Source organism: Streptomonospora sp. PA3, from assembly GCF_009728995.1.
Taxonomy (GTDB): Bacteria; Actinomycetota; Actinomycetes; order Streptosporangiales; family Streptosporangiaceae; genus Streptomonospora.
Window position 1 is genome coordinate 1 of the sequence record NZ_VTZW01000003.1, and the last position, 229,726, is coordinate 229,726.

At 73.2% G+C, this 229,726-nt stretch carries 201 protein-coding genes and 3 pseudogenes (1 of these 204 cut by a window edge); 119 read left to right on the forward strand and 85 right to left on the reverse strand.

What is annotated here, in order from left to right; genetic code table 11:
* The coding region (sucD, locus tag FZ103_RS00445; RefSeq protein WP_155998015.1) for a succinate--CoA ligase subunit alpha at positions 1–662 on the forward strand (662 nt) is incomplete at its 5' end.
* Positions 663–2,328: 1,666 nt separating this feature from the next.
* The gene (locus FZ103_RS00450; RefSeq protein ID WP_394350062.1) at positions 2,329–3,945 is read left to right on the forward strand and encodes a DUF6350 family protein; all 1,617 of its coding nucleotides are present in this window, start codon (positions 2,329–2,331) and stop codon (positions 3,943–3,945) included.
* Positions 3,946–3,981: 36 nt separating this feature from the next.
* Here the strand turns inward: FZ103_RS00450 and FZ103_RS00455 are convergent, their stop codons facing one another.
* The gene (locus FZ103_RS00455) at positions 3,982–4,401 is read right to left on the reverse strand and encodes a DUF4190 domain-containing protein (RefSeq protein WP_186355594.1); all 420 of its coding nucleotides are present in this window, start codon (positions 4,399–4,401) and stop codon (positions 3,982–3,984) included.
* A gap of 294 nt (positions 4,402–4,695) precedes the next feature.
* Here FZ103_RS00455 and purN point away from each other — a divergent pair, with 294 nt between their 5' ends.
* Genes purN through FZ103_RS00470 form a run of 3 tightly spaced genes read left to right on the forward strand, consistent with a single transcriptional unit; the run spans position 4,696 to position 7,819 of the window.
* Complete coding sequence (gene purN, locus FZ103_RS00460; protein ID WP_155998019.1) at positions 4,696–5,349, forward strand: phosphoribosylglycinamide formyltransferase; 654 nt, start codon at positions 4,696–4,698, stop codon at positions 5,347–5,349.
* Entirely contained in the window at positions 5,346–6,914 is a 1,569-nt protein-coding gene (gene purH, locus FZ103_RS00465) for a bifunctional phosphoribosylaminoimidazolecarboxamide formyltransferase/IMP cyclohydrolase (protein ID WP_186355595.1), read from the forward strand. The genes purN and purH overlap by 4 nt, the downstream gene beginning before the upstream one ends.
* 53 nt (positions 6,915–6,967) lie before the next feature.
* Positions 6,968–7,819 carry a bifunctional methylenetetrahydrofolate dehydrogenase/methenyltetrahydrofolate cyclohydrolase gene (locus tag FZ103_RS00470; RefSeq protein WP_155998021.1) on the forward strand — a complete coding sequence of 284 codons (852 nt, stop codon included), beginning with the start codon at positions 6,968–6,970 and terminating at the stop codon, positions 7,817–7,819.
* 124 nt (positions 7,820–7,943) lie between these two features.
* On the opposite strand, the gene FZ103_RS00475 is transcribed toward FZ103_RS00470, so the two are convergent.
* Positions 7,944–8,549: an FHA domain-containing protein gene (locus FZ103_RS00475; protein WP_186355596.1), complete on the reverse strand. Its 606-nt coding sequence runs from the start codon at positions 8,547–8,549 to the stop codon at positions 7,944–7,946.
* Between the two features lie 485 nt (positions 8,550–9,034).
* Here FZ103_RS00475 and FZ103_RS00480 point away from each other — a divergent pair, with 485 nt between their 5' ends.
* Together FZ103_RS00480 and FZ103_RS00485 are read left to right on the forward strand one after the other, a co-directional pair.
* Positions 9,035–9,412, forward strand: coding sequence for a DUF3017 domain-containing protein (locus tag FZ103_RS00480; RefSeq protein WP_343233314.1), 378 nt, complete (start codon positions 9,035–9,037; stop codon positions 9,410–9,412).
* Positions 9,413–9,685: 273 nt separating this feature from the next.
* On the forward strand, positions 9,686–10,903 hold the full coding sequence (locus tag FZ103_RS00485) for an NADP-dependent isocitrate dehydrogenase (protein ID WP_155998023.1): 1,218 nt from the start codon (positions 9,686–9,688) through the stop codon (positions 10,901–10,903).
* 481 nt (positions 10,904–11,384) lie between these two features.
* Here FZ103_RS00485 and FZ103_RS00490 read toward each other — a convergent pair whose 3' ends face one another.
* From FZ103_RS00490 to galT, 4 genes are all read right to left on the reverse strand, one after another.
* Positions 11,385–12,602 carry an LCP family protein gene (locus FZ103_RS00490; protein WP_155998025.1) on the reverse strand — a complete coding sequence of 406 codons (1,218 nt, stop codon included), beginning with the start codon at positions 12,600–12,602 and terminating at the stop codon, positions 11,385–11,387.
* A gap of 262 nt (positions 12,603–12,864) precedes the next feature.
* Complete coding sequence (gene galK / locus FZ103_RS00495; RefSeq protein ID WP_343233315.1) at positions 12,865–14,187, reverse strand: galactokinase; 1,323 nt, start codon at positions 14,185–14,187, stop codon at positions 12,865–12,867.
* Between the two features lie 93 nt (positions 14,188–14,280).
* On the reverse strand, positions 14,281–15,267 hold the full coding sequence (galE, locus tag FZ103_RS00500) for a UDP-glucose 4-epimerase GalE (protein ID WP_155998027.1): 987 nt from the start codon (positions 15,265–15,267) through the stop codon (positions 14,281–14,283).
* Entirely contained in the window at positions 15,264–16,436 is a 1,173-nt protein-coding gene (galT, locus tag FZ103_RS00505; RefSeq protein ID WP_186355597.1) for a galactose-1-phosphate uridylyltransferase, read from the reverse strand. The genes galE and galT overlap by 4 nt, the downstream gene beginning before the upstream one ends.
* Before the next feature lie 253 nt (positions 16,437–16,689).
* On the opposite strand from galT, the gene FZ103_RS00510 reads away from it, so the two are divergent.
* The 5 genes from FZ103_RS00510 to FZ103_RS00530 all read left to right on the forward strand — a co-directional run bounded on the left by FZ103_RS00510 (position 16,690) and on the right by FZ103_RS00530 (position 22,752).
* Complete coding sequence (locus FZ103_RS00510; protein ID WP_155998029.1) at positions 16,690–17,850, forward strand: YihY/virulence factor BrkB family protein; 1,161 nt, start codon at positions 16,690–16,692, stop codon at positions 17,848–17,850.
* 589 nt (positions 17,851–18,439) lie between these two features.
* Positions 18,440–19,690 carry a glutamate--cysteine ligase gene (locus FZ103_RS00515; RefSeq protein ID WP_186355598.1) on the forward strand — a complete coding sequence of 417 codons (1,251 nt, stop codon included), beginning with the start codon at positions 18,440–18,442 and terminating at the stop codon, positions 19,688–19,690.
* Positions 19,677–20,918, forward strand: a complete 1,242-nt coding sequence (locus FZ103_RS00520) for a M20 family metallopeptidase (RefSeq protein WP_155998033.1) — start codon at positions 19,677–19,679, stop codon at positions 20,916–20,918. The genes FZ103_RS00515 and FZ103_RS00520 overlap by 14 nt, the downstream gene beginning before the upstream one ends.
* An 86-nt stretch (positions 20,919–21,004) precedes the next feature.
* Positions 21,005–22,102 (forward strand): adenosine deaminase, encoded by a 1,098-nt coding sequence (locus FZ103_RS00525; RefSeq protein ID WP_155998035.1) that lies wholly within the window; start codon positions 21,005–21,007, stop codon positions 22,100–22,102.
* Entirely contained in the window at positions 22,099–22,752 is a 654-nt protein-coding gene (locus tag FZ103_RS00530) for a PH domain-containing protein (protein ID WP_155998037.1), read from the forward strand. Before FZ103_RS00525 ends, FZ103_RS00530 begins: the two co-directional genes overlap by 4 nt.
* A gap of 688 nt (positions 22,753–23,440) precedes the next feature.
* On the opposite strand, the gene FZ103_RS00535 is transcribed toward FZ103_RS00530, so the two are convergent.
* Positions 23,441–24,271 (reverse strand): purine-nucleoside phosphorylase, encoded by an 831-nt coding sequence (locus FZ103_RS00535; RefSeq protein WP_186355599.1) that lies wholly within the window; start codon positions 24,269–24,271, stop codon positions 23,441–23,443.
* Between the two features lie 228 nt (positions 24,272–24,499).
* A complete protein-coding gene (locus FZ103_RS00540) occupies positions 24,500–24,955 on the reverse strand; it encodes a gamma-glutamylcyclotransferase (protein WP_186355600.1) in 456 nt (151 codons plus the stop codon).
* Between the two features lie 153 nt (positions 24,956–25,108).
* Between FZ103_RS00540 and FZ103_RS00545 the strand changes: the two genes are divergently transcribed.
* Positions 25,109–26,488: an NAD(P)H-quinone dehydrogenase gene (locus FZ103_RS00545; RefSeq protein ID WP_186355601.1), complete on the forward strand. Its 1,380-nt coding sequence runs from the start codon at positions 25,109–25,111 to the stop codon at positions 26,486–26,488.
* A gap of 101 nt (positions 26,489–26,589) precedes the next feature.
* Here the strand turns inward: FZ103_RS00545 and FZ103_RS00550 are convergent, their stop codons facing one another.
* The 6 genes from FZ103_RS00550 to FZ103_RS00570 form a co-directional block, all read right to left on the reverse strand.
* A complete protein-coding gene (locus FZ103_RS00550; protein WP_155998041.1) occupies positions 26,590–27,861 on the reverse strand; it encodes a chemotaxis protein CheA in 1,272 nt (423 codons plus the stop codon).
* Between the two features lie 146 nt (positions 27,862–28,007).
* A complete protein-coding gene (locus tag FZ103_RS00555) occupies positions 28,008–29,444 on the reverse strand; it encodes a dicarboxylate/amino acid:cation symporter (protein ID WP_186355602.1) in 1,437 nt (478 codons plus the stop codon).
* Between the two features lie 106 nt (positions 29,445–29,550).
* Complete coding sequence (locus tag FZ103_RS26140; protein WP_394350063.1) at positions 29,551–29,910, reverse strand: putative leader peptide; 360 nt, start codon at positions 29,908–29,910, stop codon at positions 29,551–29,553.
* A gap of 730 nt (positions 29,911–30,640) precedes the next feature.
* Positions 30,641–32,425 carry a biotin carboxylase N-terminal domain-containing protein gene (locus tag FZ103_RS00560; RefSeq protein WP_186355603.1) on the reverse strand — a complete coding sequence of 595 codons (1,785 nt, stop codon included), beginning with the start codon at positions 32,423–32,425 and terminating at the stop codon, positions 30,641–30,643.
* 114 nt (positions 32,426–32,539) lie between these two features.
* Positions 32,540–32,800 carry an acyl-CoA carboxylase epsilon subunit gene (locus tag FZ103_RS00565; protein ID WP_155998045.1) on the reverse strand — a complete coding sequence of 87 codons (261 nt, stop codon included), beginning with the start codon at positions 32,798–32,800 and terminating at the stop codon, positions 32,540–32,542.
* Between the two features lie 8 nt (positions 32,801–32,808).
* Entirely contained in the window at positions 32,809–34,413 is a 1,605-nt protein-coding gene (locus FZ103_RS00570) for an acyl-CoA carboxylase subunit beta (protein ID WP_155998047.1), read from the reverse strand.
* 357 nt (positions 34,414–34,770) lie between these two features.
* Between FZ103_RS00570 and FZ103_RS00575 the strand changes: the two genes are divergently transcribed.
* The 3 genes from FZ103_RS00575 (at position 34,771) to FZ103_RS00585 (ending at position 39,651) form a co-directional block, all read left to right on the forward strand.
* Positions 34,771–37,371 (forward strand): phosphoenolpyruvate carboxylase, encoded by a 2,601-nt coding sequence (locus FZ103_RS00575; protein ID WP_255429696.1) that lies wholly within the window; start codon positions 34,771–34,773, stop codon positions 37,369–37,371.
* Between the two features lie 100 nt (positions 37,372–37,471).
* Positions 37,472–38,368: a biotin--[acetyl-CoA-carboxylase] ligase gene (locus FZ103_RS00580; protein ID WP_155998049.1), complete on the forward strand. Its 897-nt coding sequence runs from the start codon at positions 37,472–37,474 to the stop codon at positions 38,366–38,368.
* 272 nt (positions 38,369–38,640) lie between these two features.
* Positions 38,641–39,651, forward strand: coding sequence for an adenylate/guanylate cyclase domain-containing protein (locus tag FZ103_RS00585; protein WP_155998051.1), 1,011 nt, complete (start codon positions 38,641–38,643; stop codon positions 39,649–39,651).
* 63 nt (positions 39,652–39,714) lie between these two features.
* On the opposite strand, the gene FZ103_RS00590 is transcribed toward FZ103_RS00585, so the two are convergent.
* Positions 39,715–40,875 carry a 5-(carboxyamino)imidazole ribonucleotide synthase gene (locus tag FZ103_RS00590; protein ID WP_186355605.1) on the reverse strand — a complete coding sequence of 387 codons (1,161 nt, stop codon included), beginning with the start codon at positions 40,873–40,875 and terminating at the stop codon, positions 39,715–39,717.
* 129 nt (positions 40,876–41,004) lie between these two features.
* Here FZ103_RS00590 and FZ103_RS00595 point away from each other — a divergent pair, with 129 nt between their 5' ends.
* The 3 genes from FZ103_RS00595 (at position 41,005) to FZ103_RS00605 (ending at position 43,713) form a co-directional block, all read left to right on the forward strand.
* On the forward strand, positions 41,005–41,505 hold the full coding sequence (locus FZ103_RS00595; protein ID WP_186355606.1) for a GtrA family protein: 501 nt from the start codon (positions 41,005–41,007) through the stop codon (positions 41,503–41,505).
* 178 nt (positions 41,506–41,683) lie between these two features.
* Complete coding sequence (locus FZ103_RS00600) at positions 41,684–42,352, forward strand: response regulator transcription factor (RefSeq protein ID WP_155998053.1); 669 nt, start codon at positions 41,684–41,686, stop codon at positions 42,350–42,352.
* A gap of 71 nt (positions 42,353–42,423) precedes the next feature.
* Complete coding sequence (locus FZ103_RS00605; protein ID WP_155998055.1) at positions 42,424–43,713, forward strand: ATP-binding protein; 1,290 nt, start codon at positions 42,424–42,426, stop codon at positions 43,711–43,713.
* 45 nt (positions 43,714–43,758) lie between these two features.
* On the opposite strand, the gene FZ103_RS00610 is transcribed toward FZ103_RS00605, so the two are convergent.
* Both FZ103_RS00610 and FZ103_RS00615 read right to left on the reverse strand, forming a co-directional pair.
* On the reverse strand, positions 43,759–44,397 hold the full coding sequence (locus FZ103_RS00610) for an MBL fold metallo-hydrolase (RefSeq protein WP_155998057.1): 639 nt from the start codon (positions 44,395–44,397) through the stop codon (positions 43,759–43,761).
* A gap of 186 nt (positions 44,398–44,583) precedes the next feature.
* Positions 44,584–45,324 (reverse strand): DedA family protein, encoded by a 741-nt coding sequence (locus FZ103_RS00615; protein ID WP_255429682.1) that lies wholly within the window; start codon positions 45,322–45,324, stop codon positions 44,584–44,586.
* A gap of 309 nt (positions 45,325–45,633) precedes the next feature.
* Between FZ103_RS00615 and purE the strand changes: the two genes are divergently transcribed.
* The gene (gene purE, locus FZ103_RS00620; protein WP_155998060.1) at positions 45,634–46,173 is read left to right on the forward strand and encodes a 5-(carboxyamino)imidazole ribonucleotide mutase; all 540 of its coding nucleotides are present in this window, start codon (positions 45,634–45,636) and stop codon (positions 46,171–46,173) included.
* Between the two features lie 64 nt (positions 46,174–46,237).
* On the opposite strand, the gene FZ103_RS00625 is transcribed toward purE, so the two are convergent.
* The 6 genes from FZ103_RS00625 to FZ103_RS00650 all read right to left on the reverse strand — a co-directional run bounded on the left by FZ103_RS00625 (position 46,238) and on the right by FZ103_RS00650 (position 52,502).
* Positions 46,238–46,852: a hypothetical protein gene (locus tag FZ103_RS00625; protein WP_255429683.1), complete on the reverse strand. Its 615-nt coding sequence runs from the start codon at positions 46,850–46,852 to the stop codon at positions 46,238–46,240.
* Between the two features lie 123 nt (positions 46,853–46,975).
* On the reverse strand, positions 46,976–47,392 hold the full coding sequence (locus tag FZ103_RS00630; protein WP_155998506.1) for a CoA-binding protein: 417 nt from the start codon (positions 47,390–47,392) through the stop codon (positions 46,976–46,978).
* Positions 47,393–47,475: 83 nt separating this feature from the next.
* Positions 47,476–48,807 (reverse strand): UDP-glucose/GDP-mannose dehydrogenase family protein, encoded by a 1,332-nt coding sequence (locus tag FZ103_RS00635; protein WP_155998061.1) that lies wholly within the window; start codon positions 48,805–48,807, stop codon positions 47,476–47,478.
* Positions 48,808–49,268: 461 nt separating this feature from the next.
* Positions 49,269–50,012 carry a hypothetical protein gene (locus tag FZ103_RS00640; RefSeq protein ID WP_155998062.1) on the reverse strand — a complete coding sequence of 248 codons (744 nt, stop codon included), beginning with the start codon at positions 50,010–50,012 and terminating at the stop codon, positions 49,269–49,271.
* A 123-nt stretch (positions 50,013–50,135) separates the two neighbouring features.
* A complete protein-coding gene (locus tag FZ103_RS00645) occupies positions 50,136–50,795 on the reverse strand; it encodes a hypothetical protein (protein ID WP_186355607.1) in 660 nt (219 codons plus the stop codon).
* A gap of 177 nt (positions 50,796–50,972) precedes the next feature.
* The gene (locus FZ103_RS00650; protein ID WP_186355608.1) at positions 50,973–52,502 is read right to left on the reverse strand and encodes an LCP family protein; all 1,530 of its coding nucleotides are present in this window, start codon (positions 52,500–52,502) and stop codon (positions 50,973–50,975) included.
* Between the two features lie 279 nt (positions 52,503–52,781).
* Here FZ103_RS00650 and FZ103_RS00655 point away from each other — a divergent pair, with 279 nt between their 5' ends.
* The 8 genes from FZ103_RS00655 (at position 52,782) to FZ103_RS00690 (ending at position 58,755) form a co-directional block, all read left to right on the forward strand.
* Complete coding sequence (locus FZ103_RS00655) at positions 52,782–53,207, forward strand: hypothetical protein (protein WP_155998063.1); 426 nt, start codon at positions 52,782–52,784, stop codon at positions 53,205–53,207.
* Positions 53,207–53,455 carry a hypothetical protein gene (locus FZ103_RS00660; RefSeq protein WP_155998064.1) on the forward strand — a complete coding sequence of 83 codons (249 nt, stop codon included), beginning with the start codon at positions 53,207–53,209 and terminating at the stop codon, positions 53,453–53,455. The genes FZ103_RS00655 and FZ103_RS00660 overlap by 1 nt, the downstream gene beginning before the upstream one ends.
* Entirely contained in the window at positions 53,452–53,637 is a 186-nt protein-coding gene (locus tag FZ103_RS00665) for a hypothetical protein (protein ID WP_155998065.1), read from the forward strand. The genes FZ103_RS00660 and FZ103_RS00665 overlap by 4 nt, the downstream gene beginning before the upstream one ends.
* Positions 53,634–54,428 carry a DUF2637 domain-containing protein gene (locus FZ103_RS00670; RefSeq protein WP_155998066.1) on the forward strand — a complete coding sequence of 265 codons (795 nt, stop codon included), beginning with the start codon at positions 53,634–53,636 and terminating at the stop codon, positions 54,426–54,428. Before FZ103_RS00665 ends, FZ103_RS00670 begins: the two co-directional genes overlap by 4 nt.
* An 83-nt stretch (positions 54,429–54,511) precedes the next feature.
* The gene (locus FZ103_RS00675; RefSeq protein ID WP_155998067.1) at positions 54,512–54,742 is read left to right on the forward strand and encodes a hypothetical protein; all 231 of its coding nucleotides are present in this window, start codon (positions 54,512–54,514) and stop codon (positions 54,740–54,742) included.
* 83 nt (positions 54,743–54,825) lie between these two features.
* Entirely contained in the window at positions 54,826–57,027 is a 2,202-nt protein-coding gene (locus FZ103_RS00680) for a DUF3631 domain-containing protein (RefSeq protein WP_155998068.1), read from the forward strand.
* Positions 57,028–57,230: 203 nt separating this feature from the next.
* Complete coding sequence (locus FZ103_RS00685) at positions 57,231–58,427, forward strand: helix-turn-helix transcriptional regulator (protein WP_155998069.1); 1,197 nt, start codon at positions 57,231–57,233, stop codon at positions 58,425–58,427.
* 70 nt (positions 58,428–58,497) lie between these two features.
* The gene (locus FZ103_RS00690) at positions 58,498–58,755 is read left to right on the forward strand and encodes a hypothetical protein (RefSeq protein ID WP_155998070.1); all 258 of its coding nucleotides are present in this window, start codon (positions 58,498–58,500) and stop codon (positions 58,753–58,755) included.
* Positions 58,756–59,135: 380 nt separating this feature from the next.
* Here FZ103_RS00690 and FZ103_RS00695 read toward each other — a convergent pair whose 3' ends face one another.
* The 10 genes from FZ103_RS00695 to FZ103_RS00735 form a co-directional block, all read right to left on the reverse strand.
* Positions 59,136–59,387: a hypothetical protein gene (locus FZ103_RS00695; protein WP_155998071.1), complete on the reverse strand. Its 252-nt coding sequence runs from the start codon at positions 59,385–59,387 to the stop codon at positions 59,136–59,138.
* Positions 59,384–59,749 (reverse strand): hypothetical protein, encoded by a 366-nt coding sequence (locus tag FZ103_RS00700; RefSeq protein WP_155998072.1) that lies wholly within the window; start codon positions 59,747–59,749, stop codon positions 59,384–59,386. The genes FZ103_RS00695 and FZ103_RS00700 overlap by 4 nt, the downstream gene beginning before the upstream one ends.
* 113 nt (positions 59,750–59,862) lie before the next feature.
* Positions 59,863–60,453 carry a hypothetical protein gene (locus tag FZ103_RS00705; RefSeq protein WP_155998073.1) on the reverse strand — a complete coding sequence of 197 codons (591 nt, stop codon included), beginning with the start codon at positions 60,451–60,453 and terminating at the stop codon, positions 59,863–59,865.
* A gap of 13 nt (positions 60,454–60,466) precedes the next feature.
* Positions 60,467–60,892 (reverse strand): helix-turn-helix domain-containing protein, encoded by a 426-nt coding sequence (locus tag FZ103_RS00710; protein ID WP_155998074.1) that lies wholly within the window; start codon positions 60,890–60,892, stop codon positions 60,467–60,469.
* Positions 60,889–61,203, reverse strand: a complete 315-nt coding sequence (locus tag FZ103_RS00715; protein ID WP_155998075.1) for a hypothetical protein — start codon at positions 61,201–61,203, stop codon at positions 60,889–60,891. The genes FZ103_RS00710 and FZ103_RS00715 overlap by 4 nt, the downstream gene beginning before the upstream one ends.
* Positions 61,200–61,766 carry a hypothetical protein gene (locus FZ103_RS00720; protein ID WP_155998076.1) on the reverse strand — a complete coding sequence of 189 codons (567 nt, stop codon included), beginning with the start codon at positions 61,764–61,766 and terminating at the stop codon, positions 61,200–61,202. Before FZ103_RS00720 ends, FZ103_RS00715 begins: the two co-directional genes overlap by 4 nt.
* A complete protein-coding gene (locus FZ103_RS00725) occupies positions 61,763–63,649 on the reverse strand; it encodes an ATP-binding protein (RefSeq protein WP_222936414.1) in 1,887 nt (628 codons plus the stop codon). The genes FZ103_RS00720 and FZ103_RS00725 overlap by 4 nt, the downstream gene beginning before the upstream one ends.
* Entirely contained in the window at positions 63,646–64,491 is an 846-nt protein-coding gene (locus tag FZ103_RS00730) for a bifunctional DNA primase/polymerase (RefSeq protein WP_155998077.1), read from the reverse strand. Before FZ103_RS00730 ends, FZ103_RS00725 begins: the two co-directional genes overlap by 4 nt.
* Positions 64,488–64,760, reverse strand: a complete 273-nt coding sequence (locus FZ103_RS24770) for a hypothetical protein (RefSeq protein ID WP_186355609.1) — start codon at positions 64,758–64,760, stop codon at positions 64,488–64,490. Before FZ103_RS24770 ends, FZ103_RS00730 begins: the two co-directional genes overlap by 4 nt.
* A 56-nt stretch (positions 64,761–64,816) precedes the next feature.
* Positions 64,817–65,023: an AlpA family transcriptional regulator gene (locus tag FZ103_RS00735; RefSeq protein WP_155998078.1), complete on the reverse strand. Its 207-nt coding sequence runs from the start codon at positions 65,021–65,023 to the stop codon at positions 64,817–64,819.
* A 137-nt stretch (positions 65,024–65,160) separates the two neighbouring features.
* On the opposite strand from FZ103_RS00735, the gene FZ103_RS24775 reads away from it, so the two are divergent.
* The 3 genes from FZ103_RS24775 to FZ103_RS00750 all read left to right on the forward strand — a co-directional run bounded on the left by FZ103_RS24775 (position 65,161) and on the right by FZ103_RS00750 (position 68,213).
* The gene (locus tag FZ103_RS24775) at positions 65,161–65,745 is read left to right on the forward strand and encodes a helix-turn-helix domain-containing protein (protein WP_186355610.1); all 585 of its coding nucleotides are present in this window, start codon (positions 65,161–65,163) and stop codon (positions 65,743–65,745) included.
* On the forward strand, positions 65,729–66,835 hold the full coding sequence (locus tag FZ103_RS00745) for a site-specific integrase (RefSeq protein ID WP_186355611.1): 1,107 nt from the start codon (positions 65,729–65,731) through the stop codon (positions 66,833–66,835). The genes FZ103_RS24775 and FZ103_RS00745 overlap by 17 nt, the downstream gene beginning before the upstream one ends.
* 373 nt (positions 66,836–67,208) lie before the next feature.
* On the forward strand, positions 67,209–68,213 hold the full coding sequence (locus tag FZ103_RS00750; RefSeq protein WP_186355612.1) for a glycosyltransferase family 2 protein: 1,005 nt from the start codon (positions 67,209–67,211) through the stop codon (positions 68,211–68,213).
* 24 nt (positions 68,214–68,237) lie between these two features.
* Here FZ103_RS00750 and FZ103_RS00755 read toward each other — a convergent pair.
* The 3 genes and pseudogenes from FZ103_RS00755 to FZ103_RS00765 form a co-directional block, all read right to left on the reverse strand.
* Positions 68,238–68,486, reverse strand: a pseudogene (locus FZ103_RS00755) (type II toxin-antitoxin system Phd/YefM family antitoxin); the annotation flags it as partial.
* Between the two features lie 30 nt (positions 68,487–68,516).
* Positions 68,517–69,293: a glycerophosphodiester phosphodiesterase gene (locus FZ103_RS00760; protein ID WP_186355613.1), complete on the reverse strand. Its 777-nt coding sequence runs from the start codon at positions 69,291–69,293 to the stop codon at positions 68,517–68,519.
* The gene (locus FZ103_RS00765) at positions 69,290–70,087 is read right to left on the reverse strand and encodes a 2-C-methyl-D-erythritol 4-phosphate cytidylyltransferase (RefSeq protein ID WP_155998081.1); all 798 of its coding nucleotides are present in this window, start codon (positions 70,085–70,087) and stop codon (positions 69,290–69,292) included. The genes FZ103_RS00760 and FZ103_RS00765 overlap by 4 nt, the downstream gene beginning before the upstream one ends.
* A gap of 365 nt (positions 70,088–70,452) precedes the next feature.
* Here FZ103_RS00765 and FZ103_RS00770 point away from each other — a divergent pair, with 365 nt between their 5' ends.
* The 8 genes and pseudogenes from FZ103_RS00770 (at position 70,453) to FZ103_RS00805 (ending at position 77,621) form a co-directional block, all read left to right on the forward strand.
* Positions 70,453–71,280, forward strand: coding sequence for an ABC transporter permease (locus FZ103_RS00770; protein WP_186355719.1), 828 nt, complete (start codon positions 70,453–70,455; stop codon positions 71,278–71,280).
* A gap of 149 nt (positions 71,281–71,429) precedes the next feature.
* Positions 71,430–72,101 (forward strand): annotated as a pseudogene (locus FZ103_RS00775) (ABC transporter ATP-binding protein); the annotation flags it as partial.
* A 284-nt stretch (positions 72,102–72,385) separates the two neighbouring features.
* A complete protein-coding gene (locus FZ103_RS00780) occupies positions 72,386–73,255 on the forward strand; it encodes a hypothetical protein (protein ID WP_155998083.1) in 870 nt (289 codons plus the stop codon).
* Positions 73,256–73,258: 3 nt separating this feature from the next.
* Positions 73,259–73,903, forward strand: a complete 645-nt coding sequence (locus FZ103_RS00785) for a DUF5941 domain-containing protein (RefSeq protein ID WP_155998084.1) — start codon at positions 73,259–73,261, stop codon at positions 73,901–73,903.
* A gap of 16 nt (positions 73,904–73,919) precedes the next feature.
* Positions 73,920–74,651: a sugar phosphate nucleotidyltransferase gene (locus FZ103_RS00790; protein WP_155998085.1), complete on the forward strand. Its 732-nt coding sequence runs from the start codon at positions 73,920–73,922 to the stop codon at positions 74,649–74,651.
* Positions 74,652–74,656: 5 nt separating this feature from the next.
* A complete protein-coding gene (locus FZ103_RS00795) occupies positions 74,657–75,706 on the forward strand; it encodes an iron-containing alcohol dehydrogenase family protein (RefSeq protein ID WP_155998521.1) in 1,050 nt (349 codons plus the stop codon).
* Positions 75,684–76,454, forward strand: a complete 771-nt coding sequence (locus FZ103_RS00800; protein ID WP_155998086.1) for a CDP-alcohol phosphatidyltransferase family protein — start codon at positions 75,684–75,686, stop codon at positions 76,452–76,454. The genes FZ103_RS00795 and FZ103_RS00800 overlap by 23 nt, the downstream gene beginning before the upstream one ends.
* A gap of 336 nt (positions 76,455–76,790) precedes the next feature.
* Entirely contained in the window at positions 76,791–77,621 is an 831-nt protein-coding gene (locus FZ103_RS00805; protein ID WP_343233341.1) for a glycosyltransferase, read from the forward strand.
* Positions 77,622–77,659: 38 nt separating this feature from the next.
* Here FZ103_RS00805 and FZ103_RS00810 read toward each other — a convergent pair whose 3' ends face one another.
* The 3 genes from FZ103_RS00810 to FZ103_RS00820 all read right to left on the reverse strand — a co-directional run bounded on the left by FZ103_RS00810 (position 77,660) and on the right by FZ103_RS00820 (position 82,587).
* A complete protein-coding gene (locus FZ103_RS00810; protein WP_155998088.1) occupies positions 77,660–78,922 on the reverse strand; it encodes a glycosyltransferase family 4 protein in 1,263 nt (420 codons plus the stop codon).
* Positions 78,923–79,144: 222 nt separating this feature from the next.
* Positions 79,145–80,470, reverse strand: a complete 1,326-nt coding sequence (locus tag FZ103_RS00815; RefSeq protein ID WP_186355614.1) for a nucleotide sugar dehydrogenase — start codon at positions 80,468–80,470, stop codon at positions 79,145–79,147.
* A gap of 425 nt (positions 80,471–80,895) precedes the next feature.
* The gene (locus FZ103_RS00820; RefSeq protein WP_343233316.1) at positions 80,896–82,587 is read right to left on the reverse strand and encodes a glycosyltransferase family 4 protein; all 1,692 of its coding nucleotides are present in this window, start codon (positions 82,585–82,587) and stop codon (positions 80,896–80,898) included.
* 242 nt (positions 82,588–82,829) lie between these two features.
* Here FZ103_RS00820 and wecB point away from each other — a divergent pair, with 242 nt between their 5' ends.
* From wecB to FZ103_RS00835, 3 genes are all read left to right on the forward strand, one after another.
* The gene (gene wecB, locus FZ103_RS00825; RefSeq protein WP_343233342.1) at positions 82,830–83,936 is read left to right on the forward strand and encodes a non-hydrolyzing UDP-N-acetylglucosamine 2-epimerase; all 1,107 of its coding nucleotides are present in this window, start codon (positions 82,830–82,832) and stop codon (positions 83,934–83,936) included.
* A 48-nt stretch (positions 83,937–83,984) separates the two neighbouring features.
* Positions 83,985–85,742 carry a hypothetical protein gene (locus tag FZ103_RS00830; RefSeq protein WP_186355615.1) on the forward strand — a complete coding sequence of 586 codons (1,758 nt, stop codon included), beginning with the start codon at positions 83,985–83,987 and terminating at the stop codon, positions 85,740–85,742.
* A gap of 313 nt (positions 85,743–86,055) precedes the next feature.
* Positions 86,056–88,182, forward strand: a complete 2,127-nt coding sequence (locus tag FZ103_RS00835; RefSeq protein ID WP_255429702.1) for a glycosyltransferase — start codon at positions 86,056–86,058, stop codon at positions 88,180–88,182.
* Positions 88,183–88,301: 119 nt separating this feature from the next.
* Here the strand turns inward: FZ103_RS00835 and FZ103_RS00840 are convergent, their stop codons facing one another.
* A complete protein-coding gene (locus FZ103_RS00840; RefSeq protein WP_155998091.1) occupies positions 88,302–89,741 on the reverse strand; it encodes an LCP family protein in 1,440 nt (479 codons plus the stop codon).
* A 27-nt stretch (positions 89,742–89,768) separates the two neighbouring features.
* Positions 89,769–90,617 carry a TIGR03089 family protein gene (locus FZ103_RS00845; RefSeq protein ID WP_186355616.1) on the reverse strand — a complete coding sequence of 283 codons (849 nt, stop codon included), beginning with the start codon at positions 90,615–90,617 and terminating at the stop codon, positions 89,769–89,771.
* Between the two features lie 223 nt (positions 90,618–90,840).
* Between FZ103_RS00845 and FZ103_RS00850 the strand changes: the two genes are divergently transcribed.
* Genes FZ103_RS00850 through FZ103_RS00865 form a run of 4 tightly spaced genes read left to right on the forward strand, consistent with a single transcriptional unit; the run spans position 90,841 to position 96,171 of the window.
* Positions 90,841–92,877 carry a hypothetical protein gene (locus FZ103_RS00850; protein WP_155998092.1) on the forward strand — a complete coding sequence of 679 codons (2,037 nt, stop codon included), beginning with the start codon at positions 90,841–90,843 and terminating at the stop codon, positions 92,875–92,877.
* Between the two features lie 47 nt (positions 92,878–92,924).
* Entirely contained in the window at positions 92,925–93,848 is a 924-nt protein-coding gene (locus tag FZ103_RS00855; protein WP_155998536.1) for a glycosyltransferase family 2 protein, read from the forward strand.
* A 7-nt stretch (positions 93,849–93,855) separates the two neighbouring features.
* Positions 93,856–94,965, forward strand: coding sequence for a glycosyltransferase family 4 protein (locus tag FZ103_RS00860; protein WP_186355617.1), 1,110 nt, complete (start codon positions 93,856–93,858; stop codon positions 94,963–94,965).
* Between the two features lie 60 nt (positions 94,966–95,025).
* Complete coding sequence (locus FZ103_RS00865; RefSeq protein ID WP_155998093.1) at positions 95,026–96,171, forward strand: cystathionine gamma-synthase; 1,146 nt, start codon at positions 95,026–95,028, stop codon at positions 96,169–96,171.
* Between the two features lie 64 nt (positions 96,172–96,235).
* On the opposite strand, the gene FZ103_RS00870 is transcribed toward FZ103_RS00865, so the two are convergent.
* Both FZ103_RS00870 and FZ103_RS00875 read right to left on the reverse strand, forming a co-directional pair.
* Positions 96,236–96,676 carry a DUF6292 family protein gene (locus FZ103_RS00870; RefSeq protein WP_186355618.1) on the reverse strand — a complete coding sequence of 147 codons (441 nt, stop codon included), beginning with the start codon at positions 96,674–96,676 and terminating at the stop codon, positions 96,236–96,238.
* A gap of 310 nt (positions 96,677–96,986) precedes the next feature.
* Complete coding sequence (locus FZ103_RS00875) at positions 96,987–97,280, reverse strand: hypothetical protein (protein WP_155998094.1); 294 nt, start codon at positions 97,278–97,280, stop codon at positions 96,987–96,989.
* 227 nt (positions 97,281–97,507) lie between these two features.
* On the opposite strand from FZ103_RS00875, the gene FZ103_RS00880 reads away from it, so the two are divergent.
* Together FZ103_RS00880 and FZ103_RS00885 are read left to right on the forward strand one after the other, a co-directional pair.
* Complete coding sequence (locus tag FZ103_RS00880) at positions 97,508–98,332, forward strand: GntR family transcriptional regulator (protein ID WP_255429684.1); 825 nt, start codon at positions 97,508–97,510, stop codon at positions 98,330–98,332.
* Between the two features lie 243 nt (positions 98,333–98,575).
* Positions 98,576–99,136, forward strand: a complete 561-nt coding sequence (locus FZ103_RS00885; protein WP_155998095.1) for a UTRA domain-containing protein — start codon at positions 98,576–98,578, stop codon at positions 99,134–99,136.
* A 34-nt stretch (positions 99,137–99,170) separates the two neighbouring features.
* On the opposite strand, the gene FZ103_RS00890 is transcribed toward FZ103_RS00885, so the two are convergent.
* Together FZ103_RS00890 and FZ103_RS00895 are read right to left on the reverse strand one after the other, a co-directional pair.
* On the reverse strand, positions 99,171–101,123 hold the full coding sequence (locus tag FZ103_RS00890) for a VWA domain-containing protein (protein ID WP_186355619.1): 1,953 nt from the start codon (positions 101,121–101,123) through the stop codon (positions 99,171–99,173).
* A gap of 36 nt (positions 101,124–101,159) precedes the next feature.
* Positions 101,160–102,548, reverse strand: coding sequence for a sigma 54-interacting transcriptional regulator (locus FZ103_RS00895; RefSeq protein WP_255429703.1), 1,389 nt, complete (start codon positions 102,546–102,548; stop codon positions 101,160–101,162).
* A 282-nt stretch (positions 102,549–102,830) separates the two neighbouring features.
* Between FZ103_RS00895 and FZ103_RS00900 the strand changes: the two genes are divergently transcribed.
* Positions 102,831–104,000 (forward strand): FIST N-terminal domain-containing protein, encoded by a 1,170-nt coding sequence (locus tag FZ103_RS00900; RefSeq protein ID WP_155998098.1) that lies wholly within the window; start codon positions 102,831–102,833, stop codon positions 103,998–104,000.
* Positions 104,001–104,032: 32 nt separating this feature from the next.
* Here FZ103_RS00900 and FZ103_RS00905 read toward each other — a convergent pair whose 3' ends face one another.
* The 3 genes from FZ103_RS00905 to FZ103_RS00915 all read right to left on the reverse strand — a co-directional run bounded on the left by FZ103_RS00905 (position 104,033) and on the right by FZ103_RS00915 (position 105,830).
* Positions 104,033–104,578 carry an RDD family protein gene (locus FZ103_RS00905; RefSeq protein ID WP_343233318.1) on the reverse strand — a complete coding sequence of 182 codons (546 nt, stop codon included), beginning with the start codon at positions 104,576–104,578 and terminating at the stop codon, positions 104,033–104,035.
* 152 nt (positions 104,579–104,730) lie between these two features.
* Positions 104,731–105,237, reverse strand: coding sequence for a transcription elongation factor GreA (greA, locus tag FZ103_RS00910; RefSeq protein WP_186355620.1), 507 nt, complete (start codon positions 105,235–105,237; stop codon positions 104,731–104,733).
* Positions 105,238–105,413: 176 nt separating this feature from the next.
* Positions 105,414–105,830 carry a DUF4307 domain-containing protein gene (locus FZ103_RS00915; protein WP_155998099.1) on the reverse strand — a complete coding sequence of 139 codons (417 nt, stop codon included), beginning with the start codon at positions 105,828–105,830 and terminating at the stop codon, positions 105,414–105,416.
* A 174-nt stretch (positions 105,831–106,004) separates the two neighbouring features.
* Here FZ103_RS00915 and mca point away from each other — a divergent pair, with 174 nt between their 5' ends.
* The 3 genes from mca (at position 106,005) to FZ103_RS00930 (ending at position 109,223) form a co-directional block, all read left to right on the forward strand.
* Positions 106,005–106,883: a mycothiol conjugate amidase Mca gene (gene mca, locus FZ103_RS00920; RefSeq protein WP_186355621.1), complete on the forward strand. Its 879-nt coding sequence runs from the start codon at positions 106,005–106,007 to the stop codon at positions 106,881–106,883.
* 5 nt (positions 106,884–106,888) lie between these two features.
* Positions 106,889–107,146, forward strand: coding sequence for a hypothetical protein (locus tag FZ103_RS00925; protein WP_155998100.1), 258 nt, complete (start codon positions 106,889–106,891; stop codon positions 107,144–107,146).
* Positions 107,147–107,231: 85 nt separating this feature from the next.
* Entirely contained in the window at positions 107,232–109,223 is a 1,992-nt protein-coding gene (locus FZ103_RS00930; RefSeq protein WP_155998101.1) for a thioredoxin domain-containing protein, read from the forward strand.
* Between the two features lie 54 nt (positions 109,224–109,277).
* On the opposite strand, the gene FZ103_RS00935 is transcribed toward FZ103_RS00930, so the two are convergent.
* Positions 109,278–110,651: a serine/threonine-protein kinase gene (locus FZ103_RS00935; RefSeq protein WP_186355622.1), complete on the reverse strand. Its 1,374-nt coding sequence runs from the start codon at positions 110,649–110,651 to the stop codon at positions 109,278–109,280.
* Positions 110,652–110,841: 190 nt separating this feature from the next.
* Between FZ103_RS00935 and FZ103_RS00940 the strand changes: the two genes are divergently transcribed.
* The 6 genes from FZ103_RS00940 to FZ103_RS00965 all read left to right on the forward strand — a co-directional run bounded on the left by FZ103_RS00940 (position 110,842) and on the right by FZ103_RS00965 (position 117,208).
* A complete protein-coding gene (locus FZ103_RS00940; RefSeq protein WP_186355623.1) occupies positions 110,842–111,429 on the forward strand; it encodes a sigma-70 family RNA polymerase sigma factor in 588 nt (195 codons plus the stop codon).
* 129 nt (positions 111,430–111,558) lie between these two features.
* On the forward strand, positions 111,559–112,320 hold the full coding sequence (locus tag FZ103_RS00945; RefSeq protein WP_155998102.1) for an isoprenyl transferase: 762 nt from the start codon (positions 111,559–111,561) through the stop codon (positions 112,318–112,320).
* A gap of 378 nt (positions 112,321–112,698) precedes the next feature.
* Positions 112,699–113,967, forward strand: a complete 1,269-nt coding sequence (locus tag FZ103_RS00950) for a PhoH family protein (RefSeq protein ID WP_186355721.1) — start codon at positions 112,699–112,701, stop codon at positions 113,965–113,967.
* Positions 113,968–114,162: 195 nt separating this feature from the next.
* A complete protein-coding gene (locus FZ103_RS00955; RefSeq protein WP_155998103.1) occupies positions 114,163–115,761 on the forward strand; it encodes an alkaline phosphatase in 1,599 nt (532 codons plus the stop codon).
* Positions 115,762–115,884: 123 nt separating this feature from the next.
* Positions 115,885–116,100: a hypothetical protein gene (locus FZ103_RS00960; protein ID WP_155998104.1), complete on the forward strand. Its 216-nt coding sequence runs from the start codon at positions 115,885–115,887 to the stop codon at positions 116,098–116,100.
* A 448-nt stretch (positions 116,101–116,548) separates the two neighbouring features.
* Entirely contained in the window at positions 116,549–117,208 is a 660-nt protein-coding gene (locus FZ103_RS00965) for a lytic transglycosylase domain-containing protein (RefSeq protein WP_155998105.1), read from the forward strand.
* Between the two features lie 183 nt (positions 117,209–117,391).
* Here FZ103_RS00965 and FZ103_RS00970 read toward each other — a convergent pair whose 3' ends face one another.
* Entirely contained in the window at positions 117,392–118,780 is a 1,389-nt protein-coding gene (locus FZ103_RS00970; protein ID WP_155998106.1) for a class II fumarate hydratase, read from the reverse strand.
* Positions 118,781–119,256: 476 nt separating this feature from the next.
* Positions 119,257–119,871 (reverse strand): DUF1707 domain-containing protein, encoded by a 615-nt coding sequence (locus tag FZ103_RS00975; RefSeq protein WP_343233319.1) that lies wholly within the window; start codon positions 119,869–119,871, stop codon positions 119,257–119,259.
* Positions 119,872–120,057: 186 nt separating this feature from the next.
* On the opposite strand from FZ103_RS00975, the gene FZ103_RS00980 reads away from it, so the two are divergent.
* Positions 120,058–121,107 carry an ABC transporter ATP-binding protein gene (locus FZ103_RS00980; RefSeq protein ID WP_155998107.1) on the forward strand — a complete coding sequence of 350 codons (1,050 nt, stop codon included), beginning with the start codon at positions 120,058–120,060 and terminating at the stop codon, positions 121,105–121,107.
* Positions 121,104–121,937: an ABC transporter permease gene (locus tag FZ103_RS00985; RefSeq protein WP_155998108.1), complete on the forward strand. Its 834-nt coding sequence runs from the start codon at positions 121,104–121,106 to the stop codon at positions 121,935–121,937. Before FZ103_RS00980 ends, FZ103_RS00985 begins: the two co-directional genes overlap by 4 nt.
* Before the next feature lie 192 nt (positions 121,938–122,129).
* Here FZ103_RS00985 and FZ103_RS00990 read toward each other — a convergent pair whose 3' ends face one another.
* Both FZ103_RS00990 and glpX read right to left on the reverse strand, forming a co-directional pair.
* Entirely contained in the window at positions 122,130–123,611 is a 1,482-nt protein-coding gene (locus tag FZ103_RS00990; RefSeq protein ID WP_186355624.1) for a DUF3352 domain-containing protein, read from the reverse strand.
* A gap of 233 nt (positions 123,612–123,844) precedes the next feature.
* Positions 123,845–124,876 (reverse strand): class II fructose-bisphosphatase, encoded by a 1,032-nt coding sequence (gene glpX / locus FZ103_RS00995; protein ID WP_155998110.1) that lies wholly within the window; start codon positions 124,874–124,876, stop codon positions 123,845–123,847.
* Positions 124,877–125,016: 140 nt separating this feature from the next.
* Between glpX and FZ103_RS01000 the strand changes: the two genes are divergently transcribed.
* Positions 125,017–125,634, forward strand: a complete 618-nt coding sequence (locus FZ103_RS01000; RefSeq protein ID WP_186355722.1) for a TetR/AcrR family transcriptional regulator — start codon at positions 125,017–125,019, stop codon at positions 125,632–125,634.
* Between the two features lie 405 nt (positions 125,635–126,039).
* A complete protein-coding gene (locus tag FZ103_RS01005) occupies positions 126,040–126,399 on the forward strand; it encodes a hypothetical protein (protein WP_155998112.1) in 360 nt (119 codons plus the stop codon).
* A gap of 676 nt (positions 126,400–127,075) precedes the next feature.
* On the opposite strand, the gene FZ103_RS01010 is transcribed toward FZ103_RS01005, so the two are convergent.
* Positions 127,076–128,044: a 4-hydroxy-3-methylbut-2-enyl diphosphate reductase gene (locus FZ103_RS01010; protein WP_155998113.1), complete on the reverse strand. Its 969-nt coding sequence runs from the start codon at positions 128,042–128,044 to the stop codon at positions 127,076–127,078.
* Positions 128,045–128,455: 411 nt separating this feature from the next.
* On the opposite strand from FZ103_RS01010, the gene FZ103_RS01015 reads away from it, so the two are divergent.
* Positions 128,456–129,082 (forward strand): hypothetical protein, encoded by a 627-nt coding sequence (locus FZ103_RS01015; RefSeq protein ID WP_155998114.1) that lies wholly within the window; start codon positions 128,456–128,458, stop codon positions 129,080–129,082.
* Between the two features lie 211 nt (positions 129,083–129,293).
* Here FZ103_RS01015 and FZ103_RS01020 read toward each other — a convergent pair whose 3' ends face one another.
* Positions 129,294–129,692: a hypothetical protein gene (locus tag FZ103_RS01020; protein ID WP_155998115.1), complete on the reverse strand. Its 399-nt coding sequence runs from the start codon at positions 129,690–129,692 to the stop codon at positions 129,294–129,296.
* Between the two features lie 279 nt (positions 129,693–129,971).
* On the opposite strand from FZ103_RS01020, the gene FZ103_RS01025 reads away from it, so the two are divergent.
* The gene (locus tag FZ103_RS01025; RefSeq protein ID WP_186355625.1) at positions 129,972–130,811 is read left to right on the forward strand and encodes a patatin-like phospholipase family protein; all 840 of its coding nucleotides are present in this window, start codon (positions 129,972–129,974) and stop codon (positions 130,809–130,811) included.
* Between the two features lie 64 nt (positions 130,812–130,875).
* On the opposite strand, the gene FZ103_RS01030 is transcribed toward FZ103_RS01025, so the two are convergent.
* The gene (locus FZ103_RS01030) at positions 130,876–131,643 is read right to left on the reverse strand and encodes a DUF4386 family protein (RefSeq protein ID WP_155998116.1); all 768 of its coding nucleotides are present in this window, start codon (positions 131,641–131,643) and stop codon (positions 130,876–130,878) included.
* A 244-nt stretch (positions 131,644–131,887) separates the two neighbouring features.
* Here FZ103_RS01030 and xseA point away from each other — a divergent pair, with 244 nt between their 5' ends.
* A complete protein-coding gene (xseA, locus tag FZ103_RS01035; RefSeq protein WP_155998117.1) occupies positions 131,888–133,126 on the forward strand; it encodes an exodeoxyribonuclease VII large subunit in 1,239 nt (412 codons plus the stop codon).
* An 83-nt stretch (positions 133,127–133,209) separates the two neighbouring features.
* Positions 133,210–133,533 (forward strand): exodeoxyribonuclease VII small subunit, encoded by a 324-nt coding sequence (locus FZ103_RS01040; RefSeq protein ID WP_394350064.1) that lies wholly within the window; start codon positions 133,210–133,212, stop codon positions 133,531–133,533.
* Between the two features lie 78 nt (positions 133,534–133,611).
* Here the strand turns inward: FZ103_RS01040 and FZ103_RS01045 are convergent, their stop codons facing one another.
* On the reverse strand, positions 133,612–134,148 hold the full coding sequence (locus FZ103_RS01045) for a DUF6542 domain-containing protein (protein WP_155998118.1): 537 nt from the start codon (positions 134,146–134,148) through the stop codon (positions 133,612–133,614).
* 32 nt (positions 134,149–134,180) lie between these two features.
* Positions 134,181–135,593, reverse strand: coding sequence for a DNA recombination protein RmuC (gene rmuC, locus FZ103_RS01050; protein WP_155998119.1), 1,413 nt, complete (start codon positions 135,591–135,593; stop codon positions 134,181–134,183).
* Between the two features lie 375 nt (positions 135,594–135,968).
* Between rmuC and FZ103_RS01055 the strand changes: the two are divergent.
* Positions 135,969–138,173, forward strand: a pseudogene (locus FZ103_RS01055) (glycoside hydrolase family 3 C-terminal domain-containing protein); the annotation flags it as partial.
* Positions 138,174–138,312: 139 nt separating this feature from the next.
* On the opposite strand, the gene FZ103_RS01060 reads toward FZ103_RS01055, so the two are convergent.
* Entirely contained in the window at positions 138,313–139,263 is a 951-nt protein-coding gene (locus FZ103_RS01060) for an FkbM family methyltransferase (RefSeq protein WP_343233320.1), read from the reverse strand.
* 300 nt (positions 139,264–139,563) lie between these two features.
* Between FZ103_RS01060 and ychF the strand changes: the two genes are divergently transcribed.
* Positions 139,564–140,658 carry a redox-regulated ATPase YchF gene (gene ychF / locus FZ103_RS01065; RefSeq protein ID WP_186355626.1) on the forward strand — a complete coding sequence of 365 codons (1,095 nt, stop codon included), beginning with the start codon at positions 139,564–139,566 and terminating at the stop codon, positions 140,656–140,658.
* 245 nt (positions 140,659–140,903) lie between these two features.
* On the opposite strand, the gene FZ103_RS01070 is transcribed toward ychF, so the two are convergent.
* Entirely contained in the window at positions 140,904–141,767 is an 864-nt protein-coding gene (locus FZ103_RS01070; protein WP_155998120.1) for an SDR family NAD(P)-dependent oxidoreductase, read from the reverse strand.
* 114 nt (positions 141,768–141,881) lie between these two features.
* Positions 141,882–142,739 (reverse strand): helix-turn-helix domain-containing protein, encoded by an 858-nt coding sequence (locus FZ103_RS01075; protein WP_155998121.1) that lies wholly within the window; start codon positions 142,737–142,739, stop codon positions 141,882–141,884.
* 702 nt (positions 142,740–143,441) lie between these two features.
* Between FZ103_RS01075 and FZ103_RS01080 the strand changes: the two genes are divergently transcribed.
* The 9 genes from FZ103_RS01080 to FZ103_RS01120 all read left to right on the forward strand — a co-directional run bounded on the left by FZ103_RS01080 (position 143,442) and on the right by FZ103_RS01120 (position 158,798).
* Complete coding sequence (locus FZ103_RS01080) at positions 143,442–144,416, forward strand: conjugal transfer protein (RefSeq protein WP_155998122.1); 975 nt, start codon at positions 143,442–143,444, stop codon at positions 144,414–144,416.
* 87 nt (positions 144,417–144,503) lie between these two features.
* The gene (locus FZ103_RS01085) at positions 144,504–144,809 is read left to right on the forward strand and encodes a hypothetical protein (protein WP_155998123.1); all 306 of its coding nucleotides are present in this window, start codon (positions 144,504–144,506) and stop codon (positions 144,807–144,809) included.
* Between the two features lie 12 nt (positions 144,810–144,821).
* On the forward strand, positions 144,822–150,245 hold the full coding sequence (locus FZ103_RS01090) for a conjugal transfer protein (RefSeq protein ID WP_155998124.1): 5,424 nt from the start codon (positions 144,822–144,824) through the stop codon (positions 150,243–150,245).
* A gap of 76 nt (positions 150,246–150,321) precedes the next feature.
* On the forward strand, positions 150,322–152,835 hold the full coding sequence (locus tag FZ103_RS01095; RefSeq protein WP_155998125.1) for an ATP-binding protein: 2,514 nt from the start codon (positions 150,322–150,324) through the stop codon (positions 152,833–152,835).
* A gap of 119 nt (positions 152,836–152,954) precedes the next feature.
* Entirely contained in the window at positions 152,955–155,267 is a 2,313-nt protein-coding gene (locus FZ103_RS01100; protein ID WP_155998570.1) for a type IV secretion system protein, read from the forward strand.
* Positions 155,268–155,305: 38 nt separating this feature from the next.
* Positions 155,306–155,956, forward strand: coding sequence for a hypothetical protein (locus FZ103_RS01105; protein WP_155998126.1), 651 nt, complete (start codon positions 155,306–155,308; stop codon positions 155,954–155,956).
* A gap of 24 nt (positions 155,957–155,980) precedes the next feature.
* A complete protein-coding gene (locus FZ103_RS01110; RefSeq protein ID WP_155998127.1) occupies positions 155,981–157,147 on the forward strand; it encodes a bifunctional lysozyme/C40 family peptidase in 1,167 nt (388 codons plus the stop codon).
* Between the two features lie 30 nt (positions 157,148–157,177).
* The gene (locus FZ103_RS01115; protein WP_155998128.1) at positions 157,178–157,933 is read left to right on the forward strand and encodes a hypothetical protein; all 756 of its coding nucleotides are present in this window, start codon (positions 157,178–157,180) and stop codon (positions 157,931–157,933) included.
* A gap of 136 nt (positions 157,934–158,069) precedes the next feature.
* The gene (locus FZ103_RS01120; RefSeq protein WP_155998129.1) at positions 158,070–158,798 is read left to right on the forward strand and encodes a type IV toxin-antitoxin system AbiEi family antitoxin domain-containing protein; all 729 of its coding nucleotides are present in this window, start codon (positions 158,070–158,072) and stop codon (positions 158,796–158,798) included.
* A 69-nt stretch (positions 158,799–158,867) separates the two neighbouring features.
* Here FZ103_RS01120 and FZ103_RS01125 read toward each other — a convergent pair whose 3' ends face one another.
* Entirely contained in the window at positions 158,868–159,920 is a 1,053-nt protein-coding gene (locus FZ103_RS01125) for a serine/threonine-protein kinase (RefSeq protein ID WP_155998130.1), read from the reverse strand.
* Between the two features lie 886 nt (positions 159,921–160,806).
* Here FZ103_RS01125 and FZ103_RS01130 point away from each other — a divergent pair.
* From FZ103_RS01130 to FZ103_RS01150, 5 genes are all read left to right on the forward strand, one after another.
* A complete protein-coding gene (locus FZ103_RS01130; RefSeq protein ID WP_155998131.1) occupies positions 160,807–161,055 on the forward strand; it encodes a winged helix-turn-helix domain-containing protein in 249 nt (82 codons plus the stop codon).
* Positions 161,056–161,062: 7 nt separating this feature from the next.
* Positions 161,063–161,347, forward strand: coding sequence for a winged helix-turn-helix domain-containing protein (locus FZ103_RS01135; RefSeq protein WP_343233321.1), 285 nt, complete (start codon positions 161,063–161,065; stop codon positions 161,345–161,347).
* Between the two features lie 118 nt (positions 161,348–161,465).
* Positions 161,466–163,703 (forward strand): ATP-dependent RecD-like DNA helicase, encoded by a 2,238-nt coding sequence (locus tag FZ103_RS01140; RefSeq protein ID WP_155998133.1) that lies wholly within the window; start codon positions 161,466–161,468, stop codon positions 163,701–163,703.
* Positions 163,704–164,770: 1,067 nt separating this feature from the next.
* A complete protein-coding gene (locus FZ103_RS01145; RefSeq protein WP_343233322.1) occupies positions 164,771–165,070 on the forward strand; it encodes a hypothetical protein in 300 nt (99 codons plus the stop codon).
* An 84-nt stretch (positions 165,071–165,154) separates the two neighbouring features.
* The gene (locus FZ103_RS01150) at positions 165,155–165,913 is read left to right on the forward strand and encodes a hypothetical protein (RefSeq protein ID WP_255429685.1); all 759 of its coding nucleotides are present in this window, start codon (positions 165,155–165,157) and stop codon (positions 165,911–165,913) included.
* A gap of 59 nt (positions 165,914–165,972) precedes the next feature.
* Here the strand turns inward: FZ103_RS01150 and FZ103_RS01155 are convergent, their stop codons facing one another.
* Positions 165,973–167,232: a DUF5685 family protein gene (locus tag FZ103_RS01155; RefSeq protein ID WP_343233323.1), complete on the reverse strand. Its 1,260-nt coding sequence runs from the start codon at positions 167,230–167,232 to the stop codon at positions 165,973–165,975.
* 165 nt (positions 167,233–167,397) lie between these two features.
* On the opposite strand from FZ103_RS01155, the gene FZ103_RS01160 reads away from it, so the two are divergent.
* From FZ103_RS01160 to FZ103_RS01170, 3 genes are all read left to right on the forward strand, one after another.
* Complete coding sequence (locus FZ103_RS01160; protein WP_186355627.1) at positions 167,398–167,811, forward strand: (deoxy)nucleoside triphosphate pyrophosphohydrolase; 414 nt, start codon at positions 167,398–167,400, stop codon at positions 167,809–167,811.
* 152 nt (positions 167,812–167,963) lie between these two features.
* On the forward strand, positions 167,964–169,850 hold the full coding sequence (gene typA, locus FZ103_RS01165; protein WP_155998134.1) for a translational GTPase TypA: 1,887 nt from the start codon (positions 167,964–167,966) through the stop codon (positions 169,848–169,850).
* Positions 169,851–170,095: 245 nt separating this feature from the next.
* Positions 170,096–171,274 carry an FAD-dependent monooxygenase gene (locus FZ103_RS01170; protein WP_155998135.1) on the forward strand — a complete coding sequence of 393 codons (1,179 nt, stop codon included), beginning with the start codon at positions 170,096–170,098 and terminating at the stop codon, positions 171,272–171,274.
* Positions 171,275–171,382: 108 nt separating this feature from the next.
* On the opposite strand, the gene FZ103_RS01175 is transcribed toward FZ103_RS01170, so the two are convergent.
* From FZ103_RS01175 to FZ103_RS01190, 4 genes are all read right to left on the reverse strand, one after another.
* On the reverse strand, positions 171,383–172,183 hold the full coding sequence (locus tag FZ103_RS01175) for a succinate dehydrogenase/fumarate reductase iron-sulfur subunit (protein WP_155998136.1): 801 nt from the start codon (positions 172,181–172,183) through the stop codon (positions 171,383–171,385).
* Entirely contained in the window at positions 172,183–174,117 is a 1,935-nt protein-coding gene (locus FZ103_RS01180; protein WP_155998137.1) for a fumarate reductase/succinate dehydrogenase flavoprotein subunit, read from the reverse strand. Before FZ103_RS01180 ends, FZ103_RS01175 begins: the two co-directional genes overlap by 1 nt.
* Positions 174,118–174,217: 100 nt before the next feature.
* Entirely contained in the window at positions 174,218–175,036 is an 819-nt protein-coding gene (locus FZ103_RS01185) for a hypothetical protein (protein WP_155998138.1), read from the reverse strand.
* Between the two features lie 365 nt (positions 175,037–175,401).
* On the reverse strand, positions 175,402–176,343 hold the full coding sequence (locus FZ103_RS01190) for a LysR family transcriptional regulator (protein ID WP_155998139.1): 942 nt from the start codon (positions 176,341–176,343) through the stop codon (positions 175,402–175,404).
* 79 nt (positions 176,344–176,422) lie between these two features.
* Here FZ103_RS01190 and FZ103_RS01195 point away from each other — a divergent pair, with 79 nt between their 5' ends.
* From FZ103_RS01195 to FZ103_RS01205, 3 genes are read left to right on the forward strand one after another with little or no spacing between them, the layout of a single operon-like run.
* Positions 176,423–177,124: a succinate dehydrogenase cytochrome b subunit gene (locus tag FZ103_RS01195; RefSeq protein WP_186355628.1), complete on the forward strand. Its 702-nt coding sequence runs from the start codon at positions 176,423–176,425 to the stop codon at positions 177,122–177,124.
* Positions 177,125–179,065, forward strand: coding sequence for a fumarate reductase/succinate dehydrogenase flavoprotein subunit (locus FZ103_RS01200; RefSeq protein ID WP_155998140.1), 1,941 nt, complete (start codon positions 177,125–177,127; stop codon positions 179,063–179,065). It begins immediately after the preceding gene.
* Entirely contained in the window at positions 179,062–179,811 is a 750-nt protein-coding gene (locus tag FZ103_RS01205) for a succinate dehydrogenase/fumarate reductase iron-sulfur subunit (RefSeq protein ID WP_186355629.1), read from the forward strand. The genes FZ103_RS01200 and FZ103_RS01205 overlap by 4 nt, the downstream gene beginning before the upstream one ends.
* 84 nt (positions 179,812–179,895) lie before the next feature.
* Here the strand turns inward: FZ103_RS01205 and FZ103_RS01210 are convergent, their stop codons facing one another.
* The 5 genes from FZ103_RS01210 to FZ103_RS01230 form a co-directional block, all read right to left on the reverse strand.
* Positions 179,896–180,570: a TrmH family RNA methyltransferase gene (locus FZ103_RS01210; protein WP_394350065.1), complete on the reverse strand. Its 675-nt coding sequence runs from the start codon at positions 180,568–180,570 to the stop codon at positions 179,896–179,898.
* 35 nt (positions 180,571–180,605) lie between these two features.
* A complete protein-coding gene (locus FZ103_RS01215) occupies positions 180,606–180,980 on the reverse strand; it encodes a hypothetical protein (RefSeq protein ID WP_186355630.1) in 375 nt (124 codons plus the stop codon).
* Positions 180,981–181,081: 101 nt separating this feature from the next.
* On the reverse strand, positions 181,082–181,480 hold the full coding sequence (locus tag FZ103_RS01220; RefSeq protein ID WP_155998141.1) for a DUF3054 domain-containing protein: 399 nt from the start codon (positions 181,478–181,480) through the stop codon (positions 181,082–181,084).
* 537 nt (positions 181,481–182,017) lie between these two features.
* Positions 182,018–182,377 carry a hypothetical protein gene (locus FZ103_RS01225; RefSeq protein WP_155998142.1) on the reverse strand — a complete coding sequence of 120 codons (360 nt, stop codon included), beginning with the start codon at positions 182,375–182,377 and terminating at the stop codon, positions 182,018–182,020.
* Positions 182,378–182,801: 424 nt separating this feature from the next.
* Entirely contained in the window at positions 182,802–185,051 is a 2,250-nt protein-coding gene (locus tag FZ103_RS01230) for a prolyl oligopeptidase family serine peptidase (protein WP_155998143.1), read from the reverse strand.
* Positions 185,052–185,169: 118 nt separating this feature from the next.
* On the opposite strand from FZ103_RS01230, the gene mshB reads away from it, so the two are divergent.
* The gene (gene mshB, locus FZ103_RS01235) at positions 185,170–186,039 is read left to right on the forward strand and encodes an N-acetyl-1-D-myo-inositol-2-amino-2-deoxy-alpha-D-glucopyranoside deacetylase (protein ID WP_155998144.1); all 870 of its coding nucleotides are present in this window, start codon (positions 185,170–185,172) and stop codon (positions 186,037–186,039) included.
* Between the two features lie 105 nt (positions 186,040–186,144).
* Positions 186,145–186,612: a hypothetical protein gene (locus tag FZ103_RS01240; RefSeq protein ID WP_155998145.1), complete on the forward strand. Its 468-nt coding sequence runs from the start codon at positions 186,145–186,147 to the stop codon at positions 186,610–186,612.
* Between the two features lie 25 nt (positions 186,613–186,637).
* Here FZ103_RS01240 and FZ103_RS01245 read toward each other — a convergent pair whose 3' ends face one another.
* A complete protein-coding gene (locus FZ103_RS01245) occupies positions 186,638–187,540 on the reverse strand; it encodes a site-2 protease family protein (RefSeq protein ID WP_155998146.1) in 903 nt (300 codons plus the stop codon).
* A gap of 148 nt (positions 187,541–187,688) precedes the next feature.
* Positions 187,689–189,023 carry a hypothetical protein gene (locus FZ103_RS01250; protein WP_155998147.1) on the reverse strand — a complete coding sequence of 445 codons (1,335 nt, stop codon included), beginning with the start codon at positions 189,021–189,023 and terminating at the stop codon, positions 187,689–187,691.
* Between the two features lie 526 nt (positions 189,024–189,549).
* Here FZ103_RS01250 and fdxA point away from each other — a divergent pair.
* Both fdxA and dapC read left to right on the forward strand, forming a co-directional pair.
* Positions 189,550–189,870 (forward strand): ferredoxin, encoded by a 321-nt coding sequence (gene fdxA / locus FZ103_RS01260; protein ID WP_186355723.1) that lies wholly within the window; start codon positions 189,550–189,552, stop codon positions 189,868–189,870.
* A 195-nt stretch (positions 189,871–190,065) separates the two neighbouring features.
* Complete coding sequence (gene dapC / locus FZ103_RS01265; RefSeq protein WP_155998584.1) at positions 190,066–191,181, forward strand: succinyldiaminopimelate transaminase; 1,116 nt, start codon at positions 190,066–190,068, stop codon at positions 191,179–191,181.
* Between the two features lie 119 nt (positions 191,182–191,300).
* On the opposite strand, the gene FZ103_RS01270 is transcribed toward dapC, so the two are convergent.
* Positions 191,301–192,152, reverse strand: a complete 852-nt coding sequence (locus FZ103_RS01270) for a hypothetical protein (protein WP_186355631.1) — start codon at positions 192,150–192,152, stop codon at positions 191,301–191,303.
* 854 nt (positions 192,153–193,006) lie between these two features.
* On the opposite strand from FZ103_RS01270, the gene FZ103_RS01275 reads away from it, so the two are divergent.
* The 3 genes from FZ103_RS01275 to FZ103_RS01285 all read left to right on the forward strand — a co-directional run bounded on the left by FZ103_RS01275 (position 193,007) and on the right by FZ103_RS01285 (position 195,966).
* Positions 193,007–193,843, forward strand: coding sequence for a 2,3,4,5-tetrahydropyridine-2,6-dicarboxylate N-succinyltransferase (locus FZ103_RS01275; protein WP_155998149.1), 837 nt, complete (start codon positions 193,007–193,009; stop codon positions 193,841–193,843).
* Between the two features lie 145 nt (positions 193,844–193,988).
* Positions 193,989–195,053 carry a succinyl-diaminopimelate desuccinylase gene (gene dapE, locus FZ103_RS01280; RefSeq protein WP_155998150.1) on the forward strand — a complete coding sequence of 355 codons (1,065 nt, stop codon included), beginning with the start codon at positions 193,989–193,991 and terminating at the stop codon, positions 195,051–195,053.
* Between the two features lie 91 nt (positions 195,054–195,144).
* Entirely contained in the window at positions 195,145–195,966 is an 822-nt protein-coding gene (locus FZ103_RS01285) for a TIGR00730 family Rossman fold protein (RefSeq protein WP_155998151.1), read from the forward strand.
* Between the two features lie 80 nt (positions 195,967–196,046).
* Here the strand turns inward: FZ103_RS01285 and FZ103_RS01290 are convergent, their stop codons facing one another.
* Positions 196,047–196,412, reverse strand: coding sequence for a hypothetical protein (locus tag FZ103_RS01290; protein ID WP_155998152.1), 366 nt, complete (start codon positions 196,410–196,412; stop codon positions 196,047–196,049).
* A 160-nt stretch (positions 196,413–196,572) separates the two neighbouring features.
* Here FZ103_RS01290 and FZ103_RS25240 point away from each other — a divergent pair, with 160 nt between their 5' ends.
* From FZ103_RS25240 to FZ103_RS25835, 4 genes are all read left to right on the forward strand, one after another.
* Positions 196,573–197,259 carry a hypothetical protein gene (locus tag FZ103_RS25240; RefSeq protein WP_186355632.1) on the forward strand — a complete coding sequence of 229 codons (687 nt, stop codon included), beginning with the start codon at positions 196,573–196,575 and terminating at the stop codon, positions 197,257–197,259.
* A complete protein-coding gene (locus tag FZ103_RS01300) occupies positions 197,256–197,849 on the forward strand; it encodes a DNA-3-methyladenine glycosylase I (protein WP_155998153.1) in 594 nt (197 codons plus the stop codon). The genes FZ103_RS25240 and FZ103_RS01300 overlap by 4 nt, the downstream gene beginning before the upstream one ends.
* A gap of 364 nt (positions 197,850–198,213) precedes the next feature.
* On the forward strand, positions 198,214–198,789 hold the full coding sequence (locus tag FZ103_RS01305; protein ID WP_186355633.1) for a hypothetical protein: 576 nt from the start codon (positions 198,214–198,216) through the stop codon (positions 198,787–198,789).
* A 60-nt stretch (positions 198,790–198,849) separates the two neighbouring features.
* Entirely contained in the window at positions 198,850–200,610 is a 1,761-nt protein-coding gene (locus FZ103_RS25835; RefSeq protein WP_275548839.1) for a serine/threonine-protein kinase, read from the forward strand.
* A gap of 393 nt (positions 200,611–201,003) precedes the next feature.
* On the opposite strand, the gene FZ103_RS01315 is transcribed toward FZ103_RS25835, so the two are convergent.
* Entirely contained in the window at positions 201,004–201,846 is an 843-nt protein-coding gene (locus FZ103_RS01315) for an enoyl-CoA hydratase-related protein (RefSeq protein ID WP_155998154.1), read from the reverse strand.
* A gap of 277 nt (positions 201,847–202,123) precedes the next feature.
* Between FZ103_RS01315 and FZ103_RS01320 the strand changes: the two genes are divergently transcribed.
* Positions 202,124–202,291, forward strand: a complete 168-nt coding sequence (locus FZ103_RS01320) for a DUF3117 domain-containing protein (protein WP_084722758.1) — start codon at positions 202,124–202,126, stop codon at positions 202,289–202,291.
* Between the two features lie 112 nt (positions 202,292–202,403).
* On the forward strand, positions 202,404–203,942 hold the full coding sequence (locus tag FZ103_RS01325) for a leucyl aminopeptidase (RefSeq protein ID WP_186355634.1): 1,539 nt from the start codon (positions 202,404–202,406) through the stop codon (positions 203,940–203,942).
* A 75-nt stretch (positions 203,943–204,017) separates the two neighbouring features.
* Here the strand turns inward: FZ103_RS01325 and FZ103_RS01330 are convergent, their stop codons facing one another.
* Positions 204,018–204,701 (reverse strand): O-methyltransferase, encoded by a 684-nt coding sequence (locus FZ103_RS01330; RefSeq protein ID WP_155998156.1) that lies wholly within the window; start codon positions 204,699–204,701, stop codon positions 204,018–204,020.
* Between the two features lie 343 nt (positions 204,702–205,044).
* Between FZ103_RS01330 and sigE the strand changes: the two genes are divergently transcribed.
* The 4 genes from sigE (at position 205,045) to FZ103_RS01350 (ending at position 209,270) form a co-directional block, all read left to right on the forward strand.
* Positions 205,045–205,659, forward strand: coding sequence for an RNA polymerase sigma factor SigE (sigE, locus tag FZ103_RS01335; RefSeq protein WP_186355635.1), 615 nt, complete (start codon positions 205,045–205,047; stop codon positions 205,657–205,659).
* Between the two features lie 2 nt (positions 205,660–205,661).
* Positions 205,662–206,345, forward strand: coding sequence for an anti-sigma factor (locus FZ103_RS01340; RefSeq protein ID WP_155998157.1), 684 nt, complete (start codon positions 205,662–205,664; stop codon positions 206,343–206,345).
* Positions 206,342–207,421 (forward strand): sigma-E factor regulatory protein RseB domain-containing protein, encoded by a 1,080-nt coding sequence (locus FZ103_RS01345; protein WP_155998158.1) that lies wholly within the window; start codon positions 206,342–206,344, stop codon positions 207,419–207,421. The genes FZ103_RS01340 and FZ103_RS01345 overlap by 4 nt, the downstream gene beginning before the upstream one ends.
* A gap of 166 nt (positions 207,422–207,587) precedes the next feature.
* Positions 207,588–209,270 (forward strand): S1C family serine protease, encoded by a 1,683-nt coding sequence (locus FZ103_RS01350; RefSeq protein ID WP_255429686.1) that lies wholly within the window; start codon positions 207,588–207,590, stop codon positions 209,268–209,270.
* A gap of 18 nt (positions 209,271–209,288) precedes the next feature.
* Here the strand turns inward: FZ103_RS01350 and FZ103_RS01355 are convergent, their stop codons facing one another.
* Both FZ103_RS01355 and FZ103_RS01360 read right to left on the reverse strand, forming a co-directional pair.
* Entirely contained in the window at positions 209,289–209,756 is a 468-nt protein-coding gene (locus FZ103_RS01355; protein WP_155998159.1) for a nucleoside deaminase, read from the reverse strand.
* Positions 209,757–209,986: 230 nt separating this feature from the next.
* On the reverse strand, positions 209,987–211,132 hold the full coding sequence (locus tag FZ103_RS01360; protein WP_155998160.1) for an Mrp/NBP35 family ATP-binding protein: 1,146 nt from the start codon (positions 211,130–211,132) through the stop codon (positions 209,987–209,989).
* Between the two features lie 366 nt (positions 211,133–211,498).
* Between FZ103_RS01360 and FZ103_RS01365 the strand changes: the two genes are divergently transcribed.
* From FZ103_RS01365 to FZ103_RS01380, 4 genes are all read left to right on the forward strand, one after another.
* Positions 211,499–212,896, forward strand: a complete 1,398-nt coding sequence (locus FZ103_RS01365; protein WP_155998161.1) for a CPBP family intramembrane glutamic endopeptidase — start codon at positions 211,499–211,501, stop codon at positions 212,894–212,896.
* Positions 212,897–213,026: 130 nt separating this feature from the next.
* Positions 213,027–213,683, forward strand: a complete 657-nt coding sequence (locus FZ103_RS01370) for a DUF6758 family protein (protein ID WP_155998162.1) — start codon at positions 213,027–213,029, stop codon at positions 213,681–213,683.
* 45 nt (positions 213,684–213,728) lie between these two features.
* A complete protein-coding gene (locus tag FZ103_RS01375) occupies positions 213,729–214,613 on the forward strand; it encodes a PHP domain-containing protein (protein ID WP_155998163.1) in 885 nt (294 codons plus the stop codon).
* Between the two features lie 167 nt (positions 214,614–214,780).
* Positions 214,781–215,836, forward strand: coding sequence for an MBL fold metallo-hydrolase (locus tag FZ103_RS01380; protein WP_186355636.1), 1,056 nt, complete (start codon positions 214,781–214,783; stop codon positions 215,834–215,836).
* A 99-nt stretch (positions 215,837–215,935) separates the two neighbouring features.
* Here the strand turns inward: FZ103_RS01380 and FZ103_RS01385 are convergent, their stop codons facing one another.
* Both FZ103_RS01385 and FZ103_RS01390 read right to left on the reverse strand, forming a co-directional pair.
* A complete protein-coding gene (locus FZ103_RS01385; protein ID WP_186355637.1) occupies positions 215,936–216,823 on the reverse strand; it encodes an alpha/beta fold hydrolase in 888 nt (295 codons plus the stop codon).
* Between the two features lie 225 nt (positions 216,824–217,048).
* On the reverse strand, positions 217,049–218,557 hold the full coding sequence (locus FZ103_RS01390; RefSeq protein WP_186355638.1) for a DEAD/DEAH box helicase: 1,509 nt from the start codon (positions 218,555–218,557) through the stop codon (positions 217,049–217,051).
* Positions 218,558–219,399: 842 nt separating this feature from the next.
* Here FZ103_RS01390 and FZ103_RS01395 point away from each other — a divergent pair.
* The 3 genes from FZ103_RS01395 to FZ103_RS01405 all read left to right on the forward strand — a co-directional run bounded on the left by FZ103_RS01395 (position 219,400) and on the right by FZ103_RS01405 (position 221,116).
* The gene (locus FZ103_RS01395; RefSeq protein ID WP_343233324.1) at positions 219,400–220,143 is read left to right on the forward strand and encodes a ferritin-like fold-containing protein; all 744 of its coding nucleotides are present in this window, start codon (positions 219,400–219,402) and stop codon (positions 220,141–220,143) included.
* Positions 220,144–220,309: 166 nt separating this feature from the next.
* Positions 220,310–220,621 (forward strand): DUF6401 family natural product biosynthesis protein, encoded by a 312-nt coding sequence (locus tag FZ103_RS01400; protein WP_155998166.1) that lies wholly within the window; start codon positions 220,310–220,312, stop codon positions 220,619–220,621.
* A 246-nt stretch (positions 220,622–220,867) separates the two neighbouring features.
* Positions 220,868–221,116 carry a hypothetical protein gene (locus FZ103_RS01405; RefSeq protein WP_155998167.1) on the forward strand — a complete coding sequence of 83 codons (249 nt, stop codon included), beginning with the start codon at positions 220,868–220,870 and terminating at the stop codon, positions 221,114–221,116.
* A 136-nt stretch (positions 221,117–221,252) separates the two neighbouring features.
* Here FZ103_RS01405 and FZ103_RS01410 read toward each other — a convergent pair whose 3' ends face one another.
* The 3 genes from FZ103_RS01410 to FZ103_RS01420 form a co-directional block, all read right to left on the reverse strand.
* Positions 221,253–222,065 carry a hypothetical protein gene (locus tag FZ103_RS01410; protein WP_155998168.1) on the reverse strand — a complete coding sequence of 271 codons (813 nt, stop codon included), beginning with the start codon at positions 222,063–222,065 and terminating at the stop codon, positions 221,253–221,255.
* 237 nt (positions 222,066–222,302) lie between these two features.
* Entirely contained in the window at positions 222,303–222,926 is a 624-nt protein-coding gene (locus FZ103_RS01415; RefSeq protein ID WP_186355639.1) for a TetR/AcrR family transcriptional regulator, read from the reverse strand.
* A gap of 218 nt (positions 222,927–223,144) precedes the next feature.
* Positions 223,145–223,345, reverse strand: coding sequence for a hypothetical protein (locus tag FZ103_RS01420; protein ID WP_155998169.1), 201 nt, complete (start codon positions 223,343–223,345; stop codon positions 223,145–223,147).
* A gap of 235 nt (positions 223,346–223,580) precedes the next feature.
* On the opposite strand from FZ103_RS01420, the gene FZ103_RS01425 reads away from it, so the two are divergent.
* The 7 genes from FZ103_RS01425 to FZ103_RS01455 all read left to right on the forward strand — a co-directional run.
* On the forward strand, positions 223,581–224,564 hold the full coding sequence (locus tag FZ103_RS01425) for an alpha/beta fold hydrolase (protein WP_155998170.1): 984 nt from the start codon (positions 223,581–223,583) through the stop codon (positions 224,562–224,564).
* Between the two features lie 155 nt (positions 224,565–224,719).
* Positions 224,720–225,880 carry an adenylyltransferase/sulfurtransferase MoeZ gene (gene moeZ / locus FZ103_RS01430; RefSeq protein WP_186355640.1) on the forward strand — a complete coding sequence of 387 codons (1,161 nt, stop codon included), beginning with the start codon at positions 224,720–224,722 and terminating at the stop codon, positions 225,878–225,880.
* A 167-nt stretch (positions 225,881–226,047) separates the two neighbouring features.
* On the forward strand, positions 226,048–226,422 hold the full coding sequence (locus tag FZ103_RS01435) for an SPW repeat protein (protein WP_155998171.1): 375 nt from the start codon (positions 226,048–226,050) through the stop codon (positions 226,420–226,422).
* A gap of 34 nt (positions 226,423–226,456) precedes the next feature.
* Positions 226,457–226,786 (forward strand): MGMT family protein, encoded by a 330-nt coding sequence (locus FZ103_RS01440; RefSeq protein WP_155998172.1) that lies wholly within the window; start codon positions 226,457–226,459, stop codon positions 226,784–226,786.
* A 123-nt stretch (positions 226,787–226,909) separates the two neighbouring features.
* A complete protein-coding gene (locus FZ103_RS01445) occupies positions 226,910–227,929 on the forward strand; it encodes a 2-hydroxyacid dehydrogenase (protein WP_155998173.1) in 1,020 nt (339 codons plus the stop codon).
* On the forward strand, positions 227,926–228,624 hold the full coding sequence (locus FZ103_RS01450) for a hypothetical protein (protein WP_155998174.1): 699 nt from the start codon (positions 227,926–227,928) through the stop codon (positions 228,622–228,624). The genes FZ103_RS01445 and FZ103_RS01450 overlap by 4 nt, the downstream gene beginning before the upstream one ends.
* Before the next feature lie 139 nt (positions 228,625–228,763).
* Positions 228,764–229,726: the 5' end (the start) of an ATP-dependent DNA helicase gene (locus tag FZ103_RS01455; protein WP_186355641.1), read on the forward strand. Its footprint extends 2,424 nt past the window's final position; 963 of the gene's 3,387 nt are visible here — the first part of the coding sequence; it begins with the start codon at positions 228,764–228,766; its stop codon lies beyond the right edge, outside the window.

Genomic DNA, 229,726 nt, shown 5'->3' on the forward strand with positions numbered 1-229,726 from the left:
CGGTGGTGTTCGTGCCGCCGAAGTTCGCCCGGGCGGCGGTGGTCGAGGCGATCGATGCGGGTATCGGGTTGGCGGTGGTGATCACCGAGGGGATCCCGGTGCACGATACGGCGGCGTTTTGGGCGCATGCGTGTGCGGCGGGCAATCGTACGCGCATCATCGGGCCCAACTGCCCGGGGCTGATCAGTCCGGGGGCCTCCAATGCGGGGATCATTCCGGCCGACATCACGCGGCCGGGGCGGATCGGGCTGGTGTCGAAGTCGGGCACGCTGACGTATCAGATGATGTATGAGTTGCGGGATATCGGGTTCTCCACGGCGGTGGGCATCGGTGGGGATCCGGTGATCGGTACGACGCATATCGATGTGCTGGCGGCGTTCGAGGCCGATCCCGACACCGATGCGATCGTGATGATCGGTGAGATCGGCGGGGATGCCGAGGAGCGGGCGGCGGATTACATCCGCGAGCACGTGTCCAAGCCGGTGGTGGGTTATGTGGCCGGGTTCACCGCGCCCGAGGGCAAGACGATGGGTCATGCGGGGGCGATCGTGTCGGGGTCGGCGGGTACGGCCGCGGCGAAGAAGGAGGCGTTGGAGGCGGTCGGCGTCAAGGTCGGCAAGACTCCGAGCGAAACCGCGCGGCTGGCCCGAGAGCTGTTCTGACCGGCTCTTCGCACGCTCCGCGACACTCTGAGCGGTCAGCGCTCCAGCCGCGCCGCCGCAGAAGGACCGGCCCCGCCACTCGGACCGAGTGGCGGGGCCGGCCCGTTTCCGGTCCGAGCTGAACGGCTCCGGCGCCTACGTCGTGTTTAAGGAGTCGGTCACCACGGAGGTTGCGGCGATGGGGGTGGGGTGCGCGTAGCGCCCGCCCGTTCCCCGCCGCCGCCCCTAACGGAGGCGCTTCGCGCCACGTAGCTGTTCAGAGCCGGCTTGCCGCCGAGTGCACGGTGCTCCTTTGTGCCGGAGTTCTGCCACCGGTGGTGCGGCTCCGCGCGACAGGTTCAGCGTGCGCTCGGCGGCGAGCTGCGTTGGCGCTTCGCGAGGTGCGCCCATTGCCGCAGCCTCGGTGGTGGCGGGTTCTCTGTGGTTCCCGGGGGGTTCCTCTGTCTTGGTGACCGGAGGAACCCTCCGGGGACGGCCCAGGGTGGGTACCACAGGAGGTTGCGGCAATGGGGCTGGGGTGCGCGCAGCGCTGCGTGCCGGCTTGCCGCCGAGTGCACGGTGCTCCTTTGTGCCGGAGTTCTGCCACCGGTGGTGCGGCTCCGCCTGGGAAGGACCGCGTGCGCTCGGCGGCGAGCTGCGTTGGCGCTTCGCGAGGCGCGCCCATTGCCGCAGCCTCGGTGGTGGCGGGTTCTCTGGGGTTCCCGGTGGTTCCTCTGTCTTGGTGACCGGAGGAACCCTCCGGGGACGGCCCAGGGTGGGCACCACAGGAGGTTGCGGCAATGGGGCTGGGTTGCGCGCAGCGCTGTGCGCCGGCTTGCCGCCGAGTGCACGGTGCTCCTTTGTGCCGGAGTTCTGCCACCGGTGGTGCGGCTCCGCCTGGGAAGGACCGCGTGCGCTCGGCGGCGAGCTGCGTTGGCGCTTCGCGAGGTGCGCCCATTGCCGCAGCCTCGGTGGTGGCGGGTTCTCTGGGGTTCCCGGTGGGTTCCTCTGTCTTGGTGACCGGAGGAACCCACCGGGGGCGGCCCAGGGTGGGTACCACAGGAGGTTGCGGCAATGGGGCTGGGTTGCGCGCAGCGCTGCGTGCCGGCTTGCCGCCGAGTGCACGGTGCTCCTTTGTGCCGGAGTTCTGCCACCGGTGGTGCGGCTCCGCCTGGGAAGGACCGCGTGCGCTCGGCGGCAAGCTGCGTTGGCGCTTCGCGAGGCGCGCCCATTGCCGCAGCCTCGGTGGTGGCGGGTTCTCTGGGGTTCCCGGTGGGTTCCTCTGTCTTGGTGACCGGAGGAACCCTCCGGGGACGGCCCAGGGTGGGCACCACAGCGGTTGCGGCAATGGGGCTGGGTTGCGCGCAGCGCTGTGCGCCGGCTTGCCGCCGAGTGCACGGTGCTCCTTTGTGCCGGAGTTCCGCCACCGGTGGTGCGGCTCCGCCTGGGAAGGACTGCGTGCGCTCGGCGGCGAGCTGCGTCGGTGCTTCGCGAGGCGCGCCCATTGCCGCAGCCTCGGTGGTGGCGGGTTCTCTGGGGTTCCCGGTGGGTTCCTGGGATGCCCCGCCTCCCCGGTCATCAACCCCGACCCGATGCGCGCCCTAGCACACCGGGCCCGTGCGGCGGTCGCGCGACACGCCCGGGACAGAGGGGGGTGGATCGGCGGGCGGGTGGCAGCATGGGGCGGGTGAGCGCGCCCGTACGTCCTTCCTCGTCGAACAGCGGCGGCGACCGCCCTCGCCGCGGGTCCTCCGGCACGGGCGGGGGCGGCGGCCGCGGGCCGCGCGGTTCCGGCGGCGCGCGCGGAGCCGCAGGCGGCGGCCCCTCGTCGGCCGGCGACAGGCCGCGCCCCCTCTATACCGCCGGCGGGCTGGCCGCGGCCTGGTCCGCCGGAATCGGGCTCACCGTGCTGATGACCCTCACCGTCGCGGGCTGGGTGGCGGCGCCGCACGGCACCTTCGGCGAGGACATCGGCGAGGTGCTGCGCGCGGCCGTGCAGGCTTGGCTGGTCGGACACCACGTCGGGTTCTCCGTCCCCGGCGGCGCGGTCTCCATGCTGCCGCTGGGCCTGGTGGTGCTGCCCGGCCTGCTGCTGTACCGCGCGGGCCGCTGGCTGGCGCGCAGCTGCGAACTGCCGCGGCTGCGCCACCTGTTCCGGGCGGCGCTGTCCATCGCCGGGCCCTATGCGGCCATCGCGGGGACCCTGGCGCTGGTGGGCCAGACCGAGGCGGTGCGCCCCAGCATGATTCAAGCGCTCATCGCCGGATTCTGCCTGGCCTTCGTCGCCGGCGGCGCCGGGGTGCTCTTCCAACTGCTTCGCGACAAGGGCATCGCCAAGCGGCGGCTGCTGGACCTCATGCCCGACCGCCCGCGCTCGCTGCTGGTGGGCACGCTCACCGCCACCGGAACCCTGCTGGCCACCGGCGCGCTGCTGTTCTGCGTCTCGCTCGTCGCCGACCTGGACCGCGCCGTCGCCACCACGAACGACCTCGCGCCAGGGCTGGTCGGCGGTGCGCTGCTGCTGCTCATCCAGCTGCTGTATGTGCCCAACGCCGTCGTGTTCGGGATGGCCTACGCGGTGGGCCCGGGCTTCGCGGTGGGCACCGGGACCGTCGTCGCGCCGACGGGTGTGTCGGTGGGCGCCCTGCCGATGTTCCCCATGCTGGCGGCGCTGCCCGACAACGGCCCCGCGCCGGTGCTGTCGCTGGCGGCGCTGGGCGTGCCCTTCCTGGCCGGCGGGCTGGGCGGGGTGCTGACCCAGCGCAGCGCTCCCGCCGTCGTCAACGAGTCGGCGCCGCTGTGGGGCTTCGTCTGCGGTGTGACCACGGGACTGGTGTGCGCGGCCCTGTCTGTGGCGGCGGGCGGACCGCTGGGCGCCGAGCGGCTGGCGCAGGTGGGGCCCTCGGCCTGGCAGGTCGGGCTGATCACCGCGCTGGAGGTCGGCCTGGCGGCCGCCATCACGGCGTGGGTGGCCAACTGGCGCTACTACCGGCGCTTCGCCGCCGCGGCGGGGCCGGCCGAGGATGCGCAGGCCCGGCAGCCCCGGCGGCCGCGCGCCGAGCCCGCACAGGGTGCGCCCGGGGACGGCGGGGACGGCGCGCCCGCCCCGCCGCGCCGCCGCGTGCGGGCGCTGCTGCACCGCATGCCCGCGCCGCGCCTGCGCCGCCGCGCCGACGACGACGGCGAGGACATCTACGGCATCACCTACGAGGCCGACGCGGCGGAGGCGGTTGCGGGGGAGGGCGACGGCGAGCCCGCGGCAGGCGGGCCCGGCGACGACGGCGGTGCGTCCCGGGAGCGCTGAAGGGCCCGCCGACCGGGCCCGGCCGGCCGCCTCGCCTCAGCCGACCCCGGTCATGGGGGGCAGGTTCTCGGCTGGGATTCCGGCGCGCTCGGCGATCGACTCGCGAAGCTGCTCGTCGCACTGCTCCTGGGAACTGTGCGTGAGGGCCCGCGCCGAGCAGGCCGCGTACTCCTGGTACTGGTCCCAGAAGATCGCGTACCCGGCGATCATGAGGCCGGAGAGGGCGACGCCCGCCCAGCCCAGCACCATGCTCAGCATCGCGCCGGGCGCCACCGCGTTGTTCGCGCGGGCGGAGCGGCGCGCCCGGCGGCCCTGGAAGATGCCCAGCGCGGACAGGACGATCCCATAGGGCGGCAGGACCAGCCCGGCCGCAGAGAGGAAGAGTCCCCACAGCCCGCCTCGTTCGACGGTCGGCTGCTGCCCGTCGCTGCGCGGCTGGGGCGGCTCATCGGTCACAAGGGCTCCTCGCAGGATGTGCCTGGCGGCTTGCGGTCAACACGTCCGGGCCCGAATCGAGGGGCGGCGCCGAACGACGCGGCGCCCGCGTCCCGACGGGGTCCCGTGGAGTAGACGCTACCTGCCGAGATAGGCTGACAGCGCGGGCGGGGGGAGCCGTGCGCCCGCTGAGGGCTGTCCGGCACGCAGGTGCTCGCGGGCGCCCGCACAGCCGCAGGCCGGGTGCGCCCGCCATGCGCGGCGGGCCGTGCCGGCACCCGTTCCCGCACCGTTTTCCCATGAGGAGGAAGCACTCTGTCGGCGCGAGTTGTCGTTCTCATCTCCGGCGCGGGCACCAACATGGCCGCGCTGCTCGACGCGGCGGCCGAACCCCGTTACGGCGCGTCGGTGGTGGCGGTGGGCGCCGACCGCCGCGGCGCGGGCGGTCTGGACCTGGCCCGGCAGGCCGGTGTCGAGACGTTCACCGTGCCCTTCGCCGACTACGGCGACCGCGGCGAATGGGACTCCGCGCTCAGCGAGAGGCTTTCCGCCTACCGGCCCGACCTCGTCGTCTCGGCGGGCTTCATGCGCATCCTCGGGGCCGAGGTGCTCCGGCGCCACTGGGTCGTCAACATCCATCCGGCGCTGCTGCCCGCATTCCCGGGCGCGCACGCGGTCCGCGACGCCCTGGCCTACGGCGTCAAGGTCACCGGCGCGACCGTGCACTTCGTCGACTCCGGGGTGGACACCGGCCCGGTCATCGAGCAGGCTCCCGTGCGGGTCGAACCCGGCGACGACGCCGCCTCGCTGCACGAGCGCATCAAGGACGTCGAGCGGCGCATGCTGGTCGACGTGGTGGGCCGCCTGGCCCGCGAGGGCTGGAGTGTCCAGGACCGGCAGGTGCGCCTGGGCGCGCCCGGCCGGGCGCAGTCACCGTCAACCGAATACGTCGCAGAGGAGAACCGGTGAGCCAGCAGGCCATTCGGCGCGCGTTGATCAGCGTCTACGACAAGACCGGACTGGAGGAGCTGGCCTACGGGCTCGCCGAGGCCGGTGTGGAGATCGTCTCGACCGGTTCCACAGCGGCCCGCCTGGCCGAGGTGGACGTGCCCGTGACGCCGGTCGAGGACGTCACCGGGTTCCCCGAGGTGCTGGGCGGCAGGGTCAAGACGCTGCATCCGCGGGTGCACGCCGGGCTGCTGGCCGACCGGGCCGACGCCGGGCACCGCGCCACGCTGGAGGAACTGGACATCGCCACCTTCGACCTGCTGGTTTCCAACCTCTACCCGTTCCGGGAGACGGTGGCCGCCGGCGCGTCGCTGGGCGAGTGCATCGAGAAGATCGACATCGGCGGCCCGGCGATGATCCGCGCCGCCGCCAAGAACCACAGCTCGGTGGCGGTGGTCGTCGACCCGGCCCGCTACGACGAGGTCATCGAGGCCGTCCAGGCGGGCGGCTACGAGCTGGAGCAGCGCAAGCGGCTGGCGGCGCAGGCCTTCGCGCACACCGCGGCCTACGACGCCGCCGTGGCGACCTGGTTCGCCACCACCTACGCTCCCGACGAGGTCGCCGCCGAGACGGGCTGGCCCGACTTCTACGCCTCCGCCGGCCACCGCGCCGCCACCCTGCGCTACGGCGAGAACCCCCACCAGCGGGCGGCCCTCTACCGCGGCGACGGTGCCGGCGACCCGGGGCTGGCCGGCGCCGAGCAGCTGCACGGCAAGGAGATGTCCTACAACAACTACGTGGACGCCGACGCCGCGCTGCGCGCCGCCTACGACTTCGCCGAGCCGTGCGCCGCGGTGATCAAGCACGCCAACCCCTGCGGCATCGCGGTGGGCGCCGACATCGCCGAGGCGCACCGCAAGGCGCACGCCTGCGACCCGCTGTCGGCGTTCGGCGGGGTGATCGCCACCAACCGGCCGGTGAGCGTGTCGCTGGCCGAGCAGGTGGCCGAGATCTTCACCGAGGTGCTGGTGGCGCCGGAGTACGAGCCGGGCGCGGTGGAGATCCTCACCCGCAAGAAGAACATCAGGCTGCTGGTGGTCACCCCGCCCGACCGCGCCGCCCGCACCGAGGAGCGCCCGATCAGCGGCGGCACGCTGGTGCAGGCCGCCGACCTGGTCGACGCTCCCGGCGACGACCCGCAGGCCTGGCAGCTGATGGCGGGGCGGGCCGCCGACGACGCGGTGCTGGCCGACCTGGCGTTCGCCTGGCGGGCGGTGCGCGCGGTCAAGTCCAACGCGATCCTGCTGGCGGCCGACCGGGCGACGGTGGGCGTGGGCATGGGCCAGGTGAACCGGGTCGACGCCGCGCAGTTGGCGGTGACGCGGGCGGGCGACCGGGTCGGCGGGTCGGTGGCGGCCAGCGACGCGTTCTTCCCCTTCCCCGACGGGCTGGAGGTGCTGGCCCGGGCGGGCGTGCGGGCCGTGGTCCAGCCGGGCGGGTCGGTGCGCGACGACGCCGTCGTGGCGGCGGCCGAGGACGCCGGCATCACCATGTACGCCACCGGGACCAGGCACTTCTACCACTGACCGAGGCGCCGGTACAGCAGCAGGACGACCCCCAGGGAAGGGACGGGACGCAGATGAGCGCAGAGATTCTGGACGGGAAGGCCACGGCCGCGGCGATCCGGGCGGAGCTGGTGGACCGGGTGGCCGCGCTGCGCGCCAAGGGGGTGGCTCCGGGCCTGGGCACGGTCCTGGTGGGCGATGATCCGGGCAGCCACTCCTATGTCAACGGCAAGCACCGCGACTGCGCCGAGGTGGGGATCGAGAGCATCCGCCGCGACCTGCCGGCCACGGCCACCCAGGCCCAGGTCGAGGGTGTGGTCGCCGATCTCAACGCCGATCCCGGGTGCACCGGCTACATCGTGCAGCTGCCGCTGCCGAGCGGCTTGGACGAGAACCGCGTGCTGGGTCTGATCGACCCGGACAAGGACGCCGACGGCTTGCAGCCGGTCAACCTGGGCAAACTGGTGCTGATGGAGCAGGCGCCGCTGCCCTGCACGCCGCGGGGGATCGTGGAGCTGCTGACGCGCTACGGCGTGCCGCTGAAGGGCGCCGAGGTCGTGGTGGTGGGCCGCGGCGTGACGGTGGGGCGCCCGCTGGGGCTGCTGCTTACCCGCCGCAGCGAGAACGCGACGGTGACGCTGTGCCACACCGGCACCCGCGACCTGGCCGAGCACACCCGGCGCGCCGACATCGTGGTGGCCGGGGCCGGTGTGCCGGGGCTGATCACCAAGGACATGGTCAAGCCGGGCGCCGCGGTGCTGGACGTGGGTGTGACGCGCACCGACGAGGGGCTGCGCGGCGACGTGGCGCTGGACGTGCGCGAGGTGGCCGGGCACGTGGCGCCCAACCCCGGCGGCGTGGGGCCGATGACGCGGGCGATGCTGCTGGTCAACGTGGTGGAGGCCGCTGAGCGTCTGGCCGGCTGACCGCGCGGCGGGCCGTGTCCCCGCGCCCCCGGAGCGGGAGGGGCGTCCGGCTCCGGGGCGGGCGGCGACTGGTGCGAGGGGCCCGGACGGCGGCGGAACGCCGACCCGCCCGGGCCCTTCGCCGTCAGCTGGCCTTGCGTTCGCGGTCGAGCACCGGCATGGGGCGTACCAGGCCCAGTGCGACGACTTCGTTGGCCAGGCGGGTGCGGCGGTTGGCCCCCTCGGGGACCCGGAACTTCTGGTACAGGCGGAGGAGATGCTGCTTGACTGCGGCTTCTGTCACGACCAGGTCCTCGGCGATCTCGCGGGCGGTCGCGGGGGAGACGAAGGCTTCGTCGGAGAGAGCGGGGCGGCAGAGCGACGTGAGGACGTCGAGCTCTCTCCGGGTGAGTTCGGGTGCGGTTCCCCTGCGCACCTCGACGTCGGGGTTGAGTTCCTCCCGGGGAAGGCCGCCGATCTTGCACCGCGCGCTGCCGAAACTGAGGACGTCGCCCTCTTCGAGAACCCTGCGCGCGATCGGGCGGCCGTTGACCCGGGTGCCGTTGCGGGAGAGGCCGAGGTCGACGACGTAGACGTAGGGGCCGCGGCGCACCAGCTCGGCGTGGAGTTGTGACACGCTCGGGTCGCTGAGCCGGATGTCGGCCCCCTCTCCGCGTCCGACTGTGGTGACCTCCGACTTCAACGGCTGAACGTCCCCGCTCTCCTCGACCCGCATATAGGGCCCGTCCACGGTTCTTCCTCCCAGTGTGGGGCGCGGCCGATGAGAGAGTGCACGGCGCTGCGCGGACGGGTGCCTCGCTGCTTGGCTGTGTCGACCGGTCGTGGTTGGTTGAGTGGGGTTCATAGGGGGGGCAGTCCTCGCTCACCGTGGCACTCATCTCCTCACTGGTTACCCGGGCGCTGTTGGTCCTACTCTCTTGCTCGGGGGTTAGACAGCCATCACGGGATGTTTACGCCGTTTTCCGGATATCGGACCTGGAAGAATCAGAAACGGGTAGGTCCGAATCCGTGGCGAGCTGGGCGCGGAGATGTCCGGCCTCACTACACTGTGTGGGTCCTTGGCCGTCGGCGCGGCCGGGCGCCCGGCCGGTCGGCGCGCCGCTCGGCCGCACCCGCGTGCGCCCGCGGCCGCGGGGGCGCCGACGGCCGGCGGTGCCGGGCGGTCCCGTTGCCGGAGCGCTCCGGTTTCGAGCGTGCGCTAGCGTGGGGTTGACGGTGAGCCAGAACACGGTGGAGGAAGCGGTAGCAGCCAAGTCCCGCCGGCCCGATGAGGAGCCTGATCCCGCGGCCGGGGAGCATGAGGAGTCCGCAGTCGGCGACGCGGCCCCCGGCTGGCTGTCGCACGTGCCCTATTTCCTGGTGCTCTCCACCATGGCGGCGGGCATCGTCGTCGTGGCGGCCGCCCACTTCAAGCGCGGTCCGGCGCTGATCGCCGGGGCGCTGATGCTGGCCGCGGTCTTCCGTGCCCTGCTGCCGTCGGAGAAGATCGGGATGCTCGCGGTGCGCAGCCGGTGGATCGACGTCATCACACTCGCCGGCATGGCGGTGCTGCTGATCGTGCTCGCATGGGTAGCGCCGCAGCTGTCCCAGTAGGCGTCTAATAAGCTTGATATCGAGATACCGACGACGTTCGATCGACGCCAGCCGTCGTCCGCTGACCGCCCGGTGGGTCCGAGTCCCACCGGAGCCGGGCCGCGGCGCGGCCGGCGGCGTTGCGGCGAGGTCATCAGGCGTGTCGCGGACACACCGGTCTCTCCGCGGCCGAGCGCGGCCACAGCTTCGCGCCCGCCGCGGCCCGTCCGGTGTGCCCCGGTGCGGCCTCCAGCCACATGACGGCTAGCCGAAACGAAGGGACAGCCACCAGCCATGGCCAAGATCAAGGTTGCCAACCCCGTAGTAGAGCTCGACGGCGACGAGATGACGCGGATCATCTGGTCCTTCATCAAGGACCGCCTGATCCTGCCCTACCTGGACATCGACCTGAAGTACTACGACCTGGGCATCGAGGAGCGCGACCGCACCGACGACCAGGTCACCGTCGACGCCGCCAACGCCATCAAGGAGCACGGGGTCGGCGTGAAGTGCGCCACCATCACCCCCGACGAGGCGCGCGTCGAGGAGTTCGGCCTGAAGAGGATGTGGCGCTCGCCCAACGGGACGATCCGCAACATCCTCGGCGGTGTGATCTTCCGCGAGCCCATCGTCTGCGAGAACGTTCCCCGGCTGGTGCCCGGCTGGACCAAGCCGATCATCGTCGGCCGCCACGCCCACGGCGACCAGTACAAGGCCAGCGACTTCAAGGTGCCCGGCCCCGGCACGGTCACCATCACCTACACCCCCGAGGACGGCGCCGAGCCCATCGAGCTGGAGGTCGCCAACTTCCCCGAGGGCGGCGGCGTGGCCATGGGCATGTACAACTACCGCAGCTCCATCGAGGACTTCGCGCGCGCCAGCTTCAACTACGGGCTCGACCGCGGCTTCCCGGTCTACATGTCCACCAAGAACACGATCCTCAAGGCCTACGACGGCATGTTCAAGGACGTGTTCGCCGAGATCTACGAGAACGAGTTCAAGGACCGCTTCGAGGCGGCCGGCCTCACCTACGAGCACCGGCTGATCGACGACATGGTCGCCGCCGCCCTGAAGTGGGAGGGCGGCTATGTGTGGGCCTGCAAGAACTACGACGGCGACGTGCAGTCCGACACGGTCGCGCAGGGCTTCGGCTCGCTGGGCCTGATGACCTCGGTGCTGCGCACCGCCGACGGCCGCACCGTGGAGGCCGAGGCCGCCCACGGCACCGTCACCCGGCACTTCCGCCAGCACCAGCAGGGCAAGCCCACCTCCACCAACCCCATCGCCTCCATCTTCGCCTGGACCCGGGGCCTGGAGCACCGCGGCAAGCTCGACAACACCCCCGCGGTGGTGGAGTTCGCCAACACCCTGGAGAAGGTCGTCGTCTCCACGGTCGAGGGCGGGCAGATGACCAAGGACCTCGCGCTGCTGGTCGGCGGCGACCAGGGCTTCCTCACCACTGAGGAGTTCCTCGCCGTGCTCGACGAGAACCTGCAGAAGCGGCTGGCCTGAGCCCGCCCGTCGCCCACCTCTCCCGGCGCCGGCCGCGGTATTCGGGGCCGTTCCGCTCGCCTTATCCGGCGGGCGGGGCGGCCCCGCCGTGCGAGCGGGGCAGTACGGATTCCGGCGAACATGCCCGCGGAGACCCGAGCCGATGACAGGATGGCCGTACCGCATCCGGGCGGACACGCACCGCGATAAGCACCGGTAGTGCGGCGAATACCACTCTTGTGCAGTTCGCGTGTTTCGCGAACATTGCCCTAATCTGGGAGATGTCCGCGCCGGGAGTCGGCGGAAGCCGATCCCGCGGACACCGGACTTTCAGGCCGACGTGCCGGCCGTGCGCCCGCTGGGGGGTAGGCGCGCGCGGTGCGGAACGTCAGGGAAAGGGCCCGTCGCCTCGGCGACGGGCCCTTCTCTTTGCTTGGGAGCCGTGTCGGGGAGCGCGCGTGAACACCCTGCGCGGGGCGGTCCCGCCGAGCGCAGGGCGCCCCTACTCCTGCATCGCGCTCTCCGGGATCGGTTGGCCTTGCTGCATGGCGTCGAACATCTCCGCCGACCGCGCCTCGTCCCACAGCACGACCGAGCCCGCTCCGGCGATGGTGGGAGTGGAGCCCACCGGCACAGCGGTGGTGGCGGGGTCCTCGCGCATCGCCAGGGCCATGCCGATCAGGTCGCTGAGGTGGTCGCCCTCGTCCACGACGAAGGTGTCGGTGCCCTCGGTGACCAGCGGCACCGACCGGAACGGGTTGAGCAGCGTGCTCGGCGCCGTCGCCTTGGAGATCAGCGCGCTGAAGAACTCGCGCTGGCGCTGGATGCGGTCCAGGTCGGCGCGCGGCGTCGCTCGCGTGCGCACGTAGCCCAGCGCCGTCTCGCCGTCCATCTCCTGGCAGCCCGCCTCGATGTCGAGGTCGGCCTTGGGGTCCTGAATCGCCTGCTCGGGGCACATCTCGACGCCGCCGACCGCGTCGACGATGCCGACGAACCCGGAGAACCCGACCTCCACGTAGTGGTCGATGTGCACGCCGCTGGCCTGCTCGAAGGTCTGCACGAGCAGGGTCGGCCCGCCGCCCAGCGCCTCGGCGAAGGCCGCGTTGATCTTGTTCTGGCCGACGCCGGGGATGTCCACGTAGGAGTCGCGCGGAACACTGATGATGCTGGGCTTGCCCGTCTCGGGGACGTAGAGCACCATGATCGTGTCCGTGCGCTTGCCCGCCGCGTCGCCGGTGCCGTACTGCTGCATCTCCTCCTCGGTGAGGCCGTCGCGGCTGTCGGAGCCCACGATCATGTACGTCTCACCGGGCTGGTCCTCCGGCTGCCCCTCGTACTTCTCCAGCGCCTGGACGCGCTGCAGCCGGGAGTCGGCCCAGAAGTAGAAGACGGTGGGCAGCACCAGCAGCACCACCAGCAGCAGGATCAGGACGGTGCGGCGGCGCCTGCGCCGCTGCTCGCGGATCCGCCGCGCGCGCCCCGACCCGTCGTAGCCGCGTCCGCGGCCCGCCCCGGAGGGCCGGCGCGGCGGCTCGTCGATCGGCGGCATCCGCCGGGTGGGTCCCTGCCTGCCCGCAGCGGAACGCTGCTCCGAGCGGCGCGGGCGATACAGCTTCTCGATCTCGTCGGGCGCGCCGCCGGGGGGACGGCGGAACACCCCTGTCCGGTCGGCGTCGCCGCGGCCCGGCCCGCCTCCTCGCCCGAATGACCCGTCAACCATGGCTCAGGTAGCCCATCTGTGAATACACCACGTGTGAGGTACGGCTTTGTCCTCTTCTATGCGTTGGGACTCGCCACAGCCTAGCCAGGTTCAGCCGATGGTCCACCAGCGCAGGCCCGACCCCGCCGCCGTGCTCGCCGACTCCCCGCCGCAGCCCGCCCCTGGGGCCCGTGTGGCCCCGCTCACCGGCGGCCCCGCACGGGAGTCGAACCGGGCGCGGGCATCCCCCGACCGGCGAGCCTTCCCTCGGGGCGGTGGGCGGTCAGCGGAGGCGGCGGGCTCCTTGGGAGGGGAGGGCGGCGCGCAGGGCGGGGGCGGTGAAGCCGTGGTCGGCGAAGGCGCCGGTGACGGCCTCGCGGACCGCGTCCAGGCGGTCGTGCGGTACCAGGGCGATGGCGCTGCCGCCGAAGCCCCCGCCGGTCATGCGGGCCCCGCGGGCCCCGGCGGCCACGGCGGTCTCGACGGCCAGGTCGAGCTCGGGCGTGGAGATCTCGAACTGGTCGCGCATGGACAGGTGCGAGGCGGTGAACACCGCGCCGAGGTCGCCGAGCGCGCCGGCCCGCATCAGTCCGACGGCCGCGTTGACCCGGTGGATCTCGGTGACGACGTGGCGCACGCGCTTCACCAGCACGGGGTCGTCCAACCGCCCCAGGGCGGCCTCCAGGTCCTCCACGTCGCGCAGCGCGGCGACGCCCAGTTCGCGGGCGGCGCGCGTGCACTCCTCGTGGCGGGCGGCGTAGCCGCCGGTGGTGTCGCTGAGCTTGTGCTCGACCCGGGTGTCCATGATCAGCAGCCGCAGGCCCGCCTCCTCCAGCCGGAAGGGGACGCTGCTGCCCGCGCCGCTGCGGCAGTCCAGGTAGAGCGCGTGGCCCTCGGTGCAGCGCAGCGAGGCGCTCTGGTCCAGGATTCCCGTGGGCGCGCCCACGTAGGCGTTCTCGGCCCGGCGGGCGACGGCGGCCATGGCGGGGCGGTCGCCGGCCAGTGCGGTGAGGCCGTGGGCCTCGGCCAGGGCCAGCAGTACCGCGCACTCCAGGGCGGCCGAGGAGGACAGGGCGGCGCCGATGGGCAGGTCGGAGTCGATCAGGATCCGCGCTCCCGCCTCGGCGGGCAGGTGCCCGGCCTCGCGTGCGGCCCAGAACACGCCGGCCACGTAGCCCGCCCACCCGCTGACGGGATCCTCGGGGTCGAGGTCGGCGGTGGTGAAGTCGACCTGCTCGCCGGGGCGCTGGGCGCTGCGCACCTGGGCGGTGCCGTCGTGGGTGGGCAGCAGCGCGAGCGTGACCCCCCACGGCAGCGCCATCGGCAGCACCAGGCCGTCGTTGTAGTCGGTGTGCTCGCCCATGAGGTTGACGCGGCCGGGGGCGTGCCAGATCCCGATCGGGTCGCCGCCGAAGGCGGAGGCGAACGCGGCGGCGACCTCGTCGGTGTCCACCACGTGCTCGGTCTCGCCGGCCGGGGGCTGACCCGGCTCGGGCTCCCGCTCCCGCTGGTCGGGGGAGGGGGACCGCTGTGCGGCCGGGGCGGGGGCCGCGCCCGACCGGGGGGCGGCTGTGCGCCGGAACGGCGCGAGAAGCCGGTTCAGCACGCTCACTTCTCCTCGCTGGCTGCGCGGGCGGCGCACCCGGCCGCGTCCGCTGTGTCGACTTTGACGGGTCGGCGCCCGCGGCGCCGTGGAGGCTCAGCCCGCCGGCGTGCCGGCGGCCCTGCTGCCGCTGGTGGTGTGGAAGTCCCAGGCGTCGGCGACGATGCGGCGCAGCTCGGGCCGCCGCGGTGTCCAGCCCAGCTCGCGCCGGGCGCGCTCGCTGGAGGCGACCAGGACCGCGGGGTCGCCGGGCCGGCGCTCGGCGGAGACCGCCGGGATCGGGTGGCCAGTGACCTCGCGGCAGACCTCGACGACCTGCCGGACGGTGAACCCGGTGCCGTTGCCCAGGTTGAACACGCGGTGCGTCCCGGCGCGGCAGGCGTCCAGCGCCAGCAGGTGGGCCTCGGCGAGGTCGGCTACGTGGATGTAGTCGCGCACGCAGGTGCCGTCGGAGGTGGGGTAGTCCTCGCCGTAGACCGACACGGACTCGCGCAGGCCCAGCGCCACCTGGAGCACGATCGGGATCAGGTGGGTCTCGGGGTCGTGCCGCTCGCCCAGGCCGGCGTAGGCGCCGGCCACGTTGAAGTAGCGCAGGCTCACCGCGCCGATGCCGTGCAGGCGGGCGTACTCGGTCAGGGCGGTGTCGATGGCCGCCTTGGTGGCGCCGTAGGGGTTGCCGGGGCGGACCGGGGCGTCCTCGGGGATGGGCGAGGACTCCGGTTCGCCGTAGACGGCGGCGGTCGAGGAGAAGACGATGCGCCCGACGCCGTGGGTGCGCATGGCGTCCAGCAGCGCCAGCGTGCAGCCGACGTTGCCGTCCCAGTAGCGTTCCGGGTGGGCCACCGACTCCGGTACCACCGAGCGCGCCGCGAAGTGCAGGACCGCCTCGATGCCGCCCTCGGCCAGGACCTCGCCGGCGTGCTCGCGGATGCCGCCCTCGATGAAGCGGCAGCCCTCGGGCACGGCCTCGCGGTGGCCGGTGGACAGGTCGTCGAGGACCGACACCTGGTGTCCGGCTTCGAGCAACTGGGCGGCGACGACACTGCCGATGTAACCGGCGCCTCCCGTGACCAGGACTCTCAACGCTGCTCCTTGTTCTCGGTGGGACGCGCCGCCACAGCGGGCAGCGCGGCGCGGATGCGGTCGGCGGCGTCCTCGGGGGCGACGTCGTTGATCCACGCCGCCATGCCCGACTCGGACCCCGCGAGGTACTTCAGTTTCCCAGGGGCGCGGCGCAGCGTGAACAACTGCAGGTGCAGCGCGAACTCGGAGTCGGGGGTGCCGTCGGCGCCGACGGGCGCCTGGTGCCAGGCCGAGATGTAGGGCGTGGGCGGGTCGGTGCCCTCGTCGGGCTGGGGGAAGAGGCCGTCGAAGGCGCGCAGCAGGTCGAGGTAGTCGCGGGCGAGCTCGTCGCGCTGGGCCTCGTCGAGGTCGGCCAGCGTGGGCACGCGCCGCAGCGGGAAGAGCCGGATCTCGTAGGGCCAGCGGGCCGCGGCGGGTACGAAGGCGGTCCAGTGCTCGCCTTCGGCGACGATGCGCCTGCCCGCGCGGCGCTCGTCGGCCACGACGGTGTCGAAGAGGTTGGCGCCGGTGGCGGCGCGGTGCTTGCGGGCGGCCTCGCGCATGGCCGCGATGCGCGGGGGCACGAACGGATAGGCGTAGATCTGGCCGTGGGGGTGCTGGAGGGTCACCCCGATCTCGATTCCGCGGTTCTCGAACGGGTAGACGTGGGCGACGTCGGGCCGGGCGCCCAGCTCGGCGGTGCGGTCGGCCCACGCCTCGACGACCGTGCGCGCGCGCTCGGGCGAGAGGTCGGAGAAGGACGCGGAGTGGTCGGAGGTGAAGCACACGACCTCGCAGCGGCCGGCGCTGGGGCGGGCGGCCAGCGCGGGGTCGCCGCCGGCGTCGGGGAGCGCATCGGCGGGCGCCGGGGCCAGGGAGGGGAAGCGGTTCTCGAAGACCACGACGTCGTAGTCGCCCGCGGGGATCTCGCTGAGCCGCTCGCCCCGGGTGGGGTCGAGGGGGCACTCGTCGGGCGGCGGGAGGAACGTGCGGTGCTGCCGGTGGGCGGCCAGGGCCACCCATTCGTCGAGCAGGGGGTCGTAGCGCAGTTGGGACCCGGTCGAGAACGGCGGGAGCGGCCTGCGGTCGGCGACCTCGGCCCGGCCCGTGTCGGGGGATTCGTCGAAGTAGACGATCTCCCGCCCGTCAGCGAGTCGGCCGACCGATCGAAAAACCTGTCGAGTTCGCACAAGATCAGTCTAGGGCATGGCCAATTCGCGGTCATGCGACCGGTTGTGAATGTTTTTGATCGGTTCCGGGGTGCTGTGTCGGGACTGCGGTCACCTCCCCTGCTGCGCGGTCGGCGGCGGCCCTCGGCAGGCCCGGGGAGAGCCGCCTTTCCCGTGCGGGCGGGGTTGGCTACGGTCGCCCTAGCGCGGCGGAGCGCCCGGCGGGCAGGACGGCGAGGACGACGGGGACAAGCGGGAAAGGGGTGCGGTGGCGATGGCCGCGATGACGGCGCTGAAGGACCGGGCGCGGCACTACCGCAACCTCGCCATGGAGACCTACTGGGCCGTGCGGCGGCGCCGGCCGTGGGTCGACCACGCCGTGCGGGCCTACGAGCGCTACACCGACGCCCGGGGCGACCGGCTGGCCGCGGCCGTCACCTACTACGCCTTCCTGTCGTTCTTCCCGCTGCTGGCCCTGGCCTTCGCCGCGGTCGGCTACGCGGCCGCGGTCGAACCCCAGGCCCGCGCCTACCTCGACGAGGCCATCCGCGAGGCGCTGCCCGGCCTCGCCGAGGGCCTGCCCATCGACGAGATCGCCGACGCCCGCACCGGCGCGGGCGTCATCGGCCTGCTCGGGCTGGTGTACGCGGGCGTGGGCGCGCTGGCCGCGCTGCGCGAGGCGCTGCACCGGGTGTGGCTCAAGGACGTCGGCGACGGGCCCAACTTCGTCGTCGCCAAACTGCTGGACGTCGCGGTGATGGCGGTCTTGGGCCTGGTCCTGCTCGGCTCGGTCGCCCTGACCAGCGTCGCCCAGGCCGCCACGCACTGGCTGCTGGACGCCGTGGGCCTGGAGGAGTCGCTGATCGCGGTCGCGGTGATCCGCCTGCTGGGGCTGGCGATCGCCGTGGCGGTCGACACCGTCATCTTCCTGGTGGTCTTCTCCCGCCTGTCGGGCACCCGCCGCCCGCTGCGGCTGCTGTGGCAGGGGGCGCTGCTGGCCGCCGTCGGGTTCGAGGCCCTCAAGGCCGCGGCGGCGCTGCTGGTCAGCGGCACGCTGAGCAACCCGGTCTACGCCTCCTTCGCGGTGGTCGTCGGGCTGCTGCTGTGGATCAACCTGGTCATGCGGATGCTGCTGCTGTGCGCCGCCTGGACGGCGACCTGGCTGCCGGTGCCGCCGCCCTACCAGGGGGCGGTGCCCTCCGGGCTGCCGATCGGCCTGACCGACGACGAGCCCTCCCGCGAGGGCGTGCGCCAAGACCTGGGCCCCTCGGCGGCCACGCTGCCGGCGCGCCCCACGCCGGTGCAGCTGGACCGCTCCCGCCGCCTGGGCAGGCGCCGGCGCGTGCTGGCGGTGCTGCGGCGCTTCGCGCTGCCGGCGGCGCTGGCGGCGGCGGCAGCCGGAGCACTCGCCTGGTTCAGGCGCCGCCGCGGCTGAGCCGGCCGGGCCCGTCGCGCCCGCGGCCCGGTGGTCTGCGTCCGGACGCGGCGAGCGCCCACGAACGGCGTCTCGGCAGCCCTGGCAGAATCCGGGATAAAGGCAATAGGCGGGGCGATTGCGACATTCCGCCGACCCGATGCCGCCCGGACTGACAGTTCGCAAACCGAATCGGCCGCGCAGATCACGTATCGGTCACTTCGGGGTAGTGTTCTCTCTGGTTGTGTAGCGTGATCATGGAGCGCGGACGACGGAATCCCGTCGCGGCCGGCTCCGCGCGGTCGGCGCGCACGCGGCGGCCGCGAGCCGATCCGCACACAGCGGCGGCCGCACCGGCTCCGTCGGCACCCCGGCCGCATCCGGCCGGATCCGGCCCGGCGCGAGCGGCCCGGCCGCCCGCGCCCCGGCTCCGCCGCCGGCGCGGCGCCGCCCATCACCGGCGCCCGCACCGCTCGCCCGAGTCCGCACCGCACCAGCCAGCCAGGAACGGAACCCGCATGACACGTACTGACGAAGCGGGCGAAGCCTCGCCTAGGGTGCGGTCAGCGTCGGTGCCCGAACCGGCCGGACGACAGTGCGGAGGTTGACCGTGGCCATCGAATTCAACGCCTCACCGCGCGCCACCCTCGGCGTCGAGTGGGAGCTCCAGCTCGTCGACGTGCACACCCGCCACCTGCGCCAGGAGGCCCAGCAGGTCCTCGGCGAACTCCCCGAACTCAGCGAGACCGCCGACAACCCGCCGCTGCGCCACGAGCTGATGCAGTGCACCGTCGAGGTCGTCACCGGCATCTGCGAGACCGTCGAGGAGGCCAGAGCGGACCTGGCCGGCAGCGTCGAGCGGCTCGGCTCGGTACTGGAGGCGCGCGAGGCCGCGATCATCTGCGCCGGCACCCACCCGCTGGACGACTGGCGCGACCAGGTCCTCTCGCCGGTCCAGCGCTACGGCGAGCTCATCGACGAGATGCAGTGGCTCGCCCGGCGCATCCTCACCTTCGGGGTGCACGTGCACGTGGGGATACGCTCCCGCGAGAAGGCCATCCCGATCCTCAACGCGCTGTCCAACTATCTGCCGCACTTCCTCGCGCTGACCGCCTCCAGCCCGTTCTGGAGCGGCCACGACACCGGACTGGCCTCCAGCCGGTCCATCATCTTCGGCGCATTGCCCACCGCCGGGCCGCCGCCTCATCTCGAACACTGGGACGCATTCGAGGAATATATGGAAACCCTGCTCCGAGCGGGGACCATATCGAGTATCAAGGAAGTCTGGTGGGACGTCCGCCCGCATCCCGATTTCGGCACCATCGAAATCCGGATGTTCGACGGCATTCCCACGCTGCGCGAGGTCGGCATGGCCGCCGCGTTGTCCCAAAGCCTGGTCCGGCTGTTCGATCAGCAGCTCGACCGCGGCTACGGGCTTCCCAGTCCGCCCTCATGGGTGGTCAACGACAACAAATGGCGGGCCACCCGCTACGGCCTGGACGCCCGGATCATCACCGACGACCGAGGGCGCACCATGCCGCTGCGCGACGATCTCCACGAGCTCCTTCGCGAGCTCGAACCCGTCGCGGCGCGGCTGGGCTGCGCCGAGGACCTCGGCGTCGCCGCGGAGATCCTCGACAAGGGCGCGTCCTACGAGCGTCAACGTGCCGTGATCGATGACGGCGGCACCCTGAACGACGTCGTGGACTCACTGGTGGCGGAGTTTCGCGCCGACGTCTTTCCGACGGCGCCTCCCTCCGCGAACTCCCCGAACTCGGCCACCGGCACCCGGGCCACGGGCGGCGGAACCGGCACCGACTATGTGACGAAGAACAGGGGGCCATCCCATGCAGGGGCGTGACCTGCGGGAGCAGCTGAACGCATTTCTGGCTCGCCATGAGCGCGAGTTCGTCGAGTTCCGGCGCGATCTGCACATGCACCCCGAACTCGCCTTCGCCGAGCACCGCACCACACAGCGGATCGCCGAGCGGCTGCGCGGGGTGGGCCTCGCGCCCGAGCCGCTCCCGCACACCACCGGTCTCGTCTGCGACATCGGGGCCGGAGGCGGCCCCACCGTCGCCCTGCGCGCCGACATCGACGCGCTTCCCCTCACCGACGAGAAGGACGTCCCCTACCGCTCGGCCGTCCCCGGCGTCGCCCACTCCTGCGGCCACGACGTGCACACGACCGTGCTGCTGGCCACGGGCGTGTTCCTGGCCCAGCAGGCCCGCGCCGGCGCACTTCCGGGCCGGGTGCGGCTGCTGTTCCAGCCCGCCGAGGAGCTGCCCGGCGGCGCGCGCGAGGTGGTCGAGGCGGGGGGCATCGACGGCGTGGACCGCGTCTTCGCGCTGCACTGCGACCCGCGGCTGCTCACCGGCCAGGTCGGGCTGCGCACCGGTCCCATCACCGCCGCCTGCGACCAGGTGCTGGTGCGGCTGTCGGGGCCCGGCGGGCACACCGCCCGGCCGCACCTGACCTCCGACCTCGTCTACGCGCTGGGCAAGGTCGTCACCGAGCTGCCCGCCGCCCTGTCGCGGCGCGTGGACCCGCGGGCCGGCTTCAGCCTGGTCTGGGGCCGCGTCAGCGCGGGGTCGGCGCCCAACGCGATCCCCGACGACGGAGTGGCCGAGGGGACCGTGCGGTGCCTGGACGACGACGCCTGGCACGCGGCGCCCGACCTGATCCGCGAGCTCGTCGAATCGGTGGTGGCCGGCTACGGCGCCCGCGCCGAGGTCGACTACCGCCGCGGGGTCCCGCCCACGGTCAACGAGGCCACCAGCGTGCGGATGCTGCAGGACGCCTGCACCCAGGCACTGGGGCCCGAGGCCGTCGCCGACACCCCGCAGAGCCTGGGCGGCGAGGACTTCGCCTGGTACCTGGAGCACGTGCCCGGCGCGCTGGCGCGCCTGGGCACCCACTCGCCGCAGTCCAGCGCGCCGATGCTGGACCTGCACCGCGGCACCTTCGACGTCGACGAGCGCGCCATCGGCGTGGGCGTGCAGCTGATGTCGGCCACCGCGCTGACAGCCCTGTGGGAGTGCGCCCGCGCGGCCGGGGGCGACCCGGTCCAGGACGCGGCGCTGGCCTGAGGCGGGCCCCGCGCAGGCCCGGGCGGGGCCGGCCCGCCGCGGGTACAGGGCGCCACCGGGGCGCGGCGGGTGGCATCCTGGCGTGTATGAGCCACCCGTTGACCCTGGACGACATCCGGCGCGCGCCCAAGGTGCTGCTGCACGACCATCTCGACGGCGGGCTGCGTCCGGACACCGTCGTCGAGCTGGCCGAGGCCGTCGGCTACACCGGCCTGCCCACCCGCGACCCCGCCGAGCTGGGGGCGTGGTTCCGCGACGCGTCGGACTCCGGAGCGCTGGAGCGCTATCTGGAGACCTTCACCCACACCGTCGGCGTCATGCAGGCCCGCGAAGCGCTGGAGCGCGTCGCCGCCGAGTGCGCCGAGGACCTGGCCGCCGACGGCGTCGTCTACGCCGAGGTGCGCTACGCCCCCGAGCAGCACCTGGAGCAGGGCCTGTCGCTGGACGAGGTCGTCGAAGCGGTGCTGGAGGGCTTCCGCATCGGCCAGGAGCGCGCCGCCGCGCAGGGCCGGCCCATCATCGTGGGCACGCTGCTGACCGCGATGCGCCACGCCGCCCGCTCGCTGGAGATCGCCGAGCTGGCCGTGCGCTACCGCGACGTGGGCGTGGTGGGCTTCGACATCGCCGGTGCCGAGGCCGGGCACCCGCCCACCCGCCACCTGGACGCGTTCGAGTACATGCGCCGCGAGAACGCCCACTTCACCATCCACGCCGGCGAGGCGTTCGGGCTGCCGTCGATCTGGGAGGCGCTGCAGTGGTGCGGCGCCGACCGGCTGGGCCACGGGGTGCGCATCGTCGACGACATCGACCACGCCGAGGGCGGCAAGGTGCGGATGGGGCGGCTGGCCCGCTACGTGCGCGACCAGCGGGTGCCCCTGGAGATGTGCCCCAGCTCCAACGTGCAGACGGGCGCGGCGTCCTCGATCGCCGAGCACCCCATCGGGCTGCTGCGGGAGCTGCGGTTCCGGGTGACGGTCAACACCGACAACCGCCTGCAGAGCGGCACGAGCCTGTCCGAGGAATTCGCCAAGCTCTCCTCGGCTTTCGGCTACGACTGGGACGACCTGCAGTGGTTCACGGTCAACGCGATGAAGTCGGCGTTCCTGCCCTTCGACGAGCGCCTGGCCCTCATCAACGGGCGGATCAAGCCGGGCTTCGCGCAACTGAAGTGGGCGACCCGATGAAGCCGCTGATCGCGCCGGCGTCGCGGGTCCTGGGCTGGGGATGGGTGGCGGTCGTCGCGCTGCTGCTGGTGGACCTGTTGCTGCGCGGCGGCGGCACGACCAGCCTGATGGCCGGATCGGTGCTGCTGATCACCGTGGGCGTGGCCTACGTGCTGTGGCTGCGCCCGCGGGTGGTGCCCACCGCCGAGGGCGTTCGGCTGGTCAACCCGCTGCGCGACACCTTCGTGCCCTGGTCGGCGTTCACCTGGGCCGACGTCACCGACGTGCTGCGCATCCACGCCGGCGACCAGGTGTTCCGCTCCTGGTCGCTGCGCGAGACCCGGCGCGCCAAGGTGCGCGAGAACCTGCGCCGGGCCGGCGACGGCGGGCCCGTGCCCGTGCTGGACGAGGACGTCGATCCGCGGTCGATGCGCCCTGTGGACTTCGCCGCGCGGCAGCTGCGGGAGGAGGCCGAGCGCCGCAAGGTCCGACCGCAGAACCGGGAGGTGCCCGGCGCGGCCGGGGCCGGGGAGTCCTCCGCCGAGTCCCCGGGTGCGGGGCAGGGCACCGATACCGGGGTGCGCGAACCGGCCACCGTCTGGGCGCCCGACGCCCTGGCGGCGCTGGGAATCCCGGTGTTCCTGCTGGCCATGGTGCTGCTGCTGGTGTGAGGGCGCCGCGGCCGCAGCACGGCGCGCGGAGCCTGCGCAGGTGCCCGGTTGTGGCTCTGCGGCCTCCTGGTGTCCTCTGCGCCGCGGGGCGGCGCGCGGCCGCCCGACGCTCGGCCCGGTGCGTCCGCGGGCGTCCGTGCAGGCTCTGAGGGCGCTTTGGGCCCGTCCCTGCCGCCTTGGCGCGGCGCGCGGCCGCCGGCCCTTGACCCCGCTCCGAATTCCTGGTTAGGTAAGGCATGCCTAACGGTTCGTTGGGGCGGTGCGGTGGATTACGCGGATCCCTCACCGCCCGAAGCGGATCCCAGGCGGCATGGGTCAACTGAATAACGAGCGGGTGGGCGGGGCGCGGCGCCGTCTGGACTGACGAGCGAGGGAGCAAGGAGGGAAGACGGCGCCTCAAAACGCCCCGCACGCCCGCGGAGAAAGGCGCACCGCCGGCACGGATCGCCACCCGTGCCGCTGCGAGGGCGTCCGGCCGCGGGGCCGGGCGGCCGCGCAGTCGGCGGTGCGAAGAACCGGCGGCGGGGGCTCGCCACGGGGCCTGCGGGGGCCTCGCCCGCGCCGCGGGACACGAGTGCGCCCGGCGGCCTGCGCGGACGGCCGCCGGGCGCACTGCGTGCACGGCTGTGAGCGACGTGCCCGCGCGCCGCGGCGCTGCCGCGCGGCGGGCGCCACCGGGCAGGAGGGCTCAGATCCGGGCGAGCACGGCGTTGAGCAGTTCGCCCAGCCGCCGGGCGTTGTGCTGGACCGCCTCCAGCGCCCTCAGCGCGTCGAACCGCTCGAAGACCGCCCCCATCGCGTCGTTGCTGACCGTCGACAGCCCCAGCACCTCGGCACCCATCTCGACGGCGGCGATGGCCTCCAGCGCGATCGAGCGCCCCACCAGGTCGGCGCCTGCGCTGCGCAGCACCCCCAGTTCGGCCGGTGTCTGGAACTGCGGCCCCGGCAGCGAGGCGTAGACCCCCTCGGCCAGCGACGGGTCGACCTCCTGCACCAGCCTGCGCAGCCGGGGGCTGTAGGCGTCGGTGAGATCGACGAAGTCCGGCCCCGACAGCGGCGAGGCGGAGGTCAGGTTGATGTGGTCGCGCACCAGGATCGGCTGGCCCACCGCGAAGTCGGCCCGCAGCGACCCGGCCGCGCCGGTGAGCACCGCGATCGAGGCGCCGGCCGCGATGCCCGTGCGCACCGCGTGCGCGACGCGCATCGGGTCGTGCTCCTCGTAGAGGTGCGTGCGGCCGCAGAAGACCGCGACGCGCTTGTCTGCGACCCGGGCGCTGCGCAGCGCGGAGTGGTGGCCGATCGCCGTAGGGGCGACGAACCCGGGAAGCTCGGTCATGTCCAGTTCGATCTCGGTGCCGCCGAGGGTGTCGGCGGCCTCCGCCCAGCCGGAGCCGAGGACCACCACGGCGTCGAAGGACTCGACACCGGTGCGGGCCTTCAGCGTGCTCGCCGCCTGGAACGCCTGCTGCTTCGCCTGGGCGGTCCCTGTCCTTGGGCGCACTTGCGTGGATTCGCTCACATCTCCGGAGAGTACCCCTGTGTAATCGAACTGGTCCGGAACGCAACGCAGCGTGTTCGAAATCGTCCGTAACCGGTCTGACCTGCATTTCGGCGGCAGGGCGGATACAGGAGTTCCGCAGTACGACGTCCGATTCCCGGGAGGCCGCCCGGTGCGGCGCCGCGCGCACGCCCGCGCTCGATCGGGTGCCCGGTCCCGGAGGCGGAGGCGGCCCGCGACGGCGCGGATTCAGGAACGGGCCGGGGTGCAGGGGCGCGAGCGCAGGTCCTCGACGTAGAACGGGGGAGCCCCCGCCTTCTCGGCCGCATCGGCGAGCATCGCCAGGTACAGAGCCGAGGGCAGCCCGCCCTCGTAGTCGTCGAGCACATGGGTCCAGGCGGGAGTCTCGCCCTCCAGCAGCGTGCTCGCCCGCACGCGGATGCGCGTGTAGAGGCCGAACCCGGCGCCGGCGCAGGCGCCGACATGGGGCTCGTCGCATTCGGGGACGTCGTAGAGGGCCACGAAGACGCTCGCGCCGCGCTCCTCGGCGATGGTGGCCAGCGCCCCGCCCCACGGACCGGACGCGCCGCCGAACGTCAGCCGCCAGCCCTCCAGCCAGCCGGTGCCCCACAGCGGCGAGCGCGGAGCGCACCCTGCCATCTGCTCGGGATCGAGGTTGCAGCCGTAGGCGGCGTAGAGGGCCACGGCGCCCATCGTAAGCCGGGCCACCCCGCCCCGTTGCGATTTCCGCCGCTCGGCATGGCGGACAATGGGTAGACGGCACAGCAAAGACGTTCCAGGCGGCGGCCCACGAGGCAAGCGCGCGTCGGCGCGCCCGCCGGAAGGAGTGAAGCAGACGTGACCAAGGTCGTGATCATCGGAGGCGGTCCGGGGGGCTACGAGGCGGCCCTGGTCGCCGCCCAACTCGGCGCGGAGGTGACGATCGTGGATCGCGACGGCATCGGCGGCGCCTGCGTGCTGACCGACTGCGTCCCCTCCAAGACCCTGATCGCGACCTCCGTGCGCTCCACCTACGTCAAAGAGGCCGCCAAGCTGGGGATCGACGTCGCCGAGGCCGACGGGCGGCCCGGCGTCTCGGTGGACCTCAAGACCGTCAACGCCCGCGTGAAGCGGCTGGCCCAGGCCCAGTCCGACGACACGGCCGCGCGCGTGGTCAAGGAGGGCGTCGAGGTCATCCCGGGCGAGGCCCGCCTGGTCGATCCCAAGATCGTCGCGGTCGGCGACCGGCGCATCCACGCCGACATCGTGCTCGTCGCCACCGGCGCCCACCCCCGCGAGCTGCCCTCGGCCCGGCCCGACGGCGAGCGCATCCTCACCTGGCGCCACCTCTATGAGCTGGAAAGCCTGCCGGAGAAGCTGATCGTGGTGGGCTCGGGGGTCACCGGCGCCGAGTTCGCCAACGCCTACCAGGGCCTGGGCTCGGAGGTCACCCTGGTCTCCTCCCGCGAGCGCGTGATGCCCACCCAGGACGCCGACGCCGCCGAGGTGCTGGAGGGCGTGTTCGGCCGCCTGGGCATGACCGTGCTGGGCAAGACGCGCGCCGAGTCGGTCACCAACACCGGCGGTGGCGTGGTCGTCACCCTGTCGGACGGCCGCACCGTCGAGGGCAGCCACTGCCTGATGACGGTGGGCATGATCCCCAACACCGCCAACATCGGGCTGGAGGAGATCGGCGTGCGCCTGGACGACGGCGGGTTCGTCCAGGTCGACCGGGTCTCGCGCACCTCCACCCCGGGCGTCTACGCGGCCGGCGACTGCACGGGTGTGAACATGCTGGCCTCGGTCGCGGCGATGCAGGGCCGCATCGCGATGTGGCACGCGCTGGGCGAGGCGGTGTCGCCGCTGAAGCTCTCGACGGTGGCCGCGACCGTGTTCACCCACCCCGAGCTGGCCTCGGTGGGCGCCACCGAGGGCGACGTGCGCAGCGGGCGGATCGACGCGCGCGTGGTCAACCTGCCGCTGGACACCAACCCGCGGGCCAAGATGACCAACAGCAAGGACGGGTTCGTCAAGCTGATCTGCCGGCAGCACACGGGGATCGTGATGGGCGGCGTCATCGTCGGACCGCGCGCCAGCGAGCTGATCCTTGCGGTGTCGGTGGCGGTGCAGCAGCGCCTGACCGTCGACGATCTGGCGCACACCTTCGCGGTCTACCCCTCGCTGTCGGGCAGTGTCACCGAGGCGGCCCGATCGCTGATGCAGGCGTCGCCGGAGTAGACCCGGCCGGCGCCCGGCCGCGGGCGCCGCGGACTCCCCACGACACGAAACGGCCCCGGCGCGCTGCCGGGGCCGTTGACGTGAAGGACGCGAGCGGGGCTCTAGAAGTCGAAGCCGCCGAAGTCGCCCCCGCCGAAGCCGCCGAAGTCGCCGCCTCCGCCGAAGTCGCCTCCGCCGCCCATGTCGCCGCCCATGTCTCCCATGCCGGCGCCCATCATGCCGCCGCCCATCATGGAACCCATCATCGAGCCCATCATCATGCCGGTGAACATGCCCATCATCATGTCCATGCCGAAGTAGCCGCCCGCGTAGGGGGCGTAGGCCGGGCCGGCGTCGTAGTAGGGCCGGCGGCGGCCGTCGACCTCGACCAGGCGGACGTCGGGGTCGTGGCCGGAGAGCACCGCCTGCGAGCAGGCGGGGCAGGCCGGGACCGAGCGGGCGGTGCCGCCCGGGGGCGCCCACATCACGTCCTGCTGGGAGGGGCCGTGCTGCGGGTTGAAGAAGCAGGGCTGGCGCCGCTCGGGCACCGGCTCGCCGTTCATCCGGGCGCGCGTGGCGACCATGTAGTAGCGGCCGTCCTCAAGGGCGTTGGTGACCTGCTGCACCTGGTCGGGCGCGCTGATGGTGTCGAGCGTGGCCTTGGCGCGGTCGTAGGAGTCCATCGCGTGGGTGTAGTCGGTGCGCGTGGCCTCGTCGACCTTGGAGACGTCGATCTCCAGGCGGGCGATGTCCTCGCCCAGGCGCACGACGTCCTCCTGGGCCATCTGCTTGATCTCGGCCAGTTCCTTGGCCTTCTGCTCGTCGCGGCGCCTCTTCCCGCGGTAGAGGAAGAACCCGCCGCCGGCCACGGCCAGCACGAGCAGGCCCAGCAGCATCGCGCCGAAGACGCTCGACGCGGCGTCGGCGGACTGCTGCTCCTCGACCGCCTCGGGAACCGCGGCCAGGGTGTCGATCTGGCCCTGGTTGCGGGCGAGCAGGTCCTCTTCGAGCGCCTGGTCCTCGGAGTCGCTCAGCTCGGTGGAGTCGATGACCAGCTCCTGGGAGCCGGCGAGCACCGCGTAGGTGCCGTCGCCCACCTCGGGCTGCAACTGCTGGATGTAGTTGCCGACGCTGGCCTCGGAGTTGAACGTCTCCTGGGAGAGCACGACGTAGTAGGTCGGGTTCGCCGCGGAGTCCGCGGCGTCGGCCAGCACGTCGCGCTCGGCCTGAGGCAGCTGTTCGGTCGTGATGTCGGGGTCGATGTAGACGTTGTCGTTCCGCAGGGCGTCGACGACCTCGCCCGCGGGCGGGACGGTGTCGGCGCTGGCGGGTGCCATCGCCACAGCGGAGAACCCTGCGGCGAGCAGGGCGGGTAGTACCAAGCGGCGCAACATGATCGTTCCTCTCGCCTCCCTCACTCACAAGACGTACAGGGCGGCTGGAAGGTTCCCGCGGGAACGGGCGGCTGTCGCTTCCAAGAGTACGGGCGGCCCGCCGCTCCGGCGGGCCGCCCGTCGGGCGGGTCTCAGGCGAGGGCGGGTCAGCCCGCTGTGCCCGACCGGGCCGGGGCATCCTGCTCGGCGTCGGTGCGCGCTTCGCTCTCGGCGGCCTCGGCGGCCGCCTGCTCGGCGTCGTCCCGCAGCTCCGCGCCGCTGTCCGGCTCGACGAAGCCGCCGAGGCCGCGCGGGGCGTGGAAGCGGGCCACGTCCATGATCCGCTCGCGCTTGGCGACCAGGGCCGGCACGAACGCCTGACCGGCCACGTTGGTCGCGGTGCGGCCCATGTCCAGGATCGGGTCGACGGCCAGCAGCAGGCCCACGCCCTCCAGCGGCAGGCCCACCGTCGACAGCGTCAGGGTCAGCATGACCGTGGCGCCCGTGGTGCCCGCGGTGGCGGCCGAGCCGATCACCGACACGAACACGATGAGCAGGTAGTCGGTCAGGTTCAGCGGCACGCCGTAGAACTGCGAGACGAAGATCGCGGCGATCGCGGGGTAGATCGCGGCGCAGCCGTCCATCTTGGTGGTGGCGCCGAAGGGGACGGCGAAGGACGCGTAGTGGCGCGGCACGCCGAAGTTGGTCTCGGCCACGCGCTCGGTCACCGGCATGGTGCCCATCGAGGACCGCGATACGAATCCGAGCTGCGCGGCCGGCCACACGCCGGTGAGGTACTTCAGCGGCGAGAGCCCGTGCAGCCGGGCCAGGACCGGGTAGACGACGAAGACCACCAGGACCAGGCCGACGTAGACGGCCAGTGCGAACCGGCCCAGCGCGCCCACGGTGGTCCAGCCGTAGCTGTAGACCGCGTTGCCCAGTAGGCCGGCCGTGCCCAGCGGGGCCAGCCGGATGACCCACCACAGCACCTTCAGCACCACGCTCAGCGCCGAGCGGGTGAAGGCCAGGAACGGCTCGGCGGCCGATCCCACGCGCACCGCCGCGACGCCGACCGCGATCGCGATGACGATGAGCTGCAGGGCGTTGAAGTCCAGCGTGGTGGTCAGCGCGCCGGCCTCCTCGGAGGTGCCGGCCGTCAGCCCGAGGAAGTTGACCGGGACCAGGCTCTCCAGGAACGCAAGCCACGAGCCGTGGGACTCGGCGTCGGGGGCCTGCGCGGCGCCGGCGTCCACGCCGCTGTTGACGCCCGGCTGGAACAGCAGGCCCAGGCCGATGCCGATGGCCACCGCGATCAGCGCGGTGATGGCGAACCACAGCAGCGTCTGCCCGGCGAGGCGGGCGGCGTTGGAGGTGTTGCGCAGGTTGGCGATGGAGGAGACGACCGCCAGCAGGATCAGCGGCGGCACGATCGTGCGCAGCAGCGTCACGAACGTGGAGCCGATGGTGTCGAGGGTCAGGGCGAGCCAGTTGGGGTCCTCGGCGGTGCCGCCGAGCTGGCGGGCGACCACGCCCAGGGCGACGCCGACGACGAGCGCGGCCAGGACTTGTACGGCGAAGGGTATGCGCCGCAACGCGGAAAGCACGGTGTGACTCCTGAATCGGGACGTAACCGGTGCCCCGCGGGTGGCGGGGGCACCTCGGGGAGATGAGGACGCGGCCGGGCCGCAGCGCCGGGGGCGGCGGCGGAGGTCAGGCCCGAGGACACGCCTGCGAGGCGACGCGGCACAGGTCGATGTGCCGTCGCACGGTCAGGCCCCAAAGATTCGTCACGAACGAGCACAATGGCGGCCATCGCCCGGTTATTCCCCGGTCCGGGGAGAGTGTCACGTGAATCACACGGGCGACTTCACACGGTCGCAGGTGGGAAGCCTGCCGCGGCCCGGCGCCAGGGGGTACGTCCCGTTTAAGCGGGTGGGCACCACAGCGGTTGCGGCGATGGGGGTGGGGTGCGCGCGTAGCGCCCGCCCGTTCCCCGCCGCCGCCCCTAACGGAGGCGCTTCGCGCCACGTAGCTGTTCAGAGCCGGCTTGCCGCCGAGCGCATGGCGCACCTTTGCGCTGGGCCGGTCACCGGTGGCCTGTCCCCGGTAGCACGGCTCCGTCCGACAGGTTCAGCGTGCGCTCGGCGGCAAGCTGCGTCGGCGCTTCGCGAGGCGCGCCCATTGCCGCAGCCTCGGTGGTGGCGGGTTCTCTGCGGTTCCCGGTGGGTTCCTCTGTCTTGGTGACCGGAGGAACCCTCCGGGGACGGCCCAGGGTGGGCACCACAGCGGTTGCGGCAATGGGGCTGGGGTGCGCGCAGCGCTGTGCGTCGGCTTGCCGCCGAGTGCACGGTGCTCCTTTGTGCAGGAGTTCCGCCACCGGTGGTGCGGCTCCGCCTGGGAAGGACCGCGTGCGCTCGGCGGCAAGCTGCGTCGGCGCTTCGCGAGGCGCGCCCATTGCCGCAGCCTCGGTGGTGGCGGGTTCTCTGTGGTTCCCGGTGGGTTCCTCTGTCTTGGTGACCGGAGGAACCCTCCGGGGACGGCCCAGGGTAGGCACCACAGGAGGTTGCGGCAATGGGGCTGTGATGCGCGCAGCGCTGTGCGCCGGCTTGCCGCCGAGCGCACGGTGCTCCTTTGTGCCGGAGTTCCGCCACCGGTGGTGCGGCTCCGCCTGGGAAGGACCGCGTGCGCTCGGCGGCAAGCTGCGTCGGCGCTTCGCGAGGCGCGCCCATTGCCGCAGCCTCGGTGGTGGCGGGTTCTCTGCGGTTCCCGGAGGGTTCCGCACGCGGCCTGCCCCGCGGGCTCAGGCGTCCTTGATCTGGCAGACGACCCCGCCGTTGCTCAGGCCGTCGCCGGCCGCCACCGACAGGTCGGTGATCACGCCGGACTTGTGCGCGGTCAGCGGCTGCTCCATCTTCATCGCCTCGATGACGACGACCGGGTCGCCCTCGGCCACGGTCTGGCCGTCCTCGGCGACCACCTTGACCACCGTGCCCTGCATCGGCGAGACCAGCGCGTCGCCGCCGGCCGCGGCCGCCGTGCCCCCGGTCCTGCCGCCGCCGCGCCGGGGCGCGCGCCCGGCCTGCTTGCGGCCGCCCGCGCCGCCCGGGGCGCTCGCCGCGGCCCCGAGGTCGGCGGGCAGCACGACCTCCAGGCGCTTGCCGCCGACCTCGACCGTGACCGTCTCGCGCTCACCGGGCTCGGCCTGCTCGGCGGCCCCGGAGTAGGGCTCGATGCGGTTGTCGAACTCGGTCTCGATCCAGCGGGTGTGCACCGAGAACGGGGTCGCCGGATCGGCCGGGGCGAAGGCCGGGTCGTCGATGACGGCCAGGTGGAAGGGGATGACCGTGGGCATCCCGCCGACCCGGAACTCCGCCAGAGCACGGCGCGAGCGCTCCAGGGCCTGGGCGCGGGTGGAGCCGGTGACGATCAGCTTGGCCACCATGGAGTCGAAGGCCTGGGGCACCGTGAACCCGGCCTCGCAGCCGGTGTCGACCCGCACGCCGGGACCGCCGGGCATGCTCAGCGCGGTGATGGTGCCCGGAGCGGGCATGAAGTTGCGGCCGGCGTCCTCGGCGTTGATGCGGAACTCGAAGGAGTGCCCGCGCAGCCGCGGGTCGCCGTAGCCCAGCTCCTCGCCGTCGGCGATGCGGAACATCTCGCGGACCAGGTCGATCCCCGCGACCTCCTCGGTGACCGGGTGCTCGACCTGGAGGCGGGTGTTGACCTCCAGGAAGGAGACGGTGCCGTCGGCGCCGACCAGGAACTCGCAGGTGGCCGCCCCCACGTAGCCGGCCTCGGCCAGGATCGCCTTGGACGAGGAGTACAGCAGCTCCTCCTGCTCGCGGGTGAGGAACGGCGCGGGCGCCTCCTCGACGAGCTTCTGGTGGCGGCGCTGCAGCGAGCAGTCGCGGGTGGAGACCACCACCACGTTGCCGCGGGTGTCGGCCAGGCACTGGGTCTCGACGTGGCGGGGGCGGTCCAGGTAGCGCTCGACGAAGCACTCGCCGCGGCCGAAGGCCGCCACCGCCTCGCGCACGGCGGAGTCGAACGCCTCGGGGACCTCCTCGCGCGTGCGGGCGACCTTGAGGCCGCGCCCGCCGCCGCCGAAGGCCGCCTTGATCGCGATGGGCAGCCCGTGCTCCTCGGCGAAGGCCAGGGCCTCCTCGGCTCCGGCGACGGGGTCGGAGGTGCCCGGCGCCAAGGGGGCGCCCACCTTCTGGGCGATGTGGCGGGCGGCGACCTTGTCGCCCAGGGCGGTGATGGCCGAGGGCGGCGGACCGATCCAGGTGAGCCCCGCGTCGATGACGGCCCGAGCGAAGTCGGCGTTCTCGGCGAGGAAGCCGTAGCCGGGGTGCACGGCGTCGGCACCGGTGCGCTCGGCCACCGCAAGGAGCTTGCCGATGTCGAGGTAGGTGTCGGCCGGGGTCTGCCCGCCCAGGGCGTGGGCTTCGTCGGCGACCTTGGTGTGCAGCGCGTCCAGGTCGGGATCGGCGTAGACGGCGACACTGGCGATACCGGCGTCGCGGCAGGCGCGCGCGACGCGGACCGCGATCTCGCCCCGGTTGGCGATCAGAACTTTGCGCACGGTGGGCATCCTCCTGCTCCGGCGTATGCGGGGGCCGCGCCGGATTGTGACAAGTCTAGAAAAACGCGGGCGGCGGCGGGGCCGAACCGGCCCGCCTGTGGACGGGCGGGGCCGTCAGCGCGGGCGGCAGGCGGCCCGCCAGGCGCCGGGCCCGGGCGCCGGCGGCAGGCCCAGCAGCCGGGATCGGTCGCGCCACCCCGACGGGGGCGGCCCCTCCTCGTCGCCGCGTGCCGCGGCCCGGGCGGCCCGGGCGGCCCGGGCGCGCGCGGTCAGCACCGCGACGAGCGCCGCGGCCTCCTCGGGCGCGGGGTCGCCGCGCACCACCCGCAGAAACGGCGCGGGGCGCGGCCGGGGTCCGGAGTCGTCGGTCGGCATAGGGCCCCTCACAGCGGGATGTTCCCGTGCTTCTTGGGCGGCAGCTGCTCGCGCTTGCCCTCCAGCGACCGCAGCGCCTTGGCGACCGACGTGCGGGTCTCGGAGGGCAGGATGACGCCGTCGACGTAGCCCCGCTCGGCAGCGGAATAGGGGTTGAGCAGGGTGTCCTCGTAGTCCTGGATCAGCCGCGCGCGCTCGGTCTCGACGTCCTCGGCGGCGGCCAGCGTCTTGCGGTGCAGGATGTTGACCGCGCCCTGGGCGCCCATTACCGCGATCTGGGCGGTCGGCCAGGCCAGGTTGACGTCGGCGCCCAGGTGCTTGGAGCCCATGACGTCGTAGGCGCCGCCGAAGGCCTTGCGGGTGATAACGGTGACCAGCGGGACCGTCGCCTCGGCGTAGGCGTAGATGAGCTTGGCGCCGTGGCGGATGATGCCGTTCCACTCCTGGTCGGTGCCGGGCAGGAACCCGGGCACGTCCACGAAGGTCAGCACCGGGACGTTGAAGGCGTCGCAGGTGCGCACGAACCGCGCCGCCTTCTCCGAGGCGTCGATGTCCAGGCACCCGGCCAGGCTCATCGGCTGGTTGGCGACCACGCCCACCGGCCGGCCCCTCACACGTCCGTAGCCGACCACGATGTTGGCGGCGTACTGGGCGTGCACCTCCAGGAACGCGCCGTCGTCGAGGACGTGCTCGATCACCCGGTGCATGTCGTAGGGCTGGTTGGCCGAGTCGGGCACGAAGGAGTCCAGCTCCCGGTCGGCCTCGGTGATCTCGTCCTCGCCCGGCGCCTCGGCCTGGGGAGGGTCCTCCAGGTTGTTGGCGGGCAGGTAGGACAGCAGGTCGCGGACGTAGTCGAGGGCGTCCTGCTCGTCGGCGGCCATGTAGTGGGCGACGCCGGACCTGGAGTTGTGCGAGCGGGCGCCGCCCAGCTCCTCCATGGTCACGTCCTCGCCGGTCACGGTCTTGATGACGTCGGGACCGGTGATGAACATCTGCGAGGACTGGTCGACCATCACGACGAAGTCGGTCAGCGCCGGGGAGTACACGTGCCCGCCCGCCGCCGCGCCCATGATCAGCGAGATCTGCGGGATGACGCCCGAGCCGCGGACGTTGCGCTTGAAGATCTCGGCGTAGAGCCCGAGGGCGACCACGCCCTCCTGGATGCGCGCGCCGCCGCCCTCGTTGATGCCCACGACCGGGCAGCCGGTCTTCAGCGCGTGGTCGAGGACCTTGACGATCTTCTCGCCGTAGACCTCGCCGAGGGAGCCGCCGAAGACGGTGACGTCCTGGCTGAACACCGCCACCGGGCGGCCGTCGACGGTTCCGTGGCCGGTGACGACACCGTCGCCGTAGGGGCGGTTGGCGTCGAGTCCGAAGCTGGTGGACCGGTGCCGCGCCAGGGCGTCGAACTCCACGAACGATCCGGGGTCGAGCAGCGCGTCGATGCGCTCGCGCGCGGTCATCTTCCCCTTGGCGTGCTGCTTCTCGATGGCTCGCTGCGAACCGGCGTGGACCGCCTCGTAGCGGCGGCGCTGCAGGTCGGCGAGCTTGCCCGCGGTGGTGTGGATGTCGATCTGGTCCGCGGGCAGCGGTTCAGGGGCTTCGGTGGCCATAAGCCCTCACGATAACTCCGCCGGCGGCCGGTGCGCTGGCCTCCCCCGGGTTCGCCCAGCGGGAAGTGGCGTTGGACACATCGCGGCGGGGTGAGGCGGCCGCCGCGGGACCAAGCCGGGGAAAAGCCCGCCGCGCACCGGGAGTCCGCGGCCCCTCGCCGGGGTATCGGCCCCTGAAGAGGGCGGATGAGGGCCGGCCCGCACCGGCCCCCCCCCGGGGCGTCGCCGCGGCGCGGCGGCCGGTTCGCGCGGACGGCCGCGGCTGCCCCGACTCCGCCGCGAAAGGTCCAGACCAATCTGGGTAAGGTCGTCCACATGACAGCGGTAAGCGCGGAACGCGACAGTGCTCGCCAGGAGATGCCCGACCAGCTGCGCGGCGATGTCCGCCTGCTGGGCGAGATGCTCGGCACGGTCATGGCCGAAAGCGGCGGTGAGGACCTGCTCGCCGACGTCGAGCGGCTGCGGCGCGCCGTCATCGGCGCCCGGGACGGGTCGGTGACCGGCCAGGAGATCACCGAGCTCGTCGACTCCTGGCCGCTGGAACGCGCCAAACAGGTGGCCCGCGCATTCACCGTCTACTTCCACCTGGCCAACCTCGCTGAGGAGCACCAGCGCATCCGCGCGCTGCGCGAACGCGACGACGCCGACCACCCGCCCCGGGAATCGCTCGCCGCGGCCGTGCGCGCGGTCCGCGAGAGCGCCGGCGAGGACGCCCTGCGCGAGCTCGTCGACAACATGGAGTTCCACCCGGTGCTGACGGCCCACCCCACCGAGGCCCGGCGCCGGGCGGTCTCCACCGCGATCCTGCGCGTCAGCGGCCAGCTGGAGCGGCTGCACGGCGCGCACCCGGGCAGCACCGCCGAAGCCGAGGCCAAGCGGCGCATGCTGGAGGAGGTCGACCTGCTGTGGCGCACCTCCCAGCTGCGCTACACCAAGCTCGACCCGCTGGACGAGGTCCGCACCGCCCTCGCGGCCTTCGACGAGACCATCTTCCAGGTCGTGCCGGAGATCTACCGGTCCCTGGACGCCGCCCTCGACCCCGAGGGCACCGGCCGCGCGCCCGCGCGCGCCCGCCCGTTCGTGCGCTACGGCAGCTGGATCGGCGGCGACCGCGACGGCAACCCCTTCGTCACCCACGACATCACCCGCGAGGCGATCTCCATCCAGGCCGACCACGTGCTGCGCGCGCTGGAGAACGCCTGCGGCCGCATCGCCCGCACCATGACCGCCTACGGCAACCTCACCCCCGCCAGCGACGAGCTGCGCGACTCGCTGGCGGCGGCCGAGGCCGGCTATCCGCGGATCATGGCCGAGATCACCAAGCGCTCGCCCAACGAGCCGCACCGCCAGGCGCTGCTGTTCGCCACCGAGCGGCTGCGCGCGACCCGCGAACGCAACGCCGACCTCGCCTACCGCGGCCCCCAGGAGTTCCTGGCCGAGCTGCGCCGGGTGCAGGAGTCGCTGTCCCTGGCGGGCGCGGACCGCCAGGCCAACGGCGAGCTGCAGCACCTGATCTGGCAGGCCGAGACGTTCGGCTTCCACCTCGCCGAGCTGGAGATCCGCCAGCACAGCGAGGTCCACGCCCAGGCGCTGCAGGAGCTGCGGGCCGGCGAGGAGCCCTCCGAACGCACCCAGGAGGTGCTGGCCACGCTGCGCGTGGTGGCCTGGATCCAGGAGCGCTTCGGCGTCGACGCCTGCCGCCGCTACATCGTCAGCTTCACCCGCTCGGCCGAGGACATCGCGGCGGTCTACGAGCTGGCGGAATACGCCATGCCCAGCGGGCAGTCCCCGGTCCTCGACGTCATTCCGCTCTTCGAGACCGGCGCCGACCTGGAGGCGTCGCCCCGCGTCCTCGACGGCATGCTGCGGCTGCCGCGCATGCGCGCCCGCCTGGAGGAGACCGGCCGCCGGATGGAGGTGATGCTGGGCTACAGCGACTCCGCCAAGGACGTCGGCCCGGTCAGCGCAACGCTGCGCCTCTACGACGCCCAGGCCCAGCTCACCGCGTGGGCCGAGCGCAACGACGTGCGGCTGACCATGTTCCACGGCCGCGGCGGTTCGCTGGGGCGCGGCGGCGGGCCCGCGAGCCGGGCGCTGCTGGCCCAGGCCCCCGGATCGGTGGCGGGCCGGTTCAAGGTGACCGAGCAGGGTGAGGTCATCTTCGCCCGCTACGGTCAGCGCGCCATCGCCCACCGCCACATCGAGCAGGTCGGCCACGCCGTGCTGATGGCCAGCACCGAGGAGGTGCGGGAGCGCGCCCGCAACGCGGCGGCGAAGTACCGCAAGCTCGCCGACGAGATCGCACGGGCGGCCCACGACGCCTACCGCGGGCTCATCGACACCGACGGCTTCGCCGAGTGGTTCTCCCGCGTCAGCCCGCTGGAGGAGCTGGGCGAACTGCGGCTGGGCTCGCGCCCTTCGCGGCGCAGCGCCGCGCGCGGACTGGACGACCTGCGCGCCATCCCGTGGGTGTTCGCCTGGACCCAGACCCGGGCCAACCTGCCGGGCTGGTTCGGCCTGGGCACGGGGCTGGCCGCCGCACCGGACCTGGGCGAGCTGCAGGCCGCCTACAACGAGTGGCCGCTGTTCTCCTCGCTGCTGGACAACGCCGAGATGAGCCTGGCCAAGACCGACCGCACCATCGCCGAGCGCTACCTGGAGCTGGGCGGGCGCCCGGAGCTGACCCGGCTGGTGCTCGCCGAGTACGACCGCACCCGCGACCTCGTGCTCAAGGTCACCGGGCACGAGCGGCTGCTGGAGAACCGCCGTGTGCTCTCCCGCGCGGTCGACCTGCGCAACCCCTACGTCGACGCGCTGTCCCACCTGCAGCTGCGGGCGCTTTCGGCGCTTCGCGGCGAGGAGGCCGACTCCCTCTCGGAGGAGGACCACCGCCACCTGGAGCGGCTGCTGCTGCTGACGGTCAACGGCGTCGCCGCCGGCCTGCAGAACACCGGCTGAGGCGCGGGCGGCGCCGTCCGCGCCCCGTGCGGGTGCGTGCGCCCGCCCGCGCCCGCTGCGCCGCTGTGCGCACGGGCGCGGCGGGCGGTTGAATGGGGCCATGACCGCAGCGACCGCATCCTCCCCGGGCGACCCGGGTCCCTCAGGCACGTCCCGGCCGCCGCTGGACGCATCCGCGCTGGAGCGCGCCCTGGTCCGCCCCGGCGGGCTGTGGCGGACGGTCGAGGTGCTGCCGGAGGTCGGATCCACAAACAGCGAGCTGCTGGAACGCGCCGGCGCGGGCGAACCCGCGGGGGTGGTGCTGGCGACCGACCACCAGACGGCCGGGCGCGGCCGGCTCGACCGGGGCTTCGCGACCCCGGCGCGGGCCGCGCTGACGCTGTCGGTGCTGGTGCGCCCGGCGACCTCGCCGGCCCGGCTGGGGTGGCTGCCGCTGCTGATGGGCGTCGCCGCCGTCCGGACCCTGCGCGGCGGCCCCGGCGTGCCCGCGGTGCTGAAGTGGCCCAACGACGTCCTGGCCGCAGACAGCGAGCACAAGCTCGCCGGCATCCTCTCCGAAGCGGCCTTCCCGCACGCGCAGCCCTCCGGCGGCGCCGGCGGCGCGGGGGTCGGCGTCGTCATCGGCATCGGCCTCAACGTCGCCCAGCGCCGCGACGAACTGCCGGTGGAGACCGCCACCTCGCTCGCGCTGTGCGGCGCCCCCGGCGCCGACCGGCAGCGGCTGGCGGAGGCGCTGCCGGAGGAGTTCGAAGCGCTGTACAGCGCGTGGTCGGCGGTCGGCGGCGACGCCGCAGCGTCGGGCCTGGCCGAGGAGTACCGCGCCTGCTGCACGACGCTGGGCCGCCGCGTGCGCGTCCACCTGCCGGGCGGGCGCGAACTGCACGGCGAGGCGACCGGCGTCGACGCCGAGGGGCGCCTGGCGCTGCGCGCCGACACCGGCGAGGAGCACCTGCTCAGCGCGGGCGACATCGTCCACCTGCGCCCCGCCGGTACCTAGCAGGCAGGCCGGGTGTACCGGCGGCCGGGCTGTGCGAGGATCGGCGGCGGGGCGGGTCGCCGCCCGCCTGCCCCGTTGCCGAACGGGGGCCGCAGAGCACCGGGGCGGGCCCCCGGGTCCGCGAGGGCGTGCCCGGGTTCCCGCGGGACCTGGTGTTTCTTGACGCGCACCGCCCGCACGTACTAAACCGACAGTGACAAACGGGCGCCCGCCCCTTCCGCCCGGCCGCCGTCCTCCCCAGCCGCACTGGCCTCTAACACGAGAGTTTCCGCATGCCGCCGCGTCCCGACCCGACCGAGATCGAAGCCGTCCTGCTCGGTGGCGAGGCGCGCTACACGCGCGAGGAGGCCGTCCAGCTCGCCGGAGCCTCCGGGGACTTCTCCAAGCGCGTGTGGCGGGCCCTGGGTTTCGCCACACGCAGCGACGACGCAGTGGCCTTCACCGACGGCGACGTCGAGGCGCTGCGCATCACCTCCGAGCTGATGAAGAACGGGGTCCTCGACGAGGACGCCGCGATCCGGCTGGCCCGTGCCATGGGCCAGACCATGGCGCGGCTGGCCGAGTGGCAGACCAGCATCCTCTCGACGCTCTCCTACGCCCCCGAGAAGGGCACCGACGAGGAGCCGCACGGCCCGCTGGTGGGCTTCGCCCAGGAGCTGATGCCCGACATCGAGAGCCTGCTGCTCTACATCTGGCGGCGCCAGCTCGCCGCGTCGGTGGCGCGCCGGATCGCGTTCCTGCGCAGCAGCGAGGACGCCGCCCCCACCTACTTCCCGCTGGCGGTGGGATTCGCCGACCTGGTGTCGTTCACGACGCTGAGCCGCGAGCTGGACGAGGTCGAGCTGGCCGAGGTGGTCGAGGGCTTCGAGTCCACCGCTACCGACATCGTGGCCTCGGGCGGCGGCCGCGTCGTCAAGACGCTCGGCGACGAGATCCTCTACGTCGCCAACACCGCCGAGCAGGCCGCCGAGATCGCGCTGCAGCTGGCCGACGGCGTCAAGACCCACATCGAGGTGCCCGACGTGCGGGTGGGGCTCGCCTACGGCCCGGTGCTGGCGCTGCTGGGCGACGTCTTCGGCACCACGGTCAACCGCTCGTCGCGGCTGACCTCCTTCGCCCGCCCCGGCACCATCCTGATCGACGAGGCGCTCGCCGAGCAGCTGCGCGACGACCCGTCCCTGCAGATCGTCGCCGTGCGCGCGCGCCACGCCCACGGGCTGGGGCAGCTGCAGCCCTACGCCCTGCGCCGCAGCTTCGAACCCGCGGGCCCCGCGGCGGGCTGAGGCCCGCGGCACGGAGCGCCGCCCTCACGACGGGCACGGATCCGCAAGGCCCCCTCCGGGCGGCTAGTCCTGGTCGCCGCCGCGCAGGAAGGCCGCCGCGTCGCGGGCGCGCGCAAGCAGGTCCGCGGGGTCGTCGCCGGCCACGTTGACGTGCCCGATCTTGCGGCCGGGCCGCACCTGCTTGCCGTAGAGGTGCACCTTGACGCCGGGGTCCTTGGCCATGACGTGGATGTAGCGCCCGTAGACGCCGGGGTCCTCGCCGCCGAGCACGTTGGCCATGACCGTGTACGGCGCGGTGGCGCGCGGAGAGCCGAGCGGGAGGTCCAGGACCGCGCGCAGGTGCTGCTCGAACTGGGAGGTGCGGGCGCCGTCCATGGTCCAGTGCCCGGAGTTGTGCGGGCGCATCGCCAACTCGTTGACGACCACGCCGTTGTCGGTCTCGAACAGCTCCACGGCGAGCACGCCGACCACGTCCAGCGCCTGGGCGAGATCGATCGCCAGCTCTTGGGCGGCCGTGGCCTTGGCCTCGTCGAGGCCGGGCGCCGGGGCGACGACCTCGTGGCAGATCCCGCCGCGCTGGACGGTCTCCACGACCGGGTAGACGGCGAGCTGGCCGTAAGGGGAGCGGGCGACCTGCACCGCCAGTTCGCGGCGAAAGGCGACCCGCTCCTCGGCGAGCAGTCGCACGCCGTTCGCGGCGGCGCCCTCCAGCACCTCAAGCGCCTCCGCGGCACCGCCGACGACCCACACGCCCTTGCCGTCGTAGCCGCCGCGGGCCGCCTTGAGCACCAGCGGCCAGCCGGTTTCGGCGGCGAACGCCTCGATCTGGTCGATCGCGGTCACCGCGCGCCAGCGCGGGCAGGGCACGCCCAGCTCCTCGGCGCGGGTGCGCATACGGAGCTTGTCCTGGGCGTGCTGCAGGGCGGCGCGGCCGGGACGCACGACGGCGCCGCCGTCCTCGATCTCGCGCAGCACGGGCTCGGGCACGTGCTCGTGGTCGAAGGTGAGCACGTCGCAGGACTTGGCGAAGGCCGCCAGATCGGCGAGTCCGCGGTCGTCGCCCAGGTGGACGTCGCCGCACACGCGCGCGGCGCTGTCCTGCGGCGAGCCCGCCAGGACGCGGAAGTCCACGCCCAGGGAGATCCCCGCCTGGTGGGTCATGCGGGCCAGCTGCCCGCCGCCGACCATCCCCACGCGGGGGACGGGCCGTTGTTGCTCGCTCACTGTTCCTCGACTCGTCGACGACGTCTTCTGCGCTGGTGGTCCGCTGTTGGCGGGGAGTAGGCTGGCACAGCGTCCGGCTGCGCCCCCCGGAATTCTAGTGACCACCTGGGCAAAGGAGCGGATCCCCCAGTGCGATCGGTGACCAGTGCGCCTTCATGGCTGCCGCGGCTGGCCCGTGAGCTGGCCAAGTTCGGCACTGTCGGCGGCGTGGCCTACGTCGTCCAGCTGGCCGCGACCAACGTCTTCTGGCTGGTGCTGGACGCTCCGCCGCTGGTGGGGCAGGCGCTGGGTGTGGTGATCGCCACGGTGGTGGCCTTCCTCGGCAACCGGTTCTGGACGTTCAGCCACCGCGCGCGCACCGGACTGGCCCGCGAGTACGCGTTGTTCTTCCTGTTCAACGCGGTCGGGCTGGGCATCCAGCTGGCGTGCCTGGGCACCTCCGTCTACCTGCTGGGCCTCGACGGCCCGCTCGCCCGAAACATCGCCGGCAACGTCGTCGGCGTCGGAATGGGGACCCTGTTCCGGTTCTGGTCCTACAAGCGCTGGGTTTTCCCGGCGCCCCCGGCTCCCGCGGAGCAGCCGGCGGCGGGCGAGGAGCCGGCGCCCGCGCGCGAACCCGAGCCCTCCTGACGCCGGGCCGAGCCGGGATTCTGCGGCAAATTCCGGGAAGGAAACGGCAAAGGATTCCTAGATCGCCAGGAATTTGGTGCCGTATGTCCGTTATGCGAGGTGGAGTGTTTCCGGTCGACCCGGATCCCTGCGGCGCGCATGATAGGGAAATGCGTGCAATCGCTTTACGATCGGGCCTATGACCTGCGTTTTGCTGGCCGAGGACGATACGTCGATCTCCGAGCCTTTGGCGCGCGCACTGCGCCGTGAAGGATACTCCGTCGACGTGACCGTCAACGGCAATGAGACCCTCGACCGCGCCCGCGTCGGCGACATCGATCTGATGGTCCTCGATCTCGGCTTGCCCGAAATGGACGGGTTGGAGGTGGCCCGCCGGCTGCGCGCCGAGGGCCACGGCACGCCGATTCTCATCCTCACCGCGCGCGCCGACGAGGTCGACACCGTGGTGGGCCTCGACGCGGGCGCCGACGACTACGTCACCAAGCCCTTCCGCCTGGCCGAGCTGCTGGCCCGGGTACGCGCACTGCTGCGCAGGGGCGGGGCCGAGGTCCCGGTCGTGCACGGGGTGCGCATCGACAACGACTCCCGGCGCGCCTGGATCGGCGACCGCGAGCTCCAGCTGACCACCAAGGAGTTCGATCTGCTGCGCGTGCTGGTGCGAGACGCCGGAAAGGTGGTCACCCGCGAGCAGATCATGCGCGAAGTGTGGGACACCAACTGGTGGGGCTCCACGAAGACCCTGGACATGCATATATCGTGGCTGCGTCGCAAGCTCGGCGACGACGCCAACCAGCCGTCCTACATCACCACGGTCCGGGGCGTCGGCTTCCGGTTTGAACGGGACTAGTCCGGTCCGTCCCGCCGCGCGGGCCCGGAGCCGGATCCCGGGCCGCTCGGATCCGGCAATAGAGGTGTGACATGCGCAGGCGGATGCTGTTCTCCACGCTGGTGGTGACCGTCATCGCGGTCCTGCTGCTGGGGCTGCCGCTGGGCGCGCTCACCTACACCACCATCTACTCCCAGGCCGAGCGCCAGCTGGAGCAGGAGGCCCGCGTCATCGCGGCCGAGATCGACAGCGAACTGCAGGACCAGAACGAGATCGACCAGGACCGCCTCACCCAGGTCCACCCCCACCGCTACATCGAGATCAGGCTGTCCTCGGGAGAGGTCCTCACCGCGGGCGGCTGGCAGATCGACCCCCGCCGGCCGGAGGCGCCGCGGACAGTGAGCGCCAGCGCCCCCTCCATGTCGGGCGCCACCGTGACCGTCTGGCGCGACGCCTCGCGCGTGCGGGAAGGCGTCATCCAGGCCTGGCTGGGGATCGCGTCGCTGTCCCTGCTGGCCATCGGGGTGGCCGTAGGGCTGGCGATGCTCCAGGCGCGCCGGCTCACCCTGCCCTTGGTGGACCTGGCCGCCACAGCCGAGCGCCTGGGGTCGGGCATCGTCACGCCGTGGGGCCACCGCTATGGGATCTCCGAGGCCGACCGGGTCGCCGAGGTGCTGGACCGCAGCGCCGAGCGCATCGCCGGACTCATCGCCACCGAACGCCACTTCGCCACCGACGCCTCCCACCAGCTGCGCACCCCGCTGACGGCGCTGTCGATGCGGCTGGAGGAGATCATCGCCGAGGCCGACAACCCCGAGACCGTCCGGGAGGAGGGCGAGGCGGCGCTGGCCCAGACCGAGCGGCTCGTCGACACGGTCGAGAGCCTGCTGGGCCGGGCGCGCAAGAGCCAGCAATCCGGGACCGCGCCGATCGACATCGACGCGGCCCTGGACGAGTTCACCTCCGAGTGGGGGCCCATCCTCAGCAGCGATGGCCGCCAGATCGTCGTCACCGGCGAGCGCGGGCTCTCGGCGTGCATCCCCGCCACCGACCTCACCCAGATCCTGGCCAGCCTGGTCGACAACGCCCGCCGCCACGGCGCCGGCACGGTAACCGTGCGCGTGCTCGACGGCGGCGGATCGGTGCGCATCGAGGTCAGCGACGAGGGGCCGGGCGTGCCCGAGGAGATCGCCGGGCGGATCTTCGAGCGCGAGGTCACCGGCGGCAACGGCACCGGCCTGGGCCTGGCCCTCGCCCGGCACATCGCCGAGTCGGAGGGGGCGCGCATCGAACTGATCCAGACGCGGCCCACCACGTTCGCGCTCTTCCTGCCCCCGCCGGGGAGCGGCTCGGCGACGCCGCCCTCCTCCAGCCCGGTGTGAGACCCGCCCGGACCCGCCGCGCCGGCCTGCGGGCCGGCGGGCGGGTCAGGAGCCGCGCTCGATCCACTCCTGCAGGTGCGGGGACTCGGCGCCGATCGTCGTGGGGTCGCCGTGCCCGGTGAGCACCACGGTCTCGGGATCGAGGGTCAGCAGCCGGGTGCGGATCGAGTCGATGATGGTCGGGAAGTCGGAGAACGAGCGTCCCGTCGCGCCGGGGCCGCCCTGGAAGAGGGTGTCGCCGCTGAAGACCGTGCCGATCGCCGGGGCGTGCAGGCACACGGCGCCGGGGCTGTGTCCGGGGGTGTGCAGCACCTCCAGTTCGACGTCGCCGGCCTGCAGCCATTCGCCGTGCAGCAGCGGCGCGTCCGGTTCGCGGTCCGGGTAGACCATCGCCCAAAGCTCGGCGTCGTCGGGGTGCAGCAGGATGGGCGCATCGGCGAGATCGGCCAGTTCGGCGGCCGCGTTGATGTGGTCGTTGTGAGCGTGGGTGCACACCACCGCCATCAGCTCGCGGTCGCCCAGCGCGCGGGCGATCGCCTCGGCGTCGTGGGCCGCGTCGACGACGATCGCGCTGCGCTCGTCGCCGACGATCCACACGTTGTTGTCGACCTCCCACTCGCCGCCGTCGAGGCGGAAGGTTCCAGAGGTGACGATGCGGTCAACGGAGCTGGGTGTCTGCGGCATGTCGGGTGACCTCCGGCCGGCGGGCAGCGTCGTCGGGAATGCGTCCAGGCAGGCTCGGCGCGCGGCGGCGCGGGCCGCCGCAAGCACGCAGCCTGGGAGAGGCCCACCGTACCGGCGCCCGGCACCCGCGGTACAGGCCCCGCTCCGGGCGGCGGCGGCCCGGAGTGCGGAGCGCGTCCGCCGCGGTCAGCCGTGCCCGGTGCCGACCCGCGAGGTGCCCGCCGCCGGGCCGTTCTGCGCGCCGCCGCCTCCCCGGCGGCGCAGCAGGTTGCGGCGCAGGCGGGCGACGACGAACCAGGCGAACAGCAGCGCGATGATCACGAGCACCGCGTTGCTGAGCAAACCGCTCCAGCGCTCGAGCACCGGGGCGATGGCGGGGCCGAAGGCGAAGCCCAGCCCGATCCAGATGCTGTTCCACACGCCGCTGCCGATGAAGGTGTAGCCGGTGAAGCGCCAGAAGCCCATCCGCTCGATGCCCGCGGGGATCGAGACCAGGCTGCGCACCAGCGGCACGCAGCGGCCTATGAGCACCGCGATGCCGCCCCAGCGGGCGAAGAAGCGCTCGGCCTTGTCGAAGTCCTCCAGGTCGAACAGCGGCAGCTTGTCGACCAGCCAGCGGGTGCGGTCGCGGCCCAGCAGGGCGCCGGCGAAGTAGAGGATCCACGCGCCCACCACGGCGCCCACGGTCGCCGACACGATCGCCAGCCACAGGTTCATCCGCCCGTCGTAGGCCAGGAAACCCGCGCCCGGCAGCACGGCCTCGCTGGGCACCGGCGGGAACACCGTCTCGATGAGCAGGGCCAGGCCCACTCCGATCTCGCCGATGTCGGTCATCAGGCTCAGCACCCAGCCGATGAAGCCCTCGTACTCGTGACCCGGCGTGGGATCGGCGGCCGAGAAGGGCAGCGCGGCGGACAGAAGGGGCAACGACGTCGATTGCATGCGATATCAGCTCCGTCGCAGGGAGGTCGGAAGGGCGCCCAGTGTGACGGGGCCCGGCCACGGAAACACAGCCGCCGCGGTCGGCATCGGCGTACCGTCCGAAGTATGCCGCATCCCCGGGCCCCCGGGCGCCGGACGGCCGGGGCCCGGCCGCGGCGCGCGGGGGCCGGCTCGGCGGGGCCCGCGCGTGCGCGGCAGCGGCAGCGGGGCCGGTCGCCGTAGGATCGCACACGACGCGCGGCGGCGGCACGCCGCCGGCCGCCCGGCCCCGCAGATCCGCGAAGGAGAGTTCACATGGCCGAGGAATCCCCGGCAGTAGGCATCGTCATGGGTAGCGACTCCGACTGGCCGGTCATGGAGGAGGCGGCCGAGGCGCTGGAGCTGTTCGACATCGGCTACGAGGCCGACGTCGTCTCCGCCCACCGCATGCCGCACGAGATGATCGCCTACGGGACGCAGGCCGCCGAGCGCGGGCTCAAGGCGATCATCGCCGGCGCCGGGGGCGCGGCCCACCTGCCGGGCATGCTGGCCGCCGTCACACCGCTGCCGGTGATCGGCGTGCCGGTGCCGCTGCGCCACCTCGACGGCATGGACTCGCTGCTGTCGATCGTGCAGATGCCCGCGGGAGTGCCGGTGGCGACGGTGGCCGTGGGCGCCGCCCGCAACGCCGGCCTGCTCGCGGTGCGCATGCTGGGCGCACACGACCCCGACCTGCGGGGGCGGATGAGCGAGTTCCAGGACGAGCTGCGCAGCCAGGCCAAGGAGAAGGGCCAGCGGCTGCGCAGCCGAGCCACCGCGCAAGGCGCCTCGACCGGCTTCGGCGCACCCCGGTAGGCGGGCCGGGCGCCCGCCTTCGGCCGCCGCCGCGCAGGCGGCGCGGGCCGCGCCGATCGGCGCCTCAGTCCCTGCCCCAGCGCGCCCACACGTCGGCGGGGACGCGGTCGACGATGTCGGTCAGCGCCTCCAGCCGCGACTCCGGGTCGCGCGGTCCGCCGCCGTCGCTGGTGCAGATGAGCACGTCCCGGTCCATCACGATGTCGGTGAACCCGTACCTGCGAACGTCGTCGCGCACCGACTCCGAGAGCAGCTCCACCGCGAATCCGGATTCGGGGCCCTCGGCGTAGAGGTCGCCGTCGCCGTCCCCGCCGCCGGGGAAGTCGCGGATGTAGAGGTAGGGCACCAGGACCGGCAGCGCGACCGCACACACCTCGATCCGCTGCCAGGGCGACTCGGCCGAGCCCTGGTGGACGTAGTCGAAGATCCGGAACGGCCGGCCGTGGTGGCGGCCGGTGAGCTCGTGGCGCACCCGCCCGATCGGTCCGGGCGGCAGCGCCGTGCGGGGCCAGCCCTGGATGGCGCCCTGGTGGCGTTCGGCGTAGGTCCACCCGTGCACCTCGGCCAGCTCCTGCCGCTCCGCTGCGCGCGCGGGATCGACCGGCGGGCCGGTTGCGCGGGAGTCGGCGGGGTCGGGGTGTTCACCGACCAGAGCGCGGAGCAAACGCGGACGTCGCATGTCTGGAGACTACCCGCCCGCCCCGCGGGGAACCCGCCGCTCTCCCCCTGTCCGAGGGCGGCCTCGGGGACGTCTGCGATGCCGGCAGCGGCGCCGCAGGCGTCCCGGGCGCGCGGCCGCCGCTCATCCCAGCAGCCGCGGCCACTCGATCGCCGGGCAGCGGTCCATCACCATGGTGCGCCCGGCGGCGCTCACCCGCTCGGCGGCGCCGGGATCGACCACGCCCAGCTGGAACCACACGGTGGAGATGTCGGGCCGCGCCAGCGCCTCGTCCGCGGCGGCACCCGCCTGCTCGGAGCGGCGGAAGACGTCGGCGACGTCGACCTCGAACGGGATGTCGGCGAGGGAGGCGTAGCCCTGCTCGCCGTGGACGGTGGCCGCACCGGGGTGCACGGGCACGATCCGCTTGCCGCGCTCCTGCAGGAAGCGGGCGACGCTGTAGGCGGGGCGCTGCGGATTGTCGCCCAACCCGACGATCGCCCAGACACGGGCCTCTTGCAACACCCGGCGAATCGCGGCCTCGTCGGCCACTGCGCTCATGCTCATGCCCCTATGATGCCCCGCGCGCCGCGGGCGCCCTCGCCCGGCGGGGCCGATCCGCGGCCGGACCGCGCCCGGCAGGCTCAGGGGCGGCCCAGCGCCCGGTAGGTCCACCCGCGGGCGCGCCAGTGCCGGGGATCGAGGGCGTTGCGGCCGTCCACGATCCGCGGCTCGGCCACCACCTTGGCCAGCTCGTCGGGGTCGGCGTCGCGGAACTCCGCCCACTCCGTCAGCAGCAGCACCACCTCGGCGTCGCGCACGGCCTCCAGCATGCTGTGGGCGTAGCGCAGGCCGGGGAACTCCTGCTTGGCGCGCTCCAGCGCCTCGGGGTCGTAGACGGTGACGACCCCGCCCTGCTCGGCGATCGCGGAGGCCACGTGCAGGGCGGGCGAGTCGCGGATGTCGTCGGAGTTGGGTTTGAACGCCGCGCCGAGCACCCCCACGGTGCGCCCGGCGAAGCTGCCGCCGATGAGCCCGCGGGCGATGTCGACGGTGCGCGCCCGGCGCCGCTGGTTGATGGCGTCCACCTCGCGCAGGAAGGACAGCGCCGGCTCCACCCCCAGTTCGTCGGCGCGCGCCATGAACGCCCGGATGTCCTTGGGCAGGCATCCGCCGCCGAACCCGAGCCCGGGCCCCAGGAACTTGCCGCCGATGCGGTCGTCGTAGGCCAGCGCCTCGGCGAGCTTGATGACGTCGGCGCCGGCCGCCTCGGACACCTCGGCCATCGCGTTGATGAAGGAGATCTTGGTGGCCAGGAAGGCGTTGGCCGACACCTTGACGAGCTCGGCCGTGGGCACGTCGGTCACCAGGAAGGGGATGCCCTGCTCGATCTGCGGGGCGCACAGGTCGCGCATGGCCGACTCCACGACAGGGGAGTCGGTGCCGATGACGATCCGGTTGGGGCGCAGCGTGTCCTCCACGCCGAAGCCCTCGCGCAGGAACTCCGGGCTCCAGCCCAGGTGGACCTCGGCGCCGGCGGGCGCGCGGGCAGCGATCCGCTCGGCGAGCCGCTGAGCGGTGCCCACCGGCACCGTCGACTTGCCGATGATGATGGACGAGCCGGTCAGCCTGGAGGCGAGGGAGTCGACGGCGGCTTCGACGAAGGCCAGGTCGGCGGCGTTGGAGTCGGCGCGCTGCGGCGTGCCCACGCACAGGAAGTGGATGTCGGCGAAGGCGGCGGCCTCGTCGTAGTCGGTCGTGAACCGCAGGCGGCCGTTGCCGAGGTTGCGCTGGAGCACTTCCTCAAGGCCCGGCTCGTAGAACGGCACCCGCCCGGCGGAGAGGCTGTCGATCTTGGACTGGTCGAGGTCGAGGCCCACCACCTCGAAGCCGAGCTCGGCCATGCAGGCGGCATGCGTGGCACCCAGGTACCCGGTGCCGATGACGGAGATCCTGCTGCGCGATTCTGCGACCAATGGTCCGTCCTTCCAAGCTGAGCTGGCCTCGCTGCCGTCCGCGCCGAGGCGGTGGTCCCCGCGGCCTTGGCATGCTACCGCCGGGGCGGGAGGGGGCTGCGTCGGCGCCGACGCGCGTCCCGGCGGCGGGTCCGCGCCCCGCGGTGCGGTGCCCCGGGACTGCGGGGGCATCCCCGATGGGTTGTTCCGCGCGGCCGTGGGGGCGCCCGCGCGCCTGAGACTGGTATTTCCGGTGAGCGCCGGACGCAACGTCGACCCGGCCGCACGGCGTAGGAGGAGCCGGGGCGGACGAGCCGTCCGCGCTGGTCCCTGCGATGGTGCGGCCGCCGCGTGGCGCGGCGCGGGCGATCGGTCGACCACCAGATTACCCGTCGGTAAAGACGGCGGTCGCCGCACGGCGATGCGCCCGCACGCCGACCCGGGCGCGGGCGCGGAGGGGGGATGAGGCGGTCAGGGGGCGATCACGGCCCGGTGCCGCGGTCCTCCCAGCGCGGCGGGCGGGCGTACCCGGGGTCCTCGCCGGGGCCTCTGTACTCCGGGCGCGGAGCCTCGTTCCACCCCGCGGGAGGCTGGGGCTCCGGCGAGCCGGGCACGTGGTAGCGCGGCGGCATGCCGTCGGCGTCCCAGGACATGGTCCGCGTGGTCTCGGTGCCCTCCGGCGGCGTCGCGGCGGAGCCGGGCGGCGGCGAGTACCGGCCGGCGGGCTCGGTGGGCTCGTCCTCGGCGGGACCGTAGCCGCCGTAGGGGCCCTCGTAGAAGCCGTCCTCCTCGCGCACCCGGCGCCGCCAGCGCGACGGCGGCAGGGCGGAGAAGAACAGCGCGGTGCCGACCAGGACGAACAGCGGGCCCCACGGGAACCACGGCCGGGTGCCGGGCGCCTCGACACCCAGCAGGCCCTCCAGGCCCGGCACCGGCTGCGGAAGCCCCGCGGTCTCGACCACGCCCGCGGCGCCGATCACCAGTCCGGGCAGCAGTGCCGCCAGCGGTGACAGCCGCGAACCCGTCACCAGGCCCAGCAGGAGTCCCAGCACCGCCAGCACCGCGACGAGGGGCAGCCACGACGGCACGCCCGGCACCGCGGCCAGGTCGTAGTCCAGGCCGGCTCCCGCCGTCCAGTGCGGTCCCCAGGCCAGGCCGGCCGCGAAAACGGGGGTGACCAGCACCCCGACGAGAAAGCCCAGGAAGTGGCGCAGGCCGTTGGACATGGCAACCGACTCCTCACCGGGGACAGGGACCTCTCACGCTAGCCCGGAGGGGCCCGCGCGTGCCAGGGTGCCGACCCGGCCGAGTCGGCTCGAAAAGTACCGGAGCCGGTACCGTGCGGCCGGTCAGCGCCGTTCGCCGCGCTGGAACTCCAGCGTGTCGCTCTGCGGCTCGTGGATGCGCGTGTGCCAGCGCGGTCGGCCCATGGGGCGGCGGCGCAGGGGGGTGGTGGTCTTGTCCGGATCGCCCTCCGCGCCGCGGGCGGCGCCCGGATCGGCGGCGGGCGGGGCCGGGGCGGGCTCCGCCGGTTCGACCGGGTCGCCGGCGCCGGTCCGGTCGACGGGCGCGCCGTCGGCGGGGGTGAGCCGGTCGGCGCGCCGCGAGCGCCACCGCGAGGGCACGAGCGAGGAGATGAACAGCAGGGTGCCCAGCGGCAGCGCCAGCACGAGCCCGGGGCCCAGCGGGTGGAAGAGCGAGTCTTCGGCGACCCAGCCGGGCAGCGCCGTGTCGACCGTGCCGGGAGACAGCACCGGCCACAGCGCGTATCCCAGCACCAGACCGCCGCAGGAGAACGCCGCAAGCGGCGAGATGCGGGCGCCGGCGAGGAATCCGCAGGCGATGCCGACGGCCATCAGCGCGCCGACGGCGGTCAGCGTCAGCGGCGCCCCGAATCCGTCGTCGCCGTCCACCGTCGCCGAAACCCGTTGCGCCGACCAGGCCAGCGCACCCCACAAGACCGGGGCGAGGGCCGTGCCGGCCGCCAGGCCGATCAGGTGGCGCAGCATCGTGCCTCCAAGCGGATCACCGAACTACCCCCGTCCCTACGGGGTGTCCTACGGTAGCGCCCTTCCCGCGTCCCGCTGAGTCCTGTTCGCCGCCCAGGGCGGCGGACCCGCCGGGAAGCGCCCGGGGCCGCAGCCGACCTCCCGCGACCGCGGTCGGCGTGGTCGCACCCGCCCGGATCAGCCCGAGCAGACCTTCTCGCGGGCGGTGGAGGGCTGGGAGGCGCCGCCGTCCTGTGCCGCGGGTGCGGTGGAGGGGGCCGGCGCGGTCTCGGGCGGTTCGACCTCCCGGTAGTTGAACCCCAGCACGACCTGGATGCGCTCGCCCAGCCGCGGGTCCTCCTCCAGCGAGGAGCCCGGCACGGCCTCGGCGACGACGGCGGCTTCGGCCTCGGCCCCGGGTCCGTGGCGCAGCACGGTCTCGTGGACCTCGGTGCTGGACCAGTTGCGCGCGGGCGAGGGCACGCGGAAACCCGCGTCGCTGAAGGCGCGGTCGGCCTGGGCGCCCAGGCCGGTGATCCCGGTGCCGTTGAAGACCTGCAGGCTGATCTCGCCGGGGCGGGGCGGGTTGGCGTGCCCGTCGGCCGCCGCGCCGCCCTGCTGGCCATCGCCGCCGAGCGGCTTGTCGGCGTTGATCCGGGCGAACACCTCGGCGGCGGCGCGGCGGTCCCAGAGGACCGCGACGTCGCCGTTGGGCGTCTGGTAGTTCGCCTGCTCGACGGGCACGGTGGTGAAGGAGACGTCCTTCAGGCCGATCCCGCGCAACTGGCGGGCCAGCTCGCTGATGGCCGCGGCGTCCAGGCCCTCGTCGACGGTGATCGAGTCCAGCGCGGTGTCGAGGAACGTGCCGAAGCGCTTCGGGTCGGACAGCGTGTCGGTGCTCAGCGCGGTCTCCAGCATCGCCGAGAGGACCTGCTGCTGCCGGTCGATGCGGTCCAGGTCGCCGCCGGGCGTCTGGCGGGTGCGGGCGAAGGCGAGCGCCTCGGCGCCGGCGACCCGGTGCGTGCCCGCCTCCATGTCCAGGTTGGCCTTGGGATCGTGGATGGGCTGGGGCAGGCACACCTCGATGCCGCCGAGGGCGTCGACCATGTCCACGAACCCGGTGAAGTCCACCTCGACGTAGTGGTCGATGCGGACGTGGGTCGCCGACTCCACGGTCTGCACGGCCAGCGTGGGGCCGCCCAGGGAGTAGGCGGCGTTGATCTTGTTCTTTCCGTGGCCGGGGACGTCGACCCAGGAGTCGCGCGGGATGCCCACGACGGTGATGCGGTCGCGGTCGGCGTTGAGGTGGACGAGCATCATGGTGTCCGAGCGCCTGCCCTCGGCGCGGCCCACGCCCAGTTCGTGCTGGCGGCCGCGGTCCATGCCGTCACGCGAGTCCGAGCCGATGACCAGGAAGTTCAGTGCGCCGCCGACGCCGGCGTCCGGGCGGTCGCCGGCGACGATCTCGCCGAAGACGTCGAAGCGGTTGAGCCGCCCCGAAACCCACCCGGTCAGCGACCAGGCGGTCCCCGAGGCCAGCAGCACCAGCACCGACATGGTTCCGGCCAGCAGCAGCGCCGCGCGTTTGCGGCGGACGCGGGCGCTGGGCGGGGTGAAGCCGAGCCGCTGCGGTCGCGGGGGAGTCGGGGCGGAGCGCGGGCGGCGGAACTCGCCGTCGCGATCGGCTCGGTTTCCGCTGCGCCGGTCGTCGCCCGGGCGGTCGCTCACAGCACCCTCCGTTCGCCGCTCCGCGGTCCGGCACGGGCGGACCCCCGCCGCCTGCGCGGATCCACCGGCCCTCGGTTCGCCTCACTAGGTTGTCACCGAATCCACCGTTCCGCCTACAGATACACGCTGACCTGCGCAGAAACCGCAAAAATAGCGGTTGACCTGCGCAAACCGTATCCCCGCTCATCTGGGCTTATCCCCCAGTATCCGGGCCTCATCCGGGACAGAAACGGGACAGCGAACGCAGGCCAACCGCCAGAGTCGGAAGGTAGAACCGACATGGCACAGCCTACCCTCGCACCGCCCAACGCCACCCCTAGCGCGACGCCGCCCGTCCTCTCCCAGTGGCAGCTCCGCGAGCTGCCGACCGGCAGGCAGCAGGCGTACATCCCCGTTGGCGAGGTCTTCGCCGGCGCCGCCCAGCTCGACATCGTGCTGGAGCCCGACGAGCCCGGCGTCGGCTGGCCCAAGGTGTGCGTCATCAGCCGCAGCCGCTCCGGCACGGTCCACCGGCTCATCATCGCCGCGGTCGACGAGCTGGACATCGACCTCGACGCCGCCATCACCTCGGCCAAGGCGCAGGCCGCCGAGATGATCCTCGACCCGATCGGGGACGTGGGTGTGGTCGGGCTGGACCAGCTCACCGACGAGCAGATCCACTTCATGTGCTGGGCCCCCGTGGCCCTGACGGGGGGCGAGCAGTGATGGCTTCCCGCGACCGGTTCCGCGCCCAGCTCCGCGAGGCCATGGCGCAGGTGCCCGAGGCCGTGCTGACCGACGAGCACCGCGTCATCCTCACGTGGCTGGCCGGGTGGGACGACCAGGTTGTCAACGGTGTGTGCTCGCTGCTGCGCCTGGCCGCTGCCTACGCCGGCGGCCCGGCGGGCGAGCCCGCCTCGGTGCGCGACGCCTACGACCCGCACCGCACCCCGGGCGGAGGTGAGGTGTCGTGACCCTGCTCGGCGTCATTCACTCCAGCGGCGTGCTGCCCGCCCTCGGCCTGCTGCTGCTGGCCCTGCTGGTGGCCGTGCTGCGCCTGGCCGCGTTCCCGCTGGCGCTTGCCGCCCTGGCCCTGGACGCGCTCGCCGACGTCGCCACGCTGCCGCTGGCGCCGCGGGAAGGGGGCGCCTGGTGAACCCGCGGTTCATCCCCTGGGCGGCGTTCATCCTGGGCGCTGCCGCCAGCATCGCCGCGAACGTGGCGTACGCCGCCGATCGCACCGAGCAGATCGGCGCGGGGGCGATGCTGGCGGCCGCCTGGGCGCCGGTGGCGCTGCTGCTGGTGGCCGAGATGGTCACGCGCGGCACCCGCCCGACCGGTATCACCGCAGTGATCCAGTGGAGCGGTACCGCCGTCGTCGCCGCGGTCGCCGCTGTCGTGTCCTACGGGCACATGCGGGATCTGCTGCTGTCCTACGGCGAAACCGCGCTCGTCGCGCACATCCTGCCGCTGTCGGTCGACGGGCTGCTGCTGGTGGCCTCGGTGGCGCTCGGCCGGCGGCGCCAGCACCCGGCCGAGGCGGCAGCGCCCGCCCCGCAGCCCGCGGCAGCCGCGGCGGTAGGCGCCGCGGAGCAACCGGCAGCGGCCCCGGTGTGGACGCCCGTCGCCGAGCAGACCCCGGCCCCCGCGGGGGCCGGGCTGGCGCCGGGCGGCCTCGGCGAGCAGGCGCGCCCCGCGCGTGCTGCCGCGGCAGAACCGGCCGAGGCTGGCGCCCCCCGCAAGCGGCAGCCGAGGCGGCAGCGCCCCGCGCGGCTGTCGGCCGAGCAGGCGGCAGCCACGGCGGCGGAACTGATCGCTGCCGCCGACAGCGAGGGGCGCACCGTCACCGGCGCCGAACTCGGCGAGCGGTGCCAGCGCTCGGCGTCCTGGGGCCGCACGGTGCTGCGCGAGTACCGGCAGCGGCAGCCGTCACCGGTCGCGGTCTGACGGTGCCTCTGCCGCCCGCGCCGAGGCGCGCGGGCGGCGGGGGGACCGGCCGACCGGCCGGCCACGGCAACCGGGAGGAACCCATGGCAGACACCACCGAGCAGCCCGTAAGCCAGTGGCACTGGATCATCACCGTGCAATACCCCGCCCCCACCGGGATCGGGATGGACACCCGCTCGGGCACGTGGGGCGCGCAGCCCGGCGGCACCCGCGGCGAGGCGTTCGATCAGATCCTCACCCACGTCGCCGAACAGCTCGGGCTGATCCAGCGCCCGCACGTGCTGTTCTTCGCGCTGGAGCCCAACGCCCTGTGACCGCCACCGATGACGCGGCCCGCCCCGCCTGGCTACCGACCTCCGGGGCGGGCCGCCACTCCCACGTGAGGAGCCCACACAGCATGACAGAGCAGCCCCAACACCGCGCCGCGGCCGAGGTGATCCGGTTTCCCGGCGCCGACCTCGACCACGACGGCCCCGACGCCCCGCCCGCCGAACCGCTACCGGGCGCCGACGAGCAGCCGCCCCGCGCCGAGGTGGTCGGGCCGCTGGTTGAGGCCGAGCTTGTCGACGAGCAGGCCGAGGCCGCCGAGGCGCCGCCGGTCGACGCACCCGACCGCGGCGACTGGCTCGCCGAGCTGGCCGAGCGCGCCCGCACCGCCCGCCCGATCGTGCCCGCCTACCTGGCCACCGGCGCCGAGCGCGCCCGCCTGGCCCGGTTCCTGGCGGCCTACTCTGCGCACGTGGCCGCCTACCACGCCACCCGTACCCCGTGGTACCTGGTGAAGCTGCTGGGGCGCTCGCCGCGCGGTACCGGCCGCCTGGTGGTGCGCTGGTGGCACTGGGTCGCCGACGCCGAGTCCAAGCCGCTGCGCCTCCAAGCCGTGGCCCGCGGCGACACCAGCGGCTACCTGATGCTCAAGCGCGAGCACGACCGGATCGTGCGCCCGCGCCGCTACGCCTCGGCCGTGCTCGGCCTGGCCGTGCTGCTGGGCGCCGTCGTCGCCGCCGGGGCCGTGCCCACCTGGGCGGTATGGGTCGGCGTCGGGGTGCTGCTGTCGGCCCTGGGCGCGGCCGGCGGCCGCAAGGATGCGCCGCTGATCGGGCGGGCGGTACTGGCCCCGCAGGTGACCAAGCTCGACTCCGACACGGTGCTGCGGGCGCTGGGCTCGCTGGGCATCGCCGAGGTCACCAAGGCGCTCGGCCCCAAGGGCGCCGGGATCGCCTTCGTCGCCCCGATCGTCCAGGACGGCCCCGGCTGGCGCGCCGAGGTCGACCTGCCCTATGGGGTGACCGCCCTCGACGTCATCGAGCGGCGCGACAAGCTCGCATCCGGGCTGCGCCGCCCGCTGGGCTGCGTGTGGCCCGAACCCGTCAACGAAGAGCATCCGGGCCGCCTGGTGGTGTGGGTCGGACAGCAGGCGCTCAACGCGCAGCCGCCCGTGTCGTGGCCGCTGGCGAAGTCGGGCACCGCCGACCTGTTCACGCCGGTGCCCTTCGGCGCCGACGTGCGCGGCCGCCCCGTCGAGGTGTGCCTGATGTTCGAGTCGGTGCTGATCGGCGCCAAACCGCGGATGGGCAAGACGTTCGCGCTGCGGGTGCTGCTGCTGGCCGCGGCCCTAGACCCCGGCGCGGAGCTGCGCACCTTCGAGCTGAAGGGCACCGGGGACTGCCGGCCCCTGGCCAAGGTCTCCCACGACTACGGTTCCGGCGCCGACGAGGACACGATCGGGCGGTGCCTGTCCAGCCTGCGCAGCGCACACCGGGAGTTGGACACCCGCGCGGCCACGATCAGCCGGATCGCCGAGGCCGACCCGGCGCGCTGCCCCGAGAACAAGGTGACACCGGAGCTGGCGGGCGCGGGCCTGGGCCTACATCCGCTGGTGATCGCCATCGACGAGTGCCAAGAGCTGTTCGGCCACTCCGACAAGGACACGGCCAAGGAGGCGGCGCGGCTGGCCGAGGCCATCATCAAGCGCGGCCCGGCCATGGGCGTGATTCTGCTGTTGGCCACGCAGCGCCCGGACGCGAACTCGCTGCCCACCGGGGTGAGCGCCAACGTCGGTATCCGGTTCTGCCTGCGGGTGATGGGCCAGACCGAGAACGACATGGTGCTGGGCACCTCGGCCTACCGCAACGGGGTGCGCGCGACCATGTTCACCGGCAAGGACAAGGGGATCGGCTACCTCGACGGCGTCGCCGACGATCCCCAAATCGTGCGCACGGCCTACATCGACGCCCCGGCCGCCGAGCGCATCGCCGACCGGGCGCGGGCCGTGCGGGCGGCCGCGGGCACACTGACGGGCTACGCCGCCGGCAACGCCCCCGAAGTCGAGGACACCTCGACGCTGCTCGACCACCTGCTGGCGGTGTGGCCCGGCGATGCTGAGGCGGTGTGGTCGGTGCGGCTGGTGGCCGCACTCGCCGAGTACCGGCCCGAGACCTATGGGCCCTGGCAGGAGATCGCCGACGAGCGGGAGCGCGCGACCCAGCTCGCCAACGCGTTGAGCCCGTTCAAGGTCCGCACCAAGCAGATCAAGCAGGACGGGGTGAACAAGCGCGGCGTGGAGCGCGAAGCGGTGGAGAAGGCCGCCGGCCGGTAGCTGGCCGCCCGCTACCGGTAGCACCCCGTGTAGCGGATCAGCCCCCTCGTGACCTGCAACGCAGCGGGTAGCGAGGGGGCTTTCCCCTGCCCGCGGAACCGGCCGGGCGCCCCGCCTGTCCCCCGGATCGCCGCGGGCGCCCTGACACGGCAACGGTCCCGCTCTAGCCTGGTGGTGCGACCCAAGACCAGGAGAACGGGACCATGGCTGATCCTACCCCCGACCGCGCTCCGGCCTTCGGCGACCGGGTACGCGCCGCCCTCGACGAGCAGGGCGTGAGCGTGCGCGAACTGGCCCGGCGCACCCACTTCGATCACGCCTACCTCTCACGCGTGCTCGCCGGGAAACAGCGCCCCTCGGCGGGCCTGGCCGAGGCCGTCGACCGCGCCCTGGGCGCCGGCGGGGCGCTGGCGGCCGCCGCCGAGGCGCCCGCCCGGCCGGCCGCCGACGAGACCGGCGCCATGCTGGAGTTCATGCGCCGCGCCGAAACCTCCGACCTCGGCCCCGGCACCCTCGACGTCCTCGACGGCGCCGTTCACCAGCTCTGCCGCGACTACCCAACCATGCCCGGCCCGCAGTTGCGCGACCGCTCCAAGGCGCTCATGGAGCGCGCCGTAAGCATGCTGGATGGGCGCCTGACGCTGGCCCAACACCGCGACGTGCTCGTGATGGTCGGCTGGCTGGCCGCGCTGGTGGGGTGCGTGCACTTCGACGTCGGCGACCGGCCGGCGGCCGAGGCCGCCCGGCGGGCGGTGCGCCAGCTCGGCGAGCAGACCGGGCACGGCGAGATCATCGGATGGTCCTTCGAGATGGCCGCCTGGTTCGCCCTAACCGAAGGCCGATACGGCGCCGTCGTCGAGGCCGCCGAGGCCGGGCAGCAACACGCAGGCGTCACCAGCGCCGGTGTGCAGCTCGCCCTCCAGGAGGCCAAGGCGCGCGCCCGCATGGGCGACGACCGGGCGCACGACGCCATCACCACCGGCCGGGCGCTGCTGCGCCAACTGCCGCGCCCCGACCACCCCGAACACCACTTCATCTTCGACCCCTCGAAGTACGAGTTCTACGCGGCCACCATCTACACCCTGCTCGGGTGGGATCAGGTGGCCGCCGAGCACTGCGCCGAGGTGGTGCGCCAGTGCGAGCAGCCCGCCGGAACCCGCTGGCCCATGCGGCTGGCCGATGTCCGTATCGACCTGGGCATGCTGGCCGCCCGGCGCGGTGACCTCGACGAGGCCGTGCACCTGGGCGCGGCCGCCTTCGCCTTCGACCGGCGATCCGGGTCGCTGGTGAGCCGCGCCGGGGACCTGCTCGGCGAGCTGGAAGGCCGCTACGGCGACGATCGCCGGGTGAGCGACTACCGCGACCGGGTCGCCGCCGAGGCCGAGGCCGCCGGGTGGTGACCGGTGACCGCCGAGGTGGTCACCACCGGTCGTCTCCCGCCGGCCGCGGCGGGCGGGCGAGTCTGTCGCCATGGCTACCGCATCCCCTGACCACGACGACGACCAGGCCACCCTGGAACGGCTGAACCGGCAGTACCCGAACTGGAAGGTGTGGCGCTCCAAGGACGACCGGGGGCGCCCGGCCGCCTGGGTGGCGACCAACAAGCGCGGCCACGATTCCGTGTGCGCGCCGACGCTGCACGAACCGACCGCCGCGAAGCTGGAAGCGCAGCTACAGGCGCCGCCGCTGCGCCACTGCAAGCCCTTCGCCCTGGTGGCCGAAGGCTGACGTTCTGATCTCCGCGCGGCCGGGTCCGTCCTGGCCTTCCCACCGGCCGCGCGGTCCCGCACGCGGGCGCTGGACAGTAACCGCGATTCCGGCGGCGCACGCCGCGCCACCTGCGGTAACCCGCCTTCGGGTGGGTGCCTGTCCCGTTCCTGTTCCGGTCCCGCAGGGATCGGGTACCCCTGCGGTGTATCTGACCTGTGCTTTCCCGAACCCATAGACGGCCGGTCCCGGGGGCGGCGAGACTCGGCAGAGGACCGCGCGCCGGGCGGGACTTGTCCCGGCAGAGGACCGCGCGCCGGGCGGGACTTGTCCCGGGGGAGGCCGGCGCGCGCAACGGCCGCCCCCGCGTCAGCCGCAGGGGCGGCCGTTCTCGATCGGATCTACCCGGTCGCTTCACGCTCGGCCATTTCCAGCCATTCGCCGAAGGAGCGGCCCGTCTCGGCGCACCATTCCCGCGCAGCCTCCTGCTGGCGTGTGGTGGCCTCCATCCACAGCCAGCTAAGGCCGCCGGCGCCGAAGTCCGGCCGCTCCCAGGCGGCGCGCTCAGCCTCGGTCAGCCAGCCGCCCCAGTTGCGCGGGTGCAGCTCCTCCGGCAGCGCACCGCCCATACCGGGCGGCCGCCTGCGCCTCATGCAACATCCCGGAAGCCGTAGGCGCCGCGGGCGGCGCCGCGGCGTTGCGGTCGGCGAGCCCCATCATCCTCCCCGCTGGGCAGGCGCATGGAAGCGAGGAGACGGGTCAGCGTGATCGACTGCTGTCGGGACTCCACCAGCAGCGGGTGCGGCACTTCGTCGCCGTGGCGGTTCGTCGCCGTCAGCGGCGCCTCGGCGAGCGCGGCCGCCATCTCGTCGAGGCGGTCGACACAGCGCACCGCCTGAACGAGCAGCAACTCCTCGTGGGCGTCGAGGTCATAGTCCTCAACGATCGAACACCACAGCTTGCGGCCGGACGCGCCGGCCCCATTCGGCGGCGAAGGCACGCGGTCAGTGGTCATGCGGTCAACCTCCATAAGGACGTTTCGGGCGCCGCGCACCGGCGGACGCTAAACGCACCGATCCACGGGCCCCCCGGGGAGGGGGGAACCTCCCCGGGGGTGGGCTGCTCGGTTCACTCGTCGCCGAGGTCGGTCGCGGCGAGGCTGTCGACCTGGTCGGGGCGCTTGCTTGCGAGCGCGCCGGTGGGCACGACGGCGAACTGCATCTCGACGCGGAACCCGTAGGCGACATCGTTGGGGTCGGGCAGCTCTCGCAGGCGTGCGAGCGCCTCGGCCGCCTTGGGTCGGGTGCTTACGTACTCGTCGACGATGGCGGACCATTCGACGTCGAGGGGGAACTCGACCGCGCGCGCGGCGATGGCCTGGGCGAGGTGTTCGTCGCCGTTGCGCTCGGCGCGGCGCAGCAGCTCGCGCGCTTCGGTGGCGTCCTCGACACGGGCGGCCCGGTCCTGGGCGTCGCGACGGCTGATGGCTGATGTGGGGTCGGTGCTGGTGAGTGATCCGAACAGTTGGCGCTCGGCTATGCGCCGCTGGGTCTTGAGGTCGTCGAGAAAGGTCTGCTTGGCCTCGGCGAGCATGTCGCGCGCCTTGACGTACTCGCGTGCGGTGAGGACTTCTTTGCCCTGCTGGCTGAGGTCGCGCCGGGTGTTGATGCGCTCGGCGGTGCGCTGGAACTCCTGTTGTACGTCTGCGGGTGTTGCCACGGTGTCCCCCTGCTCAGGCTGCCCGCAGGGTGCGGGCGGCGCGGTAGTGCTCGACGTCGTCGCGGTTGATGCGCCAGCGGCCGGCGACGCTGCGGGCGTCGAGGCGCCCCTGGGCGATTGCCAGGCGCACGGCCCGGTCGCTGATGCCCAATGCCTCGGCGGCCTGGCTGGTGCTCAACCATGCACACGATGGCGCGGCTTCCGGTTCTGGTGGGTCCGTACTTCCGGTGGCGGTAGCCCGCCACGCGGCGGCCGCGGTGCCGAGCGCGACGAGTACGGCATCGAGTTCGGGGTCGTGGCCGCGGACGTCGAGTCGCAGGCGACGCAGGTTCATCAGCGCGTCGAGGCGGGCTGCCACGCGGCCGGGGACGATGGCGACGGGCGCCTCGACGCCGTGCACGTAGGCGCTGGGCGGCCGGGGCGCCGCTCCCGCACTCATGGGGCCGCCTCACCGGAAATCGGGGCCGTGAGGTCAACGCTGGCGGCCGAACGCGCACCGGCGCTGGTGGGTGCCTGCGCCGTGGGTGCCGACCGCTCAGCGTCGATCTCAGCGAGAAACTCGTGGGCGGCGGCGCGCACGTCGCCGTCGAGGTCGGCCTCGGCGAGCGCCTTGTGGGCGGCGCGGACGCTGGACGTGGTGGCGAGCACCGCCAGCACGCACCCGGCGGCGCGCCGCTGCATCGACCCGGCGGGCGCGGCGTTGACGGCGTCGCGGGCACGCATGGCGAGGTCGGGCGGTTCGGTGGTCATTCGGCTCCCCCGGCGGCGTGCGTGATCAGTGGGTCGTGCGTGTCGATCCGCCGGCGCCGCTCCAGCTCGGCCTGCCACCCTTCCTGGGAGTTGCGGCGAGCGACCTCGCTCCGCACCGCTTGCTCCTCGGCTGCCGCGGCCGCACGGTCGCGACGCTGGCGCACCATCGCGGCGAGTTCGCGGAGACGTGACAGGTCGGCGTTGTCGGTGCCGAGGTGACGTCCCGCGGTTCGTAGCACGTCGGCGACCGCGTGCAGGATGGCGTCAGCGGATCCGGAACGGGCGCGGCGGTTGGCGTGGCTGATGGTCCGGCGGTCGCTGCGGACGTCGGCCTCGGTGCCACGGCCGCGCAGGACTCGGCGGGTTTCGCCGACGACCTTGCCCAGGCGTTCGCCGAGCTCCGTCTGCTCGTCGGGGGTGAGCCAGTTGGCGGGGTCGTCGGAGACGCGTTCGTGAGCAAAGCAGACGGTGCGGACGTGGTGCTCGGCTTGAGCGGCCCACTGCTCACGAGATGGCCAGGCTCGAGCCACGGTGGCTCTTTCCCCGGTCGGGTCGACGGTCATGCGGAGCCCTCCTCGGCGTCGCAACTGGGGTGTGTGGTCTGGCGGGGCTCGACGATCGTCATGGGATCGCCGCACACCTGGCACGTGCCGCGCGGGCGCCCGCCGGGGGTGACGGGATTAGAGAGAGGGTGCATTTCAGCGCCCGCTGCGCCCGCAGCACCCGAAGGGGGTTGTTCGCCCAGCTCAGACGGGTCGCTCTCTGCGGGTGCTGGCGAATTCTCAGCACCCGCCCCAGCGCCCGCAGCGCCCGCGCTGGGGCGGGTGCGGGTGCTGTGATGGGAGTTCCGGGTGCTGGCATCCGGCACAGCACCCGCGCGTTTCCCCTGTTCAGCGCCACTAGCGGGTGCTGTGGGCGCTGCGGGTGCTGTTTTGCACCCACTCTCTAATGCCGTGATGCGGTAGAGCCGCGATCGGTTGCCCGTGGTCTGGCGCTGGGTGTCGTCGACCTCGATACCGATAGCCCGCAGCGCCGGGGCGAGTCGCTTGAGGTAGCCGCCGGCGCGGGTGCTGTCCCGCGGCCACTTCTTCGGCAGACGCTCGGGTGTTTCGACGGCGTCGAGGATCTGCTGGGCGGTCAAAGTGACACCGTCCGCCCCCGCCTTGCGGACCATGGCGACCACGGCCTGGGCAAAGGGTTCGCCTTCCAGCACGTCGGCGACGGCGTCGCGCGCGCTGGCCTTGTACGTGTCCAGCGTCCGCCAGCCGCGCACCCGGTCGACGGCCGCCAACACCCGGGCGAAGTCGGCCATGCGCGGCCGCTCGGTCAGCTCGACGTCGGGCAGCGCCTTCAGCACGTCGGCGAGCAGGTCGAACAGGCTGGCGAGGATGCCCGCGTGCGCGTCGGCGAAGGCGGTGTCGAGGTCGCCCTCCTCCCGGCGCTTGTGGTCGGGTATCAAGTCCAGTTCGATCGTCAGCAGCCGCTCGGCGAGGTCGCCGGCCAAGGCCCCGGCGTCGATCGTGGTCATAGCCAGCACCCGCCGGAACTCCAGCACGACGACGTCGTCGTCGGAGTAAAGCGCCCGGTCGACGATCCCGTCACCGGTCACCGCGCGGCACAGTGCGTCAGAGAGCCAGTCAGGTAGGTAAGAGACGTTGTCCAGGCACAGCGCCCAGCTGTTGAACGCCTGCACACTCCAGCTGCGCACATCGCGCGGCGCCGTGCGCTTCGGAGCGCCCGAGGGGTCGATGATCCCGATGACCATCTGGGCACCCTTGCTCTTGCCCGTGCCCTGCTCGCCTCGGAACGTGAGGATCGGGTGCGGCAGGTCGGGGATGAACGCCGCGGCCAGCCACGCCGTCAGCAGCTCGAAGCCGCGGTCGTCGGTGTTGATCAGACGCCCCAAGCGGGCGAGCCCATCGCCGTCTCTGACCGGCGCGGGCAGCGGCTTCATGGCGCCCGAGCGGCGGAAAAGCACCGGCGAGCGCGCCTGACGCCGCCAGCCGTGCGGGCCGATCACCACGCAGGCCCCGTCCGCAGTACCCAGGTCAACCACGATCTCGTCGCCGTTGCGCGCGACCCGCAGGTGCGGCACCCGCGGGTCGGCCGAGCTGGCAACGCCCTCCAGGACGGTCATGGCGTCGGCGAGCCCTGCCTGCGAGGGGACAGCGCCACCGTTGGTGTCGGTGTAGATGCGCGCCAACTGGGCGCGCAGCCCCGCCTTTCCGCGCAGCGGCAGGGCGATGTTGGGGCCGTCGAGCGCAACGGCGTAGGCGCGCCCGTCCTCTGCCATGAAGAACTCATAGCGTTTTCGGGCGAGCGCGACCAACTGCGAGGCTTGGGACGGCCCCTTCTTGTTGCCGCCCTCCTCGACCGTGATGCCGTTGGCCTCCATGATGCGGCGCGCCTGCTCGTTGACGTCGTCGCCGTTGTGGTCGTCAGTCACCGGGCCGCCTTCCGATACGCGGAGTCGATGGTCTTGCGGGATTCGCCCTCGGGCAGGCCGACCGCGGTAGCGGCGTCGGTCAGCGCCGCCGCGGCGGCGCTGCGCTCGCCGACGTCGTCGAGGGACTCGAACGCGCGGCAGGCCGCCCAGTACAGTCGGGCGTTTCGCTCGCCCTGCCGGGATTCCAAGACGAACCGCACCAGGGCCAGGAGCCGCCGGCCGGGCGGCGCGGTTACGGTCGTCACCCCGCTCCGGTCTGTCGACCTCGGCGCCGCCTGGAGCGCGGCCACTAGCCACCCGGGGGCTGCGGCGATGGGGCGGTCCTCGGCCACCCGGTAGAGGACGCCGGTGGCGTGCACGGATCCGGGGCCGATCACGTAGGCGCGCCCCGCCCGCACGTCGCCGTCGAGGTGACCGCGCAGCGCGCCGAGTCCGTTGCCGAGGTCGGCGTCGGCGGGCGCCCAGTAGTAGTCATGGTGGCCTTTCGCCGTGGTCACGCGCATGGTCGGTGCATGCTGTTCGCCGAGGTCGGCGGCGGCCGCTTCGAGGGCGCCGGGGCGGTCGGAGTCGACCACCACCAGGCGCTCCCCGCTGGGGCCGCGGGCGGCGCCTACGGCGACGGCCACGTTGCGGTGCCGGCCGTCGAACCAGCGGAAGGCTTCCCGCTCGTCACTGGTGTAGGTGCGGCTGAAGGGCACGCACGGGTGTTTTCCCCGGTCGGCGCACTCGGTCGGGTCGTGGCCGCGACCGATCCCGGTGCACCGGGCGGTTGCGGGGTGGTCGGCCGGGAACACGGGCAAGCCTCGGCTGATCAGCCAGAGGGCGCCGTCTAGCGGAGTCACCTGCCCTCACCTCCGCCCCGGTACCGGCGTGCGATGACGACCCACACGCGGCGTCCGCACCGGGCGCGCCGGATGCCGGCCAGCGCTTCGAGCGCGCGCCCGCGGGCGAGGTGGTGGTGTCCGCACTGAGGGCAGGCATAGACGGCCGCCCACAGCGTGCGCCCGGGAGCGGGAGCGTAGGCCGAGGCGAAGGCCGAGGGCATGCGATCGAGGGCGGCCTGTTCGGCGACAGTGGCGGACGCTATGCTCTTGCTAGCTCCTGCATCCACATGAGCGCTTGTGCGACCCTCGGCCCCGCCCGGCCGGGGGTCGCTGCTTTGTGTGGTCACGCCGCCTCACCGTCCCCGCCCTGCTCGCGCGCCTTCAGCCATGCGATGACTGCGGCCTCGGGGTACCGGACGCGACCGGACCGGCCCGGCGAGAGCTTCACGTAGCGCGGGCCGCGCCCCTCGTAACGCATCATCACCAGCGTCTTCGGCCTGACGCCGGCCAGCTCCGCCGCCTGCTCGGTAGTCAGGTACTTGGTACTCATCTCTCACCTTCCAAGATTGCACTTTTTAAGTGCAACTCTGCTTGACACGAGTGCCTGTGTGCATGAAGCTAGCACATGTACGCAGACGCTGCCAGACAGCAAAGGAGGTGACCGGATTGCTCGTTACAGTGGCCCCTATGGCGACGCGAAAGACCAAATTCCATGGCCCAACCACTAAGACAGTGGCGCAGAACGTCCGACGGCTACGCGAGGGTCAGGGGCTTTCGGCCGCCAAACTCTCTGCTCGGACCGCCGAACTCGGCTACGACATCCCGCGGGAGGGCATTCAGAAGATCGAGGCCGCGGCGGACGAACGGCCGGGCGCTCGACACGTCAACGCCGACGAACTGATGGTGCTGTCGATCGCGCTCGGTGTGAACCCCAGCGCCCTGCTGCTTCCTCCGACTCTCGCCGGTTACGCCGAGATCACGGGGAGAGGCGAGTTTCCCGCGGACTACGCCTGGCTGTGGGCGGACGGGCAGCGGCCTCTGTCTCTCGACCCCGACGACACCGAGATAGCCGCGTTCATCGCCCACGCTCGGCCGCGTGGCACCCGTGCCGGCACCCTCGCCCAGCATGGCGAGGTGGCCGACCGGCTCAACCGCACGCGCGCCCAACTCCTCGGCCCTGAACGGCTCGATGAGGACGCACGTGTTCGACCCGGGTACATGCAGGCACCGGAGAACGAACAGGAGAGCCCGCCCGATGGCGCGGATACGTGACCTCTGGAAGAACCGCGACGGCTCGAAGTCGGCGCGCCACGGCAAAGGCAAGCGCTGGTGTGTCGTGTGGGTCGACCCCGCCGGCGCCGAGAAGTCCAAGAGCTTCCACCGCAAGCCCGACGCCGAGCGCTACGCCGCGACCGTCGAGGCCGACATGGCGCGCGGCGCCTACGTCGACCCCGCCCGGGGCCGCATCACGCTCGCCGAGTACGTCGAAAAGCGCTGGAAGCCCGCCCAGCACCACCTGGGCGAGAACAGCATGACGACCTACGACCGGCACTGGCGCGTGCGCATCGAGCCGCGCCTGGGGCATCGGCAGCTCGGCAGCCTCACCCGCGCCGACGTGAAACGGCTGGTCGCCGAGGTCAAGGACACGACGTCGACCTCGACGCTGTACACGACCGTCGCGACGCTGCGCGTCATCCTCGCCTCGGCGGTCGACGATGAACTGATCGTCGCCAACCCGTGCGCCAGGGTGAAGCTGCCGAAGCGAGAGCAGCACGACGTGACGGTCTTCACCGCCGAGCAGGTCCGCGCGCTCGCCGACGCCATACACCCGCGGTTCCGCCTGGCCGTGATCCTGGCGGCCGGCGCCGGGCTCCGGCAGGGCGAAGCACTCGGCCTCACCAAGGCGCGTGTGGAGTTCCTGCGGCGGCGGCTGCTGGTGCGCAAGCAGATGCAGAACGGCGCACTGGTCGACGTGAAGACCGGTGCGGGGCGGCGCACGGTGCCCCTGGACGACGGCATCCTCGCGGAGGTCACCGAGCACATGAAGCGGTTCCCGCCGCGCGCCGACGACGGGGTGCTGATCACCAACCCGAACGGATCCTCGGTGCTGCGCAACCGCTTCGGCGACGTGTGGCGGGCGGCAGTGAGGAAGGCCGGCATGCCGAAGGGCACGCGCTACCACGACTTGCGGCACTACTACGCCTCGGCGCAGATCGCCGCCGGGGTGAACGCCAAGGCGATCCAGTCCCGTATGGGGCACGCCACGATCAGCGAGACGTTCGACACCTACGGGCACCTGATGCCCGATCACGAAGACCTCGGCAGGGGCGCCATGGACGCGGCGCTCGGGTTCGCCGTCTAGGTTGCCGCACCCGGTTACCCGCGAGTAGGCGGGACAGATCCGGGATGCAGCCCGATCACAACTGAATACCCGCAGGTCGGCGCGTGTCTTGTCACCGAATCCACCGATCGGTCGCTCGATGTCAGCTCTCGGCGTGTTGCCCACTTCCTGCCGGGCGAGGCGGTCGGCGGGGGTCGGCGGCGCCCGGCGGTCCGCCTTGTCCGACGCACGGGGCGCCCGCGCGGTTCTGCGCGGCGGGTGCGGGCGGCCGGGGCGGGCCGGTCGCGGTGGCCGGGCGCGGTGGCCGGGCGCGGCCGGAGAGTGCAGTACCGTATCGACTGCGAACCCGCAAGCGGATCGCGCACCCCGTGTACTCCGACCGTTGGAATCGCCCGTGACCTGGCCGGCCGTATCCGTCGTCATGCCCGTGCTCAACGAGGAGCGCCACCTGGCGTCCGCAGTCCGCCACGTCCTCGCCCAGGACTATCCGGGCGAGCTGGAGGTCGTGCTCGCGGTCGGCCCGTGCGCCGACCGCACCCGCGAGGTCGCCGACGGCCTCGCGGAGGCGGACTCGCGGGTGAAGGTCGTCGACAACCCCACCGGCCGCACGCCGACGGGCCTCAACGCCGCGATCGCCGCGTCCTCGCACAGCATCGTCGCGCGCATCGACGGCCACTCGATGATGCCCGCCGACTACCTCGCGGTCGCGGTGCGCACCATCGAGGAGACCGGTGCGGACAACGTCGGCGGCATCATGGCGGCCGAGGGCGAGACCCCGTGGGAGAAGGCGGTCGCCGCCGCCATGACCTCCAAGGTGGGGGTGGGCAACGCCCGCTTCCACACCGGCGGCGAAGGCGGCCCGGCCGACACCGTCTACCTGGGCGTCTTCCGCCGCTCGGCGCTGGAGCGCGTGGGCGGCTACGACGAGGCGTTCCTGCGCGCCCAGGACTGGGAGATGAACCACCGCATCCGCACCAGCGGCGGCACGGTCTGGTTCGAGCCGCGGATGCGCGTCTCCTACCGCCCCCGGCCCACCGTGCGGGCCCTGGCCAAGCAGTACTTCAACTACGGGCGCTGGCGCCGCGTCGTCTCCCGCCAGCACAAGGGCACCATCAACCTGCGCTACCTCGCACCACCGGTCGCCGTCTGCGCGATCGCGCTGGGCCTGGTGGGCGGAGTGGTGTTCTGGCCCGCCTGGCTCGTCCCCGGGGCCTATGCCGCCGCGATCCTGGCGGCGTCGTTCCCGCTGGGCCGCGGCCTGCCCGCCAAGGCCCGGATCAGCATCCCGCTGGCCCTGGCGACCATGCACATGGCCTGGGGCGTCGGCTTCCTCACCAGCCCCCCGAGCCTGGGCGCCGACTCCCGAGTGGCCCGGGCCAACCGCCAGCAGCCGGCGTAGGGATCGGCGCGGTCGTCGGCGTCGTCACCGCCGATGCTTCCGCTCAGCCATCAGCGCGGAGACGGTCTCTGCGTCGAAGACACTGCCCTCGGCCAGATTCCGCCGGGATTCGGCGATCTGCTGCATAAGCTCATGGTCGCCGAGGATGTCCAGTGTCTCCTCCAGCGCCTCCAGGCGGTCCGCCGAGATCAGGACGGCCGCTTCCCGCCCATAGCGCGTGATGACCACCTTGCCGCAGGTGCTTTCCACCTCGTCGATCAGCTCAGGCAGCCGGTCGCGGGCGTGCGTGTGGAACCGGCGGGCTCAGTGTTCCTTCAGTGCCGCCACGACTCCCGGCACGTCGTCGACGACCACGGCGTCCACGCCCGCCTCGGTGAAGCGGGCGGCGTCGACCGGGTCGGGGCACCAGGTGACGACCTCCAGGCCCGCTCGGTGGGCGATGCCGACCGTGTAGGCCACCTCGCGGCGTCCCGGGCGCGGGGCGTCGCCGGTGAGGCCGAAGGAGCGGGCGTCGATCGCCACCAGGTCGCAGCCCAGGCCGGCGGCGCCGGCCACCGCCTGGTCGAGGGGATTGCGCACGAACGGCATCCACGCCAGCGGGATCTCCGGCGCCCCCGCGCGCACCGCCAGCAGGGCGGCGGGATCGAACGAGCAGACGAACACGCGCTCCCGACCGGATGCGGTGCGGCGGCGCTCGGCCTCGCGGCGCAGGGCGGGCAGCAGCAGTGACGCGGTGCGCCGCTCGGGCGGGTCGGTCGCGTCCTCCATCACCGTCTTGACGTCGACGTCCACGCCGACGACGGCGGGAACCGCCGCGAACGCCTCCTCCAGCGTGAGCAGGCCCTCCCGGCGGCACACGTCGGCGGAGACGTCCACGATCGGCCGACCGTCGGCGAGGGCCGCGTCGTGGTGGATCACCAGCACGTCGTCGGCGGTGCGCCGGACGTCGATCTCGATCCACCGCGCCCCGGCCCCGACCGCCGCCAGGTAGGACTCCGCGGAGTTCTCCCGGAATCCCGACTCGGTGCCGCGCCCCGATCCGCGGTGCCCGATGACCTCGGGCGCGTCGAAGACGGTCACCGCCGGGCCTCCCGCCGCCCGTCCGCCGCCGCGCCCCCGCGCAGGCGCAGCAGCGTCTCGGCGATCTCCACGTCGCCGGGGTTGGTGACCTTGATGTTGGACTCGTCGCCGGCGATGATGCGGACCTCCTCGTCGGGCAGGTAGCGCAGCACCACACCGCAGTCGTCGGTGGCCACCAGCGCCGGGTCGGCCAGCGCCAGCCGGTAGGCGCGGCGGATCACCCCCAGCCGGAAGCCCTGCGGCGTCTGCATGCGGCGCAGCGAGGACCGGGGCGGAACGTCGCGCAGCACCTCGGCGCCCCCGGTGCCCGAGGAGACCTCGACCACCGTGTCGCCGGCGGGCACGGCGACGCCGACGGCGCCCGAGCCGGCCAGGGCGCCCACGCAGGAGCTGATGACGTGGGGCGTGACCAGCGGGCGGGCGGCATCGTGCAGCAGCACCAGGTCGTCGTCGCCGCGCTGCTCCAGCGCGCGCAGCGCCGCCGCCGAGGTCTCGGTGCGGCTCGCCCCGCCCGGCAGGACGGCCGAGACCCGATCGAGGCCCGCCTCGGCGACGATCCGCTCCGCATCGGCGAGGTGGTCGGCGGCCATCAGCACGATGACGTCGTCGACCTCGGGGGCGGCGCAGAACGCGGCCAGCGCGTGCTCGAGAACGGGGCGGCCCGCCAGCGGCAGCAGCTGCTTGGGCGCTCCGCCGCCCATGCGCGTGCCGACGCCGCCGGCCAGCACCGCCGCCGTGACGTGGGGGAGCGCACCCGCCTGCGGGCGCGCGGGCGGGGCCGAGTCCACCGGCATCGTCGTCCTCTCTGCTGCGGCAGCCGAGGCCGGGTCCGGCGGGCTCCGCTCCCGCTTCCCGGCGCACTAGCCGAGGTTAGCGGACCCGTCCCCGCGCGCTCCGACGCCCGCGCACCCCGGTCCTCCCGGTGGTGCGGCCCCAGCGGGCCTGCGGGCGGCGCCGTCTGGACCGACGAGACCGCGGAGCGAGGCCCCCGCGCACCCGCGGGCAAACACGCAAACCCGCTAGGCTCGGTGCTTGGGCGGAGTGCCGCGGCCTCCACCGCGGTCGGGTGCCGGGCGCCGGCGGAGGCGCTCCCGCGCGAGTGCGGCCCGCCCCGCCGCTTTCGCGGATTCGGGTGCACAGCGCAGGGGAGGAGGCGGCGGTGGCGTCGCGGGCGCTGGCCGTCTGGCAGAACCGGCGGGTCGTGAGCCTCCTGGTGCGGCGGGACCTGAAGGTCAGGTACCAGAGCTCGATCCTGGGCTACGCCTGGTCGATGCTGGAGCCCCTGGCGATGGCGGGGGTCTACTTCTTCGTCTTCGGCCTGATCTTCGACACCGACCGGGGCGTCCCCGGCGGCGCCGACGCTCCGGGCGGCTACCCCCTGTTCCTGATCTCGGGTCTGCTGCCGTGGCTGTGGTTCGCGCAGTCGCTGGGCCAGGCGCCCAACGCGATCATCAGCCACAGCAAGCTCATCACCACGATGCGCATGCCGCGGGAGATCTTCCCGGTCCAGGCGGTCGCGGCGAAGTTCGTCGACTACGTGTTCACCTGGCCGGTGCTGCTGGTCTTCGCGGCCGCCCTCGGCGGGCGCACCAGCGCCTGGGGCCTGCTGGTGTGGCTGCCGCTGGCCGTGACCGCGCAGCTCGTCTTCTCGCTGGGCATGACGTTCCTGCTGGCGACGGTGAACGTGCTGGTGCGCGACGTCGAGCGGGTAGTGCGGATCCTCAACCGGGTGCTGTTCTACTCCTCGGCCATCATCATCCCCTCGGCCCTGGTGCTGGAGTCGGACCGCTTCCCGGCCTGGTTCGTCACGCTTTTCCAGTTCAATCCGCTGCTGGGTATCTTCAAGATGCACCACGCGGTCTGGTATCCGGCCGACGCCCCCGGTGCCCTGGTCCTGTCGACGAGCATCGGGGGAGCGATCCTGATCCTGATCGCCGGATACGCGACGTTCCGGCGTCTGGAGGCGTCGATGCTGAAGGAGCTTTGATGCCGGAGCCCGTCATCGAGGCGGCCGGGCTCGGCATCCGGTTCTCGGCGAACCGCGGGCGCCGCCGCGGCCTGCGCGAGGTGCTGGCGGGCCTGCGGCGCGGCTCCCGAACCGGGCGGGGGGCCTTCTGGCCGGTGCGCGACGCCTCCTTCCGCATCCACCGGGGCGAGTGCGTGGGCATCGTCGGCAAGAACGGCTCCGGCAAGTCCACGCTGCTCAAGCTGATCGCCGGAGTGCTCATCCCCGACGAGGGCCGGGTGGAGGTCCGCGGCAGGGTCGCGCCCCTGCTGGAGCTGCGGGCCGGGTTCAACGGGCGGCTGACCGGGCGGGAGAACATCCACCTCGTCGGCTCCCTGCACGGGTTGAGCCCGGAGGTCATCGACGCGCGCTTCGACGAGGTCGTGGAGTTCGCCGACCTCCGCGAGGGCTACATCGACATGCCCGTGCGGCACTACTCCAGCGGCATGAAGGTCCGGCTCGGTTTCGCCCTGGTCGCCCAACTGGACCACCCCGTCATGCTGGTCGACGAGGTGCTGGCCGTGGGGGACGAGGAGTTCAGGCAGAAGTGCTACCGCGCCATCGAGGGGATGCTGGGCGAGGACCGGACGATGGTGCTGGTCTCCCACAGCGAGGCCGATCTGCGGCGCTTCTGCAGCCGCGGCCTGTACCTGAAGAACGGGGCCCTGGCGCTGGACGCCGACATCGACACCGCGCTGCGGGCCTACCAGGAGGACCTGCGCGCCGAAGGGGAGCAGCGGGGCGGCACCGCGCGCGGACCGGCCGGCGCCGACACCCCGGCCGGCGGCGACCAGGCGGCCTGATTCCCGCGGCCCCGGGGCCGTCGCGTCCACCGCGTCCGCGCGGCTTTCGGGCTCCTGAGCACTGTGCCGGCCGCCTCGACTCGGGCGCGGGCCCCTCGGGACTTCGTCGCTTTCGGTGTGCCGGTGGTTGCCAGGAGTACCCCCGCGGGTACACGGTGAACGCGAGGCCGCGTGGGAGGGGCACTGCCGTGTCAGACGTCGATGCGCGCGCCGGCCGCGGTGGCAGTAAGCGCACCGGTCCGCTCGGCGGCGGGCCGCGCCGCAAGCCGATGAGCCCGCCGGCCATGACTCAGGTCGGGACGGTGCTGGCCGCCGCGGCCGCGATCTGGTTCACCGAGGCCGGCCTGCGCGGCGCCGTCTGCGGCTCCCTGCTGCTGGGGGCCGTGCTGGGCAGCGACCTGCTGGCCCGCCGACTGCGCGGCGGGCGCCGCGACCGGCTGGACGTGTGGCTGGCGCTGGTGCTGGGACGGCTGCGGGAGTACGTCGTCTTCGCCGGCCTGGCGATCGGCGGCACGGCCGCCGGAGTCGCCGATGCCTGGGCCTGGGCGGCCGGCGCGCTCATCGCCCTCGCGCTGCGCGACTCCGTCGCTGCCGCGCGCCGCGCCGACGCCGGCGAGCCGGAGTGGACCCCCGAGTCCGGCCTGCCCCGCCCCATCGACGCCGTCGATCCCAGTCGGCACCCGGACGACGCCTCGGCCGGCGACGCCTCGCTGACCGCCGAACTCCTCGGCCGCCCTCCCGGCGGCTGCGACGACGGCGGCGCGCCGGACGGGGACCCCGGCGCGCCCTCGGACATCCGCACCGTGCCCAAGGGCGCCCCGTGGCCGGGCTGGTCCGAAGGCCGCGCCGAGATCCTGGGCGACGGGCCGGCCGGGCCCGAGGACTCCGTCCCGGCCGCCGCCGAAGGCCCCGCGGACGTCGCCGACGGCGGAGAACGCCCCGCCGACCGGGCCGGCACCGACCGGCCGCCTTCCGCCCGCGCCTCGCGCCTCCTGCGCCTGGCGGCCTTCCCCCAGGGCGCGCGCTTCGCCGTGGTGGCGCTGACGATAACGATTTGGGACGCTCGGGTGACGTTCATCGCACTGATCGTGGGCTGCGCGCTCGCGGTCACCGCCGAACTCGCCGGCGGCCCGGACCACGAGACCGCGAGGTGAGCAATGGGGGCGTCACCTTCACCGCCCGCCGGGCGCGGCGTGGACCTGCGCTTTCTCCGTGACGACGGTCACCTGAGCACCGGCCTGGGACGCCTCGCCGCGGGCGGCCTGCCGCCGCTGCTGCCCGCACTTGCCGGAGCCCTGGTCGCCGGTGTACTGATGGCGACGGGACTCCAGCACCTCGCTGGCATTACCCTGTTCGCACCGGTCGCCGCGCTGCTGCTCTCCGGAGTCGCCTCGGGCCACCCGCACGACGGTCGGCTCGACCGCCTGGTCCCGCCCCTCCTGCGTGCGACGGAGTACCTTTATCTCCTCGCGCTCGGCTACGGGTCCGGCGTCCCCGGTCCGCTGGTTTTCGTACTCTTGACTGCGGTCGCGCTGCACCACGCCGATGCCGTGCACCGCACCCGCATCGGTGTGCGCCCGCCCGCCTGGATCATGCGGGCGATGCTCGGCTGGGACGGGCGGATGCTGGTCCTGGCCGCCGGCGGGGCACTGGGCTGGCTGCCGTTCGCCTACGGTGTGCTGACGGGTTACCTCGCGGTACTGCTCGTCTGGGAGGCCACGACGAGCTGGCTGGCGACCCCGGTCGCGGAAGCGGAGGCTCCGCGCAACGAATCGGGAGGCGTGGACGCCTCCACGATGTAAGGAGGAACACGCCCACATGCTCGGTATGGTTCTTGCCGCAGGAGCGGGCCGCCGACTGCGCCCCTACACCGACACCCTGCCCAAGGCACTGGTGCCGGTCGATGGTGAGACCACCATCATGGACATCTCCCTGCGCAATCTCGCCGCCGCCGGCCTGACCGACGTCGTCGTCGTCGTGGGCTACCGCGCCGAGGCGGTCGAGCAGCGCAAGCAGGAGATGGAGCGCCGCCACGGAGTGCGGCTCACCCTGGCCTATAACGACAAGGCCGAGGAGTGGAACAACGCCTACTCCCTGTGGACCGCGCGCGAGTACTTCTCCGAGGGCGTCCTCCTCGTCAACGGCGACACCGTTCACCCGGTGAGTGTGGAAGAGACGCTACTCGCCGCGCGCGGACCCGAGCTCCTCCTGGCGGTGGACAACGCCAAAACGCTCGGCGACGAAGAGATGAAGGTGGTCCTGGACGACTCCGGCCACCTCAGCCGCATCACCAAGCTCATGGACCCCGCCCAGGCCGCCGGCGAGTACATCGGCGCGACCCTCATCGAGGGCTCGCTGTCGGACCGCTTGGCCGACGCGCTCCAGGCCACGTGGGAGCGCGACCCCCAGCTGTACTACGAGGACGGCTTCCAGGAGCTGGTCGACCGCGGCGGCAAGGTCGCCGTCGCGCCGATCGGCGAGGTCGACTGGGTCGAGGTGGACGACCACGACGACCTGAACCGCGCCAGGGAGATCGCATGCCGCTACTAGCCCGCATGGTCAACGCGCCGCTGGCCATCGACGTGCGCCAGGGCGCCATCGCCTCGCTGGGAACGGTGCTGGCCGACCGCCGCATCGCCAACGAGGGCCGCATCGCCGTGGCGGTGGGGCCCGGCCAGGGCTCCCAGATCGCCGCCGAGCTCGACCTGCCCCACTGCGAGGTGTTCCGGGTCGAGGGCGGCAGCGTGGACGTGGCCACCGAGCTGGGCAAGAAGCTGCGGTCGGGCGCCTACGAGGCCGTGGCCGGCATCGGCGGCGGCAAGACCATCGACGTCACCAAGTTCGCCGCCTCGATGGCCGGTATCCCCATGGTCGCGGTGGCCACGAACCTCTCCCACGACGGGATCGCCTCGCCGGTCAGCTCCCTGGAGCACGAGAGCGGCAAGGGCTCCTACGGCGTCACCATGCCCATCGCCGTCGTGGTCGACGTCGACTACGTGCGGGCCGCCCCCCAGCGCCTGGTGCGTTCGGGCATCGGCGACGTGGTGAGCAACCTGTCGGCCATCGCCGACTGGGAGCTGGCAGGCCGCGAGCAGGGCGAGCCCGTCGACGGGATGGCCGTCACCTTCGCGCGCACCGCCGCCGAGGCCATCGTCAACCGCCGCGACAGCGTCGACTCCCAGGACTTTCTGACCGCCCTGGCCGAGGCGCTGGTCCTTTCGGGCATGGCGATGTCGGTGGCCGGCTCCAGCCGTCCCGCCAGCGGCGCCTGCCACGAGGTGCTGCACGCCATCGACCAGCTCTACCCGGGAACCAGCAACCACGGGGAGCTGGCCGGCATCGGCGCCCTCTACGCCTATTTCCTGCGCAGCCGCTACCAGGGATTCGGCGAGGCGCGGATGAACGAGATCGGCGCCTGCCTGCGTCGCCACGGCCTGCCCGCCCTGCCCGGCGACGTCGGCCTGGACGAAGAGCAGTTCGCGCGCGCGGTGGCCCACGCCCCCGCCACCCGGCCGGGACGCTACACAGTGCTGGAGCATCTGGCCCTGTCCGAGAACGAGATCAGGCGGAGCGTGGCGGAATATGTCCAAGCCATCGATCGATGAGGTGCGCTCGGGCGGCCAGCCCGAGGGCATCAAGGAGCGGCTGAACGAGGAGCACTGGGCGGGCCGGCTCTACATGCGCGACCTGTCGCCCTACCTGAGCACCGCCTTCGTGCGGCTGGGCGTGCCGCCCAACCCCATCACCTATCTGATGATGAGCGCGGGAGTGCTCGCGGGCGCCGTCCTGGCCCTCGGCGGGCTGTGGTCGGCGGTGCTGGCGGTCGTCCTGGTGCAGCTGTATCTGCTGCTGGACTGCTCCGACGGCGAGGTCGCCCGCTTCACCGGCCGCACCAGCGTGGCCGGGATCTTCCTGGACCGCATCGGCCACTACCTGGCCGAGGTCGCCTTGCTGATCGGGCTGGGGGTGCGGGCCCAGGGCGGGCTCGACGCCGGCGGCTGGGTGATCGGCGGTATGGCCGCCGCTCTCGGCGCCGCCCTGATCAAGGCCGAGACCGACAACGTGGTGGTGGCCCGCGCCAAGGCGGGGCTGTCGGAGAAGATCTCCGACGCCGCGCTGCAGCCCCGCTCCGCGCGGCTGGGCATGGCCCGCAAGGCGGCCGCGGCGCTGCGGTTCCACCGGGTCATCCAGGCCGTGGAGCTGTCGCTGCTGGCCCTGGGCACCGCGGTGGTGGACCTGGTGCGCGGCGACCTGCTCGCCACCCGCACGCTCGTCGTGGTGTGCGTGGCCGTCGCCGCGGTGCAGACCGTCCTGCACATGGTCAGCGTGCTCGCGTCGCGGCGGCTGGAGTAGCCGGCCGCCGCCCTCGGCGCCGGATGCTGCGCACTCCGACTCCTGGCCGCCACCCGCGGCAGAGGCGCCGTGCGCAGCCCGGCGGCGTTTATGCTTCTGTTAGCCGTGTCATGCAACGGTCATTCTGCGTCAACCATGCGTCCACGTCCACGAACGGTTCCCATGACCAGTCCAGGACTGCCGAGCAGCCACCCCGAACCCGCACCCGCCGAGTCCGCGCCCGCGCCGCAGCAGGGCGGCCTCGGCGAGGCCTCCCTGTCCCCGGCGGCCGACGGCGATGAGGCGGTCGGGCACGGAGGGGAGCAGCGCTTGAAGATCTCCTGCGTGATCCTGACCATGGGGACCCGCCCGGCCGAGCTGCGCCGCGCGGTCACCAGCGTGCTGGAGCAGGAGGGCGCCGACCTGGAGCTGATCGTGGTCAGCAACGGCGCCGAGCTGCCACGGCTGCCCGACGAGGTCGTCACCGTGCACCTGCCGGAGAACATCGGCATCCCCGAGGGGCGCAACCACGGCGTCAAGGCGGCCAGCGGCGACATCGTGCTGTTCCTCGACGACGACGGCTGGTACCGCTCGCGCGACCTCGCCCGGCACGTCAGCCGCCGCTTCGCCGCCGACCCCGGCCTGGGGATCCTGACCTTCCGGATCGTCGACCCCGACGGCGGCCCCGACCAGCGCCGCTACGTCCCGCGGCTGCGCGCCGGCGACCCGCTGCGCTCCAGCCGGGTCACCACGTTCCTGGGCGGGGCGGCCGCCGTGCGGCGCGCCGCCTTCGACCGGGCCGGGGGCCTGCCGGGCGTGTTCTTCTACGCGCACGAGGAGAGCGACCTCGCCTGGCGGGTGCTGGACGCCGGCTACCACATCGAGTACGACGCCGACGCGGTCATGTACCACCCCTCGACCCACCCCAGCCGCCACGAGGACTTCTACCGGCTCAACGCGCGCAACCGGGTCTGGCTGGTCCGCCGGAACCTGCCCTGGGTGCTGGCGCTGGCCCACCTGGGCGTGTGGATCGGCATCACCGTGCTCCGGGTGCGGTCGCTGCCGGAGCTGCGGGCGTGGTTCCGCGGGTTCGGCGAGGGCTGGCGCTCCGAGTGCGGCACCCGCGCGCCCATGCGGTGGTCCACCGTGTGGCGCATGACCCTGGCCGGCCGCCCGCCCGTCATCTGACGCCGCGCCCGCCGCCGCTGCTCAGCGCGGGCGGCGGCTCACAGCGGCATCCGCTTGGCGGGCCCGGTCCCGTGCCGAGCTCCGGGCGCCGCGGCCTCGGCCGTGTCCTGACCCGCGGCCTCGGGCGCCGCAGCACCGCCGGCGGGCGCCGGCGCGGGTTCGGCCGTGCCGCCGAGCCCGGCGCGGATCTGCCGCGGAAGGCGCGAGGGCGCCGCGACGCCGGCCCACTCCTCCAACTGCCGGACGAACACCTCGGCCTGGACCGGCCAGTGGTAAGCCGCGCGCGCGACGGCGTGCCCCGTCGCCGAGAACCGCTCGCGCATCCCGGCGTCGGAGCGCAGCCGCAGCACCGCATCGGCCGCCGCGGCGGCGTCGCCGAAGGGCACCACGGCGCCGCACTCGCCCTCGGGGCGGCCGGTGACCAGCGAGACCGCCGCCGGGTTGGGAGTGGTGACCACCGGCAGCCCGTGGGCCATGTACTCCACGATCTTGGTCGGCAGCGAGCTGCGGTAGTTCGGGGTGTCCTGCAGCAGGCAGATCCCGGCCAGGGCGCCCGAGATCATCCGCAGCGCCTGGTCGTTGGGGACGAAGCCGTACCACTCGACGGCCTCCTCGCGGTGGGCGTCGCGCAGCATCGGCCGGATGCCGGGATCGGCCGCGCCGATGATCTCGACCCGGACGCCGTGCGGCCGCAGCAGGCGCCCCACCTCGACCAGCTCGTAGGCGCCGCGGGCGGAGGAGAGGTGGCCCAGGTAGACGACCCGGTCGGTGCCGGGCGCACGCTCGATCCGCTCGGGCACGTAGGTGGTGTTGGGCACGACCGGGTGCTGCCGGGCGAACCGGTCGCGGTAGCCCTCCTCGGCCAGCAGCAGGTGCATCCGCTGCTCGGCGCGCCGCTCGAAGCCGCGCACCACCGGCCCCAGCGGGCGCCGCAGCGGGCGCGGCATCCACGGCTTGGTCAGCAGTGCCGCCGCCGCGTCCTCGTGGACGTCCCACACGGTCGCCGGGCGCCGCGACGGGAGTGCGAGCAGGAGTTCGGGGTCGTGGAAGAGCAGGACGTCGGCCTCGGGCGCGTGGCGGGCCAGGGCGGCGCGGGCCGCCCGCAGCGACGCGAGGCGGCGCCGGCCGGCGGCCCGCGGCACGTTCACCGGTGTCACTTCCTGCCACGGCGTGACACCGCGGTCGGCGAAGGGCGCCATGTAGGTGACGCGGTGCCCGGCGTCGAGCAGGGCGCGGATCTGGCGGTGGAGGATGCGCGCGTCCTCGGGATGGTGCACCACGGTGGCCACGAGTGCGTGCATAAGCGAGTTCACCACTTCCGAACGCCGGATTCCGGGCGCTTTCCCCGATCGGAGCTGTTCGCCCCCGTTTTTCGACGCTAGAGGGACAGGGAAACGCCAGGTGAAAAGCGGGGTTACACCTGGAGGTTGAGTCGGTGAAGGCCTGCGGGCCCCCGCCGGTCGCCACCTCGTCGAGCGGGTCGGACGGCGATCGTCGCTGGGGCCGGACTATAGTGGCGCGCCCTAGAGGACGACTACCCCCTCGCGTTCGATCGGCGCGCTCGTGCGGCCGTCCTGGTGCATCACGGCCGGGTCGAGCCGCCGCAGCACCCCGCGGGTGTCCAGGAGCAGGCGCGCGTTCTCGGTCAGCAGCTTGGGCGTGTAGGCGCTGTGGTCGGTGAGCAGGATGGTCAGGTCGGCCTCGGCCATCGCCTGCTCCAGGTCGGTGGCGCGGGGCAGCGGGTCGCCGTTGATGCTCCACTCGGCCACGTGCGGGTCGTGGTAGATCAGGGTGGCGCCCTTTTCGGCGAGCTTGCGGGCGACGGGGCGGGCCGGGGACTCGCGCTGGTCGGCGATGTCGGCCTTGTAGGTGACCCCCAGCAGCAGCACGCGCGAGCGCGACAGCGCCATGCCCGCGTCGTTGAGCAGTTCCAGGGAGCGCTGCAGCACGTAGCTGGGCATGCGGGCGTTGATCTCCTGGGCCAGCTCCACGAACCGGAACGGGTACCCCAGCGTCTTGACCTTGTAGGAGAGGTAGTTCGGGTCGATCGGGATGCAGTGGCCGCCAACTCCGGGACCGGGGTAGAAGGCCTGGAATCCGAACGGCTTGGTGGCGGCGCAGGCGATGGCGTCCCACAGGTCGACGCCCAGCTCCTGGCAGAAGATCGCCATCTCGTTGACCAGCGCGATGTTGACGTGCCGGTAGGTGTTCTCCAGCAGCTTGGCCATCTCGGCCTCGCGGGTGCCGCGCGCCTGGACCACGGTGTCGACGAAGCGGCGGTAGAACGCGGCGGCGGTCTCGCCGCAGCGCTCGGTCATACCGCCGACCACCTTGGGCGTGTTGGCCACACCGAACGTGGGGTTGCCGGGGTCGATGCGCTCGGGTGAGAAGGCGAGGTGGAAGTCGGAGCCGGCGACCAGGCCCGACTCCTCCAGCAGCGGCCGGAGCACCTCCTCGGTGGTGCCGGGGTAGGTCGTGGACTCCAGGACCACCAGCGTGCCCGGTGCCAGGTGCGCCCCGATGGCCCGCCCGGCGGCGGTCACCGCTCCGAGGTCGGGGCCGCCCTCGGCGGAGAGCGGCGTGGGCACGCAGATGACGACGTTGCGCGTACCCGCGACCGCGGAGGCGTCGGTGGTGGCGGTGAAGCCCCCGTCGATCATCTCGGCGATGTCCGCGGAGTCGAGGTCGTCGATGTGGGAGCGGCCGGCGTTGAGGCCCTCGACCACTCCGGGGCTGACGTCCAGTCCGGTCACGGTGAGCCCGGCGCGCGTGGCCTGGTGCGCCAGCGGAAGGCCGACGTAGCCCAGCCCGATGACGACCAGATCAGGTGTTGGGGTTGCGACGTCCACTGGGGTCACCCTCGCCTTCGTTCTTTTCGGGGTGGGAATTCCGATGTGCCACGTCGTGCATTGCGGTGGAGAGGACGCGCGTGTGCGGCCGCCCGTTGACATGGATTGCGGAGTTTGGCCTGTACCGGCCAGTCTTCGCCGGTGTGCCCTGCGGATTCCCGAACTGGTGTATGGCATGCGCCGAACGGTCGCCTGCGCGCCCGCTCAACTGCATGGTTGCAAAGGCGCATGCCTGTTCTGGTTCCCGACTGTAGAACAGGGCAACAGTGCCACCCCGTCGCAGACCCCATTTGTTTGGAGGAATTTACCCGCAGGCCACCTGGGATTTCGCGTTTGACACTTCTTGTTCCGGAATGGCCGGAGGAATGAAAAACCGCCGTTGACGCCGGGTTTTGGCGGCCCGGGCGCGCATTTGGGGCGGCGGGTCAGGACGCCCGCAGCGACGCGTAGGCCTCGATGTAGCGGTGCGCGGCGGCCGTCCAGGTCCGGTCGCGGCCGACGCGCTCGCGCGCGGCCCGGCCGTAGGCGGCGCGCGTCGCCGGGTCGGCGGCCAGCTTCTCCAGGCAGTCGGCCAGGTCCTTGGGGCTCTCGGGCGGCACCAGTTCGCCGGTGGTTCCGGGTTCGACGATCTCCCGCAGCGCCTCCAGATCGCCGGCGACCACCGGCAGCCCGCCCGCCATCGCCTCCACCGGTTTCAGCGGTGTCACCAGGCGGCTGACGCGCTCGTCGCGCCGCGGCACGGCGAATACGTCCAGCGCGGCGTGGTGGCGGCGCACCTCGCCCGCCGGCACGCGGCCGGGGAAGTGCGCCGCGGCGCCCAGTCCGGCCGCCGCGGCCCGCTCGCGCAAGGTCCCCAGTTCCGGGCCGTCGCCGACGATCAGCGCGTGCGCCGGCACCCCGCGGCGGCGCAGCTCGGCCACGGCGTCGATCAGCGTGTCGAGGCCCTCGTAGCCGTAGCAGCTGGTCGTGGTGCCCACCACGAACTCGTCCGCGCCGACGCCCAGGTCGCGGCGGAGGGCGCGGCCGTCGGGCAGCGGCTCCAGGAACTCCTCGTCGACCGCGTTGGGCACCACGACGACCTTCGCCGGGTCGACTCCGCGGCCGACGATCTCGGCGCGCATGGTCTCGCCCAGGGTGACGACCAGGTCCGCGGCGTTCATGCACGCGGTTTCGCGGGCGCGCTCGCTGGTGTAGAAGGCGTCCTCGGTGCTGCGCGAGGGATCGCGCGAGAGCCAGGACTCCTCCAGGAACCCGCGCACCTCGTAGACGACCGGCACCGACAGCCGCCGCCCCAGCTCCAGCGCGAGCTCGGCGTTGCCGTGGTTGCTGGCCGCATGCAGCACGCCCGGCCGCAGCCGACGGGCCAGGGGCAGCCCGAGCCGCAGGCCCGCCCGCAGCTCGGCGGCCTCGTCGGCGGGCGCCAGCCACGGCAGCAGCCGGTGATAGCTGATCCCGTCGACCTCCACCCGCCTGCGGGTATCGGGGACGCCCTTGGTCAGCGGGTAGCCGGCGCGGGTCACCACGTGCGGCTCCAGGCCCGCTGCGCGCTGTCCCAGGGCGATGCGGTGGGTCCGCTGGGTGTAGCCGGCGTTGGTATGCGGCAGAGCGTTGGTGACCAGGTGCAGCACCCGCCCGGTGGTTTCGGCGGATTCCTGATCGTTCATCGTGTCGTGGTGTGGCGTTCTCCCCCTCACGGTTACCGTGAGGTGGTGCCACCGGCCCGGGGGCTCGTCGCGGACCGCACGGCCCGTCTTCAGCGCCAGCCGGTGCGCCAGCCCGGTGCGGAGCCGGTCTTGGGGAAGTCTCGCGATGAGCTCCTCGGCGACGCCGGGCTGCTCGACCGCCAGCGCGAAAGCGGTGAGACGGGCGAGGCGACGGTTGGAGGCTCCATGGGCGGCGCTGCGGACGGTGCCGAGCGACTCCGCTCGGTTACCGGCGTCCCACAGGGCGTAGGCCCGCGGGAGGGCGCCCGCACGGCGCAGCGCGGCGCGCGCGCCTGCCCGCGCCCGCTCCGGCATCAGCCGCAGCCCGAGCAGGGGCAGCCGGGCGGGCTCGGTCCTCAGGTGTCGCCAGGTCAGGCTCGCCGTGAAGGTGGCGGCTTTCACGAGATTGCGCACGGTGGGGTATCCAACCACGTCGAAGTGATCCGCCGGTGACGTCTAGGCGTCCAACAGTTGCGGCCCGGGGGATCGAACACGAAGGGAACACGATGTCGTCAGATCCGGCCGCCCGTTCCAGCACCGACCGAGCCGGCGGAGCCTCCGAGGGCGAGGGCCCGGGGAGCCGCCGCGCGGGCGGCGCGCAGGTCTCCGGCCATGCGGCCGAGGCGGTGTCCTCAGCCTACGGCGGCGGCGAGATCGTGCACATCGTCGGCGCGCGGCCGAACTTCGTCAAAGCCGCACCGGTCGTGGCGGCGCTGGAGGCGCGCGGCGTCCGCCAGTCGGTGGTGCACACCGGCCAGCACTACGACGACCGCATGTCGGCGGTCTTCTTCCGCGAGCTCGGGCTGCCCCGGCCCGACGTCGACCTCGGCGTCGGCTCGGGATCGCACGCCGTGCAGACCGCGGCGCTGATGACCGGCCTGGAGCAGGAGTTCATCTCCCGTTCACCGGGCCTTGTCGTGGTCTACGGCGACGTCAACTCCACGCTCGCCGCCGGGGTGGTCGCCGCCAAGCTGCACATCCCCGTCGCCCATGTCGAGGCCGGACTGCGCTCCTTCGACTGGTCGATGCCCGAAGAGGTCAACCGCCGTCTCACCGACCAGCTCAGCGACCTGTGCTTCGCCACCAGCCCCGAGGCCGTCGGCCACCTCGCCGCCGAGGGCGTCGGCGTGCACCGGGTGCACCTGGTCGGCAACCCGATGATCGACACCCTGCTGGGCAGCCTCGACCGCTTCGACACCGCCGCGCTGCGCGAACGGCTCAAGCTGCCCGAGTCCTACGTCGCCGCCACCCTGCACCGCCCCGCCAACGTCGACGATCCCGAGGTCGTCGCCCGCCTGGTGGCGCGGCTGCACGAGGTCGCCGACCAGATCGACGTCGTCATGCCCGTGCACCCGCGCGGCCGCGCGGCGCTGACGGAGGCCGGCCTGGCCGACCACCCGCGCATGCACCTGCTGGAACCGCTGGGCTACATCGACTTCGTCACCCTGGTGCGCGCCTCGACCGCCGTCGTCACCGACTCCGGCGGCGTGCAGGAGGAGACCACCATTCTGCGCGTACCGTGCCTGACCCTGCGGCCCAACACCGAGCGGCCGATCACCATCACCCACGGCAGCAACCGGCTGGTCACCGACTCCGAGCTTCCCGGCCTGGTCTCCAAGATCCTGGCCGGGGAGTCCTTCGGCGCCGCGACGGTCGCCGACGTCCCCCCGCTGTGGGACGGGCACGCCGGCGAACGCATCGCCGCCATCCTGGCCGACTGGATGGCCGGCGCCCCGGCGGCGGGCGCGGAACCCCGTGCCTGAGCGCATGTGCGACCGGATCCCTCAACCTCCCAAGGCAGGAAGTGTCCCGTGAAACGGCGTGAACTCAGCCACACCGAACAGCTGCGGCAGGCCCTATCCGAGCGGGAGGCCCAGCTCCAGGAGGCCAAGGCGCGGCTGGCGGCGCTCGAAGGCTCCACATCGCTGCAGGTGGGCCGCGCCCTGACCGCCGCGGCCAAGCGTCCCGCGCGCGGCCTGGTGCGGCTGCCGCGCGACCTGTTCCGCCTCTGGCGCAGGGCGGGCCGCACCCGGCCCGCCACCGGGCGCGGCCGCAAGCCCGCGCCGGTGCGCTCCTTCGAGACCGAGCGGGAGGAGGCCAGGCTGCTGTCGGGCGGCGTGGGTCTGCGCGACAGCCGGCTGGTCGTCGCGGGCGTGCTGGCCCGCGAGGTGCAGGAGGCGCTGGAGCCCTACGTCCGCGTCGTACCGCTGCGCCCGCAGGACGCCCAGGCGGCCTTCGAGTCCCTCGACGTCGACATCGTGTGCGTGTCGTCCTCGGCCACGGCCCCCGGCTCGCTGTGGGCTCACGCCGGCGACCCCGCCGTCTGCGACCGCACCCGCGTGCTCAACTGGGTCGTCGAGACCGCCGAGGCCCGCGGCGTGCCCACCGTGCTCGTCGACGACGCGCCGGCGCCCCCCGGCCTCAAGGCGCTGGACTTCGACCACGTCCACCGCGGCGGCGTCGGTGTCCCGCTGCACCGCTTCAACCCCGTCGCCGCCGAACCCGAGCGCGACCCCGAACCGGCGTACGTGCCCTCGCCGGCGCCGGCCGGCGTCGTCGCCGACCGGCTGGTCGATCGGCTGGCCGAGGCCGGCATGCGCCGCATCGACGGCGGCTGGGAGGAGCTGCCCGCCCGGCTGCGCGCCGCCTCGGGCGTCGTGGTCGACGACGCGTCCCTGGCCGACCGGGCCCTGGTGTGCGGCGCGCGCGCTCTGCTGCTGGGCGGGGTGCCGCGCGCCGAGGCCGACGGCCAGGGGGTGCGCGCGGTCGCCACCGACGCCCGCGCCCTGCGCTCCAGCGCCGCGGCCGACGAGTTGGCCCGGCTGCGCGAGGCCGGGCCGCTGACCTCCGAGGAGCTGCGTCTGGTGCTGCGCTCGGTGTTCCTCACCGACGCCACGCCGGTGCGCCTGGCCGAGATCTTCGGCAACGTCGGTTTCGCCCCCGGCTCGGGCAGCCCGTCGCTGCCGCTGCGCAGTCGGCGGACCGCGCTGCTGGCCATGCCCGGCGACGACGCCGCCAGCCTCGCGCTGGCCGGCGACGTCCTGGCGCAGTCCCACGCGCCCGCCGAGGTCGTCGTGCCCGAGAGTGTCGCGCACCTGGCCGGCATCGAGCGGCTGGAATCCCACGGCGTTCCGCTGCGCAGGGCCGCGGGCGGCCTGCCCGAGGGCGACGCCCGGCCCGAGGACTGGGCGCGGCTGGCCCGGGCCGCCTCGGCGCCCTGGGCGGTGCTGTGGACCGGTCCCCGCGGCGAGCACTTCCTGGCCGACCTGCTGTGCGCCGCCGAATGCTCCGGCGCCGACGCGGTCGGACCGGCCGTCCCCGCCTGGAGACCGGCCGATGCGCGGAATCGGGACGCGGCCGATGCGGTCGGCCACGCAGTGGCCGAACAGGAGTATGTTTTCGTCAGTGCGATCGCGCCCGAGCTGGCCCGCCGCGAGCTCGTCGGCCGCGCACTGCAGCCGGGCGTGTGGAACAGGCACGGAGCACGGCTGCTGGCCCTCGGGCCGCTTCCCGGCACCGGCGAGGCGCGGTCCTCCGACCGCGCCCGGACCACGCCCAGCACCGGCTGATGCCGCCGCCCGCCCCTACGCACACCGCCGTCAGCGCAATCCGAACAGGTCGGCCGCCGACCGGACTCCGGGTAGGCCGAGCAGGCCCGGACGGCGTCCTCGCGGGCGCCGCCCGGAGGATCGGAACGAAGGGAAGCACGTGACCAACCATCCTCGCGAACGCGAGCGAGCGAGCGGAGTCGGCGACGCCCAGGGCCTCCGGGCCGACCGCACCGGCGGCGCGGCGAGCGAGCGGCCGAGGAGGCTGCGCGCGCTCGTCTACGGCGACGTCGACCTGAACATCATCGACGGTTCGGCGATCTGGGCGCAGTCGATGACCCAGGCCCTGGCCGAGGCCGGGTGCGAGGCCACCCTGCTGCTCAAGGCGCCGGTGACCACCGACCGGCTCGTGGCCCCGCTGGCCTCGGTGCCCGGGGTGACCGTCCGGCGGCCCCACGAGGAGGGGCTGGCGCCCGAGGCGGGGCAGCGCGGCCTGACCCCGGAGCAGGCCGTCGAGCTGATCACCCGGCTCGACTCCGAAGGGCGCTTCGACCTCGTCGTGGTCCGCGGCCGGCGGCTGGCGATCGCCGCCGCCCAGAGCGAGCAGCTGTCGGGCCGGCTGTGGACCTACCTCACCGATGTGCCCCAGACGGTGGCCGAGATGAACGCCACCGCCGTCTCGGAGATCTCCGACGTCGCAGTGGCCTCGCGGTTCCTGCTGTGCCAGACCGAGGAGCTGCGCGGCTTCCTGGAGTCGTCGGTGCCCGCCGCCTGCGGCAAGAGCGTCCTGTTCCCGCCGGTGGTGATCACCCCCGAGGACGCGGTCGGCGCCGGTGCGCCGCACGAGCCGCTCAAGCTCGTCTACACCGGCAAGTTCGCCCCGCGCTGGAACACGCTGGAGATGACCGGCCTGCCCGCCGCGCTGGCCGAGCGCGGTGTGCCCGCCGAGCTGCACATGATCGGCGACAAGGTGCACCGCGACTCCCCGGATTGGGCGCGCAGCATGACCAAGGCCCTGGAGGCCACCGAGGGCCTCGTCTGGCACGGCGGCCTGCCGCGGGCCGAGGCGCTGCGGCTGTCGGCCGGCTGCGACGTCGGCCTGTCGTGGCGCGATCCCGGGATGGACGCCAGCCTGGAGCTGTCCACCAAGGTGCTGGAGCTCGGGGCGCTGGGCCTGCCCGTCGTGGTCAACCGCACCCCCATGCACGAGCGGCTGCTGGGCGCCGACTACCCGCTCTACGCGGGTGAGGACACCGACTCGGTCGCCGACACGCTCACCCTGGCGGCCGATCCCGACATCTACCGCGAGGCGGCCGAGCGCTGCCGCGCCGCCTCCGAGGCCTTCAGCCTGGAGCGCGCCGCCGAGCGGCTGCGCGGCTACCTGGAGCTGGCCTGCCCGCCGGCGCCGACCGGCACCGACCCCGAGCGCCCGCTCAAGGTGGTCATCGCCGGCCACGACCTCAAGTTCTTCACGCGGCTGGCCGAGTACCTGACCTCGCTGCCGGGCCTGGACGTGCGCGTGGACGAGTGGGAGTCCCTGCGCAACCACGACCAGTACCGCAGCAAGGAACTCGCGTCCTGGGCCGATGTGGTCATCTGCGAGTGGTGCGGGCCCAACGCGCTGTTCTACGCCGAGCACAAGCGGTCCGACCAGCGGCTGGTCGTGCGCCTGCACCGCTTCGAGCTCTACGCCGAGTGGCCGCGCAAGCTCGACATCGACAAGGTCGACGCGGTGGTGTGCGTCAGCCCCTACTACGCGTCGCTGACCCGCGAACTCGCCGGCTGGCCCGCCGACAAGGTCGTGGTGCTGCCCAACTGGGTCGACGTCGACCAGCTCGACCGCCCCAAGCTGCCGGGCGCCGAGTACACCCTCGGCATGGTCGGGATCGCACCCTCGCGCAAGCGCCTGGACCGCGGGATCGAGGTGCTCGGCGAGCTGCGCCGGCGCGACCCCCGCTACACGCTGGCGGTCAAGACCAAGCAGCCGTGGGACTACTGGTGGGTGTGGAACCGGCCGGAGGAGCGCGAGTACTACGAGCGCACCTACCGCACGATCCAGCGCGACCCGCTGCTGGCCGAGGGGGTGGTGTTCGACCCCTTCGGCCCCGATGTGGCCACATGGCTGCGCCGGGTCGGTTTCATGCTCTCCACCAGCGACGACGAGAGCTTCCACCTGGCTCCGGCCGAGTGCGCCGCCTCGGGCGGGATCCCCGCGGTGCTGACCTGGCCGGGCGCCGACACCATCTACTCCGGGCGCTGGCTGCACGACAGTCCCGCGGAGATGGCCGAGGCCGTGCACGCCATCGTCTCCGAGGGCCGCTTCGACGCCGCCCGCAGCGCCGCCAAGGCCGAGATCACCGAGAACTACTCGCTGCGGCGGGTGTGCGACATGTGGACCGATCTGATCGTCCACGGCAAGGTTCCCGACACCCATGACGCGGCCGGTGCCGTGACGGCCTGACCGCGCCGCCGCGAGGCGGACCGACGCCGGCGGGGCCGGAACGAGGATCGCTCCTCGGTCCGGCCCCGCCGCCGTTTCTCAGGCCGGTCTGGGACCGAGCGCCCACGTTCCGGCGCCCGCTAACCGCACTTCTGCTTGGCCTCGGCCGCGGTGGTGCCGTCGACGCTGCCGGCACCGCCGGAGCCGCCGCTGCCGGCCGTGCTGGTGAAGCCCTCCCAATCCTGGGCGAGGACGAGCTGCACCGTGTCGCCGAGGGCGGGGTTCTCCTCGATGGTGGCGTTGACCGCCTCGTCGGCGAGGGCCTGGGCGTGCGCCTTCTTGCCGGGCCCGTAGTAGATCGTGCTCTGGGCGGGGATCTGCAGCGGGTTGCCGGTGTTGGCGACCTGGAAGCCCTCGGTGGTCAGCCACTGGCCCACCTGGTCGGCCAGACCGGGCGTGCCCTCGCCGTTGAGCACCTCGACGGAGATCTCGGAGGGCTCGACCTTGTCCTTCTTCTTCTCGCCGCCGCCCTGGCCGCCGTCGCCCTTGCCGCTGTCGTCGCCGCCGATGCTCTGGTCCTTGGCGATGGCCTGGAAGAGCTGGGATGCCTGCGGCTCGCTGAGGATGAGCCGGTTGGGGTTCTCGGGGGACTGGCCGTTGGGCGCGGTGACGAAGTTGATGTTGCCGAGGTCGACTTCGCGCATCGCTATGGCGATGTCGGTCATGACGTCCAGGGTGAGCTCGTCGTCGGTCGTCATGGTCTCGGTGACCGATCCGAGGAAACCGGTGAGGTTGCTCGGACTGGTCAGGATGTCGCCCTGCATGACCTGGTTGAGCATCGCGCCGAGGAACTCCTGCTGGCGCTTGATCCGGCTGAGGTCGGTGCCGTCGCCCTGGCCGTAGCGCGAGCGCATGTAGCCCAGCGACTCCTCGCCGTTGAGCACCTGCTCGCCGGCCTCCAGGTGCAGCTTGGCCTTGGGGTCGTCGATGGGCTCGGGGATGCACATGCGCACGCCGCCGACGGACTCGACGATGTCCTTGAACCCGGAGAAGTCGACGCTGACGAAGTGGTCGATGTGGATGCCCGTGATCTTCTCGACGGCCTTCCACTGGCACTGGATGCCGCCCAGGGACATCGGCGTGTTGATCATGCCGCGCTGGGCCGGCATGCCCGGGTGCTCCTCGTCGCCCTGGCAGGCCGGCAGGTCCACCACCAGGTCGCGGGGCAGGTTGACCAGGGTCGCGCGGCCGTTGTTGGGGGAGATGTGCGCGATGATCAGCGAGTCGGGGCGCTCGCCCTCGGCCGCGCCGTACTGGGCGTTCTCACCGGTGCGTACGTCGGAGCCGATCACCATGATGTTCAGGGCGCCCTCGACCCTGCTGGGCCGGTTGCCGAACGCGTCGGTGTCGATGTTCTGCTGATCGATGTTGCCGTAGATGTCGTAGTAGGCGGCGTAGGCTGTGAGGCTGGTGCCGATCACGGCCGCGGTGGTGAGGACCGCGATCCAGCCGCCTATGGACAGGCTCTTCCGTGCCGCGCGGCCCTTCGCGGAGCCTCTGGACGAGCGTTTTCCGGGCATATCGCACCAATGGAATGAGGGGAGGGGTCAGGTCAGCGGCTTGAGGGTTTCGGCGAGTGCGGGGGTGCCGGGCCATGCACCGGCCGTCGCCGTAACACGCTCCATGTCCAGCCGCTGTTGCAGGCTAGCCGACTCCTCGGCGGGGAGGAGGACGAGCGGCAGCCCACCGGCGACCGGCCCGAGCAGCAGCGCCAGGTGGGATCCCAGCGCAGTGAGGGAGTCGGGTGCCGAGGTGATGATAGCCACGCGGTCGGTGGATGTCAGCCCCCACGCCTCCAGGCGGCGGCGGGCGGTTTCGGCCAGCTGCGCTCCGGAGCAGGTTCCGGCCGCAATCTCCGCGCCCAGCAGGTCGGTGCCGCCGGCCGCATCGGAGGGGATCTCCCATGCCGGCGCCGCGGCGTCCACGGGCCCGGCGGCGAAGGTGTCGCCGTAGCCGCGCACCTCGACGCCGTAGTCCGCTGCCGCCGGCGGGCACTCGGGCAGCGGCGCGCCCAGCGGGTGCAGCGACGTGCCCACCACCTCACGCGCGCCGGTGTCCAGCGCGGCCGCCAACCGGTCGGCGTCGGCCACGGCGATGTCGCAGTCGGGCACCTCGCCCGGCGCGGCGGCCACGGCCCGGGTCTGCGTGGCGAAGCACGCCAGCAGCCACACCAGGCTCTGCCAGTGCAGCGGCAGGGCCAGCCCGACCCGGTCGCCGGGCTCGGCTCCCAGGCCGTCGACGAGCATGTTCGCGGTCTTGGCGACCCAGTTGTCGAACGTGGCGAAGGACAGCTCCACCCGGCCGCCGGTGGCCTGGTCGTAGGCCGTGGCGAAAGGGCGGGCGGGATCCGCCGCGACAGCGGAGCGCCACAGGTCAAAGGGGGTTTCCGCGCCCACGGAGCGTCCTTTCCTCTTCGCCGGGGGTCCAACGGCGGCGGCCGGCTCCCGCACGCGCGGGTGCGGGCTCGCCGCCCGGCGCCGGGGCACATGCTACTCACGGGGAAGGCGGGCCGGTGCCGCGCCGCCGGGCGGCCGCCGCGGAGCCCTCCGCAGCGCCCTGGGCGGCGCCCGCGCGGCCCTCGTCGCGCGGGCGGGCCGCCGAAGCTGAGAAGGTGCCCTCATGGGATCGACCTCCGCGCGCCTGTTCGCACGCGTCACCGCGGCACCGGCCGTCGCGCTGTCGGCGTGGCTGCTCGTCGCGTTCCCCCTGCTGGTGGCCGGAGCGCTCAGCCCGCTCACCGGCGCCCTGCTGGGCATACCGGCGGTGGCAGCGGGGATGCTGGGGGTCTTCCGACTGGTCCCCGCGCTGCCGGCGGAGCAGGGCCGCCTGCCGTGGTGGCCGTTCGCGCTGACTGCGGCGATCGCCGCCGCATTCGCCGCGGTGCAGCTGGGCTACCACTCCGAGATCCTGGTGATCCGCCGCGATCCCGCCTCCTATGCGCAGTTCACCTCCTGGATCGCCCAGCACGGGTCGCTGCCCATCCCGCAGCAGCGCCACCTCATCGCGGGCGACGACCCCGCCCTCCACTACGGCAGCCTGGCCTATTACCAGGTGGGCGAGGTGATCTGGCCGCAGTTCCTGGCCGGCGCGCCGCTGGTCTACACCGTCGGCCACTGGCTCGGCGGGATCACCGGGATGCTTGTGACCCCGCCGATCATCGGCGGGTTGGGCGTGCTCACCTTCGGCGGGCTCACCGCCCGCCTCGTCGGTCCCCGCTGGGCGCCCGCCGGTGCGCTGCTGCTGGCCGTGTGCCAGACCCAGCAGTGGATCAGCCGCTCCACCTACAGCGAGCCGGTCGCCCAGGTTCTGCTGCTCGGCGCCCTCGCGCTGGCCTTCGACGCCCTGACGCGCCGGGTCGGCTCCGGCGGCGGCTGGAGCCGGTGGCACACGCTGGCGGGCGCCGCCGGGCTGGTCTTCGGCCTGGGCCTGGTGGTGCGCATCACGGCGCTGCGGGACCTGCTGCCGCTGGTGGCCTTCGGCGGGCTGCTGCTCCTCGCGCGGCGCGGCCAGGCGGCGCCGCTGCTGGGCGGTCTGGCGGTGGGCACCGGCTACGGGGCGGTGGCGGGGTACCGGCTCTCGCGGCCCTACCTGGAGCACCTGTCGGCCTCGCTCATCCCGCTGCTGTGGATCAGCGCGGCCGTGGTCGCCGGCGTGGCCGCGGCGGTCGCGCTGCTGTGGCGGCGCGGGCTGCCCCGCGGCGACAGGCCCGCGTGGCTGCCCGCGGCCGCGGCCCTGGCCGTGCTCGCGGTGATGGCGGCCCTGGCCCTGCGCCCGCTGTTCTACACCGACCTGGGACACGGCGACCAGGCCACCGCCGACTTCATCGGCCAGGTGCAGGAGATCGAGGACCTGCACGTCAACCCCGACCGCACCTACTACGAGATGAGCCTGTACTGGGTGGGCTGGTACGTGGGCCTTGGCACGGTGCTGCTGGGCACCTTCGGCGCGGCGGTGATCGTCCGGCGCATCATGCTCGGCCGCGCACCGCAGTGGGTGCTGCCGGCGATGGTGCTCTCGTGGACGGTGGTCACCACGCTGCTGCGCCCGGCGATCACCCCCGACCATCCGTGGGCGAGCCGGCGCCTCATCGTTCTCGTGCTGCCGGCGTTCATCCTGTTCGCCATGTGGTTCACGGCCTGGCTGGCGCACCGGCTCGGCACCGAGCCCCAGGTGCGGCCGCGGCTGCGCCGGGCGATGGCGGCGGCCGCCGCCGCGCTGGGGGTCGCCGTCATGCTGGTGCCCACGGCGATCACCGCCGCCGGGGTGATGACCTACCGCTCCGACGTGGGCAGCGTCGCGGCCGTGCGCAAGCTGTGCCGGGCCGTCCCGCCGGACGCCAGCGTGCTCATGGTCGACGGCGTCTACGGCGGCTACATGCAACTGGTGCGCGGCATGTGCGGCGTACCCACCGCCGCCCTGGTCTCCTCCCGCCCCGAACGCGACACCGCACGTATCATCGAGGAGATCCGCGAGCGCGGCCGCACGCCCGTCCTCGCCGCGTCCGAGCCGCGCCACATCATGCCGCACGTGCCGCCGGACACGCCCCTGCGCCATCCCTTCGCCGTCAACACCGAGCAGGACCCCAGCACGCTGATGCAGCCGCCCTCGGGGGCCTGGATCTTCGACGGCGACGTGTGGATCGCCGTCCTGCGCTGACCCGGCCGCCGCGCCGCGGAGCTATGCTGAACCCCACCGTGAGCGAGATGCCCCACTTCGAAGAAGACGGCCCTGCGCAGCCGGCGCCGTATGTGACCATCGTGCTGCCCTGCTTCAACGAGCAGGAGCACGTCGTCAAAGAGGTCGAGCGGATCTGCGCGGCCATGGACGCCTCCAACCGCACCTACGAGCTGCTCGCGGTCGACGACGCCTCCACCGACGACACCCTCGCCCTGCTGCGCGAGGCCGAGCCGCTCTTCCCGCACCTGCGGGTCATCTCCTTCGGACACAACGGGGGAGCGGGCACCGTGCGCCGCATCGGCACCCAGCGCGCCCGCGGCCAGATCGTCGTGTGGACCGACGCCGACATGACCTACCCCAACGAGCGCATCCCCGAGCTCGTCGACCTGCTCGCCGCCAATCCCGACATCGACCAGGTCGTCGGCGCCCGCACCCAGGAGTCGGGCACCCACCGGCTGCTGCGGGTGCCGATGAAGTGGCTGATCCGCAAGCTCGCCGAGCGGCTGACCAACACCCGCATCCCCGACCTCAACTCCGGGCTGCGCGCGTTCCGCCGCGAGGTGTCGCTGCCCTATCTGCGCCTGCTGCCGCCCGGATTCTCCTGTGTGACGACCATCACCTTGGCGTTCCTGTCCAACCAGCACCTCATCCACTACGTCCCGATCGACTACGCCAAGCGCTCGGGCACCTCCAAGTTCCACTTCGTGCGGGACGCCTACCGATACCTGCTGCAGGTGCTGCGGATGGTGATGTACTTCAACCCGCTCAAGGTGCTGATGCCGCTCGCGCTGTGGCTGCTGGGCATCGGCACCGCCAAGTTCGTCTTCGACCAGGTGCGCGAACCGCTCTACATCCCCAACAACACGATCATGCTGCTGACGAGCGGCCTGATCGTGGCGGCGATGGCGCTGCTGGCCGACCTGATCGTCCGCTCGCGCGACGGCGCCTGAGCCGGCCGTGCGCATCAGCCTGGTCGGCCCCGCCCACCCCTACAAGGGCGGCGGCGCGCGCCACACCACCGAACTGGCCCACCGGCTGGCCGCCCGCGGGCACGAGGTGGCCGTCGAGTCCTGGCGGGCCCAGTACCCCGCCCTGCTCTACCCCGGCGACCAGACCCTCGCCCACCCCGAGGGCGAGCCGTTCGGCGACACGCGGCGCGACCTCTCCTGGAGATGGCCGCCGGGCTGGTGGCGCGCCGGGCGCCGCATGGGTGCCGCGGCCGACCTGGTGGTGGTCACCGTGTTGATCCCCGCCCAGGCGGTGCCCTATCTGGCGATCCTGGCCGGCGTGGGCGGCCGGGCGCGCACGGTGGCGCTGTGCCACAACGTGCTGCCGCACGAGCGCCGCCCCGGCGACACCGCCCTGATGCGGGCCCTGCTGCGGCGCACGGACGCGATCCTGGCGCACTCGCCCGAGCAGGCCCGCCTCGCCCGCGGGCTCGCCGGCGCGGACGCCGACATCCGCTGGGCACCGCTGCCGCCGCACCTGCCCGCCGCGCCGGGCGCCGAACCCGCCCCGGCGGCCGCGGAGGGCGGACCCGGACCCGGCCTGCGGCGCAACCTGCTGTTCTTCGGCATCGTCCGGCCCTACAAGGGCGTCGACGTGCTGCTGCGCGCGTTCGCCCAAGGAGCGCCCGCCGACGTCGGCCTCACCGTCGCCGGGGAGTTCTGGGGCGGTTCGCAGCGGCTGCGCGCCCTCGCGGCCGAGCTGGGCGTCGCCGACCGCGTCGACTTCCGCGAGGGCTACGTGCCCGCCGCCGAGCTGCCCGGCCTGTTCGCCGGCGCCGACGCCCTGGTGCTGCCCTACCGCTCGGCCACGGCCACGCAGAACGTGTACCTGGCCCACGAGCACGGCCTGCCGGTGATCGCCACCCGCGCGGGCGCACTGGCCGACGACGTGGCCGACGGGGTCGACGGGCTGCTGTGCGAACCCGGAGACGCCGCCGGGCTCGCCGGCGCGCTGCGCCGGTTCTACACCCCCGGCACCCCCGAGCGCCTGCGCGCCGCCGTGCGCCCCGCCGATCCGGAACCGCACTGGGAGGCCTACATCAAGGAGCTGGCCGGCTGAGGCCCGCGCTCCGGCTGCTCCCCGGGCGGGCGCGGCCCGTCCGCGGCTAGTGTGAGCCCCATGACGTTCGACGGTTTCGAGACACTGGCCATCCACGCAGGCCAGGAGGCCGACGCCGAGACCGGCGCGGTCGTGGTCCCCATCTACCAGACGAGCACCTACGCACAGGACGGCGTCGGCGGGCTGCGCAGCGGCTATGAGTACTCGCGCACCGCCAACCCCACACGTGCCGCTCTGGAGGAGTGCCTGGCGGCGCTGGAGTCGGGCATCCGCGGGCTGGCCTTCGCCTCGGGGATGGCCGCCGAGGACACCCTGCTGCGCACGGTGGCCAAGCCCGGCGACCACGTGATCATCCCGGCCGACGCCTACGGGGGCACGTTCCGGCTGTTCTCCAAAGTGCTGGAGCGCTGGGGTGTGGAGTGGGAGGCCGTCGCCCAGTCCGACACCGATGCGGTGCGCCGCGCCGTGCGCCCCGAGACGGTGGCGATCTGGGCCGAGACGCCCACCAACCCGCTGCTGACCATCAGCGACATCGAGGCGCTCGCGGCAGTGGCCCACGACAGCGGGGCGCTGCTCGTGGTCGACAACACCTTCGCCTCGCCCTACCTGCAGCGCCCGCTCACGCTGGGCGCCGACGTGGTGGTGCATTCCACCACCAAGTACCTGGGCGGGCACTCCGACGTGGTCGGCGGCGCCCTGGTCGTCTCCGACCCCGAACTCGGCCACCGGCTGGCCTTCCACCAGAACACCATGGGCGCGGTCGCCGGGCCGTTCGACGCGTGGCTGACCCTGCGCGGCGCCAAGACGCTGGGCGTGCGGATGGACCGGCACTGCGCCAACGCCGAACGGGTCGTGGACGCGCTCCAGCGCCACCCGGCCGTGGGCGAGGTGTACTACCCGGGCCTGCCCGAGCACGCCGGCCACAAGACCGCCGAGCGGCAGATGCGGGCGTTCGGCGGGATGGTGTCCTTCCGCGCGCGCGGCGGGGAGGAGGCGGCGCTGAAGGTGTGCGAGCGGACGCGGGTGTTCACCCTGGGCGAGTCGCTGGGCGGCGTGGAGTCGCTGATCGAGCATCCGGGTCGGATGACCCACGCCTCGGCCGCCGGTTCGCCGCTGGAGGTCCCCGCAGACCTGGTCCGCCTGTCGGTGGGCATCGAGTCCGCCGACGACCTGGTGGCCGACCTGGTCAACGCCTTGGAGGAGTGACGCCGCCGCGGGCGCGCGGGCGGCCGCCGAGCGCGGTCCCGCCCGCACGCCCGCAGGCCGGGCGTCAGGCCGCGCGGACGGCGGCGTAGGCGGCCAACCGTGCGTCGAGTCCGTCGCCGTAGTCGTGGAAGGAGCGGTACCGGGGGCGCTCGGCCGCTCCTGCCGGCTGGCCGGCCAGGACGCCGCGCACGGTTGCGGCGACCTCGGCGGGGTCGGGCAGCAGGCCGCCGGGCAGGTACCGCGTGGCCTCCAGCGGGGTCCAGCCCTCCGCGTCCAGCGGACCGCAGCGCCAGCCGCTCTCCTCGTCCCACACGAAGCGCAGCCGACCGCCGTCATGGCCGCGGACGATGACAGTGGCGTCCCGGGGATCCATCGGATCGTTCCAATGGTCGAGCACGGTGACGCCCTCCGCTGCCAGCCGCAGGGCGACGGCGTCCACGTAGGGCTCGGGGAGCCTGACCCACTGGGGCGAGTACGGGATTGGGAGAGGGCCGTTGTCGGTCACGGCGCGTCCTATCTATCTGAGTGAAGTAGTGCGGAGCGGCTGCGAGCCGGAGTCGTCCGGCGACGCGGGCCCGCTGCGCAGGCACCCGCGCGAGCGGACCGCATTGGTGGAAAGCTACGGGTTCGGCGTGTCGGATCCGTGTATCGCGGGCGGTGTGTCGCCGAGCCCGCCCCTGGTCGGGGCCTGGTCGCGCGGCCGGGTCCGGGTGCCGGCGCGCTGGTGGGAACATACGACCGCGCGCCCGGGGTGACCGGGCACGCGATCCGTCCGCGGACTGCGCGGACTGCGATCTTCGGTTGTCTAGGGGAGGTTAGACCAGGGCGCCCGTCCGGCCGAACGCGGAGCCGTCCTCTTTCTCATCTCCGCCTTCGGTCGCGTCCTCGTCGTCGCCCTCCGCCGCCGAGCCGTCGGGCACGAAGCGGAGCCCGGTAAAAGTCCGGCCCGCGCCCGAGAAGGTGCGGTCGGTTCCGCGGCCGTTGCGCAGAGCGCGGTAGTGCCCGCGGTCGTTCCGCTTGATGCCGATGGTGGCGGCCACCAGCATCCCCAGCAGGATGCTGAAGAACGCCACCAGGAGCAGCACGATCATCCCGATTGCCAGGTTCATAGCGTTTCCCCTCCTCTCGTCGCGCACGGTGCGCCCGTCCTGCGCTCCGTGCGGTTCCCGGCGGGGTGCCCGGGAGAGGAATGAACCCAAATCATTGGACCCGTCGATCAGTGCTTGTCAGACTTCTTTGTCTCCTGTTCAGCTTCATTAGATTCATTCCTACAATTACGAGGATGCGGTCTGGCGGAGGGTGAGTCAAGGCTTCTGGGTAGAATCATTGGAACCAATTGCCCGACCCGAGAGGCGAAGAGGCGATGGAGCCCCGGCACATCGAGATCGCTCAGGACCTCATGGAGGAGATCGACCAGGGGCGCTACGCCCCCGGTGACTCCCTGCCGACCGAGGACCAGCTGATCCAGACCTACCGCACCTCGCGCAACACGGTGCGGCGGGCTCTGCAGGAACTGTCCAACCGCGGGCGCATCAACACCAAGCAGGGCAGCGGCAGTACGGTGCGGCAGTACCGCCCCACCGTCCACCTCGCCTCACCGCTTCAGGGCCAGTCCGACGACGAGCGCTACGACAACTACCTGGAGCGCATGCGCCGCGAGCAGGGGGTCGCGCCGCGCGAGGAGCTGATGGTCGGCCGCGAGGCGGCCACGGGCACGCTGGCCCACCTGCTCGACCTCGACCCCTCCGAGGCCCGGGGCTTCGTCGTCATCCGCCGCTGCGACCGCTTTGTCGGGCCGCGGCTGTGGGAGCGGCAGGAGTCCTACTACCCCGACTACATCGCCGAGGGCACCGACCTGGACCGCCCCGCCAACATCCCCGAGGGCACCAAGAAGCTGCTCGCCGACCTCGGCTACCCGCAGACCGGGTCCTGGGACGTCGTCGGCGCCAAGATGCCCTCGCTCAAGGAGTCCTCCCGGTTCGCCCTGGGGCCGGGCGTGCCCCTGCTCGTCCACGAGCGCGTGGCCTACTCCAACACCACGCCGATCCGGTTCACGCGCACCTACCTGCCGGCCGACCGCCACCAGCTGCTCTACGCCGAAGGCGCGATCGCGCCGGAACTGCTGCAGATGGCCACCGACGTCAACGTCTACGACCGCTGAGGCCCTCGACCGCCGTCACGACCGCAGTCCTCCCGCGCCGAAGGGGGTGAGACCAGCTCCGACCGCTAACCGCACAGCCGGCGGAACGCCACCCGCACAGCCGTGACCGCATCCGGACGCCGGGCGCACCGGCGCACCCGAGCGGGTACCGGTAAGAGAAGAGTGCGGGCGACGGTCGGTCATGCGCCTTCGCGAAAAGGGTATAGGTCTACCGATTACGACCCTTTTGCGAGAGGTGTACCTGTGAACGAGGGATCCCCCAGTTTCCACTATCCGGCCAGCCGGGAGCGGGTACGCGACGCCGCCGGCGACCACGACGCGTTCGACCAGTTCGTCGTGGACTCCGGTCGGCGGCCGAGCAAGGAACTCCAGGTCGAGCGGACGAACCAGGCGCCGCCGCCCGTGGCTTCCCGGTTGGGGGCCTCCGCGGCACTGATCAGGCGTGCGGTGCGCGCCGTCGACGGGCACACCGTCGCGCTTGAGACCTCCTACTACCCCGCCGATCTGGCGGCGGGCACCGAGTTGGAGGGCCCCGCCGACATCTCCGCGGGCACGATCCAGGTCCTGGCCGCAAACGGCCACGTGCAGAGCGGATACCGCGACGAGGTCGCGGCCCACGCGACCGCTCCCGACGAGGCGGCGGCACTCGGCGTCGAGGCCGGAACGCCTGCGCTGCGCACCCTGCGGACGGTGTGGTCCCAACAGCGGGTGCTGCGGGTGACCGAGACGGTGACACCCCTGGGGGCCGGCATGGTCCTGTGGTTCGAGACCGGGGCGCCCGCTCCCGCGGCCGCACAGGGCTGAATCCGGGCACCGCCCGGCGGCCGCGCCGGCGCGCCTACCCCGCCCGGCGGCGGCGGGAGAGGAAGTCGCGGACGACGTAGCCGCCCAGCCGGTCGGCGTCGGGGCGGACGACCCGGCCCCCGTTGCGGCGGGCCACCTCGTCGACGAAGCGCTCCAGCCGGGGGTCGTCGGCCAGCAGGAACACGTTGAGGTTGGCGCCGCGGCGGGTCATGCGGTCGACCTCGGCTAGGGTGGCGGCGGTGGTCTCGGGCGACGGCGGCCAGGCGAAGGCCGCCGACCCGTCGCGCTGCAGGTGCGCGGTGGGCTCGCCGTCGGTCACCACCAGCACGATCGGCTCGAAGTCGGAGTGCCGATCCAGATGCCGCCCCGCCAGCAGCAGCGCGTGCTGCAGGTTGGTGCCCTGCACGGGCTCCCAGGACAGCTCGGCCAGCCCGTTGGGCGGCAGCTCGCGCGCATAGTCGCTGAACCCGATCACCTGCACGGCGTCCTGGGGAAACCGCGTGGTCACCAGCGAGTGCAGCGCCATCGCGGTCTGCTTGGCGCTGCTCCACAGGTCGCGCAGGGCCATGGAGTAGGACAGGTCGACCAGCAGGCACACCGCGGCGGCGTCGCGGCGCTCGGTCTCGGCGACCTCGAAGTCCTCCGGGTGCATCCGGATCGGGCGGCCGGTGCGCGCACCGCCGCGGCCGATCGCGTTGCGCAGCGTGCGCACCACGTCCAGCGGCTCCTCGTCGCCGAACTCCCAGGCGCGTGTGGCGCCGGTGGCCTCGCCGGAGTGCCCGGCGGCGTCGTCGGCGTGCCCGCCCGGGCGCGGCGTGTTCGCGGCGAACACCTCGCGCAGCGCGGTCTCGCCCAGGCGGCGCACCGCCTTGGGAGTCAGCCGGAGCCGGTTGCGCGAACCCTCGACATAGCCCTGCTCGCGCAGCTCGCGCTCGACCGCGCGCAGCCGGTCCAGATCGTCGACCGCCCGGCGGCCAAGCGCGCGCCGCACCGCCTCCTCGTCGACGTCGTCCAGCCCCGCCCCGGCGTAGCCCTGGTTCAACGCGGTGTCGAGCTCGGCCAGGTCGGCAAGTTCCTGCAGAGCCGTGGTGGCGTCGCCCATGCCCAAGCCCTGCTCGCCCTCCATCCGCTCGCCGCCGCTCCAGTCGAGGTCGGGGCGGCGGGCGCGCAGCGCGCCGGAGAGCCGCTCCAGAGCCTGGCTCATCCCCGACCGGGCGTCGGCCTCGTCCATGAGGTCCTGCAGCTCGGCGCGCTGCTCCGGGCTGAGCGAATCCATCATGCGCTTGGCCGCCGCCGCGCGCCGGGCCAGGGAGTCGACCAGCTCCTCGAGGTTCCGCGGCCGGGGCTCGTCGGGGAACATGTCGCCGTAGGCGTCCATGAAGCGGTCGAAGTCGGCCTGGGTGTGCTCGCCCCGCTCGTCGGCCTCCAGCATCCCGTTGAGCGCGTCGACCATCTCGCGGACCCGCTGCATGTCCTCGGGCGTGCTGCCGGCCAGCGCATCCTTCATCCCCTGGAAACGCGTGTCCAGCACCTCGCGCCGCAGCAGGTCGCGCAGCTCCTCGAAGCTCTGCGCGGCGGCTGGGGAGCGCCACCGGTAGTCGGCCAGCCGGCGCACCGCCGCCGAGGTGTCCTCGGGCAGGGAGTCTAGCTCGGCCTCGCGCATCCGCGCGTCGTCGGAGGGGTCGGGGAACAGCTCGGCGCGCTCCTGGCCCAGCGCGCGGTCCAGCAGCGCGCGGGCCTCCTCCAGCGTGCCGTCCAGGCGGCCGCGCGAGCGCACCTGCTCGCGGCGCCGGCGCACGTCGCGCAGCAGGTCGTCCAGCCCGCGCACGCCCTGGGTGCCGCGCCGCAGCAGATCGCGCAGCGCGCGCATCGGATCGGCGCCGGCCATGATGTCGCGGCCGAGTTCGTCGACCGCGGAGCGCACGTCGTAGGGCGGGGCGAGCGGGTCGGGCCCGTCGTCGTACTCGCCGTAGCGGAAGCGGTTCACAGGTGTCTCTCCCCTCCGGCGGCGGCTCAGGCCGGGTCAGGTCCGGTAGACGGTGCGATCGCGCACGGTGTCCTTGGACAGCCGCCGGTTCAGGTACAGCCCCTCAAGCGCGAACTCCACCGCCGAGGCCGCGAAACCGGGTGTCTCGCCGGTGTCCTCCTCCGGCGAGAGCCGCGCGATGAGATCGGCCAGGCCGGGCAGCGGACCCACGCCGCGCAGCAGTTCGGCGCCGCTGACCAGCTCGCCGGACTCCACGGTCTGGCCGTCGGCGAACAGTTCGGTGAGCGCGGACAGGTCGGCGCCGCCCAGCGTGCGGCGGAAGGTCTCGGCGGTGGCCCGGCGCAGCAGGTGGGCCAGCACCTCGCTTTCGCGGCCCTCCTCGCCGACCTCGAACTCGACCTTGCCCTGCAGCGTCTCGACGATCGGCGGCAGGTCGCAGACCCGCGCCACCGGGCTGTCCTCACCGGTGAGCGCGGCGCGGCGGCGTGCCGAGGCGGCGACCGTCTCGACCCCGGCGATCGCGAAGCGCGCCGAGACCCCGGAGCGGTCGTCCACCGAGGAGGAGTCGCGCACCAGGCGGGTGAACCGGGCGACGATCTCGACCAGGTGCCGGGGCACCACCACGCCCGGCACCGGGTCGGCCTCCTGGAGCACCAGCGCGACCTCCTCGTCGAGGTCGAGCGGGTAGTGGGTGCGCACCTCGGCGCCGAACCGGTCCTTGAGCGGGGTGATGATGCGGCCGCGGTTGGTGTAGTCCTCGGGGTTGGCGCTGGCCACCAGCAGCACGTCCAGCGGCAGGCGCAGCGCGTACCCGCGGATCTGGATGTCGCGCTCCTCCAGCACGTTCAGCAGCGCCACCTGAATGCGCGCGGCCAGGTCGGGCAGCTCGTTCAGGCAGAACACGCCGCGGTTGGAGCGCGGCACGAGTCCGTAGTGCACGGTCTCGGGGTCGCCGAGGCTGCGGCCCTCGGCCAGCTTGATCGGGTCGATGTCGCCGATGAGGTCGCCCACGGCGGTGTCGGGTGTGGCCAGCTTCTCGCCGTAGCGGTCGTCGCGGTGCCACCACGCCACGGGCAGGTCGTCACCGGCCTCGGCGGCCAGCGCCCGGCAGCGGGAGCACACCGGCTCGTAGGGGTGGTCGTTGACGGGGCAGCCCTGCACGACCGGCGTCCACTCGTCCAGCAGCGCCGAGATCGTGCGGATCAGCCGGGTCTTGCCCTGGCCGCGCTCGCCGAGCAGGACCAGGTCGTGGCCGGCGAGCAGGGCGCGCTCGACCTGGGGCAGCACGGTCTCGTCGAAGCCGACGATGCCGGGGAAGCGGTCCTCGCCGGCGCGCATGCGCGCGAGCAGGTTGTCGCGCACCTCGTGCTTGACCGGGCGGTAGGCGTGCCCGGAGGCCCGCAGTGCGCCGAGCGTCGAAGGCAGACCACTCGGAACGTCTCGACCGGGGGCGGTGGCGGGTCGGCGTGCGGACGGGTCGTCGGGACCGGTGCGGCCAGTATTCGCGGCAGACACAGGGTCGAGTCTATGCACCTGGGCCGCGTGCGCCAGTGGCATGAGACACATCAGCCGAGGGGGCCGGAGGGGCGCGGGAAGCACCACCACCGCTGCGGTGAAATACGGCGGGCGCTGTACGGGTTTGACCGCGTGTGGCTGGGAGTATGGTCCGGTTGGAGAAGTCGGGTCCGAGGAGCGAGGTGGCGGCCGATGGCCAGGTTCGGTGACGCGTTGGCGACGGGCGCCGACCTTGTGAGCGCCGCCGAGCGAGCGGTGCAGGAGGCCACACGCGGCCTCGACGCCCCCGCCGACCTTTTGTGCTTCTTCGTCTGCGGCGCCGATCCCGACGAGGTCACGCTGGCGGGCGAGCGCGCCATGGCGCTGGCCGGCGGCGCGGTCACGCTCGGGTGCAGCGCGACGGGCGTGGTCGGCGGCGGCCGCGGCGTCGAGGAACAGGGCGCCGTGAGCGTGTGGGCGGCCCACCTGCCGTCCGTGACGGCGACGCCCTTCCGGCTCGACGTCATCCCCGAGGGCGACCACCTGGCCGTGGTGGGCATGCACGAGCCCGACTCCACCGACCGCGCCGCGCTGCTGCTGGCCAACCCCTACGAGTTCCCGGCCCAGTCGTTCGTGGCGCGCTCCACCGAGGCGCTGTCCGGGCTGCCCATCGTCGGTGGGCTCGCCGACGGCATGCGCGGCCAGGACTCGGTGCGGCTGTTCTGCGACGGCGAGGTCGCCGACGCGGGCGCCGTCGGCCTGATCCTGGGCGGGGACGGCGTGGCGGGCACGATGGTCAGCCAGGGGTGCAGGCCCATCGGCCGGCCCATGGCCGTCACCAAGTCCGAGGGCAACGTCATCCTGGAACTGGCCGGCGGCCCGGCCTACGAGCGGCTGGAGGCCCTGGTCAACTCGCTTCCGCCCGAGGAGCAGGACCTCGCGGCCGGCGGCCTGCACATCGGCATCGCCATGGACGAGTACGCCGACAGCCACGAACAGGGCGACTTCCTGGTGCGCTCGGTGGTCGGCGCCGACCCCGAGACCGGCGCGCTGACCATCGGCGAGATGGTCGAGGTCGGCCAGACCGTGCGCTTCCAGGTCCGCGACCACGACAGCGCCTCCGCCGACCTGATCGAGCGCCTGCAGGCGTTCGGCGAGGAGACCGCGGGCCGCGCCTCGGCCGCGCTGCTGTTCTCCTGCAGCGGCCGCGGCTCGTCGATGTTCCCCACCTCCGACCACGACGTGCGGCTGGTGCAGCAGCAGCTCGGGATCGAAAGCGTCAGCGGCTTCTTCGCCGCGGGCGAGATCGGCCCGGTCGCCGGGCGCAACCACGTGCACGCCCTCACCGCCTGCGTGCTGGCCTTCGAGGCCGTCGAGGACTGATCGGCCCGGCCGCCGGCGCCGGGCGGTGCCGGTCAGGTCCGTACGACGACCGTCCCGGCGGCGCGGTCGTGCAGCGTCTGCATGGCGGTGGCGTCGGCGAGCGCGGACAGGCAGTCGATCACCGTGAACAGCGTGCCCAGGCACGGCACCGTCTGCGGCAGCCCGAACACGGCGGCGCGGCCGGCCGACTGGCCCTGGCGCAGCGGCGCGCCGTCGGTGCGGACGACGCGGATGCCCACCGCCGCCTTGCCCAGCGTGCGCCCGCGCGCGGCGTTGCACAGCCAGTCGTGGAGGAACATCACCGGGCCCGTACCGAAGATGAACAGCACGGCCCAGGCGCTGAAGTAGCTGTCGGCGATCTCCTGGGGGCCCAGCGAGACGTCGGCGATCGCCGAGACCAGCACGAAGAACAGGAACACCGCCATGGACAGGAGCGTGTAGTCGATCACGCGGGCGGTAAGGCGCCGGCCGAAGGAGGCCACGGAGCCGGGGCCGGCGGGCGGCCGGGCGCCGCCGTAGTACGGCACCGGTTGCGGCGGGCCCGGGGGAGTGCTGTGCCAGGGGTACGGGGAAGTCACCCGGCAATGCTAGCGAGCCGGTCCCGGCAGGTCATCTGAGACGAAAGCCGGACGGCCTCGGCGGGGCGACGACGCCCCCCCCGGTCCCCGCGAACGCGGAAGGGGCGGCGCCGGGCCGCCCCTTCCGATGTGCAGACCGCGAAACGGCGTCCCTAGGACGACTCGGAGCCGTAGGGGACGGCGTCGATGATCTCGACGGATGCGCTACGGCCGTTGGGGAGCGTGTAGGTGACGGTCTCGCCGATCTTCTTGCCGTTGATGGCGCTGCCCAGGGGCGAGTTCGGCGAATAGACGTCGATCGGCGCACCGCTTTCCTCCCGGGAGGCGAGGAGGAAGGTGACCTCTTCGTCGTCGCCTACGAACTTGATCGTGACGGTCATACCGGGACCGACGGTGCCCGCCTTCTGAGGCGCCCCGCCCACGCGCGCGTTGCGCAGGATGTTCTGGATCTGGGCGATGCGGGCCTCGATCTTGCCCTGTTCTTCCTTGGCGGCGTGGTAGCCGCCGTTCTCGCGGAGGTCGCCCTCTTCGCGAGCGGCTTCGATCTTGTCGGCGATCTCGATGCGACCAGTGCCCGTCAGGTGCTCCAGCTCCGCGTTGAGCCGGTCATACGCCTCCTGAGTCAGCCAGGTGACGTTGTCATCGCGGGTCTCGGTCACGGGAACTCCCTCGGTGCTACTAGTGACTGCGGCCGCTATCGGCCGTAGCTGAACTTACGAGATTATCACCGCGCCATTCGGACGGGCGGAACGAGAATCGCTGGTCCGCGCGGTGCGGCTGGAGGACGGACGTTATCGGGAGGCGGCCGATCCCGACGGCGGGCGGCAGGGCGGAACTACCTTGTCGGACTCTGTTCCCTGCAGGAGCCCACTTCTACCGCCGAAGCCTCACGAATCGTGTCAACGGTCGCGGTGACGTCTCGGATTCCCGCCTTGACGTCGACACTCGTCTGGCCGACCACCACGTGCCGGTTGTCGCGTGCGGTGATCACGCACTCGGCGGGCGCGTCGCTGTTCACCTGGAAGCTGATGCTGGCCTCCTGCGGCGATTCGACCCGCCACGCCACGACCTGCACTGAGACCCCGCCGGTGCCGCCGTAGCTCATCAGCGCATAGCCCCACCCCACGGTGAAGACGGCGGCGGCCAGCACCCCGACGACGAAGAAGACCGGGGTGTTGCCCAGGCGGCGCCGCACCCGCGACGCGGCGGTCTCGGTGTCGCCGGACAGGGAGCCGGCGGGGCGGTCGGGCATGCGGGAATCTCCGAACGTGGGGTCTACGTTGTCTAAGATAGCCCCGACCCGGGTCCATGCTGTCCCACCCCCGCCTCGCATGTCAGCGACGCGGGCGGCGCGGAGCCGGCCCAGCGGGGCGGACGCCTTTCCCGCCTACATTCCTCCACGCGACTACCCAAGGGGACCGTTCCGTTGTCCGAGCGTTTGCGGCTGATGGCCGTTCATGCCCATCCCGATGACGAGTCCAGCAAAGGCGCGGCCACCATGGTGCGCTATGTGAACGAGGGCGCCGAGGTGCTCGTCGTCACACTGACCGGCGGCGAGGCCGGCTCCATCCTGAACCCGGCGATGGACCGCCCCGAGATCCGCGAGAACATCGCCGAGGTCCGCCGCAAGGAGATGGCCGAAGCCCGCGAGATCCTCGGCGTGCACCAGGAGTTCAGCGGCTTCGTCGACTCCGGCCTGCCCGAGGGCGACCCGCTGCCGCCGCTGCCCGAGGGGTGCTTCGCGCTGCAGCCGCTGGAGACCGCCGCCGAGCCGCTGGTGCGCTCGATGCGCACCTTCCGCCCGCACGTGGTGCTCACCTACGACGAGAAGGGCGGCTACCCCCATCCCGACCACATCATGACCCACAAGGTCTCGGTCGAGGCGTTCGACGCCGCGGGCGACCCCGAGCGCTACCCCGGAACCGGCGAGCCCTGGCAGCCGCTCAAGCTCTACTACCACGTCTCCTTCCCCCGGGAGCGGTTCGAGCGCGTGGCGGCGCTCCTGCACGAGCGCGGCCTGGAGAACCCCTTCGCCGAGTGGCTGGAGCGGATGAAGGAGCGCAAGTTCCCCGAGTGGGAGATCACCACACAGGTCAAGTGCGACGAGTTCTTCGAGACCCGCGACCGCGCGCTGATCGCCCACGCCACCCAGATCGACCCCAACGGATTCTGGTTCGCGGTGCCGCTGGACATCCAGCGCGAGGCCTGGCCCTGGGAGGACTACCACCTCGCGCGCTCGCTGGTCGACACCGACATCCCCGAGGACGACCTCTTCGCGGGCGTCCGTGAGGCGGTGAGAACATGAGCACCATGAACGCCCTGGCAACGCTGGCCTCCGACGCGCCGGCCGCCGACACCATCACGCCCGGCGTCCTCGGCTTCATCGCCATCGCCGGCATCGGCCTGGCCCTCTACTTCCTGATGAAGTCGATGCGCAAGCGCCTGGCCGCCATCCAGGTCGAGCCCGACGCCCCGGCCGAATCCCGCGCGGACGCCCGGTCGCCCGGCCGCGCCGCCTCCACCGAGTCGCCCGACTCCGAACCGGGCCCCACCGCGCCCTCGGCCTGATGCCGCACCGCCGCCCGGCCCGAGCCGAGCCGGCCGGGCGGGGCCGCGGTGGTATCGGCGGGGGGTGGGCGGGCAGAGTGGGGGTATGCCGAACCGTCTCGCCGAAGCGACAAGTCCCTACCTGCTCCAGCACGCCGGAAACCCCGTCGACTGGTACCCGTGGGGCGAGGAGGCCTTCGCCGAGGCCCGGCGCCGCCAGGTGCCCGTACTGCTGTCGGTGGGCTACTCCGCGTGCCACTGGTGCCACGTCATGGCGCACGAGTCCTTCGAGGACCCCGCCACCGCGCAGATGATGAACGCGGGGTTCGTCAACATCAAGGTCGACCGCGAGGAGCGCCCCGACGTCGACGCCGTCTACATGGAGGCCACCCAGGCCATGACCGGCCAGGGCGGCTGGCCCATGACCGTGTTCCTCACCCCCGACGGCGCCCCCTTCTACTGCGGCACCTACTTCCCCCGGGAGCACTTCCAGCGCCTGCTCACGGGTGTCTCGCGGGCCTGGTCCCAGGAGCACGAAGGCGTGCTGGAGCAGGGCCGGCGGGTCGTCGAGGCGCTGAGCGGGCCGCGGTCGGTGGGCCGCGGCAACGCGCCGGGCCCCGAGGTGCTCGACGAGGCCGTGGAGCTGCTGGCCCGCGAGTACGACGACGCCAACGGCGGATTCGGCGGCGCCCCCAAGTTCCCGCCGTCGATGCTGCTGTCTTTCCTGCTGGCCCAGCACGCGCGCACCGGATCCCAGCGCAGCCGCGCCATGGCCGAGCACACCGCCGAGGCCATGGCCCGCGGCGGCATCTACGACCAGCTCGGCGGCGGGTTCGCCCGCTACTCCGTCGACTCCCGCTGGATCGTGCCCCACTTCGAGAAGATGCTCTACGACAACGCGCTGCTGCTGCGCGCCTACACCCGGCTGTGGCGCACGACCGGCGACCCGCTGGCACGGCGGGTGGCGCTGGAGACCGCCGACTGGATGGTCTCCGACCTGCGCACGCCCGAGGGCGGGTTCGCCTCGGCGCTGGACGCCGACACCGAGGGCGAGGAAGGCCGCTACTACGTGTGGACCCCCGCCGAGCTGCGCAGCGCCCTGGGCGACGAGGACGCCGCCTGGGCGGCCGAGCTGTTCGGCGTGACCCGCGAGGGCACCTTCGAGCACGGCTTCTCCGTGCTGCGCCTGCCCGAGGACCCCGACGACCCCGGCCGCTACGAACGGGTGCGCGCCGCGCTGCTGGGCGCCCGCGCCAAGCGGGTGCGGCCCGACCGCGACGACAAGGTGGTGGCCGCCTGGAACGGGTTGGCCGTCGCCGGCCTGGCCGAGGCCGGAGCCCTGTTCGAGCGGCCCGACCTGGTCGCCCACGCCGAAGCGGCGGCCGACCTGCTCGCCCGGGTCCACGTCCGCGGCGACCGGCTGCTGCGCACCTCGCGCGACGGCCGGGCCGGCCAGAGCGCGGGTGTGCTCGAGGACTACGCCGACGTCGCCGAGGGGCTGCTGGCGCTGCACGCCGTCACCGGCGGCCCCGAGCGCGTCGCGCTGGCCGGGCGGCTGCTCGACACCGTCCTGGAGCACTTCGGCGACGAGGAGGGCGGCTTCTACGACACCGCCGACGACAGCGAGGCGCTGTTCAACCGCCCGCAGGACCCCACCGACGCCTCCACGCCCTCCGGCCGGTTCGCCGCGGCGGGCGCGCTGCTGTGGTACGCCGGGCTGACCGGGTCGGCGCGCCACCGCCGGGCCGCCGACGAGGCGCTGGCGGTGGCCGTGCCGCTGGCGCGCAAGGCGCCGCGCGCGGCGGGCTGGGGGCTTGCGGTCGCCGAGACACTGCTGGCGGGCCCGCTGGAGATCGCCGTGGTGGGGCCCGCCGACGACCCCGCGACGCGGGAGCTGCACCGCACGGCACTGCTGGAGGCGCCGTTGGGAACCGCCATCACCCGCGGCGACGGCGGTTCCGCCGAGGTGCCGCTGCTGGAGGACCGGCCGCTGGTCGGCGGAGCGCCCGCGGCCTATGTCTGCCAGGGCTTCAGCTGCCGGCTGCCGGTCACGACGCCGGCCGCCCTGAGCGAGCAGCTGGCGGACGCGCGCCGGTGATCACCGGGTCCGCCGCCTCGGGGCGGGGCCGGCGGAGGACGGGCGCCGGGCCGGTCAGTGCGCCAGGTGCGTGGCGGCGATGATGCGGTCGATCACCTCGGGGCGGTTGCCGGGCTGGCGGACCTCCAGGTAGAGCGTCGTGTCGCGGTGCCGGCCGGCCAGCGCGGCGACGGCGACCGCGCCCGGCTGCCCCGGGCAGGAGGGCCACTGGCGGATCTCGCCCGACCAGTCGGAGTCGGTGAAGCCGCGCTTCTCCACCGGTCCGCTGCAGGGCGCTCCGCCGAGCAGGGAGTCGAGGTCGTGGCCGGTTCCGGGCAGCAGCGCGGCGAAAACCCCGGCCACCGCGGCCTGCGGGTCGTCCCAGTCGTCCAGGTCGGTGGCCACCAGTACCCCCGAGGCCCGGTCGGACTCGACGGCGCTGGGCACCGCCCGGCCGTTGTGGAACTGCTGGGCCCAGCCCTGGGGCACGGCCAGGTGCAGTTCGCCGCCCGCGTAGCGGACCTCGGTCAGCACGGGGGTGGTGGAGGCCGCGGCTCCGGTCGTACCGGCCAGCAGCAGGGCCAGCGTGGCGGCAGCGGCCGCGCTGCGCCGCCAGGCCGAGCGGTGGCGGACCCACCACGGCAGCTCCGAACGCAGGTCGGGGGTCATGCGGATGGCCCGGATGCGGTCGGTGAAGGCCTTGGCGTCGGGCGGCCGCGCGGTACGGTCCTCGGCGAGCGCGGACATGATCAGGTCGTTCAGGGCCCGCGGCGTCCCCGGCCGCAGCCGCCGCGGCGGCACCCGTACCGGCGGAGCCGGCGGGCGGCGCCCGGTGATCAGCTCGTAGGCGACGGCCCCCAGCGAGTAGACGTCGGCGCGCACGTCGAGGTCGCCGCCGGGGCCGCGCTGCTCGGGGGACATGTAGCCGGGGGTGCCGGCGGCGGCGGTGAACCCCGACGCGCCGTCGATGCTCTTGGCGAAACCGAGATCGGCCACCAGCACGCGCTGGCCAACGGGCGAGGACTGCAGGAGTACGTTGGAGGGCTTGATGTCGCGGTGGATGGTGCCGTGGCGGTGGAGGACGGTGACACCTTGGCCGATTTCGGTCAGCAGCCGCAGGGCCTCGTCCAGCGGAAGGGGGCCCTTGGCGATCAGGTCGGCGACGCTGCCCTGGTCGGCGTAGGGCATGACGAAGTAGGGCCGCTCGTCGGGGAGCGTCCCGATGTCGTGCACTCTGATCAGCCAGGCGGAGTCGGCCTGGCGGAGGATCCGGGCCTCCTCCATGAAGCGGTGGTGCACGTCGAGCTGGTGCGCCCAGTTCTCGGCCAGGACCTTCACGGCCACGGGGGTGTCCAGCCGGTCGTCGTGCGCGAGCCATACGGTCGCGAACGAGCCCGAGCCGAGATGCCGAATGACGCGGTATCGGCCGAAAGTGTCCGGTTGTGCCACAGGTAGTGCCTTACCAGTGCCGCAGGGGCCAAACGTGGGGACGATTCCGTGCGCAGGGCCGCAAAGCGGCTGCGGAGCCGCCCGGCGCCCCTACGCGTCGAAAGGGGATGTGAACCTCATAGTGGGGGATGGACGTGTAACACGTGTAGCCGGGCAGACGGGCGATACATATTGCAGGGAGCTGTCAGCCGTGGAAAACAGTGAGAAGGGCGAGGGGCCCCGCCGATCGGCCGCCAGGGTCGACGACTCCCTTGAGGACCTCGCGCTGCGGGCGCGCGACGGCGACTCCGCAGCGCTCGACGACCTGCTGCGCAGGATCCAGCCCGAGGTGCTGCGGCGGTGCGCGCGCTTCCTCCCCTACCGCCAGGACGCCGAGGAGGCGTGCCAGGACGCACTGCTGCGCGTCGCCCGCAACATCGGCGGATTCAAGGGCGATTCGCTCTTCACGACATGGCTCTATACGGTGGTTTCGAACTCGGCGCGGCAGACCTACCGGTCGATGAAGCGGCGCTCCGCGGAGCTTCCCACGGAGTCCGACCGCCTTCCGCACCAGCGCGACCCCCGTACCACCAGCGTCATCGCCGGTTCGCGGATCGACCTGCTGGAGGCCCTCGACCAGCTCGAACGGGACCGCCCCAATCTGGTCGCCCCGCTGGTGCTGCGCGACCTGTGCCAGATGGACTACAAGGAGATCGCCGCCGAACTCGACCTCGCCCTGGGCACGGTGAAGTCCCGGATCCACGAGGGGCGCAAGCACGTGCGCGCGTCGCTGCAGTGACGGATTCCGACGAATCGCCCTAGGCTGGACACGTTGGCGCGCATGCTCAAGGTCGCTGCGCCGGAGTGCGGTGACATGGACGGGCGCGCGCCGCGCCTGTCCCCCGAACGCGGCGAAAGGTAGCGTCCAATGGGGCTCCGTGACCCCCTGTACTGGCTGTACGAGCGCCGGCTGGAGCGCTCGCTCGGCACTTTCGAGATACCCCGCCATGTCGGCGTCGTCCTGGACGGCAACCGCAGATGGGCGAGGATCAGCGGGCTCGCCAACGTCCAGGAGGGGCATCAGGCCGGAGCCGAGAAGATCTTCGAGCTGCTGGGCTGGTGCGACGAGGTCGGCGTGCAGGTCGTCACCCTGTGGCTGCTGTCCACCGACAACCTCTCGCGCCCCCGCGAGGAGCTCGAACCCCTGCTGAAGATCATCGAGAACACGGTGTCCCGGCTGCGCCGCGAAGGCTGGAACATCAACCCGATGGGGGCCCTGGACCTGCTGCCCGACTCCACGGCGCGGGTGATGAAGGAGGCGCACGCGGCCACATCCGGAAACTCCGGCCTGATTGTGAATGTTGCGGTCGGGTATGGAGGAAGGCGTGAGATCGCTGATGCGGTACGGTCGCTCCTCCTCGCGGAGGCGGCCAAGGGCACCAGTCTCGAAGAGCTCGCCGAGCGACTCGACCTGGAGCACATCGCCGAGCATCTCTACACGCGTGGCCAGCCCGATCCGGATCTCCTCATCCGCACCTCGGGCGAGCAGCGACTCTCCGGATTCATGCTCTGGCAGAGCGCACAGGCGGAGTTCTACTTCTGCGAGGTCTTCTGGCCGGCCTTCCGCAAGGTTGACTTCCTGCGCGCGCTTCGTGCCTATGGCGCACGCAACCGGCGTTTCGGCTCCTGAGCCGTCCCCGCACCACTGGATCGGCCGCACCGCCCCGCGTCCGGAACGGAGGAACAGCAGCGTAACGGGGTGTTCACATGCCGTGCGGCCCGGGGGCCTTGCTCTTTCAGGGGAGCCGGGTACCGTCGGATGCAGTGGGCGGTGCCCATCCGCTCACTCGGGAGGCCCCGAGCATTTGAGGTCCTGGCCAGTGGCGGAGCTCATGGTGACGAGGGCCGGTCCCGGCCCTCGCGGGGCTGGTCCCGGTCCTTGGTATCCCGTGAGACCAGGGCGCCCAGCCGCGCCCAAAGGGGAGAACGAGTGGCTAGTTCCGCGACCCACCTGCGTGCCGACGACACTCCCGACCTGGCCGACCGAGGGGGCGAGCGGCGCACCTACGTGCTCGACACCAGCGTCCTGCTGGCCGACCCCGCCTCGATCGGCCGGTTCGCCGAACACGCGGTGGTCCTGCCGATAGTCGTCATCACCGAGCTGGAGAGCAAGCGGCACCACCCCGAACTGGGCTACTTCGCACGTGAGGCGCTGCGCCGGTTGGACGGCCTGCGGGCCGACAACGGCGGCCTCGACGACGACGTCCCGGTGAACGACGAGGGCGGAACGCTGCGGGTGGAGCTCAACCACAGCGATCCGTCGATCCTTCCGGCGGGGTTCCGGCTCGGCGACAACGACACCCGCATCCTGACGGTCGCCCGCAACCTGCAGGCGGAGGGCGGCGACGTCGTCCTCGTGAGCAAGGATCTGCCGATGCGGATCAAGGCGTCGTCGATCGGCCTGGCGGCCGACGAGTACCGCGCCGAGCTCCCCATCGAGCACGGGTGGACCGGCATGGCCGAACTGGAGGTCCCCGCGCACGAGGTCGCGGCGCTGTTCGAAGGCGACGGCACCGCCGACATCGAGGCGGCGCGCGATCTGCCGTGCCACACCGGACTGGTGCTGGTCTCCGAGCGCGGCAAGGCCCTGGGCCGGGTGCTCCCCGACAAGTCGGTCAAGGTCGTCAAGGGCGACCGCGACGTCTTCGGCCTGCACGGGCGCAGCGCCGAGCAGCGCATCGCCCTCGACCTGCTGACCGACCCCGAGGTCGGCATCGTCTCCCTGGGCGGCCGCGCCGGCACCGGCAAGTCGGCCCTCGCGCTGTGCGCGGGGCTGGAGGCCGTGCTGGAGCGCGGCCAGCACCGCAAGGTCATGGTCTTCCGGCCGCTGTACGCGGTGGGCGGCCAGGAACTGGGCTACCTCCCCGGCACCGAGAACGAGAAGATGTCGCCGTGGTCCCAGGCGGTGCACGACACCCTCTCGGCGGTCACCACCCAGGAGGTCATCGACGAGGTGGTCGACCGCGGGATGCTGGAGGTCCTGCCGCTGACCCACATCCGCGGGCGCTCGCTGCACGACGCGTTCGTCATCGTCGACGAGGCGCAGTCGCTGGAGCGGGGGGTGCTGCTGACCGTGCTCTCGCGCCTGGGCGAGAACTCGCGCGTCGTGCTCACCCATGACATCGCCCAAAGCGACAACCTGCGGGTGGGGCGCTACGACGGCGTCGTGGCCGTGGTCGAGAAGCTCAAGGGGCACCCGCTCTTCTCGCACATCACCCTCACCCGGTCCGAGCGGTCCCCGATCGCCGCGCTGGTGACCGAGATGCTCGAAGGCTGACCCGCCCCGGCCGCCGCCGCTGCGCCTCGGACACAGCGGCGGCGGCCGGCCCGGTCTCCGGCCGCGCGCGGATCGGGGCATCGGACGCGGGCCCGTCCGGTGGCTGGGGCGGCATCCGGCGTTAATCCGCCGTTCGCACCGCCGCGCGGGCGGTGCGGTAGAACCGTGGGCGACCCGCCGCACCCAGGAGGTCTGATGCCCGCGTTCCCCCGACCGGATCGAACCCAGGACCCCGACGACTCCCCGGCCTTCCCGTCCTCAGCCGCCCAGCGCCTCGACCGGCGCTCGGTGCTGCGCTACGGCGCCGTCGGGCTGGGCGCCGCCGCCGTCAGCGCGGTGCCGGCCGCCCCCGCGTTCTCCCACGGCCGCAACCGCCCGGAACTCACCCACGGCCTGCAGTTCGGTGATCCCCGAAGCGACGGCGCGGTGGTGTGGACCCGCGCCGACCGGCCCGCGCGCATGGTCGTCGAGGTCGCCGACCGCCCCGACTTCAAGCACGCCCGCACCCTGCGCGGGCCCTGGCTCACCCCCGGCACCGACGGCACCGGGCGCGTGCGCATCCGCGGCCTGGAACCGGGCCGCGAGGCCTACGTGCGGGTGCGCGCCGAGTCCGGCCGCGCCTCCAGCGAGGTGCTGGAGGGCTCCTTCGGCACGCCCGGCGGCGGGCGGCCCATCCGCTTCGTGTGGGCGGGCGACGTCGCCGGCCAGGGCTGGGGGATCAACCCCGAGATCGGCGGCATGCCGATCTTCTCGGCCATGGCCGATCGGGAGCCCGACTTCTTCCTGCACAGCGGCGACGCCTGCTACGCCGACGTGCCGCTGCAGGAGCGCGTGGAGCTGCCCGACGGGCGCGTCTGGCGCAACCTGGTGACCGAGGCCAAGTCCAAGGTGGCCGAAAGCCTGGACGAGTTCCGCGGGCAGTACGCCTACAACCTGCTCGACGACTCGCTGCGCGGCTTCGCCGCCCGTGTCCCGCAGATCGTGCAGTGGGACGACCACGAGGTGGTCAACAACTGGTACCCGGGGGAGGTGCTGGAGGACGACAGGTACCGCGTGCGCCGCGTGGACGTGCTCGCCCGCCGGGCGCACCGGGCGTTCCACGAATGGCAGCCGATCGTCGCCGCCGAGGCGGTCGACGGCCGGATCTTCCGCAGGATCGGCTACGGCCCGGACCTGGACGTCTTCGTCATCGACATGCGCCCCTACCGCGACCCCAACTCCGCGGGCACCGGCGGGTTCGAGAACATCCTCGGCCGGCGCCAGGCGGACTGGCTCCTGCGCGAGATGGCGCGGTCGCGGGCCACGTGGAAGGTCGTGGCCTCCGACATGCCCATCGGGCTGGTCGTGCCCGACGGCGAGCTGATCGAGGGCGTGGCCAACGGCGCGGACGGGCGGCCGCGGGGGCGCGAGTCGGAGCTGGAGCGCGTGCTGCACGGGCTGCACCGCCGCGGGGTGCGCGACGTGGTCTGGCTGACCGCCGACGTGCACTACACCGCGGCGCACCACTACTCGCCCGATCGGGCCGCGGCCCGGGAGTTCACCCCGTTCTGGGAGTTCGTCTCCGGTCCGCTGCACGCCGGCGGCTTCGGTCCCAACCGGCTCGACCCCACCTTCGGGCCCGAGGAAGCGTTCGTGCACGCGCCGCCGCGGGCCAACTCCTCGCCGCTGGAGGGCTTCCAGCACTTCGGCGAGGTCGAGATCGACCCCGCGAGCAAGGAGCTCACGGTATCCCTGCGCGACGGACAGGGCGACGCGCTCTGGACGAAGACGCTCACCCCCGAATGCCGCGGCTAGCCCTCGCGGCGCGGCTTCGACCGCCGCCACCTGCTCGCGTCCCCGCCCCGGTCGCACCGGCGACCGGGGTGGACGCCGTCTGCGGCCTATGGGAAGCTGCAACCGTTTGCGGAGGGGGCGTTGATGGAGACACCGACGCGCGAGTGCTGCGCGCTCACCGACTGCCCGTGGTGCAACCGCACCGACCTCGCCTGCCACTACTGCGGCGGCGGAGGCCGGTGGTCGCCCGAACGTCCGGTCACCGACGGTAATGGCATGATCACCTGGGAGCGCGTCGAGGAGCCGTGCCGCATGTGCGCGGGCACCGGCAAGGAGCACCGCCACCTGCCGCTCGACTGACCGCGGGCCGCGCAGCGCCTCTGCCGCGGCCGGGGATCGGGGCAGTGACGATCACCACCGCGGTGACGCCCGGTAACCGCCCGGCGCGCCCGTCCCGCCACGCGCGGACATCGCCGCAGGAAACCGCGGTACCGCCCCACCCCAGGTCATCCCATGTCCGGATTTCCGCGGATAACCGAGTGCAGTGTGAACTACGCCATATCCGAAACCGTGTTACTCGGTCGTGATCATGCGGCAGGGTGGGTGCCGTTGTAAAAGGAGCCCTTGGGGCGCGTGTGGCGGACTTTTTACTCCCCTGACATCCACGCGGTGTTCTCCCCGAGCGGGGCCGGCCGGCGGTCGACGACCATGCACACCCCCGCTCCCCCCTTCGATCAGTGCGGAGACCCAGGGCACAAGCTCGATCGCGCACGCACCGCCGGGTGCGCGACTGGCGAAAGGGCGATTGTTGCTACTCAACCGGATCTCGCTGCGGATCGCGGCCGCCGTCGGCTCGGCGGCGGCGGTCGCCGGTGGGGCGTTCGCCGTCACCGCCTTCGCGTCCCAGGGGGGCGGCCCGGAGCAGAGCGCCGCGGTCGTCGTCCCCGACGCGGCGACCGGCTCGCAGCAGTTCTTCGCGGGCGCGGAGCAGATCTCCGACCAGCAGCTGAAGCAGCAGCGCGACGAGGTCCGCGACCGCCTCGCCGACGTCACCGGCGGGGTGAACGTCTCGGCGACCACCCAGGAGGAGAAGAAGGAGGAGGAACCCGAGGAGCCGGCGGACACCGGTTCGGGATCCGACTCCGGCTCCGGTGGGGCGGCGGTCTCCGGCGACCCCAAGGCCATCGCCCGCTCGATGCTGGCCGACTACGGTTGGAGCGCGGACCAGTTCTCCTGTCTGGAGCCCTTGTGGGAGAAGGAGAGCGGCTGGGACCACACCGCCCAGAACCCCAGTTCGGGCGCCTACGGCATCCCGCAGGCGCTGCCCGGCAGCAAGATGGCCACGGCCGGGTCCGACTGGCAGACCAACCCCGCGACCCAGATCGAGTGGGGCCTGGGCTACATCGAGGACCGCTACGGCTCCCCGTGCGAAGCCTGGAGCCATTCCCAGGCCAACGGCTGGTACTGACAGCCCCCACTGCCACCGAGCCGCCTCGGCGGCTCGCCGTCCGCGGCCCCGGGCCTCCCCTCTCGCCCGGGGCCGCGCCATCGTCCGGGCCGCGGGTGCCTGCGGAGGTCCGACGCGCACACGAAGGCCGCGGCGCCCCGGCGACCCGGGGCGCCGCGGCCCGGTGAACGGCTGCGGCGGTACCTAGCGGGAGTTGGTCATCCCCAGTACGTCGAGGGCCTCGTCCAGCTGCGCCTCGGTCAGCTTGCCGTCGTCGATGTAGCCGCGCTCCAGCACCACCTCGCGGATGGTCTTGCGCTCGGCCAGGGCCTGCTTGGCGACCTTGGCCGCCTCCTCGTAGCCGATGTAGCGGTTGAGCGGGGTCACGATCGAGGGGGAGGACTCGGCGTACTCGCGGCAGCGCTCCTCGTTGGCCTCGATCCCGGCGACGCAGCGGTCGGCGAAGACCCGCGAGACGTTGGCCAGCAGCCGGATCGACTCCAGCACGTTGCGCGCGATCATCGGCAGCTGCACGTTCAGCTCGAAGTTGCCGGCCGAGCCGCCGAAGGCCACAGCGGCGTCGTTGCCCACGACCTGCGAGGACACCTGGAGCATGGCCTCACACAGCACCGGGTTGACCTTGCCCGGCATGATCGAGGAACCGGGCTGCAGGTCGGGCAGCATGATCTCGGTGAGCCCCGTGCGCGGCCCCGAACCCATCCAGCGGATGTCGTTGGCGATCTTGACGTAGCCCACGGCGATGGTGCGCAGCTGGCCCGACAGCTCCACCAGGCCGTCGCGGGCGCCCTGGGCCTCGAAGTGGTCGCGCGCCTCGGTCAGCGGCAGGCCGGTGGCCGAGGCGATCTCGGCGATCACCTTGGCGGCGAAGCCCTCCGGCGTGTTGATGCCGGTGCCCACAGCGGTCCCGCCCAGGGGCAGCTCGGCGACGCGCGGCAGCACCGCCTCCAGGCGCTCCACCCCGTGGCGCACCTGCGCCGCGTACCCCGCGAACTCCTGGCCCAGGGTCACCGGGGTCGCATCCATCAGGTGGGTGCGCCCGCTCTTGACGACGGTCGCGAACTGCTCCGCCTTCGCGCCGAGCGCGCCCTCCAGGTGCCGCAGCGCGGGGATCAGGTCGTTGACGACGGCCGAGACGGCGGCGATGTGGATCGAGGACGGGTAGACGTCGTTGGACGACTGCGAGGCGTTGACGTGGTCGTTGGGGTGGACTGCGGCGCCCAGGCGCTCGCTCGCCAGCGTCGCGACCACCTCGTTGGTGTTCATGTTGCTCGACGTGCCCGAGCCCGTCTGGAACACGTCGATGGGGAACTCGCCGTTCCACCGGCCCTCGGCGACCTCCAGCGCGGCCTCGCGGATCGCCTTGCCGAACTCGTCGGGGATCACCCCGAGCTCCGCGTTGACCTTGGCCGCCGCGGCCTTGATGTGGCCGAGGGCCGAAACGTTGGCGTGCTCCAGGCCCTGGCCGGAGATCGGGAAGTTCTCCACGGCGCGCTGCGTCTGGGCGCGCCACTTGGCCTCGGCGGGGACCTTGACCTCACCCATCGAGTCGTGCTCGATGCGGAATTCGCTCATCGTTGAAAGACACCTCCACAGAAACCTGCACCCAAGAGTGCCAGACTCCCGGTCGGATCCGGGCGGCAACCCCGCGCAGCCTGCGCCTACGTCCTGTTTAAGAAGCCGGACACCACAGCGGCTGCGGCAATGGGGCTGGTTGCGCGAAGCGCCCGCCCGTCACCCGCCACCGCCCCAACGGAGGCGCTTCGCGCCACGCATCTATTCAGAGCCGGCTTGCCGCCGAGCGCACGGCGCACTTTTGCGCCGGAGGCCCGCCACCGGTGGTGCGGCTCCACCTGGGAAGAACTGCGTGCGCTCGGCGGCAAGCAAGCAGGTGACGCGAAGCGTCTCCGATGGGGTGGCGGCGGGCTGACGGGCGGGCGGATCGCGCTGCGCGAGGCGCACCCATTGCCGCAACCCCGATGGTCACCGCCCCAGGTGGCACCCGGTGGGTTCCTGGAAAAACCAGCGCCCCCGCTGTTCTTAAACACGGCCTAAGCGCCTCCGCGGCGCTGCCGCAGCTGGGCGAGCGGGCCGCGCCGGCGGCCCAGCAGGCCGCGGCGGCGGGGCGTACGGACCCGGACCGCACCCAGCAGCGAGAACCCGGCGATCTCCAGGACCGGCGGGTCGCCGCGGCGCGGGGGCCGCACCGCCGACCTGCGCAGCGCGAGGAGGGACCGGCCGCGCATCCGGATCTCGACCCCTTCGGGCACGGTGATCTCGATGCGCCCGAAGACGCTGACGGCGGTCAGCCGCACGTGGTCGCGCATCAGCAGGGCATCGCAGAGGTCCAGTTCCAAGGTGGCGCCGACGGCCAGCGCGGCCTCGTTGGGGCGCACCACCCAGCGCCCGGCGCGCCGCCGCGCGGAGAACAGCGCGGTCGGCGGGGCCTGGTCCATCCGGATCGGCTGGCGGTCGGGCGGCAGCAGGTCGGCCACCGCACCGGGCAGCTCGCCCAGCGTCCGCGCGCGGTAGACCCGGTCGGCGCGCTCCTCGAACTCGGCGATGTCCAGCCGGCCGTCCTCGACGGCGGCGCGCAGCGCATCCACGACCCGCTCCCGATCGGTGTGGGAGGCGCGGATGCGGGCGGGGGACAGGCCGTCGTTCACCCTCTCCACGGTAGCGCCACGCCGGTGCGCGCGAGCGGGAGGCACCCCGCGCCGGTGTGCGCGCCGGCGGGCGGCCGACCGGGGATGCGCAGGGCGTCCGGGCCGGTCGGCGGCCTGGGAGGAGCCCGCGTCCGCAGGAGCGAAAAGAAGTGGATAATCGTCTTAGCCCGCTCCTACGGTTGAGACATGTCGTTATCGGGACACCGCCATCCGCCCGGCCCGGCCGAACCGTCCGACCCCGACGGTCCGGAGGGGTCACTGGACCTCTCGGTGCCGGCCGACCCCGCCGGGGCGGCCGCCGCGCGACCGCGCGCCGGCGCCGATCCCGGCGCTTCCGCGATCGCGCTCCGCGAGGTCGTCAAGCGCTTCGGCGCCTTCACCGCCGTCGACGGGCTGAACCTGGAGGTCCCCGCCGGCACCGTTTTCGGACTGCTCGGCCCCAACGGCGCCGGCAAGTCCACCACGATGAAGATGCTCACCGCGCAGAGCCGCGCCGACTCCGGCGAGATCACCGTGCTGGGCCACCCCGTCCCGCGGGCCTCCAAGCGCGCCCGCGCCGAGATGGGCGTCGTCCCCCAGCACGACAACCTCGACGAAGAGCTGACGGTCCGCGAGAACCTGGCGGTCTTCACGCACCTGTACCGGGTGCCGCGGGCCCGCCGCGCCGAGGCCGTCGACCGCGCGCTGCGCCTGGCCCATCTCGAGGACCGCGCCGACCTCCGCGCCGACAAGCTCTCCGGCGGTATGCGCCGCCGGCTGCTGATCGTGCGCGGCCTGGTGCACCGCCCGCGCCTGGTGCTGCTCGACGAACCCACCGTCGGCCTGGACCCCCAGGTGCGCCAGGAGCTGTGGGGGCTGATCACCGCGCTGCGCGCCGAGGGCGTCACGGTGCTCATGTCCACCCACTACATCGAGGAGGCCGAGCGCCTGGCCGACGTCGTGGCCCTCATGGCCAAGGGCAGGATCGTGGCGCGCGGCGTCCCGGCCGACCTCATCGCCCGCTACGCGGGCTCGACCGTCGAGGAGTTCCCGATCCCGCCCGGGCCCGCCGCCGCGGAGATCGAGGAGCGCATCGCCGCGGCCGGGCTGACCACCCGCCGCACCGGGGCCACGCTGTCGGTGCTGCACGCCGGCGAGATCCCCGACTCCCTGCGCGACTCGCTGGGAGCCGGCAGCGCCCGCGCGGGCAACCTCGAAGACGTGTTCGTCACCTTGACCGGGGAGCGTGTGGAATGAGTGCCGACACCCGATCGGCGGAGCGCCCGGCCGCGGCGCCGGGCCCCGCCGCGAAGGCGCCGCCGGGCAGGTTCGAACTCGCACCGATCGCCGGCGTCCTGGCCCGCGAGTGGGCGCTGTACCGGCGCAGCTGGAAACCCACCACATTCGCGTCGGTGGTCGAGCCGGTCATCATGCTGCTCGCCTTCGGTGTCGGACTGGGCTCGCTGGTGGGCGCGATCGGCGGCTACGAATACATCCACTTCCTGGGCACCGGGATCGTGGCCACCTCGGTGCTGTTCACCTCGATGTTCCCGGGGCTCATCGACACCTACGTGCGCCGGGTCTTCCAGCACACCTACGACGGCATGCTGGCCGCGCCCGTGGACGTGCGCGAACTCGTCACCGGCGAGGCGAGCTGGATCGCCTGCAAGGCCGGCGTCTACGGGTGCGCGCCGCTGGTGGTGGCGATCGGGTTCGGGCTGCCGGCGTCCTGGGCGATGCTGCTGGTGCCGGTCATCGCGTTCACCACCGGGTTCGGGTTCGCGCTCACCGGTATCTGGATGTCGGCGGCGGTGCCCTCGATCAAGACGATGGACTACATCATCTCCGGGGTCATCACTCCGCTGTTCCTCATCGCCGGAACGTTCTTCCCGATCGACACGCTGCCCGCCTGGGCGCAGGTCGTCGCGAAGATCAATCCGCTCTACCACTGCGTGGAGCTGGTGCGCGGCACCGCGTTCGGCCTCGACCCCGGCACCGCCGCCGGCCACTTCGCCGCACTTATCGCCTTCGTCGCGGTCGTGTGGTGCCTGGCGGTGTTCCAGATGCGCCGGAAGCTGATCGACTGAGTGCGGCTGGCCGCAGACCCGCACGGCCGAAGCGCTGCGCCGGCCCCGCGCGGGGCCGCCCGCGCGCGGCCGGGCGCTCCCGCCCGGTCCGCCACCGGCGGCGGGCGACCGCGGGACCGGGCCCAGACGCGCCGCAACCCCCGGCTCGGATGACCGGCGGGGGTTGCGGCGCGAAGCGGAGCCGAGCCTCGGCTACCCGCCGTTGGGCGCCCACCGGGCGATCATGGACACCCGCTCGGCGTCGAAGGTGATCGTCGCCCCGACGGCGCCCCACTGCTCGGGCGCCTCCTCCTCGGCGCTCTCGGCGAACGGCCGCAGGTCCAGGTACATCCCCATGTGGGCGTCCGCGGTGCCGGCCATCGTCTGGTTGAAGACGGGGTCGTCGCCGAGCCGCCCGGTACCGGTCGTGCCCGAGGTCGCCACGGTCACCGAACCCTCGGTGCTCACACCGGGGGGCGAGGTGTAGGAGCCCGCGTACATCCGCGCGATGGCGTCCTCCACGGCGGCGGAATCGGCGCCGTCGGCGCGGTACTGCAGGGACGGGGCGCTGGTCGACCCGCCGAAGAACTGGTCGAGGGAGCCGCCGAGATCGGTGACGCCCAGGGCGGTGCGCTCGCCCAGCAGGCTGGTGAGCCCGTCGGGCATGGTCAGGCCGAGGTCGGCCATCAGCCCGTCGAGGTCGGCGAACTGATCGGGGTTGTCCTCGTAGGCCTGCCCGACCATGTCGGCGATGCCGGCGCCGCTGAACCCGAAGACGGTGTCGTCGGGCAGGTCGCCCATCAGGTGGAGGCCGGGCTCGGGCAGCTCGTAGTCGGCGGTGGAGACGCCGTCGACGCTCACGTCGAAGGTGTCGCCCCGCAGCTCGACGAACTCCGGCTCGATCCGCAGGCCCATCGCCAGGCGGCCCGTGACGTCCTCGTACTGCTCCAGTGCGGCCAGCGGGTCCGGCTGCTGGATTCCGCCGTACTGGTCGAGGCCACCGCCGTAGGGGTCGGACTCGGCGCTCTGGGCGGCGAGGGAGACCATCCGGCCCAGGTCCATCCAGGCCGAGGCGAGGTTGCCGCTGCCGAGCGACTCCATGTCCTGGACGTAGGTGTCGTTGTCCTCCATGGTCCCGCTGGAGTCGACCTGGGCTTCAAGGTCGCTCAGGGCCGCGGAGTTGGGGGTGAGGATGGCGAAGTCGTCGCGCACGTCGAAGACCGTCTCGCCCGGGTCTTCCGACTGGCTCTGCAGGTCCGCCAGGGCCTGCCGGGCGGCGTCCTCGTCCTCGGCCTCGATGGCGAGCGCCACGGCGGCCCCCGAGTCGTCGACGGCGGCATCCTCGTTGTCGGGCTGCCACATCGCGACGCCGAAGTTGCGGCCCAGCCAGGGTTCGAAGTCCTCTTCGTAGGTCATGCCCTCGACGCCGGAGCTTTCGAGGAGCGATTCCACGATCTCCTTCGCCGGGTCGGCCTCGGGATCGATCTCGCTGCGCATGGACTCGGGGAGCCGGTCGACGAACTGGGCGTAAGCGGCCAGCTGGCCGCCGTCGGGCTGCAGGTCCAGTTCGGCGAAGACGATCGAGGAGGCGGGCAGCACCGACTCGGGCTGGGATCCCACGAAGACGTTCTGGGCCACGGTGTTCGCCGCCCACACGGTGCCGGCCATCAGCACCACACCCAGTCCCGCTGCCACGGGGACCATCCACATGCGGCCCGAACGCCGCGGCGCACCCGGCGCCGGCATGTAACCCGCCCCGGCCGGGGGCGGTGGGGGCGGGCCGCCGCCGGGCGGGCCCGGGGCTCCCCATGACGGCTGATTGGGGGGATCAGGGTAGGACATCGAACCTCCGCAGCAACGTACTTGTCCGGCTACGAAGGTACCAATGCGCAATCGGCCGATTGCCGCCGATTCGTGAGGTCACCGGCTCATTCGGGGCCCGCGGCCGAGGAGAAGTCGACGCCGCTGAACGCGGCGAGCTTGGTCAGCCGGTGCTCGCTGCGCACCTGCCGGACGGTGCCGGTGCGGCCCCGCATGACCAGCGAGTCCGTGATCGCGCCACCGGGTTCGTAGCGCACCCCGCCCACGAGCTCGCCGTCGGTGATGCCGGTGGCCGCGAAGAACACGTCCTCGGAGGAGACCAGATCGTCGGTGGTGAGCACCCGGTCCGGATCGTGCCCGGCATCGCGCGCCTTGCGGCGCTCGTCGTCGTCGCTTGGCCACAACCGGCCTTGGATGACCCCGCCCAGGCACTTCATGGCGCAGGCCGCGATGATCCCCTCGGGCGTGCCGCCGATCCCCAGCAGCAGGTCGACCCCGGTGCCCGGGCGCGCCGCCATGATGGCGCCGGCCACGTCGCCGTCGGTGATGAACTTGATCCGCGCGCCGGCCTCCCGCACCTCGCGCACGATGTGCTCATGGCGCGGGCGGTCGAGGATCACCACCGTGACGTCCTGGGGCGTGGCCCCCTTGGCGCGCGCCACGGCCCGCACGTTCTCGGCGATGGGGGCGGTGATGTCGACGGCGGCCGCCGCCTCGGGTCCGGCGGCGAGCTTCTCCATGTAGAAGACGGCGGAGGGGTCGAACATCGAATGGCGGGGCGCCACCGCCAGCACCGAGATGGCGTTGGGCATGCCCATCGCGGTGAGCCGGGTGCCGTCGATGGGGTCGACGGCGACGTCGCAGTCGGGCCCGGCCCCGTCGCCGACGGACTCGCCGTTGTAGAGCATGGGGGCGTTGTCCTTCTCGCCCTCCCCGATCACCACGGTGCCGTGCATCGACACCGTGCTGATCATGTGCCGCATTCCCCGCACCGCGACGCCGTCGGCGCCGTTCTTGTCGCCCCGGCCGACCCAGCGGGCCGCGGCCAAAGCGGCGGACTCGGTGACCCGGACCAGTTCCAGCGCCAGGTTCCGGTCGGGCGCATCCGAGGACTCCGGCGGTGCGGTGGGAATGCTCATGGGTCGACCCTTCCAAGACGGCTGCGCGCCACCGGGACGCGGTCGGTCGTTTTGGGACAAGCGTAATCACCTGACGTAATGTCGACCTAGGCGGGCCGACGGCACGCCGCCACGGAAAGGACGGTAGGCCGACGTTGACTGTGGACAAAGCGCAGAAACCCGTCCGGATCTCCCACCGCGGAGCGGCCACGCGCAGCGCCCTGCTCAGCGCCGCCGCGCACGTGTTCCGGACGGTGGGCTTCGCCCGGGCGGGGGTCAGCGAGGTCGTCGAGTACGCCGGAGCCAGCGTCGGCAGCCTCTACCACCACTTCACCGGCAAGGCCGACCTGTACATGGCGCTGTACGAGGAGTACCAGCAGCGCCAGCAGGAGCGCACCCACCAGGCGGTCTCCCGCGCCCGCGCGCAGGGCGAGACCGACCCGACGCGGCTGATGTACATCGCGGCGCGCGCCTACCTGGACGGCTCGATCGAGGAGCGCGACACCACCCTGCTGTTCTTCTCCGGAGACGGCCCGCCCGGGTTCGAGTCGCAGTTGCGCGAGCGGCTGCGCGAGTGGACCGACCGCAACGTGGCGCTGTTCCGCAAGGCCGACGAGCCGGTGGACGAGGCCCTGCTCATGGTCGTCAGCGGGGCGATGCTGGTCGCGGTCACCGAGGTGGTGCGCCGCAGCGACGCCGACGCCCGGCGCCTGGCCGATGACATCACCTCCCTGCTGTCGCGGCTGGAGCCGCGGGAGAGGCGGGAGCGGGCGGGCTGAGCCGCGATCGCCCTCCCGGGCACAGCCGCGGGGCGGCCGATCGCAGGCCGCGGAATCCGCGGGCAGGCGTGCACAGCCGAATCGCCGTTCCAGCCAAGCCGGAATACGATCGCGGGGTTGCGCGACGTGCCGCGGATCCGGCGCCGGACGCGGCGGCCGTCCGATCCCGCGCATCGGGCATTCACCGAATCCACCCGCTCTGAACTGGTATGATGCGGTCGCTGTCGATTCTTGGAGAAATCGGGAAACGGGGACCGGGCAGCCGAACCGGCGCATCCGCCGATACTCCCGCCGTATTCTCCGCGGTTTCCGCCGCCGTTTAGGCGCTCTTGAGATCGGGCGGGGTATGCCGGTGTTCCCAGCCATTCGATAAAGGTCGTACACAGCACAGGGAGTCGGCAGCAGATGCTTGAGGAGATCATCGACCGCATCAAGGGCATGTTCCAGGGCGCCGCGGAATCGGCGGCCGAGGGCGCCGCCACCGCCGCGCAGGACGCCGGCGGTGCCGTCACCGGGGCGGCCGGAGAGTTCACCGGAGCGGCCGAGGGCGCCGCCGCAGATGCGGGCGCGGCGGCCGAGCAGGCGGGAGGTGCGGCCGGGGACGCGGCCTCCGAGACCTCCGAGGGCCTCCAGCAGGCGCAGGAGACCGCGACCGGGGTAGGCGACCAGGCCGGCGGCCTCCAGGACACCGCCCAGGAATCGGCGCAGGGCATCCAGCAGAACACGCAGGAGGCGGCCGCCGAGCAGTTCCCGCAGGAGCGCTGACCCCGCCCCGCCGGCACCCGGCGAACCCGCGCCCGGTCACCGGCTGCCGCCGCGGCTACGTCTTGTTTAGGGACCGGTCACCACAGAGGTTGCGGCAATGGGGCTGTGCTGCGCGAATCCCACCCGTCACCCGCCGCCGCCCCTAACGGAGGCGCTGACGCGCCGCGAGTTCATCGTGCCCGTCACCCGCCGCCGCCCCTAACGGAGGCGCTGCGCACCACGAGCCCATCGTGCCCGTCACCCGCCACCGCCCCTAACGGAGGCGCTGCGCGCCACGTACTTGTTCTGCGCCGGCTTGCCGCCGAGCGCACGGTGCACCTTTGCGCCGGAGTCCCGCCACCGGTGGTGCGGCTCTATCCGACAGGTACCGCGTGCGCTCGGCGGCAAGGAAACAAGTGACGCGAAGCGTCTCCGTTGGGGTGGTGGCGGGCTGACGGGCGGGCACGTGACGCGAAGCGTCTCCGATGGGGCGGTGGCGGGCTGACGGGCGGGCGGGCCGCGCTACGCGAGGCGCACCCATTGCCGCAGCCCCGATGGTGGCCGCCCCAGGGGGTGCCCGGTGGGTCCCTGGAAAGCGGCGCCCCCGCCGTTCTCACCGGCTCGGCAGGTGAGGCGCGATGCCGCCGACGCGACGCCCCCTCGCCGGCGGTTCCGCGAGCGCATCGGGCGACGAAGCCTAACCCGCGGCCTCCGCGCGCAGGTCGCGGCGCAGTTCCTTGGGAAGCGAGAACGTGAGGCTCTCCTGCGCGGTCTCGACCTCGTGGACGTCCTCGTAGCCCGAGCGCGCCAACCGGTCCAGCAGTTCCTGGACGAGCAGGTCGGGTACTGAGGCGCCGCTGGTGACGCCCACGGTCTCGACGCCCTCCAGCCACGACTCCTCCATCAGGGAGGCGTTGTCGATGAGGTGGGCGCCGGTGGCCCCGGCCTCCAGCGCGACCTCGACCAGCCGCACCGAGTTGGAGGAGTTGTCCGACCCCACCACGATCACCAGATCGCACTCGGCGGCCATCTCCTTCACGGCGTCCTGCCGGTTGGAGGTGGCGTAGCAGATGTCGTCGCTGGGCGGGTCGAGCAGGTTGGGGAACCGCGAGCGCAGTGCCTCGACGGTGGCGTTGGTCTCGTCCACCGAGAGCGTGGTCTGCGACAGCCACGAGACGTTGTCGGGGTTGCGCACCTCGACCTTGTCGACCTCGTCGGGGCCGTCGACGATCTGAATGTGCTCGGGCGCCTCGCCGCTGGTGCCCTCGACCTCCTCGTGGCCCGTGTGGCCGATGAGGATGATGTCGCGGTCCTCGGAGGCGAAGCGCTTGGCCTCCTTGTGCACCTTGGTCACCAGCGGGCAGGTGGCGTCGATGGTCTTCAGCTGCCGCCGCTCGGCCTCCTCGTGCACCTTCGGCGCGACCCCGTGGGCGGAGAACACCACGATTGCGCCCTCGGGGACCTCGGAGGTCTCCTCGACGAAGACGGCGCCGCGCTTCTCCAGCGTGCTGACCACATGGGTGTTGTGCACGATCTGCTTGCGCACGTAAACGGGCGCGCCGTACTGCTCCAGGGCCTTTTCGACCGTGACGACGGCGCGGTCCACGCCGGCGCAGTAGCCGCGGGGCTTGGCGAGCAGGACACGGCGGCGGTTCGTCGCAGTCATGCCCCCATCCTAAGGGCCGCTCACCGTGGCGGGTCCGGGGCGGGGCGGTGCCGGACCCGGTGCGGCGGACCGGCGGGGCTCGCGGCCTGCCCCGTTGCCGTCTGCGCAGGTGGGAGGCCGCCGGCGCGGCCGGGGTCGGCGGGTGCGGACACGGCGGCGGCAGGTGACCCCGGGATAACGGTCAGCGCTCGTTTCCGTCGCGACGAGGCGAAACCATTCACATTCGGCGCACTTCCGGCGACGCTTGCTCCTCTATTCTTGATGGACCTGTGAAACCCGAGTCCGCCGCGGCGGCGTCATAACACGCGGGACGGGATAGACGAGAAGTCTGCTACGTGTACCGTCCGAGTCGAGCCCGCGGGGCGGCCGCAGCCCCGCCCTTTGACGAGAGCATCAGGAGCCCCCAGTCTCATGTCGAATCCGTCCATCGCCAGCAAGCTGATGTCCATGGTCAAGGGCATCTTCGGACAGAAGGAAGAGGCCGCCGACTCCAGTGCGCGGTCCGCGACCGCAGAGCAGAGGACCCAGGCGGGTGCGACCGAGAGCACCACCGCCACGGCCAACGCCACCAAGACGGCCGCGCCGGCCGAGGAGAAGGCCCCCGCCGAGGAGCCGGCGTCCGCACCGGCCGCCGACAAGGCCGACACGGCCCCCGCCGAGCAGGCGAGCGACGCGCCCGCCGCCGAGGACAGCGTCAAGGCGGTCGAGGACGACGACGCCGGCGACCGCTCCCACCTGGTCACCCCCGAGGAGCGGGCCGCCGTCGCCGACGAGCTCGCCGCCGCCGAGGCCACCACCCAGGAGTCCGACGACTCCGTCCTGGAGGACGTCCGCCGGCAGGCCGCCCCCTCGGCCGAGGAGCTTCCGGTGCCCGGCTACGACGACCTCTCCCTGCCGTCGATCCGGGCCCGCCTGCGCAAGCTCACCATCGAGCAGGTCCGCGAACTGCGCGCCTACGAGGTCGCCCACGGGGAGCGCCCGGAGTTCGTCAAGATGTACGACAACCGCATCGCCAAACTGCAGAGCGAGGGCCAGTAGGGCAGGCGCCACGCGCCGCGGAAGGCGGCGGCGCGGCCCGGCGCGGCGCACTCCCAGCGCCTCGCGCCCACAACCGCATGCTCGGCCGACCGGGACCGCTCGCGGCCCCTGCTCTCCGGCTGCCCGCCGACCGGTCCGGACCCGGCACCGAGGCGGTGGGAGTTCAGGCCGCCGGGGGAGAGCGGTGCGGCTGCCCGTCCGGCAGCCGTGATCAGCCCCGGAGGTCCTCCACCCGCGCGCCGGCCCCGTCGACGGGGAGGGCGTCCCGCAGCGGACCGCCGCCCGCGCCGTAGCGGCCGCCGGCGGCCCCGGCGAGCACCTGCTGGAGCTCCGCGGCCAAAGCCGGCTCCTCCTCCATGCGTCTGCGCAGCCGCTCGCGCCACAGCGCCTCCGCCCCGGCGCGCACCGCAGGCCTGTCGGTATCGGACGCCGCCGCGATGTCGACGCGGGAGCGCTCCAGCTCCTCGGCCGCCCGCTCCGGTCCGCCGTTCGCGCCCCGGCCCAGCAGCCCGGCCAGCCGGTCGCGCAGCGCGGCCCAGCCGTCGGCGGTCATGGCCTGCACCACGGCGGTGGCGGCCGAGGCGGCCAGGGCGGCGATCTGCTCGTGCACAGCGGCTCCAAGACTGAGGCGGCTACAGCAAGCACACTAGACAAGCCCGCGCAAGGCCGGAAAGCCCGTGCGGCACGGGCAACGCGTATCGGCGGCGTGCCGGTCGGCGTCGCGCCCGCGCACCCGCAGGGCCGGAGGTGCAAACCCTCCCGGGCTGGCCGCACTCGGCCATGCGCGCGGCCGGAAAGCCGCGCCGGCCCGGGGGTCCGGCGCCCCGGGCATGGCGGCACCGCGCAACGGCTGAGAGAGTGGCGGCATCGGATTGCGGAAGGGGGCTGAGTGGGTCGCGCACTGGTATTGGGCGGCGGAGGCATCACCGGAATCGCCTGGGAACTGGGAGTCCTCGCCGGACTCCATGAGGCCGGGATCGACCTCGGCGGCGCCGACACCGTCATCGGAACCTCCGCGGGATCGGTGGTCGGCGCGCAGATCTCCTCGGGCGCGCCGATCGAGGACCTCTACGAGCGCCAGCTCCGCCCGCCCGAGGCGGAGCGCGCGGCGCGCGTGCACGCCGGCGTCCTCGCCCGCTGGGCGTGGGCGTTCGTGCGCGAGCGCGACCCGCGCCGGGCGCGCGCCCGCATCGGCCGGATGGCCCACGCACGCTCGGGGAGTTCGCTGACCGAGCGGCGGCGCGTCATCGCCTCCCGCCTGCCCGCCGCCGAGTGGCCCGGCACCGACCTGCGGATCACCGCGGTCGACGCGCGTACGGGCGAGCGCGCGGTGTTCGACCGCGCGTCGGGAGTGGCACTGCTCGACGCGGTCACGGCGAGTTGCGCGGTGCCGGGCGTGTGGCCGCCCGCGCTGATCGGCGGCCGCCCCTACATCGACGGCGGCGTCCACTCCCTGTGCAACGCCGACCTGGCCGCCGGCAGCGACCGCGTCGTGGTGCTCGCCCCGATCCCCCGCGGCGGAGGGCCGCTCCCCGGTCCCGCCGACGACCTCGCCGCCCTGGAGGCCTCGGGGGCGCGCACCGCCCTGGTCGCCCCCGGCGCCGACGCCGTCGCGGCCATCGGACCCAACGTCCTCGACCCCGCCGCCCGCGCCCCATCGGCCCTGGCCGGCCGCCGCCAGGCCCCGGAGGTCGCCGAGCGGATAGCGCAGGTGTGGGACGGGGCGTGAGGCTCCGGCACAAGCGGCCGGCGCATCCGCGCGGGCTCGCGCCGTCGATCGGTCGGCTAGCGGGCTAGAGCAGGACCATCACCGCGAAGGCCAGGACGGCGACGCCGACGCCGCCGAGGACCGACGCCGTCACAGAACCGCCGGTCGATCGCCCTCCGGTCCGGCCCGCGGCCATCAGGATGCTCAGCGCCGCGACCACCAGAACCGCGGAGAACCGGCCGAGCGGGATGAACAGGAAGAACACGTCCCAGGCCAAGGACAGCACCGACAGCAGCGACAGCGCGGCCGACACCATGCCCGCCGCGGTCAGCCAGCGCGGAAGGACGCCCCTGCGGTGGGCCGACAGGCATGCCGGGCCGAGCAGGACGGCGAGCCACACCACGTGCCCGCTGCCGCCGGTAAGGAAGTTCAGCTGCCGCAGCGCGCCGACGAGCGCGGGGCTGGAGTCCACCAGCTCGTCCGCCAAGCCGCTCATGATCAGCGATGAGACGGTCCAGAACGCGGCCGCGAGCACACCGCCGGCCACGGCGGCGTCGGCGGCGCCGCTGGGCCGCTCCTCCCACCGGCGGACCAGCGCCGCCAGGGACATCGCGAACAGCACCAGCAGCACGGCCGAGGCCACGTTCGCGGCGCTCTGCAGCTTCAGCACGCCGGCGTTGTCGAGGACGAACCGCTGGGTGACGGCGCCCGGCTCGGTCGGCCGCGGCGGTCCGGCGCCCAGCATTCCCGGGACGGTGATGGCCGCCAGGGTCGCCGCGGCGAACGCGGCGCCGGTCAGCGCGGTGAGGTCGCGTCCGGTGCCGTGCGCCGCCACCGTTCGTGCGTCGCCCATGCTCTGCCTCCTGGGTGGGATGCGTCTGTGCGTGCATCCTCCGCCGCCGGCCGCGCCGGCGTCGTCGGGCGGCGGGAGCAGGCCCCTTACGCAGGCGGGCGCAGGCGGGCGGACGCCCCCGTGCGCAGACGGCCTGCGCGGACGGAGTCCGCGCAGGCCGGCGGACCGCCGGTGTTCCGGGCCGAGGCGGCCTCCGCGGCGTGCGGGAACGGTTCTGTCGGCGGCCTGATCTAGGCTCGCAGCCATGGGTATGGAGAGCTCGGCCGAGTCCCCGCAGCCCGTCCGCGTCGTGATGCAGGCGGTCGGCGGGTGGATCGGGCGGCTGGGCAAGATCTGGGTCGAGGGCCAGGTCGCCGAGATGAGCAGGCGTGGCGGCACCGTGTTCATGACCCTGCGCGACCCCGTGGCCAACGTGTCGGCGCGTGTGGTCTGCCCCGTGCGGGTACTGGAGGCGGTCGCCCCGGTGCCCGAGGCCGGCGCCCGACTCGTGGTGCACGCCAAGCCCGACTTCTACGTCGCGCGCGGCACGTTCTCGCTGCTCGCACTGGAGATCCGGCACATCGGCCTGGGCGAGCTGCTGGCGCGGCTGGAGCGGCTGCGGGCCACCCTCGCCGCCGAGGGCCTGTTCGCCGACAACCGCAAGCGCCCCCTGCCGTTCCTGCCCGGCACAGTCGGGCTGATCTGCGGGCGCCAGTCGGCCGCCGAGCGCGACGTGCTGGAGAACGGCCGCCGCAGGTGGCCCGCTGTGCGCTTCGAGGTGCGCGAGGTCGCCGTCCAGGGCGACCGCGCGGTCGGCGAGGTCCTCAACGCCCTCAAGGAGCTCGACGCCCACCCCGAGGTCGACGTCATCATCATCGCGCGCGGCGGCGGGTCGCTGGAGGACCTGCTGCCCTTCTCCGACGAAGCCCTCGTGCGCGCCGTCTCCGCCACGCGCACCCCCGTTGTCAGCGCCATCGGCCACGAGCAGGACAGCCCGCTGCTCGACCTGGTCGCCGACGTCCGCGCCTCCACACCCACCGACGCCGCCAAGAAGACCGTTCCCGACGTCGGCGAGCAGCTCCAGCTCATCCGGCAGCTGCGCGACCGCGGCAGGCGGGTGCTGACCGGCGGCATCGAGCGCGAACGCTCCTGGCTGGCCGGCATGCGCTCGCGGCCGGTGCTGGCCAGTCCGCTGCGCGAAATGGACCGGCTCACCGAGCAGGTCACCGGGCTGCGCGACCGCGCCCGGCGGTGCATGAGAGCGGTCCTGGACCGCGCCGGCGACGACCTCGCCCACACCCGCGCCCGGCTGCACGCGCTCTCGCCCGCAACCACCCTGGCGCGCGGCTACGCCATCGTGCAGCGGCCCGACGGGGCCGTGGTGCGCTCGGCCGGCGACGTCGAGCGCGGCGACCCGCTGCGGGTGCGCTTGGCCGAGGACAGCATCACCGTGACCGTCGACGGCGCCGATCCCGGCGACGCCGACCCCGACACCGGCGGGTGAGCCGTCCGGCGCGCCCAGCGCCGCGACCGACCACGACCGCCACCGACCACCGGACCACCGGCGACGAGCAGGAGGGCAGCGCAGTGGCCGCCAAGAACAGCACAGGCAACGGCAGCGCGAAGAACGGCGGTGCGCAGGAGACCGGGGAGGCTCCCGGCAACGGCGCGGCTGCCGAGGGCGCCGAGCCCGAGATGAGCTACGAGGAGGCACGCGACGAACTCGACTCCGTCGTCCGCAGGCTTGAGGCGGGCGGGCTGACGCTGAAGGAGTCGCTGGCGCTGTGGGAGCGCGGCGAGCGCCTCGCCGCCACCTGCGAGCAGTGGCTCGAGGGCGCCCGCGCCAAGCTCGCCGTGGCGATGGAGGAGCGCAGCGACAACGGCGGCTCCGACGAGGAGGCCCCCTTCTGATCCGCAACCGTCAGGCGGTGGCCCCTCGGCAGCACCGCGGCCGTGCGCAGGCAGGGCTCCGGCGCGGCGGAGGGCCGCCTACGCGCCGGGCGGGGTGCGGGGGCGGCGCCCGTTGAGTTCGTCGCTGAAGGCGCGGATGTTGCCGGGCAGGCCGCGAAAGACGGTGATCACCAGGACCAGGGCCGTTCCCAGGAACAGCGACGGTGCGGCGTCGGCCAGGCGGGTGGCCATGCCGATGGCCACCGCCCGCGCGAACCCGGTCTCGCCCAGCGTCAGCGCCGCCTCGGCGCCGAGCGCGGCGAGGAAGTAGGCCAGCGGCGGGCTCACGGTCAGCGACAGCAGGTCGGTGGGGCGCACGAGCAGCGCCGCCACCACGCACGCCCCGGCGAACCCCGCTCCGCTGACGCCCGGCGCCCCGGCCACGTCGCCGATGAGCGTCGAGACCAGGCTGAAGGCGCAGATCAGCAGAACGCCCCCGCGCCCGGTGAGGCGCACGCCGCCGACCGCGGCTCCGCCCGCGGGCGGCGGGGGATCGGTGCGGGGCACGGCGCCCTGCGGCCGCCGCTGTGGCGAAGGCGGCGCGTCGTCCACGCGCTCCGGCTTGCGCGTCACCATTCCGGCACGCTCCTTCGTATGACCCACGGTGATCAGTATGTCACTCGATGCGAGATTTCGGGCTCCTCCGTCCGGACCGTGTCCCCGTGCCGGTGCTCGCCGGCGCCGTCGGAGGCGGCGGCCGAGCCGTCGTCCTCGCCGGCGGCGCCGAAGGCCCGACCGTAGATGGAGACCCGGGGATCCGCGGCGCCGGTTCCGTCCTCGCCCTCAGCGCCCCGCTCGGCGTCCTCGCCCGTCAGCTCGGCCGCCGCCAGCGGCCGCGCCTGGTCCTCGACGCCGCCGGGGCGCCCCAGGTCGCCGTCGACCAGCCCCAGTTCCTCGAACCTGCGCGCGGTCACCAGCACGCGGCTCTCCAGCGACCCGACCGTCTGGTTGTAGGCGGCCACCGTCCGCGACAGCGCCTTGCCCAGACCCTCCACATGCCCGCCCAGTGTCGACAGCCGGGCGTGCAGCTGCTTGCCCAGGTCGAAGACGGCGCGCGCGTTCTCGCTGAGGGCCTCCTGCTGCCAGGCGTACTGCGCGGTGCGCAGCAGCGAGATCAGCGTCGTCGGCGTCGCGATGTGCACCCGGCGGCCCATCGCGTACTCCAGCAGCTGCGGGTCGTGCTCCAGCGCCGGCGCCAGGAACGCCTCGCCCGGCACGAACAGCACGACGAACTCCGGCGCCGGGGTGAACGCCGACCAGTAGGACTTGGCCGAGAGCTGGTCGACGTGTGCGCGCAGGTGCTTGCTGTGCGCGCGCAGGCGCTCGGCGCGCGTGTCGCCGTCATCGGTCTCGACCGCCTCCAGGTAGGCGGCCAGCGACACCTTGGAGTCCACGACGATGTTCTTCCCGCCCGCCAGCCGCACCACCATGTCCGGCCGCAACCGGCCGCTGTCGGTGCTCGCGCCGGCCTGCTCCTCGAAGTCGCAGTAGGAACTCATGCCCGCCAGCTCGGCCACCCGGCGCAGCTGGAGCTCGCCCCACCGGCCGCGCGCCTCGGGCCGCCGCAGCGCGCTCACCAGCGCCTGGGTCTGGTCGCGCAGCCGTTCCGAGCCCTGCCGCACCTGGTCGACCTGCTGGGCGAGCTCGGCGTGGGCGGTCCTGCGGCCGGCGTCGACCTCGCGCAGCTGGTTCTCCACGCGCGTGAGCGTGTCCTTCAGCGGCTCCACGAGCTGCTCGACGGCCGCGCGGCGCTGCTCCATGTCCTTGCCCGCCTCGGCGCCGACGGCGCGCAGCCGCCCTTCCGCCATCTCCATGAAGCGCCGGTTGGTCGCGTCCAGCGCCTCGGCCGAAAGCGACCGGAACCGCTCGCCCAGGCGCTCCTCGATGTAGGCGGCGCGTTCGTCGGCGGAGCGGGCGTGCGCACGGGCCTCGGCGACCCGGCCGCGCGCCAGCATCCACCCCAGCGCGACACCGATCGCCAGACCCACCAGTAGCACCAGGATTACGTCAAGGCCGTCCATAGCCGCCCATGGTCTCAACCCGCGCACCCGGCGCACCTTCCGCCACGCGCGGGTAAGCAACCGAGCGAGCCGGGAACGCGGTGCTCGCGGCGCGCCGTCCCGCGACCCCTCCGGGTGCGGGCCGCGCGGGGCGGCGTTCCCACCTGCGACGACGTCCCGACACCGATCCCCGCCGGGTCAACGGCGGGTCAACGCGACCCCAGGAGCGACATGACCCCAGCACAACCCGCCGATCAGGCCTCCGAGGCCCGCCGCGAGCGCCGGGTGGAGGCCGCGCTCGCCCGGCTCGACCTCCCCGGCCGGATCCGCCTGCTCTCCGGCGCCGGCATGTGGGCCATCGCCGCCAACCCCGGTATCGGCCTGGACCGCCTGGTGATGTCGGACGGCCCTGTGGGTGTCCGCGGGGAGTCCTGGACACCCGAGGACCCCTCGATCCAGCTGCCCAGCCCCACCGCCCTGGCCGCCACGTGGGACCCCGGACTGGTGCGCACCGCCGGCCGGCTGCTCGCCCAGGAGGCCCGGCGCAAAGGGGTGCACGTCCTGCTCGCCCCGACCGTCAACATCCACCGCACGCCGCGGGGCGGGCGCCACTTCGAGTGCTACTCCGAGGACCCCTGGCTGACCGGCGTCATCGGCACGGCCTTCGTCGGCGGCGTCCAGGACGGCGGCGTGGCGACCACGGTCAAGCACTTCGTCGCCAACGACTCCGAGACCGAGCGCTTCACCGTCGACGTCCGCGCCGACGAGCGCGCGCTGCGCGAGATCTACCTCGCGCCTTTCGAGGCCATCGTCGCGGGGGCGCGGCCGTGGGGGGTGATGGCGGCCTACAACAGCGTCAACGGCACCACCATGACCGAGCACCCGCTCATCCGCGACGTACTTCGCGGAGAATGGGGCTTCGACGGCTTCGTCGTCTCCGACTGGACGGCCGCCCGCGACACCGTCGGCTGCGCGCTGGCCGGCATGGACGTGGCGATGCCCGGCCCGGCCACCGTCTACGGCGACGACCTGCTGGCCGCCGTCCGGGACGGGCGGGTGCCCGAAGCGGCGGTGGAGGCTATGGCGCGCCGCGTGCTGCGGCTGGCCGCCCGCGTGGGCGCGCTGGAGGGGGCCGAGCCCGCGGTCCCCGACGCCGAGCTGCCGCCGCACCTCGACGGGCGCGCCGTGGCCCGCCGGGTGGCGGCACGCTCCTTCACCCTGTTGCGCAACGACCGCGGGGTGCTGCCGATCGACCCGGCCGGCGTGCGCAGCGTCGCGGTGATCGGCATGGCGGCCGAACACGCCCGCACCAGCGGCGGCGGATCGGCGACCGTCTTCGCCGAGCACACCGTGAGCCCGCTGGAGGGGCTGCGCGCCGCCCTGCCGGAGAGCGTGCGGCTGGACTACGCCGTCGGCGCCGATCCGCGCACCGGCCCGCCGCCCCTGCCCGGCCCGCTCACCGCCGCCTTCCGTGCCGGAGACGGCACCCTGCTGGCCACCGAGCCCCTGGCCGACGGCACCGCCCGCTGGGTGGGCGAGCTGCCGGCCGGAGTCGCCGCGGAGGCGCTGTCCACGGTGGAGATCGCGGGCACCTTCACCCCCGAGAACACCGGAACCCACGTCTTCGGCGCCAAGGGTGTCGGCGGCTTCCGGCTGACCGTGGACGGCCGGGTCGGCATCGACGGCGCCAACGAGGCCGGCGGCGGCGACCCCGCCGGGGCGTTCCTCGACCCGCCGGAGGCCACCGCCGAGTTCGAGCTGATCGCCGGCGAGCCCGTCGAGGTCTCCCTGACCGCCACCGTGCCCGGGGTTGTCGGCGACTTCGCCTTCATCGGCTTCGCGCTGACCCACGCCGAACCGCGCGCCGGCGACGACGAGCTCATCGAGGAGGCGGTGCGCACGGCCGCCGGGGCCGACGTGGCCGTCGTCGTGGCGGCCACCACCGAGGAGGTCGAGTCCGAGGGGTTCGACCGCGCATCGCTCAGCCTGCCGGGGCGCCAGGACGAACTGGTCTCGCGGGTCGCCGCCGCCAACCCGCGCACGGTCGCGGTCGTCAGCGCCGGCTCCCCGGTGGCCATGCCCTGGCGCGGCGAGGTCGCCGCGCTGCTGCTCACCTGGTTCGGCGGCCAGGAGCTGGGCGCGGCCCTGGCCGACGTCCTCCTCGGCGCCGAGGAGCCCGGCGGGCGGCTGCCGACGACCTGGCCCGCCGAGGAGGCCGACGTCCCCGTGCTCGGCGTGGAGCCCGACGGCGGGGTGCTGGAGTACTCCGAAGGCGTCTTGGTGGGTTACCGCGCCTGGCAGCGCGCCGCGAAGGAGCCGGCGTTCTGGTTCGGCCACGGGCTGGGCTACACGTCGTGGTCCTACGACCGCGCCGACGCCGCGGTGCGCGGGGACGGCGGCGCCACCGTCACCGTGGGGCTGCGCAACACCGGCGCCCGCCGCGGGCGCGAGGTCGTCCAGGTGTACCTGGCACCGCGTGAGCAGGCGGCCGGGGTCCCCGAGCGCCCGCGGGCGTGGCTGGCCGGGTTCGCCGCCCTCGCCGCGGACGCGGGGGAGTCCGCGGAGGCGGTGGTCGAGGTCGGGATCCGGGCGGCCCAGGTGTGGGACGGCGCGGCCGGCGGCTGGCGCACGGTCCCCGGGGACTACGACGTGCTGGTGGCCGCTCCGCGGCCGACATCCGGCTGTCGGCGGCCGTGCGGATCACCTGAGGGCCGCCCCGTGAACCGGGAGTCCGAGCGCCTCAGCCGGGTCCGGGCAGGGAGCCGTACCAGGCGCGGGCGGTGTCCCAGACGCGCTCGGGCACCGGCTCGGGCGCGAACAGCCACATGCGCTGCGCGGGGTCGGGCGCGCGGCCCGCGATCACCGCGCGCAGCGGGTAGGGCGGGTCGCCGCAGAGGTGGTACCAGCAATAGCCGAACGGCTCCAGCAGCGCCATCAGCCGCTCCTCGACCCCGTGGTCGGGACGCACCTCGCAGAAGACCCAGGGGCGGAAGCGCCGCAGCACCTCCAGGGCGCCGGCGATGACGTCGGGTTCGGTGCCGACTGTGTCGATCTTGACGACGGCCGGCGCCGCCCCGGCGCGCTCGCGCCAATGGGAGAGGGTCTCGACCGCGACGGGGACCCGGCCCAGCAGCGGGCGGGCGTCGGCGGCCAGCGCGTTCGCGGTGTCGGCGACGGGGGAGAGCCGCAGGGCGCCCGTGCCGCTGTGGTTGCTCAGCGCCAGCCGCACGACCTCGACGCCGAGCCCGTTTTCGCGGGCGATGGCCTGGGCGGTGTCGGCGATGCGGGGCGCGGGCTCGAAGGCGTAGACGCGTCTGCGGCTGCGGGCCGCGGCGAGAGCGGCGTAGAGTCCGACGTTGGCGCCGACGTCCAGCACCGCGCCGGGCCGGGCGTATTCCAGCGCGGCCAGGAAGCAGGCCAGCGTCTCGGGCTCGTAGCCGGCCAGGCCGCTGTGCTGCAGCCGCAGCGGCACCAAGTAGTCCCCGGGGGCGGTGACCCGCAGCGATGCGGGGACGGCGGGGCCCCAGCCGGCGCGGCGGGGCAGCGCGAGATCGAACCTGCGCACCCACGGGGGCACGTGCGCGCGGTCCAGGCCGCCCAGGCGCTGCGGCAGCCGGATCCGGATCTGGCGCGTGGCGTAGCGCACCGCCGGGTAGCGGTGGACGAAGGCGCGCATCTGACCGTGTACCACGGACGGTCCCCCCACTCCTGTGCCTCGGCGCTCCTCCGGCCCGCATGCGGTCCCCTCGGCTGCTGCGCCCCGGCGCGGACGGCGCCGGCCGCCCCCCAGCGGCCGGTCGCAGGCCCCCTCCCGGGTCCTGCGCCCTGGTGGCGCGCAAGCGCGCATACGTGACCGGTCCCACATGAACCTACTCCGAATCCGGCCAGCTCGCAGGGCGTTTCATCCAAAGATGGCGTAGGTGCCGCTGAAAAGTCCGTCTCCGTTCCGGCAGGCGAGTCCGCTCTCCGCGAGCGCCTAGACTCGACCCCCGTGAGTCTGTCTATCGGAATCGTCGGTCTGCCCAACGTCGGCAAGTCCACGCTGTTCAACGCACTGACCAAGAACGAAGCTCTGGCGGCGAACTACCCGTTCGCCACCATCGAGCCCAACGTCGGCGTCGTGGGGGTGCCCGACTCCCGGCTCGGCACCTTGGCCGAGATGTTCTCCTCGGCCAAGGTGATCCCGGCGACCGTCGACTTCGTGGACATCGCCGGAATCGTGCGCGGCGCCTCCGAGGGCGAGGGGCTGGGCAACCAGTTCCTGGCCAACATCCGCGAAAGCGACGCGATCTGCCAGGTCATCCGCGTCTTCGATGATCCCGACGTGACCCATGTCGAAGGCGACATCCAGCCGTCGCGCGACATCGAGACCATCAACACCGAGCTGATCCTGGCCGACCTGCAGACTCTGGACAAGGCGCTGCCGCGGCTGGAGAAGGACGCCAAGCGCAACGCCAAGGACAAGACCGCCCAGGAGGTGCTCGCCGCCGCCCAGGAGGCCCGCCGGGTGCTCGACGAGGGCGTGAGCCTGTCGGTGGGCGCCGCGCCGGCCGGAATCGACGTGTCGCTGCTGCGCGAGCTGAACCTGCTCACGGTGAAGCCGTTCATCTACGTGTTCAACCTCGACAGCGGCGAGCTGGCCGACTCGGCCCTGCGCGCCAAGCTCTCGGAGCTGGTGGCCCCCTCCGAGGCGATCTTCCTCGACGCCAAGATCGAGGCGGAGCTGGCCGAGCTCGACGAGGAGGAGGCGGCCGAGCTGCTGGAGTCGATGGGCCAGACCGAATCCGGACTGGCGCAGCTGGCCCGCGTCGGGTTCGCCACGCTGGGCCTGCAGACCTTCCTCACCGCGGGCCCCAAGGAGGCCCGCGCCTGGACCATCCGCAAGGGCGCCACGGCCCCCGAGGCGGCCGGCGCGATCCACACCGACTTCCAGCGCGGCTTCATCAAGGCCGAGGTCGTCTCCTTCGACGACCTCATCGCCGCCGGCTCCATGCAGGCGGCCCGCTCCGCGGGCCGGGTCCGCATGGAGGGCAAGGAGTACGTGATGGCCGACGGGGACGTGGTGGAGTTCCGGTTCAACGTGTGAGTGATCCGTCGTCGGCAGGTGCTGGCACGGCTCAATGCGACCGGCGCCGCGCCCGTCCCGTTCGCCGGGAGTTGGCAGGCGGTTGTTGGCTCGTGACGCCGGGGAACGAGGAGGATCCGAGCCGATCCGGCCCTCGTGATCGGACTTCTCCCCGCGGGTGGCGCGGCGTCTTGCCTCGCCGTCCGCGGGCGGACATGCGGACGCCCCGCCCGAGGGCAGGGCATCCGAAGGCGCGAAGGCTCGGCTCAGGCGGCCGCCTCCGGGATGTCGGTCGTGACGCCGAGCTCGCGCGACGCCTCGATGTCCGCTGTGAGCGCCTGCACACGCGTCTCGGCGAGGCCGAGCGAGTCGGAGCCGAGCAACTGGTGCAGCGGCGCGTTGCCCGACGTGGCGACCGTGATGATGGCGGTCGCGGCCTTCGCCGGGTCGCCGAGCTGCGTGCCGGGCATCTCCAGGTGCTGCTGCACCATCTCGTGGACCGCGGGGTATGCGTTGTTCGTCGTCGAGGACAGGCCCAGGGAGACCGGGCGAAGGAAGTCCGTGCGCATGTAGCCGGGCTCGATGAGGTTCACCTTGATGCCGAAGTCCGCCACCTCGCCGGCGAGCGATTCGGTGAGTCCCTCGAGGGCGAACTTGCCCGCGGCGTACAGGCCCCAGCCCGGGAACGGGAGCAGGCCGACGATGGAGGAGATGTTGATGATGTGGCCGCTGCGCGCTTCGCGGAAGATCGGCAGCACCGCGCGCAGCACGTTCCAGACGCCGAAGATCTGGACGTCGAACATCGCACGGGCCTCGGCGTCCGAGACCTCCTCGACGGCGGCCAGGTGGCCGTAGCCGGCGTTGTTCACGACCACGTCGAGACCGCCGAAGCGCTCGACGGTCTGGGCGATCGCGCCCGACACGCCGCCCTGGTCGGTCAGGTCGACCTCCAAAGCGAGAAGCCGCGTCGTGTCGGCGTCGCCGAGCGACTCGATGAGGCGCTCGGTCGAGCGGGTGGTGGCGGTGACATTCGCGCCGCTCGCCAGGAGCTGCGCCACGAGTTCGAGTCCGAGGCCGCGGGACGCGCCGGTCACGAACCAGGTCGCGGGACGATCAGTGGGGTAAGGCATCCGAGTTCTCCTCCGTATCGGGACCGGCCGTGCGCCGACCTGAGTCCAGATTGCCGCTCCGGAGGAGGTCGTGGAGGGCCATAAAAGGCCCTTCCCTGCCTAGGACTGAGCGTCCTACGCGGGCTGCGGCGGCGCGGTCGCCGTCCAACTCGCGAGGAGCGCGAGCGCCTCCTGCGACGGCGTGCCCTGCTCGGCCGTGTAGAGAAACAGCGTCTGGTCGGAGTCGCCGGTCGTAGTGAGCGTCTCGTAGTGCACGGTGAGCTCTCCGACGAGCGGATGCCGGAGTCGCTTCTCGCCGAACGTCCGCTGGTACACGCCGTGGTCGTCCCACCAGGCTTGGAACTCCGGGCTCCGCTTACAGAGATCGGCGACCAGGGCCCGTGTGGGCTCGTCCCCCGGATCGCGCCCCGACTCGAGGCGCAGTGCCTCGACGCAGTTGCGCGCGTGCTGCTCCCAGTCGACGAACAGCTCGCGCGCGGCACCGTCGAGGAACATCCAGCGCGAGTAGTTGCGCTCACGCGGACGCATGGCCTCGAAGTCGGTGAACAGCGCCCGCGCGAGCCGGTTGCAGGCGAGGACGTCGGTGCGCCGGCCGAGGATCAACGCCGGATGCGAGTGGAAGGTGTCCAGCAGCAGGCGCAGACCGGGGCGGATGCGCTGAGCGGCCGTCGGGCGGCGCGACGGCCGACCGGCGGCGCCGATCAGATGCACGAGGTGGAGGCGCCCGGCGTCGTCGAGCCCCAGCGCGTGGGCGATGCCGTTGATGACGCCCGCCGAGGGGGTGATCCGGCGTCCCTGCTCGAGGCGGGTGTAGTAGTCGGTCGACACGCCGGCGAGCATGGCGACCTCCTCACGGCGCAGGCCGGGCACGCGTCGCACGCGACCGTCTGCCGGCAGGCCGGCTCGCTCCGGATCCGCCTTGGACCGTGCCCGGCGGAGGAAATCCGCGAGTTCGCGGTTGACTTCGGTCATCTTCCCATCATCCCAATCCAAGAGTCCGTCCGCAGCGGTCGTTTTCGTCCGATTGGCGCGGAAGGCGGCAGCGGGCTCAGAGCCTCGCGCTCGCCAGGATCGGCCGCGAGACGCACTCCGCGCATACCGGGCTGAGTCGGTCGACCTCGGGCTGCGTGACTCCCGTGCTTGGGCCGGGCCCCAGGCTGTCTGTTATTGGACCGCTTCTTTACTCTTCGTAGTAACCGCAGCTCACCACTTGCCTGCCGTTACTGGGTGAATGTGTAGCGAACCCGAAGTGAAGGTCGCTGCGGCCGCCTCCGGGGTGTTATGCCTTTCGCCGATCGGCGGGCGTGGAACCGGCCTTTATCGACCGCTGGGAGAAAACGCAGGCGAGAGCCGTCCTCCGGGCGCTGTCGGCGGCTTCTCTAGAGACGCCATGGTGAGAGAAACCTTCCCGGACAGCGATACCTCCCTTTCCGGTCGGTCCGCAATCGAAGCGTTGACCACGTCTCTTTCCTGGGTTTTGCTGGTATGGCCCGGCATGCGCTGAATGCCCCTTGATCAGGAGTCATGCCTGAGGTACACCCTGCCGTCGGGACGAAACACGGAGAGGTATTGGCGCCGGAGATGCGGAACAATGGCGCACCATAGGTGTGGGGTAGACATGGATCCGCAGGAAACGGCCGGTGGACTGTGCCCACCAGGGGATCGGGAGGCGTGATGGCTCGCAAGCCGACCGCGCGGCGCGGCGGCGGACCCGTCGAGGAGCCCGCTGAGGCGGACGGCCTCTACGCGTTCGGCGACTCCCCGCGGCGCAGTCGGCGCCCCCGCGCCGGCGCGGGCGGCCGCTGGTGGATCTGGGTCGGCCGCGCGGTGCTGTGGGCGTTCATCATCGTCGTCATCTTCAACGGCATCTGGATGCCGCTGCGCGGCGGCATGGCCCAGCCCGCGCCGCAGAGCGGGAGCGCCTCCGACGACACCGACTTCCCCACGACCGCCGCCTCGGGCTTCGCCGCGCGCTTCGCCGGCGTCTACCTCAACGCCGACGGCCTGCAGAGCGAGGAGCGCGCCGACGCCCTGGCCGCCTTCGTCCCCGAAGGCCGCGCCGCCTCCTTCGCGGCCGAAGGCGAGGCCCTCACCGGCGACGACATCGGCGTGGTCGGCATCGACGTCCGCGACGACCACAACGCGGTCGTCACCCTCAGCGCCGACGTCAACGGTGCTCCGATGAGTCTGGACGTCCCCGTCTACGCGGCCGACACCGACCACTTCGTGGTCTCGGGCCCGCCCGCCCTGCTCGCCGCACCCGGCCGGGCCGCGCTTCCCGACCCCGAGACCGCCGAGACCGACGCCGCGGCCCGCGAGGAGCTGCTGCCGCGCCTGGAGCGCTTCTTCGCCGCCTACGCTGAGGACCCCCATTACTTGTCCGACTTCGTCGAGCCCGGGGCCCGCATCGACCGGCTGCCCCCCGACACCCTGGAGTTCGTGGAACTTGTGGACATCGCCGTACCGGCCGCCGGTTCGGGGGACAATGATGGTCGCAGGGTCACGGCGGAGGTGGTGTGGCGGCCCGCCGGAGCAGAAGACACCGCCTCCACCGAGCTCACTCAGAGTTACGAGCTCGCCGTCGTCAAGGACGGGGAGAACTGGTATGTGCGAGAGATCCATGGAGCCCCGCAGTCGTTCGGCGAATAGCCGCGGCGACGTCCAGCAGGGCCGCAGAGCCGAGGAGACGAGGAACCATGCAGCGCAGACGTGAGACGCGAGGGGACGGCGACTGACATGCACCCCCTCATCACGGGTCTCACCCAGGCGGTCGTCGACACCGCGGTCCCCCTGGCCCTCGCCGCGACCGAGGACGCCCCCGACACCTCGGGGCTCGCCGACTTCCTGCGCGGGTTCTTCGGTCCGCTGTTCCTGGTCATCGTCTCGGTCGTCGCCATCTTCTTCCTGTTCACCAGGGAGATCACCCGATTCGCGCAGTTCATCATTCTGGCGATCTTCATCGGGATCGTGTTCTACGTGCCGGGGATCATCGAGGTGACCGCGCGGGCCATCGCACAGGCGATGGGCGTGTCGACCGAGTAGGAGGCCACAGACGTGGACCTGCCCACGTACACCAATATCTGGCGCATCGAGAAAAAGCTCTACAAGCTGTATGACTTCCGGCTGCCCCAGCCGGTCTCGGTCGTCTACATCGGTGTCCTCGTGGGCGTGGGCTTCGTCTGGGTCGTGCTGCTGCAGCTGATCGGCGTGCCCGTCGAGATACCGCTGCACGTCGTCTACATCGTGCCGCCCTTCGTCATCGCCTTCCTGGCCACCCGGCCGGTCGTCGAGGGCAAGCGGCTCACCGAGCTGGTCTCCTCCCAGGCCCGGTTCCTCGCCGAACCGCGCGTCTACACCCGGCTGCGCCCCGATCATGAGCCCGGCACGGTCGAGGTCACGGTGCGCGTCTGGCACCGGCACCCCGAGGCCGGCCCGCTGCCCGAGGTAGCCGCGGCCGCGGACATGCGCGAGCGCTCCCGCGTGCGCGGTCCGCGACGCGCCAAGGCGCCGCAGAGCCGCCCGGCGGCGGCACCGGTCAGAACGGCCGACCAGGCGCCCCCGCTCGCCGAGGCGCTGCCGCATGCGCCCGAGCGGGCCGGCAACGCGTCGGTCGGCGAGCAGGAGCGTGCCCCGCGACCGCTGTGGGACGGCGAAGCCGCGGTGCGGTCGGACGCGCCCCCGGTCGAGGAAGCCCCGGAGCGGTTCGCCGAGCCCGCTCCCGCCCTCTGGCGGGAACCGAGCGAGCCCGAGCACGGCGATTCGCCGGACCGTCCGGCGGCCGGACCCGAGGCCGAACCCGAGGCGGAGCCCGCGGCGGCGGCCGCCCCGGATCCCGCCGCACGCGCCGACGCCCCGGTCCGGCGCGATGCCGAGCACGGACCCGCCGCCGAGCCGGCGGCCGAGGGCCGGACCGCCGCAACCCCGGCGTCCGCGGCCGAGTCCGCTCCGCCCGACCTGCGCCGGGAATGGGAATGGGACTACGGCGCCGACCGAGCGCCGGCCGCGCGCCGGGGCGTGGGCGTGCGGATCCTCAACTACTTCGGATTCGCCCTCCACAAGGCGCCGGAGCGGTCCGCCCAGCCCGACCGGCACGGCGGCGAGGACGCGCGGCCGGCCCGCACCCGCGGACCGCGTTCCGGGCCGATTCCCGGCGCCGCCCGCACCCCCGCCCAACTCGCCGAGCACCTGGCCGCCGAGGAGAAGCGGCGTCCGCACGACCGCGACGCCGAGCCGCCCCGACCGGCACCCGAGCCCCCGGCCGAACCCGCGGCAGAGCCCACGGCCGCCGACCGCGCGGCGGGACGCGCCACTGCCCGCCGGCGCGCCGAGGAGATGATGGCGGCCCGGCTGCCCGCGGATTCGCCGCCGGCCACCGCGCGGGACGGTGCGGATGCGGCCGGGACCGCCACCGGACGGGCGCGCGCGGGGTCTTCGCGCGACTCCGCCGCATCCGGCGGTGGTCCGCAGCGCCGCCTGCGCGGTCGTGCTCAGGGCATGCAGGTCGCCCGCAAGCTGGAGCGCGAGCGCTCGGTCGAGGCCACCCCGCAGGATCCGGCCGAAACCGCCGCGCCCGCCGCCCGGGCCGAAGCGGAGCGGGGGGCCGGTTCCGAACGCGCCCGCGAGCGGGTGCGCGCGCCCAAGCCCCAGGAGTCCGCACCGGCAGCGGGCGCCCCGGCCCACCGCCCGTCCCTGCGGGAGCGCCGCGCCCAGCGCCGGCCGCACGCCGCGCCGTGGGACCTGCCCGTCCCCCTGGAGAGCGCCGATTCCCCGAGCCGGGAGGACGCTGCACAAGGTCCGGACCGCCCGGCGCCGGGTCGCGGCGCCTCCCCCGACGGGCCGTGGGCCGCGGACGCCGAGCACGGCGACAAGCCGTCCCTGCAGCTGGACCACGGCACCGATGAGCACGAGAGCCTGTCGGAGGTCGTGCGGGTGTTCTCCGCCCCACCCGGACAGACGGCGCCGGGCGCCGAGGCCGCCGACCGATCCGAGCACGATCCCGCCGCGCGCGCGAAGGCCGACGAAACCGCCGCCTTCACCGATCCGGAAGACCGGCCCGGCGCCGGATCCGACTCCGACGGCGAGCGCCGACCGGCAGAAGCCGCTCCGGCCCCTGTCGGTACCGCGCCCTCCGCGGACAAGCCGTCCTTGCAGCTGGACCACGGCACCGATGAGCACGAGAGCCTGTCGGAGGTCGTGCGGGTGTTCTCCGCCCCGCCCGGCAAGCCCGACGAGCGGCCCGAGCCGCAGGAGTCGGCTGACGCGCCGACTGACGGAAGCGGCGAAGGCGCCCGTGCCGCCGACCGGGAACCGCGGCCGGGTTCCGAGGACAACGCGGCCGCCGCCGGCCGGTCCGCCGACGCGCCGGCGCTGTCTGCATCCGGCGACACCGACGCCTCGGTCTCCGGCGGTCCGTCCGGGATGCCCGAGGAACAGCCGGCCGCCCCGCAGGAGGCCGAGCAGGAGGAAGCCCCGGCCGTCTCCGACGCCGGCTCCGCGGCCGGGGCCGCCGCGGCATCCTCGACCGCCCAGCCGCCCGACCACGCTCGGCGCGAGGACGCCGGGAGGGCCGCAGAGCAGGCCGACCGCAGCGAGGGCCCTCGCGTCCCCGACGACCGGATGGCCGTCCTGGACCGCCACCTGAACCGCACCGACACCCCGCCGCCGCCTCAGCCGCGCTTCGCCGAGGCCGGAAGCGCCACCCCGCGCCGACCGGTCGCGTGGTTCACCGACGCTCCCGGCACCGATCCGTCCGGCCCCGACGCCGAAGGCCTCGTCCCAGACCCAGGCGAGCACGGCGACGGCTCCGGCCCCGACGCCGCCGTCTCCGCTGCCGAGCCCGCTGGTGACCGCGGCCCGGCCGAAGCGCGGCACGGCGGCGGCCCGGACCGGCAGGCGGCGCCCGATGCGGCCGAGGACGCGGTTGCCCAGGCTCCCGGCACCGAGGGAGCCGTGCAGGACGATGGGGACTCGGACGCCGAGTCCGCGCGCGACCGCGGCTCGGCCGAAGCGCGGCACGGCGACGGCCGCGACCGGCGGGGAGAGTCCGGCCCCGCCGCACGGCACGGGAACGCCGAGTCGCCCGGAGGCCCGCGCAGCGTGGAACCGGGTCCTGCCGATGCCGCCGGCGTGGCGGCTGGAGCCGGCACAGAACCCGCCGCCGAACCCGCGAGTGACCGTGGTGCGCCAGGTGCCCGGGGCGACGACAGCGCCGGGCAGGCAGAGCCCGGTTCCGCCGAGTCCCGGACCGGTCGGGATGCCGAATCGGCCGAGTCCCGGAGCGGCGGGGAAGCAGCGTCCCCCCATGTCGCCGAGGCGGCTGCGGCTGCCCCTGGAACCGATGGAGTCGGCCCGGCCGATGCGGACCGCGTCAGCGAGCGCGCCGGTGACTCGGGGGCAGCCGAGTCCCGGAGCGGCGGGGAAGCAGCGTCCCCCCATGTCGCCGAGGCGGCCGCTACGGCCCCCGAATCCGACGATGCCGGGCAGGCCGATGCGGGCTCGGTCGCCGCGTCCGCGCGCCACCGCGGAGTGGCCGAAGCGTGGCGCGGCGAAAACCGCGACCGGCGGGGAGAGTCCGGCCCCGCCGACGGGGCGGCTGCGACTGCCCCCGGTCCCGATGGAGCCGGACAGGCCGACGGGGATCCGGTCGCCGATCCCGCGAACGCCCGCAGCGTGGCCGACGCGGCGCCGGGCGGGGCCGCCTCTTCCGTCGTCATGCCCGCCAAACCCCCGCTGGAGCTCGACCACGGCACCGGCGAACACGAGTCCTTCGGGCAGGTCGACGCCCCGCAGCGCCGTACGACGGCCGCCGACCTGGAGGCGGCCGAAGCGGCGGCCATCCGGGCGCGCCGCGGCCGGCCGCAGCGCGCGGACACAGACCCGTCTCAGGGCGGCGGCGAACAGCAGAGCCCCGAGCAGCGGACGGCCGCCGCGTCCGGCACCGATCAGCGGGACCCGCACAGCAGCGGCGCCCCCCGGCAGCAGGAGCCCGCCGCCTCCGCCGCACCGGACGCCGACCGATCCGATCGGCTCGCCCGCGCGATCCGCGCCAACCCCGCCGCCGGGTCGCCGGATGCCGGCGCTGAGGCGAGCAGTACGGCCGCGAGCGCCGACGCTCCCGCCTCCGGCACCGGCGCGCCGCACGGAGCCCCAGGCCCCTCCGGCGCCCCGTCCACCCAGGAGCGTCCCGACCGTCGGGCCGGTACCGCGTCCACCGGCGGGCGGCCCGTCCGCAGCGCACCGCCGGGCCGCATCGACGACGGCGTCTTCAGCCGCGTCGCGCAGAACGCCCGCCGACTGAGCCACCTGTTCGGCCAGACCCCGCCCGGCATCGCCCCCGAGCCCCCGCCCCGCGCCGACGGCGCCGACACGCGCGAGGACGCCTCCGCTGAACCGGCGACCGCCGAGACACCAGCGCAGTCCCAGGGCAGCGACACCACCGTCCCCGCCGAGACCGACAAGCCCGAACTCCAGCTCGACCACGGCACCGGCGAACAGCAGCGGCTGGGCGCTCCCCCCGCCGGCGCCCCCGCGCCGCGGCCCCGCCCGGCGCAGCCCGCCCGCACCGGCCACCCCGGCGAGTCCGGCGCCACCCGGGGCTGGCGCCGCCTGGCCCGCGTGGTCACCGGCGGCCAGGCCCCCGCCAAGACCGACCTGCCCGCCGGCGACATCGAGCGGCTGCGCACGCCGCTGCAGGCGCCGCGCAGCGTCGTCGTGCTCGGCTGCACCGGCGGCGCGGGGCAGACGGTCACCACGCTCATGCTCGGCCACACCCTCGCCGCCTACCGCGACGAACGCGTCGTCGCGGTCGACGTCAACCCCGGCGGCGGCGGACTCTCGCGCCGGGTCCGCACCGAGACGCCCGAATCCCTGACCTCCCTGCTGGCCAACGCCGACGCGGTGCACAGCTACGCGGGCATCCGCCGCTACACCTCCCGCACCGCCACCGGCCTGGAGGTCGTGGCCGCGCTCGACGACCCCTACGTGCAGACCCTCGACGACCGCGACTACGCAGGCCTGGGCGGGCTGCTGGAGCGGTTCTACGAGATCACCGTCCTCGACCCCGCGGCGACCGGCGTGGCGCGCGCACTCCCGGCCGCCGACGGCATGGTCCTGGTCGCGCCCGCCAGCGAGGACGCGGCCCGGGCCGTCGCCATGACCTTCGAGTGGCTCGACGGCCACGGCTACGCCGCGCTGCGGTCCACGGCCGTCGTGGTGATCAACGGTGTGAGCAAGCGCAGCCTGGCCGACGTCGACGCCGCCGAGCAGGTGGCGCGCGGCCGGTGCCGGGCCATCGTGCGGGTTCCGTGGGACGACCACCTCGCGGCCGACAAGGTCGTCGACGTCAACGCGCTGCGCCCCACCACCCGGCGCGCCCACGGCGCCCTGGGCGGGGTGCTGCTGCACGGGCTCGAAGGAGCGCCGGCGGGGCCGGGCGCACCCGGCGGCGGGCGGCGCAGGACCTCGGAGTCCCGCCGATGAGCCGCAGCGGCATGCGGCCCCGGACACGCGGCGATCGCGAGCAGACCACCACGCACACCCTTGGGGAGGCCCCTCGATGACCGGCACCAGGAGCGGCAGCCGCCTCTCGGTCCGCTACTTCGACGACCGCATCCTGCTCAGCGACGCCGAGGCCTGGGCCTACTTCCGGCTGCCCACCGTCTCCTACGAGTTCTCCACCCCCGACGAGCGCGAAGCCCTCGCCACCAACATCACCATCGCGCTGGCGGCCATCCGGATGCACGACGCCGAGGTGCACCTGCGGGTCGCCCACCGCACCTACCCGGCAGCGGACTGGGCCACCCGGCTCGACGCCACCTCCGACTCCGGCCCGGGCTGGTTCGACTATCTGGACGAGATGTACCGCCACGTGTGGGCCAAGGACTTCTGGACCAAGGAGGTCTACCTCGGCGTCCGCCTGGGGCAGCGCGGCGGCGTGCGCGGCCAGCTCACGCAGGGCATGCTCGCCCAGCTCGTCAGCGCCTACCAGCGCACCGAGCAGGTGCTGGGCATCGAGGACGACGCCACCGACGCCAAGGAGATCGCCCGCTGGACCGAGCAGGCCGAGCGGCTGGGCCGGGCGCTGGCCGCCAGCTCACTGCACGCCCGCCACGCCACCTCCGACGAGATCGCCTGGCTGGTCCGGCACGCGGTCACCGGCACCATCGAGGAGACCCGCCGCTCGGCCGCCGACCGCCGCACCTGGGGCAAGGGCGAGATCGAGCAGCTGGTCGAGGGAGTCATCCACAACGGGCGGTCCATGCTGCGGCTGGACCAGCCCACCGGCTCGACCTACGTCGCCTACCTCTCGTTCTCCCGGTTCCCCGACCTGATGCCCTTCCCCGACGGCGAGCCGTGGCTGCACTACGCCGACGCGCTGCCGTTCCCCGTCGAGATCTCGCTGCGGATGAAGCTGATCCCGCCGGCGAAGGCCAGCAAGGACGTGGGCCGCAAGCTTGCCCACGCCCGCGACATGGACGCCCACATCCGCGAAGCCGGCGTGCCCGCCCCCATCGCCCTCGCCGAGCAGATCGACGCCGCCCGCATGCTGGAGCACGGCATCACCAAGGAGCGGCTGCCGTTCGTCTACGGATGGCACCGGCTGATGGTCTCGGCGCCCACCGAGGAGCTGCTGATCCAGCGGGTCGAGGCGGTCGTCGAGCACTACCGCGACATCGGGATCGACGTCGTCAACTCCACCGGCGACCAGTTCTCGCTGTTCTCGGAGTCGCTGCCGGGCGACCGCATCCGGCTCAGCGCCTACGCCCAGCGCCAGCCGCTGCGCACGATCGCCGGAGGCATGCCCACGGCCACCATCGACCTGGGGGACCGGCGCGACTCCTCGGGCGCGGGCTGGACCGGGCCCTACATCGGCGAGACCATCGGGCGCGCCCGGTCGGTGGTGCACTTCGACCCGATGGTGGCGGCGGCGCGCAACCGCCCCACGGCGATCGCGATCACCGGCGAGCCCGGCGGCGGCAAGACCACCCTGGCGCTGCTGCTGATCCACCAGCTCGCGCTGCGCGGCGTGACCGTCGCGGCCATCGATCCCAAGGGCGACGCCGAGTCGCTGGTGCGGCTGCTGCAGCGGAGGGGGCGCAAGGCGCGGATCATGTCGATGGCCTCGGCCGAGCCGGGGCTGCTGGACCCCTTCTCCTTCGGCGACGACCTGTCCACGCAGAAGACCATGGCGACCGAGACGCTGCGGCTGCTGCTGCCGAGAATGAGCGAGGAGCGGGAGTCGGCGATGATCCAGGCGGTGGCCGCCGTCGCCAACCAGCCGCGACCCAGCCTGGCCAAGGTCGTGGAGTACCTGGAGGACTCCGACGACCCCGCTTCGCGGAATCTGGGGGCGGTGCTGCGCTCCATGTCGGAGATGCGGCTGGCCGGCCTGTGCTTCGACCCCCAGGGCGAGACCCAGATCGACACCGAGGGCTGGACCACGGTCTTCACGCTCGGCGGGCTCACCCTGCCCGACTCCGCCATCCAGCGCGACGACTACTCCTACGAGCAGCGGCTCAGCGTCGCCCTGCTGTACCTGGTCAGCCAGTTCGCCCGGCGGCTGATGAACGGCATCGACCGCCACCTGCCCAAGGCCATCTTCCTGGACGAGGCGTGGGCGGTGACCTCCACCCCCGAAGGCGCCAAGCTCGTCCCCGAGGTGTCGCGGATGGGGCGCTCCCGCAACACCGCGCTCATCCTGGTCAGCCAGAACGCCGGCGACCTTCTCAACGAGCAGGTGACCAACTGCCTGTCCAGCGTGTTCGCCTTCCGTTCGAGCGAGCGGTACGAGGTGGAGAGCGTCATGTCCCTGCTGGGGGTCGAGTCCTCCGAGGACCACCAGGCGATGCTGCGCAACCTCGGCAACGGCGAGTGCATCTTCCGCGACCTCGACGGACGTGCTGGACGGGTCGCCGTGGACCTGGTGTCCGAGGAGTTGCTGGAGTGGCTCGACACCAACCCCACGCGGCATCGGCCGGACGACATCCCCGACGACGACGGCGCAGGCACCGGTGCCCTGGTTGGAACGGGCGGCACCGGCGGTACCAGGAGGATGGGGCAGGACCAGTGACCAACACCGCGACGCCGACCGCCGACCGCGGCCCCGACGAGGACTCGGAGACCGCGGAAGACAGGCAGCCGCGCCGGCAGGGGAAGCGGCACCGGAGGCGCTTGAAGCGTAACCTGGTGATGGCCGTGCTGATGCTGGCTTTCCTGATGACGCCGCTGGCCAGCGCTCAGGCCGCCCCGATGTGCGAGGGGGAGCCCGCTCCGCAGCCGGAGGCGGCGGGCAGCGGCGCGGACGGGCTGCTGGTGCCGCCGCAGTCGGCAGAAGCAGTGGCCGCATCCCCGGACGGATTGCCTCCGGATTCGAGCATCTACGGCCAGTACGGCACAGCCGGCCAGCAGTGGCACGTCATTCGCGAGTCCTGTGTCGACAAGCTCGGGTCGGCTTCTGTGGCGACACTGAGCAATACGGCCTGGGACCTGTCCAAGACCATCAACCAGTCGACGATCACCGTTTATCAGGCGGCAACCAGCGACGGGCTCCTGGCCAGTTTCAACAACCTGGTGGAAAACGTCATCGGCCAGCTCCGTGAGGGCCTGTGGAGGCCGCTGCTTCCGACGGTGATCATTCTCGGGGCTGTGTGGCTGGGCTGGTATGGGTTGATTCGCAAGCGAGTTACTCTCACCATCGAGAGCGCAGTCTGGATGGTTTTGGCGACGGCACTGGGAATGTGGGTTCTCGTCAATCCAGGCCAGATACTCGGATACGCCGGAACAATCGTGAACTCCGGCAGCCAGTTGGTCAACGCCTCGATCTCTCAAGTGTCGGCGCCCGGGTCGACAACGACGTGTCCGGCCGGAGCGCCGGAGGTGCAGCGGGCTGATTGGGAGAGCGCGAACGATTTCGCGGTCCGCAGTAACTCGCAGATGCTGTGGGAGGGGCTCGTCTGCCGCCCCTGGATCGCCGGTGAGTTCGGCACCGGGCCGGTCGCCAATACGGCTGCTGAACGCCACGCGATGGACTTGCTCACCGCGCAGGGAGTGAGCCGGTCTGAGCAGCAGCAGATCGCTGATGGTGAGCTCGACCCCGTTCAGCTCTACAACGAGAAGCAGCAAACTTACGAAGATATTGCCTCCGACATCGAGAATACGTATCCCGAGATCTACCCCCTCTTCGAGGGCGAGCAGCAGGGCAGCAGGCTCGGGGTCGCGACGTTGGCGTTGTTCGCCGCCTTGTTCGCCGGCGGATTGATTCTTGCAGGATCGGTGGCTTTGATCGTATTGAAGATCGGATTTTTGCTTCTGTTGCTGCTGGCACCCGTATTCCTGCTTATCGGGATCCATCCCGGTTACGGTCGCACGGTGCTGCTGCGCTGGTTCGAGATGCTTCTCGGGCTACTGCTCAAGCAAATCTTCGTTGTTCTCCTGATCGCCCTGCTCGTCATGTGCTACGGCCTGGTGATGACGACGAACCTCGCATGGGGCTTGCAGATGATTCTGCTGGCTCTCTTCACCCTTGCTTTGTTTATCTACCGCCGTCCGTTCAGCCACCTCTTCGCATCGATCAACGCAAACACCTTTACATCTCGGATGGTGAGCGATGCCGTATCGAGCAGTGCACTGAGTAGGAGCGCGAACGTCCTCCCGCCTGTCGCCTACATGAGGGCCCAGAAGTGGGGCCTCAAGCGCAGCCCTCAGCTCGCGGCCGCAGCCGCCGCGACACCCGCCGCCGGCGGCGCACCCTCGACCCCGGAGGCGGCCGAATCGCTGCGCGGCGGCGCCGTACCGGATGGTGCGGAAGGCGACGGCGGGCGCGTCCGCGGGGAGACCGGCAGGGCGCGCGTCGGCGGTGGCTACGGCCGTGTCCGCGGCAACGCGGCACCGCCGCCCCTCAAGCTCGGGCAGACCGAGAACGGCGACAAGATCCAGCAGCGGGCCGCCGCCGCAGCCGGCCGATCGACCTCGGAGGCCCCCCGGCTCAGCGAGGCTGCCTCCGGAGGCTTGGGCGGGAGCGCACGTGCGGCTTCCTCCGGTGGTTCGGGCAGCATCCCGCCCCGTCCCTCCGGCGGCTATACCGGCACCGGCGACACGGGGTGGGCCTCGGTGTTCGGCCGTGGCGGGGGCGCAGGCGAACAGCGACCGGCTCCGCAACGCGGGTCCGCCGAGAGCCCTCGTCCAGCGGAGCCATCCGGCCGCGCCGATCCCAACACCGGCGCAGGGATCTTCCGCGGACGCGAGGCGACGCCTCCGCAGGGCAACGTCAACCGCGGTTCGCGGTGGGGCGGTCCCCGTCCCAAGAAGGGGCGGGAGGCGCCGCCGCCGCGCCAACCGCGCCCGGCGCCGTCGCGTGAGTCGAAGGATGGCGGCACCTGGCTCACCGGCTCGCGCGACAGGAACAACGACGCGCCGATCAGCCCGTTCTGGACCGGCGCGGAGCCGCAGCGCCGCCGGGACAACCGCCGAGACGTACCGTTCTGGCTCCGGGACGAGGACTGAATCCACCGCAACGACCGCCCTCAATAGGAACCCCCGAAATGCCCAAATCGCTGAGTGAAGGACAGCAGCGCTTCGTGTTCGGCGCCCTCGTCGTCGTCCTCGTGGCCTTCGGCATCTACCTGAGCCTGGGCGGCTGGGGCGGCGGCGCGGGCGAGGACGCATCGGACTCCGGGCCATCTGCCTCGGACGGCGGTCAGGGCGGCAGCGCGGAGGTGGCTCCACCGAGCCCGATCCCGACCACGGCCACGCAGGACATGCGGGTGATGGACTGGTTGCCCTTCAGCGAGGAGGAGTTCAAGGCCGCGGCGGCGACGGCGCAGGAGTTCGGCAGGGCCTACGGCACCATCGACTACTCGCAGTCGCCCGAGGAGTATTACGCGGGCATGCAGGACCTCGCGACGGAGGAGTACGCGAAGACCCTGGCGCAGAGCTCCGGGGCGGGCGCCTTGTGGCAGGAGAAGGCCGAGGACGAGGCGGTCTCCGAGGGCCGCGCGAACGTCGAGTCCATCCGCGCTTTCGGCGAGGATTCGGTCACGTTCGTGCTGAAGGTGCAGTCGATCACCGAAGGCAGCGAAGGTGCCAACGAGGATCTGGGCGAGTTCGCTGTCACGGTTGCGGACGAGGGCGGCGAGTGGCGGGTCTACGATTTCCAGCCGGCCGATGCCGGAAACCTCGGTGATACCCGATGAGCGGGAGATGCGGCAGGTGACTGGATGATCTCTCTGTTCGCCGCGCGCTCCGCGCGAGACACAGACACGGGATCGTGCGCCACGCGCTTGGCGATCGGTGTCGGTTTGCTCATGGTGGGTGCGATCGCGGTCGGCGTCGTCATCGTGCCCATGGCCGCGTTCAATCCCGGCATCATCACGGCCGTTGGCGGACTGCGGTGCACCTCCGACGAATCCGTCCAGCAGGCTCAGAGCAGCGGCTACGCAGAAGACTCCATCCCGGCGAACTATCTGGAGATCTATCGCGAGGTCGGCGAGGAGAAGAACATCCCCTGGAACATCCTCGCGGGCGTCGGGCAGGTCGAGAGCAAGCACGGCCGCTGGGACGGGCCGGGAATCACCGAAGGGCACAACGCCTGGGGGGCCGCCGGCCCCATGCAGTTCGGCGCGCTCGACGGTTCCGCCGCCGGCAACAGCTGGGGCGGCAAACCCGTCATGGACGCCGAGGACCGGCCCGAGGAGGGCTACGGGCAGGACGGCAACGACGACGGCGTCGTCAACGTATACGACCCGGCGGACGCGATCCCGGCGGCGGCCGACTACCTCATCGCCCACGGCGCTCGGGAGAACATGCGCGAGGCGATCTACGGCTACAACCACGCATGGTGGTATGTCGACGACGTACTGGGCTGGGCGGAGCAGTACGCCGACGGCGACTTCGAGACGAGCGGTTCCATCCAGCAGGCCGTCAACTGCGAGCTCACCACGAAGGGTGCACCGATCGGCCAGGCGCCCGACGAGCTGACGCAGGACGTCGTCGACTGGGCGCTGGCACAGCGCGGCAAGCCCTACCTGTGGGGCGGCACCGGTCCCAACGCCTTCGACTGCTCGGGGCTGGTGATGCGGGCTTATGAAAGCGTCGGGGCCTCGATCCCGCGCGTGTCGCAGGACCAATGGGCGTTCGGGCCGAAGATCCCCCAGGGCGAGGAGCGGCCGGGCGATCTGGTCTTCTTCGATGTGGAGGGTCCGGGAGGGAGCCCCGGCCACGTGGGCATGGTCATCGGCGATGGCCTCATGGTCGAGGCCTGGTGCACCGACTGCGGCCCGATCGCGGTGCGCGAGTACGAGGCACCGGGTCGCGATATTCTCGGGTTCACACGCCCCCTAGAGCATCGTGATGTGAAGGCGCAATTGGCGAATCAAAGCCAGTGACAGGCACGACTGGTCCCCATTGGAATAAGTATGCCGGAGAGACAGAGTTCGCCCAAGAACAAAGTTGGATTGCATGGATGGCGTGCCTTCCTCGTCGTAACGGGCTCCGGGCTGGCAGCGGGCGTTCTTGTCGTCGCGATCATTGTCGGGGTACTCCGGCTTGCTGTGTCGACCCTCGAAGGCGGTGTTGAACAGCCTCAGTCCGACGGCCCGGCGCCGACACGTGGGCCTGTCACCACACTCGAACCGGGGTCGTTCGATCTTTGTGAATCGCTGGAGAACATGCAGGCCTTTAGTGCTGTGGCGCCCGCGCGGGCGGACGGCGGGGAATCATTCGTCGACACAGCCGAAGCGAGTCCGGGGCTGGCGATGCGTACGATCGAGAACACGTGCATCTGGGACGTCCAGGTCGGTGGCCTGGTGCCCTCACAATTTACGCTCACGTACACCTCATACATTTCGAATGGCGGAGACTCCGCTGTCCAACGTGCTTCAGGACGGTTCGATCGCGGTCATGATGAAATCAGCGGGGATCTCGCGTCTGTCTCCTCCAGCGGGAATCTCGGAGTGCTGGACGAAGGATCTCACTACGCGTATGGCACCGACGGCGGGCATGAGCAGTTGTCTTACATCGGCCTTGTGAAGACAAGTGTCTTTACCGTGGACCTAGTCAACACGGAACCCACCTCGGAGTACGAAGCCGATCTGGAGGCCGAGTACAAGGCGCTCGTCATCGAGTTGCTTCCGGAGATCCGGGTCCGCCTTAACCGGGTGATTCCGGACTGACGAGAGAGATGTAGCGGCACGTTCAGCGACCCGACGGCGAACCAATCCGAACGTGCTCCCCGGGTGTGCGGTCGGAGTTATCCACAACCCTGTGATCACACTGGCGCGCGTCCCGCCGCCCCGCGACGCTTGAAGCATGATCTTCAGGAAGGCACTCCCATGCCAGGGAGACGACGCCGTCGCGCTGTTCGCGGCGGCTCAGTTCGGACTGATCAGTAGGGCGCAGGCGCTGCGGTCGGGGCTATCGGCCGACGACATCGCTGAGCGGCTGCGCAGCGGGGTGTGGGTGCGGACGCTGCATTGGGGCGTGTTCCGGGTGCTGGGATACGGAACGCTGGCCTCGTCGCTGAAGCGGGCGGTCGTCGCGGCGCAGTTGACTCTGGCGCCCGGCGCGTTCGCCTGCCGCGACACCGCCGCGCGGCTGTGGCGGTTGGACGGACTGCCGCCGTGGGACGGGCGCACCGTGGACATGGGCGTGCGGTGGCGCCCGGGGCCGGTCGTCGGCACGCGGGCCGTGTCGCCCACCGTCCGCGTCCACTCGCTGCGCGTCTCCGAGGGCGACATCGTCCGGCGCGCGCCGATCCGGCTCACCTGCGTCGGGCGGACGCTGCGGGACCTGTCGGTGTGCAGCGGGACCGGTACGCGCAGGCGCCTGTACGGGTCGGCGGTAGGGCGGGGTCTGGTGGTCGCGGGCGGCACGAAAGGACTTCCGCACCGCAAGCGGGCCGTCTGCCGCGACCGGTGGCTGCCGCAGGCACACGACTCCCAGGCCGCTTGCAAACCCCGCGGCACCAACGGAGTGGGCAACCAGCCGAGCCGGAATTCCAGCGACGGCCGGGGCGAAGGCCAGGAGAAGCCGCCCTGATCGGACACGCGGGACACCTCAGGCGTCACCGCGCCGCACCCCGCGGACCTCCGTCCGGCAGGCATGCCGTCACCGCAGCGACCGCGCCCAGGGATACTCCCGCGGAGGCCGGGGCAGCCGCACGGCGACCTCCGTCCAGGTGGTGCGTAGGAACTCGCGCAGAGTAGCTGAGACGGCGGCGGGTCGCGGATCGCCGCCGCTCGCCGCCAGTACCTCGCGCAGCAGCCGGGAGGAGTCCGGGCGCTCGGCCGGGTCTTTGGACAGGGCCGCGAGCACCAACGGCTCCAGGCCGGCCGGCAGCCGCTCCAGGTCGGGTTCCTCGCGCAGCACCCGGCGGGCCAGTTCCTTGGGGTGCCCGTGGCCGAACGGGTTGCGCGCCGAGCCCGCGAACGCCACGAGGCATCCCCACAGGAACACGTCGGAGCGGTCGGTGGCGGGCTCGCCCCGGTACTGCTCGGGGCTGATCCAGCCGGGGGTCCCCACGCGATCGCGCGGGGCGGTCGCGCGGCCGCCGTCCGCGCTCGGAAGTCCTTGCGGTTCCCGGATACCGATACGCCGCAGCCCTTGGCGGAACCGCCGCAGGCGGATCCAGCGCGTGGGGTCCTCGGGAGCGGTGGACCGGGCTATCCCGAAGTCGAGGATCTTCGGCCCCGTCGGCGCGATCACCACGTTGCTCGGCTTGAGGTCGCGGTGCACGATTCCCACCGCGTGCACGGCCCGCAGCGCCTCCGCGGCCCCGGCGGCAAGGCCCGCGAGCATGCCGCCGCGCAGCGGCCCGTGCCGCTCGACGTGGTGGCGCACGGTCGGGCCGGGCACATACTCGGTCGCCAGCCACGGCGGTTCGGCTTCCACGTCGGCCTGTACGAACCGGGCCACGCACGGGCTGTTGACCCGGGCCAGCAGCCGAGCCTCATGCGCGAACTGCCGGCGGAACTCGGCGGTGGCGGCGTGCTCGCCGTTGACCACCTTGACCGCGAGGTACCCGCGGATTCCGGGCGCCCTCCCGGCGTAGACGGTGCCCATCCCGCCGGAGCCGACACGCCCCACCAGCTCGTAGCCGCCGACCTCGGCCGGATCCCCGGGCAGCAGCCGACCCAGGCGCCGAGTCCCTCGGGCCTTCATCGCGCCTCCAGAGCAGATCCCGACCGAGCCGCATCGGCACCGCGCGGAAGCCCGAAACCCGAACCGCAGCGCCGCGCCTGTTGCGTGGAGGGGAGTCTAACGCCGCGCCGCCGCCGTCATCGGTATCAGCCGGATCGCGACACCAGAAGGCGCTCAGAGGAACCCAGTGGGAACCGCATGGAGGCCGTCACCACCGAGTTGCGGCAATGGGCGCGCCTCGCGCAGCGCGGTCGCAGCTTGCCGCCGAGCGCACGCTGAACCTGCCAGATGGGGCCGTGCCACCGGTGGCGGGTCTCCGGCGCAATGGTGCGCCGTGCGCTCGGCGGCAAGCTGGCGCGCGGCGCTTCGCGCATCTCAGCCCCATTGCCGCAGCTTTTGTGGTGTCTGCCCTGGGTGGTYCCCGGGGGTTCCTCCGGTTGYCCGGGCAGAGGAACCCAGTGGGAACTGCATGGAGGCCGTCACCACCGAGTTGCGGCAATGGGCGCGCCTCGCGCAGCGCGGTCGCAGCTTGCCGCCGAGCGCACGCTGAACCTGCCAGATGGGGCCGTGCCACCGGTGGCGGGTCTCCGGCGCAATGGTGCGCCGTGCGCTCGGCGGCAAGCTGGCGCGCGGCGCTTCGCGCATCTCAGCCCCATTGCCGCAGCTTTTGTGGTGTCTGCCCTGGGTGGTTCCCGGGGGTTCCTCCGGTTGTCCGGGCAGAGGAACCCAGTGGGAACTGCATGGAGGCCGTCACCACCGAGTTGCGGCAATGGGCGCGCCTCGCGCAGCGCGGCCGCAGCTTGCCGCCGTCGGCTATTCGTCGCGGTCGAGCAGGGCGGACAGGCGGCTGCGGAGCTCCAAGGCGGTTTCGCGGACCCTAACGGATGCCCTCTTCTACCTTCGTCGCATGCCTGACGATGAGATCGACTATGAGTCGCCGCTGCCGCCCTACCGGCAGATCGCGGACGTCGTCATTGGTGAGATCGAGCGGGGGGAGTTGCGCCCGAACCGGCCGATTCCTTCGGAGGCGACGATGATCCAGCGCTGGGGAGTCGCGCGGGACACGGTGCGGCGTGCTGTTCGGTATCTCCGTGAACAGGGCTACGCGTACACGGTTCCGCAGCGAGGGACCTATGTGGCGGACCGGTCAGAGTAGGAGTGTCGTGGACGAGCAATGCGGCGTCCCCCGTTTCGATCCTCGGGGACCTGACCTCGTCTATGCCGCCCTCGCCGATCACATCGTGGCGCGGGTGCTCGCCGGTGACCTGGTGCCTGGAGCGCGCCTGCGGGCCGAACGCGACCTGGCCGAGGAGTACGGCGTCGCGTACATGACCGTGCGGCGGGCGATGCAGGTACTTCGCGAGCGGGGCGTGGTCGTCACCGTTCACGGCAAAGGGACCTTCATCGCTCAAGACGCCCGGCAGAACGTGCACAAGAACGAGGAGTAATCGTCGCCGTTCCCGTGCTACCGCGCATCGCCGTGCCGATCGGCATCCGCCTCCTCGCCACCGTGTCCCCACCAGACGGCATCATGGGCGCAACCGAGGTCGCGGAAGAGGTGTCCTGATGGCCAAGCGGTCGAACCGGGCCGGTTCCGGGGAGGGCGGGTTCCGGCCTTCCGTGCTCGAAGGGGTGCTGGAGCGCATCACCTTCGCCAACGAGGAGACCGGCTACACGGTCGCCAAGGTCGACACCGGCCGCGGCGGGGAGCTGACCACGGCGGTCGGTGCGCTGCTGGGCGCCCAACCTGGGGAGTCGCTGCGGATGGAGGGCCGCTGGGGCTCCCATCCCCAGTACGGCCGGCAGTTCATGGTCGAGAACTACACCACGGTCCTGCCCGCGACCGTGCAGGGTGTGCGCCGCTACCTCGGATCGGGACTGGTCAAGGGCATCGGGCCGCGGCTGGCCGAGCGGATCGTGGACTTCTTCGGCGTCGAGGCCCTCGACGTCATCGAGCAGACGCCCGAGCGCCTCATCGAGGTGCCCAAGCTGGGCCCCAAGCGCACCCGCCTGATCGCCGACGCCTGGGAGGAGCAGAAGGCCATCAAGGAGGTCATGGTCTTCCTCCAGGGCATCGAGGTGTCCACGTCGCTGGCGGTGCGCATCTACAAGAAGTACGGCGACTCCTCCATCTCCGTCGTGCGCAACGAGCCCTACCGGCTGGCCACCGACGTGTGGGGGATCGGGTTCAAGACCGCCGACACCATCGCCCAGGCCGTGGGCATCCCGCACGACAGCCCGGAGCGGGTGATGGCCGGCATCCAGTTCACGCTGTCGGAGTCCACCGGCGACGGCCACTGCTACCTGCCCGAGGAGCGGCTGATCGCCGAGGCCGTGAAGATCCTGCAGGTCGACTCCGGCCTGGTGATCGAGTGCCTGGCGCGCCTGGTGGCCGAGGAGGGCGTGGTCACCGAGAAGGTGGCCGGTCCCGACGGCGAGGAGGCCACCGCCGTCTACCTGGTGCCCTTCCAGCGGGCCGAGGCCGCGCTCGCCGCGCAGCTGCGCGGGCTGCTGAACGCCTCCGCCGACCGCCTGCCCGCCTTCCAGGACGTCGACTGGAGCGTCGCCCTGGGCTGGCTGGCCTCGCGGACCGGCGCCGAATTGGCCGCCGAGCAGGAGGAGGCGGTCAAGCTCGCGCTGAGCCGCCGGGTCGCGGTGCTCACCGGCGGCCCCGGCTGCGGGAAGTCCTTCACCGTCGCCTCGATCATCACCCTGGCCGCGGCCAAGAAGGCCAAGATCATCCTGGCCGCCCCCACCGGGCGCGCCGCCAAGCGGCTGACCGAGCTGACCGGCCACGAAGCCTCCACGGTGCACCGCCTGCTGGAGCTCAAGCCCGGCGGCGACGCCTCATACGACCGCGACAACCCGCTGGACTGCGACCTCCTGGTGGTCGACGAGGCGTCGATGCTCGACCTGCTGCTGGCCAACAAGCTGACCAAGGCGGTGCCGCCGGGCGCCCACCTGCTGCTCGTCGGCGACGTCGACCAGCTGCCCTCGGTCGGGGCCGGGCAGGTGCTGCGCGACCTGCTGGACGAGCGCTCCCCGCTGCCGCGCGTCCGGCTGACGCACGTCTTCCGGCAGGCGCAGGAGTCGGGTGTGGTGACCAACGCCCACCGGGTCAACACCGGAACCCCGCCCGAGTTCGCCGGCATGTCGGACTTCTTCCTCTTCCCCAGCGACGACACCGAGGCCACGGCCGAACTCACCGTCGACGTGGTCGCCAACCGCATCCCGCGCCGGTTCGGCCTGGATCCGCGCCGCGACATCCAGGTGCTCGCGCCCATGCACCGCGGCCCGGCGGGGGCCGGCAACCTCAACGTGCTGCTGCAGCAGGCGCTGACGCCCTCGCGCGACGGGGTCGCCGAGCGCCGTTTCGGCGGCCGGATCTTCCGCGTCGGCGACAAGGTCACCCAGATCCGCAACAACTACGACAAGGGCGCGAACGGCGTCTTCAACGGCACGCTCGGCGTCATCACCGGCATCGACGGCGTCGACCAGTCGGTGGCGGTGCGCACCGACGAGGACGAGGACATCGACTACGACTTCGCCGAACTCGACGAGCTGGTGCACGCCTATGCGGTGACCGTGCACCGCTCGCAGGGCAGCGAGTACCCGGCCGTGGTCATCCCCATCACGACCAGCGCGTGGATGATGCTGCAGCGCAACCTGCTCTACACCGCCATCACCCGCGCAAAGCGGCTCGTCGTCCTGGTGGGCTCCCGGCGGGCGCTCGCCCAGGCCGTACGCAACGCGGGCGCCGGGCGGCGGTATACCGCGCTGGCGCAGCGTCTGGCTGATTTCTGACCCAGGTCCTCAAACGCCGATTCCGTGCGCAGTGCCGGAGAGTGTCGGAAACGGTGCGGAAGACTCCGGAGAATACTGAAGAAAAAACATCCTTCTTCTCTTTTGTGGCATACCCGACGATTCGGACGCCTGGGCCAATGTATGTGGCGAAAGTCGCAGATGGATTCGTATAACTGGACAACTGAAATATCGCGGATCGTGCAGTACCGTGATCGGGGTCGGGCGCGGCACCGCCCCCTCTCCCCGTGCCGCCGCCCGCAGGCCGTGATCGCGTCCGCTCCCTCCCGGGCGCCGGCTCGGCCGGACCGGGGCCGCCGCCTTCTCCGGGGCGGGTGCTGCACGCATCCGTCCGGGTGTCGCGAGAATATGGAGTCGGCGGCGGTTCCCGGTCCGTTCCCCCGTGCTCATCCGGAGTTTTTCGAGTTTCCGCCCCACGGGCACTCGCGATTGAATACGCTCACCTTATGAAGCGGAAACCGGAAGGGAATCCGCGGTTCGACGGGTCGGGTCGTGCCCGCGCCCGGTGCCTGCGTCGGCGTGCTGTGCCGGCCGGCTCCCGGGGCGGACGCATCCCCCCGCCGCCACCGCGCTCCAGTGGGACGGCCGTCGCCGCAGCCGGCGGTACACGGTCGCGCTCCGCCGGGCTCCCCGATCCCACCGGATTCCCTTCGGAACGCCGCACCGCCTCACCCTCCCCGATCGGCCGCCGCCAGGTGCCCGATCGGCCGGTGTCGGCGTTCCCCACCCTCAGCCACCTGTGACGCCGGCGCTCCTGCCTTCCCCCCGGGGAACGTCGGCCTCCTCGGGCGCCGGCCCCGGCCGGCGCCCGAGGACTTTCCCGCGCCGCCCGGATCCGGCCGCGCTCCGCCGCGAGCCGACCCGCCTGCCCGTGGCGCCCCCGCCCCGGTGACCGACCTGTGATCCAATCGAAGTCGTCCGTTTGCGGTCGCCCGAATCAGGGGATTGACGACGGCGACGGCGGGCCTCCCCCGCCGTCCGCACCATGCCGCAACGCCGCCGCAGCGGGCCCCTCGCCCGCAGGTGCCGACAGGAAAGGTCTCTCGTCCGTGGGTACCCTCTCGACGATCTCCGCTGCAGCCCCCGCCACCCCCGCCCAGGCCGCCTCCCGGTTGCGGGACCTGCTCACCGAGTCCGGCGGGCACCGGGTCTACGGCAGCGCGCTGGGACCCGTCGCGCTGCTGTCCGTGCGCAGAGGGCTCACGGTGTGGTGCTGGGGAGGGTTCTTCCGCTGGCGCGAAGACGGAGGCGCCCAGGTCACCCACCCCGCGGCCGACCCCGAGGGCGCCGCGCGCCGACTCGGCTCCGGACACCGCACCCACGCCGAGCCGGCGCGCCGCGCGGCCTGATGCGGTAGGCCTCCGCCCGCGGCGGGCGCGTGCCCGCGCTGCTCCGAGCGAGGCGGCCGGACACTCGCATGTAGCATCCCCGGCATGACTCCGCTGAGCAGGACCCTGGCCCGGCGCCCCGAGCCGCCGATGGGCGGGGAGCCGGCGCCCTTCCCCGGTCGCTGGCTCGGCGGCATCAGCTGCATCGCGGGCCCGCTAGCGGTGCTGACCGGGGTGCTGCTCCGCGTGCGGTTCGACTTCTTCTTCCCGGCCCAGTTGGCGGCCTACGACCGGCACCCGGGCCTGATGGCGTGGTCCTACGGTGCGTTCGCCGTCGGCATGGTCCTGCTCGTCCCCGCTGTCCTCACGCTGGCCGCGCGCATCGCCGCCACCCGGCCGTCCTGGGCGCTGTGGGGCGCCGCCGCGGCCATAGCGGGCCTGTGCGCCCGGCTGTTCCACGCCGGTGTGGACCACATGGCGTTCCAACTCGTCCGGGTCCAGGGTTATAGCGCCGCGCACGACGCGGTGGCCGAGTCCTACACCGCGTTCTACCCGCTGCAGGTCCTCAACCCGCTGATCATGGCCGGCTGGGTCGTGCTGGCGGTGGGCGCCTTCCTGTCCGGAGCGATGGGCCTGGCGAGATCGGCGGCTCTGGGGTCGATGGCGGCCCTGATGATCGGCGTGCTGAAGGGAACCACCCTCACCAGCGTGGCCGTCACCTCCGCGCTGTGCTTCGCGCTGATCCCGTTGGGGATCGCGGTGCTCCGCGCCGGTCCGGCTCCGTCGCCGCGCGCCGTCGCGGGGTGGTCGGCGGGAGCGGTCGCGGCCTTGGGGCTGCTGTACTTCCTCGGCACCGCCGGCTGAGCGCCCCTGCTACGCCCCGACCAGAACCCGGGTCGTGCTCGCCCCATCCTGAACAGGGCTCAGCCGCAGTCGCAGTCGCAGCAGTCGCAGCCGCCGCCGTCCCCGTCGCCGCCACCACTCCGGCCGCCGCAGCCGCCGCAGTCGCAGTCGCAGTCGCACCAGCCGTCCCGCCGCTTGCCCGACCAGGGGCCCGGATGCGGGTCGCGGCAGCACTGCTGGCAGGTGCAGCACATCCACAGGGCCACGCAGCCCCCGGCGAGGAGTCCGCGCTTCTTCGGCGGCTCGTAGATCCTCGGGGTCTCGCACCTGCAGTTGCAGCAGCAGCCGCCCTGGTCCGGGCTCGGCCGGTAGCCGTTGTCCGGCCGGCCTCCGCCGCCCCCGTCCGACACCTCGACCGGGCCGAACAGGCCGGGATAGGTCTCGCCCTGTTCCCGGCCGCTGCCGTGGCCGGGCGGCGGACCCGGTCGGCCCGCGGCGGAGAACACCCGCGACACCGACCGCCGCAGTTCGTGTACCAGCAGCGCGTGCACCAGTCGCCCGTCGCGGAACCGGGCATCGCGCAGGGCGAGCTCGACGCCCGCAGCCGCGTCCCCGCACAACCGGTGCACCTCCGCCAGCGGGGTCCCCGTCGCGGTGACGGGGTTCCACGCCCCGGCCGCGCGGTCGGCCTCGCGGTCCTCCACCGCATCCAGCAGATGGGCGATGCGCCCGAACAGCCGCCCGGCCTCGCGCAGCGGTTCGCGGTTGTCCCGGCACCCCGCCAGCACCGCCGTGTGCGCGAACGCCTCGCCGGTGGCGAACTCGGTGGGCCGCGTGGCGGCGAGGAGGTCCGCGTCCCGCTCGGCCGCCGCCTCCGCCTCCTGCTGCCCGTCCAACGCGGCCACCAGCACCCCGCCGTCGAACCCCAGCTCGCCGCCCCCGGAGTGCGCCGCGCGCTCCCAGCGCTCGGCCACCCCGCGGGCCAGGACCCGCACCGGCCGCCGCGCGTAGACGCCGTCGCCGTCGTCGATGTGGTCGCCGATCTTGGCCGCGGCCAGCAGCAGCGACACCGCCGCCGCCAGCCGCGCCCCGGGACCCTCGGCGACGTCGGCGCGGCGCATCCCGCGCAGCGGGCACGGCCCGGCTGCGCGGGTGGCGGCCGCCGGCTGCTGTGCGGCGGTCAGCGCCGACACCACCAGCCCGTCGTAGTTGGTCGCCGCCCGCGCGAGCTGGCCGTGGCCGTCGCGCAGCGCCAGGCACAGCCCGCACAGGTGGGACATCCACGAGGCCGCGAGGTCGCCGGGCAGGCTGTGGCGGCACGGGCGCAGGATTCCGAACACCGGCGGGCTCCAATCGGTCGCGGAGGGGCGGACACGTCTTTGATGCGGCGGGCCCGCGGCGCGTTCCCGGGCAACCGCCTGCGAGCCCGGCCCCGGTCCCCGCCCACCCGATCCGCCCCCGCCCCGCCGCCCGGCCGCGGCTCGGGCTCGGGCTAATGTTGGCGCGTGCCACACACGCAGATCGTCGTGGGCGCCGCGATCATCCGGGACGGCGCCGTGCTCGCCGCCCAGCGGTCCCACCCTCCGCTGATGCGCGGCCGCTGGGAGCTGCCCGGCGGCAAGGTCGATCCCGGCGAGTCCGACACCGACGCCCTCGTGCGCGAGTGCGAGGAGGAGCTGGGGGTGCGCATCGCTCCGCTGCGCCGCATCGGCGGCGACGTCTCCTTCCCCGTGCGCGCCGACAGCCCCGCCGCCCTGTTGCGGGTGTGGCTCGCCGAGCTGCCCGCGGGCCAGCCCGAGCCCCGCGCGCTGGAGCACCTCTCGCTGCGCTGGCTGCGCGCCGACGCCCTCTCCGGCGTCGACTGGCTGCCGGCCGACGTCCCCTTCCTCGAGGAGATCCGGCCGCATCTGGGCGGCTGAGCCCGCTGCGGTTCGGGCCGCCCGCATGTCCGCATCAGCCCCGGTTCCGGGCTGACCAGCCGTTTCCCCGGGTACTCGGCGGCCCCGCATAGACTGAAGACCGTGCCGCGGGAGTCGCGGCTCTTCCCAGCAGATGAGATCGAGACACTCGCATGTCCAGCGCCACGCCTGTCGAAGGCTCCGCACGTAGGACTGACATCCGCAACGTCGCCATCGTCGCCCATGTCGACCACGGCAAGACCACCCTCGTCGACGCCATGCTCTGGCAGTCGGGCGTCTTCCGGGAGAACCAGGACGTCGACGAGCGCGTGATGGACTCCAACGACCTGGAGCGCGAGAAGGGCATCACCATTCTCGCGAAGAACACGGCGATCCACTACACCAAGCCCGAGGGCGACGACGTCGTCATCAACATCATCGACACCCCCGGCCACGCCGACTTCGGCGGCGAGGTCGAGCGCGGCCTGTCCATGGTCGACGGCGTGGTGCTGCTGGTCGACGCCAGCGAGGGGCCGCTGCCCCAGACCCGGTTCGTGCTGCGCAAGGCGCTGGCGGCCAAACTGCCGGTGATCCTGGTCATCAACAAGGTCGACCGGCCCGACAGCCGCATCGCCGAGGTCGTCGACGACGCCTACGAGCTGTTCCTCGACCTCGACGCCGACGAGTCCCAGATCGAGTTCCCGATCGTCTACGCCTGCGCCCGCGACGGCAAGGCCTCCCTGGAGCGCCCCGCCGACGGCGACGTGCCGGCCAACCCCGACCTCGTTCCGCTGTTCCACACCATCCTCGACACGGTGCCCGCCCCGGAGTACACCCCCGGCGCCCCGCTGCAGGCCCACGTCACCAACCTCGACGCCTCGCCGTTCCTGGGCCGCCTGGCGCTGTGCCGGGTGCGCCAGGGCGAGATCCGCAAGGGCCAGCAGGTCGCCTGGATCAAGGGCGACGGCAGCGTGCAGTCGGTGCGCATCACCGAGCTGCTGATGACCGCCGGACTGGAGCGCAAGCCCGCCGAGAAGGCCGGCCCCGGCGACATCATCGCCATCGCCGGCATCCCCGACATCATGATCGGCGAGACCCTGGCCGACCCCGACGATCCGCGCCCGCTGCCGCTGATCACCGTCGACGAGCCGGCCATCTCCATGACCATCGGCACCAACACCTCGCCGCTGGTGGGCCGGGTCAAGGGCGCCAAGGTCACCGCCCGCCTGGTCAAGGACCGCCTGGACCGCGAGACGATCGGCAACGTCAGCCTGCGCGTGCTGCCCACCGAGCGCCCCGACACCTGGGAGGTCCAGGGCCGCGGCGAGCTCGCGCTGGCGATCCTGGTCGAGCAGATGCGCCGCGAGGGCTACGAGCTGACCGTGGGCAAGCCGCAGGTGGTCACCCGCGAGATCGACGGCAAGCTGCACGAGCCCGTCGAGCGGCTGACCGTCGACGCGCCCGAGGACTACCTGGGCGCCATCACCCAGATGCTCAGCGTCCGCAAGGGCCGCATGGAGCAGATGACCAACCACGGCACCGGCTGGGTGCGGATGGACTGGCTCGTGCCCTCCCGCGGCCTGATCGGCTTCCGCACCGAGTTCCTCACCGAGACCCGCGGCACCGGCATCGCCCACCACGTCTTCGAGGGCTTCGAGCCCTGGTTCGGCGACCTGCGCACCCGCCCCACCGGGTCGCTGGTGGCCGACCGCACCGGCAAGGCCATGACCTTCGCGATGTTCAACCTCCAGGAGCGCGGCGTGCTGTTCGTCGAGCCGGGCACCGAGGTCTACGAGGGCATGGTCGTGGGCGAGAACTCCCGCGCCGACGACATGGACGTCAACATCACCAAGGAGAAGAAGCTCACCAACGTGCGCTCCTCCACCGGCGAGGAGCTGGAGCGCCTGGTGCCGCCGCGCAGGCTCTCGCTGGAGCAGGCCCTGGAGTTCTGCCGCGAGGACGAGTGCGTCGAGGTGACGCCGGACGCGGTGCGCATCCGCAAGGTCGTCCTCGACGCCAAGGAGCGCGGCCGCATGGCGGCGCACAAGAAGCGGGGCTGAGCCCGGCCGCCACCCGCCGCCGCCTGCAACGGGGACCTGGCCACCCGGTCGGCTCCGCGAACGGGCGCCGGCGGGTGCGCGGGTGTGGGCGAAACGGGCCTCCGCGGGCGGATCGGGCGGCGCTGTCCACAGGAATCCGGTGTTCCGTAGCGCCGTCGGGCACCCGCCCCTAACCTTGGGGCAGCAGGGTTCCCGGCACCGCATCGGCCCGGGGCCGCTCGTCGACACCCCCGGAGGACGGGCCCATGGCACAGCCGCACGCCGTCGTCGTCGGGGGCGGCCTAGGCGGGCTGGCCGCGGCGCTCGCCCTCCAGCGGGTCGGCTGGGCGGTGACCGTCTGCGAGCGGGCACCCGGATTGGAGCCCGCCGAGATCGCGCTGGCGCTCGCCCCCAACGCGCTGCGCGCCCTCGACACCCTCGGTATCGGCGCGGACCTCCGCGCCCACTCCGCGCAGCAGGGCATCGCCGCCATCCGCCGCCGCGACGGCCGCTGGATCCTGCGCGTCTCCGCCGAGCGCACCCGCGAGCGGTTCGGCGACCCCGTGTGCGTGGTGCGCCGCGGCGAGCTGTGCCGGCTGCTGCTGGAGCGGCTGCCGGCCGAGGCCGTCCGCACGGCGGCCACCGCCACCGCGATCGAGCCCGGCGACACCCGCCGCCCCGCCCGCGTTGTCACCGGTGCCGGCGAGCACACGGCCGACCTGGTGGTGCTGGCCGACGGCGCGCGCTCGGCGCTGCGCCACGAGCTGTTCCTGGAGCATCCCGGCGCGGTCTACGCCGGGTTCGCCTGCTGGAGCGCGATCGTGCCCCGGCCCGAGCGCGCCATGGCCTTCGGCGAGAGCTGGGGGCGCGGCGGCGCGGCCGGAGTGCTGCCGCTCAGCGGCGGCGAAGCCTACTGCTTCGCCACGGGCAACACCCCCGCGGGCGGGCGCTCCACCGACGAGCACGCCGAACTGGCCCGCCGCGTCGAGGGGTGGCACGATCCCCTGCCGCGGCTGGTGGCGGCGGCCCGGCCGGAGTCGGTGGTGCGCACCGACGTCTGGCACATCGACACCCCGCTGCCCGCCTACCACAAGGGCCGCGTCGCGCTGGTGGGCGACACCGCGCACGCCATGACCCCCAACCTGGGCCAGGGCGCCGGCCAGGCCGTCGAGGACGCGGTCGTGCTGGCCCACCACGTCAGCGGATCGGTCGCCTACGTGCCCACCGCGCTGCAGTCCTACACCGCGGCCCGGCTGCCGCGCACGAGCACCCTGGTGCAGCGCTCCGCCCAGCTGGCCGAGGCCGTGCAGAGCGAGTCGCCCCTGGCCGCCCGCGTGCGCGACCTGGCGGCGGCGGCCGTGGGGGCGGCGGCGCCCGGGGTGCTCGCCCGCTACACCCGGCCGGTCGACGACTGGCGCCCGCCCGCGGCGGCCCGCCGGGGCTGAGTCCGCCGCGGCCGCGGGTCCGCACCCGCGGATCGGGCGCGAGGGCCGACCGCGCATGCGCGCCGGGACAGCGGGCGGGCGCGCCCCGATCGGAGCGCGCCCGGGGCCTCACTGCTCCGGGGAGGAGGTGCGCTTGCGGGTGTTGGGCGGGACGGGGGTGTCGGCGCCCTTGCGCAGCCCGATCTTGGAGCCCAGCCACACCAGCGGGTCGTACTGGCGGTCGGCCACGCGCTCCTTCAGCGGAATCAGCGCGTTGTCGGTGATGTGGATCTGCTCGGGGCAGACCTCGGTGCAGCACTTGGTGATGTTGCAGTAGCCCAGCCCGAACTCCTCCTGGGAGATCTTCCGGCGGTCGGCCGTGTCCTCGGGATGCATCTCCAGCTCCGCCGCGCGCATGAGGAAGCGGGGGCCGGCAAAGGCCTCCTTGTTCTCCTCGTGGTCGCGGATGACGTGGCAGACGTCCTGGCACAGGAAGCACTCGATGCACTTGCGGAACTCCTGCATCCGCTGCACGTCCTCCTGCTGCATGCGGAAGTCTCCGGGCTCGGAGTCCGGCGACGGGGTGAAGGAGGGGATCTCCCGCGCCTTCTGGTAGTTGAAGGACACGTCGCACACCAGGTCGCGGATGACCGGGAAGGTGCGCATCGGGGTGACGGTGATGCTCTCCTCGGGCTCGAAGGTGCTCATCCGGGCCATGCACGCCAGGCGGGGGCGGCCGTTGATCTCGACCGAGCAGGAGCCGCACTTGCCGGCCTTGCAGTTCCAGCGCACGGCCAGGTCGGGGCACTGGGTGGCCTGCAGGCGGTGCAGGACGTCGAGGACGACCTCGCCCTCGTTCACCTCGACCTCGTACTGCGCCAGTCCGCCTTCGCCGCCGCCGCGCCAGACGTGGAACGTCCGCTTGGTCATCACTTGTCCTCCTTCGCGGTCTCGGAGCCGCCGGACCGCGGTGCGGGGGGCATCTCCTCCTCGGTGAGGTACTTGCCCAGCTCTTCGCGGTCGAACAGTTCCATCAGGTCCGGGCGCAGCGGGTCGAGGGGCCGGCGCCGCAGCCGGATGCCGCCCTCGCGCAGCGAGGCGACCAGGTTGACCCGCCGCCACTCCGCGGACATGGCGGGGAAGTCGTCGCGGGTGTGGCCCCCGCGCGACTCTTCGCGCATCAGCGCGGCGCGGGCCACGGCCTCCGAGACCAGCAGCATGTTGCGCAGGTCCAGGGTCAGGTGCCAGCCGGGGTTGTAGATCGTGTCGCCCTCGGCGCGCACCCCGGCGACGCGTTCGCGCAGCTTGTCCAGCGACTCCAGCGCCTGCTCGATCTCGCTGCCGCGCCGGATGATGCCGACCAGGTCGTTCATGGTCTGCTGGATCTCCTGCTGCAGCTGGTAGGGGTTCTCGCCGGTCTCGCGCTCGAAGGGAGCGGCGGCCTCCGCCCGGAGGCGCTCGACCGCGGCGTCGTCGATGCCGGGGCGGTCCTCGCCGAGCCCGTCGAGGTAGGAGGCGGCGCCCAGGCCGCTGCGGCGTCCGAAGACGAGCAGGTCCGACAGGGAGTTGCCGCCCAGCCGGTTGGAGCCGTGCATGCCGCCGGCGACCTCGCCGGCGGCGAACAGCCCGGGCACGACCGAGGCGCCGGTGTCGGCGTCGACCTCGACCCCGCCCATGACGTAGTGGCAGGTCGGACCGACCTCCATGGGGCCGGCCGTGATGTCGACGTCGGCCAGCTCCTTGAACTGGTGGTACATCGAGGGCAGCCGCCGCATGATCTCCTCGGCGGGCAGCCGGGTGGACACGTCCAGGAACACCCCGCCGTGCGGCGACCCGCGCCCCTGCTTGACCTCGTTGTTGATGGCCCGGGCGACCTCGTCGCGCGGCAGCAGCTCGGGCGGGCGGCGGTGGTTGGCCGGATCGGCGTACCAGCCGTCGGCCTCCTCCTCGGTCTCGGCGTACTGGTCGCGGAACACGTCGGGCACGTAGTCGAACATGAACCGGCGGCCCTCGGAGTTGCGCAGCACCCCGCCGTCGCCGCGCACCGACTCGGTGACCAGGATGCCCTTCACCGACGGCGGCCAGACCATGCCGGTGGGGTGGAACTGCACGAACTCCATGTTCAGCAGCGTGGCCCCGGCGCGCAGCGCCAAGGCGTGGCCGTCGCCGGTGTACTCCCAGGAGTTGGAGGTGACCTTGAACGACCTGCCGATGCCGCCGGTGGCCAGGATGACCGCCGGAGCCTCGAACACCAGGAAGTCGCCGGTCTCGCGGATGTAGGCGAAGGCGCCGGAGACGCGGCTGCCCTCCGCGCCCGGTTCGCCGTCGAGCAGCAGTTCGGTGACGGTCGTCTCGGGGAACACCCGCAGCATCGCCTCGGGATCGCCGAACTCGGCGGCGTCGGCCTGCTGGAGCTGGACGACGCGCTGCTGGAGGGTGCGGATCATCTCCAGGCCGGTGCGGTCGCCGACGTGGGCCAGCCGCGGGTACTCGTGGCCGCCGAAGTTGCGCTGGCTGATGCGGCCGTCGGGCGTGCGGTCGAACAGGGCGCCCCAGTACTCCAGCTCCAGGATGCGCTGAGGGGCCTCCTTGGCGTGCAGCTCGGCCATGCGCGGGTTGTTCATGAACTTTCCGCCGCGGATGGTGTCGCGGAAGTGCACCTGCCATTGGTCGCTGCTGTTGACGTTGCCCAGCGCGGCGGCGGCGCCTCCCTCGGCCATGACCGTGTGGGCCTTGCCGAAGAGGGACTTGGAGATGACGGCGGTCTTCTTGCCCTGCTGTCGGGCCTCGATCGCGGCGCGCAGACCCGCGCCGCCGGCCCCGATCACGACGACGTCGTAGCTGTGCCGTGTTGTCTCGGACATCTTCCTGACTTTCGGTTGCGCCGGTATCGGCGGTGGTCGCGCAGTGCTGCGGCGGTGCGCCGGATACCCGCGGTTGGGGGTCGGCTCGGTGGGACGCGGACTAGTTGTAGATCCGCGGATCGGTGATGGTCCCGCTCGCGACGAGTGCGACGTAGAGGTCCGCGATTACCAGGGTGCCCAGCGTGACCCAGGCCCATAGCATGTGCCGGCTGTTCATCCGGGAGATCTGCGTCCACATCCAGTAGCGCACGGGCCTGCCGCTGAAGCTGTTCAGCCGCCCGCCGAAGACGTGCCGGCAGGAGTGGCAGCTGAGCGTGTAGACCCACAGCAGCACCACGTTGCCGATGAGGATGAGGTTGCCCAGCCCGATTCCGAAGCCGCCTTCGCGCCCGTGGAACAGCGCGAGCGCCGCGTCGTAGGTGTTGATCACCGCGATCAGCGCGGCGGCGTAGAAGAAGTAGCGGTGCAGGTTCTGGCCGATCATCGGAAAGCGGGACTCGCCGGTGTAGCGGCCGTGCGGTTCGCGCACGGCGCAGGCGGTCGGGGCCTGCCAGAACGAGCGGTAATAGGCCTTGCGGTAGTAGTAGCAGGTGAACCGGAAGAGCAGCAGGAACGGCAGGCTGAACAGCGCGTAGGGCAGGAACCAGGGGAACTCCCAGGGCAGGGTGCCCAAATGCGCCGAGCCGGGGGCGCACGAGGCCGACAGGCACGGCGAGTAGAACGGCGTCAGGTAGCCGTAGTCGGCCACCCAGTAGTGGTCCTGCTGCAGCACGCGCACCAGGCCGTAGACCAGGAACGCGGTCAGGCCCAGCACGGTCCACAGCGGCGGAGTCCACCAGCGGTCGGTGCGCAGGGTCCGCGCGGAGATACGGGGTCGCTTGAGTCCGGCCCGCTCCGGCGGGGGAAGCGTCGATGTCATTTTCGCTGCGTCTCCATCTTGGCGCGGGCGGCCCCAGCGATGGCGGAGCGCGGGGCGCGGGCCGCTCCCGCAGCCGTCTGATCAGGCAGTGCGGATGGGTTAGGGAAGCCACGTTAGGCCGCAGCGATCACGAATTCAGCTCGAAATTTACGCGAAATGCATGTGAAAAATGCCACTGCCGAAATCCGCCGGCGGTGTGTTTATGGCGAATCGGGGCTGAAAGTGGCCTTTGGGGTCTAAGGGCTTTTTGTTGCGAACGGCCCGCTCTGACCGTTATGCGAAGGTAAGGCCAGCCTTCATGAATAGAATTTATCGCATTTCCGCGGCCGGCGGTTCCGTCCGGCGCGCGTTGCGCGGGCAGGCCCTCAGGGGTTCAGGCCCGCGATGACCTCCAGGTCCTCGCCCAGGTCGTCGCGCGTGAGATGGGTGAGGTAGGCCATGAGGTGGCGCCGGAAGGCGCGGGCGGTGTGGGAGGGGTCGACGTCCTTGCGGTGGGCCAGCGCGATCGTGCGCAGCAGCCGCGGCTGGGCCAGCGGCGTGCCGCGCAGCCCGGGCCGGTTCTTCAGCACCATGCTCGGCACCACCGCGATGCCCAGGCCCGCCTCGACGAAGCGCAGCACCGCGTCCATCTCGCCGCCCTCCACCGCCAGCCGCGGCTCGAAGCCGGCGGCGCGGCAGGCGTGCAGGGTCGCCTCGCGCACATCGTAGCCGTGGCGGAACATCACCAGCGGCCGATCGCGCAGATCGGTGATGCGCATCGACGCGCGCTGGGTGGGCGGCGGCGCGTCGGCGGCGTGCACCACCACCAGGTTCTCGCGCAGGATCGGGGTGGTCACGAACGCCGGGTCGCTGCTTTGCAGCGGCAGGATGATCAGCGCCAGGTCCAGCTCGCCGCGGCCCAGAGCGCGGATGAGGTCGCGCGAACCGCTCTCCTCCACCTGCAGTTCGACGCCGGGGAAGCGGTCGTGGAACCCCGCCAGCGCCTCGGCGAGCAGGCCGGCGCACAGCGACGGGGTGGCGCCCAGCCGCAGCCGGCCGCGCCGCATCCCGGCCAACTGCTGGACCTCGTGCCGCGCCGTCTCCATGTCGGCGACCATCCGCTGGGCCAGCGGGAGGAGCGCCTCGCCGGCGGGTGTGAGTGTGATATTTCCCCGGGCCCGGCTGAACAGGGAGGCCCCCAGCTCCTCCTCGAGGTTGCGGATCTGCCGGCTCAGGCTCGGCTGCGCGACGTGCGAAACCTCGGCTGCGCGGGTGAAATGGCGCGTCTCGGCCACCGCGAGGAAGTACGCCAGCTGCTGGAACTGCATGACCATAGCCTACGGCTATCGTCACCAGCTCTCTGATGACTTAGACGTTCTTCTTTATCAAGACTTAAAGTGACGAGCTGTGGCGAACAGTACCCTGACCAAGCAGCGATCGGAGGCACTCGGCTCCACGGTGGCCCTCAAGTCCGCGATGGCGGTCACCGGCGTGATCCTCGTGCTCTTCCTGATCGCCCATATGTACGGCAACCTGAACGTCTTCGCGGGCCAACAGGCCTTCGACGACTACTCCCACCACCTGCGCGAGCTGGGCGAGCCCATGCTGCCCCACGGGGGCTTCCTGTGGATCATGCGCGTGGTGCTGCTGGCGAGCGTCCTGGTCCACGCCTACGCGGCCGCCGTGCTGTGGCGGCGGGCCGGCCGCGCGCGCCCCGTGCGCTACCAGGTGACCAAGCGCGTGCAGCGCAGCTACTCCTCCTACACGATGCGCTACGGCGGCATCCTGATCGCTCTGTTCGTGGTCTTCCACGTGCTGCACCTGACGACCAACACCATCCACCCGGGCGGCGCCTCCGACAGCCCGTATGAGCGGATGGTCGCCGGCTTCCAGCCGGAGTTCTGGTACGTCACGCTCTTCTACGTCGCCTCCGTGGTGGCCGTGGGCCTCCACCTGCGGCACGGAATCTGGAGCGCCCTGACGACGCTCGGCGCCAACCGGCAGAGCCGGCAGCGCTCGCTGAACATCATCGCGACCGTGATCGCGGCGGCCCTGACGGTCGGCTTCCTGCTCACGCCGCTATCTGTGACTCTGGGGCTGGTGGAATAAATGAGGGACCTCTACACCGAAGGCGACGAGATCCGCGACGAGAAGGCACCCGCGGGCCCCATCGCCGAGCGCTGGGACAAGCGCCGCTTCTCCGCCAAGCTGGTCAACCCGGCCAACCGCCGCAAGCTGTCGGTCATCATCGTCGGCACCGGTCTGGCCGGGGCGTCGGCCGCCGCCACCCTGGGCGAGGCCGGGTACCAGGTGAAGTCCTTCTGCTACCAGGACAGCCCGCGGCGGGCGCACAGCATCGCCGCGCAGGGCGGCATCAACGCGGCCAAGAACTACCGCAACGACGGCGACAGCATCTACCGGCTGTTCTACGACACGGTCAAGGGCGGCGACTTCCGCTCGCGCGAGTCCAACGTCTACCGGCTCTCCCAGGTCAGCGTCGAGATCATCGACCAGTGCGTGGCCCAGGGCGTGCCCTTCGCGCGCGAGTACGGCGGCCTGCTCGACAACCGCTCCTTCGGCGGCGTCCAGGTCTCCCGCACCTTCTACGCCCGCGGCCAGACGGGCCAGCAGCTGCTCATCGGCGCCTACCAGGCCCTGGAGCGCCAGGTGCAGGCCGGCACCGTGGAGATGAACACCCGCCACGAGATGCTGGAGCTGATCGTCGTCGACGGGCGGGCGCGCGGCATCATCGCCCGCGACATGGTCACCGGCGAGATCGAGACGCACTTCGCCGACGCCGTCGTGCTCTCCACCGGCGGCTACGGCAACGTCTTCTACCTGTCGACCAACGCCATGGGGTGCAACGTCACCGCCACCTGGCGGGCCCACCGCAAGGGGGCCTACTTCGCCAACCCCTGCTACACCCAGATCCACCCCACCTGCATCCCCGTCAGCGGCGACTACCAGTCCAAGCTGACGCTGATGAGCGAGTCGCTGCGCAACGACGGCCGCATCTGGGTGCCCAGCCGGGCGGGCGACAGCCGCGACCCGCGCGAGATCCCCGAGGACGAGCGCGACTACTACCTGGAGCGCATCTACCCCTCCTTCGGCAACCTGGTGCCGCGCGACATCGCCTCGCGGGCGGCCAAGAACGTCTGCGACGAGGGGCGCGGCGTCGGTCCCGGCGGGCTGGGCGTCTACCTGGACTTCGCCGACGCGATCAAGCGCATGGGCCGCCCCGCCGTCGAGGCGAAGTACGGCAACCTCTTCGACATGTACCAGCGCATCACCGGCGAGAACCCCTACGAGGTGCCGATGCGCATCTACCCGGCCGTGCACTACACCATGGGCGGGCTGTGGGTCGACTACGACCTGCAGAGCAGCATCCCGGGGCTGTTCGTGACAGGTGAGGCCAACTTCTCCGACCACGGCGCAAACCGCCTGGGCGCCAGTGCGCTGATGCAGGGCCTGGCCGACGGCTACTTCGTGCTGCCCAACACCATCAACGACTACCTCGCCGGCGGGCCCTTCGAGAAGCTCGACGAGAACACGCCGGAGGCCAAGGAGGCGGCCGAAGCGGTGCGCGCGCGCATCGACAGGCTCCTCTCGGTCAACGGCGACCGCACCGTCGACTCCTTCCACAAGGAGCTCGGCCACATCATGTGGGACTACTGCGGCATGGAGCGCAACGAGGAGGGCCTGCGCAAGGCCGTCGAGCGCATCCGCGAGCTGCGCGAGGAGTTCTGGCAGAACGTCCGGGTGCTGGGCACAAACGAGGAGCTGAACCAGTCGCTGGAGAAGGCCGGCCGCGTGGCCGACTTCTTCGAGCTGGCCGAGCTGATGTGCGTCGACGCGCTGCACCGCCGTGAGTCCTGCGGCGGGCACTTCCGCTCCGAGAGCCAGACCGAGGACGGCGAGGCGCTCCGCCACGACGACGAGTTCGCCTACGTCGCCGCGTGGGAGTTCGGCGGGACCGGCGAGCCGCCCGTCCTGCACAAGGAGCCCCTGGAATACGAATACGTCGAGATGAAGCAGCGGAGCTACAAGTGAACATCACCCTGCGCGTTTGGCGCCAGAAGGGCCCCGACGACAAGGGTCGGATGGTCACCTACAAGGTCGAGGACGTCTCGCCCGACATGTCCTTCCTGGAGATGCTCGACGTCCTCAACGAGAAGCTCACCCTTGAGGGCGAGGAGCCGGTGGCCTTCGACCACGACTGCCGCGAGGGCATCTGCGGGGCGTGCGGCGTCGTCATCGACGGCGAGGCCCACGGCCCCGAGACCACCACGACCTGCCAGCTGCACATGCGCAGCTTCTCCGACGGCGACACCATCACCGTGGAGCCGTGGCGGGCCAAGGCGTTCCCGGTCATCAAGGACCTGGTCGTGGACCGCGGCTCCTTCGACCGGATCGTCCAGGCCGGCGGCTACATCAGCGCGCCGACCGGCACCGCTCCCGACGCCCACGCCATGCCGGTGCCCAAGGCCGACGCCGACCGCGCGTTCGACGCGGCCACCTGCATCGGCTGCGGCGCCTGCGTGGCCGCCTGCCCCAACGCCTCGGGCATGCTGTTCACCGCGGCGAAGGTCACCCACCTGGGCATGCTGCCCCAAGGCCAGCCCGAGCGGGAGGCCCGCGTCGTCCAGATGGTGAACCAGCACGACGAGGAGGACTTCGGCGGCTGCACCAACATCGGCGAGTGCGCCGCGGTGTGCCCCAAGGGCATCCCGCTGGACACCATCTCCCAGCTCAACCGCGACCTGCTGGGTGCGCTGACCAGCAGCCGGGCCGAATAGCGGCGAGGCCGTGCGCTCCTTCGGGGCCGTCCCGCACCCAGCGGGGCGGCCCCGATCGCGTTCGGGGGCGGGTGCGGGCGGCGGTCAGGGATGCTGGTGGAAGACGTGCGCCCGGATCCAGGCGTGCATGGCGACGGCGGCCGCCGCCCCGGCGTTGATCGAACGGGTGGATCCGTACTGGCCGATGGACAGCACCGACTCGCACACGGCGCGCGCCTCCGCCGAGAGCCCCGGGCCCTCCTGGCCGAAGACCAGTACGCAGGCGCGCGGCAGGGGGTAGGTCTCCAGCGGCACCGCGCCGGGCAGGTTGTCGACACCGATCAGCGGCAGCCCGTTGCGCTGCGCCCAATCGACCAGGTCGGCGGCGTCGGGGCGGTGGTGGACGTGCTGGTAGCGCTCGGTCACCATGGCGCCGCGGCGGTTCCACCGGCGCCGGCCCACGATGTGCACGGCGGCCGCGCCGAAGGCGTTGGCCGTGCGGACCACCGACCCGATGTTGAAGTCGTGCTCCCAGTTCTCCACGGCCACGTGGAAGGGGTGGCGCCGGGTGTCCAGGTCGGCGACGATCGCCTCGCGGCGCCAGTAGCGGTACCGGTCGACCACGTTGCGGCGGTCGCCCTCGGCGAGCAGTTCGGGATCGTAATGGTCGCCCTCGGGCCAGGGCCCCGGCCACGGTCCCACGCCGACCTCGTGGTGTGCGGGGGCCTCCGCTGCGGGCGTGCGCGGGGCGGAGGAGTCGGGAACGGCCTGGTCGGTCACGCGCCCCAGCTTAAGTGCGCGTTTACAGGCGTGGTTCAGCGGTTCAGGTCGATCCCGCCGTGGATGTCGCGGGCCTGGACCACGTTGCCGCTGACGTCGCCCTGGATGCTGTTGACGACGCCGCCCTCGGAGGCGTCGAAGTGGGGGCGCAGCTCCTCGGTGAGCCGCCGGATCTCGGGGTCGGAGGAGGCGGCGGAGTCCAGGTGCTCGGCCAGGACCTCGACGGCCTCGGCGTCCTCGTAGTCGATCTGCGCCGACTCCAGGGCCTCGCGGGCCTCGGGCTCGGCGCGGAAGCGCGCGAGCACCGCCTTGCGCAGGCCGCGCAGGGCCGCTGCGGCGTTCTCGGTCAGCGGCTCCACCGCCTTGCCCGCTACGGCGGCGGCGATGGCGATCAGCACCTGGTCGACCACGGGATCCCTCCGGGCTCGGGCGGTGGAAGGCTCGCATGAGCCGGTCCCATCGTCGCGGATCCGCGGCGGCCGCGCCAGGGGCGGCCGCAACCGGGTGCCGGTCAGCCGCTGCGGGCGCCGGCGGCGGTGCGCCCGCCGGAGCGCCGGCGCAGCAGCAGGGCGATCGCCCGCCAGCCCAGCAGGGCGGCGCTCAAGAAGAGCGCCGCGACGACCACGAACGAGAGCGGAGTCCCCCCGCCCGCCGCCGAGCGCAGCAGCATGCCCGCACCGACGGTCAGCACCAGCACGAGCACTCCGGTCGGCATCACCGCCGCCGGATTCCGCCACGGCTTCCACGGCAGGCTCGCCGCCCATCCCGCGGCCGTCCCGGCGAGGAACGGCCACAGCGTGAGCGCCACGCCGGCGGCGGTCAGCCCTTCCTCGTGGTTGATCCGGCCGATCACCACGAAGGCCAGTACGCACAGGGCGTCGAGCAGCAGGGCAGCGGGCACGAAGCGCATGCCTTCGATCGTAGGCCGTGTTTGGTGGGTCGCTGTCCTACTGCGCGGCTGCGTAGGGTAGGGATTCTCGCTCTCGCTGCGTTCTCGTCAGTCGACAGGGGGCCCGCCCTGACTCCTTCCTCGGCCTTGCGAGAGCGGCACTGGTCCCTATGGCGGCGCCCCGCGCCGGAAATCGGCGCTTCGCGCCATCGGGCGCGGGGCGCACACGAGTGCGCCGCTCGCTACGGACGGACCCACCAAACACGGCCTCGGCGTGCTCTCCGAGCAGGTCGGATAGGGCCCGGGTCGGATGGGGCCCGGGGAGCCGGCCGGCGCACTGGGGAATGGATGCGGGTCGAATACGCCGGCCGGCCTCGCGCACCCGGGCGTTGCGATGCGCGAGACTCCGGTGCCCCTGTCGGCGCCGGAGCGCTCGTGAAGCCGCTGCGCCGGTGGGGACGCCGGATGAGCACCGCAGGACCGGCGCTCCGGTCGCGTCCGCGACATTTCGGGCCTATTCCGGCCTTTCATCGCATACCGACAAGGCTCAGCGGAAGCTTAGCCCGTGAGGGGCACTGCCCCGAATTCCGGGAGACCGGGGCCGTCGCCGGGGAGAACGTCGTAGGCATCGCCTGGCAGCGCCCCGTTGCCCCGGATCGTGACCGTGAGTCCGGCCTGCCGCCGACCCGCGGTCGTGCGGTCGGCGTCCCGGGCCTGCTGCGAGGGCGATGCCGCGGCGCCGCCGCCGCCCGGGTCGCGCAGCGGGCCGGTGGCCGCATCGGCGGCGCCTTCGGCGGAGGTGAGCGCCACGTCCTGGGGGACGGCGGCGTGGTCGGCGGCCGTGGACGCGTCGGCGACGACCAGGCTGAGGGCGACGGCCGCACCGGCGAACGCCCAGACATAGGGGGACTTGCGCACTGCTGCTCTTTCCGGACTAGCGAGAGGAGGGGGACCTCCGCCGACGAGCGGGGACTCGACGGAGGTCCCGCCGGTGGCCGGCGGCCGCACGCAAAGGAGAGGGACACAGGGCCGCCGCGCCTACTCACCGACTTTCAGTGAGCGTTCGGAAACCATAAGTCATTACCGGCAGTTGCGACAGGCCGTCCTAAAACCGTGAAGATCACGGGATGTCGCGAATCACCGTGTTCGCACGAGGCCACAGGAGGCACAAGAGGCGCAGAGGACACGGAAAGGCGCCGTGCGTAGGCGTTTCCGCGACGACGCACCGATCGCCGGCGTCGTCACCCAGGGTCGCCGCAACCTGTTGAATTGGCCGGATCCGGCCACCATTCCATGGCAACCGAATGGCGAGACGGTGAACACGGTGGTGGACCGTGTTCCGCTACCCGGCCCGTCCGGCCTCCTGCGGGACGTGTGCGCCCAGGGACCGGTGCAGGAACTCCACCTGGAGCAGCAGCAGGTTCTCGGCTGTCGTCTCCTCGGAGGCCATATGGGTGATGCCCGACAGCGGCAGCACCGTGTGCGGGCGCCCCGCCGCCAGCAGCGCCGAGGACAGCCGCTGAGTGTGGGCGAAGACGACGTTGTCGTCGGCCAGGCCGTGGATGAGCAGCAACGGGCGGTGGGGCTCGCTCCAGCCCTCCAGCGCCGACGAGCGGGCGTAGTCGCCCGGGCGCCCCTGCGGCGTGCCCAGGTAGCGCTCGGTGTAGTGGGTGTCGTAGAGGTGCCAGTCGGTGACCGGCGCGCCCGCCACCGCCGCGTGGAAGACCTCGGGGCGGCGCAGCACGGCCAGCGCAGCCAGGTAGCCGCCGAAGGACCAGCCGCGGATCGCGACCCGGTCCAGGTCCAGGCAGCCGAAGCGCTTGGCCGCGTCATGCAGCGCCGTCACCTGGTCCTCCAGCACGGGTGCGGCCAGGTCGCCGTGGACGGCCTGCTCCCACTCCACGCTGATGCCCGGCGTGCCGCGCCCGTCGGCCACGACCACGGCGAAACCCTGGTCGGCGAACCACTGCGAGGTCAGGTACGCCGACCGGCTGTACAGCACCCGCTGGGCGTGCGGGCCGCCGTAGGGGTCCATCAGCACCGGCAGCCGCACACCGGCGTCCGGGTCGTACCAGGACGGCAGCACCAGCGCCGCGGGAATCCCCCGATCGCCCGCCCTCCAGAAGCGCACGCTCGGGCGGGGCAGATCGGGTGCGTGGGCGAAGCTCGCGATCTCCCCGGCGGACTCCCGCGCCGCCCCGACGCCGCCGGCGCCGGCGTCCCGCAGCAGGACCGTGCGCACGCCGTCGCTTTCCATGTCGCGCCGCTGGACGACCAGCGTGCCGCCGCGCAGGCGGCCCGAAAGCACAGCGCCCGCCTCAGCGGAGCCGCCGTCCGCGGACTCGCCCGGAACGTCGACGGCGACGGTGGTGCCGCCGCGCGAGTCCAGCAGCCACAGCCCCACCTCGCCGGGCCGCCCCGCCGGGGACGCCGTATAGAGCACGTGGTCGCCGTCGACGTCGGCGACCGACCGCAGGTAGCCGCCGTCCAGCGGTCCCATCTCCCGGCCGCCCACCAGCAGCACGCGGCGCGCGTCGCCCGCGTCGCCGCGCCCGATCCAGACCAGGTCGCCGCTCGCGGTGAACACGGGCACGCCCGGCATGATCTCCACCCACACCTCGTCGGACTCGGTGCGGACCCGCCGCACCGTCCCGGTACGCGGATCGGCGCGGAACAGCGCCAGCGTGCGCTGGTCCCGGCTCTGCGCGGTGAACACCACCTCGCCGGCCGCGGACTCGGCCGCCGCATCGCCGCCCTGCTGCCCGCCGCCGGTCGCCGTCCACCCGGCGCGGGCGACGTAGGGCAGCTCCGCGCGGTCCCATTCGAGCCAGCGCGGCTCGGCCGCGCCCTCGCCCTCCAGGCTCAGCACCGCCAGCCGCACATCGGCGTTGGGCGTGCCCGCCGCCGGGTAGGCGATCGTCTGCGCGGGCGCCTCCGGATTGGCGGGGTCGGCGATCGTCCACCGGGCGACGGGGGAGTCGTCCACCCGCGCCGCCAGCACCGCCGAGCCGTCCGGAGCCCACCACAGCCCCCGGTACCGGCTCATCTCCTCGGCCGCGACGAACTCCGCCAGCCCCCAGGCGACGCCGTCGCCGTCGGGCTCGGCCAGCACGCGATCGCCGCCGCCGAGGTCGACGACGTGCAGGGCCCCGCCGCTGACGTAGGCCACCGCACCGCCCCGCGGCGAGATCGCGGGGTCGACCACGGGCGCGACCGCGGCCGCGACCTCGCGCGGCGCGCCGCCGCCGGCCAGGTCGACGGTGTAGAGCCGCCCCGAGAGGGTGAACGCGGCGCGGGCGAACTCGCGGTCGACCGTGTAGGAGACGATGCCGCCGCCGGTCTCGCGCAGCCGCTCCCGGCGGGCGCGCTCCTCGGCGGGCAGGTCCTCGTCGCCGGCACCGACGGTGCGCGGGTCGGCGACCACCCGCTCCGCGCCGCTGTCCACCTCGCGTACCCACAGGCAGGTCGCGGTGTCGTCGCCGTCCCTGCCGCGCAGGAACGCCACCCGCCGGCCGTCCGGGGAGATCTGGAACGCGCGCGGGACACCGAGGGTGAACCGCCGCGTGCGGGCCTGTTGCCGAGGAAAGCTCATGGGTCGATTGTGGCGCATCGTGCACCGGTGCCGCGGTCGGCGCGGGCCGTGCTGCCCAGACGCGGCCGCTGGCGTGTGGAGCCGTGCCCGGCGGGCCGGCGCGGGTATCGTCCAGACCATGACAGATCGGCGACTGCTGCTGGTGCACGCCCACCCCGACGACGAGACCATCGTCACCGGAGCCACCATGGCCAAGTACGCCGCCGAGGGAGCCGAGGTCACCCTGGTGACGTGTACGCGCGGCGAGGAGGGCGAGATCATCCCGCCGGAGCTGGCGCACCTGGGCTCCGACCGCGAGGACACCCTCGGCGAGTACCGGATCGGCGAGTTGGACAAGGCGTGCCTCGCCCTGGGCGTGCGCGACCACCGGTTCCTCGGCGGGCCCGGCCGCTACCGCGACTCCGGGATGATGGGCGCGGCGACCAACGACCGCCCCGGCTGCTTCTGGCAGGCCGACGTGGAGGAGGCGGCGCACCTGCTCGCGGCCGTCATCCGCGAGGTGCGCCCCCACGTCGTCGTCACCTACGACGACAACGGCGGCTACGGCCACCCCGACCACATCCAGGCCCACCGCGTCACCGTGCGCGCGTTCGAGAAGGCCGCCGAGCGCGCCCTGCCGGGATCGCCGTGGCAGACCCGCAAGCTCTACGCCATCGCGCAGCCGCAGTCGCTGCTGGAGGCGTCGGCGGAGCGGCTGAGGGACAACCCGGGGCCGTTCCGGGCCCCCGACTCCGCCGCCGACATCGCGCCGGGCACCCCCGACAGCCTCGTCACGGCCCGCATCGACGCCTCGCCGCACTGGGCCGCCAAGGCGCTGGCGATGCGGGCGCACGCCACCCAGATCAGCGTCGAGGGCGAGCTGTTCGCGCTGTCCAACGGGATCGCCCAGGAGATCGGGGCGGTGGAGTACTTCACGCAGATCGGCGGCGCCGCGCCGCGCCGGGGCAATCGGGGGCCCGACGGGCTGGAGACCGACCTGTTCGCCTGAGCCGCCGCGACCGATCCCGCCGGCGGCCGGTCGCTCGCCCCGACCGCTCCGCCCGACCGGCCGGCCGTACCCGCCGCCGGCCACGACCCAGGAGGAAGTCCCGACGTGCCCGCACCGCAGCAGCCGAGCCCCTACCCGCCGCCTCCGGCCGCCGACCAGTCCCGCGGCCGGGCGGAGGCGGCCAGGCGGATCGCCGACCCGATCGTCACGGGCATGGCATACGCGGTACTGCTCGCCCTGGGGGTGGGGGTGGGCTTCGGCGGCTCCGTCATGGCCGGATGGCTGTCCTACCTGTGGAAGTCCGGTTCGGCCGGGCAGGCCGCGGCCTCGGTCGCCCTGGTGGCCGTGCTGGCCGCGCTCTTCGCCGGCTGCCGGGCCGCGGGCTGGGGCATGGGCTCGCGCCTGGGCTCCGGGCTGCCGGCGTTCGGCTGGGCGGGCGCCGTGTTCACCCTGATCGCGGTGAACTCCGGCGGCGACGTGGTGCTGACCTCGACGGTGATCGACTACTGCTACCTCTTCGGCGGCCTCACCGCGGTCGGTATCGCCGTCGTGATGACCGAGCCCGGCCCCTGACCGCCGGACGTCCGCGCCGGCGGCGTCAGGAGACCCAGAACCGCAGCAGCACCTCGCCGAAGCCGACGTCGATCTGCGGCATCCCCAGGGCGACGAACAGCTCCGCCGCCAGGGTCGGCAGCCGCACGTTCACCTGGGGCACCCACAGCACCGCGAAGACCGCGATGACGCCGAAGAGCGCCCACGGCCGGACGCGCTCGGCGACGGTGCCGGGCAGATAGGGCGCCAGCACGCCGAAGCCGTCCAGACCCGGGATGGGCAGCACGTTGACCAGCGCGGCGGTGAGGTTGAGATAGCACAGGTACATCAGCCCGCCGAGCATCCAGTTGTCGGTGAACATGCCCGCGGGCACCAGGATGACGACCGCGGCCGCGGCCGCGGCCGCCAGCACCAGGTTGACCGCGATCCCCGCGGCCGCGATGAGGCTGCGCCGGGCTCGGCTCGGCACGGCCGCGGGGTCCAGGTAGCTCGCCGGCCCCGGCAGGCCGATCCCGCCCAGCAGCAGGAAGGCCACCGGCATCAGCAGGTTGGCGAACAGCTCGCCGAAGCGGAAGGGGTTCAACCGCAGGTAGCCGCTGCCGCGCAGCGAGCGGTCGCCGAAGCGGTAGGCGACTGCGGCGTGGCCGAACTCGTGCAGCGCCAGCGAGACGATCCATCCGGCGAGGATGAACACGAAGGGTACGTAGGCGGTGGCGTCGTCACCGGTCCACTGGACCTCGGCGCGCGTCCAGGAGAACCAGCCCGCCAGCCCGCCCAGTCCCAGCAGCAGCACGAACACCGGGCTGGGCAGCAGGTCGGCGGCCGAGGCCGCGCGCGCCTGCGGTGCGGCGCCGTCGGGCCCTGCGGCCTCGTCGGGCCGCGTGCCGGTGTCCTCGGCGGATCGCGGCGCGGCTGCGTGGTCCCGATCGGTGGGCTCAGGCGCGGACATGGTGCTCCAGCTCGTCGAAAAAGGGCTCGCGGAGGCGCTGCACGGGGGAGTCGGCGCCGGTGGCGCCGGTACGCCGTCCCCAGGTTAGAGGCACGGCCGCCTGCCCGCGCACCGGGTGGCGCGCCCGGAGCCGCGGGCGGTCGACGGGCTAGAGCGAGGTCGGGGGAGTGGTCGCCGAGAGGTGCATGGCGGTGAGCGAGAACGCGTGCCCGGCCTTGGTCAGCTGGTGGCTGCCGCCCTCGCCCAGCAGATCGCCGTCGACGACGAACCCCAGCGTCTCCAGTAGCCAGGTCACCGTTATGAGCACCGAGCCGACCTGCTGGGTGTCGGGCAGCCGCCCCGGGGAGTCGCTGCCCCAGCCGGAGTCGGCGAGCACCAGGCGGGCCTCCTCGGCGATGTCGGTGCAGGTCTCGCGTGCGTGGCTGCCGGTGGAGCGGGAGGAGTGCGAAAGCAGCAGCCCCAGCAGGGTCTCGGTGGCGGCCTGGGCGAAGCCGTCGGTGTCCAGCACGCTCTCGGCGACGGCGCGCCACAGCGCCTCGGTGTCGTCGTGCAGCAGCCGCCCGCGCCGGGTGAGCACCAGGCGGCGCCCCGACCTGCGCACCGCCCGCATCGTGCGCAGCAGTTTGTGCAGCGCGATGAGCTGCGTGGAGTCGGTCTCGCTGCGCGGCGGCGCGGGCGAGGTGGCCCAGTCGAACTCCGCGCACAGTTCGCGGACCACGCTGGGCGAGATGTAGCCGATCTGGGTGAGGCCGATGCCGTCGTCGGCGTAGTCCAGCAGCCGCACCACCGGCGCCAGCGCACTCGCGGCGTTGGGCGGGGTCTCGGCCCCGCTGATCAGCTGGCCCAGCAGCGGCCACAGCCGCTGGCGGTGCGGGTGCGAGGGGGAGGACAGCCACGCGCGTACCCGCTCCTCGCGCACGCGGTCGAGCCTGCTGCGGCCCTGCGGGTCGGGCTGGGTCAGAAACGCCCGGGTCTGCTGCTGCTGGGAGTTGCGCCAGGCCGGGGTGCCCGGCCGCAGCTCGTCCAGCGCGACGGCGAGCTCCAGGGACGCCGAGGTGGCCTGGTAGGCCGCGATCTCGGCGGAGCCGAGCGTGCTGCCCCAGGTGAGCTCGGGCAGGTCGGGCGGTTCGACGCCCGAGGCGCGCATCGCCCGCCGGTAGGCCTGGTGCCCGGAGTCGTGGCTGACCCGGTAGTTCTCGAGGATGTCGCGAGTGCAGCCGGAGGTGCAGATGGCGGCGTAGCGGTCCAGGCCCAGCAGGGTGAACAGGCGGCCCAGCGAGCGCGCCGCGAACAGGCGCTCGGCGGAGTCGGTGGAGAAGCGCACCGGCAGCACGTACCAGCAGAACTCCTGGACCGCGTGCTGGGTGAGCGCCTCCAGGTTGCGCCCGTCGGTCAGCGTGGACAGTGCCGTCTCGGCGACCTGGGCCGCGCGGGAGTCGGAGCGGGCGAGCTGAGCGAGGGCGGAAGCCACGGTCTCCTGCATGGCGTGAACTCGCCACCTCCCCCTTCAACATCAGCGGCGGACCGCACCGCACGGGGCCGCCTGCGGTGCGCTCGCCGGCGGCGGGCCGCTAGCCGTCCGTCGTCGGCCTGCCGCCGCCCCGCCTGCGCGTCGGCGGTTGCTGCGGCACGATACGGCTTCCGGCGACATCGTCGGCGGTGACCTCTGTCACAGTGCCGTCGCGTCTGCGTATCCGTATCAGACCGTCCTGCCAGGACTCCAGCACTCCGACGATATCCCGGAAGCCCCCGCCAGGCAGCCGAAGGCGCACAGTGGCGCGCCGACCGATGTCCTCCGGTGTCGCCTCGGCCCTCAATCGCGGGGCGAAGCCCATGGGATCGACCCCCAATTACGCGGAAACGCCCGGTGGGCGCAATACTGGAAGGTGCGAATCGTGTGTCAGGTGCCCGGCGGTCCCGCTCCGGACTCCCGGCATCGCCCAGGCTATGTGACAGCGAAGACACTTATACGCGCGGTCAACGTGGCGAAGACCGAAGAGGAGTACGACGTGACCTACGTCATCGCGCAGCCCTGCGTCGATGTGCTCGACAAGGCGTGCATCGAGGAATGCCCCGTCGACTGCATCTACGAGGGCAAGCGCATGCTCTACATCCACCCGGACGAGTGCGTCGACTGCGGCGCCTGCGAGCCGGTGTGCCCTGTAGAGGCGATCTACTACGAGGACGACCTCCCCGAGCAGTGGTCGGAGTACTACAAGGCCAACGTGGAGTTCTTCGACGAGATCGGCTCTCCGGGAGGCGCCTCCAAGGTCGGCCAGCTCGACACCGACCACCCCGTGGTCGCCAAGCTGCCTCCGCAGGCGGAGTAAGGGAGGACCCCGGCCGTGCGCGCGCTCGGCGCGGCCGCGCGCACGGCGGTCCGGCCCCGCCGGGGGCCGGACGGCCGGGCGGCGCCCGGGCGGCGCCGCGGCCGCCCATGGCAGACGCCCGCCGCGCCGCGGCGGCGGGTGTGTTGTTCGACCGGTGCCGCGCCGCGGACCGGCGATGATCGAGGAATGGACGCGATGGCCGACCGCAGGCGCGTTGGAGACCGGCTCCCGAGCTTCCCGTGGGACCGCCTGGCCCCCCACAAGGCGACCGCCGCCGCCCACCCCGAGGGCGCCGTGGACCTGTCGGTGGGCACCCCCGTGGACCCCGTGCCCGAGACCGTGCGCCAAGCCCTGGCCGCGGCGTCGGACAGCCCCGGCTACCCCGCCACCTACGGCACCCCCGAGCTGCGCGCCGCCGCCGCCGACTGGCTGGCGCGCTGCCACGGCGTCCAGGTGGAACCCGCCGCCGTGCTGCCCTCGCTCGGCTCCAAGGAGTTCGTCGCCTGGCTGCCCACCCTGCTGGGGCTGGGCCCCGGCGACACCGTGGTCTACCCCGAGCTCGCCTACCCCACCTACGACATCGGCGTCCGCCTGGCCGGTGCCGAGCCCGCCGCCTCCGACGGGCTCACCGCGCTGGGCCCGGCGCCCGTGCGGCTGGTGTGGATCAACTCCCCGGCCAACCCGACAGGCCGCGTGCTTGGCGCCGAGCACCTGCGCAAGGTGGTCTCGTGGGCGCGCGAACGCGGCGCGATCGTGGCCTCCGACGAGTGCTACATCGGTCTGGGCTGGGAGGGCATCGAACCCGTGTCGGTGCTGCACCCCGACGTCTGCGGGGGATCCCACGACGGGATCCTCGCCCTGCACTCGCTGTCCAAGCGCTCCAACCTCGCCGGCTACCGGGCCGCCTTCGCGGCCGGCGACCAGGCGCTCATCGACGAGCTGCTGGAGGTGCGCAAGCACGCCGGCATGATCATGCCCGGACCCGTGCAGGCCGCCATGCGCGCCGCGCTGGAGGACGACGACCACGCCCGCGAGCAGAAGGCCCGCTACTCCGCCCGGCGCACGGCGCTGCGCAGCGCCTTCGAGGCCGCCGGTTGGCGGATCACCCACTCCGAGGCGGGGCTGTACCTGTGGGCCGCCCATCCCGACCGCGACGCCTGGGGCTCGGTGGCCCTGCTCGCCGAACACGGGATCCTCGTGGCGCCCGGCGACTTCTACGGCCCGGCAGGGGCCGGGCACGTGCGCGTGGCCTTCACCGCCGCCGACGAGCGGGTCGCCGCGGCGGTCAAGCGCCTGAGCGCCCTGTCCTGATTCGCCTCTTCCCCAACCACGGCGTTGTACCTGTGGTCATTGTTAGCGAACACAAGTGACCACGGGTACAAGATCAGCGCAACCGTGGCAGCTGTGGGAGGGGAGGTTGGGAGGGGAGGTCAGGACAGCAGGATCTCGCCGCGGGGCGCGGCGTCGGGCACCGTCTGCCAGCCCTTCTGTCCCGCATCGGCGCGCCAGCGCTGGTCCTGGTAGGTCACCGAGCTGATGCCGTACTCCTTGGCGCTGGCGACCGCCCACTGGGCCATGGCCCAGCCCAGGTCGCCGGTCTCGTATGCGCCGCCGGGCGGCAGCGAGCCCGGGTCGGCCCCGAAGACGCGGGCCATCTCCGCGCGCGCCGCGTCGAGGTCGGCCTTGCCGACCCCGTCGGGCAGCACGCACGAGACGGTGGGCCCCGCGGCGCCGGTGAAGGCCTCCGCCATCACCCGCGACACCTGCTCGTGCTGGTCGTAGGCGAAGCCGTCGGCGCTGCGCTGCACGGCCTGGGCCGCCTCGTACACCGGCATGTCGGTGTAGCCCTCGATGTCGGTCAGCCGGTCGTAGAAGGCCCCGGTGGCGTAGACGGGGTCCATGAGCTGGTCGGGCTCGCCCCACTCCTGCGAGGGCCGCTGCTGGAACAGCCCGACCGAGTCCCGGTCGCCGTACTCGATGTTGTAGAACTTCGACTCCTGCCACACCGTGGCGAAGGCGATCACCACCGCCTCGCGGGGCAGGTTCCGCTGGAAGGCCACACCGCTGATGGTCGCGGCGTTGGCCGCCTGGGCGGGGTCGAGGGTGTCGGCCTCGCCGTCGGCGGTGTAGGTGCAGGCCTCGGTGGGCTCGGGGTCGGCCACCTCCAGCGGCTGCACCGAGGACATCACGTAGTAGCCGCCGGCGACGAGCGCGCCGCAGACCACTGTCAGCGCGATGAGGATCTTGAAGAATGCGGAGACTCTTCGGAGCTTTCCAGGCACAGGCAGACCGTAGGGGTCGGGGACGTGCGGCAGCGCGGCCGCGCGCCTCGGTTGGCAGGATCGGCCCCCGTGCGCCGCAGGAGAGCAGGCACAGCGCAGCGCCGCGCCTCGGGGCGGGGGTCCTAACGCATGGTAAGGGAACACCCGAGCGGGCCGGAGGGGCGCGGCGCCGTCTGGACTGACGAGCGAGGGAGCGAGGAACGAGCGACCGAGTGAGGAGGGAAGGCGGCGTGTCGAAGCGCCCCGAAGGCCCGCGGAGAACACAGTGCGGGCCGGAGGGGCGCGGCGCCGTCTGGACTGACGAGCGAGGGAGCGAGGCCCTGAGCGGGTGGGCGGCGCGTCGGTCACCACAGGAGGTTGCGGCAATGGGGCTGGGTTGCGCGGAGCGCCCGCCCGTCACCCACCACCGCCCCAACGGAGGCGCTTCGCGCCACGTACCTGTTCAGAGCCGGCTTGCCGCCGAGCGCACGGTGCTCCTTTGTGCCGGAGGCCCGCCACCGGTGGTGCGGCTCCACCTGGGAAGAACCGCGTGCGCTCGGCGGCAAGCTGCGTCCGCGCTTCGCGAGGCGCGCCCATTGCCGCAACTCGGTGGTGGCGGCTTCCCTGCGGTTCCCGGTGGGTTCCTGGAAAGCCGCGCCCCCGGCGTTTTCGAACACGACCTAAGCGAGGAAGGAAGGCGGCGCTTCCAAGCGCCCCGCACGACCGCGGGAAGACACAGGCGGGACCGGCACCCGATTCGTCACTTTCGGTAGTCGCACCGGCACGGCCGGGTGGCGGGCGATTTCCCCGTGGTGCGGTCGGCCCCGCGTGCGCCGGGTTGGGGCGTGCGGCGGCCACCGGTAGGCTCCGTGCCCATGACCACCGCGTTCACCAGCCCGCTTCCCGAGGAGCTCGACGCCCTCTGGGAGCGCCGATCCGAACTGACCCCCGACCACACCCAGGCCCGCGACGCGATCGTGGGCGCCGTCGACGAGCTGGACACCGGCAAGGCCCGGGTCGCCTTCGTCGACGAGGCCACCGACGAGGTGGTCGTCGACGAACGGGCCAAGCGCGCCATCCTGCTGAGCTTCCGCGTCCTGGGGATGCAGGAGGCGGTCGTGGGCGACTTCCACTACCACGACCGCATCCCGCTCAAGACCCGCCTGGAGGGCGTGCGCGTGGTGCCCGGCGCGATCGCCCGCTGGGGCTCCTACCTGGCCCCCGGCGTGGTGCTCATGCCCTCCTTCACCAACTTCGGCGCCTGGGTCGGCTCGGGGACCATGGTCGACACCTGGGCCACCGTCGGCTCGTGTGCACAGGTCGGCGAGAACGTGCACCTCTCCGGCGGCGTGGGTGTCGGCGGCGTGCTGGAGCCTCCGCAGGCCTCGCCCGTCGTTATCGAGGACGACGCCTTCCTGGGCTCGCGCAGCATGGTCGTCGAGGGCGCCCGGGTGCGCCGCGGCGCCAAGCTCGGCGCCGGGACGATCCTGACCTCCTCCACCCGCGTGTTCGACGCCGAATCCGGCGAGGAGCTGCCGCGCGGCGAGGCTCCCGCGTGGTCGGTGTGCGTGACCGCGAACCGGGTCAAGAGCTTCCCCGGCGGCGACTTCGGCATGCCGTGCCTGCTCGTGCTCAAGCGCCTGGAGGCCGGCCAGGAGCACGACAAGCTCGCGCTGAACGAGCTGCTGCGGGAGCATGGCGTCAACGCCTGAGCGCACCGCACGCCCGGTCCGCACCCCTCCTGCCCGCGGAAAACACGTGCGGGCCGGAGGGAAGACGGCGCCTCAAAGCGCCCCGAAGGCCTGCGGAAAACACGCGCGGGCCGGGCGCATCCAAGCCGAACCGAAAGCAGCCGACATGCTGGATCTGACCGCCGACGTCCGCACGCTGACGGCCGAACTCGTCGACATCGAGTCCGTCAGCGGGGGTGAGCGCCCCCTCGCCGACGCCATCGAGCAGGCACTGCGCCGACTGCCGCACCTGGCCGTCGAGCGCGACGGCGACGCGGTCGTCGCCCGCACCGACCTGGGGCGCCGGAGCCGGGTCGTGCTCGCCGGGCACATCGACACCGTGCCCATCGTCGGCAACGTCCCCTCCCGCACAGCGGACGGGCGCCTGTACGGCTGCGGCTCCACCGACATGAAGAGCGGGGTCGCGGTGCAGCTCAAGCTCGCCGCCTCGGTGCCCGAGCCGGTGCACGACGTCACCTACGTCTTCTACGACTGCGAGGAGGTCGACGCCGAGCGCAACGGGCTGCGCCGGCTGGCCCGCACCGGCCCGGAGCGGCTGTGGGGCGACTTCGCGGTGCTGCTGGAGCCCACCGGCGGCGTCATCGAAGGCGGCTGCCAGGGGACCATGCGCGTGGAGGTCATCGCCCGCGGCGAGCGCGCGCACAGCGCCCGCTCGTGGATGGGCAGCAACGCGATCCACGGCGCCGGGCGGATCCTGGATGTGCTGCGCGAGTACACCCCGCGCCGGCCCGTGGTCGACGGCCTGGAGTACCGCGAGGGCCTCAACGCCGTCTTCGTCTCCGGCGGCGTGGCCGGCAACGTCATCCCCGACGAGTGCACGGTTACGGTGAACTACCGGTTCGCGCCCGACATCACCTCGGTGGACGCCGAACAGCACCTGCGCGAGCTTTTCGAGGGCTTCGACGTGCGGGTGACCGACTCCGCGCCGCCCGCCCGCCCCGGGCTGGACGACCCCGCCGCCGCCGAGTTCGTCGCGGCCGTGGGAGCCGGAGAGGTCCGCGCCAAGCTCGGCTGGACCGACGTCGCGCGGATGTCGGAGCTGGGGGTGCCGGCGGTCAACTACGGCCCGGGAGAACCCACGCTGGCCCACACTCGTGAGGAGTCGGTGTCGCTGGAGGCCGTCGCCGAGGCCGAGGCGCGGATGGCCGCCTGGCTTACCGGGAACGCGTGACCGGCCGCCGCCCGGCGGCGTCCGCTTCCGGTCGCCCGGGTGTGGCCTGGGATTCAGCATGGCGTGCCGGGAATCCGGATAGCGTTGCCACATGACGCAATCTCGCAAGATCCGCAGCGCCGGACCACTCACCTATCGCGGTGACGCGATACCGGAAACGACGACCGACCAGCGCCTCCTCGACCGCCGCGGACCGGCCGACTGGGTGCATACCGACCCCTGGCGGGTGCTGCGCATCCAGTCCGAGTTCGTCGAGGGCTTCGGCCTGCTCTCCGAGGTCGGCCACGCGGTCAGCGTCTTCGGATCGGCGCGGACCAAGCCCGACACCCCCTACTACGAGCTGGGCCAGGAGATCGGAACCAAGCTGGCCTCGGCCGGCTACGCCGTCATCACCGGCGGCGGGCCGGGAGTGATGGAGGCGGCCAACCGCGGCGCGCAGGAGGCGGGGGGCACCTCGATCGGGCTCGGTATCGAGCTGCCGTTCGAGCAGAGCCTCAACGACTTCATCGACATCGGCGTCACGTTCCGGTACTTCTTCGTGCGCAAGACCATGTTCGTGAAGTACTCGCAGGCGTTCGTGGTGCTGCCGGGGGGCTTCGGCACGCTCGACGAGCTGTTCGAGTCCATCACCCTGGTGCAGACCGGCAAGGTCACCCGGTTCCCGGTGGTGCTCGTCGGTTCGAGGTTCTGGTCGGGACTGCGCGACTGGATCCACGGCACCCTGCTGGAAGAGGGCACCATCTCCCCGGGGGACCCGGACCTGATGTATGTGACCGACGACGCCGACGAGGTCGTCGACATCATCCGCAAGTCCCACGTCGACCTCGCCCGGCGCGAGTTCGAGTCCGAGCAGGTGGCCGACGAGGCCGCCGAACTGCACGCCGCCCAGCGGGCCTCGGACTCCTCGTACTGAAGCAGTGCCCCGGGGGTCCGCGGGTTCCTCGCCGAACCCCCGCGCTCCCCGGCGCGCGCCCCGGCACGCCGGAATACCGGTCAGACCAGGCCGCGGCGCGCCACCGCGGGCGGGCGGCGGCCCCGGACCGAGGCGACCATGTCGAGGGCCTGGCGAACGGCTTCGGGGTGGTCCGTCGCGAACACCCGCGCACCCGCCCAGGCGTAGACCGACGCCAGCGCCACCTCCGCGGCCTCCGCGGCGGCGCCCCGCGCGCCCCGGCCCTGCTCCCGGCCGCCCGCTGAGCCGGCGCCACCGGGCGGTGCGCAGCGGACCAGCACCGTGCGGCCGTGCGCGGCCAGCTCGCGCACGCGCTCCGGGTCGGGCCGGTGGCCCAGGTCCTCCGCGTCCTCCACGGCGGCTTCGGACGCCACCACGCGGTAGTCCCCGCCGCCGTCCGGCGCCATCGCCAGCCCCCGATCGCCCGTGTCCGTCGCGCTGCGCTGCGGCCACCACCCCCGCCGGGACGGCGGGGGCGCGGAGCCCCGAGCGCCGATCCCGGACCCGGCGTGTCGCCGGGCTCGGGGGCGGCTGCCCGCCCTCGGGGCTGTGGCACCATTGAGCCTAATGTCTCCGATCATCATCGTCCTGATCGCTCTCGCCGCGGGGGCCGTACTCGCCGGCGTGGCTTTCGCGGTCATGGGCAAGGGCGGTGAGCTGGCGCGCTTCGAGGCCGACCACCCGCCCTTGGACCTCCCCGCCGACCGCCCGCTGTCCGGATCCGACGTCAGCCGGGTGCTGCTGCCGCTGTCGCTGTGGGGCTACCACGTGCGCGCCGTCGACGACGTGCTGCGCCGGGTGGTCGGTGCGCTTTCGGAGCGCGACGCGCGGATCGCCGACCTGGAGCGGCGCCTGGCCGAGGCCGGGCAGGCCGTCCCGCCCGCGTCGCCGGGCACCGCCGCCTCCTCCGGCCCCCAGGGCGCCGCATCGGCCGACCCGGCGGGTTCGGCGGGCGCCGCCGCTCCCGTCCGCACCGGCGCCCACACCCGCGGCGCCGCGTCGCCGGGCACCCCGCGTGCCGCCGACCGGCCGCGCGGCGGGTCCGGGTCCAGGCCCGCCGCCACCGGTGGAACCGGCGCCGACAAGCCGGGGGACACGGCCGCCGAGAACGACCGGTCCGCCGGCGGCTCCGCCGGCAAGCCCTCCGGCTCCTCCGACGACGCCGACGGCGAGTCCGACCCCGCCGCCGGCGCGGACTCCGCCGACTCCGGCCGGGAGTCCGCGGCCGCCGGGCACCGGCAGGGCGCGCGATGAACGACGCCGAGGCGGCGCGACCGGGCCCAGACGGCCGGCCTCGGTGCCATTGGGCCCTGGCGGGCGAGGAGCTGCGGCACTACCACGACACCGAGTGGGGCCTGGCGATCACCCACGACGACGCCATGTTCGAGCGGATCTGCCTGGAGGGCTTCCAGGCGGGACTGTCGTGGCTGACCGTGCTGCGCAAGCGGCCCGCCCTGCGCGAGGCCTTCGCCGGGTTCACCCCCGCGGTCGTCGCCGGCTACGGCGCGGACGACGTCGAGCGGCTGCTGGGTGACGCGCGCCTGATCCGCAGCAGGCCCAAGATCGAGGCCGTGATCCGCAACGCGCGCGCCGCGCTGGACCTGCCCGGCGGCCTGGCCGCCCTCGTGTGGCAGCACCGGCCCGAACACCACCGGGTGCCCGAGCGCGTCACCGACGTCCCGGCCTCCACACCCGAAAGCGCCGCGCTGGCCAAGGCGCTCAAACGGCACGGCTTCACGTTCGTCGGCCCAACCACCGCCTACGCCGCCATGCAGGCCGCCGGCGTCGTCGATGACCACCTCAGCGGGTGCTTCCGCCGCGCTCGTGAGGCCCGGCCGGCCTGACGGCGACGTTGCGGCATTCACCACGGGGCCGGTCGTTGTAGGCTCCAGACGAAGGCGGGACGACGGCGCCGCGGCCCGACGCCGACCCGCGTCCGACCGGCCGCGCGATCGCCCCTCGCGGGCGACCGGCGCCGCGGCCCCTCTCCCATCGCCACTTCGCGCCCCGCTCTGCCGGGCGGCCGCGGACACACGGCCGACGGGACCCTTATGTGCGCCTCATCACTTTTTGTCGGGGGCGGTCGCGGAATGCGTGACTTATTCTCTGTCGCTGAAGCGCGAGCGGACACCCGCGCCTGTTCGCCTTGGAGGTCAACGCCATGATCACAGCCAACGCCCGCGTCCGGGCACAGCGCCGGAGTCCCCGGTGAGCGGCCTACCCGGCGCCACCGCGCCCAAGGGCGGCGCCGGCTCGCAGGGCGGCTCGCCCGTGCGGCAGCTGTCGCTGTGGCCGCCGCCGCGCTCGACGCGGCACAGCGCCAAGCGCCGCAGAAGCATGATCGCCGGAATCGCGACGGTGTTCGTGCTGGGCTCGGGGCTGGGCACGGCGGCCGTGTGGGTGCTGCAGGGCGGCGGCTCGGCGGCCGGCGGCTCGACCGTTCCCGAGTCCTACGCCGGAACCTGGCGCGGCGAGATGAGCCAGGTCAACGAGGAGGGCGAGCACGTCGTCGACTGGGGCGCCGAGGTGAAGCTGGAGGAGGGCGCGGAGCGCGGGGTCTCGGAGTGGTACACGCTCGACTGCCGCGGCAGCCTGACCCTGACCGAGCGCACCGGCGACCGCCTCTCCTTCGACTACGTCGAGACCTATGACCCCCAGGAGCGCTGCGTGGACGAGTCTCAGCTCGTCCTGGTCGGCGGCGACTCCGCCGGTACGCTGCAGGCCCGGTGGAGCGCCGTCTCCCACAACGGCGTCCCGATGACCTCCACCGGGACTCTCCGTTAGGGTGGGCGCCGCTGGCGTCCGCGCGCCCGCCGCTCGCGGAACACGGCCCGTGGAGGGAAGATGACCGGTACCCGGCCCCTGACCGACGACGACCCCAGGAGCCTGGGCGGCTACACGCTGACCGCGCGCCTGGGGCAGGGCGGCCAGGGTGTGGTCTACCTCGGACGCGACGACTCCGACGGCGCGCCCGTGGCGGTCAAGACCCTGCACTCCGACGGCATCGACGCCGCCGGCCTGCGCCGCCAGCTCGCCGAGGAGATCGAGACGGCCAGGCGGGTCGCGCGCTTCTGCACCGCCCAGGTGCTGGCCGCCGACATCGACGCCGATCCCCCTTACGTCGTCAGCGAGTACATCGAGGGCCCCACCCTGCGCGAGGTGGTGCTCAGGGACGGCCCGCTGAGAGGAGCCTCCCTGGAGCGGCTGGCCGTGGGCACGCTCACGGCCCTCGCCGCCATCCACCAGGCCGGGATCGTGCACCGCGACTTCAAGCCGGGCAACGTCCTCATCGGCCCGGACGGCCCCCGCGTCATCGACTTCGGCATCGCCCGCGCGCTGGAGGGCACGGCCATCCTCACCAGCCAGATCGCCGGGACGCCCGCCTACATGGCGCCCGAGCAGATCGCCGGCGAGGCGCTGGGGCCCGCGGTCGACCTGTTCTCCTGGGGCTCCACCATGGTCTTCGCGGCCAACGGGCGGAGTCCGTTCGGGCAGGACTCCCTGCACGAGGTGCTGTACAACGTCACCAACGAGCCGCCGGAGCTGGGCGCCCTGGACGGGCGCCTGCGCGAGATCGCCGAGCGCTGCCTGGCCAAGGACCCCACGGAGCGGCCCACGGCGGCCGAGACCCTGATGGGCGTCCTCGGTGTGGCCATGGCCGATCCCGCCGCCGCGGCCGCCGCGGAGCCCGAGGCCCCGAGCGAGCAGGGGCCGCTGCCCATCCACACGCTGGCGGCCGGAGCCGTCGCCGCAGCGGCGCCCGAGGCGCGCGACCGCACCGCGGCCGAGCTGCGCGAGAGCCTGCCTCCGGGTGTCGGCGACGCGGTCGGCGAGGGCGGCGAGGGCCTGTTCCGCTCGTTCCCGCCCACCCCGCCGCCGGCGGGCACCGGCCCCCACCGCGCGCCGAGTGCTCCCGCTGCGCCGAGCGGACCGCAGACCCCGCCGCCGGCCGCGCCCGGCGGCACCGGCGCCCAGCAGGGGTATGCCCGGCCCGGCGGCGAGTGGCAGGCGCCGGGCACCGGGGCCGCGGCGCCGCATCCCGGCGGGGTGTCGGGCCCGCAGCAGCCCCATCCGGGGCCCGGCATGCCGCCGACCGGCGCCCAGCATGCCCACGGGCGGCCGCCGGCCGCACCGGGGACGGGTCCCCAGCCTCCGCAGGCCGCCGGACCGGGTGCACCGCCGTCGGGACCGCGGCCCGCCTACGGCCCGGGCCCCGGGCCGAGCGGCGGGCAGCCCCCGATGCCGCAAGGGCCCTCAGCGCCCGCATCGGGGCCGCAGGCGCCTCCTGCGCCGGGCCCCGGCGCGCCGGGCTCGGGTCCGCAGCACCCCTTCCCGACGGGCCCCGGCACGCCGCCGCCCGCACCCTCGGGTCCCCAGGCGCCCTACGGTCCGGGACCGGCGGGATCCGGCCCGCGGCCGCCGTCGCCCTACGGCCCCGGCGGCGGGGCGCCGCAGGCGGGGCCCGGGGCGCCCTACGCCCCCGGCGGCTCCGCGCCGAACACGTCCTCGGGCGGCGGGACAGGCCCGATCATCGCCGTCGTCGCGGGCGCCTCGATCCTGGTGGTGATCGTGGTGGTGGTCGTCATCATCGCGATCGTGGCTTGAACCGCTGCCTGTGTCCCCGCCGGTCGAGTGTGCCCCACCCCGCCCCAGCGTCGGCGCCGCCTACATCCTGTGCAAGAAGTCGGCACAGAGGTTGCGGCGATGGGGTTGGAATGCGCGAGGCGCTGTGCGCCCACCCGCCAGCCCACCGCCACCCGGCTGAGACGCTGCGCGTCACGTGCTCAAATCAATGCCGCCGAGTGCATGGTGCACCCTTGCGCTGGCGCCGTGCCACCGGTGGTGCGGCTCCACCTCGGACGAGCTGCGTGCGCTCGGCGGCAAGCTGCGCTCGCGCTACGCGAACCGCGCCCATTGCCGCAACTCGGTGGTGGCGGGTTCCCTGCGGTTCCCGGTGGGTTCCTGGGAGGCGGCGCCCCAGCCGCGCTTAGATACGGCCTAATGCCCTTCGAAGTCCGGCTTCTCCTTGTTCAGGAAGGCCAGCGTGGCATTGAGGTGGTCGCGCGTCTCGGCGCACTGGTCCTGGAGGCTGGCCTCCATCTCCAAAGCGTTGGCCAGGTCCAGGCCGGAGCCGAACGTCAGCTCGGCCTTGATGGTCGCGTAGGCCACGGTCGGGCCGTCGGCCAGGCGCACGGCCAGCTCGCGGGCGGCGGTCTCCAGTTCGTCGTCCGGTACCACCTTGCTGACCAGGCCGATCTCCAGGGCGCGCGCCGCCGGCACGGGCTCGGCCAGCATCAGCATCTCCATCGCGCGGGCGTGGCCGACCAGGCGCGGCAGCGTCCACGACGCACCGGAGTCCGACCCCAGCCCGACGTTGGCGAAGGCCATGAGGAACGACGCGCGCTCGGCGGCGATGCGCAGGTCGCAGGCGAAGGCCAGCGACGCGCCCGCGCCCGCCGCCGCGCCGTTGACCGCCGCCACGACCGGCTTGGGCATCCGTGCCAGGCCCAGGACGATCGGGTTGTAATGGTCGCGGACGGTGCCGTTGAGCCCGCGGCCCTCGTTGAGGTTCTCGGCGTGCTCGCGCAGGTCCTGCCCGGCGCAGAACGCCTTGCCGCTGCCGGTCAGCAGCACCGAGCGGGCACCGGTGTCGTTCTTGGCGCGCTCGATGGCGGCCAGCAGGGACTCCTTGGTCTGCACCGTCAGCGAGTTCATCGCCTCGGGGCGGTTCAGCCGGATCGTGGCGACGCCGTCGGCGAGTTCGTAGCCGACAGCTTCATCGCCGCCGCCTTGGTTACCTGCTTCGTTGCCGGCGGTGCCTGCGGTCTCTGGCTCGGACAAGCGGATCTCCCGATCTCGTCGGCTGCTGGCGCGGTCCCCGAGACCGCGAAAGTGCGATGCGGCTATAACCTTACTGTTCGGATTCTTCGGGGCCGACGGTCCCGGCACTGTCCGATCGTTCCCAATCGGTTCCCAAAACCGAGATAATGGCAGAACAGTGATTCGTTCCCTGAGTCACGCGGATGCGGCGCGACCCCGGACCGGCCGCCCCGAGGCAGGGGCATCTCCGCCGGAGCGGCCCATTCACTGCAGTCTTCCTAGGAAAGGGGATACGCACATGGCGGCGATGAAGCCGAGGACCGGTGATGGTCCGATGGAGGTCACCAAGGAGGGCCGCGGCATCATCATGCGGGTCCCGCTGGAGGGCGGCGGACGGCTCGTCGTCGAGCTCACGCCGGACGAGGCCGCCGAGCTCAAGGAGGCCCTCGACGGCGTCGTCGGCTGATCCGCCGGATACCTACTCGGCGGCCGCCCCGACAGCCGCCGTCGTGCCGCAGCCACCTCGGGGCAGCGGGCCGCGGCACCACCGAGATCCCATCCCACGATTGCGAGCATCCGTGCCGATCGCTACGGAGATCCGCCCGGTTCCGGGCACCCTGATCGACTCCGCCGCCGACCTGGTGGCGATCCCCGTCCTCCGCGGCGGCCAGGCGCCGACCGCGGTCACCGAAGGCGCGGGCCTCGACCCCGCGGACCTGGACGCGCGGCTGCCGGCCTCGGTCGCAGCTCTGATCGCGCATTACGAACTGACCGGAAAACCCGGTGAGATCGCGCAGTTCCCCGCAGACCTGGGCTCGGGCCTGGTGCGTGTCGTACTGCTCGGGGTCGGCGAGGCGGCACCCGCCGATCTCCGCGCGGCCGGTGCGGCCCTGGCTCGGGCCGCGAAGGGGCACGCCACCGCGGCCACCACCGTCGCCGCGCTGGACGCCGCCCGCCAAGACGGCGGTGCGGGGTTGGCGGCGTTCACCGAAGGGGCGCTGCTGGCCTCCTACCGGTTCACCCTGGCCTCGGCGGCCAAGGGGGCGCCCCCGCTGGAGGCGCTGGAGCTGGTCGGCGCGGCGTCCGGGCCCGCCGCCGCGGCGGTCGGCCGCGGTTCGGCGCTGGCCCGGGCCACCGGGCTGGCCCGCGACCTGATCAACACGCCCTCGGCCGAGAAGGACCCGGCGTGGCTGGCCGCGCGCGCCCAGGAGACCGCCTCCAGCGCCGGACTGGCCTTCGAGGTCTGGGACGAGGACGCGCTGCGGCGCGCGGGCTTTCGCGCCATCCTCGCCGTCGGAGCCGGATCGGACCGCCCGCCGCGCCTGGTGCGGCTGGACTACCGGCCCGAGAACCCGGCGGCCCACATCGTGCTGGTCGGCAAGGGCATCACCTTCGACACCGGCGGGTTGTCGCTGAAACCCAACGACAACATGAAGCTGATGAAGACCGACATGAGCGGCGCGGCGGCGGTGCTGGCCGTGATGTCGGCGCTGGGCGGACTCGGGTCGCAGGTGGCCGTCACCGGCCTGCTCCCCATCGCCGAGAACGCGTTCTCCGGTTCGGCGCAGCGGCCCGGCGACGTGATCACCGCCTACGACGGGCGCACGATCGAGGTGCTCAACACCGACGCCGAGGGCCGGCTGGTCATGGCCGACGCGTTCGGCTACGCCGTGGCCGAGCTCGCCCCCGACGCGCTCGTCGACGTCGCCACCCTCACCGGTGCGGCGAAGGTGGCGCTGGGTACCGGCACGGGCGCCCTCTTCAGCAGCGACGACGCCCTTGCCGCGGCGCTGGGCGCGGCGGGCGAGGAGTCGGGTGAGCCGGTGTGGCGGCTGCCGCTGACCGAGGAGTACCGGGTCCTCCTGGACTCCCGGGTGGCCGATCTGGCCAACATCGGCGACGGCGGCTACGGGCGGCCCGGCGCCGCCGAGGCGGCGCTGTTCCTGCGTGAGTTCACCGGCGGGCTGCCCTGGGCCCACCTGGACGTGGCCGGTCCCGGCCGCTCCAGTGCAGACGAGGGCGTGCTGACCAAGGGCGGCACCGGATTCTCCACCCGGCTGCTGCTGCGCTGGCTGACCGGCGAGAAACCCGCGGCCGGGCTCGGCGCCCGTCGGTGATCTTGCACCTGCGGTCACTGTGCGCGGTCACAGGTGTCCGCAGGTACACGATCGTTTGCATAGAGCGGGTCGGCCTCAGGGGGCCTCTTCGCGGATCGCCGCGAGGAGGCCCTCGCCTATGGGCAGCAGCAGCGGGATGAGGTCGTCGTGGTCACGGACCAGGCGGGCGACCTCGCGCACCGCCGCCGTGCCCGGATCCGGAGCGCTGAGCGGTCCGTCGGAGCTGGTGGCGGCTTCCAGGGCGTTGTTGAAGACCACGATCCCGCCGCCGCGCAGCAGACGCAGCGCCTCGGTGAGGTAAGCGGGATAGGAGGCGGTCTCGGCGTCGACGAAGACCATGTCGTAGGCGCCGTCGGTCAGGCGCGGCAGCACCTGCAGGCCGCGGCCCAGGATCAGCCGCACGCGGTTGGCCGGGAACCCGGCGCGGCGGTAGGCCGCCCGCGCCAGCTCCTGGTACTCGGGCTCGATGTCGACGCTGGTCAGCACGGACTCCTCGCGCATACCGCGCAGCAGCCAGATCCCCGAACTGCCGCACCCGGTGCCCACCTCGACCACCGCGCGGGCGCCGATCGAGGCGGCCAGGAAGCGCAGCGCAGCCCCGCCGGCGGCGCTGATGGGCGAGGACTCGGCCCGCTGCCCGGTCTCGCGCGCCGAGGTGAGCGTGGCGTCCTCGACGGCGTACTGCTCGATGTGGGCGAGCGTGTGGGCCAGTGTGTCGTCTCGGCTGGCGATGGCGGCCTCCCCGCGTGTGACTGACATGTGCCGTGGCCGCGCGGCCCCGACGCGGGGCCGGGCCGGATGGCGGGACGCGGCAATGCGCCGGCTGTGGCGGAGCCCGGAACGCGCCGGGCGCCCGGGTGGTCACCCTGAGTGCCGGTGTGCTCACTCGTGGACCGGGTCCAGAGCACAGACTAGCCTGCCGGGAGCGCCCAAGGCGTGTTCGCGGCTCCGGGAACTTAATCGCCCCGTCGCGGTGTTGCAAACTGGTAGGGACTTTTTCGTATCCGACCGTCGGTGGCCGCCTCGGACACGACCGGCTCGGCGTCGATGCGGAAGGCACGCCCGTCCCCGCGGGCGCGCACGCTATCCGAAGGGAGTGGCGGTGGCAGACTCCGACGCTGCCGTGGACTTCGAGCAGTGGGAGCCGCCGACCTGGGACGAGGTCGTACGCGACCACTCGGCGCGCGTCTACCGGCTGGCCTACCGGCTGACCGGAAACAAGCACGACGCCGAAGACCTCACCCAGGAAGTCTTCATCCGCGTGTTCCGGTCGCTTTCCAGCTACACCCCGGGCACCTTCGAGGGCTGGCTGCACCGCATCACCACCAACCTCTTCCTCGACACCGCGCGGCGCAAGGCGCGCATCCGGTTCGAGGGGTTCTCCGACAACGCCGACGACCGCCTCCAGGGCCGCGAGCCCTCGCCCGCGCAGTCGTTCGACGACCGCCACTTCGACGCCGACGTCCAGGCGGCGCTCGACGACCTGCCCGCGGAGTTTCGCGCCCCGGTCGTGCTCTGCGACATCGAGGGCCTGTCCTACGAGGAGATCGCCGCCACGCTGGGCGTCAAGCTCGGCACCGTGCGCAGCAGGATCCACCGGGGGCGCGCCCAGCTGCGCAAGGCCCTGGAGCACCGCCGGCGCCTGGCCGCCCGCGAGGAGGCCGCCGACTTCGGTGCGCACGACGGCGCCGGCACGGGCATCGGGGAGGTGGAGTGAACATGGACCACTTGGGAGAGCGCCTGTCCGCTCTGGTCGACGGCGAGCTCGGCCACGCCGAGCGCGACCGCGTCCTGCGGCACCTGGCCGCCTGCGAGACCTGCCGGTTCGAGGCCGAGATGCTGCGCGGCCTCAAGCGCCGGCTCCACGGCCTGGATTCCCCTGAGCCCTCCACCGACTTCCTGGGGCGCCTCTCGTCGCTGAGCGGCCCGCCCGCCGAACCGCCCGCCCAGGACCCGCCCGGCGGCGCCGGGGGATTCGGCTCCATGCCGCCCCTGGGCTCCAGCCGACCGATCGGCGGCGGTCTGCCCCGCGTCTTCGGCGGCGACTCCGCCCTGGCGGTGGCCGAGCCCGCTGCCGCCCCGGCTCCGGAGCGGCCCCGGCGCCCGCGCGCCGCCCGCGCGGCCCGCCCGCTGTCGGTGCTGCGTCCGCGGTGGGAGCGCACGCGGTTCGCGGTCGCGGGCGTCTCGGTGCTGGCCGTCGCGCTCGGCACGGCGTTCGTCGCCGGCGGGGACTCCGAGGACGCGCCGGTGGTCACCCCGCCCATCGACGACTACGCGATCGAACATGCCGTGACCTCGCGCCAGGTCCCCGTTCCCGACTCCCAAGCGCCCGATGCCCCAGGCGGCCCGGCCAAGGTCAGCCCGGTGGGCGAGACCTCGGTGCCGGCGTCCGCACCGCGGTGAGCGGCGCGGACCCCTCCACGCCGCTCCCGAAGGCGGCGCCGTCGCCGGCGCGGGTTCCGCTGCTGCTGCTGTCGGCGTTCCTGGCGGTCCTGCTCGTGGTACCGGCGTCGGTCCCGGCCCGCGCCGACGAGGTCCCGGCACCGGGCGAGGACGACGGCACGGCGCTGCTGCGCCGCGCCGCCGAGTCCGTGCGCCAGGTCTCCTTCGCCGGCGTCCAGGCCGTGACCTGGCGCGAACCCGGCGGCCTGCGAACCCGCCTGGTGGACGTGGTGCACCGCGCCGGCGAGGCCACCGGCTACCGCTACGCCGGCCGCGGGCGCCCGGCCGGCGGGGTCGTGCTCGGCCGCACGCCGCCGCTGATGAAGGCCGACGAACTGCTGCTGGACCAGTTGGCGGCCAACTACCGGCTGGCGCGCGCCGGCACGGCGCGGATGAGCGGCCGGTCGGCGGCCGTGCTGGAGGCGCACCGGGCGGACGGCACCGTCGCCGGCCGGGTGTGGGTCGACGAGCGCACCGGGCTGCCGCTGCGCCGGGAGACCCGCGACACCGCCGGCCGCATCGTCCACGCCGTCGAACTGGTCGAGCTGCGCGTGCACCCCGACCCGGAGCCGCTGAAGGGGTATCCGGACCGGGCGCGCCCATGGTCCGACGAGCTCTCGCCGGCGGAACTGGAGCGCCTGCGCCGGCAGGGCTGGAGCATCCCCGAGCGGCCCGCCTGGAATCTGCGGCTCATCCGCGCCTGGGCCAAGGACTCCGCGAGCGGCCGCGTCGTCCACCTCGCCTACTCCGACGGGCTCTCGGTCGTCTCGGTCTTCGCCCAGCGCGGGCGCCTGCCCGGGGAGTCGGAGGGGACCGGGGCCAGGGCCGCGAAGGTCCTCCGCCGCGACGGTGCCGCCGACGCCGCCGGCAGGCAGCGGATGTGGGACTCGGAGGGCTTCGTCTACACGGCGATGGGGCAGGCGCCGCGGGAGCTGCTCGACGCGGCGGCCCAAGGCTTCCCCGAGGCCGGGCCCTCGCGCTTCTGGGCGCGGGTGTTCCGGGGATTCGACCACCTCTCCTCCGCCGTCACCGACTGAAGCGGGAACATAGGGTCGGGACAGGTCCGGCATAACCGGACGCGCACCGCCAACCCCCCGTTCACGACATCGGATCCGCCGTTGGCGATGCCTGCCAAGATGGCCTAACGGCCGGTTTATGCGGGCTGCTCCACGATTGGGGCGGCGGCGACAGACGGAGAGTTGGATGACCGACGACACCGGACCCCGTACCCCCCACAGCGGATCGGAGCAGAGCCGGTCATACCCGCAGTTCGCGGCGGAGGGGCGGCCGGAGGCCGCACAGCACCCCGCGCAACCGACTTCCGGCGAGCAGCAGGCCCCCGCCCCCGCGGCTCCGCAGCCCCAGGATCCCCAGGCCCCGCCCGCCGCGTGGCACGACGGCGCGGACGTGCCGCCGCGCCCGGAACCCCGCGGCCCCTTCCAGCCCGCGGCGGATCCGCGGGCGCAGGAACTCTTCAGCGCACCGCAGGCCGGGGCGTGGTCCCCGCAGGCGCCCGAGGCATCCCTGACCGGAACCGGCCAGGGGCCGCGCGGGGCGGGCGGCCCCGCGCCGGGCGACCCCCGCCACGCCGCCCACAGCGGCGGCCCCGGTGCGGGACCTCCCGCCCCGGGGCCTCCCGGCCCGGGAGTCCCCGGCGGGATGCCGCCCGGCCCCCAAGGCCCGGCCGGGCCGGGGTACGGCGGGCCCGCCCCGCACGGCGCCCCCGGCTTCCCCCCGCCCGGCCCGCCCCGGCAGCGCCGCGGCATTCCGGTGTGGGCGGTGCTGATCGTCGTCGTGGTCGTGGCCGCCGGCTCCTCCGCCATCGGCGGCGTCCTCGGCGGGTCGCTCGGCGCGCAGGCGGCCCCGTCGCAGGACCAGCCCTCGCCGCGGCTCAACACCGACCTGCCCTCCGACGCGCCCAGCCGCGCCCCCGACACCGTCGCGGGCGTCGCCCAGCGGGTCAGCCCCAGCGTGGTCTCCATCCAGGACGCCGGCGCGTCGCTGAGCGGCAACGGCTCGGGGTTCGTCATCGAGAACGACCACGTCGTCACCAACAACCACGTCGCCTCGGCGCTGCGGGAGGGCGAGATGGAGGTCCTCTACAGCGACGGCCACACCAGCGGTGCGAGCGTGGTCGGCACCCGGCCCTCCTCCGACCTCGCCGTTTTGCGCCTGGAGGACCCCGTCGACGTCCAGCCACTGGAGTTCGGCGATTCCGACCAGGTCACCGTCGGGGACGAGGTCATCGCCATCGGCGCGCCGCTCGGCCTGGCGGGGACGGTCACCAGCGGCATCATCAGCGCCGTCGACCGTCCGGTGAGCCTGGGCGAGGACGCCACCGGCGGGGGCACGGCCATCAACGCCCTGCAGACCGACGCCGCCATCAACCCGGGCAACTCCGGCGGTCCGCTGGTGGACGCGCAGGGCCGAGTGATCGGCGTCAACACGGCGATCGCCACCCTCGGCGGGTCCGCGGGCGGCCAGGGCGGCAGCATCGGGCTCGGGTTCGCCATCCCCTCGGCCGAGGTCGAGGCGGTCGTCGACGACATCCTCGGCGGGGCCGGGGCCGGGGCCGGGGCCGACGCGTCGGCGGGCGAGGGCGCCGCGCTCGGAGTCGCCCTCGACGAGGGGTACGACCAGGGCGCGCGCATCGCCCCCGACGAGCAGGCCGGGGGCTCGGCCGTCGAGCCCGGCGGACCCGCGGACCAGGCGGGACTGCGTTCGGGCGACGTCATCATCGAGTTCGACGGGCGGGCCGTCTCCGACCACGGCACGCTGGTCCGGCTACTGGAGAGATACAAGCCCGGCGACCGGGTGGAGGTCGTCTACGAACGCGACGGCGAGCGCCGCACCACCGACGTCACCCTGGGCTCGACCACCGACTGAGCGCGGCGCGCGAACCGGCTACTCCTCCGCGCCGATGTCCTCGTGCCACAACCGGGGGCGGGCCCGGATGAAGCCGGCCATCATCGCCGCGCAGTCCGGGTCGTCGAGCACCACGACCTCGGTGCCGTGCTCGGCCAGCCAGTCGTGTCCGCCGGCGAACGTGCGCGCCTCGCCCACCACCAGCCGCGAGATGCCGAACTGGCGCACCAGCCCGCTGCAGTACCAGCAGGGCGAGAGCGTGGTGACCATCGTCGTGCCCGTGTAGCCGCGCTGCCGACCGGCAGCGCGGAACGCCGCCGTCTCGGCGTGTACGGAGGGGTCGCCGTCCTGCACCCGGCGGTTGCGGCCGCGCCCCAGCACCTCGCCGTCGCGGCCGATCAGGGCGGCGCCGATGGGGATGCCGCCCTCGGCGAGCCCGGTCCGCGCCTCCTCGGCGGCGATCTCCAGCCACCGCCGGAAGCGGTCTGCGTCTGCGGGCGCGGGCAACGGCTCCTCCGGGGTGTCGGGCAGGGCCGCCGCCGGCGACGGCGGCCCTGCGGTGAGTCGGTTTGCGATTAGGCCGTGTTTGAGAACGGCGGGGCCGCCCCATCCAGGAACCCACCGGTTACCCCCTGCGGCGGCCACCATCGGGGTTGCGGCAATGGGCGCGCTTCGCGTAGCGCGGCCCCATTGCCGCAGCCGCTGTGGTGTCCGGCTCCTTAAACAGGACGTGGGCCCTACCGGCCGCCCCCGACCGGGGTGACACCGAGCTGCATGCCCGACAGGCCGCGGGGTTTGCCGACGAGGTCGCCGGCGATTCCGCGCAGGATCTGCGAGACCTCGGCGCCGGGCTCGCTGAGCACGAGCGGCTGGCCGGCGTCGCCGCCTTCGCGCAGCCGCATGTCCAGCGGCACCTGCCCCAGCAGCGGCACCTGGGCGCCCAGGGCCTTGGTCAGGCCGTCGGCCACGACCTGGCCGCCGCCCTCGCCGAAGAGGTAGGTGCGCTCCTCGCTTCCGGGCGCGACGTAGTAGGACATGTTCTCGATGACCCCGGCGACGCGCTGGTGGGTCTGGGCGGAGATGGCCCCGGCGCGCTCGGCGACCTCGGCGGCCGCCTGCTGCGGCGTGGTCACCACCAGGATCTCGGCGTTGGGCAGCAGCTGGGCGACGGAGATGGCGATGTCGCCGGTCCCCGGCGGCAGGTCCATCAGCAGGATGTCGAGGTCGCCCCAGAAGACGTCGGAGAGGAACTGCTGCAGCGCGCGGTGCAGCATCGGGCCGCGCCATACGACGGGCTGGTTGCCCTGGGTGAACATGCCCACGGAGATGACCTTGATGTCGTGGGCGGTGGGCGGCAGGATCATGTCCTCGACCTTGGTGGGGTGGCCGGAGACGCCGAGCATCCGCGGTACCGAGTGGCCGTAGATGTCGGCGTCGACCACGCCGACCTTGTGCCCGAGGTCGGCCATCGCCGCCGCGAGGTTCACGGTCACCGACGACTTGCCCACGCCGCCTTTGCCGGAGGCCACCGCGAAGACCTTGGTCAGCGAGCTGGGCTTGGCGAAGGGGATCTCCTTCTCGGCCTGCCCGCCGCGCAGCTTGGTCTGCAGGGCCTTGCGCTGTTCGTCGCTCATGACATCGAGTTCGACGGTCACCCGGGTGACGCCCTCGACCTTGGATACGGCGTTGGTGACGTCGTTCTCGATCCGCCCCTTCATGGGGCAACCGGCCACCGTGAGGTAGATGCCGACGTGCACGACACCGCCCTCGGCGATCTCGACGCTCTTGACCATGTCGAGATCGGTGATGGGGCGGTGGATCTCGGGGTCCTGGACGGTCGCCAGAGCCGCGTTCACCTGCTCGGTGGTGGGTGTGGAGGACATGCACCCCATGGTATGCAAGAAGGCTCCGCAGTCCCGCCGCCCGGCGCCGCCGATTCGCGGGACCAGTGGCCGACGTGGGCGAACGGCCCGGCGCACGGGGGAATCGCCGACCGGACGGCGCCGGACGGGGCGGCGCGGCCGCCGGCAGGGTGAGGAGAATCACCGCGGGACCCCGGGGTCCCGCGGCGCCGGTGTGCGCCGGCGGACCCGCTGCGCCGGGTGAGCACGCGCGTGCCGCCGGTTGCGGGGCGGTGCCGCCGAACCGGCGGGGGACCGGAGTTCTTCCAGGTGGAGCGGTGTAGCCGCGCGGTGGCGCTGCGTTCTTAACACGGCCAATACAACCGCGGATAGTAATCTCGGCAAACGATGAGAAACTCGCCGCCGCCATCCGGCTCCTCCTGGTCGTCTGAACCGCAGGGGCCCATCGGCTCGGACCGGTCGGCGCACCAGTCCGAGCAGGTCTGGGCGTGGCCGCCGGCGAGCCGGGACGAGGCGCACCGCGCCGCCGCCTGGGCGTGGCCGCCGCCGGCCCGCCCGCGCCGCGGCCCCGCGGGGACCGTCGGTCCGCCCGCCGGAGCCCGCTACCACCGGTTGGCGCGGACGCAGCGCTTCCGCTGGTGGAGGCCGCCGCTGGCCGTGGTCGTCGCCGTGCTGGTGATCGTGCTCGTCCAGCTGATCCTGGCCACGGCCGCCGTGGTCGTCGCGGTGGTCTCCGGAATCCAGGGCACCGGCGACCAGATCTTCCGCATGCCACTGGCCAACGTGGTGATGCAGCTCGTCGTCATCGCCACCATGGCGCCCATCGTGATCGCCACCGCCTGGCTGATCCAGCGGCGGCCGGCGGGCACCCTGTTCTCGGTCACGGGGCGACTGCGACTGCGCTGGCTGGTGTGCTGCGCGGCACTGGCCGTTCCCGCGCTGGTGCTCTCCTTCGGCGTGCTGTTCGGGCTGCAGCGGCTGACCTCGCCCGAGGCGCGGTTCATCGGCGAGTTCGGCGGCGGGTCCGACTTCGCGCTGGCCGTCGTCCTGATCGCGGTGCTGGTGCCCTTCCAGGCGTCCGCCGAGGAGATCGCGCTGCGCGGATTCGTGATGCAGTCGGTGGGCTCACTGGGCGCCGGGGCCGGCGAGCCCCGCGGCGGCAGCCCGGTCTCCCGGTTCCTGCGCACCCCGGTGCTGGGCATCCTGATCAGCGGCACCGTGTTCACCGCGCTCCACAGCTACTTCGGCTGGGGACTGGTCGACGTCGCGGTGTTCGGCATCGCCATGGCGTGGCTGACCTGGTTCACCGGCGGGCTGGAGGCGGCGATCGGCCTGCACGTCCTGCACAACATCACGGCGTTCACCATCAGCGCCTACGAGGGCACCCTCGACCGGATCGGCACGGGCGGCGGCTCGTGGCAGGGGGTGCTCGCCACCGCGGTCGAGGTGGCCGTCTACTGCGCGGCGGTGGTGTGGCTGGCCCGGCGCCTGGACGTGCGCCGGACCGTGCCCGAGGACCAGCGCGACCGGGACGCAGCGGGGGCTCCGGCCGCGCTTCCGTCGTGGGCCGCCGAGCCCGACCCCGGCAGGTGGCGCGAGCGGTCCGCCCACTGGGGCTGGGACGACGCCGCCGCCGACCCCGGCTCCGGGCACCGGCAGCAGCCCTCGCAGCATCCGCCGGAGTACTCCGACGGATCTGCCGGCGACTCCCAGTGGGCGGCGCCGGGACCGCGCCGCGGCGGATCCTGGTCGCCGCCGGGATGGGACGGGCAGGCCCCCGGCTGACCGGTCCCGCCGGCCGGCCGGGCCGCACCCGGCGCCCCGCGTCCCGGGCGGCGACACCCGTCACGGACGTGCCGCCGCGTCCCGCCGAGCGCGTTTTCGCACCGTGGGCACGGGTATCCTCCCGGCAACCATGAAGTCGGACCCGTCGTGCCCCCGCTGCGGACGCGCCGTCCACCCACCGGATCTGTGGTCGAGCGCGTGGCAGTGCGACGCCCACGGACCCGTCGCCCCGCTCAACCCCGTGCGCGCACCCGGCGCGGCCTCGCTGGAGGTCCTGCTCGCCGCCACCCGGGTGCCGGTCTGGCTGCCGTGGCCGCTGCCGGCCGGATGGCTCGTCACCGGGTTCGCCGACGCCGGCGACGACCGCAGCGGCGCCCTGGGCGCCGCCGTCGCCCTCTCCGGCCCCGCGCCGCTGGGCGGTGTGGGCGAGATGGCGCTGGTGGCCGAAGACCCCGGCATCGGCCTGGGCGCCCGACTGGCCGGGCTCGACGGCCCCGATCCCGGAAGCGGGTTCGGCGCCGGGCCGCCCGACGCCAAGTTCCGCTACGACGGACACGACATCGCGCTGTGGAGCGTCGACACCGGCGGTGGCCGCGCCGCCTACGCGGGCGAGGCCATGGCCGACTGGCTGTGGGTGGTCTTCAGCCCGGCCGACGCCGCCGTGCTCATCGCCGAGCTGGCCGACCTGCGCGACCTGCGCGACCGCCGCGACGGCGGCGCGGCCCTGGAGCCCCCCTTCGGCGCGCCGTCGCCGTTTCTGGCGTCCGCGCTCAAACCCGCGCCGTGACGACCGCGGGCGCCCGGCCGCGCCCGCCCGTGGAATGATCGGCGGATGCGCATCGACTTGCACGCCCACAGCTCGGTCTCCGACGGGACCGAGCCCCCCGCCGAGGTCGTCCGGCGCGCGGCGGCGGCCGGCCTGGACGTCCTGGCCCTTACCGACCACGACACCGTCGCGGGCATCTCCGCGGCCGCGGCCGAGCTGCCTCCGGGCTTCACCCTGGTGCCGGGCCTGGAGCTGTCGTGCCTGCACGAGGGAGCGGGCGTCCACCTGCTCGCCTACCTCTTCGACGCCGAGCACCCCGAGCTGGCCGCCGAGCTGCGGCGCATCCGCGACGACCGCATCCTTCGCGCCCGCGCCATGGTCGAGCGGCTGCAGACGGCGGGTGTGGAGGTCTCCTGGGAGCGGGTGTGCGCGCTGGCGGGCGTTGCGGCCGCGGGCGCGGTGGAGGCCGCGGGGACGAGCGTCATCGGGCGCCCCCACATCGCCCGGGCGATCGTCGAGGCGGGCGCCGCCGCGGACGTGCCCGAGGCGTTCGACCGGTGGATCGGTGTGGGCGGCCCCGGCTACGTGGCCCGCTACGCCCTGGACGCGCTGCGGGCGGTGGAGCTGGTGCGCGCCGCGGGCGGCGTGTGCGCCGTCGCCCATCCGGCCCGCGGCGAGTCCACCCCCGACGGCGCGGTTCCCATGTCGCTGATCGAGCAGCTGGCCGATGCGGGGCTCGGCGGCATCGAGGCCGACCACCCCTCGCACGACGACGAGGAGGCCGCCTACTGGCGCGGTGCGGCCAAGCGGCTGGAACTGGCCGTCACCGGTTCCAGCGACGACCACGGGGAGCTGACCGGCCACCGGCTCGGTTGCCGCACGACCGCACCCGAGGAGTACGCTCGCCTGATCGAACCCGCGACGGGATGCGCACCGCTTACCGCCGGATGAATCCGGGTGCTCCGCCCGGACTCCGCGGTCGGCGGGCTTATCGACGGCTTAGCCGCCGAATGGGATACTCGCCAGCCGTCTGATGCGGTACCCGCGGGCCCCGCGGGGCGGCGACAATGGTTCCGTCAACCAGCAGTGCTCGAAACGGACATCGAAGGGTCGGCACCGTGTTCTGGAAGTGGAAGGGCAAGAAGAAGGACGGCGACGAGGCCGGCGGTTCCGGTGCGGCGTCGGCGGTGACGACCACGAGCACCGGCGCCGAGGAGACCGCGGCCGACGACACCGCCGCCGAGCCGGAGGCCGCCGAGAAGGACGCCGCGGCCGGCAGGACCGCGCTGAAGTCGGACGCCTCCGCGCAGGCCGCGGAGCCGGACGACTCCGCCGAGCCCGAGGAGTCCGACGAGGACGTCCCCGCCGCGAAGAAGGCCGATACGGCCGAGGACGCCGACGAGGACGGCGGCGCCGCTACGGCCGAGTCCGGCGACGCGGACGAGGAGGACGACGAGGACGTCGCGCCGGCCGCCGCCGGGAAGAAGGCGGGCGCGTTCGCCGACGCCGGCGAACCCGAGGTCGCGGGCGTGTCCGAGCGCGACGAGGAGGGCGTGCAGCGCGTCCGCACCGTCGGCGTGCTCAAGGCCGAGGACCAGGAGGTCGACGTCGTCAGCAACACCTGGATCGTCGACGCCGACGGCGAGGGCGTCGTCGTGATCGACCCCGCCCACGACGCCGAGGCGATCAAGGAGGCCATCGGCGACCGCGAGGTCTACCTGGTGGCCTGCACCAACGGCTACAACACCCACATCGCCGCGGCCATCGAGGTCGCCGAGCGCGACGAGGCGCCCATCGCCCTCCACCGCCGGGAGCTGCGCGCCTGGCGCCGGGTCCACGGCGCCGAGCACCGCCCCGACCTGGAGATCGAGGGCGGCGGCGCCCTCAAGGCCGGCGACATCGAGATCGACATCCTGCCGGTCCCGGGCACCTCGGCGGGCAGCGTCGCCTTCTACATCTCCGAGAAGGGCGTCGTGTTCACCGGCGACTCGCTGCGCGCGGGCGAGCTGGGCACCGTGGCGGGCGGCTACATCGACTACACCCAGCAGCTGCACTCCATCGGGGAGATGATCCTGACCCTGCCCCCGGACACCCGGGTGCTGCCCGACAGCGGGCCGGAGACCACCGTCGAGTCCGAGTCGGCCAACTTCGACTCCTGGGTCGCGACCCCCTGACGCCGCGGGGCGGCCCGAAGCCGTCCGCAGAGATGATCGTGTACCCGTGCTCCGCCACGTCGGCCGGCGGCCGCGGGTACCCGATCGCTTTCGGATGCCTCAGACCCCGCCGCGCTCCTTGGTCTCGATCTGGTTCCAGAAGGCGGTCAGGGCCTCGGCCGTGGTCTCGGGCGCCTCGACGTTGGGGGAGTGGGCGGCGCCGGGGATGACCACGCGGTCGGCGCCGAGGTGGGCGGCCATCGCCGACTGCGCCTCGGGAGGCCAGGCGTCGTCGTTCTCCCCGTAGAGCACCAGCATGGGCAGCCGCGACTGGGCGAGCTCGGGCGTGCGGTCGGTGGCGTTGAGCAGTTCCTCGGCCATACGCACGAGCGCGTCGGGGTGGTTGGCGACCATGCGCTCGCGCAGGAACGCGTGGATCTCCGGGGAGACGCCGCTCGCTCGGGTCGGGGCGTCCAGGTGCTCGGCCCAGATCTCCTCCAGGCGCCGGCGGGTGCGCGCCTGGCCGATCGCCGCCACCAGGCGCTGGGCGTCGGCGGCGCGTGCGCCCCCGATGGCCGAGGGGCCCGAGCTCATCAGGGTGAAGGACAGCAGCGGCACGGTCGCCGAGATGACGGTCTCGCGGGCCACCAGGCCGCCGAAGGAGTGGCCGAGCAGGTGAACGGGGCCGTCGTCCAGCGTCAGCGCGACCTCGCCGACGATCCGGCCCAGGCCGACGCGGGTGTACTCCTCGGGGTCGACGAACCCGGGCGACTGGTACTGCCCGGGCATGTCGATGGCGGTCACCGCGCGACCGGCTGCGGCCAGCGTCTGCAGTAGCGCGATGAAGTCCTCTTTGCTGCCGGTGTAGCCGGGAACCAGCAGCGCCGGCTGCCGCTCGCAGCCGCCCGCCGCGGGTGTGGCCTGCAGCGCGGCGACGTCGCCCATGGGCGTGCCGACGGTCGTGTGCCGAACTCCGGGCGGAAGGCCCAGGAACCGAGGAGTACTCACGTCGGCTCACTATATGCGCCGTGGTGCGGCCGCCAGGGCGGGAGCGGGGCGCGCCGGGGGACCCCCGCCTGCCGTCGGGGCCCGGCTCGACCGGGTGGGGCGCCTGTGTCCGCCGGCCGGGCGGGGCCGGCGGATCCGGGCGGCCGGAGTCGGCCGGCGCCGTCACACCCCGGTCGCGGCCGACCGCGCGGTCGCGGCCGGCGCCGTCTCGCGGGCAGGCGGTGCCTAGCTCTGCTGGTCCCCGCCGTTCTGCTCGACACCGCCGCGGGTGCGCCGACGGCGGCGCCGGCGGGGGGCCGGGGTCTCGCCCGTCCCGCCGCTCTCGGCCCGGGAGCCGGACCCGGCCGTGCTTTCGGCCGCCTTGCCGGCGCCGGCGGATGCGCCCTTGGCCGGGCCCTCCGAGCGCCGGGTGCGGCGGCGGTTGCGGGAGCGCCCGCGGCGTTCGCCGGACTCCTCGCGGCCGCCCTTGCTCCCCTTGCCCGTGCGCTCGGTGCGGTGGCGGCCGGTGTCGCCGATGTCCTCGATCTCCTCGGCCTCCAGGCCCGCGCGCTCACGCCGCTCGGCGGCCAGGCGGCCCTTGGTGCCGGCCGGGATGCCCATCTCCTCGAAGAAGTGCTCGGAGGTGGAGTAGGTCTCGGGCGGGTCGGTGTGCGGCAGGTCGAGCGCGGTGTTGATCAGCTTCCAGCGCGCGACCTCCTGCCAGCTGATGAAGGTCACCGCTGTGCCCGAGCGCCCGGCCCGGCCGGTGCGGCCGATGCGGTGGGTGTAGGTCTTCTCGTCCTCGGGGCACTCGTAGTTGACCACGTGGGTGACGTCGTCGACGTCCAGGCCGCGTGCGGCGACGTCGGTGGCCACCAGCACGTCGATCTTGCCGCTGCGGAACGCCCGCAGCGCGCGCTCGCGCTGGCTCTGGCCCAGGTCGCCGTGCACTGCCGCGGCGGCGAAGCCGCGGTCCTTCAGCTCGGCGGCCACCTTGTCGCAGGCGCGCTTGGTCTGGCAGAAGACCATGGTCAGTCCGCGGCCCTCGGCCTGGAGCAGCCGCCCCAGCATCTCGGGCTTGTCCATCGGGTGGGTGCGGAAGACGTGCTGCTCGATGTCGAGGATGCGGGTCTGGCCCGGATCGTCGTCGTCGCCGGCCCGCACGTGGGTGGGGCGCCGCAGGTAGCTGCGCGACAGGGAGACGATCTCGCTCGGCATGGTGGCCGAGAAGAGCATCACCTGGCGCTCGTCGGGGATCTTGGTGAGGATCTTCTTGATGTCGGGCAGGAAGCCGAGGTCGAGCATCTTGTCGGCCTCGTCCAGCACGACCGCCGAGACGTCCCGCAGGCTCAGGTGCTTCTGATTCTCCAGGTCGAGCAGTCGGCCGGGCGTGCCCACGACGACGTCGACGCCGCTCTTGAGGCCCTCGATCTGCGGCTCGTAGGCGCGGCCGCCGTAGACGGTGAGAATGCGCGCGCCGCTGCGCTTGGCCGCCGTGGTGAGGTCGGCGGCGACCTGGATGGCCAGCTCGCGGGTGGGCACCACCACCAGGGACCGCGGCCGCTTGGCCGAGCCCGGCGCCTCCTGCACGCGCTGCAGCAGCGGCAGCCCGAAGGCGAAGGTCTTACCGGTTCCGGTGCGGGCCTGGCCGATGATGTCGGAGCCCGCGAGGGCGAGCGGGAGGGCGAGGGTCTGGATCGGGAAGGGCTCGACGATCCCCTCGGCTTCGAGTGCATCCGCGATCTCGGCGTTCACACCGAGTCCGCGGAAGGTCTGTCGTTCTTCGTTGGATTCTGCGCTTGTCAGGGCTCATGCCTCCTCTGGGCGGGCCGCAATTTGCGTCGTGGCCGTGATGTGCGGCGGACGGGGCCCGGGGCCGGGCCCGTGTGCTCGTGGCGCTCGTTTCCGGTCGCGGGCTCGGCGGGCGCGGCTCGGAGACCGCAGGGGTCTCCGGCGCGCCCGGCCGGCGCGGTTCGGGAGCGGATGCGAAGCCGTCCGCCTTCTGTCGTCGGCGTCAGCGGCCGCCGGGTGCGGGCGGGACTGCGGTGCGTGCGTGGAAGGGTCTTCCGCACGGTCACGCTCCTTGCCTGCCGGGGTCCGGCAGTCTGTGTCCCGGCACGTTCGGGCGGTCGCCGCCGAGGCTTGTCCGTTCGCCTGGCGCTGCCGGCGCAGGCGAGGTTGTTGTCATGGTCCGCCGCGGAGCGGTACCGCGCGGCGGCGGCCGGGGGGACCCGCGAATACCGCCGCGCTCGAACCTCCCGGCAGCCCGCGCACCCGCAGGGGTGCCGGAGGGCTGCGGCGAGGGCTCCGCGCGATGGCCGACTCCTGGCGGCCACTGCGACAGATTCTATCCTGCCGCTCCTCTGCAGGATATGCCGCCTTTGAGCACCGAGAGGGAAAACGGTGTCACTCTCGCGAACCTCCCCCGTCTCACATGGCAAACACACGGCGGCGGCGGAAAAGTCCCGCGGGCCGATCCGGCTCGCGGGGAGCGATAACCTGTCGGCCATGACCATGCGTGCTCGGGAGCGAATGGAGTGGGCGGCGCGGGCCGCCGCGGCCCGGTGCGCCGCCGGTTCTGCGACGGGTGGGCCGCGGTGAGCGAGCGGAGTCCCGCGGCCCCCGGCGCGGCGGGCGCCGCCGCGGCCGGTCCCGGTGTGATCGACCTGCTGGGCCTGCTGGCCTACGCGCGCCTCGTCGCCTTCTTCCGGCTGGCCGACGACGCCGAGCTGGCCCCGACCCTGGCGAGCAAGGGCGCGCTGGCCGACCTCGCCGCCGCCGAGCACGCCAACTACCGGCGGCTGCACGACCGCCTCGCCGAGCTGGGCGCGGACCCGGAGTCGGCGATGGAGCCGTTCGTCGTGCCGCTGGACGCCTGGCACGCGCGCACCGAGCCGCAGAGCTGGCTGGAGAGCCTGGTCAAGGCCTACGTGGGCGACGGCATCGCCGACGACTTCTACGGCAAGCTCGCCGAACTGTGCGACGAGCAGACCCAGGAGCTGGTCCGGGGCACGCTCGTGGACTCCGGGCGCGCCGAGTTCGTCGCCGCCCAGGTGCGTGCGGCCATCGCCGATGACCCGCGGCTCGCGGGGCGGCTGTCGCTGTGGGCCCGCCGGCTGGTGGGTGAGGCACTGAGCCAGGCGCAGAGCGTCGCCGCGCGCCGCCCCGAGTTGGCGGCTCTGCTCGGCGCGGGCGCGCGCGGTACGGCCAAGGACGCGGACTCCGGTGCCGACGGCGCCGAGGCGGCCGAGGCCGCCGATCTCGCCGCGGTGAGCCGGATGTTCGCCGACCTCACCGAGGGCCACACCGCGCGGCTGGAAGCCATGGGCCTCAACACCTGAAGGCGGCGCGCGGGCCGGGCACCGGGGGCCGCCGCGCCCGGTGCGCAGCGCCGTGCCCAGGGAGTCCGCCGTGCGGGCCGCACAATGGCGCGTCACGATTTCTTCTTGTTTTCGTATATAGTCGGTCGCGTTCTTCTCCCCGTCCCCGGTACAGAGGTAGCGATCCATGCGTCCTGGGTTCTTTGCCGAAGGCCCGCTGGCCCGGCTGTCTCGCGAGTTCGGACTGCTCGGTCCCCTCGGCGACTCCATTGAGCCCTGGATGACCGCTGAACTGGACCAGCACGCCGCCGCGGTGCGCGACTCGATCGCCGCCGACGGGGGGAGCATCACCCGCCTCAGCCTCTCCCGCTACCTCGACGGGTTCATGGACGGCTGCCGCGAACGCGGCTGGCACTCCTCCTGCGACGGCTACGACTGGGAGACCCTGCGCGTGCTCGCCGTGTGCAGGCTGGCCAAGGAACACGGTTTCGTCCGCTAGGTTTGGTCTCATTCCCCGCTTCCGGACGGGGGCCGGGCCGCTGCGGCGGCGATCGGCGAACCCCTCCGCGGGCGTGGTGACTGAGCGTAGGCTTGGCCCGATCCGGCGTGGCCACGCAGATCGCGGCAGAGGCGCACCGGCGCGTCGGCGTCCCGGAGCCGGGTGCCGGGACCGCAGCCATTCGCGAGGGACCGCACTCTGGGACGAGTACGCGCGGTGCTCCGCACCGCAAGAAAGGAAGAGCGCATGGGGAGCGGCCGGCATGGTGCGGCGCGACCGCCGATCGGCGTCCTGATTCAGCAGGATCGCGTCGACTTCTCTCTGTTCACGTCGATCATCGTGGTCGCCTTGGCGGTCATGGTGCTCATCGGGGCCGGCCTGGCGAGCGTCGCCTTCTGGCTCGCCGTCATTCCGGTCCCCGTCTCCGCGGCGCTCATCGTTCGCCGCATCAACCGGCTGGCCCGCGAAGAGCTCGGCGACGACGAGCTGCTCTGAGGCGCGGGCGGCGGGTCGGCGGCGCGTCCCGTCCGCCAGCCGCCACCACGCACCGAGGGGCGGGGCCGCCGGGCGGCCCCGCCCCCTGCATGAGGTCGGGTCGGATTCGCCGGCGCCGCGGGCGCCGGCGGTGCGATCACCGCTCGGGCGGGCGCGGCGGCTGCTCGGGGCCGCCCATCGGCGCGGTGCCGCGCGAGGTGGGCTCGCGCTGCGCCTGCTGCGGGGCGCCCTGGGGACCCTGCTGCATGGCGTCGGAGCGCCCGGCGCGGTAGCCGGTCTCCTCGCGCATCCGCCCGGTCTCGCGCTCGGCGGTGTCCAGCCAGTTGTCCCAGCGCGCCTGCATCGGCTTGATCAGGCCGCCGCCGACCCCCACGACGATGATGCCGCCGATGGTCGCCAGCACGGCGATCAGCACCGGCGTGGTGACGGTCGTCGCCACGTTCATCTGGTTCAGTGCGGCGATCACACCGAGGCCCATGATGAAGATGCCGGCGATGTTGCCCAGGAGCCGCCCGTAGCCCACGCCGGACAGCGCGCTGGAGATGATGTCGCGCGCGGCCTTGGCGATCATGCCGGCCACCACGATGATGACCAGCGCGATGATGGCGAGCGGGATCCAGCTGACCACGGCGTTCAGCAGCTGGGTGATCGGGTTGTTGGGGCCGAACACGCTGAAGGCCAGCTGCAGCGTGATCAGGACGCCGACGTAGTAGACGATCCGGCCGCACAGCTGGCTCGCGCTGTAGCGGCTGCGCTGCAGGTACTCACCCACACCGCTGCGGTCCAGCCCGCGGTCCAGGCCGGCCTTGGCCAGCCCCTTGCCCACCAGCCGACCGACGATCTTGCTGATGATCCAGCCGATGACCAGGATCACCAGGAATGCCGCCAGCAGTGGAACGAAGGTGACGACGGCGCTCCAGGCGTCCGTTAACCCCTGTTGGATGTTCATGCGATTCACCCCCATGGCGCCCCGCCGGTACCCGGGTCCCGGCCCGCGTCCGCCCGGCGAAACCGAGACGACTCTTTCTCATCTCGGCGACTACCCGGTATCGGACGCACCGAATCACCGGAGAGTGACGATTGACCACATAAAGTGACAATTTGCAGGTCATTGACCTGCTCTTGGGCAACCGTCGGCGTCCTGCGGGAATGCGCGCGGTCCGCGCCTTCGGGGGTGCTCCGGCGATCAGCTCCGGGTTAGGTCCCAGCCGCTGATGCCGCGCCAGGCGAGTCGCGCGATGAGCTGCTCGGCGGCCTCCTGGGGGATGGTGCCGAAGTTACTCAGCCAATAGCGGGCACTGGTCTCGGCCATGCCGACCAGCCCGATGCTGAGCAGGTGCGCCTCCTCGTCGGAGATGCTGGTGTCCTGTCGGATCACGTCGCTGATGAGCTCGGCGCAGCGCTGCAGAGTCTGCTCGGTCTTCTCGCGGACCGCGGCGACGTTGCGCAGGTCGGACTCGAAGACCAGGCGGAAGGCCTCGCCCTCGCCGGCGACGAAGTCGAAGTAGGCGCGGAAGCTCGCCGTGACGCGCTGGCGGTTGTCGTCGGTGCTCTCCAGCGCCTCGCGCTGCTTGTCGACCAGCGCCTCGGAGTGCTGCTCCAGCAGTGCCAGGTACAGCTCCAGTTTGCCGGGGAAGTGCTGGTACAGGACGGGCTTGCTGACGCCGGCGCGTTCGGCGATCTCGTCCATCGCCGCGGCGTGGTAGCCCTGCGCGACGAAGACCTCCTGGGCGGCGGCCAGCAGTTGGCGCCTGCGCGCCAGCCGGGGCAGGCGGGTTCCCCGCGGGCGGGCGTCTGAAGGAGCTGTCACCGCAACACCCTCCGAACTCCTCGCGGCCTGGAGCCTGCCGCGCTCGACGACCTTGTCCTGGAACGCACCATCGGATCCGGTAACAACGGCCTCGACCCGGCGCACCGTCCCTATCTTACTCGCACGTAGGTTCGGCGCCGCCAGCGGCCTGAAGGCCCCCGGCAGGCCCGCCCCCCGCCGGGGACGGGCCGGACCGGGAGGCCGTGCGCATCGGTCCGCTAGCGGTACTCGTCCTCGTCGAGCTCGATCTCCCGCAGCTGCTCGACGGCGTCGGCCTCGGACACCTCGTCCTCGGCGTCGAGCCGCCCCCGGCGGGTCCAGTCGTCCTCCTGGGAGGACAACTCGGCGCGCTGCTCGCTGAAGTCGGCGTCGCCGCTCTCGATGGGACGATCGATCTCGTCGTCCTGAGGCTCGGACACGTGCTTCCCCCCTGCGTGGTCGGGTCTCCCCTAACGGTACTCGCTCAACGTAGCGGGCAGCGGTGCCGGAAAGGAAAGCGCAGGACGGGGCGGATCGGCGGTCCCGGCCCCGACGCCCGCTCTTGCGCGCCTGCGAGCGCGTTGTGGAGCATGGACGGGGTGCGGCGCCGGCGGATTCCGCTTCGCCCGGGCCTACCCGTGCAGTGCTGCCGGCGATCCGCGAGGAGGGCCCACCATGGCCGAGCCCATCGACCCCTGGCCGGGCGAGCTCGTCGATCTGGGCGACGGGCTGCAGGTCTTCGTCCGCTCCGACGCCTCGATCGAGGACCGGGGCGACCGGCGTAGGGCCGTCTACGTCCACGGCCTCGGCGGCTGCTCCGCCAACTGGACCGACCTGATGGGCGCCTGCTGCTCGGAGTGGGCCGGCGAGGCGCTCGACCTGCCCGGGTTCGGCGGCTCCCCGCCGCCGCCCACCGGCGACTACAGCATCGACGCCCACGCCGGCGCCGTCGTCCGCCTGATCGCCGCGGGCGAGCACCCGGTCCACCTGCTCGGCAACTCCATGGGCGGCGCCGCCGCGGTGCGCGTGGCGGCCGAGCGCCCCGACCTGGTGCGTTCGCTGACCCTGATCTCCCCGGCACTGCCCGATCTGCGGCCGCGGCTGCTCCCCTACCAGATGGCCGCCGCGCTGCTTCCGGTGCTGGGCCCGGCCGTCTACGGGATGCTGCAGCGCCGCCCGCCCGAGGTGCGGGTGCAGGAGACCTTCGCCACCACCTACTTCGACCCCTCCTCGGCGCCGCCGCGGCGGGTGCTGGAGGCGCTGGAGGCCGAGCGCGAGCGCGACGCCCAGCAGCACGCGAAGACCGCGGTCCTGCGCTCCCTGCGCGGCATGGTCGCCGAGTACCTGCGGCCGGGGCACCGGTCGCTGTGGGCCCAGGCCGCGCGCGTGCAGTGCCCCGTGCTGCTGGTCTACGCCACCGGCGACAGGTTCGTCGACCCGCGCATGGCCGCCCGCGCCGCGCGCGTCTTCCCCCGCAGCCGCCTGGTGCTGATGCCCGAGACCGGGCATGTGGCGATGATGGAGTGCCCCGAGCGGGTGGGCCGCGAGGTGCGCACGTTCCTGCGCGGGGTCGACAGCGGCGGATCCGCGCGGCTGCGCGGCGCGGGCGGCTCGGCGGCCGGTCCGCAGGCGAGCGGCCAGTACGCGGCGCGGGAGTGACGAAGACACCCCCAACGCTCGGCCCGCGGCGGGAATGCGAGACCCCGCCGCGTAGGTTGGCTATGAGTGCAAGCTCGTCACGTGCCCGTACGCCCCCGCGTCCACCGGCGACGCCCCGGGGACGTGACACCGATGAGGAATGCTGAGGAGCTGCTGTGTCGCTGCCGCCGCTGGTCGAACCGGCCGACGAGCTCACCGTCGACGAGGTTCGCCGCTACTCCCGCCACCTGATCATCCCCGATGTGGGCATGGACGGCCAGAAGCGCCTGAAGAACGCCAAGGTGCTGGTGGTGGGCGCCGGCGGGCTCGGCTCGCCCGCGCTGCTGTACCTGGCCGCCGCCGGTGTCGGCACCCTGGGCATCATCGACTTCGACGAGGTCGACGAGTCCAACCTCCAGCGCCAGGTCATCCACGGGCAGAGCGATATCGGCAAGCCCAAGGCCGAGTCGGCGCGCGAGAGCATCGAGGACATCAACCCCTACGTCAAGGTGAACCTGCACAAGGAGCGCCTGGACTCCGACAACGCGCTGGAGATCTTCGCGCCCTACGACCTCGTCCTCGACGGGACCGACAACTTCGCCACGCGCTACCTGGTCAACGACGCCTGCGTGCTGCTGAACAAGCCCTACGTGTGGGGCTCGATCTTCCGCTTCGACGGCCAGGTCAGCGTGTTCTGGAACGAGTACGGCCCCCAGTACCGCGACCTCTACCCCGAGCCCCCGCCGCCCGGGATGGTGCCCTCCTGCGCCGAAGGCGGCGTGCTGGGCGTGCTGTGCGCCTCGATCGGCTCGATCATGGTCAACGAGGCCATCAAGCTGATCACCGGTATCGGCGAGCCGCTGGTCGGGCGCCTGATGATCTACGACGCCCTGGAGATGACCTGGAAGACGGTCAAGGTCCGCAAGGACCCCGAGGGCGAGCCGATCACCGAGCTCATCGACTATGAGGAGTTCTGCGGCGCGGTCTCCGACGAGGCCGAGCAGGCCGCCCAGGGCTCGACGATCACCGCGGGCGAGCTCAAGGAGATGATGGACAAGGGCGAGGACTTCTACCTCGTCGACGTCCGCGAGAAGAACGAGTACGAGATCGTCAACATCCCCGGTGCCGTGCTCATCCCCAAGGGCGAGTTCCTCAACGGCGAGGCCTTCGGCAAGCTGCCGCAGGACAAGCGCGTCGTGCTGCACTGCAAGTCGGGCGCGCGCTCGGCCGAGGCGCTGGCCGCGCTCAAGGGCGCCGGCTTCGACAACGCCGTCCACGTCGGCGGCGGGGTGCTTTCCTGGATCAACCAGGTGGACCCCAGCCTGCCCACCTACTAGCGAGCGGGCGGGGCGCGCCCCACAGCGCGCCGTCGTGCCCCGGGCCGCCGCGGCACCGCGCCGCGGCGGCCTTCGCCGTCTCGGGGCGCCTTCCTCCCGTTGCACGGCACCGGGACCCGGGTAGGTACGCTGTCGGCAGGCAACCGAGAGCGTGGAGGTGGGTCGACATGGGGATCGCCAGACGCCTGGCCGACTGGTTGGCGCTTCTCGCCGGCACCGCCGTGGCGGTCAGCCACATCTGGCACGGCATGCTGGGCCTGAGCATGGCGGTGCTGTTCCTGGTGGGCGTTCTGATGGTCTTCCTGGCCTGCTTGGCGATCATCCACCCCGAGCTGTTCGTCGTCGAGGCGGCCCAGGTCCTCACGGGACTGTTCCTGATCTCGACCCCGTGGCTCTTCGGCTTCCAGGCCGATCCCCCCGCGTCCCTGACCGCGTGGATCCCCGGCGGGATCGCGGTCGTCACCGGACTCTTCTGCCTGCCGGGCTCCACCTCCCTGTACCGCCGCATCGTCCCGCCGCAGCCCGCCGGCCCGCCGCCCTAAGCCGGGCGGCCCCCCGCGGTACTACGATCGGTCCATGCCGCACGCCTTCAGCCGCCCCACCGAGTACGTGGAGCGGGTCCTCGACGTCGTCGAGGCGATCCCGCCCGGCCGGGTGATGAGCTACGGCGACATCGCCGAGTTCCTGGGCGAGGGCGGCCCGCGCCAGGTCGGCTCGGTGATGTCCGCTTGGGGCGGCGGAGTCTGCTGGTGGCGCGTCATCCGCGCCGACGGCAGGCCCCCGGCCGGCCACGAGGTCGAGGCGCTGGGCCGCTACGCCGCCGAGGCCACTCCGATGCGCCCCGGCGGCGACCGCGTCGACATGCGCCGCGCCCGCTGGGACGGCGGCGCCGCCGGGCCCGAGTAAAGCCCGGTGCCGCGGTGACCGAAACTTGATTGAACCACGCTCGTCCGTTCATCTCTCCGCCGTCCGCCGTCCACTAGGGTTTCACTCGCCCGACTGCCCGGCCGGACCGGAGGCTGACCGCGGATGTCCCGTCCCCGCCTTGTGATGCTCAGCCGCCGCGGCCGCGGCGCGATCGCGGCCGAGCACTGGGCCGAGCTCGAGCAGCGCGCCGAGGTGTGCGCGGTGCAGCGGGAGTCCGCCCCCGAACGCGACGAGGCGGTGGAGCTCCTGGCGGAGGCGGACCTGCTGGCCGCCACCAACCTGTGCCTTCCCGCGGTCGACGCCGAGCTGCTCGACGCGCTGCCCCGGCTGCGCGGCATCGTGCTCTATGCCACCGGCTACGACCACATCGACGTCCCGCTGCTGCGTTCCCGCGGGGTGGGCCTGTCGGTGATGCCCGAGTACGCCACGACCGCGGTCGCCGAGCACTGCCTGGCGATGCTGTTCGCCCTGGCCACCCGGTTGCATCTGGCCCATGACCGCAGCCGCGGGGCCGCCCCCCGCGACATCTCCCTGCGCGGGATCGAGCTGGGCGGCAGGCGGCTGGGCGTGATCGGGCTGGGACGCATCGGCGGTGAGGCGGCCCGGCTGGGGCGCGCTCTGGGCATGCGGGTCTGCGGTGCCGACACCGACCCGAGAGCACGCGAGCGTGCGGCCGAGTCCGGGATCGAGGTCGTCGACCTGGCCGGGCTGCTGTCCGAAAGCGACGCCGTGGCCGTCTGCGCCAGCCACGCCTTCGGTGCCCCGCCCCTGCTGGGCGCGGCCGAGCTGGCCGCCATGCGTCCGGGATCGCTGCTGGTCAACGTCTCCCGGTCCGCTCTGGTGGACACCGCGGCGGCGGTGGGTGAGGTGCGGGACGGGCGGCTGCGCGGATACGCGGTGGACGACACCGTGCTCGACCCGGCCTGCGACGGCGACCTCCTGGCCGAGGGGCGCATTCTGCAAACCGGACACAGCGCCTGGTGGCGCGACGAGACACTGGATCGGGGTGCCCGAATGTGGGCCGACCGCATACTGGCCGCCGTACTGGGCGAGCCGCTCGACCCTGTCACCTGGCCGGAGACGGACTCCGCGGCGGGCCTGGCCCCGGCGGTGGGCGCGTGACCCCCCGCCGCGGCCGGCTGCTGGCCGTGCTCGTCGCCGTGTGGCTGCTGGTACCCGCCGCCCTGGCCGCGGCGCGCAGTCCCCAGTGGTGGAGCTGGATCGCGCCGGAGCTCACGCCGATGACCTGGGTGCAGAGCGTCGTGCTCGTGCTCGCGTCGGCCGGAAGCCTCCTGGTGGGCACGGTCCTGCGCCGCACCGGCGCACCGCGCACCCGGGTATGGACCCTGCTGGGCGCCGGGTTCGCGGCGCTGGCGGTGGACGACCGCTTCGCCCTGCACGAGCGGATCCGCGACGGCTACCTCGCCCCGCGCGGAGTCACCGTCCCCTTCCTTCCGTGGGTGGCGCCGGGCGATTTCCTGATCATGGGCGTCGCGGTGATCGGCCTGGCGTTCCTGCCGATGGTCTGGCGCGCGGTGCGCGCCGACTCGTGGTCGCTCGGCAGCCTGGTGGTCGGCGTGCTGCTGGCCCTGGTCGCGGTCGGAGTGGACTCCATCGATCCCCACACCTGGACCGTGGCCGCCGAACGCGTCCAGCAGACCCTGGAGGAGGTCGTCGAGCTCGGCAGCGGGCTGGCGCTCCTGGGCGCCGTCGCCTTCCGCCTGACGGGCCTGCTGGCGGCCCACCTGCACCCGCCGGCCGCCCGGGCCGCCGCGGCGCCGCCCGCGGCGGAGGCCGAGGAGGCCGCCCGCCCCTGACCCCCGCCCGATCCGCTGGCCCGACCGGCGCGCAGCGGTGCCGCGGCGGACCGGTGGAGCGGGTGTGACCAGGGATGTTTCGGGACTGTCGTGGGGGTCTGGTGAACTGGGCCGGGTGAGTTCATCCCCGTACCGTCTTGTGCGGCGTGTGCATGCCGAGGTGCCGCCGCCCGATCTGGACGAGAACCAGCGCAGGGTCGTCGCCCACGCGGGCGGCCCGCTGCTGGTGCTGGCCGGGCCGGGGACGGGCAAGACCACCACCGTCGTCGAAGCGGTGGTCGACCGCATCGAGAACCGCGGCACCGACCCCTCGCGGGTGCTCGTGCTGACCTTCAGCCGCAAGGCCGCACAGGAGCTGCGCGAGCGCATCACCGCGCGCCTGCGCCGCACCACGCGCGAGCCGCTGGCCATGACCTTCCACAGCTACGCCTACGCGCTGATCCGGCGGGAGTTCGCCCGCCTGGGCGATCACCCGCCGCGGCTGCTGTCGGGACCCGAGCAGCTGATGGAGGTCCGCGAACTGCTGTCCGGCGAGTCCGCCGACGGCGCCGCGCTGTGGCCCGAGCGGCTGCGGCCGGCGCTGGAGACCCGCGGGTTCGCCGAGGAGCTGCGCGACTTTCTGATGCGGGCCCAGGAGCGCGGCATCGACTCCGCCGGCCTCGCCCGGCTGGGCCGCGAGCACGGGCGCGACGACTGGGTGGCCGCGGGCGGGTTCCTCGACCGCTACACCGGGCGCTTCGACGTCGCGCCCGTACCGACCCTCAACTACGCCGAGCTCGTGCGGGTCGCGGCCAACCTGCTCTCCGACCCCGCGATCCAGGCCCGCGAGCGCGCCGCGCGCGAGGTCGTCTTCGTCGACGAGTACCAGGACACCGACCCCGCCCAGGAGGAGCTGCTGCACGCGCTGGCCGGGGACGGCCGCGACCTCGTCGCGGTCGGCGACCCCGACCAGTCCATCTACGGCTTCCGCGGCGCCGACGTGCGCAACATCCTGGAGTTCCCGCAGCGCTTCCCCGGCTTCGGCGGCGCGCCCGCGCCCGTCGTGGCGCTGCGCACCTGCCGGCGCAGCGGGGCAGGGCTGCTCGCCGCCTCCCGCGGGGTC

Excerpts from the sequence above, each read along its gene's own strand:
- FZ103_RS00585 (WP_155998051.1), top strand. The coding sequence starts at position 38,641 with ATGCCGCCGCGTCCCGACCCGACCGAGATCGAAGCCGTCCTGCTCGGT.
- FZ103_RS01445 (WP_155998173.1), top strand. The coding sequence starts at position 226,910 with ATGTCCCGTCCCCGCCTTGTGATGCTCAGCCGCCGCGGCCGCGGCGCG.
- FZ103_RS00930 (WP_155998101.1), top strand. The coding sequence starts at position 107,232 with ATGCCGAACCGTCTCGCCGAAGCGACAAGTCCCTACCTGCTCCAGCAC.
- FZ103_RS00575 (WP_255429696.1), top strand. The coding sequence starts at position 34,771 with ATGCCCGACCAGCTGCGCGGCGATGTCCGCCTGCTGGGCGAGATGCTC.
- FZ103_RS00605 (WP_155998055.1), top strand. The coding sequence starts at position 42,424 with ATGCGCAGGCGGATGCTGTTCTCCACGCTGGTGGTGACCGTCATCGCG.
- FZ103_RS01410 (WP_155998168.1), bottom strand. The coding sequence starts at position 222,065 with ATGAACATCCAACAGGGGTTAACGGACGCCTGGAGCGCCGTCGTCACC.
- FZ103_RS00680 (WP_155998068.1), top strand. The coding sequence starts at position 54,826 with ATGACAGAGCAGCCCCAACACCGCGCCGCGGCCGAGGTGATCCGGTTT.
- FZ103_RS00980 (WP_155998107.1), top strand. The coding sequence starts at position 120,058 with ATGTCGTTATCGGGACACCGCCATCCGCCCGGCCCGGCCGAACCGTCC.
- FZ103_RS00710 (WP_155998074.1), bottom strand. The coding sequence starts at position 60,892 with ATGAGTGCGGGAGCGGCGCCCCGGCCGCCCAGCGCCTACGTGCACGGC.
- FZ103_RS01175 (WP_155998136.1), bottom strand. The coding sequence starts at position 172,183 with ATGACCAAGCGGACGTTCCACGTCTGGCGCGGCGGCGGCGAAGGCGGA.
- FZ103_RS00900 (WP_155998098.1), top strand. The coding sequence starts at position 102,831 with ATGGCCAGGTTCGGTGACGCGTTGGCGACGGGCGCCGACCTTGTGAGC.
- FZ103_RS01005 (WP_155998112.1), top strand. The coding sequence starts at position 126,040 with ATGCTTGAGGAGATCATCGACCGCATCAAGGGCATGTTCCAGGGCGCC.
- FZ103_RS00785 (WP_155998084.1), top strand. The coding sequence starts at position 73,259 with ATGGGGGCGTCACCTTCACCGCCCGCCGGGCGCGGCGTGGACCTGCGC.
- FZ103_RS24775 (WP_186355610.1), top strand. The coding sequence starts at position 65,161 with ATGGCGACGCGAAAGACCAAATTCCATGGCCCAACCACTAAGACAGTG.
- FZ103_RS01115 (WP_155998128.1), top strand. The coding sequence starts at position 157,178 with ATGCCGGAGAGACAGAGTTCGCCCAAGAACAAAGTTGGATTGCATGGA.
- FZ103_RS01370 (WP_155998162.1), top strand. The coding sequence starts at position 213,027 with ATGAAGTCGGACCCGTCGTGCCCCCGCTGCGGACGCGCCGTCCACCCA.
- FZ103_RS01190 (WP_155998139.1), bottom strand. The coding sequence starts at position 176,343 with ATGCAGTTCCAGCAGCTGGCGTACTTCCTCGCGGTGGCCGAGACGCGC.
- FZ103_RS01185 (WP_155998138.1), bottom strand. The coding sequence starts at position 175,036 with ATGACATCGACGCTTCCCCCGCCGGAGCGGGCCGGACTCAAGCGACCC.
- FZ103_RS00610 (WP_155998057.1), bottom strand. The coding sequence starts at position 44,397 with ATGCCGCAGACACCCAGCTCCGTTGACCGCATCGTCACCTCTGGAACC.
- FZ103_RS00955 (WP_155998103.1), top strand. The coding sequence starts at position 114,163 with ATGCCCGCGTTCCCCCGACCGGATCGAACCCAGGACCCCGACGACTCC.
- FZ103_RS01285 (WP_155998151.1), top strand. The coding sequence starts at position 195,145 with ATGACGCAATCTCGCAAGATCCGCAGCGCCGGACCACTCACCTATCGC.
- FZ103_RS00525 (WP_155998035.1), top strand. The coding sequence starts at position 21,005 with ATGAGCCACCCGTTGACCCTGGACGACATCCGGCGCGCGCCCAAGGTG.
- FZ103_RS01120 (WP_155998129.1), top strand. The coding sequence starts at position 158,070 with ATGATCTTCAGGAAGGCACTCCCATGCCAGGGAGACGACGCCGTCGCG.
- FZ103_RS01360 (WP_155998160.1), bottom strand. The coding sequence starts at position 211,132 with ATGTCCTCCACACCCACCACCGAGCAGGTGAACGCGGCTCTGGCGACC.
- FZ103_RS01180 (WP_155998137.1), bottom strand. The coding sequence starts at position 174,117 with ATGTCCGAGACAACACGGCACAGCTACGACGTCGTCGTGATCGGGGCC.
- FZ103_RS25240 (WP_186355632.1), top strand. The coding sequence starts at position 196,573 with ATGTCTCCGATCATCATCGTCCTGATCGCTCTCGCCGCGGGGGCCGTA.
- FZ103_RS00835 (WP_255429702.1), top strand. The coding sequence starts at position 86,056 with ATGACCCAGGCCCTGGCCGAGGCCGGGTGCGAGGCCACCCTGCTGCTC.
- FZ103_RS00630 (WP_155998506.1), bottom strand. The coding sequence starts at position 47,392 with ATGAGCGCAGTGGCCGACGAGGCCGCGATTCGCCGGGTGTTGCAAGAG.
- FZ103_RS00520 (WP_155998033.1), top strand. The coding sequence starts at position 19,677 with ATGCAGGGGCGTGACCTGCGGGAGCAGCTGAACGCATTTCTGGCTCGC.
- typA (WP_155998134.1), top strand. The coding sequence starts at position 167,964 with ATGTCCAGCGCCACGCCTGTCGAAGGCTCCGCACGTAGGACTGACATC.
- FZ103_RS00470 (WP_155998021.1), top strand. The coding sequence starts at position 6,968 with ATGAGCGCAGAGATTCTGGACGGGAAGGCCACGGCCGCGGCGATCCGG.
- FZ103_RS01070 (WP_155998120.1), bottom strand. The coding sequence starts at position 141,767 with ATGCCTTACCCCACTGATCGTCCCGCGACCTGGTTCGTGACCGGCGCG.
- FZ103_RS00985 (WP_155998108.1), top strand. The coding sequence starts at position 121,104 with ATGAGTGCCGACACCCGATCGGCGGAGCGCCCGGCCGCGGCGCCGGGC.
- FZ103_RS00660 (WP_155998064.1), top strand. The coding sequence starts at position 53,207 with ATGGCTTCCCGCGACCGGTTCCGCGCCCAGCTCCGCGAGGCCATGGCG.
- FZ103_RS00735 (WP_155998078.1), bottom strand. The coding sequence starts at position 65,023 with ATGAGTACCAAGTACCTGACTACCGAGCAGGCGGCGGAGCTGGCCGGC.
- FZ103_RS01290 (WP_155998152.1), bottom strand. The coding sequence starts at position 196,412 with ATGGCGCCGGACGGCGGCGGGGACTACCGCGTGGTGGCGTCCGAAGCC.
- glpX (WP_155998110.1), bottom strand. The coding sequence starts at position 124,876 with ATGAGCATTCCCACCGCACCGCCGGAGTCCTCGGATGCGCCCGACCGG.
- FZ103_RS00745 (WP_186355611.1), top strand. The coding sequence starts at position 65,729 with ATGGCGCGGATACGTGACCTCTGGAAGAACCGCGACGGCTCGAAGTCG.
- FZ103_RS00580 (WP_155998049.1), top strand. The coding sequence starts at position 37,472 with ATGACCGCAGCGACCGCATCCTCCCCGGGCGACCCGGGTCCCTCAGGC.
- FZ103_RS01375 (WP_155998163.1), top strand. The coding sequence starts at position 213,729 with ATGCGCATCGACTTGCACGCCCACAGCTCGGTCTCCGACGGGACCGAG.
- FZ103_RS01200 (WP_155998140.1), top strand. The coding sequence starts at position 177,125 with ATGAGGGACCTCTACACCGAAGGCGACGAGATCCGCGACGAGAAGGCA.
- FZ103_RS01015 (WP_155998114.1), top strand. The coding sequence starts at position 128,456 with ATGTCGAATCCGTCCATCGCCAGCAAGCTGATGTCCATGGTCAAGGGC.
- FZ103_RS01150 (WP_255429685.1), top strand. The coding sequence starts at position 165,155 with ATGACTCCGCTGAGCAGGACCCTGGCCCGGCGCCCCGAGCCGCCGATG.
- FZ103_RS01245 (WP_155998146.1), bottom strand. The coding sequence starts at position 187,540 with ATGTCCGCGCCTGAGCCCACCGATCGGGACCACGCAGCCGCGCCGCGA.
- FZ103_RS00695 (WP_155998071.1), bottom strand. The coding sequence starts at position 59,387 with ATGAGGCGCAGGCGGCCGCCCGGTATGGGCGGTGCGCTGCCGGAGGAG.
- FZ103_RS01440 (WP_155998172.1), top strand. The coding sequence starts at position 226,457 with ATGCCGCACGCCTTCAGCCGCCCCACCGAGTACGTGGAGCGGGTCCTC.
- FZ103_RS01105 (WP_155998126.1), top strand. The coding sequence starts at position 155,306 with ATGCCCAAATCGCTGAGTGAAGGACAGCAGCGCTTCGTGTTCGGCGCC.
- FZ103_RS00925 (WP_155998100.1), top strand. The coding sequence starts at position 106,889 with ATGAACGCCCTGGCAACGCTGGCCTCCGACGCGCCGGCCGCCGACACC.
- FZ103_RS00805 (WP_343233341.1), top strand. The coding sequence starts at position 76,791 with ATGGGGACCCGCCCGGCCGAGCTGCGCCGCGCGGTCACCAGCGTGCTG.
- FZ103_RS01275 (WP_155998149.1), top strand. The coding sequence starts at position 193,007 with ATGACCACCGCGTTCACCAGCCCGCTTCCCGAGGAGCTCGACGCCCTC.
- FZ103_RS01140 (WP_155998133.1), top strand. The coding sequence starts at position 161,466 with ATGGCCAAGCGGTCGAACCGGGCCGGTTCCGGGGAGGGCGGGTTCCGG.
- FZ103_RS00960 (WP_155998104.1), top strand. The coding sequence starts at position 115,885 with ATGGAGACACCGACGCGCGAGTGCTGCGCGCTCACCGACTGCCCGTGG.
- purE (WP_155998060.1), top strand. The coding sequence starts at position 45,634 with ATGGCCGAGGAATCCCCGGCAGTAGGCATCGTCATGGGTAGCGACTCC.
- FZ103_RS00840 (WP_155998091.1), bottom strand. The coding sequence starts at position 89,741 with ATGCCCGGAAAACGCTCGTCCAGAGGCTCCGCGAAGGGCCGCGCGGCA.
- FZ103_RS00970 (WP_155998106.1), bottom strand. The coding sequence starts at position 118,780 with ATGAGCGAATTCCGCATCGAGCACGACTCGATGGGTGAGGTCAAGGTC.
- FZ103_RS00720 (WP_155998076.1), bottom strand. The coding sequence starts at position 61,766 with ATGACCGTCGACCCGACCGGGGAAAGAGCCACCGTGGCTCGAGCCTGG.
- FZ103_RS00675 (WP_155998067.1), top strand. The coding sequence starts at position 54,512 with ATGGCAGACACCACCGAGCAGCCCGTAAGCCAGTGGCACTGGATCATC.
- FZ103_RS01030 (WP_155998116.1), bottom strand. The coding sequence starts at position 131,643 with ATGGGCGACGCACGAACGGTGGCGGCGCACGGCACCGGACGCGACCTC.
- FZ103_RS00490 (WP_155998025.1), bottom strand. The coding sequence starts at position 12,602 with ATGGTTGACGGGTCATTCGGGCGAGGAGGCGGGCCGGGCCGCGGCGAC.
- FZ103_RS25835 (WP_275548839.1), top strand. The coding sequence starts at position 198,850 with ATGACCGGTACCCGGCCCCTGACCGACGACGACCCCAGGAGCCTGGGC.
- rmuC (WP_155998119.1), bottom strand. The coding sequence starts at position 135,593 with ATGGACGGCCTTGACGTAATCCTGGTGCTACTGGTGGGTCTGGCGATC.
- FZ103_RS00810 (WP_155998088.1), bottom strand. The coding sequence starts at position 78,922 with ATGCACGCACTCGTGGCCACCGTGGTGCACCATCCCGAGGACGCGCGC.
- FZ103_RS00485 (WP_155998023.1), top strand. The coding sequence starts at position 9,686 with ATGGCCAAGATCAAGGTTGCCAACCCCGTAGTAGAGCTCGACGGCGAC.
- FZ103_RS01425 (WP_155998170.1), top strand. The coding sequence starts at position 223,581 with ATGGCCGAGCCCATCGACCCCTGGCCGGGCGAGCTCGTCGATCTGGGC.
- FZ103_RS01300 (WP_155998153.1), top strand. The coding sequence starts at position 197,256 with ATGAACGACGCCGAGGCGGCGCGACCGGGCCCAGACGGCCGGCCTCGG.
- FZ103_RS01095 (WP_155998125.1), top strand. The coding sequence starts at position 150,322 with ATGACCGGCACCAGGAGCGGCAGCCGCCTCTCGGTCCGCTACTTCGAC.
- FZ103_RS01170 (WP_155998135.1), top strand. The coding sequence starts at position 170,096 with ATGGCACAGCCGCACGCCGTCGTCGTCGGGGGCGGCCTAGGCGGGCTG.
- FZ103_RS01365 (WP_155998161.1), top strand. The coding sequence starts at position 211,499 with ATGAGAAACTCGCCGCCGCCATCCGGCTCCTCCTGGTCGTCTGAACCG.
- FZ103_RS01320 (WP_084722758.1), top strand. The coding sequence starts at position 202,124 with ATGGCGGCGATGAAGCCGAGGACCGGTGATGGTCCGATGGAGGTCACC.
- FZ103_RS01330 (WP_155998156.1), bottom strand. The coding sequence starts at position 204,701 with ATGTCAGTCACACGCGGGGAGGCCGCCATCGCCAGCCGAGACGACACA.
- FZ103_RS00700 (WP_155998072.1), bottom strand. The coding sequence starts at position 59,749 with ATGACCACTGACCGCGTGCCTTCGCCGCCGAATGGGGCCGGCGCGTCC.
- FZ103_RS00850 (WP_155998092.1), top strand. The coding sequence starts at position 90,841 with ATGGGATCGACCTCCGCGCGCCTGTTCGCACGCGTCACCGCGGCACCG.
- FZ103_RS01010 (WP_155998113.1), bottom strand. The coding sequence starts at position 128,044 with ATGACTGCGACGAACCGCCGCCGTGTCCTGCTCGCCAAGCCCCGCGGC.
- FZ103_RS00530 (WP_155998037.1), top strand. The coding sequence starts at position 22,099 with ATGAAGCCGCTGATCGCGCCGGCGTCGCGGGTCCTGGGCTGGGGATGG.
- FZ103_RS00915 (WP_155998099.1), bottom strand. The coding sequence starts at position 105,830 with ATGCCCGACCGCCCCGCCGGCTCCCTGTCCGGCGACACCGAGACCGCC.
- FZ103_RS01130 (WP_155998131.1), top strand. The coding sequence starts at position 160,807 with ATGCCTGACGATGAGATCGACTATGAGTCGCCGCTGCCGCCCTACCGG.
- FZ103_RS00780 (WP_155998083.1), top strand. The coding sequence starts at position 72,386 with ATGACTCAGGTCGGGACGGTGCTGGCCGCCGCGGCCGCGATCTGGTTC.
- FZ103_RS01100 (WP_155998570.1), top strand. The coding sequence starts at position 152,955 with ATGGCCGTGCTGATGCTGGCTTTCCTGATGACGCCGCTGGCCAGCGCT.
- FZ103_RS01080 (WP_155998122.1), top strand. The coding sequence starts at position 143,442 with ATGGCTCGCAAGCCGACCGCGCGGCGCGGCGGCGGACCCGTCGAGGAG.
- FZ103_RS01075 (WP_155998121.1), bottom strand. The coding sequence starts at position 142,739 with ATGACCGAAGTCAACCGCGAACTCGCGGATTTCCTCCGCCGGGCACGG.
- FZ103_RS01125 (WP_155998130.1), bottom strand. The coding sequence starts at position 159,920 with ATGAAGGCCCGAGGGACTCGGCGCCTGGGTCGGCTGCTGCCCGGGGAT.
- FZ103_RS01230 (WP_155998143.1), bottom strand. The coding sequence starts at position 185,051 with ATGAGCTTTCCTCGGCAACAGGCCCGCACGCGGCGGTTCACCCTCGGT.
- FZ103_RS00800 (WP_155998086.1), top strand. The coding sequence starts at position 75,684 with ATGTCCAAGCCATCGATCGATGAGGTGCGCTCGGGCGGCCAGCCCGAG.
- FZ103_RS00715 (WP_155998075.1), bottom strand. The coding sequence starts at position 61,203 with ATGACCACCGAACCGCCCGACCTCGCCATGCGTGCCCGCGACGCCGTC.
- FZ103_RS01350 (WP_255429686.1), top strand. The coding sequence starts at position 207,588 with ATGACCGACGACACCGGACCCCGTACCCCCCACAGCGGATCGGAGCAG.
- FZ103_RS00550 (WP_155998041.1), bottom strand. The coding sequence starts at position 27,861 with ATGTTGCGCCGCTTGGTACTACCCGCCCTGCTCGCCGCAGGGTTCTCC.
- FZ103_RS00685 (WP_155998069.1), top strand. The coding sequence starts at position 57,231 with ATGGCTGATCCTACCCCCGACCGCGCTCCGGCCTTCGGCGACCGGGTA.
- FZ103_RS00855 (WP_155998536.1), top strand. The coding sequence starts at position 92,925 with ATGCCCCACTTCGAAGAAGACGGCCCTGCGCAGCCGGCGCCGTATGTG.
- FZ103_RS00510 (WP_155998029.1), top strand. The coding sequence starts at position 16,690 with ATGGCCGCGATGACGGCGCTGAAGGACCGGGCGCGGCACTACCGCAAC.
- FZ103_RS01250 (WP_155998147.1), bottom strand. The coding sequence starts at position 189,023 with ATGCAGGAGACCGTGGCTTCCGCCCTCGCTCAGCTCGCCCGCTCCGAC.
- FZ103_RS00655 (WP_155998063.1), top strand. The coding sequence starts at position 52,782 with ATGGCACAGCCTACCCTCGCACCGCCCAACGCCACCCCTAGCGCGACG.
- FZ103_RS01405 (WP_155998167.1), top strand. The coding sequence starts at position 220,868 with ATGGGGAGCGGCCGGCATGGTGCGGCGCGACCGCCGATCGGCGTCCTG.
- FZ103_RS00645 (WP_186355607.1), bottom strand. The coding sequence starts at position 50,795 with ATGCTGCGCCACCTGATCGGCCTGGCGGCCGGCACGGCCCTCGCCCCG.
- FZ103_RS01340 (WP_155998157.1), top strand. The coding sequence starts at position 205,662 with ATGGACCACTTGGGAGAGCGCCTGTCCGCTCTGGTCGACGGCGAGCTC.
- FZ103_RS01220 (WP_155998141.1), bottom strand. The coding sequence starts at position 181,480 with ATGCGCTTCGTGCCCGCTGCCCTGCTGCTCGACGCCCTGTGCGTACTG.
- FZ103_RS00945 (WP_155998102.1), top strand. The coding sequence starts at position 111,559 with ATGGGGCTCCGTGACCCCCTGTACTGGCTGTACGAGCGCCGGCTGGAG.
- xseA (WP_155998117.1), top strand. The coding sequence starts at position 131,888 with ATGGGTATGGAGAGCTCGGCCGAGTCCCCGCAGCCCGTCCGCGTCGTG.
- FZ103_RS01435 (WP_155998171.1), top strand. The coding sequence starts at position 226,048 with ATGGGGATCGCCAGACGCCTGGCCGACTGGTTGGCGCTTCTCGCCGGC.
- dapC (WP_155998584.1), top strand. The coding sequence starts at position 190,066 with ATGGCCGACCGCAGGCGCGTTGGAGACCGGCTCCCGAGCTTCCCGTGG.
- FZ103_RS00875 (WP_155998094.1), bottom strand. The coding sequence starts at position 97,280 with ATGAACCTGGCAATCGGGATGATCGTGCTGCTCCTGGTGGCGTTCTTC.
- FZ103_RS00600 (WP_155998053.1), top strand. The coding sequence starts at position 41,684 with ATGACCTGCGTTTTGCTGGCCGAGGACGATACGTCGATCTCCGAGCCT.
- FZ103_RS00565 (WP_155998045.1), bottom strand. The coding sequence starts at position 32,800 with ATGCCGACCGACGACTCCGGACCCCGGCCGCGCCCCGCGCCGTTTCTG.
- FZ103_RS00640 (WP_155998062.1), bottom strand. The coding sequence starts at position 50,012 with ATGTCCAACGGCCTGCGCCACTTCCTGGGCTTTCTCGTCGGGGTGCTG.
- FZ103_RS00765 (WP_155998081.1), bottom strand. The coding sequence starts at position 70,087 with ATGCCGGTGGACTCGGCCCCGCCCGCGCGCCCGCAGGCGGGTGCGCTC.
- FZ103_RS01110 (WP_155998127.1), top strand. The coding sequence starts at position 155,981 with ATGATCTCTCTGTTCGCCGCGCGCTCCGCGCGAGACACAGACACGGGA.
- mshB (WP_155998144.1), top strand. The coding sequence starts at position 185,170 with ATGACAGATCGGCGACTGCTGCTGGTGCACGCCCACCCCGACGACGAG.
- FZ103_RS01400 (WP_155998166.1), top strand. The coding sequence starts at position 220,310 with ATGCGTCCTGGGTTCTTTGCCGAAGGCCCGCTGGCCCGGCTGTCTCGC.
- FZ103_RS00790 (WP_155998085.1), top strand. The coding sequence starts at position 73,920 with ATGCTCGGTATGGTTCTTGCCGCAGGAGCGGGCCGCCGACTGCGCCCC.
- FZ103_RS00865 (WP_155998093.1), top strand. The coding sequence starts at position 95,026 with ATGACGTTCGACGGTTTCGAGACACTGGCCATCCACGCAGGCCAGGAG.
- FZ103_RS01045 (WP_155998118.1), bottom strand. The coding sequence starts at position 134,148 with ATGGTGACGCGCAAGCCGGAGCGCGTGGACGACGCGCCGCCTTCGCCA.
- FZ103_RS00795 (WP_155998521.1), top strand. The coding sequence starts at position 74,657 with ATGGTCAACGCGCCGCTGGCCATCGACGTGCGCCAGGGCGCCATCGCC.
- dapE (WP_155998150.1), top strand. The coding sequence starts at position 193,989 with ATGCTGGATCTGACCGCCGACGTCCGCACGCTGACGGCCGAACTCGTC.
- FZ103_RS00690 (WP_155998070.1), top strand. The coding sequence starts at position 58,498 with ATGGCTACCGCATCCCCTGACCACGACGACGACCAGGCCACCCTGGAA.
- FZ103_RS01085 (WP_155998123.1), top strand. The coding sequence starts at position 144,504 with ATGCACCCCCTCATCACGGGTCTCACCCAGGCGGTCGTCGACACCGCG.
- FZ103_RS00570 (WP_155998047.1), bottom strand. The coding sequence starts at position 34,413 with ATGGCCACCGAAGCCCCTGAACCGCTGCCCGCGGACCAGATCGACATC.
- FZ103_RS00625 (WP_255429683.1), bottom strand. The coding sequence starts at position 46,852 with ATGCGACGTCCGCGTTTGCTCCGCGCTCTGGTCGGTGAACACCCCGAC.